The sequence below is a fragment of the Rhodoplanes sp. P11 genome, assembly GCF_964266735.1.
Taxonomy (GTDB): domain Bacteria; phylum Pseudomonadota; class Alphaproteobacteria; order Rhizobiales; family Xanthobacteraceae; genus Rhodoplanes; species Rhodoplanes serenus.
The window spans coordinates 215021-438840 of the sequence record NZ_CAXWGY010000019.1; the positions used below are offsets into that span (position 1 = coordinate 215021).

Below are 223820 nucleotides of genomic sequence, written 5' to 3' on the forward strand. Positions count from 1 at the left end.
GCACCCAGTCGCGCAGCGTCTGCCGGTCCATCCCGCACGACGAGGCCGCTTCGCTCCGCGACTTTCCCTCCAGCACCAACGCCAGCGCCAGCATCCGCCGCGCCGCATTGGCGTCGCGGCTCCGCGCCGCCCCACGCCGTAGCTGCGTCGCCGTAAGGTCGTTCCGCGTGATCGTGATCCCCGGCATCCCTGCCTCCCTCGAATCAAGAGACCTCAGAGAATCACGCCGACCACCCCTCGAAAACCCGAGTCACCCTCTCACGCCGTTGGTATCAGTCCAGCTGGACGCGGGCGTAGATCTCGGCCAGCGGAAGAGCGATCCCGAGTGCCGGCACCTCGACGCTCGCCGCGATGTCGCCGAGGACGACCGGGCCGGACGAGAAGCCGGTCGCGGTGCGGGTCCACACCCACAGCTTGATCTCGTCCGACGCCACCACGAGGTAGGTGCCGAGGCTCGGCAGCCGCAGGTACTCGGCCGCCTTGTCGCCGAGATCGATGCGCTCGGAGGAGGGCGACATCACCTCGGCGATCAGCACCGGCGCGGTCGCGGTTCGGTCGGTCATGGCGCCCCCGGCGGGGTCGACCACGATGTCGGGAAACCGGATGGTCGCCGGTCCGACATCCACGCCGAACTCCGGCAGCACGGCCCATGTGTCGAGATCGATCCGTGTATCCAGGGCCGTGGCCAGATTGAAGAGAATCTGCGAGTGCCCGCGCGGCCCGCCGGTCATCATCACGACACGTCCCCGCACCAGCTCGTAATTCTCCTCCTGGCGCTCGGCCCAGCCCAGGAAGGTCGCCTTGTCCATCGGCACGGGGGTCTGAACGGTCATCTCGTTCTCGTTCGCAGATCGAAGTCTACTGCGCCCCTCCGAAACGCAAAAGGCCCGGGCTGTCGCCCGGGCCTCGTGGATCGCAGCCGATGCGGCGGGATCAGAAGTCCATGCCGCCGCCCGAAGTCGGCTACAGCCGACTTCGGCCCTTGAAAGGAGGGCGGCGGTGCGATGGACTTTCTCAGAAATCCATGCCGCCGCCCGGCATGCCACCGCCCGGCATCGCTGGAGCGTTCTTCTTCGGCAGCTCGGCCACCATCGCCTCGGTGGTGATGAGCAGGCCGGCGATCGACGCGGCGTTCTGCAACGCGGCGCGGACCACCTTGGTCGGGTCGATGATGCCTTGCTGGACCATGTTGACGTACTTGCCGGTCTGGGCGTCGAAGCCGGCGGTGTACTCGGTCTTGTCGAGAATCTTGCCGACCACCACGGAGCCGTCCTCGCCCGCATTGAGGGCGATCTGGCGGGCCGGCCACGACAGCGCCTTGCGGACGATCTCGACGCCGTGCTTCTGGTCCTCGTTGGCGCCCTTGACCTGATCGATCGCCTTGGTGGCGCGCAGCAGGGCGACACCGCCGCCCGGCAGGATGCCTTCCTCGACGGCCGCCCGGGTCGCGTGCATGGCGTCGTCGACGCGGTCCTTGCGCTCCTTCACCTCGACCTCGGTGGCGCCGCCGACGCGGATCACCGCGACGCCGCCCGCGAGCTTTGCCAGACGCTCCTGGAGCTTCTCGCGGTCGTAGTCCGAGGTGGTCTCCTCGATCTGCGCCTTGATCTGGGCGACGCGGGCGTCGATGTCGGCCTTGGCGCCGGCACCGTCGACAATCGTGGTGTTCTCCTTCTCGATCGTCACCTTCTTGGCGCGGCCGAGCATCTGGAGCGTCACGCTGTCGAGCTTGATGCCGAGGTCCTCGGAGATCGCCTGGCCGCCGGTCAGGATGGCGATGTCCTGGAGCATCGCCTTGCGGCGATCACCGAAGCCGGGCGCCTTGACGGCCGCGACCTTGAGGCCGCCGCGCAGCTTGTTGACCACCAGGGTGGCCAGCGCCTCGCCCTCGACGTCCTCGGCGACGATCAGCAGCGGCTTGCCGGTCTGCACCACGGCCTCCAGCAGCGGCAGCAGCTCTTGCAGGCCCGACAGCTTCTTCTCGTAGATCAGGATGTAGGGATCTTCGAGCTCGACCCGCATCTTGTCGGCGTTGGTGATGAAGTAGGGCGAGATGTAGCCGCGGTCGAACTGCATGCCCTCGACGACGTCCAGCTCGGTCTCCAGGCTCTTCGCCTCCTCGACCGTGATGACGCCCTCGTTGCCGACCTTCTTCATCGCCTCGGCGAGATAGCGGCCGATCTCCGCGTCGCCGTTGGCCGAGATGGTGCCGACCTGGGCGATCTCGTCGTTCGAGGTGATCTTCTTGGAGTTCTTCTCCAGGTCCTTCACCACCGCCTCGACCGCGAGGTCGATGCCGCGCTTGAGGTCCATGGGGTTCATGCCGGCGGCCACCGCCTTGGCGCCCTCGCGCACGATCGCCTGGGCCAGCACGGTCGCCGTGGTGGTGCCGTCACCGGCGATGTCGGACGACTTCGAGGCCACCTCGCGCACCATCTGGGCGCCCATGTTCTCGAACTTGTCCTCCAGCTCGATCTCCTTGGCGACGGTGACGCCGTCCTTGGTGATGCGCGGCGCGCCGAAGCTCTTCTCCAGCACCACGTTGCGACCCTTGGGGCCGAGCGTGACCTTCACGGCGTTGGCCAGCACGTCGACGCCGCGCAGCATCTTGTCGCGCGCGTCCGACGAGAATTTCACGTCCTTGGCAGCCATTTGTCGTCAGCTCCTGAATGAAACCGTTGCGCTCTCCCGACCCGGCGAGACCACGGTGCCGATCCTCTCGATCCGGCAGTGGGTCCGTTCAGGCAGGCAGTGTTCCGAACGAGGGGAGGTCAGGCGGCCTTCTTCTTGGCCTCGGTGTCGGTGAGAACGCCCATGATGTCGCTCTCCTTCATGATCAGGTACTCGACGCCGTCGAGCTTCACCTCGGTGCCCGACCACTTTCCGAACAGCACCCGATCGCCGACCTTGACGTCGAGCGGGACCAGCTTGCCGGCCTCGTCGCGGCCGCCCGGGCCGACGGCGATGATCTCGCCCTGCTGCGGCTTCTCCTTGGCGGTATCCGGGATGATGATCCCGCCGGCGGTCTTCTCCTCCGCCTCGATACGCTTGACGACGACGCGGTCGTGAAGCGGACGGAACTTCATGCTGTCCTCCTAAGTTCTTGTCGCAGAGAGATGAAAGCGGGTTGCGCAACGGGCCGGACGAGCGGCGCCGGGCAGCCCGGTTGCGACATGGGAAAGATGCCGGAGCCGTTCAAGAGGGGTTTGGAAAAAATTTGGCACTCATGGCTGACGACTGCCAAGGGCGGCGATGCGGTGCAGCGGAAGCCCGGAAGCTTAGCGATAGCATTTCGCCATTGCGAAAAGTAAAGCGCTGATAGCACTCCCCGCATTGGGCTGCCATGCCTCGCCCATGAACAGTTTGTTTACCAAATGCGCTTGCAATGAATGCGAGTGCCGGGAAGGATTTCCGTTCCATCACGGATGGGGGACGACATGCCTTCAAAGGATTTCTTGAAGCAGCTCCATGGTTACGGTCTGACGACCGCGCACATCCTGTATCGGCGGCCCGATCATCCCTGGCTGCTTCAGACCTATCTCTGGCAGGAGTACGACCTCCATCCGCATTTCCCGGAGCTGACCCGGTTCCTCGACTTCTGGCAGGAGAAGCTGGAGGGGCCGCTGCACTCGGTCACGGTCGCCCATTCGCGGTTGATCAAGCCGGCCGAAATCCGGGCCGTCGACGGCGTGTTCCGGCTCAACTGAGAGACCGACGTGGTGCGGCCGCGTGTCTCGGCCGTCCCGTCACTGCGCCGGCGACGGTCGGGTCGTGCCGGCCCGCGGCCAAGCCGCCGCCGTCTCCTCGATGGCCGCCACGGCAGCCGCCACCACCGGCGTCTCGGCGATCGGACTGGTGACCAACAAGACGCTGCGGATGCCGTCCGGCCCGAGCCGGCGCACCGTCACGTCCCCCCAGCCGTGGGCGACGAGGAGCGGGATGATCGCGACTCCGCCATTGGCCCGGGCGAAGGCGATCAGCGCCGACAGGTTGCTCGACTCGAACGCCGCCCGCACCGCCACGCCCTCGTTCGCCGCCAGATCCTCCACCAGCGCCCGCAGCGCGAATTCGCGTGGCATCAGGGCGAGCGGTCGCCCGGCCAGCGCCGCGAGTCCGACCGGGTCGCCCTCCGGCACCGGGGCGCCGGCCCCGATCACGGCGACGAGATGCTCGTGCGCCAGGACGCGCGTACGCAGGCCGGTGCTGCGCCGGAGCTGGAAGGTCAGCCCCAGATCGGCGTCGCCGTCGCGCACCGCCGACGCGATGGCATCGGCCGCCATCTCGCGTGACACCAGCCGGATGTTGGGATGCCGCCGCATCAGGAGGGTGGCGGCGCCGACCACCAGGGATTCGTTGTAGGACTGGAGAGTGGCGACCCGCACCACGCCGGCGAGCTCGGCTGCGGCCGTGCGCCGCTGCACGCGGGCCATCATCGCTTCGAGCGCGCCGAGCACCGGCGTGATCTCCGCCAGCAGAGTCTCTCCCTCGGCAGTCAAGGCGATCCGCCGGCCGTCGCGCCGCAGCAGCGGGGCGCCGATCGCGTGCTCGAGCTGACGGATCTGGTGGGTCACGGCCGGCTGCGTGAGGTCGAGCCGCCGGGCGGCCCGGGTGACGTGGCCGGTCTGGGCCACAGCCAGGAAGGTCCGAAACTGACGCAGGGTGGGAGCCATAATCGATAAATATTCCTCATGATAAAGCCAAACAACATCGAATTTGTTCTCATGAATCGCGCGGCCCATTCTCGAAAGGACAAGAAGAGCCGGAGGAACACGCCGTGGCACGGATCATCACGACCGCCAGACAGCCCGCCGCTCGACGCGGCCTCGATCGCCGGACGCTGCTGCGGACACTGCTCGGCGCCGGTGGTGCGACATTCGCCGGCACGCTGATCGGCGACCTCGGTGGGGCGTCGTGGTCGCGCCCGGTGCAGGCCCAGACCGGCTTCCCGGCCAAGCCGATCACCATCGTGTGCCCGTATGCGGCCGGCGCCACCACCGACACCGTCTCGCGGATCGTCGCCCAGGGGCTGGCGGCCGAGCTGGGCGGTGTTGTCGTCGTGGAGAACCGGCCGGGCGCCGGTGGCAATATCGGCACCGCCGCCGCGGCGGGCGCCCCGCCGGACGGCCACACCCTGGTGCTCGGTGCCCTCGGGCCGTTCGCCGTCAACGGCGCGCTCTATGCGAGGCTCGGCTTCGATCCTGTGGCCGATTTCGCGCCGCTCGGGCTCGCCGCTTCGGTGCCGCTCGCCCTGGTGGTCAATCCCGCCTTGGGAACCAAGACGGTCGCGGAACTCGTGGCGATGATCCGCCAGCAGGGCAGCACCACCTTCGCGTCGGCCGGCACCGGCACGCCGATGCATCTGGCGGGCGAGTTGTTCAAGCGCGAAACCGGGCTGCCGCTGGTCCACGCCTCCTACCGGGGCTCGGCGCCGGCCATCAACGACGTCATCGGCGGCCATGTCCCGCTGATGTTCGATGCCCTCGTCAACATCCTCCCGCATGTGCGCGGTGGCACCCTGCGGGCGCTGGCGACCACGGCGGCCGTGCGCCCCTCGCAGCTCGACGACGTGCCGACCCTGAAGGAGGCTGGCTACGACGTGGTGGTCTCCGGCTGGTACGGCTTCCTGGTGCAGGCCAAGACCCCGGAGCCGATCCGCCGACGCCTGGAGGAGGCGCTGGCCCGTGTGGTGACGGGGGAGGAGGTGCGGCAAAAGCTGTACGACCTCGGGTCCGAGCCGGTCGAGACCGGCCCGCAGCCGTTCCGGATGCTCATCCGGTCCGAGAGCGCGCGGTGGCAGCCGCTGGTTCGTGCGCTCGGCCTGACGGCAGGATGAGACGGGACGGTCATGCCGCATATCGTCATCGCCCTGTCGCCCGGACTCTTCCGGCGGATCGCCTGGCCCCGGGTGCTGAGGGCGCTCCATGCCGCGCTGGCCGAGGCCGGCCTTGCCCGGATCGGCGACATCAAAAGCCGCGTGCTGGCCTGCGACTACGATCTGATCGGCGACGATCCCCTGGTCGAGCAGGTGATCGCCACGCTCCTCACCACCAATCCGCGGCCGGCCGAGGCCGAGCGCCAGATGGCGACCCGGGTGCTGTCGTGCCTGGAGCGGGCGGTGATCGAGATCGGTGACACCCGGGCGCAGTGCTGCGTCTTCTTCCACCATGTTCCCAAAGACCGCTATCTGCGCGTCGACATCGAGCCCGTGACGGCAGGGGCATCAGCCGCGGTCGCTCCAGCCGCGCCGGCCGAGCCGGTGACCTGATCGGCAGTTCTTCCAATTTCTGGAAATCCCGTTTTAGGCGAGGACTGTCCTCGCTCCGCGGCTCGGTTGCGTGCCCCGTCGCGACCGCGCACACTCGCGGCGCTGCGGCAAACACCAGGGCGGGGAGAGCGACATGCTGAAGGGTAAGGTGGCGGTGGTGACCGGCTCGACGAGCGGCATCGGGCTCGGGATCGCCCGGGCGCTGGCCGCGGAGGGCGCCGACATCATGCTGAACGGGTTCGGCGACCCGGCCGAGATCGAGGCGATCAGGACCGGCATCGCGGCCGAGTTCGGGGTGCGCACCGCCTACAACGGCGCCGACCTGTCGAAGCCGGCGGAGACCACGGGCCTGATCGAGGCGGCGACCGCCGAACTCGGCCGAGTCGACATCCTGGTTAACAATGCCGGCATCCAGTTCGTGGCGCCGGTCGAGGCGTTCCCGGACGACAAGTGGGAGCTGGTCGTCGCCATCAACCTGTCGGCCTGCTTCTATGCCACCAAGGCGGTGATCCCGCAGATGCGGGCGCGCAACTGGGGCCGCATCGTCAACATCGCGTCGGCCCACGGGCTCACCGCCTCGATCAACAAGGCGGCCTATGTGGCGGCCAAGCACGGGCTCGTCGGGCTGACCAAGGTGGTGGCGCTGGAGACCGCCGAGACCGGCATCACCTGCAACGCCATCTGCCCGGGCTGGGTGCTGACGCCGCTCGTCCAGAAGCAGATCGACGCGCTGGCCGAACGCAAGGGGATCGACGCCGACCAGGCCCGCCGCGAGCTGCTGTCGGAGCGCCAGCCCTCCAAGCAGTTCGTCACCCCGGCCCAGCTCGGGGCGCTCGCCGTGTTCATGTGCTCGGAGGCCGGCGCGGAGCTGCGCGGTGCCGCCGTCAACATGGACGGCGGCTGGTGCGCCCAGTAGGCGCCGGCGCCGTGCGTCACGCCAGCAGGCCGACCACGGCGCCGATCACGCAGGTCGACAGGGTGCCGGAGACCACCGACTTCAGCCCGAGCGCCACGATCTCGTCGCGGCGCTCGGGCGCCATTGCAGAAAGCCCGCCGATCATGATGCCGAGGCTGCCGAAATTGGCGAAGCCGCAGAGCGCGTAAGTGAGGATCAGGCGGGAGCGCGGAGCGAGCGCCTCGGGCGGCAGGCGGGCGAGCTCCACATAGGCGATCAGCTCGTTGAGCACGGTCTTGACGCCCATCAGGCCGCCGGCCGTCACCGCCTCGGCCCAGGGAATGCCCATCAGCCAGCACACCGGCGCCATGACGAGGCCGAGCCCGCGTTGCAGCGTCACCGGGGCGCCGGCGAGGTCGGGCAGCAGGCCGAGCGCCGCGTTGGCGAGATGCACCAGCGCCACCAGCACGATCAGCATGGCGACGATGTTCAGCAGCAGCTCCAGCCCGACCGTGGTGCCGCGCACGATGGCGTCCATGGTGCCGTCGGCGATCTTGGCCGGCGCGACCACCGGGGCGGCGGTGCCGCGGCCGGCCCGGTCCGGCACCATCAGGTGGCTGACCAGGATGGCGGCCGGGGCGCCCAGGATGGAGGCGACCACCAGGTGGCCGGCGACGTCCGGGATGGCCTCGCGCAGCAGCGTCGCGTAGAGCACAAACACGGTCCCGGCGATGCCCGCCATGCCGCCGGTCATCACCATGAACAGCTCGCCGCGGGTCAGCGCGGCGAGGTAGGGCCGGATGAACAGCGGCGCCTCCACCATGCCGACGAAGATGTTCGCCGCGGTCGACAGCCCGACGGCGCCGCCGATCCCGAGGGTGCGCTCCAGCATCACCGAGAAGGCCCGCACCACCGGCTGGAGCAGGCCCCAGTGGAACAGCAGCGTGGTCAGCGCGCTCACCACCAGCACGATGGGCAGCGCCTGAAAGGCCAGCACGAAGGTGCCGCCGGGCGTCGTCGGGTCGAAGGGCAGGGGGCCGCCGCCCAGATAGCCGAACACGAAACTCGTCCCGGCCCGGGTGGCGGCCGCGATGGCGTCCACCGCCGCGGCGGCGCCCGCGAAGGCCGTGGTGACGCCGGGCACCTCGAGGAGCAGCAGGGCGAGGCCGACCGTCAGGGCGAGCGCTCCCGCCACGGTGCGGGGCCGCACGGCGCCGCGGTCCTCGCTCATCGCCAGCGCCAGGCCGAGCAACACCAGGAGCCCGAGGGCCGATTGCAGACGGGACAGGGGATCGGCCATGGGACGGGGTCTCGGGCAGGAGGAACGGTGGGGTCGAGCGGATGGGCCGGTACCCCGAAGTGGTCCGACCCACCGTGTCCTGGTACCGCTTCACGGCCGGCGCGTCACCGCACTTGTCGACGGAGATCCGGGCGGCACGGAACCCGGTGCGGCGACGCCCAGGCGTGGTATGGTCACGGCATTGCAGCCAGCGAGAACCGCCATGGCCCGTATCCGCTTCGATTTCGGATTGCTCACCCTCGACGCCACATTGATCGACAGCCCCACCGCCGCGGCGGTGCTGGAGGCGCTGCCCATCACGGCCTCGGTGCTGACCTGGGGCGACGAGGTGTATTTCGAGGTTCCGGTACGGGCTCCGCGCGAGGACGATGCCCGCGCCATCGTGACGCCCGGCGAGATCGCCTACTGGCCCGAGGGACCCGCCATCGCCATCGGGTTCGGCCGCACCCCGATCAGCCAGGACGGCGAGATCCGCCTGGCAGCGCCCTGCAACCTGTTCGCCCGCGCCGACGGCGACGTCCAGGGGCTCGCCGTCGTCAAGCCCGGCACCCGCGTCCTCGTGAGACGGATCGACTGAGACCGCCCCCCGAGCGTGACCGTCGGCTCTCATCGTGTCCCACCGGCAGCGCCTTTCGCGGCCTCTGGGCAACCCGGCGTCAATCTTGAATCGATCGAGGTAGCCCCCCGGAGAGGAGCCGTTAACCGATCGGATGCACCGGCCGAGGCATGATGCCGTAGAGCCGCCGGGACTCCCTCGGCGTTCCACCATGGTCCGGACGGGGCTGGACGCACGCCATCATGCTCAGGCTCGGGGAGGATATCCGTATCCGGCTGCCGCAGCTCGCCGCGGCGGCCCGGCGCATGGTCGCGCGGCTGATGGGGCCGCACGGAATCACCTTGCTGGGCCTCGCCTGCGTGGCGGCCATCTGGGTGGTGGTGGTCTACGACATCGCCGAGGAGCGCCGCGCGGTCGAGCGCCATGCCCAGGAAACGACCCTCAACCTGGCGCGGGTCTTCGAGGAGAATATCGGCCGGCTGATCTCCGGTGTCGATCAGACGCTGCGTTTCGTTCGCGAAGTCTATGTTCGCGATCCTGCCGGCTTCGACGTCCGTCCGTGGGCGCGGGCCGGTGCCACCAACGAAATCGCCTTCCAGATCTCGGTGATCGATCGCACCGGGCGCCTGGTCACCAGCAATCTCGATCCGACCGGCACCTCGCGGGTCGATCTGCGCGATCGCGAGCACGTCCGGGTCCATCTGGAAGGCACCGAGGACATCCTGTTCATCAGCCGCCCGGTGGTCGGCCGGGTGAGCAATCAGTGGAGCATCAACATCTCCCGCCGCATCAGCGGGCCGGATGGCCGAATTCTCGGCGTTGCGGTCGTCTCCATCGATCCGGTCTATCTGACGCGGCTGTTCGACTCGATCGAGGTCGGCCGACGGGGGATGCTGTCGCTGGTCGGCACCGACGGCATCATTCGGATCTGGGTCGGCAGCGGCACCTCGACATTGGGGCGCGAGATCGGCGAAAGCGCGCTGTTCGGCAAGTTCATGGCCACGCCGACCGGAACCTCGCAGGGCCACAGCGTGATCGACGGGATCGAGCGGATCTTCAGCCACCGCAAGGTCCGGGACCTGCCGCTGATCGTCGTCGCCGGCCTCGCCACCTCCGAGGTCTACGCCGCGGCCGATCACAGCCGCCTGGTTTATCTGGCGGTGGCGGTGGTGCTCACGCTGGGCATGCTGATCGTCATCTCGATGATCTATCGCTATCAACGTGGCCTCGAGGAGGCCACGGTGGCGGCGGAGGCGGCGGTGCGCACCCGCTCGGACTTCATCGCCGTGATGAGCCACGAGATCCGGACGCCGCTCAACGGCGTCATCGGCATGGCCGGGCTGTTGCTCGACAGCGGCCTGTCGGGCGAACGGGCCCGCTACGCCGCGACGCTGCGCGAGTCGGCCGAGCATCTGCTGCACCTCGTCGACGACGTGCTCGACTTCTCCAAGCTCGACGCCGGTCGCCTGGAGCTGGAGGAGATCGTCTTCGATCTGCCGGCCTTGATCGAGGGGACGGCCCGGGCGGTGGCGCCGCGGGCCGCCGCCAAGGGTCTGGTGCTGGCCACCGTGCTGTCGCCCGACCTGCCGAGCCGGGTGCTCGGCGACCCCGGACGGGTCCGCCAGATCCTGCTCAACCTGCTCAACAACGGCATCAAGTTCACCGAGCGCGGCGGCGTCACGGTCGACGTCGGCGTGGTCGCGTCGCGGACCGTGCGGCGGGTCGGCATCGCCATCGACGTGGTCGACTCCGGCATCGGCATCGCGCCCGACGCCATGAGCCGCCTGTTCACCGAATTTCACCAGGCGGATTCGTCGGTGTCGCGCCGCTTCGGGGGCACCGGCCTCGGCCTGGCGATCTGCAAGCGGCTGGTGGACCGCATGCACGGCACCATCACGGTCGACAGCTCGGTCGGCAGCGGCAGCAGCTTCCGGGTGACCATCGATCTGGGGCTGCCCGAGGCCGACACCAGCCTGCTCGGCGGCGCCCTCGGCGGATCGCCGCGCGTCCTGGTGATCGACCGCAACCCGGTGTCCCGCTCGGCGCTGGTGCGGCAGCTCGTCCTGCTCGGCGCCGAGGCGAGCGCCGCCAACACGGCCGAGGTGGGGATCACGATGGCGTGGGACGCTGCCGTGGCGGCCCGTCCCTTCGCCCTGGTGGCCGTCGACGAGACGGCCACCACCGACGAGCTCGTCGCCGCGCTGCGCACGGAGCTGTGCATGACGGCGGCGACCCGCCTGGCGCTGCTGACCTCGACGCCGGGACAGGAACGTGCCGCGGGGGCGCTCGGCACCTTCGACATCGTGCTCGGCAAGCCGCTCACCTACGAGGTGCTACGGCGGACTCTCGGGGGTGCGCCGGCATCCGAAACCGTGTCGGGAGGTTTCCGCCAGGCCGCCGTTCCGCTCGGCGTCCTTCATCCGCTGCGCATCCTGGTCGCCGAGGACAATCCGACCAACCAGCTGGTCGCCCAGAAGCTGCTCGAAGGGCTGGGCTACGGGGTCGACCTGGTCGCCGACGGCGCCGCCGCGGTGGCGGCGGTGCGCGAGAAGCCGTACGACATCGTCTTCATGGATGTGATGATGCCGGTGATGGACGGCCTCAAGGCGACGCGGGCGATCCGGGCGCTGCCAACCGCACGCCGCATCCACATCGTCGCGCTGACCGCCAACGCCTTCCGGCACGACGCGGAGATCTGCCGGGCGGCCGGCATGGACGACTTCGTCGGCAAGCCGATCACCCGCGACAGGCTGGAAGCGGCGATCCGCCGTTATCTCGACCACGGCGGCGGTAGCGACGTGGCGGCCGCGGTGCCGGCAATGCCGGCATCGCCGGCACGGCCCGTCCTGGCGCCGCCCGGGCCGGACGCGCCTGCCGCGCCGCCGGCGCTCGATCCCGCCGTGTTCGCCGAGATCGCCTCCGAGATCGGCGAGGAGGGAGCCCGCCAGGTGCTGACCACCTTCCTGGCCGACTCGCCCGCTCGCATCGACCGCCTGCGCGAGGGGGTCGCGACCGGCCGTGCCCTGGTGGTGGAGCACGAGGCCCACACCCTGAAGGGCGCGGCGGGCACGCTCGGCCTGCTGCGTCTCGCCGATCTCGCGCGTCGTCTCGAGGAGGAGGCGCGGGCCGGGCGGACCGGGGATTTCGACGCCCTGGTGACGGCTCTGTCGGCGGCGCTCGACGAGCTGTCCGGCACCTTCGACCAGCGCGACGCCGCGGCGTGATCCGGACTGCGTGGCCGCTCAGCCGCGCCCGACGAACGGCATCTGGTTGGCCATCACGGTCATGAACAGCACATTGGCGTCGAGCGGCAGGCTCGCCATGTAGGCGACGGCGCGGCCCGCATGGGCGACGTCCATCCGGGCCTCCACGATGGTGTCGCCGGACGGCTGGAGCACCCCCTGACCGTAGGCCATCCGCTCGGTGAGCGGGGTCGCCGCATTGCCGATGTCGATCTGGCCGCAGCAGATGTCGAACTGCCGGCCGTCCAGGGCGATCTGCTTGGTCAGGCCCGAGATGGCATGCTTGGTGGCCGTGTAGGCGGCCGCCAGCGGCCGCGGCGTATGGGCCGAGATCGAGCCGTTGTTGATGATGCGGCCGCCCCGTGGGGTCTGCGCCTTCATGATGCGGATCGCCTCCTGGGCGCACAGGAACGGCCCGGTGAGGTTGGTGTCGACCACGGCCCGCCAGGTGGCCAGCGGCAGGTCTTCCAGCGGCACTGCCGCCGTCCCGATGCCGGCGTTGTTGAACAGGAGATCGAGGCGGCCGAAGCGCTCGCGCACCGTCGCGAACAGCGCGGCGATCGAGGCCGGATCGGCCACGTCGGTGGGCACCGGGAGGCTGCTGCCCCCGATGGCGGCGCCGAGCGCGGCGGTCTCGGCCAGCATCTCGGGCCGGCGGCCGGCCAGCACCACGGTGAACCCGGTCTCCATCAGGGCGAGCGCGGCGGCGCGGCCGATGCCGGTGCCGGCCCCGGTCACCACCGCCACCTTGGCGGGCGCGTCCGTTGCGGTGCCCGCCCGGTTCTGGTCGCTGTCGGTGCTCATCGACGTTCTCCGTGTCGCCGTCCCATCACGGAACGTCCCGGGGCTGGTTCGCCGTGCCGCGAACGGCAGTGCGGCGCGGAGTGTGCCGCGTCAGCCGTCCTGGCGGTAGGGTGGGCGCGGGATGCTGGTGTGAGCGGCGCGCAGCGCCATCGACCAGCGTTGTCGGAGATCCTGGAAATAGGGCTCGTCCGGCTCGATGCGGTGCGACAGCTCGGCGGCGCAGTCGTCGCGTCGCACCACCAGCACGTCGAGCGGCATGCCGACGCTGAGATTCGACCGCATGGTCGAGTCGAAGGAGATCAATCCCACCTTGAGGGCATCGTACAGATCGGTCTCGTGGCCGATCGCGCGATCGAGCACCGGCTTTCCATACTTGTGCTCGCCGATCTGGAGATAGGGCGTGTCGCGCGTGCACTCGATGAAGTTGCCGGCCGAGTACATCATGAACAGCCGCAGCCGGTCGCCCTTGATCTGGCCACCGAACAGGAACGACAGGTCGAACTTGACGTCGGCCGCCTGCAAGGCGGACCCCTCGGTGCGCGCCAGCAGCCGGATGGCGCGGCCGAGCCGTTGCGCAGCCTGAAACATGGTGGGGGCGTTGATCAGGGTCTCGCGCTCGCCGGTCTCCGGGTTCTCCAGCCCCTCGTTGAGCAGGCTCAGGACCGACTGAGTGAGCGCCAGGTTGCCGGCCGAGGCGACCGCCATGATGCGCTCGCCGGGCTTGGTGAAGACGTGCAGCTTGCGGAACACCGAGATGTTGTCCAGGCCCGCATTGGTGCGGGTATCGGCGATCATCACCAAGCCGTCGCGCACCAGTATTCCACAGCAATAGGTCATCTCGGCATGCCCCCAGCACGAGTCCGCAGTCTCCGGCGCCATCTCGATCTCTCATCAGCGGGACACCGGCGGTGCGGATTCGCGCGCCGTCATTCGCAGGCTCGGCCTGTTAATCCACCCTGGGAGACGATTCGTTTCAATGGGATGAAGTCGCTGCGGGAATGCGGCGCCCCGCGTGGCGCCCGCCGCCGTCCCGCCGGTCAGCTCTGCACCTGCTGGGCGGCCTGCTCGACATGGACGGTGACCGCGAGGCTCTCGCCGGCGCCGCCGAAGCGGGTGCCGCGCACCGGCGCGGCGCCAAGATAGTCGAGGCCGGTCGCGACCCGCACATGGGCGTCGGTCGCGCACATGGCGTGGGTCGGATCGAATGCCACCCAGCCGAGATCCGGCACGAAGGACTCGACCCAGGCGTGACCGGCGTCCTGGGCCGTGACGCCGTCGCTGCGCCAGAAGTATCCGCCGATGTAGCGCGATGGGATGCCCAGCGAGCGGGCGGCGGCGATGAAGACGTGCGACAGATCCTGGCAGACGCCGCGCCGGAGGCTGAACGCCTCGGACGCCGTGGTGGCCGGATGGGTCGGGTCGGTGTCGAACAGCACCTCGGCATGGACCGCCTGGACGAGGGCGTGAAGCAGCGCGAGGGGATCGTCGGCGGCCGTATCGGCGACCCCGCGGGCGAAGTCGCGGATCGGCGGGTCGGCGCGGGTGAGGGCGGTCTCGCGCAGGTAGAGGCTCGGCGGAAACCGCTCGATGGTGCCACGCACCACCCCGCCGGTGTCCTGGGTGTCGACCTCGCCCTCGACCAGCATTTCGAGATGGTCCGTCGGCAGGTCGTCCGAGAACGCATGGGTGATGTTGCCGAACGCATCCTCCTGGGTGGTCAGCCGGCAGTCCGCCGAGACGTCGATGCGCCAGCGCACGATGTGCTGGCCGTCGTGCGGGCGCGGCGTCATCCGCAGGATCTGGATCACCCGGCTGGCGGGTGTGTCGTAGCGGTAGGCGGTCTGGTGCGAGACGCGGATGCGCATGGGCGGGCGGTCCGGACGCGACAGGGAGGGCTGCTCACATCAGATACTGACGCGAGATGGCGCCGCCAAGCTCGTTGTTGTCGGAAATGAACTCGGTGATGAACTCGTGCAGCCCGTTCTGAAACACCTCGTCGATCTTCAGGTTCGACAGGCGGGTGTGGATGCCGCGCGCCTTGCGCTGGGCCGGCCCCTGGCGGCCGTAGGCTTCGGCGATGTCGTCGCAGTAGCGCACCAGGTTGTCGTAGCAGCTCGCCAGCGAGCGCGGCATCTTGGGATTGAGCATCAGCAGGTCGGCGATCAGCCAGGGCTTCAGGCTCTCGCGATAGACCCAGTGATACGAGGTGAGCGCGGAGACCGAGCGCAGGATCGCGGCCCACTGGTAGTAGTCGAGCGGCCCACCCACATGAGTGTGGGCCGGCAGCAGCAGGTGGTACTTGGTATCGAGGATGCGGGCGGTGTTGTCGGCGCGCTCGATGTTCACGCCGAGCCGGAAGAACCAATAGGCGTCGCTGCGCAGCATGGTGCGGTAGGCGGACCCGTCGAAGCGCAGCGAGGTCTCCTGCACCCAGCGCAGAAAGCGGACGAACTCCTCCCGCGAGCCCGGCGCGTTGTCGAAGCGCTTCAGCTCCAGCCAGGCGCCGTTGATCACGTCCCACATCTCGCTGGTCAGCGCGGTGCGTACCGCCCGCGCATTGGTGCGGGCGAGCTCGATGCAGTTGCGGATCGACGACGGGTTGGATGGCGCGAAGGCGAGGAACTCCTTGACGCTGTCCTCGCTCGCCTCCCGATAGCGGGCGTGGAACGCCTTGCCGCAGCCGGCGGTGGCCACCGCCGACTCCCATTCGTTGGTCGATCCCACATAGGCGAGCGGCAGCGCGGTGAGGCGCAGCGTCACCTCCAGGATGCGGGCGAGATAGTCGGCGCGCTCGACGTAGCGGGCCACCCAGTAGATGTTGTCGGCGGTACGAGACAGCATGACCACGCCTACGTGTCGAGCACCCAAGTGTCCTTGGTGCCGCCTCCCTGGCTGGAATTGACGACGAGCGAGCCGCGCTGCAACGCCACCCGGGTGAGGCCGCCCGGCACGATGCGCACCGCGTCGCGCCCGGTCAGCACGAACGGCCGCAGGTCGATGTGGCGCGGCGCCACCCCACGCTCGACCCATGTCGGGCAGGTGGAGAGCGCCAGCGTCGGCTGCGCGATGTAGTTCTTCGGATCGGCCTCGATGCGGGTGCGGAAGGCGGCGATGCGGCCCTTGTCGGCCATCGGCCCGACCAGCATGCCGTAGCCGCCGGAGCCATGCACCTCCTTGACCACCAGCTCGGGCAGATGGTCCAGCACATAAGCGAGGTCGTCGGGGTCGCGGCAGCGCCAGGTCGGCACGTTCTGGAGGATCGGCTCCTCGCCGAGATAGAAGCGCAGGATCTCCGGCATGTAGCTGTAGATCGCCTTGTCGTCGGCGATGCCGGTGCCGACCGCGTTGGCGAGCGTTACCTGGCCGGCCTGATAGGCCGACATCAGCCCCGGCACCCCGAGGGTCGAGTCGGGCCGGAACGCCAGCGGATCGAGGAAGTCGTCGTCGACGCGGCGATAGATCACGTCGACCCGCTTCGGCCCCTCGGTGGTGCGCATGTAGACGACGCCACCCTTGACCAGGAGATCACGGCCTTCGACCAGCTCGATGCCGAGCTTGTCGGCCAGGAACGAGTGCTCGAAATAGGCCGAGTTGTAGATGCCGGGGGTGAGCAGCACCACGGTCGGGTCGGCCGCCGCGGTGTCGGGCGCCACCGACTTCAGGGTCGCCAGCAGCTCGTCCGGATAGTTCTCGACCGGCGCCACCCGGTAGCGCGAGAACAGGTCCGGGAACAGCCGCATCATGATCTCGCGGTTCTCCAGCATGTAGGAGACCCCGGACGGGGTGCGGGCGTTGTCCTCCAGCACGTAGAAGGTCTTGGCGTCGACCCGGACGATGTCGATGCCGGCAATGTGGACGTAGACGTCGTGCGGCACCTTCTGGGCGTTCATCTCGGGCCGGAACACCTGGTTCTGGAACACCAGATCCTCGGGGATGAGGCCGGCCTTGAGGATCTCGCGGCGTCCGTAGATGTCCTTGAGGTAGAGATTGATGGCCTTGACACGCTGCGTCAGGCCGCGCCGCAGCAGGTCCCATTCGGCGGCGCCGAGGATGCGCGGAATGACGTCGAAGGGGATCAGCCGCTCGGTCGAGTCGGCCTCGCCATAGACCGCGAAGGTGATGCCGATGCGGCGGAACAGCAGCTCCGCCTCCTGCCGGCGCTGCTCGAGCACGTCGGGTTCGAGATCCCGCAACCAAGCGTCGAGTCCCGCATAGGCGGGACGGATCTCGCCATTCGCGCCCCGCATCTCGTCGAAACAGTCCGCCATACCCCCCTCGTCCCCGACGGCGTCCCACGCCGGTGCCTGCCCCCGGCGAAGCCTATCCGCCGCTGGGCTGCCCTGTCTGAAAGCGATGCAAGCATCGAGCCACCGTCTCACGGGCCGGCCCGCTCGTCCATGCACGCCCAGCCGTCGGGCGCAGGCGTCGCCCGTTCCCGGGATTGCCCAACAATTGGGCGGCGGCTGGCCATATGGGCAGCGATCGCCGGTGGATGCGGTCGAGATCCGCGCCCGGCGCGCTTGAGCCGTGGTTTCGGTCGCGATAGAGGACAGCCACGCCGGAGTTGCACAATGAACGAGAACACGAGCGTTTCCGCCACTGCCGCGGCCTCCGCGACCCCCATCGTGACGGCCGGCCTTCTGGTGATCGGCGACGAGATCCTGTCGGGCCGGACCAAGGACAAGAACATCGGCTACCTCGCCGAGTACCTCACGGCGATCGGCATCGATCTGCGCGAGGTCCGGCTGGTGCCGGACATCGAGGACGAGATCGTGGCGGCGCTCGACGCGCTGCGGAGCCGCTACACCTACGTGTTCACCACCGGCGGCATCGGGCCGACCCACGACGACATCACGGCGGACGCGGTGGCCCGCGCCTTCGGGGTGCCGCTCGATCTCGACCCGCGCGCCGTGGCGCTGCTGCGCGAGCGGGTGGGTGAGGCGGGGCTCAACGAGGCGCGGCTGCGCATGGCGCGCATTCCGCGCGGCGCCGCGTTGGTCGACAACCCGGTGTCGAAGGCCCCGGGCTTCTGGATCGGCAACGTGATCGTCATGGCCGGCGTGCCGACCATCATGCAGGCGATGCTGGACGCGGTCGCCCCGCAGCTGCGCACCGGCGCCAAGGTGGTCTCCGAGAGCGTGCGTGCCGATCTGCGCGAGGGCGACATCGGCACCGAGCTCGGCGACGTCGCCAAGGCGCATCCCGAGGTGATGATCGGCAGCTACCCGTTCGCCGACGAGCAGGGGCGCCCGAACACCAACCTGGTGATCCGCGGCCGCGATCCCGCCCGGGTGGCGGCCGCCCGCGCCGCCGTCGAGGCCATGCTGAACGAGGTGCGCGCCACTCTGGCGGGCACGTCTGCCTCGTGACCCCCGCAAGTTTCGACGGGCTCGGCGCGCCACCCACCGGCCGAGCCATTTCCTTCGCACGCGCCACCGAGGCCCGTGCTTCGCGATCTGGAGAGACGAGATGGCCGCGGCCGCGACCCCCGACAAGGCGTTCCCCGTATCCTGGGACATGTTCCACCGCGACTGCCGGGCGCTGACCTGGCGGCTGGCCGGGCAGGGGCCGTTCGACGCGCTGGTGACGGTGACGCGCGGCGGCTTGGTGCCGGCCGCCATCGTGGCGCGCGAGCTCGGCATCCGGGTGGTCGAGACCATCTGCGTGGCGAGCTACGGCGGCACCTCGGGCGTTCCGGACACCCAGCAAGGCGAGCTGCGCATTCTCAAGGGTGTGGCCGAGGAGATCGTGCGGCTCGGCCGCGGCGACGGCGCCCGCGTGCTGATCGTCGACGACCTGGTGGACACCGGCAAGACCGCCCGGGTGGTGCGCGACCTGCTGCCCAAGGCGCATTTCGCCACCGTCTACGCCAAGCCGATGGGGCGGCCGCTGGTCGACACCTTCATCACCGAGGTGTCGCAGGACACCTGGATCTTCTTTCCCTGGGATACCGGGCTGGCGTTTCAGCCGCCGATCTCCGGGGGGGCCTGACGTAAGGCAATGAAAGGGACATGCCATGGCCGGCCGTGACGACCTGCCCTTCGAGCCCGATCTCGAGACCGACGACATCGACGACGAGCTCGACGTCCACTACCGGGCGCTGCGCAGCATCGCGCTCGACTATATCGAGGAGCACGCGGTTCCGGAGGATGTCGTCTCGGCCCTCCTGGTCGACGTCGCCATCGAGCTGCGCAAGGTCGGCTATGTGTTGGAGACCGAGAAGCCGTCGGTGACCGGACTGAAGCTCGAGCTCGACCGCTGGCGCGCCGACTTCGACGGCGTGGTGCGCTCCCACAAGAAGGAGGCGGAGAGCTTCCTGGAGGAGATGCGCGACGCCATGGCGGACGCCGACAGCCTCGAACGGGCGGTGGCGGAGCGTGGCGAGGACGACGACACCGACGCCGACGACGAGGAGGCCCTGGCGGCCGAGCGGGAGGCCGAGGCGGCCGGGCAGGCCGCGTCGCGCGGAGGCAGCGGGACCGACACGGTCGCGGAGCCCGAGCCGGCGGCGCCGCGGACCGGCATCAGGTCGCATCCCGGCTCGAAGACGGAGCACTGAACCGACCGGGGTGACGCCGGTGGCGCCCGATCACCCCCTTGCGCGGCCACGGCGCGACGGGAATGCTGCGCGCCGTCGCCCGCGACGGCGCCTTGCGGACGTGGCGGAACGGTAGACGCAGCGGACTTAAAATCCGCTGGGGGAGACCTCGTGCGGGTTCGAGTCCCGCCGTCCGCACCACTGCTCGGCCGCGCGACTGCGGTCTCACACCCGACGCACCCGACCCGGCGAACCTCACACCCGGCGCAGCAGGGCCCACATGTTGTCGCTGGTCGGCAGCCGCCAGGTCGGCCCGAAGGAGGTGCGGAAGCCGCAGGTCTCGGCCATCGCCCGCAGGGTTTTCGGGGTGAAGTAGTTCTGGTGGTCGGGGAGGCGGAAGCCGCACCAGCGCCGGCCCATGACGCGGCGATTGAGGCTGCCGTAGTTCGGCACCTTGACGATGGCCACGCCGTCCGCCGCCAGGGTCCGGTGAATCTCGCGCAGCACCGCGACCGGATGGGATTCGTGCTCCAGATAGGACTGGAGCGTCGCCGCCGTGAAAAAGCCATCCGGGAAGCCGCGCAGCCCGGCGAGGCACGGCGCCGCGACGACATCGCCGCCCCGGCGGGCAAAGCGGGTGCGGGCCTCGGCGGCGGCCGCCGCCGAGACCTCAATGCCATAGGGGACATAGCCCGGCGCCAGCGTCTCGTAGCTGCGCCCATGGCCACAGCCGAGATCCACCACGTTACCGGGTGCCGCATGGGCGGCGATCAGCGCGGCGCTGCTCTTGCGCGGCAGCAGGTGAAGGCGCCAGCGCGTCGCCCGGCTCAGCTTCTGCTGGGTGGTGCGGGTGGCGTCGCGCCATTCGCTTTCGAGCTGCGAGGTCTTCTCCCACGACATCTGCTCCGACAGCGCCTCGTAGACCGGGCCAGAGGTCGTGTAGGTCAGCCCGCAGCCGGCGCAGGTCTTCACGGTCCAGCGGCCGAGCGAGTAGGGGCCGGGCGCCGTCGCGGCGTTGTCGTCGCCGCAGTGGGGGCAGGTGCGCGCCACGACGGCGACCTCGCCGAACACCGAGTCCTGCCAGGAGGAGAAATCCGCTGCGGCGGAGGGCGCGTTCGCGGGCATGGTCGGCCTCCGGGCGTCGAATCCGGGCGATCGGTCCCGGCGCATCCGGAACCGGCAGGGGGCGTATCGATGGCCCAGCCTCACATTCGCGTCAACGAGATCCGGCGGCGGTGTACGGTGCGCCCCGGCGATTCTACCGTGGTGGGGCTGCGGATGCGGCGTTCGGGGCGTTCCGGGACGGACATTCGGGAGACGAGCAAATGTCGCGTAAGCTCACCCTCGTGCTGGCGGCCGGTGCGTCGCTCGGCTTGGCTCTGGTGACCACCACCCCGGCCTCGGCCGGATACTATGGCTATGGCTACGGCACGCCGTGCTGGAGCTGCGGTCCCTGGTACAGCCCGTATTATGCGCGGCCCTATGCGGCACGCCCCTATTACGTGCCGACCTATTATGCGCCGAGCTACTACGCTCCCGCTCCGGTCTATTATCCGGCCCGGGCCTACTATCCGGCCCCGTATTACGGCGGCGTCGCCTATGGCTGGCGGCGGCCCGTCGGCTGGTCCTATGGCTGGCGCGATCCCTACTGGAACTGGCGGCGCTGGTAGCCGGCGCCGTCGACGCCGCGGCAGGGCAGTCGGGGCCTGACCGTCCGGCGGTGAGCGCCGGAGAACGGCATTCCCGGACGCGGAACGGAGCACGGTTCCGCGTGGGATGCGCGGCGGCCATCCTGCGGCTGCCTCGGCTTTGCGCCGGCGGGAGCAGGCCGAACGGTGTTCCGAATACCCGACCATCGTCCGAACAGCAAAAGAGCCGCCCAAAAGCAAAAGGGCCGCCCCGTGACAAGAGCGGCCCTTCGTGCCTCGCAGGCGAAAACGCCCCGGGCGGCATTGCCGACAAGATGCTGGGGGGAAGGGGGGGCAAGGGGACCAGCAACGTTGTCGTGGAGACAATCCGCGAGACCGCGTGCGGTTCCTAGGCACCGCAAAATTTTTTGCGGGCCTCGGCGCGGACGTGCGCCGGCTGGCACGCTCCGCCGGATCGCCGGGAGGCGGCCGGCCAGCCACCACGAGACGCCTGCAGCCTTCCCCCGAGCGGAGTCCGATCCAAATGGACCGGCCTCCGCTCTGAACTCCTTGCATCAGCGCATTTTCGGCGGCGAACCGGGTCCCACGTCGCCGGACGATGCTCAAAAGCTCAGCGGTCGAACACCGTGTTGCGCTGGGCGCCCACCAGCACGAAGGTGGTGCGCTTCGGCACCTCCTTGAGGCGGGTGGCGCCGATATAGGTCATCGACGAGCGCAGGCCGCCCATGATGTGCTGGAGCGTCGCCTTCACGGGGCCGCGATACGGCACCTCGACGGTCTTGCCCTCGGCGGCGCGATAGTCGGCGACGCCGCCGTGATACTTGTTCATCGCGGTGTCGGACGACATGCCGTAGAACTCCAGGCCGACCGGGACGCTCTCGCCGTTGCGGATCTCGTAGCGGACCCGGCCCTCGCACTCGTCGTGGCCGGCCAGCATGCCGCCCAGCATGACGAAGTCGGCGCCGCCGCCGAACGCCTTGGCGACGTCGCCCGGCACCGTGCAGCCGCCATCCGAGCAGACATGGCCGCGCAGCCCGTGCGCCGCATCGGCGCACTCGATCACGGCGGAGAGCTGCGGATAGCCGACGCCGGTGAGATCGCGGGTGGTGCACACCGAGCCCGAGCCGATGCCGACCTTGACGATGTCGGCGCCGGCCAAGATCAGCGCCTCCGCCATCTCGCCGGTCACGATGGCGCCCGCCATGATGACCGAGTCGGGATTCTCGGCGCGCACCCGCTGCACCACCTGGAGGAACTGCTCGCTGTAGCCGTTGGCGACGTCGATGCAGATCTTGCCGACCGGCACCTGGGCCCGCACCAGTGCGAGCTTGTCGAGATCCTCGGTCGTCGTGCCGATGGAGTAGAACACGTTCTCGGCGATCTCGCTGCGCAGGAACTCGATCAGCCGCTCGGCGGGATAGTGCTTGTGCAGCGCCACCATGGCGCCGAACGGCGCGAACGCGCGCGCGACGCTGAAGGTGCCGACCGTATCCATGTTGGAGGCGATCAGCGGAAAGCCGGTCCATTCGCGCCCGGTGTGGACGAAGCGGAACGAGCGGGTGACGTCGACGTCGGCGCGCGAGCTCAGGGTCGATCGCTTCGGACGGATCAGGACGTCTTTGAAGTCGAGCTTCGGGTCGGTTTCGATGTGCATGCCAATGGGTCCGGGCCGGTCGTCGTCCGGCCATCGAGGAATCCGCCGGGAGGGGAGGTGAGAGGATCGCGGACCCCGCATGGTAGCAGAGTTCGGGAGCGGGCGCGCCACGGGCGCATGGCGCCCCGGCGCCCAGCCGCGTCGCGGCCGCGGCCCGTCCCAAGCGAGCAGCGCGGCGCGGGCCGGCCATAACGGAATCCGATAGCGTTCCGAATTCTCAGTATTGGACCTCGCCGGAACGAACCCCTTAGCGTGGTGGCCGTTGACGGGACCTCGCCGGAACGGCGCGTCCCGGCGGCCCCGGAGAGCATGCTCCCACCGGCCCGCCGGCGCCTCCGGCGCCCCTCCGACCGGGAGGACGCCCTGTGAGTCGTGACCGATCGCACGCCGTCCGGCCCGGCTCCCGCTCCGGTGCCTCTCTCCGTCCCGACGCTCCGACAAGGATCGCCCTCATGACGATTGCTCTCCGTGGACTGCGCCTCGCGCTCATGCTCGCGGCGGCGGTGCTGCTCCTCGCCGCTGCGCCCCGCTCCGGCTCGGCCCAGGATTACCCGAACAGGGTGATCAAGCTCGTGGTGCCGACGCCGCCCGGCGGCATGGCCGATCTGCTCGGGCGCGTCATCGCGACGAAGATCGCCGAGAACACCAAGGCGACCGTCATCGTCGAGAACAAGACCGGCGCCGCCGGCCTCATCGCCGCCGACATGGTGGCCCATTCACCGCCCGACGGTTACACGGTCTTCCTCACCTATCACGCGACGCAGTCCATCCTGCATCTGATCACTGCCAAGATGACCTACGATCCGGTGAAGGACTTCGTCCCCATCATCTACGTGGCGATCGCCCCCAACGTGCTGATCATCAACCCGGCGCTGCCGGCCAAGTCGGTGCAGGAGCTGGTCGCCTACGCCAAGGCCAATCCCGGCAAGCTCACCTATGCGTCCCAGGGCAAGGGCACCACGGGCCATCTCGGCGGCGAGATGTTCAAGCAGGCCGCCGGCATGGAGATCACCCACGTGCCGTATCGCGGCGCCGCGCCGGCGCTCCAGGATCTGATCGGCGGGCAGGTCAGCATGATGTTCGACATCGTGCCGCTCGCCCGCGAGCACATCACGGCCGGCAAGGTGCGGGCGCTCGCCGTCACCTCGGCGCAGCGCTCGCCGGTGCTGCCCGATGTGCCGACCACCACCGAGGTGGGCATGCCGGAGGTGCAGGGCGGCGCCTGGTGGGGCCTGGTCGCCCCTGCCGGCACGCCGAAGCCGATCGTCGACTGGCTGAACACCGAGACCCGCAAGGCGTTCGCCTCGCCGGAGGTGCGCGACCGCCTCACCGAGCAGGGCCTCACCTTCTTCCTCGGCACGCCGGAGCAGCTCGCCGAGCACGCCGCCGCGGAGACGCGGCGCTGGGGGGCCGTCATCGAGAAGGCCGGTATCAAGCCGGAGTGAGGCGGCGTCCGCCGCATCGGCCCGACGATGATCGACGACGCCGGCGGTCTCTCCCGCCGGCGTCACCGTCTGCGGCGCGGTGGAACCGGCAGGGCGAGGCGCCGCGATTGCGGGTTGTTCACGGGAACGTGATACGATCGACTGATCAACCGACGTCCGCTCGGGCTATCCTGTGCGCGGTCCGGGACCATGCCGCGCGCCCGTGTCCGATTTGCTGCGGCACGCCCCCGGCCTGATCCGTGTCCGCAGGAGCCCGCCATGAGCCAGCCTTCGCTGAGGCCGCGCGTCGCGTTGCGTCCCCGGCTCCAGCGCCCGCCGCTCTACAAGGTCATTCTGCTCAACGACGACTACACGCCGCGCGAGTTCGTCGTGGCGGTTCTGAAGGCCGTGTTCCGCATGCGCGAGGACCAAGCCTATGCGGTGATGATGACGGCGCACCGCAAGAGCGCCTGCGTGGTCGGCGTGTTCGCCCGCGACATTGCCGAGACCAAGGCCACCGAGGCCACCGATCTCGGCAAGGCCAAGGGCTATCCGCTGTTCTTCACCACGGAGCCGGAGGAATAGGGCGCCCCCGGCCGCCGTCTCCGCCGACGGGGAGCCGGCCCGCACGGCTCCAGCATCATGGTGGGCGCGATCCGTCGGGCGCGATCACGCCACCTTGAGATAGCTGTAGCCGAGGCTCTGAAGCTCGGCCACGGTGGCGACACCCGACGGCACCAGCTTGAGGAACGAGTCGCTGCGCGCCTTGGCGACGTCGATGTTCAAACGCTTGAAGGTGATCTGGCACAGATAGGCCTCGACCCCGTACTTGGAGAGGCCGATCGCGCGCGTGTAGAGATCGGGATCGATGGTCTCGTCCGCCCATGGCGTGCCGGCGAGATCGGCGAGAAAGAACTTCAGCCCCGGCCCGTGCGCCACCATCACGATCTTCATCCGCATCGGATCGAAGTCGTACACCGACAGGTGGTTGTTGATGTTGCCGAGCATCTGCCCGAAGCGTCCGGCGTCGCCGAAATCGCAGTGGTAGACACAGGCGAAGTCGGTGTCCTTCTTGAACGCCCCGAAGCCGAGCGCCTGCGGCGCCGCGCCGGCGCGCGTCGTCATGGCGCCCGACAGCGCCGCGCCCGACAGGGCGATGCCTCCGATGATACTGCGTCGGCTGGTGTCCGTCATGGCGCTCCTCCACCTGGTGTGCGGACTTGGTCTGTTGTGGTCCGCAGGCCAAGTCTACAACGGGAAGAACGCCCGGCAACGCGCCGGACTGCGGCGGTCGGCACGATGGTATGGAAGGGTGCGCTGAAACGCGGCGCGCCGCCCGATGGCGACGCCGAAGGCACATCGGCCGGCGCGGCGGGAGCCTGCGCGCGCACCAGCCGACATGCCGGAGCCTCGACGGCTCACATCTGCGAGCAGGGCACCACCTGGGTGCAGGCGCTGGTCTTGTTGAGGCGGACATTGGTGGCGTGCGGCGCCGGCACGCCGGCCGGGCTCGCTGCGACACCGTCACCGAGATCACCCGGATACGGCACGGCGGCCAGCACCAGCAGGGTTGCGGCGGTGACCGTGATCGCGAAGGCAATGCGCAGGGACATGGGATGCTCCAGATCGGCGTCCGGGAAATCAGCAAGGCGGCACGCGGGCGTCCGGACGGTTCCGCCGCGTCGCGGCTGGGCCGACGAGAGCCGAGAGGCGTACGCGGTGCCCGAAAGGGCGCCGGCTCGGCCGGCTCGTCTGTCCACGATCGGTATCATGATCGGGACCGCCTGAATCGAGGGTTACCGCCGACGATCGATCCGGGCTAATGACCGGGATGGTGAGCGAAGCATCAACACGGCGCACCGCATTGCCATCATGCTGCGATGCCGCGAAACGGATTGCGGCTGCGGACGTTCACGTCGCGCCGTCCGCGCATCGCAGGAACTCGCCCGCAGCGCCGTGACGACAAGGTCCAGCCGGGGAGGGCCCGTGACGCACGATCATTCGCATGCCCATCTGTCGCCCGCCACGCTGCGCAACGAGCGGGCGCTGTGGACGGCGCTCGCTCCCACCGGCGCCTTCATGCTGGCCGAGATCATCGGCGGCGTGGTGTTCGGCAGCCTCGCCCTGATCTCCGATGCGGGCCACATGGCCACCGACGTGTTCGGCATCGGCCTGGCGATCGCGGCGATCAGGCTCGGTCGCCGGCCGCCCGATGCGCGGCGCACCTTCGGGTACGAGCGGCTGGAGATCCTGGCGGCGGCCGCCAATGCGCTGCTGCTGATCGGCGTCGCCGTCTACATTCTCTACGAGGCGTGGCGTCGCCTTTCGGAGCCGCCCGAGATCCAGTCCATCGGCATGCTGGTGATCGCGGTGATGGGCCTCGGCGTGAACCTGTTCTCCATGCGGGTGCTGGCCGGCGGCAAGGACGAGAGCCTGAATCTGAAAGGCGCCTATCTGGAAGTGTGGAGCGATCTCCTCGGCTCGATCGGAGTCATCGTGGCGGCGGTGCTGATCCGGCTCACCGGCTGGACCGTGATCGACACCATCGTGGCGGTTCTGATCGGCCTGTGGGTGGTGCCGCGCACCGCGGTGCTGCTGCGCGGCGCCGTCAACATCCTGCTCGAAGGCGTGCCGGACGGCATCGACCTCGTCGCGGTGCGCGACGCTATCGCGGCCGAGCCCGGCATCGAGGATGTCCACGATCTGCATGTCTGGGCGCTCACCGGCGGACGCATCTGTCTCACCGCCCATGTGCTGGCGCCGACGCGCCGCGACGACCAGGATGCCTTGATCGCCGCGACGCGCGAGATGCTGCACGAGCGCTTCGGCATCGGCCACGTCACGCTCCAGGTGGAGCGCGAGCCGTGCCCCGACGCCGCCGCGGGCGGTCATCGGTTCCTGTGATCGGGGACGGACCGCGCCCGGCCGCGGTTCTCACCGCTGGCGCCGGGTCGGAAAAACGTCGCGGATCGCGGCGTTGAAGAAGGCGCCCTTGGAGTCGGCCGCCAGCAGCGCCGCATAGGTCTCCTCCGGCACGTCGGCGTAGACGTAGACGCGGCCGGACCGGAACACCACGGTGAGCTCGCGCCGCTGATTATCGTAGCGGACGCGAGCGATCGCCGAGGACGAGACCTGGGGCATCGGCTCGTCTCCCGGGTCCGGCCGCGGAGCGCCGCGCGATCAGCCCCGCGCCGCGGCCTCGAGCGCCGCGACGTCGAGCTTCACCATGGTCAGCATCGCCTCGGCGACCCGCTTGGCCTTGGCACGGTCCGCATCGTTGATGAGCTCGCCGAGCCGCTTCGGCGCGATCTGCCAGGCGAGGCCCCAGCGGTCGCGCAGCCAGCCGCAGTGCTCGATGGTGCCGCCCTCGGCCAGCGCAGCCCACAGGCGGTCGATCTCGGCCTGGGTGTCGCATTCCACCATGATGGAGAAGCTGTGGTTGAACGGGTCCAGCCGCCCGGCCTCGAACGCCAGGTAGCGCTGGTCGCCGAGCGTGAAGGCGACCAGCTTGACGCTGCCGGCCGGCCCGCTGGGGGAGTCGGCCGGCAGGGTCGAGACCGATTGGATCGACGAACCCGGCACGAGCCCGGTGTAGAAGCGCACGGCGGCCTCGACGTCCTTCTCAAACCAGAGTGTCTGGGTCACCTTCATGGGGCGCGTCTCCTCTGCGGCCTGGCTCCCGAACGGAACCGTCATCGCCGAGGACGATCGAGGAGCGGGCCGCCCGACAGTCCCGAGGAGATGTGTTTGCCGAGCGGCGCGCGCGCCGAGAACAAGAGCGCACGCGCCGGAAACAGGTCAGACGCCGACGCGTACCGATGCGTTGGTGTCGCAGCGAGAAACCGGCAAAATGGCTGCGTCCATCGTCCCTGTTGCGGCCGGTTGTCATCCGGCGCGTGCCTCCGACAACGCACCGGGCGGGGTTGGGTTTCCGGTCGATCGCGGGGCCACCGGCCGCTGGACCTCGGCGGCTGCGTGTGGTCAGTGGGGCGCGGCCGTCGCCGGCCGGCCCGCCGAGGGCGGCGACGCGGCGGCCGTTCCGGGTCCGCCGCTGTGCGGTGGGCCGCCCGAGCAGGAGACCGCATGCCGATCGAGACACGCCGACAGGCCCTGTCGATCCTCACCGTCGCCGCCGCCTCGGCCCTCCTGGCCGGCGGCACCCGCCCCGCAACCGCACAGAGCCGCACCCCCATGACCACCCCGTCGGGCCTCATCATCACGGACATCACGGTCGGCACCGGCGCGACGCCGCGCCAGGGCCAGACCTGCGTGATGCACTACACCGGCTGGCTCTACGAGAACGGCACCAAGGGCAAGAAATTCGACTCCTCCGTCGATCGCGGCCGCCCGTTCGAGTTCCCGATCGGCATGGGCCGGGTGATCAAGGGCTGGGACGAGGGCGTCGCCACCATGAAGGTCGGCGGCAAGCGCACCCTGGTGATCCCGCCGGAGCTCGGCTACGGGGCGCGCGGCGCCGGCGGCGTCATCCCGCCGAACGCCACCCTGATGTTCGAGGTCGAGCTTCTGGACGTGAAGGGGTAGGGCGCTGCGGCGCCCGTCCGGGCGGGCCGGCGGCGCCGGTTGCCCGGGGGCGCCGGGTGTGGCGCCGGTCGGAGGTCGTCATGGCCCGCACCTGGCGCCTGATGGGCGCCGACCGCCGCCTCTACGAGAGCGCGCTCCCGGGCACACTCGGCGGCAACCGGCGCCTGAGGATTTACGGCCGGCTCGACTGTCCGAGCGCGCTGCGCTGGATCGCCAAGGGCCACTATGTGAAGAACCGCGTGTTCTTCGCTGACGGCGCGACCGCGGTGGCGGCCGGCTACCGCCCCTGCGCCATCTGCCTGCCGGCGGAGTGGCGGCGGTACAAGGCGAGCGCGGGTCGGTGAGCCGCCGATGCCGTCATGGCCGGGCCAGCCGCAGGCCGCGACCCGGCCATCCATCGGTGCAGACCAGGCCCCTTTGCGAAGGCGATGATGCGGGCGACCAAGACGCTGGGCTGCGCCTACGCCTGGTGAGATCGCGATCAGGCAGCGGCGTCGGACTTGGTCGTGATGTCGCCGCGACCGGCCAAAAGGCCGGCGATCGAGATGTCCTCGTCGAGATGGTCCCAATGGAGCCCGGTGCGGCTCAGCTCGACACGGGCGCGGTCCTCCGGCAAAGCGCGGAGCAGGCGTGGGAACCAGGCGAGCGGCACGCCGAGAGTGCGGCCGTCCGAGAGGTCGACCCACATGGTGTGCTCGTCAAAGCGGACCGCCATTGCCGAAATGCTCATGCCATGCCCTCAGGATCGCCTCGCGGCTCTCGGCGACGATGCGCAGAATAGCCGCCAATTCGGACGCATTGAAGCCGTAGCTGTCGGCGATCGTGATCTCGGGCGCGAGCCAGACCTTGGCGTCGCAGCCGCGTCCCCTGACATGGACATGCGGCGGCTCGCGCGGAAGCCCCTCGTTCGAGAAGAAGAAGTAGCGCAATCCACCGTGGCGAAAGACGACCGGCATGCGTACCTCGGTTCGGTGCGGAAGCCGTAGCCTCAGATCGAGGGCAGCGAAGCCCGGGGCCTTTGGAGGTTACCACGGACGAAAACGCCGCGGATGTCGCGGGCACGCCATCCGGGCGACGAAGAGCCCGGCTCGTTCGCCCAGCCTCGTCATGGCCGGGCCGGCCGCAGGCCGTGACCCGGCCATCCCTCTCACGAAGACGATGGATGCGCGGGTCTTCGCCCGCGCATGACGGAGAGGGGCGGGCGGCGCATTGCCACGTCCGCAGCGGCGCGTCAGCCCGTATAGGCCGTAGCCCGGGTTGAGCGCAGCGAACCCGGAACGTCAGTGGGGGCTGCGGGCAAAAAGGCCTCGGCTTTCGCTTCGCTCAATCCAGGTTACGAAGAAGTCGGGCCACGCTTGCTACGAAGAACTTGGGTCACGCTCGCTATTCCGCCCTACGATCGATCTGAGCTAAAATTGCTGAATGAGTCATCTGGCGAGCAGAGCTGGGAGGCGCGAAAATGTTATCATTCGCAACCGAATTTCCGATTTCTAGCCCGACGGGGATTGATCAATTCATCGGTTCTGCAAAATCCTGGCTATTGGGTTCTCCGCATACGAAGTTCACTAAAGACGAATTGGATGTTAGTATTAAGAATGGAGAGTGGTGGAGGAAGACGGACAACGAACGGATTGACGCCATAATCGCTTCGTCAGGCGGAGAGGAGCGCGCGGCACTGAAGTACACCATCGTTGAGAATGATTTGCAGTGGGACACATTTGTTGTCTTCTCCGCGCGAGAGGTGGATGCTTGGGTTGGTATTAGAGTAACCTGCGAGTCTATGCAGACTGCCACGAGGTTACCGGCCGCAAAGAAGCCTATAATAGTGCGATCGTTACTAAGAGATCTTGGAGGCGGGGTCGATGGGGGGCTTCTAGTTCAAGAGGCTCCGCTCTTCTTAAAAAATGGCGAAATTGACTTAGCTGCGAGACTGATAGTCGGGGAGGTGGAGTGCCATCTTCCTATAGTATATACCAGTTATGGATTTGATGGTGACTATTCGGTCGATCCTATGTCATTGGCTAACAAGTTGTCGGGAATGGCACACGTTGTCGTTGAGCCAAATCGCCCCTTTTCAAGAAGGCTTCAAATTGAGGTCGGCTCGGAAAACGTCTATGGGGGAACGGTTGGGGTCTATTGGCCAAGTGGCGGGGGGCGACGGTCGTTTTTTCTGGGAGGCGAGAATCCGACACCAAAAGCGTTGGAGCGCGCGATAGTAGAAGAGGTGCGTACAGCATTGTTGAATCGGCGGCCGCTGGTTCGTTGCACCTGGTCCTCTGCTCAAGAGGCTTTATCTCGTTCTGTATATGAGGCCTTGAAGAATGCGGGCTCGCGTGAAGTCGAAAAATACATAAACGCATTTGATTTGGAAATGAAGGCCAAAAATGAGAAGCTTGAAGACGCTGAAAACGAAATACTGCGATTGCAATCCGAACTAAGGAAATATGAATCGAGGATGTCTGAGGGTGGTGCTGTTTCGCTGAAAGCTGGTGAAGAGCAGGATCTGTATCCAGGGGAGCTGCTCGATATTGTTATCGATGCGATGGTCGGTTCGATAGATAGGGTTCAGCCTGACAGTCGAAGGCAGCACGTCCTTCGGGCTATGTGCAATTCGAATCCGGGGACTGGTGAGACTGGTCGGCGAAAAGAATTTCTTAAGGAGCTCCTCAGGGATTACAGAAGCATGGATGGGAAGACAAAAGGAGGTCTGAAGAATCTCGGATTTTCCATAGAGGAGGATGGAAAGCACTATAAATTGGTATATCAAGGTGATGATAGGTATATATTCCCGTTGCCAAAAAGTGGCAGTGATCGTCGGGGCGGCCTGAATTGCGCGAGCGACATCGCGAAACGCATTTTTTAGAACGGCTCTGAGCGGCTCGTAAGCCGCCCAGATTGATCAATCAAGGTGATTTCAGCGTCGGGTCCTCTCGTCCCTCAAGAGCACCCCGTCGTGGACCCGCACGTGTCGCACTTCATGCAGGTGCCGTTGCGCACCAGGGTGAAGTTGCCGCACTCGCCGCAGGGGTCGCCCTCGTAGCCCTTGGCCTTGGCCTCGGCCCGCTTCTCGGCCGCGAAGGCACGCGAGTCGGCGGCGTGGGCCTTGGCGTCGGCGCGCGCCGCGGGGGCGGCCTCCGACCAGGCCAAGTCGTCGAGGCGCGAGGCCGGCTCCGCCTTCAGCGCCACCGCGGCGGCGCCGCCGGCGCGGGCGAAGGGCGCCACGTTGGAGGGGGCACCCCCGGCGTGGGCGCCGCCATGAGCGGTCGGCGGCGCCGCGGCGGCGCGGTTGTCGCCGTGGGAGCCTCCACCCCGACCGTCCCCCGCGAGGGGGGAGGGCGCCTGGACACCGTGCCCTCCCGACGAGGAGTGCCCGCCGCGGCTCTCCGCGCCATGACCGGCGCCATGGCCGCCGCCGGCCGGCGCGTGGCCGCCCGCCATCACCACCAGCTTGTCGGTGCGCGAGCGCGTCAGCCCCTTGGAGACGTAACGCGAGGCCGGCGAGCCCTCCGGCACCTTGCCCTCGGCGACGCCCTTGCCGAGCGCATCGAAGCCGCCCGCCGCCGACGGATCGACATGGGCGAGGTCGAAGCGCGACAGGTACGACACCGCGAGCTCGCGGAACACGTAGTCGAGGATCGAGGTGGCGTACTTGATGGTGTCGTTGCCCTGCACCGGGCCGGACGGCTCGAAGCGGGTGAACGTGAAGGCGTCGACATACTCCTCCAGCGGCACGCCGTATTGCAGGCCGAGCGACACCGCGATGGCGAAGTTGTTGAGGAGCGAGCGCAGCGCCGCGCCCTCCTTGTGCATGTCGATGAAGATCTCGCCGAGCCGGCCGTCGTCATACTCGCCGGTGCGCAGATAGACCTTGTGGCCGCCCACCACCGCCTTCTGGGTGTAGCCCTTGCGGCGGTCCGGCATCTTCTCGCGCTCGCGCATCACCACGATACGCTCCACCACCTTCTCGACGATCTTCTCCGACAGCGCCGCGGCGCGCGCAGCCATCGGCTTCTCGATGAAGGTGTCGATGTCGTCCTCGTCGTCGTCCTCGTCGGCCACGAGCTGGGCGGAGAGCGGCTGCGACAGCTTGGAGCCGTCGCGATAGAGCGCGTTGGCCTTCAGCCCGAGCTTCCACGACAGCATGTAGGCGGCCTTGCAGTCCTCGACGGTCGCCTCGTTGGGCATGTTGATGGTCTTGGAGATCGCCCCCGAGATGAACGGCTGCGCCGCCGCCATCATGCGGATATGGCTCTCCACCGAGAGGAACCGCTTGCCGTTGCGGCCGCACGCATTGGCGCAGTCGAACACCGGGTAGTGCTCGGGCTTCAGGTGCGGCGCGCCCTCGACCGTCATGGCGCCGCAGACGAACACGTTGGCGGCCTCGATTTCTCGCTTGGTAAAACCAAGCGAGCCCAGCATGTCGAACGACGGCCGGGCCAGATCCTCGGCCGCGAGGCCGAGCGTCTCGGTGCAGAACGCCTCGCCGAGCGTCCACTTGTTGAAGGCGAACTTGATGTCGAAGGCGGTCGGCAGCGCCTTCTCGACCTTGGCGATCACCTCCGGCGTGAAGCCCTTGGCCTCGAGCGCCTTGTGATTGATGCCGGGGGCCTCGGCGAGCGTCCCGCGGCCGACCGCGTAAGCCTCGATGTCGGCGATCTGCTGGGCGTTGTAGCCGAGCGCCCGCAGGGCCTCCGGCACGGCACGGTTGATGATCTTGAAGTAGCCGCCGCCGGCCAGCTTCTTGAACTTTACCAGGGCGAAATCCGGCTCGATGCCGGTGGTGTCGCAGTCCATCACCAGGCCGATGGTGCCGGTCGGGGCGATCACGGTGGCCTGGGCGTTGCGATAGCCGTGCTCGGTGCCGAGCGTCAGCGCCTTGTCCCACGCCGCCTGGGCGTGGTCGACGAGGCGCGGGTCCGGGCAGGCGGCGTGGTCGAGCCGCATCGGCAGGGTGGCGAGCTTCTCGTAGCCGCCCTTCTCGCCGTGCGCGGCGCGGCGATGGTTGCGCATCACCCGCAGCATGTGGTCGCGGTTCTTCTTGTAGCCCGGGAAGGTGCCGAGCAGCGCCGCCATCTCGGCCGAGGTGGCGTAGGCGACGCCGGTCATGATCGCCGAGAGGGCGCCGCACAGCGCGCGGCCGGCGTCGGAATCATACGGGATGCCGGACGACATCAGCAGGCCGCCGAGATTGGCGTAGCCGAGCCCGAGGGTGCGGTACTCGTAGGAGAGTTGGGCGATCTCCTTGGACGGGAACTGCGCCATCAGCACCGAGATTTCGAGCACGATGGTCCACAGCCGCACGGTGTGCTCGTAGCCCTCGACGTCGAACATCCCGATCTCACCTCTCCCCGCCTGCGGGGAGAGGTCGGACCGCGCGCCGGCGCGCGGTCCGGGTGAGGGGGCCTCGCCGCGACGCTCGGCGTGGAGGAGCGCCCCCTCACCCCGACCCTCTCCCCGCGCGCGGGGAGAGGGAGACACCAGGAACGTCAGCAGGTTCAGCGAGGCGAGATTGCACGCCGTGTCGTCGAGGAACATGTACTCGGAGCACGGGTTCGAGGCGCGGATCGGCCCCGAGGCCGGGCAGGTGTGCCAGTCGTTGATGCTGGTGTGGAACTGGAGGCCGGGATCGGCCGACGCCCAGGCGGCGCTGGCGATCTTCTCCCACAGGGCGCCCGCCTTGACGGTCTTGGCCACCTTGCCGGGCTTGGTGCGCCAGGTCAGGTCCCAGTCGCGGTCGGCCTCGACGGCTTTCAGGAACTCGTCGGTCACCCGCACGGTGTTGTTGGAGTTCTGGCCCGCGACGGTGAGGTAGGCTTCCGAGTCCCAATCGGTGTCGAAGACCGGGAAGTCGATATCCTTGTAGCCCTGGCGCGCGAGCTGGATCACCCGCTTGATCATGTTGTCGGGCACATGGTTCTTGCGCGCCGCCTTGATCTCGCGCTTGAGCACCGGGTTCTTCTCGGGCGTGAAGCAGTCGTCACCGGAGCCCTGGCAGTTCACGCACGCCTTCATCACGGCGCGCAGATGGCGCTGGGCGATGCGCGAGCCGGTGACGAGGCTCGCCACCTTCTCCTCCTCGACCACCTTCCAGTCGATGTAGGTCTCGATGTCGGGATGATCGACGTCGACGATCACCATCTTGGCGGCGCGGCGCGTGGTGCCGCCCGACTTGATGGCGCCGGCGGCGCGGTCACCGATCTTGAGGAAGCTCATCAGGCCGGACGACTTGCCGCCGCCCGACAGCCGCTCGCCCTCGCCGCGCAGGCGGGAGAAGTTGGTGCCGGTGCCGGAGCCGTACTTGAACAGCCGCGCCTCGCGCACCCACAGATCCATGATGCCGCCCTCGTTGACGAGGTCGTCCTGGATCGACTGGATGAAGCAGGCGTGCGGCTGCGGATGCTCGTAGGCCGACTTGGAGCGGTGCACCTTGCCGGTCTTGAAGTCGACGTAGTAGTGGCCCTGGCTCGGGCCGTCGATGCCGTAGGCCCAGTGCAGGCCGGTGTTGAACCACTGCGGCGAGTTCGGCGCCACCATCTGCGTGGCCAGCATGTAGCGCAGCTCGTCGAAGAAGGCGTGCGCATCGGCCTCGCCATCGAAATAGCCACCCTTCCAGCCCCAGTAGGTCCAGGTGCCGGCGAGCCGGTCGAACACCTGGCGGGCCGAGGTCTCGCCGCCGAAGCGCTCCTTCTCGGGCAGGGCGGCGAGCGCCGCCTCGTCGGGCGCCGAGCGCCACAGCCAGGACGGAACCGTCTCCTCCTCGACCTTCTTCAGGTGCGCCGCGATGCCCGCCTTGCGGAAGTACTTCTGGGCGAGCACGTCGGAGGCGACCTGCGACCACGCCGCCGGCACCTCGACCGCGTCGGCACGGAACACCACCGAGCCGTCCGGGTTGCGGATCTCGCTGGTGGTGGTGCGGAACGCGATGTCCGCATAGGGGGACTGGCCGTCTTTGGTGTAGCGCCGCTCGATCCGCATCTTCAGCCTCTCGCCTTGCTCCGGCCGCCGTCCGTGCGGACGTCGCGCCGACATTGCCGCTGCTCGCAGGCACGACGTCGCGCCCGCACCACGCCTCGGCTCCCGTCATTCCGTCTGACGCCGTCACTCGAACAGCCGGTGATCCGCGGCGCGGTCCCGGTCTCGTTGCGCGTCCTTCGTCGCTGACGTTACTCGTTGCTCACGCTTCGGCGGGCACGCCGTCCGGGCGGTCCGACGGGGCAGCGCACGCGGGGAAGCGCGCGCACGACAGAGGGCATCCACAAGAGCCATTTGGCCCCGGTGAAGGACTGTCGCAAGCCTCAGGGATCGTCCGGCGAGGACGTGATACCAGCCGCGCCGCAGGGACAGGACGCTAGGCCGACTCCGGCGAGGCAGTCAAGCTGTAGCGCCGAGATCTGAATCATCCCCTAAATGTGGTGGGCAACGGGGAGAATTGTGGGGATTGTCTTCACGCTTCGGCAACCCGCTGGAATCCGGTCTGGATTCTGTAAAGCCCCGGCGCAGCGTCGCGGGCCAGCGCGGGCCGGGGTACCGCCGCCGGTGTCGCATGACCGTCACGCGGCAGAAGAATCGGCTGTGAACTCTCGGTGAGGTGAAGGCGGTGAGTGGTATCGGGAGACGGTGTAACTCGCGAGCCGCGGGTGCGGCAGGGCCGAGGGCAGCCGAGACGGGTTTTTCGACTCGCGACTCGCCGCCGGCGCGGCCGCCGAGGAGGCAGGCCGGCCTGCATGGCGGCCGCGCGGCTGGACATCGCGCCGGGCGGGTGGCATGAACGCCCGCAGCCCGGACGCGCAGGTGGACCGATGGATCTCAAGACCTTCCTGACCCGCTTCTTCACGTGGTGGAACGGCCAGACCTTCGGCACCCAGGTGTGGACGGCCCGGCATGGCGAGCTGGTGGGCGAGGACGAGTTCGGCAATCGCTACTATCGGGAGAAGGGCGGCCGCATCAGCCCGGCGCTCGGCTTCAACCGCCGTTGGGTGATCTACAACGGCGAGGCCGAGGCATCGCGCATCCCGCCCGAGTGGCACGCCTGGATTCACCAGATCGTCGACGAGCCGCCGCCGCGCCAGGCCGTCACGCCGCGCGAATGGTGGAAGCCGCATCGGCCGAATCTCACCGGCACGCCCGGCGCCTACCGGCCGCCGGGCTCGACCCTGGCGCAGAATCGCCGCCCCGCCGCCACCGGCGACTACAAGGCGTGGACGCCGGGCCGCTGACGGCCGGGCCACCACTTCTTCGGTGAAGCGTGATCGGGCGCGACAGGGCCGTCGTCCCGTGTTTCCCTTTCGGTGCCGCAATCCGCGTGTTAAGTGCGCCGGCGCGGTCGCCACCGTGCGTTCCGCCCACGCTCCTCGTCGAGCCGCCGCCGAGCCGCCCATGTCCCGATCCGCGCCGATGAGCCCCGCGCCGTTCCGATTGGCACGGTCCCGACTCGCGCCGTCGTGCCTCGCGCGGTCGCGCCTCGGGCTGCGCGTGACCGCGGCCGGCCGAGTCGGGGCCGCCGTGGTGCTGCTCGCCGGCGTGCTCACCGCCGCACCGGCGGCCGCCCAGCTCGGCGGCATCTTCGGCGAGCCGCCGCCGCGCCCGCCCGGCGCCGTGCCGCGCGGCCAGCCGCTGCCGCCGCCGGGCTCGCTCCAACCGCTGCCACCGCTCCCCGACGACGATCCGCTGCCGCCCGAGCCGGGTGCCGTCTCGCCGCCCCGCGGCCGGCCCGGGGCGGGGCTCGGCGGCTTCGAATCGCGACCGCTGGCGCCGCCCCCCGGCGCCGCCATCGCGCCGCCGCCTCCAGGCGCCCCTGCGGCGCCACCCGGGTCGCCTGCTGGCCCACTGCCGCCACCGCCCGGCACCGCGGCGGTGCCGCCGCCCGGCACCCCGCCGGGGCGTCCACCGGCCGGCGCACCCGCTCCCTCCGGGCCGGCGCCGTCGTTGCCCGAGGAGGTCGTCACCGAGGTGCCGACCCAGAAGGTTCCCAATCCGACCGCGGTGTTCTCGGGCCTCGACAAGATCACCGGCCGCATCACCAAGTTCGAGGTGGCGATCAACGAGACGGTGCAGTACGGCGCCCTCCAGGTGCGGCCACGCGCCTGCTACACGCGGCCGCCCACCGAGGCGCCCAATACCACGGGCTTCGTCGAGGTCGACGAGGTGACGCTCCAGGGCGAGATGAAGAAGCTGTTCCGCGGCTGGATGTTCGCGGCGAGCCCCGGCCTGCACGGGGTGGAGCACTCGATCTACGACGTGTGGCTGTCCGACTGCAAAGGTGCCGCCACCGTCGCCGAGGTGCCGCCGCCCGCGGCGACCGCCCAGCAGCCGGCCGCCGCACCCCCTCAGCGCCAGCGCCAACCCTCGCAGCAGCAGCGGCAACCCCGTCCGCCGCCCGCCCAGGCGGTGCCGGCCCTGCCGCGGCCGCAATAGCGCTCCGCCGCCCGGCCTCACGCGACGTCGATCAGTCGCCGGAGCCGATCGGCGTCGCCGGACAGGCCAGCGCCAGCGCGCGCGCGCCGGGAATCGGCTCGGCCACCGGCAGGACGTTGAAGTCGGCCTCGCCGATCAGGGCGTTGGCGAGCAGCTTCTGATAGTTGCGGCGAGATACTTCGACGGCGCCGAAGCGGCGCAGATGCTCGGTGACGAACTGGGTGTCGAGCAGCCGGTAGCCGCCCGCCCGCAGCCGGGCCACGAGATGCACCAGCGCCACCTTCGAGGCGTCGCGCTCGCGGTGGAACATGCTCTCGCCGAAGAACGCGCAGCCGAGGCTGACGCCGTAGAGGCCGCCGACCAGCGCGTCGCCGTCGTAGACCTCGACCGTGTGGGCGCGGCCGACCTCGAACAGCCGACCATAGAGCCGGCGGATGCGGGCGTTGATCCAGGTCCGCATGCGGCCCGGGGCCGGCTCGGCGCAGCCGTCGATCACCGCCTCGAAGTCGCGGTCGGCGACGACGTGGAAGCGGTCCGAGCGCACCGTGCGGGCGAGCCGCGACGAGATCCGCAGGCCGTCGAGCGGGATGACGCCGCGCTGCTCCGGCTCGATCCAGTACAGCGCAGGGTCGTCGGCGCTCTCGGCCATCGGGAAGATGCCGCACGCATACGCTTTGAGCAGCACCTCGGGCGTGATCTCGACCGAGGCGGAATCGCGACGAGCCATGGGATGTTCGTTCTGCGCCGTGTCCGTGTGTCGCCGGTATCGATATCGCTGACGTCAGTGTCGCCGATGTCAGCGTCGCCGGTTATGAGATACCCGTTTGTCGTGTCTTCACTGGTTCGTGAAGATCAGCGCGATTGGTCATTAACGTCTCGGTAACCGGCCGATATGTAGCCTTTTCCCACAATTTGAATCAATTCGTCGAGATGTCTCGGCGCCACGCGACAACAGGGGCAGGAGTCCGACCATGAGTACGGGTTGTCACCGAAGTCGTCCGCCCCGCGTGCTTCTCGTCGAGGACGAGATCCTCATCTCGATGATGATCGAGGACGCCATGGTGGAGCACGGATTCGAAGTCTACACCGCCACCAATGCGGGCGACGCCTTGCAGGTCCTGGCGGACGGCACCCCGGTGGACGTGCTGTTCACCGACATCAACATCGAGGGCGAGGTCGACGGCAATGCGCTGGCCCATCGGGCGCGTGAGATGCGGCCCGAGCTCGCCGTGCTGTATGCGTCCGGCACACTGCGGGGCGTGCCCGATCCGGTTCCCGGCTCCACCTTCGTCCCGAAGCCTTATGCGCCGCGCGACGTCTGCGCCATGGTGGCGTCGCTCGCCCCCGCGTGAGAGCCGGCGGGCGCGGCGCTCGCCCGCCCGGCTCGATCACTCGTCGGTCGCCATCGCGCGGTGACCGCTCATCCCGATCGAAGTCGATCGCAATCCCTCTCGACAACGAGGCGGCGGACCGGAGAGGTGCGCCGCCTCGTTGGTTTCGACGGCGGCGTACTGTCAACGTCCCTGGTAAAGCGGCTCCCGGCCGTCGATCCAGGCCGCGAGCCCTTCGGCCAGGTCGGCGGTCGGCACCATGCGGGCGAACTGCTCGCTCTCCACTTGAAGTCCTTCGGCGATCCCCATGTTGAGGCCGCGTGTCACCGCCGTGATGACGGCGCTGACGGCGAGCGGCGCGTGTCGGACGATCCGCCGGGCGAGGTCGCTGGCCGCCGGGATCAGCTCGTCGTGCGGCACCACGGCGTTGACCAGCCCCATCTCCAGCGCCTGCGCCGGCGAGAACCGCTCGCCGGTGAGGAGCAGCGCCAAGGCGCGCTTGCGGCCGGCGAGCCGCGACAGCCGCTGCGTGCCGCCGAAGGTCGGCGGCATTCCGAGCCTGATCTCCGGCTTGGCGAACAGCGCCCGCTCGCTGGCGATGGCGAGATGCGCCGCCTCGGTGATCTCGCAGCCGCCCCCGAATGCCAGCCCGTTGACGGCGACGATGATCGGCTTGGGGAACGCCTCGATGCGGGCCGTCATCGCCTGGCCGCGGCGCACGAACTCCTGGGTGGCGGCCGCCACGCCGCGCGCCACGCTTCCGGAGAACTCGCGAATGTCGCCCCCGGCCGAGAAGGCGCGGTCGCCTGCCCCGGTGAGCACCACGGCGCGCACCGCCGGATCGGTCTCGATGGCGTCCAGGTGCGCCATCAGGGCGTCGATGGTGGCGTAGTTCAGCGCGTTCAGCTTGTCGGGGCGGTTGAGGGTGAGACGCGCGATGCCGTCGTCGAGGCTCACGAGCACCGGGGCGACGGCGGGCGACTGGCGGGGGGTGTGCATCGGGGATCTCCTCGCGTTCTGCCTGTTGCTCAGGACCGCGAGGGTAGGGTGCCCGGCCCCTTGTTGTATATTCACTGGTGAGTATACTTTCCGGATGCCGCGCGCCGCCGAGCCGACCATCGACCGCATCCTCACCGCCGCTGCCAAGCTGTTCTATGCCGAGGGGATCAGGGCCGTGAACCTCGAGGCCGTAGCGGCCCGGGCCGGGGTCACCAAGCGCACCCTCTACTATCATTTCCGCAGCAAGGACGATCTCGTCGCGGCCTATCTGGCGGAGCGCGACCAGCCGAATCTCGCGCTGTTCCGCCGCTGGTTCGAGGAGACGCCCGGCGACCTGCCCGACAAGGTGCGCGGCCTGTTCGCCAACCTGGCGCGCGCGGCGCGGCATCCGCGATGGCGGGGATGCGGCTTCCTGCGCACCGCGGCCGAGCTGGCCGCGATGCCGGGCCATCCGGCGATCCGGATCGGCAGCGCCCACAAGAAGAAGGTGGAGGCCTGGCTGTGCGACAGCTTCGTGGCGGACGGGATCGCGCCCGAGCCCGCCGCGACGCTCGCCCGCCAGATCGTGCTGCTGATGGACGGCGCGTTCGCGGTCGGCCTGATGCACCGCGATCCGAGCTACACCGAGACGGCCGGGGAGGCCGCCGTCGCTCTGGTGGCTGCTGCCCGCGGCCGTCGGCCGGCGAAGCGCGGCGGCGCGACACGGCGGCCGGCGGGAACCGATTGAGGTCGGTGGCGCGGCGGCGGGCGCGGCCTTCCGCTACGGTCTCTCAGTTCACCTGGGCGCCGCGGCGCAGATCCGCCTCGATCAGCAGCTTGGTGCCGCCGCCGAAACGCACCCGGTAGGCCTGGACGTTCTCCATGATGCGCTGGACGTAGTTGCGCGTCTCCGAGAACGGGATGCGCTCCACCCAGTCGACCGCGTCGACCTGCGGGTCGCGCGGATCGCCGAACCGCTCGATCCACTCCTTCACCCGGCCACGCCCGGCATTGTAGGCCGCGAAGGCGAGGATGTAGGAGCCGTTGTACGCCTCGATGTTGCCGCCCAGCTCGGCGGCGCCCATCTGCATGTTGTAGACCTTGTCGTGGAGCAGCCGCTTCTGGTCGAACGTCACGCCGTGCTTCTTGGCGATGTAGCGGCCGGCCGCGGGCGTCACCTGCATCAGGCCGAGCGCATTGGCGGTCGACACGGTCTTCGGATTGAAGGCGCTCTCCTGGCGCGCGATGGCGTAGACCACGGCGGCCTCCACCTCGGGGCCGATCGACGAATAGCGCGGCAGCCCGATGGTCGGGAAGGCGGCGTGGTCGAGCGGCAGGCCGTTGCCGAGCGCCGTCTTGCCGATCAGCAGCACGGCGCGCGCATCGTCGTGCTTGGCGCAGAGCTCGGCCAGCACGGTCAGGGCCGCCACGTCGGTGGTGCGGTCGGCGAGGTCGGCCACGAACGGGATCACCAGATCGCGCTCGTCGATGGCGTAGAGAATTTCGACGGCCCGCACCACCTCGAGCCGGGCGAGGGCGGCGCGCTTGTCGGCCGAGAGCGCCGGCGGCGACTTGAGCGCGATCTCGCCGAGCCCCAGCCGGCCGCGGGCGAGCTGGCCGTAATAGGCGGTGCTGTAGCGGGCCGCCTGCTCGTAATGGGCGCGCGCCTCCTGGCGGCGTCCCGCCGCCTCGGCGCTGCGGCCGAGCCAGTAGCCGGCGCGCGACAGCGAGATCGGGTTCTTCACGCCGGTGGCCGCGATGCGGGCGAAGTGGCGGCTGGCGGTCGCCGGATCGTTGAGGAAGCGGAGCGCGATCCAGCCGGCCATGAACTCGTGCTCGACCTGATAGTTCTCCTTCTCGGGCGGCGCGGCGTTGCGCACCACCAGATAGGCCGACTTCGGCTCGTTCAGCTCGATCAGCTTGCGGGCGAGCAGCCGCCGCTCGATCCACCACTCGTTGGTGTCGTGGCCGTCGCCGATGTCGCGCGGCACCGCCAGCATCAACCGGGCGGCCTCCTCGTACTGGTCGTTGCGGCGCAGCCACTGGATGCGGCTGAAGGCGAGGCCGGCGTCGTTGCGGGCGCCCAGCGCGTCGAGCTGTGCCTTCGCGTTGGCGGCCTTGTCGCTGACCGCCTTGCGGGCCTTGGCGATCGCCGGCTCCACGCCGCCGAGCCGCTGGGCCGCCCGCATGGCGACTTCGAAGTCGTCCTCCTCATAGAGCCGCCGGTCCATCCGCGCCTTGTCGTCGGCGCGGGTGATCAGGCCCGGGAAGGTCTCCTGGATCTCGTCCTCGAGATCGCGGCCGAACGAGTCCTCCCGCCAGACCTCGCGGACCAGCGCCTGGGCGTTGGCACGGTCGCCGCCCGCCAGCAGGGCGCGCGCATAGGCGAGCTTGCCGCGGGTGCCGAGCGGTCGGTTGCCGTTGAAGAAGGCCCGCACCGTGGCCGGATCGGCCTTCTCGGTCCACAGCATGTTCTCGGCGCGGCGGCGCAGCATGCCGAGGCTCGGCCAGGTCGGGTTGGCGTCGACGAAGGCGGCGTAGCGGGCGAAGCCGACGCCGTTGTCGTTCGACCGCAGCACCGCCCACTCGGTGAGCTTCTTGGCCAGCGGATCGCTCATGCCGGCCTGCAAGGCGGTCGCCTCGGAGGTGCGGCCGCGGCGTGCCGCATTGATGGCCTGCTTGACGGCCGACAGGTCGGCCGCTCCGGTGGCGCGCGAGGGCGTGTAGGCGAGGGGCTCGGTGGTCACCGGCGGGACCGCCGCCAGGCTCGGCACCCCGGCGCCGGTGGAAGCCGTAGCGTCGCCGTCGCGCAGCGCCGCCGGCACGGTCGCCACCGCCGAGGCGGAGCGGGCCGCGGTCGGCACGGCCAGCGGCTTCGGCCCGGGGGCCGGGCCGGCCGTGGAGGTCGGGGTGGATTTGGAGGCGGCCGGCTTGGAGGCCGACGGCTTGGATGCGCTCGACTTGGATGCCGCCGCCTTGGCGTCGGCCTTCGCGTCCTTGGCGGCGCCCTTGGTCGTGCTCTTCGCGGTGTCCTTCGCCGTACCCTTGGGATCGGACTTGGCCGCGGCCTTCGAGGCCGCCGGCTTGCTGGCGCTTGCCTTTGTGTCGGTGGCGCTCGGCTTGGCGGCGCTCGGCTTGGCGCTGTTCGGAGTTTTGGCGTTCGTCGGAGCCTTGGCGCTCTTCGGATCGACCGCCGGCTTGGCGGCGGGCTTCTCGGGCGGGGCGGCGAGGGCGGCCGGAACCGCAGCCCCGAGCGCGCCGGTGCCGAGCAGCGCCACGAGTGCCAGGATCGACACGGTCTGCCGGAACGCCGGCAGGCGGAATCCACGATAGCCAGCGACCACGGCCGTCCCCCCGGTCTGTTCAGACCTGCCCCGACGACCTTCCGGTCGCTCTCGTTAACAAGTCCCTAATCGGGGCTGAACGTGGCCATGTTTCGACGCAATCGCGGCACCGGCGAGGAGGGCGGGGCGCCGCGGCCCGGGGCGGCTGCGTTCGGGCTTTCTTCGCCGGCTGCGACCCGATATCAAGGACACCATATTGGATCTGCGCCGGGTGTTCGCCGGCCGCATCGCGCCGCCGGGCGCCGGGGGAGTTGCAGTCATGGCCGCCAAGAGCACGTTTCGAGGATCGTTCACGGCCTTGGTGACGCCGTTCAAGAACGGCGGCCTCGACGAGGCGGCGTTCCGCGGCCTGGTGGACTGGCAGATCGCCGAGGGCACCAACGGCCTCGTCCCGGTCGGCACCACCGGCGAGAGCCCCACCTTGTCGCACGAGGAGCATCACCGGGTGGTGGAGTGGTGCATCGACCAGGCCAAGGGGCGGGTGCCAGTGATCGCCGGGGCTGGCTCCAACTCCACCACCGAGGCGATCGGGCTCGCCCGCCACGCCGAGCAGGCCGGCGCCGCCGGGGTCCTGGTCGTCACGCCCTACTACAACAAGCCGACCCAGGAAGGGCTCTACCAGCACTTCAAGGCGATCAACGACGCCGTCTCGATCCCGATCATCATCTACAACATCCCGGCCCGCTCGGTGATCGACATGTCGGTCGACACCATGGCGCGGCTGTTCGAGCTGCCGAACATCGCCGGCGTCAAGGACGCCACCGCCAACGTGCTGCGGGTCTCCCAGCAGCGCGCCGCCATGGGGCCGGACTTCAACCAGCTCTCCGGCGAGGACGGCACCGCGCTCGGCTTCATGGCGCATGGCGGGCACGGCTGCATCTCGGTGACCTCGAACGTGGCGCCGCGGCTGTGCGCCCAGTTCCAGAGCGCCTGCCTGAAGGGCGACTACGCCGCCGCACTCGCCATCCAGGACAAGCTGCTGCCGCTGCACCAGGCGCTGTTCATCGAGACCAATCCGTCGCCCGCCAAGTACGCGCTGTCGCTGCTCGGCCGCTGCCCCGAGGCGGTGCGGCTGCCGCTCGTGCCGGTCTCGGAGAAGACCAAGGCGGCGGTCCGCGACGCCATGGTGCATGCCGGGCTGATCAACTAGCTGCTGCCGCCAAGGCGGGCGAGGTGCGCCGGTCGTCGCCGGCGGGCCGCCGCGCCCGGCATCGACCGCACGGGACCCCCGCCCATGCCCATCGTCGAAGAGTTCAAGAAGTTCGCCGTCCGCGGCAACGTCGTCGATCTGGCGGTCGGCGTCGTCATCGGGGCGGCTTTCGGCAACATCGTGCAGTCTCTGGTCGCCGACGTGTTCATGCCGCTGATTGGTGCCGTGACCGGCGGCCTCGACTTCTCGAACTACTTCCTGCCGCTCTCCTCCAAGGTCACTGCGGACACGCTCGCAGAGGCGAAGAAGCAAGGTGCGGTATTGGCTTGGGGGAATTTCCTGACACTCTGTATCAATTTCACGATCGTCGCCTGGGCGCTGTTCCTGGTGGTCAAGCTGATGAATCGCCTGCGCAACGACGAGCCGTCCAAGCCACCGACGCCGCCGCGCCAGGAGGAGCTGCTGACCGAGATCCGGGACCTCCTCAAGGCGCGCCAGAGCTGACCGCCCATGGCCGAGAAACCCAAAGAGCCCGTCCGCAAGATCGTCGCCGACAATCGCAAGGCGCGCTTCAACTACGAGATCGGCGACACCCTCGAGGCCGGCATATCGCTGCTCGGCTCGGAGGTGAAGTCCCTGCGCCAAGGCCGGGCGACCATTGCGGAATCCTATGCCGACGCCAAGGGCGGGGAGATCTGGCTGGTGAACGCCAACATCCCCGAATACACGCAGGCCGGCCCGTTCAACAATCACGCCCCCAAGCGGCCCCGCAAGCTCCTGCTGCATCGCCGTCAGATCGCCCGGCTGGCTCAGGGGGTGGATCGCGAGGGCATGACCATCGTGCCGCTCAAGCTCTATTTCAACGAGCGCGGCCGCGCCAAGGTCGAGCTGGCGCTGGCGCGTGGCAAGAAGCTGCACGACAAGCGCGAGACCGAGAAGAAGCGCGACTGGAACCGTGAGAAGGGCCGGCTGCTGCGCGCCAGCGTGAAGGGCTGACTCTCAGTTCGTGTCCGGCCCCGTTCCGAACGAACGCGGCGTCTGCGGTAGCTCAGCGGCCGTCGAGGTGCTGCCGCACCGCCGCGAACACTGACCGGAACATCGCCTCGGTCAGCACCCCGGTGTTCGTGTTGTAGCGGGAGCAGTGATAGCTGTCGAAGACGGTCAGCGGCGTGCCGGCGGGTCCGGTGCCGGCGTGGACGGCCCCATGGCCGAACGGGTGGGCGGATTTCTTCCAGCCGAGTGTCGTCATCAGGCTGTCGTGGGCGATGCGTCCCAGCGTGACGACGGCGGCCAGGCGCGACATGGTCGCCATGGTGGCGACCAGGAACGGCCGGCAGGTGGCGATCTCGGCCCCGGTCGGCTTGTTCTCGGGCGGCACGCAGCGCACCGCGTTGGTGATGCGAGCATCGACGAGCGTCAGCCCGTCGTCCGGCCGCTCCTCGTAGGTGCCGCGGGCGAAGCCGAAATCACGCAGCGTGGCGTAGAGCAGGTGCCCCGCATAGTCGCCGGTGAACGGCCGGCCGGTGCGGTTGGCCCCCTGGAGGCCGGGTGCGAGGCCGACGATCAGCAGCCGGGCGTCTGCCGGCCCGAAGGACGGGACCGGCGCATTGCGCCAGTCCGGCCGCTCGGCCCGCCACCTCATGCGGAACTCGACCAGCCGCGGGCAGCGCGGGCAGTCGCGATCGGGCTCCGCCGCGGCCGCGACGGTCCCGTCGGCCTCACGGCTTGTCGGGGCGGGGCTGCCGGCTCTCCCGGCCGCCCGGCCCGGTACCGCTCCGGCCATCAGTCCTCGTCGAACGAGCTGGAGCTGGCCGGGGCAGGCTCGGTGTTGCGCGGGTGGGTGCTGCGTTGAAGAAATTGCGGCGTATGCCGCGACTCGCGCGCCGCCCGCTCGGCCCGCTCGCCGGGATCGCGACCGATCTTCGGTTGCAGCTCGACGATGTCGAGGAACACGTCGGCCTGCCGCCGCAGCTCGTCGGCCACCATCGGGGGCTGGGTCGAGATGGTCGACACCACGGTGACGCGGACGCCGCGGCGCTGCACCGCTTCCACCAGGGACCGGAAGTCGCCGTCGCCGGAGAACAGCACCATGTGGTCGATGTTGCCGGCGATCTCCATGGCATCGACCGCGAGCTCGATGTCCATGTTGCCCTTCACCTTGCGTCGGCCCGTCTGGTCGACGAATTCCTTGGTGGCCTTGGTGACCACCGTGTAGCCGTTGTAGTCCAGCCAGTCGATCAGGGGGCGAATCGACGAGTATTCTTGGTCTTCGACAACCGCTGTGTAGTAGAACGCACGAAGAAGGTAACCCCGGCCCTGGAACTCACGCAGCAGTCGCTTGTAATCGATGTCGAAGCCGAGCGACTTTGCCGTCGCGTAGAGGTTCGCGCCATCGATGAATAAGGCGATCTTTTCGCTAGGCACTGCCATGATGCTCTCGTTACTTAGTTATGGGGGTCGCGCGTCGAAGAAAGACGCACGTCCAGTCTGATCGCGTCACCACGCCATATTGGACCGTTCGGATGGTCGCGGCCGAAAATCTGGCCGTTTCGCTTGCGACGCAGAAGCAAGCGCGGCATCCAATTCCGTTACCACAATGACATATCTGGTCCAGGCCCTATCTTCTAGTCAATTCACGGCGGGAATACCGCATAAAAAAACGCAATCCTCCTCGCAAGCCGTTGCACTTCTCGGGCCGGATCATTACGAGAGAGCCAACCCAACAGGCATTCCGTTCAGGAGACCGCCCCCGCATGGCCCGCGTCACCGTCGAAGACTGCATCGACAAGGTCAGTAACCGATTCGAGCTCGTCCTGCTGGCGAGCCATCGCGCCCGCATGATCTCGTCCGGCGCCCAGATCACGGTCGACCGCGACAACGACAAGAATCCGGTCGTCGCGTTGCGCGAGATCGCCGACGAGACCATCTCGCCGGAAGACCTCAAGGAGGAGCTGGTCCATTCGCTCCAGAAGTATGTCGAGGTCGACGAGCCCGAGCCCGAGGCGATCCCGCTCATCGGCGCCGGCAGCGAGGGCGTCGATGCCGACGACACCGAGGTGATGATGGAGCGGATGACCGAGGAGGAGCTGCTCAAGGGGCTCGAGGGTCTCGCCCCGCCCGAGGAGCGGCCGGAGCCGGTCGAGGCCGACGACGAGGAATAGCGGCCGCGCCGCGACGGCGGGGCCGCTGTCGCGCGGCCTGGGACGAGTGGCTAGCAGCGAGTTCGGGAGCCGGCGGGCCGCGAGGCGCGCCGGCTCCTGCGTTTCAGCCGGCCTGTTGAGCCGGCCTCTCTGGTACCGGCTTCGCGTTTGAACGGGGCGAGCCGGCTGCGGTTTTTCGTCGTCGGACGAAGATGTTGGTGTTGCGGCCGAGGGCGTCCCACATGTTATTGTGACGGTCGTGTTCGGCCGCCGGTGGGCCGTTCGGGTGGCGATCGATGCGGCCCCACTCGCGACGGCCTCGACTCGATGCAGTCTCGACTCGGTGCAGTCTCGACTCGATACGCCTCGACGGCCGGCCGGGCGGGCAGGGGCGTGGTGCCGGCGGGAGCAGTCCTGCGGCGACGGCGTTGGTCCGGAGCCGCGTTGGTCCGGAGCGGCAGCGCTCCACGAGACGACGATGAACGACGGCGGGGTCGCGTGAGCGCGGCGCCGTTCGACAGACGAGGAGGCGAGGTGGGTCCGCCGGTCACCAATCTGCCGCGGATGCAGGTTCAAGCGCCGAACCAGGCGCCGCGCGACGCCGCGCCCATCGGCCTCGCGGCGCCGGCCGAGCCGCCGCCTCCGCCGCCGGCCAAGCGGATGATGCGCCAGTACGAGCTGGTCGAGCGCGTCCGCAAGTACAATCCGAACACCAACGAGGATCTGCTCAACCGCGCCTATGTGTACGCCATGAAGGCGCATGGCGAGCAGCGCCGCGCCTCGGGCGACCCCTACTTCTCGCACCCGCTCGAAGTGGCCGCGATCCTCACCGACCTCAAGCTCGACGACGCCACCATCGCGGCGGCGCTGCTGCACGACACCATCGAGGACACCGACGCCACCCGCATCGACATCGACGCGCTGTTCGGCCCCGACATCGGCCATCTGGTCGAGGGGCTGACCAAGCTCGCCAAGCTAGAGCTAGTGTCGCGCGAGGCCAAGCAGGCCGAGAACCTACGCAAGCTCCTGCTGGCGATCGCCGAGGACGTGCGGGTGCTGCTGGTCAAGCTCGCCGACCGCCTGCACAACATGCGGACCCTCGTCTACATGCCGGCCCACAAGCGGCGCCGCGTGGCCGAGGAGACCATCGACATCTACGCTCCGCTGGCCGGCCGCATGGGCATGCACGAGATGCGCAGCGAGCTGGAGGACCTCGCCTTCCGCGAGCTGCAACCCGATGCCTACAAGGTCATCGTGGCGCGGCTGGAGCGGCTGGCCGCCCGCAACAGCGATCTCATCGCCGAGATCGAGCAGCAGCTGACCTCCAAGCTCGCGGCCCGCGGCATCAAGGCGACGGTGTCGGGCCGCCGCAAGCACGCCTATTCGGTGTGGCGCAAGATGGAGCGCAAGGCGCTCGGCTTCGAGCAGCTCTCCGACATCTACGGCTTCCGCGCCATCACGGCGACCGTGGAGGACTGCTACCAGGCGCTCGGCATCGTCCACACCACCTGGCCGGTGGTGCCGGGCCGCTTCAAGGACTACATCTCGACCCCCAAGCAGAACGACTACCGCTCGATCCACACCACCGTCATCGGGCCGCGCAACCAGCGCGTGGAGCTGCAAATCCGCACCGAGGAGATGGACGAGATCGCCGAGTACGGCATCGCGGCCCACGCCCTCTACAAGGACGACATCGGCTCGCCCTCCGAGATGCTGACGCGCGAGTCCAGCGCCTATGCGTGGCTCAGGCGGACCATCGAGCTCTTGGCGGTCGGCTCCAATCCGGAGGAGTTCCTCGAGCACACCAAGCTCGAGCTGTTCCACGACCAGGTGTTCTGCTTCAGTCCCAAGGGCAAGCTGATCGCGCTGCCGCGCGGCGCCACGCCGATCGATTTCGCCTTCGCGGTGCACACCGACATCGGCAACCGGGCGGTCGGCTGCAAGATCAACGGCAAGATCGCGCCGCTGATCTCCGAGCTGCACAACGGCGACGAGGTGGAGATCCTCACGGCCCGCGGCCCCAATGTGCTGCCGGCCGCGTGGGAGTCGGTGGTGGTCACCGGAAAGGCGCGGGCCGCCATCCGGCGCGCCACGCGGGTCGCGGTGCGGGCCCAGTATGCCGAGCTCGGCCGCCGCATCGTCGAGCGCCTGTGCCAGCGCGCCAAGCGCGAGTACTCGGCCGAGAAGCTCACCGGGGCGCTGCCGCGTCTCGCCCGCGCCAACATCGAGGACGTGTTCGCGGCGGTCGGCCGCAGCGAGATCAAGGCGTCCGACGTCGTCCGCGCCATGTACCCGGACTACAAGGAGGAGCGCGCCACCGCGGTGCCCAAGCCCGACAAGGGCTGGTTCGGGCTCAAGAAGGGCCAATCGGTCAAGTTCCAGGTGCCGGGCTCGTCCGGCCTGGAGGCGATCCCGATCCGCGGCATCAACTCCGACCTGCCGGTGCGCTTCGCGCCGGAGGGCGGCGCCGTGCCGGGCGACCGCATCGTCGGCATCATGACGCCGGGCGAGGGGATCACCATCTACCCGATCCAGTCGCCGGCGTTGACCGCCTTCGAGGAGCAGCCCGAGCGCTGGCTGGATGTGCGCTGGGACATCGACGAGAAGAGCCCGCAGCGCTTCCCGGCCCGCATCGCGGTGCAGTCGGTCAACGAGCCGGGCTCGCTCGCCCAGGTGGCCCAGGTGATCGCCGACCACGACGGCAACATCGACAACCTGCGGATGAGCCGGTCGTCGCCCGACTTCAGTCGGCTCACCATCGATCTCGAGGTCTACGACCTCAAGCACCTCACCGGGATCATCTCGCAGTTGCGGGCCAAGACCGTGGTGGCCAAGGTCGACCGGGTGATGGGGTAGGGAGCTCGCCGCCGCGGCGCTTCAGGACCTCTCCCCGCAGGCCGGGAGAGGTCGGATCGTCGGCCGGAGGCATACGATCCGGGTGAGGGGGCCTCGTCGAGAGCCGGGCGCAGCGGCACTCTTTCGGCTCTCTCCCGCTGGCGGCTCGGCCCTCACCCGACCCTCTCCCCGCGCGCGGAGATAGGGAGTTCCGGCGCCGTCGGGTAAACCTTGAGTCCGCGAACAATCTGCTGCACACCGGCGGCCTCGCCTCAGTATTCCGGAGCCTGCCTTTGACCGCTCCCCCGATCCGTCTCGGCGTCAACATCGACCACGTCGCCACCGTGCGAAATGCCCGCGGCGGCCGCCATCCGGACCCGCTGCGCGCCGCCGAGATCGCCGTCGCGGCCGGTGCCGACGGCATCACGGCGCATCTGCGCGAGGATCGCCGCCACATCCGCGACGACGACATGGCGCGCCTGAAGAGCCATCTCGCGGTGCCCCTCAACATGGAGATGGCGGCGACGCCCGAGATGGTGGAGATCGCCCTGCGGCTGATGCCGCACGCCGTCTGCCTGGTGCCGGAGCGGCGCGAGGAGCGCACCACCGAAGGCGGGCTCGACGCCGCCGGCCAGCACGAGGCGCTGGCGCCGGCGGTGCGGGCGCTGGGGGCGGCGGGCATTCGGGTGTCGCTGTTCGTCGCGCCGGAGACCCGGCAGCTCGACGCCGCCGTGGCGGTCGGCGCTCCGGTGGTGGAGCTGCACACCGGCACTTGGTGCGACGCGGTGACGGTCGGCCACAGCGTCGCCGCCAAGGCTGAGTTCGACCGCATCGTCATGGCGGCCCGGGAGGCGCACGCGCGCGGCCTGGAGGTCCATGCCGGCCACGGTCTCGATCCCCTCACCGCGGAGGCCATCGCGGCGCTGCCCGAGGTGGTGGAGCTGAACATCGGCCATTGGCTGATCGCCGAGGCGGTGTTCATCGGCCTCGGCCCGGCGATCGAGCGCATGCGGGCGGCGATGCGGCGGGGGCGTGCCGCCGCCGGACCGCGGGCGGTGGCGTCATGATCATCGGCATCGGCACCGACATCTGCGACATCCGCCGCATCGAGAAGACTTTGGCGCGGCACGGCGAGCGATTCGTGGCGCGCTGCTTCACCCCGGTCGAACGGGCGCTCGCCGAGCGCCGCAAGAACCGCGCCGAGACCTATGCCAAGCGGTTCGCCGCCAAGGAGGCGTGCGCCAAGGCGCTCGGCACCGGGTTCCGCCGCGGCGTGTTCTTCCGCGATCTCGGGGTGGTCAACCTGCCGTCCGGCAAGCCGACCCTGCGGCTGACCGGCGGCGCCGCGGCCCACCTCGCGGCCCTCACGCCGGCCGGCCACACGGTGCAGATCGACCTGGCGCTCACCGACGAATATCCGCTCGCACAGGCATTCGTGATCATCTCGGCGGTACCACGGTCGGGCATCGACGCGGGCGGCTGAATTGCGCGGGCGGCGGTGAGCCGCTAGAAGTCGAACACCATGGAGCCGGTTTCGTCGTCGCGCGCCTCGGGTCTCTCGGGTCTGCGGACGATCGGTTTCGTCGCCGAGCCTCGCCTTCAGGGCGGGTCGGCGACCATCCGGGGCCGGCCCGTGCCGCCCAGCCGTGATCCACAGACCGACGGTACGGCGGGCACGAGGCGAGCAAAGAGAGGCCAATGAGCGTGTACGACAGCCAGGAGAAGCGGCAGGAGAAGAAGAAGGAGGGCGGTCTTCTCGAAACCGCCCGCGTCGTCTTCCATGCCCTCATCATCGCGCTGGTGATCCGGACGTTCCTGTTCCAGCCGTTCAACATCCCGTCCGGCTCGATGATGGCGACGTTGCTGATCGGCGACTATCTCTTCGTCTCGAAATACAGCTACGGTTACAGCCGCTATTCCTTCCCACTGTCGCTGCCGCTGTTCTCCGGTCGCATCATGGGGTCGGAGCCGGAGCGCGGCGACGTCGTGGTGTTCCGGCTGCCCAAGGACGACTCGACCGACTACATCAAGCGGGTGATCGGGGTGCCGGGCGACCGCATCCAGGTGCTCGGCGGCATGCTGCACATCAACGGCCAGCCGGTGAAGCGCGAGCGCGTCGGCGACTATGTGGACGAGGAGAGCGGCCGCACCGTGCGGGTGCGCCGCTGGCGCGAGACGCTGCCGAACGGCGTCAGCTACGAGACCCTCGATCTCCAGGACAACGGCTTCCTCGACAACACCCAGGTCTACGAGGTGCCGGCCGGCCATTTCTTCATGATGGGCGACAACCGCGACAACTCGACCGACAGCCGGGTGCTGAGCCAGGTGGGCTATGTGCCGCTCGACAACATCATCGGACGGGCGCAGATCATCTTCTTCTCGGTGGGAGACGGCGTGCCGGCCTGGCATGTCTGGTCGTGGCCGTGGGCGGTGCGATGGGGGCGGTTGCTGACGCTGGTCAGATGAGCCAACGGAACAAGGGCAGGCGCGATCTCGAAGCCCGCATCGGCTACGTCTTCGCCGACAAGTCGCTCCTGGACACCGCGCTGACCCATATCTCGGCGCTGTCCGGAAAGACCCGCGCGGGCAGCTATCAGCGGCTGGAGTTTCTCGGCGACCACGTCCTCGGCCTGGTGATCTCCGACATGCTGTACCGCGCCTTCCCGGACGCCGAGGAGGGCGAGCTGTCGCGCCGCCTCGCCGACCTGGTGCGGCGGGAGAGCTGCGCCGATGTGGCCCGCACGCTGGATCTCGGCGCCGCCATCAAGCTCGGCGTCTCCGAGGCCAATGGCGGCGGCCGCCGCCGCACCGCGATTCTCGCCGATGTCTGCGAAGCGGTGATCGGCGCCGTGTTCGTGGACGGCGGCTACCCGGCCGCCTCTGCGTTCATCGAGCGGTTGTGGACCGAGCGCATGACCAAGCCGAAACGGCCGCTGCGCGACGCCAAGACGGTGCTTCAGGAATGGGCGCAGGGACGCGGCCTGCCGACCCCCTCCTACCGCGAGGTCGCGCGCACCGGGCCGGATCACGATCCCGAGTTCCGGGTCCTCGTCGAGCTGCCCGACCTGCCGCCCGCCGAGGGCAGCGGCCGCTCCAAGCGGGCCGCCGAGCAGGCGGCCGCCACCGCCTTTCTGAACCGCGAGGGCGTCTCGTCCGCGCCGCCCGAGACCTGACCGCCTCCTCTTTTTCGATTGCGAGACCGATGACCGACCCGAACGAGACCCCGGCGGCCGCCGCCGGCGAGCCCGCCGTCCCCGAGGCTGCCGCGCCCGAAGCCGCTCCGCCCGCAGCCGCCACGCACTGCGGCTTCGTCGCCGTGATCGGCGCCCCCAATGTCGGCAAGTCGACGCTCGTCAACGCGCTGGTCGGCAGCAAGGTGACCATCGTCAGCCCCAAGGTGCAGACCACCCGCACCCTCGTGCGCGGCATCGCCATCGTCGGGGCCGCGCAGCTGATCTTCGTCGACACGCCCGGCATCTTCGCGCCGCGGCGCCGGCTGGAGCGGGCCATGGTGACGACCGCCTGGTCGGGCGCTCACGACGCCGACCTGGCGCTCCTGGTGGTCGATGCCAAGCGCGGGCTCGACGAGGAGACCACGGCGATCCTCGACAAGCTCGCCGAGGTGCGTCAGCCCAAGATCCTGGTGCTCAACAAGGTCGATTTGGTGCAGAAGCCGGCCCTGCTGGCGCTCGCCCGCGCCGCCAACGACCGCGTGCCGTTCGTCGACACCTTCATGATCTCGGCGCAGGCGGGCGACGGCGTCGCCGATCTCGGGGCCCGGCTCGCCGAGCGGACGCCGCCGGGGCCGTGGCTCTATCCGGAGGACCAGATTTCCGACGCGCCGCTGCGCAGCCTCGCCGCCGAGATCACCCGCGAGAAGCTCTTTCTCAAGCTGCACCAGGAGCTGCCCTACCGTTCGACGGTGGAGACCGAGGCGTGGACCGAGCAGCCCGACGGCTCCGCCCGCATCGAGCAGACCATCTATGTGGAGCGCGAGAGCCAGCGGAAGATCGTGCTCGGCAAGGGCGGCCACACCATCAAGGCGATCGGCTCCGAAGCCCGCCTGGAGCTGTCCAAGCTGATCGACCAGAAGGTGCACCTGTTCCTGTTCGTGAAGGTGCGCGAGAACTGGTCCGACGACCCGGAGCGCTACCGCGAGATGGGACTGGAGTTTCCGAAGGGGTAGGGCGCTCGCCCCCTGTAGGGACGAGCCGCCGGTAGCCCGGGTTGAGCGCAGCGAAACCCGGGTGACCTGGATACATTGTCCCGGATTTCGCTCCGCTCAATCCGGGCTACGGTGGATGCGCTCGATCCGGGTCGCTCGCTCCCTCACGCTTCCGCCGCGCCGAATCCCGGTTTAATGCTTCCCCATGCAGTGGTCCGAGGAAGGCATCGTGCTCGGTGTGCGCCGGCACGGCGAGACCAGCGCCATCGCCGAGCTGATGACCCGCCAGCGCGGTCGCCATCTCGGCCTGGTGCGGGGCGGCGCCGGACCGCGCCTCCAGGCGGTGCTGCAACCCGGCAACCGGGTCGCCGCCACCTGGCGGGCCCGCCTCGACGAGCATCTCGGCAACTACACGGTGGAGGGGGTGCGGCTGCGCGCCGGCGCCCTGCTGTCGCGGCCGCATGCGCTCTACGGCGTCGTCCATCTGGCGGCGCTCGCCCGCCTGCTGCCGGAGCGCGATCCGCATCCGGCCGTCCACGATTCGCTCGACGCGATTCTCGACCACATCGCCGACCCGCGGCTTGCCGGCGTTCTGGTGGCCCGCTTCGAGGTGCTGATGCTGGCGGAGCTCGGCTTCGGGCTCGATCTCGACACCTGCGCGGCGACCGGCACCGCCGCCGATCTCGTCTACGTGTCGCCGAAGTCCGGGCGGGCGGTGTCGCGCGCCGCCGGGGCGCCGTGGCACGATCGGCTGCTGCCGCTGCCGGCCGTGCTGGCCGGCGAGGCGCCGGTGGGCGCGGTGGCTGCCACCGGGGAGGCGCTGGCGCAGGCGTTTCGCACCACCGGCTATTTCCTCGGCCGCCATGTGTTCGAGCCGCGCGGCCTGCCGCTGCCCGACGCGCGTGCGCATTTTGTCGCGGCTCTGACCCGCACAAGCCCCGCCGCGTGCTGCATCGCCGAGAGCCAAGGCGGTGTTTCGGCGGTCCGGTGAGCGACTCCTGAGGAATCTGCGTCGCGCGACTTTCGCGATTGCAGCACAATCGCTGCATTGCACCGTCAAATGACTTTTACATGACGGTGATACCACTGGCGTCGAGGCGGGGTTTGACCGTATCCTTCTGGAAAAGCGGCCCATGGAACGAAAGAGGCCGTTCAGCGTTACCAGTGGGATCGAAACGTCAGAGGGTCATCATGAACGCATTTGTTCGACGTTTTGTCATGCACTACGGCATCTATCGCCGCTATCCGCTGGCTCGCATCGACGCGCTGCGGAACGCATGGCGCATCGCCCGGGCCTAGCGCTCTCTCACGCGCTTCGCCCCTGCCGAACCGCCGGACGCCGGACATGATTTCGAGCCGGCGCGGTTCGTGATCGGGAACCTCCCGAGAACCCTCCCAGGACAGGCCCGCGGCGGTCCACCGTCGCGGGCCTTGTCGTTTCAGGCCTTGTCGTTTCAGGCCTCGTCGTTTCAAGCCCTGTCGTTTAAAGACCCTGATCGTTAGAAGGCGGCCGAGAGGCTGCGAGGCGCGGCGCGGCGACCGTCCGGTCAGCCCCCGTTCTCGAACCGGCCGCTGCGTGGAAAGCCCTTGGGCGGCAGGCGGCCGGCATCGGCGCGGTTGCCGCGCCAGTCGGCCAGCTCCTTCAGGCTCAGGGCGAACACACGCCCGGCCGAGTCGGTCCACGACAGCCCGTCGGCGCCCGTGAAGGTCTTGAGGTCGGCGAGGCCGCCGTCCTTGTAGCGTTGCAGGCGCACGCCGCGCCCGCGGGTCATCTCCGGCACCTGGTCGAGCGGGAACACCAGCATCTTGCGGTTTTCGCCGATCACCGCGACCTGGTCGCCCTCGACCGTCGTCACCACCCGGGCCTCGTCGGGCAGGTCGACGTTGAGCACCTGCTTGCCCCGCCGCGTGTTGGCCAGGCAGTCGTCCTCGGGCACCACGAAGCCGTGGCCGCCGCGGCTCGCCACCAGGAAGCGGCGACCGCCGACGAACGGGAACACGGCGACGAGGTCGGCCTCCTGCTCCATGTCGATGAACAGCCGCACCGGCTCGCCGTGGCCGCGCCCGCCTGGCAGCTTGCCGGCGTCGAGCGTGTAGAAGCGGCCGTTGGTGGCGAGCACCAGAAGCTTCGAGGTCGTCTCGGCCGGGAACGCGAACTTGAGCTTGTCGTCCGCCTTGAACTGCACGCCGGAGAGATCCGTCACCGTGCCCTTGAGGGCGCGAATCCACCCCTTGTCGGAGACCACCACGGTGATCGGCTCGCGGATCACCATGGCCTCCTCGATCGCCGCCTCGTCGTGGGTCGGCGCCTCGGCGAAGCCGGTGCGGCGCTTGCCGAGCGGCGTCTTGGGGCCGAAGGTCACCCGCATCGCCTTGATCTCGTCGGCGATCCTGGCCCACTGCTGCGGCTCGGAGGCGATCAGCGCCTTCAGGTCGCGCTGCTCGGCGCGCAATGCCTTGTCCTCGGCGCGGATCTCCATCTCCTCCAGCCGGCGCAGGTTACGCAGCCGCATGTCCAGAATGGCGGTCGCCTGCACGTCGGTGAGATCGAAGGTCTTCATCAGGACGGGCTTGGGCTCGTCCTCCTTGCGGATGATGCGGATCACCTTGTCGAGGTTCAGGTAGGCGACCAGGTAGCCGCCCAAGACCTCGATGCGGTGGCCGATGACGTCGAGCCGGTGGCGCGAGCGCCGCAGCAGCACGACGCGGCGGTGGTCGAGCCATTCGCGCAGCGCCTCGGCGAGGCCGATCACCTTGGGGATGCGGCCCTGCGTCAGCACGTTCATGTTGAGCGGGATGCGCGACTCCAGATCGGTCAGCTTGAACAGCGACTCCATCAGCAGCTCGGCATCGACCGTCTTGGCGCGCGGCTCGATGACGAGGCGCAGATCCTCGGCCGATTCGTCGCGCACGTCGCCGACCAGCGGTAGCTTCTTCTCGTTGAGCAGCTCGGCGATGCGCTCCACCAGCCGCGACTTCTGCACCAGCCACGGAATCTCGGTGATCACCACCACCCAGGTGCCGCGGGCGCCGTCCTCCTTGTGCCAACGCGCCCGCACCCGGAAGCCGCCGCGCCCGGTCTCGTAGGCGTCGAGCAGCGTCGCCCGCGAGTCGATGATCAGCCCGCCGGTCGGGAAGTCCGGGCCGGGCACGTACTTCATCAACGCCTTGGTCTTGGCGTCCGGATGAGCGATCAGGTGCAGGGCGGCGTCGCACAGCTCGGCGACGTTGTGGGGCGGGATGGCGGTCGCCATGCCGACCGCGATGCCCTGGGCGCCGTTGGCGAGCAGGTTGGGGAAGGCGCCGGGTAGCACCACCGGCTCCTGCTCGGAGCCGTCGTAGGTCGGCCGAAAGTCGACGGCGTCCTCGTCGAGCCCGTCCAGCATCAGCCGGGCGACCTCGGTCAGCCGCGCCTCGGTGTACCGCATGGCGGCGGCGTTATCGCCGTCGATGTTGCCGAAATTGCCTTGGCCGTCGACCAGCGGATAGCGCACCGCGAAGTTCTGGGCGAGCCGCACCAGGGCATCGTAGACCGACTGGTCGCCGTGCGGATGGTACTTGCCGATGACGTCGCCGACCACGCGCGCCGACTTCTTGAAGGCGGCTCCCGGGGCGAGGCGCAGCTCCCGCATCGCGAACAGCAGGCGCCGATGCACCGGCTTCATGCCGTCGCGCGCGTCGGGCAGGGCCCGGTGCATGATGGTCGACAGCGCGTAGGCGAGGTAGCGCTCCTCCAGCGCCTCGCGCAGCGGGACGTCGTGCACGTCGGACGGATCTTCGGGAATCAGGGTTCGGACCATGGCGCAGGGAATACTCCGCGGGGCGGAGCCGAACAACCGCGGCTTCGGTGCGGCTTCGGCGCGGCCGCGCCGGCGTTGTCGACCATCCAGGCCGCCCCGGATGAATGCAGGATGAACGATCCTTCCATAATTCCGCTGATATTCGAGTGTGTTGTTGTGATCGTCGGGGTCGCGCCGCGCCCCGCCGGTGCGGCGGCCGAGGCGACGCCACCGAGGTCACACCACCGAGGTCATGCCGAAGCGCGGCGGAACCGGGCGTGCGGCTGCGGCGTCATCATGGTGCCGACCAGAGGCGAGGTCGGTGTGACGCACGGGGCGTCGTGTCGGCATGGCGCACGACCCATCGGACGGAATGCGCCGGCGATCCCCGCCGGCAATCGGCCCGATCCGGCCCTGTCCGGACGGGCGGGCAGAGAGGAGACCATCATGCGTGGACTGATCCTCGCCGCGGCGGTTGCCGCCGGCATTGGACTCGCCGGCGTGGCGCCGGCCTCGGCCGCCCCTCTCAACGGGACGGGCCTGCTGTCGGCGGCCGAGATCCACGACGCCGTCGCGCAGGCGCAGTGGCACGGCGCCCGCCGGAGCCACTGGCGGTGGGGCAGCCGCGGCTACTGGCATGGTCCCAATCGCAGCCACTGGCGGTGGGGCAGCCGTCCGCGCTGCCACTGGCGTGGTCGCAGCGTGTGGGGCCGTTGCTGATCGCAGGCTCGCCCGCGAGCGCACGGCTCGCTCGCGAGCCCTGAAACGATATCCCGAAACCACGAACCGGCCCGCTCGCGGGCCGGTTTCTTGTCAGCGCGCACTCCACGCTCATACGAGATCCGGCTGATCGCTTTGGTGGTCATTCCGAAAGCCGCGAAGCGGCCGTCCGGAATCCAGCCGAGAGTTCCGAGTTTGCCGCTGGATTCCGGGCCCGCCGCGGAGCCTGCGCCCGGACAGCGCGAAGCGCCGATCCGGGTGCGGAGCCCCGGAACGACGGCGAACTGACCACCCGGAAACAGGATCACCGCTTGCCGCGCGCGGTCTTCCTCCGGAGATCCTTGATGGCACGCGGCACCGGCGAGAAGCTCTGCTGGCTCTCCTCGTCGATCACGAAGCAGGCCGGGCGGTTCACCTCCGGCACCCGCTTGTCGGCGACACAGCGGTCGAAGGCGGCGAGCTCGCCGGAGTGCTGATAGTAATAGTAGGGCGCGATCATGTAGCGCTGGGCGCCATCGCCCCAGCCGCCGTAACGGTCGATCTTGCCTTTCAGCTCCGGTGCGACCGCCAGGATCATGTCGCGAAAGCTGTCGTCCTCGATGAAATTGTCGGGGAGCTGATCGAACGGGCCGTCGAAATAGTTGTTCACCCGCGAGTTGGCGAAGGCGACGCCGACCAGGATCTTCCGCGCCCGCTGGCCGTCGACATAGAAGCCGTAGCCGGTGCGCTTGCCCACCACGATGCGGCCGGTCTTCATCGGCACGAACTGCTCCGGCACCCGTGCGGTCTCGTCGAGCAGATAGTGGAACAGCTTCAGACGGCTGTTGAACACCAGGAAGAACCGCAGGCCCGACTCGTCGAAGATCGGCCCGACGAACTTTTCGTCCGGCCCCAGAAAGTCGGCCGGCGGCTTCACGCCGGACAAGTCGTTCAGCGCGAACAGCACGCTCTTGTCCGCGAAGGTGACGCGATAGAGGAAGCGCTCGACCTTCTCGACAGTGACACCATGGCTCTGGTCGAGCACCGCGTGAGCCACGTCGGTCTCGTCGCGCCAGTCGGCCAGGTCCTCCGAATAGGCGAAGTGCAGCTTGCCCCGGTCGCGGTCGCTGGCGTCGAGGCGGATGTTGCCGTTCCACGGCGCGCCGTCGTGCAGGAACGTGAAGTAATAGTAGTTCTCGGTCGGATAGACGGTCACGCGGTCGGGGAGCTGGCCGAACACCGCCGCGAAGACGGCGAGCGAATCGTCGACGGGGAGCCGGGTCGGCCGCGACAGCTCCTCGACATAGGACTGGTTGGTGTGGATGCGCGGCAGCGCCGGCAGCGCCGTCTCGGCGCGGGCGGCGGCGCCGACGGGTCCGGCCGCGAGCAGCAGCACGAGGGCGAGGCGGAGCAGGCGCGGTGTCGAGGGCGTCGCGGTCGGTCGGTCGCGCCGGGATGCGGCGAACCGTGGTCGGGCACAGGGCATGCGGGAGCGGTCTCCAGATCGGATGCGCTCTCCTGGGCCACGAAAGTGCGGATTTCTTGACGGCCGTCAAACCGAGGCGTCCAATCGGCGCAACGGTTCGAACCGGGTGGGGCCACCGTCCGACAATTATCCATCGCTGGAGGTTCGGACATGAGGCGACTGCTCACGGCGTTCGCGGTGATTCTCGGGGCATCCGTCGCCCTCGGGTCGGCCGCCGCCGAGCCGCGGATGGCGCTCGTCATCGGCAACTCGGCCTATCAGACAGTGACGGAGCTGCCCAATCCCGCCAACGATGCCAAGGCGGTGGCCGAGCTGCTCGCCGCCGCGGGCTTCGAGGTCACCACGGCACCCGATCTCGGCCAGGCCGAGATGCGCCGGGCCATCGGCGACTTCTCGGCGCGGGTCGCCGAGAAGGGGGCCGACACGGTGGCGCTGGTGTTCTATGCCGGCCACGGCCTCCAGGTCGACGGCGAGAACTTCCTGGTGCCGGTCGATGCGCGCATCACCCGCGAATCGGACGTGCCGCTCCAGACGGTGCGGCTCGCCGACGTGATGAACGCGCTCGCCGCGGTGCCGAGCCGCACCCGCATCGTCATCCTCGACGCCTGCCGCAACAATCCGTTCTCCGAGATCAACAAGGTGGTGGGCCGCGGCCTCGCCATCGTGGATGCGCCGTCGGGCTCGATCGTCTCCTACTCGACCGCGCCCGGCTCCGAGGCCGAGGATGGCGAGGGGGCCAACAGCCCCTACACGCAGGCGCTGCTGGGCGTCGCGCGCGAGCCCGGCATGCCGATCGAGCAGGCGTTCAAGCGGGTGCGCTACGCGGTCCATCAGGCGACATCCGGGCGTCAGACGCCATGGGAGAGCTCGTCGCTCACCGCCGACTTCGTGTTCTTCCCCGGTGCCTCCGCCGCCACCACACCGTCGGTGGCGGCGACGCCGGCCGCGGCCGCCGGGGCGGGCGGCAAGCCGACGACCGGCCCCAAGGGTGCCGGCACTCAAGTCGCTTTGGCCACCGGGCGGGGCGGCCAGGCCCGCACCATCGAGTCGTGGCGGCGCGAGCTTCAGCCGAAGTCACAGGGCGAGGCGTACGAGATCGTGGTGCGCGAGGATTCGCTCGAAGCCTACCAAGCCTACCTTCAGCTCTTCTCGGCGCCGCCGTTCCAGACCCGGGTGCGCGAGATCGTCGAGCGGCGCAAGCTGATGGTCGCCTGGTACACCGCCGTGACGGTGAACACGCCGGTCTCCTACGAGCTGTTCATGGCGCAGTACCCGGGCTCCGACCTGTTCGTGACGGCGCAGCGGCTGTTCGGCCGCGCCAGCGGCCGGCAGATCGCCATCGCGCCGGCGGTCGCCGCGCCCTGCATCTGCGCGCCGCCGCAGCCGGTCGTGCAGCCGACCAAGCGCCGCGCCGAGCGGACCGAGAAGCCGGAGAAGCGGTCGGCCAAGAGCACCCGATCGGAGCGCCGCACCGTGGTGCGGGACGATGGCCCGCCGCCGCCGCCCCTCGGACCGTCCGGGCCGCCGATCGCCATCGGCGTGATCCCGATCCCGATCGGTCCGGTGATCGGCCCGCGTCCCGTTCGTCCACCTTATGGCTCGTCCGGCCACCCGCATGGCCCTGTCACCGGCCCGGCCGGGGGCGGCATGCGCGGCGGCGGCCCAGTGATCCGCCAGGGACCGATGAGCGCGCCGGGCGGCATCCAGCGCGGCCCGATGGGAGGCGGCGGCGGGTTCCGGCTCCGGTAAGCGGCGCAAGGCTCGCGCTCACCCCGCTCGTCCCCGCGCGAGCGGGGCTGTTGTTTCGAAGAGCTGGAGTCCTGCTTGTGCGGGACCGAGCGGGTGTGAGGCCTTTCCCGGCGCGGCCCGGACGGCTCAGCGGTCGACCCTGTCCCAGCCCTCGGGGCCGAGGCGCTCCTGCGGCAGAAAGCGGGCCTTGTAGTCCATCTTGCGCGAGCCGGCGACCCAGTAGCCGAGATACACATAGGGCAGGCCCAGGCCGCGGGCACGGGCGATGTGGTCGAGGATCATCAGGGTGCCGAGCGAGCGCGCCCCGTCGTCCGGCTCGAAGAACGAGTAGACCATCGACAGCCCGTCCTTGAGCACGTCGGTGAGGCTGACCGCCACCAGCTCGCCGCGCCGGCCGGGGCCGCCGGCCGCCCCGGCGCCGCGACGATACTCCACGAGGCGGGTGTCGACGTGGCTGTCCTCGATCATCATGGCGTAGTCGAGCACCGTCATGTCGGCCATGCCGCCGTCCTGGTGGCGTGCGTCCAGATAGGCGCGGAAGACGCCGTACTGCTCCGAGGTGGGCACCGCCACCCGCATCTCGCCGACGAGATCGCGGTTGCGCTCCAGCACCCGGCGCATGTTGCGGGTCGGCCGGAAGGCATCGACCAGCACCCGGACCGAGACGCAGCCGCGGCAGCCCTCGCAGGCGGGCCGGTAGGCGATCGACTGGCTGCGGCGGAAGCCGCCATGGGTCAGCAGGTCGTTGAGGTCGCCGGCGCGCTCGCCGACCAGATGGGTGAAGACCTTGCGCTCCTCGCGCCCCGACAGGTAGGGGCAGGGCGACGGCGCCGTCAGGTAGAATTGGGGGGTATCGCGGGAATGCTGCGTCACGCGCCCGACCCCGCATCTCGGGCCTTGCCCGACCGGCCGGATGGCGCCGCGCCGCGCCTCGACAACTCCCGTGGCCGGACTGGCCGCGCGGCGGAGTCCGGCTGCCGCTCGGCGTGTCCCACCCGTGTCGCGTGCGCCTTCGGGCGCGCGTCCGCTCTCCGTCCGCCGGTCATCTCGCTCGATAGCCCGCGCCGTCCGCCCGCAGGCGCAAGGCACGCCGCTCGTTGTTGATCACCACGGTTCCGAGCAGGATATCATGGAGTAGGCGCCTGCGGTGATTGAAAAAGCACACCAGCAGCACGAGCGGCGTGAGGGCCGAGACCGACACCCAATAGACCACCGCATGCACCGCCCCGAGCAGGACATAGGGCGGCTCGCCGCTCGCGGTGCGCATCTCGAGATCCATCACCCGCATGCCGATGGTAGCGGACGCGGGGCCGCCGAGCGTCGTTCCGTAGTATACCAGCGCCCACACCACCGATGCCGGGCCGAGCAGCCAGGCCAGCGCGAAGCCGAACCCCAGGGTCACGACCCCGAAAATGCCGATCAGAAGTGCGGCGGCGATCACCGGAACCGACAGAATGACCACATCGATCAGGAACGCGACCACCCGTCGCGGCAGCACGCCCTCGAATCGCTCGGGGTCGAGGAAGGGATCGAGCGGGGGCGCCGGCACCGGGTCGGCCCGTCGCTCGGGATCGTATGCCATGGAACCAGTCCTCGGTGATCGTGGGGTGGGGTCGCGCGATCCGAGATGGCTGTGCGCCGCCTCGCCCGCAAGAGGGGATGCCGCGACGGGCCGGGTCGCGGCCGTCGCCGCGAGGCGGGAGGCGCGCGCGTGACCGTGACGCTCGACGACATCCAGGCTGCCCGTCGGCTCCTCCAGGGGCAGGTGATCGCCACCCCGATGCTGCCGGCGCCGCGGCTCTCCGCGCTCACCGGCGCCGAGGTGTTCGTGAAGTACGAGAACCTCCAGGTCACCGCCTCGTTCAAGGACCGCGGCGCCTATGTGAAGCTCGCCGCGCTGCCCGAGGATGCGCGTCGGCGCGGCGTCGTCACCATGTCGGCCGGCAACCACGCCCAGTCGGTCGCCTATCACGCCCAGCGGCTCGGCATTCCGGCCACCATCGTGATGCCGGAGCCGACCCCGTTCGTGAAGGTGGCCTCCACCAAGGCATTCGGCGCCCGGGTGGTGCTGCATGGCGAGACGCTCGCCGACTCGCAGGAGCGGGTCGAGGCGATCATCGCGGCGGAGGGCTCGACCCTGGTGCACCCTTATGACGATCCGCTGATCATTGCCGGACAGGGCACTATCGCGCTGGAGATGCTGGAGGCGGTGCCGGATCTCGACGTGCTGGTGATCCCGATCGGCGGCGGCGGGCTGATCGCCGGCAATGCCGTGGCGGCGCGCGGCCTGCGGCCCGCCATCGAGGTGGTCGGCGTCGAGGCGGCGCTCTATCCGTCGATGCGCAACGCGGTGCGCGGCGAGGGCCGGCCGATCGGCGGGCCGACGCTGGCCGAGGGCATCGCGGTCAAGAATGTCGGGCGGATGACGCGGCCGATCATCGCGGCGCTTGTGTCGGACATCGTGCTGGTCGACGAGGCGCAGCTCGAACGGGCCGTCAACGCCTATCTGACGCTCCAGAAGACCATGGCGGAGGGGGCGGGCGCCGCCGGTCTGGCCGCCATGCTGGCCGAGCCGGCGCGCTTCCGCGGCAAGCGGGTCGGCCTCGTCCTGTGCGGCGGCAACATCGATCCGCGCATCCTCGCCTCGATCATGGTGCGCGAGCTGGAGCGCGACTCGCGGATCGTGTCGATCCGCCTCACCATCCCGGACCGGCCCGGGGTGCTCGGCGGCATCGCCACGCTGCTCGGCGAGCACGGCGCCAACATCCTGGAGGTCGACCACCACCGGCTGTTTCTCGACGTGCCCGCCAAGGGCGCCAAGATCGACGTGACGGTGGAAGCGCGCGACCGCGCCCATGCGGAGGAGATCGTGCAGGCGTGCGCCGATCAGGGCTGGCACCCGGTGCCGATCGCCACCGCCAAGGCGATCGAGTAGGCGGCGGCCGAACCGTCGGGGCCGGCGCCGGCCTACATCGGCTGGTGCTTCTCGATGTCGACGGGCGTCAGGGTGACGCCGGTGGCGGCGGTGGCCGCCGGGTCGATCTCGGGCCGCGGCCGCGGCAGCGGGATCGCCACGGGCGGCGGGCGCTTGCGTGGCAGCGGCACGACCCCGGCGAGCGGCGGCTCGGCCGCCTCGTCGGATGCAAGAGAGTCGGCAGCGAGAGGCTCCGCGGGCGCGTTCACGGCGCCGAACGGCATGGGCGGGGATGCGGCGGGGGACGGTGGCGCGAGGCTGCCGGTCGCGTCGCGGACGTCGGCGGCGGCCAGCACGATGGTCGCGGGCGGAGTGGTCGCGGGCGGGGTGGTGCCCGGCGCGGCCGTCTCCGGCGCGGCTGCGGGTCCCGTGCGCGTGTCGATCGGCGGCAGTGGCGGCGGCGCGGCGGAGACGGCGGGAACCGGCGGGGCCGCGCCCGCGGCGAGCGGCTCGTCCGGCACGGCGGGCGGCCTCAGCATCGCGAGCGTCGGGGCGGGCGCCGCATCGCGGGCCGCCAGCAGGGCGGCGACGACGTCGCGCGAGGGCGGCGCCTCACGCAGGATGGTGTTGGCGACCAGCACCCAGGCGGCCAGCAGGCCGACCCCGATGGCGAGCGATGTCACCAGCGCCCGGGCCCCGCGCCCGGGCTTTGCACGCGCGGCACTGCGGCTCGGCATGGTGTCCCCCTCCGCATGCGATCACGTCGACGTCTGGTCTTGCACGTCTGGTCTTGCACGTCTGGTCTTGTCGCGCGCCGCCGTGGTGAAGAACGGCGGTCGCGCCCCGGAACGGCGGGCCAGGCGGTGATCGGAGCAGGAGGCCGGCTGCGAGCCGACTTCAAGAACCTTCTAAAACAGACGGCCCTGCCTCAGCTTTTCGGCCACACGCGGCGCAAAGTAAGTGAGGATGCCGTCTGCCCCCGCCCGCTTGAAGGCCATCAGGCTTTCCAGCATGGCCTTCTCCCCGTCCAGCCAGCCATTGCCGGCGGCCGCGTGGATCATCGCATATTCACCCGAAACTTGATAGGCAAAGGTCGGCACCGCGAAGGTGTCCTTGATGCGCCGAACGATGTCCAGATAGGGCAGCCCGGGCTTCACCATCACCATGTCGGCGCCTTCCTCCAGGTCCAGCTCGACCTCGCGCAGCGCCTCGTCGGTGTTGCAGAAGTCCATCTGATAGGTGCGCTTGTCGCCGGTCAGCGTCGCCGACGAGCCGACCGCGTCGCGGAACGGGCCGTAGAACACCGAGGCGTACTTGGCCGCATAGGCCATGATCTGGATGCCGGTATGGCCGGCGTCGTCGAGGGCCTGACGGATGGCGCCGATGCGGCCGTCCATCATGTCGGAGGGGGCGATGATGTCACAGCCGGCCTCGACCTGGAGGACGCTCTGCTGGGTCAGCACGGCGACCGTCTCGTCATTGAGGATCTGGCCGTCGCGCAGCAGGCCGTCGTGACCGTGGCTGGTGTAGGGGTCCAGCGCCACGTCGCACAGGAGGCCGATATTCGGAACTGCCTTCTTGATGGCCCGGACGGTGCGGCAGACCAGGTTGTCGGGATTGAGCGCCTCGGTGCCGTTCTCGTCGCGCAGCGCCGGGTCGGTGTAGGGGAACAGGGCGAGGCACGGGATGTCGAGCGCGGCGGCCCGCTCGGCCTCGCGCACCGCCTGATCGAGCGAGATGCGGTCGACCCCCGGCATCGACGGCACCGGCGTGCGGACATTGTCGCCGTCGACCAGGAACAGCGGCCAGATCAGGTCGTTGGCGGTGAGCACATTTTCGCGGACGAGGCGACGCGCCCAGTCGGTGCGGCGGTTGCGGCGCGGGCGGTGGACGAGGTCGAGCCCGTCGGCTGTGGGGTCTCCGGCCGGGACCACCCGGACCTTGGACTCCAGCGGGCGTCCGTACTTGATGGCCATGGCTGTTCTCCGTAAGTCTCTTCCGTGGCTCTCGCGTGTGTCGCGCATCCCGGTTGGGCGGGGCGGGGCCGGCGGGCGCACGGCGAATGAAGGGGCGTCGTCGGGCGCGGGTCCGCCCGGCGGACCGGGTCCGCAGGGCGTCTCGCCCGCACCACGCTCTAGCGCGTTCCGGCTCGGTGTTCCATGTTCTTGACAGTCGTCCGCCTTCCTCGCATCGACCCACGCGCGACCGGGCCGGGCCGCCCGGCCATCCGGAGCGGCGCGGCATGAAGCGCCTGCCGAGCCCGGCACCGGCCGGGGAGCTCGTCGAGCAGCTCGCCCCCGTGCAGGCCGAGGACTATCGGCCGGACCGCGAGGGCTGGGCCTGGCGGCTCGTCGTCTTCCTGCGCATCACCGCCGGCCTGGCGATGCTGAAGGGCCTCTATCACTGGTCCGCGGTGTGCGGCATCGGGGTTTCGGCCGATCAGGGGTTCGACGCGCAATCCCTCTCCTGGCAGACCGCCACGGTGTTCTTCGCGGTGATCGACCTCGTCGCCGCGGTCGGCCTGTGGCTCGCCACCCCGTGGGGCGCGGTCGTGTGGCTCACCGGCTCGGTCACCATGATCGTCGTGCAGGTGTTCTTTCCGCTGATCTACGGGTTGCACTGGATCGTCGTTGCGGGCCTCGTCGGGCTGATCGCCGCCTATCTGTTCTTCGCCATCCAGGCGGCCCGCGAGCAACCGAACTGACTTTCGCTCGCCGGCCGCCAGCGGCCCGCGAGCAACCCAACTGACCCTGCTCGCAGGCCGCCAGCGGCCCGCGAGCAGTCGGGCCGAGCCGCGCCCGCCGCCCGACGGGCGCCCGGCCGGCATGCGGGAATGTGCTTTGAGCCGGCGGTTGCACCGCCGTATCCTGCGCGCGCGACAGCGACCCCGCAGGACAGCGCCATGACCAACGATCCGACCCGCCTCGACCGCACCACCATCCTGGCGGCCTTGGAGCGCAAGGTGCTGTGGCTGGCCGCCTGGACCATCCATCAGGCCAACCATGTCCGCGACAATGTCGACGGGCTGAAGGTCGGAGGCCATCAGGCGTCCTCGGCGTCGCTCTCCACCATCATGACGGCGCTCTACTTCGACGTCCTGCGGCCGCAGGACCGCGTCGCCGTCAAGCCGCATGCGAGCCCGATCTTCCACGCCATCCAGTATCTCCTGGGCCGCCAGACGCAGGAGAAGCTTCTCGCCTTCCGCGGCTACAAGGGCGCCCAGAGCTATCCGTCGCGCACCAAGGACACCGACGACGTCGACTTCTCCACCGGCTCGGTCGGCCTCGGCGTCGCCCAGACGCTGTTCGCCTCGCTGGTCCAGGACTACGTGCAGGCCCGCGGCTTCGCGGCCGACCGGCCGCCGGGCCGGATGATCGCGCTCGTCGGCGACGCCGAGATGGACGAGGGCAACATCTTCGAGGCGCTGCTGGAGGGCTGGAAGCAGGGGCTGCGCAACTGCTGGTGGATCATCGACTACAACCGCCAGAGCCTCGACGCGGTGGTGCGCGAGGGCCTGTGGGAGCGCTACGAGGCGCTGTTCCGGGCCTTCGGCTGGGACGTGGTGATCCTCAAATACGGGGTGCTGCTGGAGCGCGCCTTCGCCGAGCCGGGCGGCGACAAGCTGCGCGCCTGGATCGATACCTGCCCGAACCAGCTCTATTCGGCGCTGACCTTCCAGGGCGGCGCCGCCTGGCGCAAGCGGCTGGCCGCCGACTTCGGCGACGATCTCGCCGGCCTCGGGCCGCTCGGCCAGCGGCTCCATCAGCAGCCCGACGACGAGCTGGCCCGGCTGATGACCAACCTGGCCGGCCACGATCTGCCGACGCTGCTCGACGCCTTCGGCAAGGTCCATCACGACCGCCCGACCTGCTTCATCGCCTACACGGTGAAGGGCCACGGCCTGCCGCTCGCCGGCCACAAGGACAATCATGCGGGCCTGATGACGGCGGCCCAGATGGAGACCCTGCGGGCCGCCATGCGCATCCGCCCGGGCCACGAGTGGGACCATTTCGAGGGCCTCGACCTGCCGGAGGCGGCGTTGCGGACCTTCCTCGACCGGGTGCCGTTCGCCCAAGGCGGGCCGCGGCGATACCGCGCCGACGCCGTGACGGTGCCGGCCGAGCTGCCGGTCGAGATCCAGCCGGTGATGTCGACCCAGCAAGGCTTCGGGCTGATCCTGAACGGCATCGGCAAGCAGGACTCTGCCTTCGCGGATCGGGTGGTGACCACCTCGCCGGACGTCACCATGTCGACCAATCTGGGCGCCTGGGTGAACCGCCGCGGCCTGTTCGCCCGCGAGCCGATGGTCGACACCTTCAAGAGCGAGCGCATCCCCTCGACGCTGACCTGGGAGTTCTCGCCCACCGGCCAGCATGTCGAGCTCGGCATCGCCGAGATGAACCTGTTCATCCTCCTGTCGGCGTTCGGCCTGTCGCATTCGCTGTTCGGCGAGCGGCTGTTCCCGATCGGCACCCTCTACGACCCGTTCATCTGCCGCGGCCTCGATGCGCTCAACTACGCCTGCTACCAGGACGCCCGCTTCATCCTGGTGGCGACGCCCTCGGGCATCACGCTGGCGCCGGAGGGCGGGGCGCATCAGTCGATCGGCACGCCGCTGATCGGTCTGGCCCAGGACGGGCTCGCCGCCTTCGAGCCGTCCTTCGTCGACGAGGTCGCGGCCATCCTGGCCTTCGCGTTCGACTATGTGCAGCGGGACGGCGAGGGCGAGCCGTGCGAACGCACCTGGCTGCGCGACGAGACCGGCGGCTCGGTCTATCTGCGGCTCTCCACCCGGCCGATCGAGCAGCCGCAGCGGCCGATGACGGCGGCGCTGCGCCAGGACATCATCGACGGCGCCTACTGGATGAGGAAGCCCGGCCCCAACTGCCAGGTGGTGGTGGCCTACACGGGCGCGGTCGCGCCGGAGGCGATCCAGGCGGTCGGCCTGATGGCGGAGGACCGCCGCGACGTCGGCCTCTTGGCGGTGACCTCGGCGGACCGTCTCAATGCCGGCTGGACGGCGGCGAGCCGAGCCCGCGAGCGCGGCCTTCCGCATGCGCGCTCCCATATCGAGCGGCTGCTCGCCGAGGTGCCGTCGCATTGCGGCCTCGTCACGGTGCTGGACGGGCATCCGGCGACGCTCGGCTGGCTCGGCGCCGTGGCGGGCCACCGCACGCGGCCGCTCGGGGTCGAGCATTTCGGCCAGACCGGATCGCTGCCGGACCTCTACCGCCACTACGGCATCGACGCCAACGCCATCGTGGCGGCCGCCCAGGCGATCGCCCCGGGCCGTCCGATCCGCTGGCTGAAGGCCCTGTGAGGGCGGCACTGTGAGGGCGCTGCCGACGTGAGGCGGACGGCAGGGCGTTCACCTCTCCCCATGGGGAGAGGTCGACGCGCGAAGCGCGGCGGGTGAGGGGGCGGGACCATCCTTCGATGCTTGCGTCTCTCACCCCGGCTCGCTCTGCTCGCCGACCCTCTCCCGACGGGAGAGGGTAAGCCCCCGCGCCGATCTCCCGGACAGCGTATCAGGCGCGCCGGTGCACCACGGCGGGCGTCTCGACCAGCGGCTCGGCGCCGTGCTCGCCGATCAGCACCGGATATTCGAGACGCATGCCGGCGACGCCCGGCTGATAGAAGTGCGTGCCGAGCGCGATCACCATGCCCGGGGCGAGCACGTCGTCGCTGCCGGCGTTCATGAACGGCCGCGTCCGCGCGCAGGTGCCGAGGCCGTGCCCGAACAGCGGCAGGCCGAACTCCCCGAGCCCGGAGCGCGCGAAGGCGGCGACGCCGTCGGCGGCGCAGTCGCGTACCGTCCGGCCGGGCTTCAGCCCCGCCAGCATGGTGGCGACGACGTCCTCCCAGGCCGCGATGGCGCGCTCTTGGGCGGCGTTCGGCGTGCCGAAGAACACCGGCACCGAGAGATCCGAGAGATAGAGATCGATCATCGGATGCAGGTCGATGACCACGAACTCGTCGCGGCCGATCGGCCGGTCGGTGCTCTGCTGGGTGACGCCGCGCAGGAAGCTGGTGCGCTCGCCGGCGCCGACCTCGGTGCCGCCCGTCACCGACCACGCCCAGGTGCTGCCGTGGTCGCGGATCGCCGCCTCGACCACGCCGGCCACGTGGTTCTCGGTGACACCCGTGGCGATCGCCGCGAGCCCGGCCCGGAAGCCGTGATCCGCAACGGCGCCGGCACGGCGCAGCCGCTCGATCTCGGCCGGCGACTTGATCAGCATCAGGTCGTCGATCCAGCGCACGCCGTTGACGAGCCGCGCCGCCGGCAGCCGCGCCGCGAGATCGAGATGCTCGCCCGCCGTCAGCATGCCGGGGGCGATCTGGGCGGCGCCTGGATGGGCGAGGTCGAGCCCGATGGTGCCGCGCTCGGCGCCGTGCGCCGCGAGCCGCGTGGCGATCGCCTCGACCAGCCCCGAGCCGATGAAGGTCTCGACCGGCAGGGCGCAGCCCTCGGCGATCACCCGCTCGGAATCCATCGCCCAGTAGACGACGGCGGCGTCGCCGTCCGCCGTCACCACCACGGCGCCGCGCCACGGCATGAAGGTTCCGCACAGATAGTGCAGCACCGCCTGGCGGGTGCCCACATAGGCGGCGACGTTCTCGCGGGCGAGCCGCGCCGCCAGCGCCGCGACGCGGGCGCCGAAATCGATGCTCTGCATGTCGGTTTGTCCGTTCAGTCCACCACGATGCCGGCGGCCTTCACGGCCTTGGCCCATTTCTCCGACTCCGCCGCGATGAAGCGGGCGAACGCATCCGGCGACGAGCCGACCGGCTCGGCCGCCTGCTCGGTCAGCGCCTTGCGGAGATCCGGATCGGCGAGGGCGGTCGACACCGCGGCGGCGAGCTTGCGGACGATCGGGTCGGGCGTCCCGGCCGGCGCCGCGAGCCCGATCCAGCCGGTGGCGCTGTACTCGGGCAGGCCCGCCTCGGCGACGGTCGGCACCTCGGGCACCACGGGGGAGCGCCGGGTGCCGGTGACTGCCAGCGCCCGGAGTTGGCCGCCTTGGACCAGCGGCAGCGCCGTCATCAGTGCGTCGAACATCACCTGGACGTGGTTGCCGGCGACGTCGGCGAGCGCCGGGGCGCTGCCCTTGTAGGGCACGTGCGGCATGTCGAGGCCGGCCTGATGGACGAACAGCTCGCCCGACAGATGCATCGAGGTGCCGATGCCGCCGGAGGCCCGCAGCACCTTGCCGGGATTGGCGCGCGCATACGCGATCAGCTCGCCGACCGAGCGGGCCGGCAGGCCCGGATTGACGACCAGCAGCAGGGGATACTGGACCACCTGCGAGATCGGCACGAAGTCCTTCTGCGGGTCGTAGGAGAGTTTGCGATAGAGGCTCTTGTTGATGGAGTGGCTGCCGATGGTGGCCATCAGGATGGTGTAGCCGTCGGGGGCACTCTTCGCGACGAGGTCGGCCCCGACATTGCCGCCGCCGCCGGGCTTCGCCTCGACGATCACCGGCTGGCCGAGCGGCTTCTCCATCTTCTCGGCGAGCATCCGGGCGGTGATGTAGGTCGGACCGCCTGCGGCGGCCGGCACCACCAGCCGGATCGGGCGGACCGGATAGTCCTCGGCGCGCGCCGGTGCGGCCGCCCACAGTCCCGCAACAGCCAGCACGGCCGCCTGAACGGCCGCCAGAACGGTCGCGGCGGCACGGTTGCCGCCGCTCGCCGACGCCCACGGCCCCGGCCTATGGCGCCCGTATCCGCCCGTCACCGGCGTGTGCGGCTCGGGCGTCCCCGACGCCCCCGGTCCGAATCCCGTCACTGCCTGCCGCCGGCGAGCCCCGACCGTCATGCCTGCTCCTCCTGTTGTGTTCGTCTGTCGAACATATTATCGTTGTTCGAACATTCGTAGCAGCAGGAAGGGACCGGGTAAATGCTCGCGACGCCGGACGAGATCGCCGCCTGGCCGTCCGGCCACGACGGCTTCGTCGAAGCCTTCGCCAAGGGGCTCGCCGTGATCGGGGCGTTCGGCCCGGATGGCGGCGCCCGCTCGCTCGCCGATCTGGCGCGGCGCACCGGCCTGCCGCGCGCCGGCGTGCGGCGGCTGGTGCTCACCCTGGTGGCGCTGGGGCTGGCGGAGCCGCGCGACGGCGGCTTCATCCTGACGCCGCGGGTGCTGCGGCTGGGCTTCGCCTATCTGTCGTCGCTCGGGCTGCGCGAGGTGGCGCAGCCGCTGATCGAGCGGCTGTCGCGGGAGGCCGACGAGGTCGTGGCGGTCTCGGTGCTGGACGGCGACGAGCTGGTCTATGTGGCGCGCGCCGAGGTGCAGGGGGTGCTGCGGCGCAGCCTCACCATCGGCAGCCGCCTGCCGGCCTTCTGCACCTCGATGGGCCGGGTGCTGCTGTCAGGCCTGACCGACGAGGCGGTGCGCGGACTGCTGACGCGCAAGCCGCTGCCGGCCTACACGCCGCGCACGCTGACCGATCCGGAGGCGCTGGCCACTGCCGTGGCGGCCACCCGGCGCGCCGGCTGGGCGATGGTGAGCGAGGAGCTGGAGATCGGCGCCTGCGGCCTCGCGGCGGCGATCCGCGATACCCGCGGCCGCGTGGTCGCGGCGGTCAATCTCAGCACCAATCTGGCCCGCCACGGCGAGGCGGATTTCGTCGCGACCTTCCGTGACCGCCTGCTGGCGGTGGCGGCCGAGATCGAGCGGCGCCTGCCGCCCGCCTGACCGGGCCTCAGTTCCGCACCGGCGTCTCGTCGAGCACGGCGCGGACGCGGTCGCCTTCGCGCAGGAAGGTGCCGGCGCGGCGCACCACCAGGTCGCCGTCGGCGAGCCCCTGGCGCACCTCGACGCTGCCGCCCGCCTGGAGCCCGATCGGCACCGGCCGGGTCTCGACCCGATTGTCGCGCACCACCTGGACGACCGGGCCGAGCGGCCCGAACTGGATCGCCGACAGGGGCACGCTGGCGCCGCAGCTCGACCCCACCTCGACGGTGGCGCGCGCGAAGGTGCCGACCTTGATGCGGCGGTCCTCGCCGAGCGAGATGCGGGCCTGGCCCGCCTGGGTGGCCGGGTCGATCGCCGGCGACACGGTACGCACTCGCCCGCCGACGGCGCCGAGGCCGGTGATGTCGATCCGCGCCGGCTGGCCCACCGCGATCTTGCCGATGCGGGTCGACGGGATGTCGGCTTGCAGCTCGACCTCGCCGCCCGCGATGATCAGGAACATCGGCGGCGCGCTCGCCGACACCATGGCGCCGACCTGGGTCATGGTGCGGCCGACCACGCCGGCGACCGGCGCCTGGATCACGAACGCGGAGGCGGGGGCGTTCATGCCCTCGATCTTGGCGAGCCGGGCCAGCACCTGGCCGGACGTCACGGCGTCGCCGTTCTCCACCAGGATCTGGGAGACGCGGACGCCCTCGATCTCGGGCCGCACCTGCGACTCCTCGCGTGCCACCACGGTGCCGGCGACCCGCACCGTGTCGGAGAAGCAGGCCCGCTTGGCGCGCACCACCGAGACCGCCATCCCGGCCTGGGACGGGTCCTCGGCGGCGCCCGCCGGGGCGCCGGAGAGCAGCGCCACCAGGGTGGCGCCGGCCGCGACGGCGATACGGTGAGAGCGGGCAGGGAGGAACTGGTGATGCAAAGTCATGTTCGCCTCGTAAAAAAGTCCGCCGAGGGACGACTGAAATCACCACCTATTCCTGCACCTGTGGCGTGTCGCGATCAAGGCTGCCGGGCGCGGTCCTCGAATCGTCCGGTTCCGGCCCGAGCCCGACGCGGTGGCGAATCTCGGCCGGCGTCACGCCGGCCGCCCGCAGCTCGCGCAGGCCGGTGGCGCCGGTCGACTTGGAGAGCTTGCGGCCGTCGGCGTCGAGCAGCAGCCGGTGGTGCCGGTAGCGCGGCGCCGGCAGGCCGAGAAGCGCCTGCAAGAGCCGGTGAACCGCGGTGGCGGCGAACAGGTCGCGGCCGCGCACCACGTCGGTGACGCCCTGGGCGGCGTCGTCGACCACCACAGCGAGGTGATAGCTCGCCGGCACGTCGCGCCGCGCCAGCACCACGTTGCCCCACAGCTCGGGCCGCGCCGTCACCCGCCCGGTCTCGCCGTCGGGGCCTTCGCCCTGCTCGTCCCAGGCGAGCCGCTCGGCCTCCGGCCCGAGCCGGGCGAGGGCGGCGGCGAGATCGAGCCGCAGGACGTGCGGATCGCCGCGGGCGATGCGGGCGGTGCGCTCGGCCGCCGGCAGGGTCTTGGCGTCGCCGGGATAGAGCGGGGCGCCGTCGGGATCGCGCGGCCACGGGGTGCCTTGCTCCCGCTCGCGCTCCGCCACCCGGCGGACGATCTCGGCGCGGCTCTCGAAGGCCGGATAGAGAACGCCGAGGGCGTCGAGCCGGTCCAGCGCGGCCCGGTAGGCCGCGAAGTGCTCGGACTGGCGCCGCACCGGCGTCTCCCAGGCGAGGCCGAGCCAGGCCAGATCCTCGTGGATGGCGGCCTCGTATTGCGGACGGCAGCGGCTCGCGTCGATGTCCTCGATGCGGACGAGCAGGCGCCCGCCGGCCGCTCGCGCGAGGTCGGCGTTGAGCAGCGCCGACAGCGCGTGGCCGAGATGCAGGTGGCCGTTGGGGCTCGGCGCGAACCGGAAGGTCGGGACCGTGGCCATGGCGGCGGGCTCCCGGTCGCGCCCCGTCAGGCGTGGACGTCGGCCGACGCGCGGCGGACATGGGCGACGCTCGGGGCCAGCGCGGCCAGCACCACGGCGCCGATCAGCACCGGCACGAAGGCGGCCAGCGGCTCGCCCGACAGGTCCCAGGCGAGGCCGCTGAGCACCGGCGTGATGACGGCGCACGAGTAGCTGATGGTGAACATCCCGGCGGCGAGCCGGTGGACGTCGTCGGGCCGTGCCAGCAGCGGCGGCAGCGCGAAGATGAGGATGAGCACCGAGGCGGCCGCGAAGCCGACGACGAGCGACGAGGCGACGATCACGGCGGGCGATCCGAACATCATGCCGATCAGCGCCGCGAACGAGATCACGCCGCACGCCACGTAGGGCCACACATGGCCGACCAGCCGGCCGGCGAAGACGAGCAGCAGCAGAGACGCCGGAATCTGGCCGATGTTGAGCGCCGTCAGCGTGATGCTGACGAGATCGCCGCGTCCGGTGCGGGTCAGGATGTCGGGCACGAAGGCGTTGGTGGTGAAGTACATGGCGTTGACGGTGCCGAACATGATGCCGATCCGCCACAACAGGCCGCTGCGCCAGTCCGGCCACCACTTGCGGTTCGTCGCAGGGCCGCCCGCGCCGTCGCCGCGCGACCGCGGCGCCGCCACCAGGATGATCAGCGCGACCACGACGCACGGCACCGCCCAGGCCATGAAGCTGCCGCGCCAGCCGCCGGCGAGCGGCACCACGAGCGGCAGCGTGAGGGCGACCGGCACCACCTCGCCGACCAGCAGGCCGTTGGCGTAGACGGCGGTGCCGAAGCCGATCCGCTGCGGCATCCAGGCCCGCACCAGCGGCGGCAGGGCCGGCTGCATCACGGCGACGCCGAAGCCGGTGATCACGGTGGCGCCATAGAGGAACCAGATGTCGGGCGCGACCCCGCGCAGCGCCGAGCCGGCCGCGGTGGCGAGCAGCCCGACCAGCAGCGTCGTCAAGGCGCCGAACCGGGCGATCAGCAGCGAGCCCGGGATGGCCGCGAGGGCGAACAGCACCGACGGAATCCCGGTGAGCACCCCGACCTCGGTGGCCGAAAGCGCGAGATCGTCGCGCACCATCGGGATGACGGGCGGCACCGCCAGGATGGTCAGGCGCAGGCCGATGCCGGCGAGCCACAACAGGATGATGGCATTGACGAGCCGGCCGACGCCGGCCGTGTCCGTCTCGGAGCGGGGAGCCTGCATCGGCCCTGGACTTTCCTGACTGACGAACGGAAGGAGCGACGAGCAGCGACGCGGTCGTCAGACCGGCTTCAGGCCGCTGCGCTCGACGAGCGGCCGCGCCGCGGGCGCGACGAGACGGGCGAGCAGATCGCGCGCGCCCTCCGGATCGGGCGCCCCGACGAACACCGCGCCCGCGAAGGCGGTGACCTCCTGGACGGCGTCGGGCAGCGGCCCGACCACGTCGACGCCGTCGACCGCCATCAGCTCGCTGACCTGCTGGATCGCCACCTCGACCTGGCCGCTGGCGGCGAGCTCGCCGGTGAAGCCGTCGCGGACGATCGCCTTGGCGGCGATCTCCTCCAGGATGCCGAGTCGGGTCAGGACCCGGGCGAAATGGATGCCGCTCGCCCCGGTGCGCGACCAGGCGACGGCGCGCGCCGCCCGCAGCGTCGCCACCAGGGCGTCGACGGTCGCGATGTCGGGGCGTGGCGCGCCGGCCTTGACGGCGAGCCCGACCAGCGCCTGGGCGATGTCGGTGCGGGTCGCCGGGTCGAGCACCCCGTCGGCGCACAGCCGGTCGATGGCGTCGCGGGTGAGCAGCACCAGGTCGGCCCGCTCGCCCGCCGCGATGCGCGGGATCAGCTCGTTGGTGGCCGCATAGTCGACCGCGATCGCTCGTCCGGTGTCGCGCTCGGCCAGGGGCAGCAGTGCGGTCAGCACGCCCCGGGTGGCGCGCGTCGAGAGAATCCGAAGCGGAATCCGCCGGCTGCCGTCGCTCGTCGCCACGTCCCATCCTCCAACGCGGCATGCCGGTCCGTATGGGTGTCGGAGTGCTGCCGTCCACCCTGTTTTTCCTGTTTGCAGTGCTTTGACAAGAGGACAGTCCTTGGCGTTCGATACAACCTCGAAAAACGACCACAACAAGCATGTTCGGGAGGACGACCATGAGATGGTATTGGAGGCTTGCGCTCGCCGCCGCGCTCGCGGCGGGTCCGACCGTGGGGATTCCGGCGGCCGCCGACGCCCAGGTGACGCTGCGCGCCTCGCACCAGTTTCCCGGCGGCAAGGGCGACGCCCGCGACGAGATGGTGCAGATCATCGCCCGCGAGGTGAAGGCCGCCAATGTCGGGCTCGACATCCAGGTGTTCCCGGGCGCCTCGCTGTTCAAGCCCAACGATCAGTGGAACGCGCTCGCCAACGGCCAGCTCGACATCTCGTCGTTCCCGCTCGACTACGCGAGCGGCAAGGTGCGGGCCTTCGGCGCCACCCTGATGCCCGGCCTGGTGCGCAACCACGAGCGGGCGCAGCGCCTCAACGAGTCGCCCTTCATGCAGGACATCCGCGCCCGCGTCGAGAAGGCCAACGTGGTGGTGCTGGCGGACGCCTGGCTGGCCGGCGCGGTCGCCTCGAAGCGCGGCTGCGTGCGCACGCCCGCCGACGTGCAGGGCGTCAAGATCCGCTCGGCCGGACCGACCTTCGCGTCGATGTGGCAGCAGGCCGGCGGCTCCATCGTGTCGATCCCGAGCAATGAGGTCTACAACGCGCTCCAGACCGGCGTCGCCGAGGCGACCGACACCTCGACCGGCAGCTTCGTGTCGTTCCGCCTCTACGAGCAGGTCAAGTGCATCACGGCGCCGGGCGACAACGCGCTGTGGTTCATGTACCAGCCGGTGCTGATGTCGAAGCGCAGCTTCGCCCGGCTGACCAAGCCGCAGCAGGAGGCGCTGCTGGCCGCCGGCAAGAAGGCGGAGGCGTTTTTCAACGGCGCCTCCAAGGACCTCGATCAGCAGATGATCGAGGTGTTCAAGAAGAACAATGTCGAGGTCGTCACCCTGACGGCGGCGGAGTACGACGCCTGGATCAAGGTGGCGCAGGAAAGCTCCTACAAGGAGTTCGCCGCCGAGGTGCCGGACGGCAAGGCGCTCATCGACAAGGCACTGGCCGTGAAGTGATGCGGCGCGTGGGCGGCCGCCGGCGCGACGACGCTCGTTCCGGCGCGCCGGCGTTTCCCGCCGGTCTCGATCGGCCATCATCCCGGGAGACAACATGGACGTGCTGATCCGGGCCGTGCGCGGCGTCTCGCTGGTGTGCGGGATCGTCGCCGCCGCGCTCACGGCCACCGCCGTCGTGGTGGTGTGCCAAATGGTGTTCGTGCGCTACGTGCTCAACCAGAACACCATCTGGCAGACCGACTTCGTCACCTTCAGCCTGGTCGGCGCCACCTTCGTGGGCGCCCCCTATGTGCTGATGACGCGCGGCCACGTCGCCGTCGACGTGGTGCCGCTGATGCTGGGCGAGCGGGGGCGCTTCCGCCTCGCCGTGGTGGCGACGGTGCTGTCGCTCGCGTTCGCGGCCGTGGCCACCTGGCTCACCGGCCTGTTCTGGCTGGAAGCCTGGGAGAACCGTTGGGTCTCCGAGTCGATGTGGCGCGTGCGGCTGTGGATTCCCTATGCGGCGATGCCGATCGGGCTCGGCGTGCTGACGCTGCAATACCTCGTCGACCTCTACGAGCTGGTGACCGGGCGGGCGCGGCCGTTCGGGGCCGAAGGCCCGCTGGAGGGCGGCATATGAGCCCGGCCGTGCAGGGGACGATCGTTCTCGTCGTCACCATCGTGGCGCTGCTCTCGGGGGCCCCGGTCGCGTTCGCGCTCGGCGCCGTCGCCATCGTGTTCCTGGTGCTGTTCCAGGGCGCCGACTCGCTCGGCGTGGTGGCCGAGACGCTCTATTCGGGGCTGCACGACTTCACCCTCGTGTCGATCCCGATGTTCATCATGATGGGGGCGGCGATCGGCTCGTCGCCGGCGGGCCGCGACCTCTACGAGGCGCTCGACCGCTGGCTCTACCGGGTGCCGGGCGGCCTCGTCGTGTCCAATCTCGGCGCCTGTGCGCTGTTCGCGGCGCTGACCGGCTCGTCGCCGGCGACCTGCGCGGCGATCGGCAAGATGGGCATTCCGGAGATGCGCAAGCGCGGCTATCCGGCCGAGATCGCCACCGGCTCGATCTGCGCCGGCGGCACGCTGGGCATCCTCATCCCGCCGTCGATCACCTTCATCCTGTACGGCATCGCCACCGAGACTTCGATCGGCCGGCTGTTCCTGGCCGGCGTCCTGCCCGGGCTGCTGCTCACCAGCCTGTTCATGCTGTGGACCGTCTTCTACATCTGGTGGAAGGGGTTCCGCGCCTATGCGCCGGAGTTCCGCTACTCCTGGCGCGACAAGTTCCGTTCCGTCCCCAAGGTGGCGCCGTTCCTGATCATCGTGGTCGGCGTCATGTACGTGCTCTACGGCGGCATCGCGACACCGTCGGAGGCGGCCGGCGTCGGCGCCGCGCTCTGCGTCGTGCTGGCGGTGACCATCTACCGCATGTGGAGCCCGGCCGCCTGGTGGCGCATCCTGCGCGAGACCACCCGCGAATCGGTGATGATCCTGATGATCATCGGGACCGCGGTGCTGTTCGGCTACATGCTCAGCTCGCTCTACATCACCCAGACGCTGGCCCAGGCGATCGCCGCCGCCGAGGTCAATCGCTGGGTGCTGATGGCGATGATCAACGTGTTCCTGCTGGTCGCCGGCTGCTTCATCCCGCCGGCCGGCATCATCCTGATGACCAGCCCGATCCTGCTGCCGATCATCACCCAGGCGGGATTCGACCCGGTGTGGTTCGGCGTCATCGTCACCATCAACATGGAGATCGGGCTGATCACCCCGCCGGTCGGGCTCAACCTGTTCGTCGTCAACGCCATCGCGCCCGACGTGCCGACCCGGACGGTGCTGCTCGGCTCGATCCCCTATGTGGGCGCAATGCTGCTCGCCCTGGTGATCTTGTGCATCGTCCCCGAAATCGCCACGTGGTTGCCCGATACTCTGATGGGACCGGCAGGACCAGGCAGATGAACACCTCCTTTTTCGGCGAATTGTTGCAATCCATCAGCGAGCGTGGCCGCGGGCTGCTCGATCGGCGGCGCGAGCCGCCCGGCCAGGTGCATTCCGACAGCCTCGTCGATCTCTGCGAGGCGTTGCTGTCGGGGCGCGGCGAAGCCTCCGGCACGGCGCTCGCCCGCGAGATTCTGCAACGCTACGACGAGCTGAAGACCGGGCCGCGCATCGCCTTCTTCGAGGCCCTGGCGACCCGCTTCGGACCCGACCGGGCCAAGGTCGACAAGGCCATCAAGGCGTTCGGCGACGACCCCGGCGACCATACGGCGCATCTTCTCCATCTCGCGGCGGAGCCGCGCCGGCAGGAGCTGTTCCGCCGCCTCAACCTGGCGCCCCACGGCACCGCCTCGCTGGTGCGCATGCGCGAGCATCTGCTCGCCGCGATGGCGCGCCGCAGCGACCTCGAACCGATCGACGCCGACTTCCGGCACCTGTTCGCGTCGTGGTTCAACCGCGGCTTCCTGGTGCTGCGCCGGATCGACTGGTCGACCCCGGCGGCGGTGCTGGAGCGCATCATCCGCTACGAGGCGGTGCACCAGATCCGCGACTGGAACGATCTGCGCGCCCGCATCGATCCGCCCGACCGGCGCTGCTACGCCTTCTTCCATCCGGCGCTGGTCGACGATCCGCTGATCTTCGTCGAGGTGGCGCTGGTGCGCGACATCCCGGGCGCCATCGGCCCGATTCTCGCCACCGAGCGCGAGCCGATCGACCCCGAGCGCGCCACCACGGCGGTGTTCTACTCGATCTCCAACTGCCAGCGCGGGCTGGCCAGCGTCTCCTTCGGCAGCTTCCTGATCAAGCAGGTGGTGGCGGAGATCTCGCGCGACTTCCCGCGGCTCTCGACCTATGTGACGCTGTCGCCGGCGCCCAACTTCGCCTCCTGGCTCAAGCGCGAGCGGGTGGCCGAGGCGCCGCTGCTCGGCGAGGCCGACCGGGTGGCGCTCGCCCGGCTCGACGAGGACGGCTGGTGGGAGAACAAGGCCACCGTCGAGGAGCTGCGCGACCCGATGCTGCGCGCGGCCGGCGCCTACTACATGAACGGGCGTGACCGTCGCGGCCGGCCGATCGACTCCGTCGCCCGCTTCCATCTCGGCAATGGCGCCCGGCTGGAGCGGCTGAACTGGCCGGCCGACCTGTCGACCCGCGGCCGCGAGCAGTCCTACGGGCTGATGGTCAACTATCTCTACGATCTCGGCGAGATCGAGAAGAACCACGAGGCCTATGCGGAGAGCCGCACCGTGATCGCCGCGAATGCGGTGCGCAAGCTCGCCAAGCCGAGCCGCGCTCTCGTGTCGGCGGTCGTCGGGGCCGCGAGCACCGAGCCGAAGCCGGCCGCCAAGGCGGCCGTCAAGATGATCGAGAAGCCGGCCGAGAAGGCGGCGACCGACCCGGGGGAAGCGCCGTCCGCGGTCGCCCCGGCACGGCCGGCCGCCGAGACGCCGGTCGTCGCGAAGTAGCGGCGCGGCCGGGCAGGGGTCGCGGGCAGGAGCCGGCGCGCCGGCTCCGGCTCGCGCCCGGTGGAGACGGCTGCGCCGTCAGGACGACGCCGGTGGCACCGCGTCGATGCCGGTGATGCGGATGCCGGCATCCGGGATCTTGTAGGTGCGATTGATCCAGATCAGCACCGAGGTGAGGCTCTCGGCCACCACCGAGTTGGCGAGCGGCCCGGCGTCGATGCCGCGCAGGCCGGCATCACCGGCGAGACGGATCGCCAGGGCGCGCGCCTCCTTGTCGTCGCCCGCCACCAGCACGTCGCAGTCGATGCTCTTGTCCGGGTCCTTCAGCTTGTGGGCCGAGACGTTCTGGAACGCCGAGACGACGCGCACACCCTCGCCGAGCGCCGCCTGAAGGGCGACCACGCAGGAATCGGCCGGCGGCAACTGCACCCGCGACACCTTGGGCGGCACCAACGGCACCGTCACGTCGATCAGGATCTTACCGGCGAGGACGTCCTTCAGTCCCTCCACGGTCGACATCTGGGCCGCATACGGCACCGTCAGCACGACCACCTCGGCGGCGGCCACACCGTCGCGGCTCGCTGCGCCGCTCAGCAGTGGCCGACCGAGCCGGCCGTTCAGCTCCTCGGCGGCGGCCGCCGCCTTGGCCGGGTCGCGCGACCCGATGGTGACGCGGTGGCCCGCCTTCGCCCAGCGCAGCGCGAGTCCGCTTCCTTCGGCACCCGTGCCGCCGACGACGCAGATGGACGTGGTTTCCGTCATGATGGTTCCTCGGGCCGACGGCCCATGAGACTGACGTCCGCGTCGACGCACCTCACGCATGCTCGCGTCGGGGGTGTTCGAGCCGGCTCGGGCGGGGCGGGGGTGCCGGCGGACCTGAATCCTGTGCGTCAGTCGCGACGATGACGCAAGCCCGAACGTGAGCCGACACCCGATCGCTGCATCGCCGTCCCCTGCGGCCGGATGTCCCGGGCTGCTTTCGCGGATCGCGGGACATACGACCAAAATACGCCTCGCCAAGGCAATCACCTCTGCTATTCTCGCCACGTTGCACGGCAGCGGAGACGACGTGATCTTCCGCACCGCAGCACGGATCAACGACAACAGACGACGGCGACGCCCTGCGTCGAACCGCTCGCTTCACTGGGAGGAGCTGCGGCGTGAGAAGTCGCCGAACGTTCGTATTGCATCGCAACAACTGCGCCGGTGCATCCGGCCGCTCGGCGGTGCCGGAGCGGCGCGCCGCCGCTCTGCGTGCCATCTGACGGGCTCGTCGCGATGACCACCGAGTTCGTCATCGAGACCGAGGGGCTGACCAAGGAGTTCAAGGGCTTTAGGGCCGTGAACAATGTCGGCCTCCAGGTTCGCCGCGGCACCATCCATGCCCTGATCGGGCCGAACGGTGCCGGCAAGACCACCTGCTTCAACCTGATCACCAAGTTCCTCCAGCCGACCACCGGGCGCATCCTCTACAACGGCCGCGACATCACGGCCGCCAAGCCGCACGACGTCGCCCGCATGGGGCTGGTGCGCTCGTTCCAGATCTCGGCCGTGTTCCCGCACCTGACGGTGCTGGAGAACGTGCGGGTGGCGCTCCAGCGTCCGCTCGGCACCTCGTTTCACTTCTGGCGGCCGGAGGGCTCGGTCGAGGTATTGAACGACCGCGCCATGGAGCTGTTGGAGCAGGTCGGTGTCGACGCCTATGCGGATCTCCAGGCGGTCGAGCTTCCCTATGGCCGCAAGCGGGCCCTGGAGATCGCTACCACGCTCGCCCTCGACCCCGAGATGCTGCTGCTCGACGAGCCGATGGCCGGCATGGGTCGCGAGGACATCCGCCGAATCGCCGATCTGATCCGGCGCGTCGCCAAGAACCGCACCGTGCTGATGGTCGAGCACAATCTGTCGGTCGTCGCCGACCTGTCGGACCGCATCACCGTGCTGGCGCGCGGCGAGATCCTGGCCGAAGGGAGCTACGCCGAGGTGTCGTCCAACCCGGCGGTGGTCGAAGCCTATATGGGGACCGGCCATGGCTGAGGCGCTGCTCCAGGTCCGCGACCTGCACGGCTGGTACGGCGAGAGCCACATCCTGCACGGCATGAGCTTCGAGGTGGCGCGCGGCGAGGTGGTGACGCTGCTCGGCCGCAACGGCGCCGGCAAGACCACCACCATGCGGGCCGTGATGGGCATGCTGCCCAAGCGCGCCGGCTCGGTGCGCTTTCAGGGCCGCGAGCTGATCAGTCTCAAGTCCAACCAGATCGCCCGTGCCGGCATCGCCATCTGTCCGGAGGAGCGCGGCATCTTCGCCAGCCTCTCGGTGCGCGAGAACCTGATGCTGCCGCCGCGCGTCAAGGACGGCGGCCTGGAGGTCGAGGAGATCTATCGGCTGTTCCCGAACCTGCGCGAGCGATCGGCCAGCCAAGGCACCAAGCTGTCCGGCGGCGAGCAGCAGATGCTGGCGATCGCCCGCATCCTGCGCACCGGCGCCGAGCTGCTGCTGCTCGACGAGCCGACCGAGGGCCTGGCGCCGGTGATCGTCCAGCAGATCGGCAACACCATCCGGATGCTGCGGCAGAACGGCTTCACCATCGTGCTGGTGGAGCAGAACTTCCATTTCGCCGCGACGGTGGCGGACCGGCATTACGTGGTCGAGCACGGCCACGTCATCGACATGATCCCAAACGCCGCGCTGGAGGCGAACCGGGAGAAGCTGAAGACCTATCTCGGCGTCTGACGGCGCCGGGCATTCTCGGCATTGTCCACCAGGAATTTCCGACAAGAACCCCGGAGGAGACACATGAAGAACATCCTGCTCGGTGGGCTCGCGGCCGCGGCCCTGTGCGTCGGTCCGCCGGCGCCGGCGAGCGCCCAGTTCAGCGACGGCGTGATCAAGATCGGCGTGCTCAACGATCAGTCCGGCACCTATGCGGACCTCTCGGGCCAGGGCTCGGTCTGGGCGGCGCGCAAGGCCATCGAGGACTTCTGCAAGGCGCAGAAATGCTTCGAGAAGATCGAGGTGGTGTTCGGCGATCACCAGAACAAGGCCGATATCGGGGCCGGCGTGGCGCGGCGCTGGTACGACGTCGAGCAGGTCGACGTGATCGTCGACACGCCGACCTCGTCGGTGGCGCTCGCCGTGAGCCAGATCACCCGTGAGAAGAACAAGGTGTTCCTCAACTCCGGCGCCGGCGCCTCGGAGCTGACCGGCACCGCCTGCTCGCCGAACTTCATCCACTGGACCTACGACACCTGGGCCCTCGCCAACGGCACCGGCAGCGCCATCGTCAAGACCGGCGGCAAGACCTGGTACTTCCTCACCGCCGACTACGCCTTCGGCCACGCGCTCGAGCGCGACACCGCCGCGGTGGTGGAGAAGATGGGCGGCAAGGTGCTGGGCAAGGTGCGCCATCCGTTCCCGGCGCAGGACTTCTCGTCGTTCCTGCTCCAGGCGCAGGCGTCCAAGGCGCAGGTGATCGGGCTCGCCAATGCGGGCGCCGACACCATCAACTCGATCAAGCAGGCGTCGGAGTTCGGCATCGTGCAGGGCGGCCAGCGGCTCGCCGGTCTGCTGGTGTTCATCAACGACATCCACGCCATCGGGCTCAAGACCGCGCAGGGGCTGACCTTCATCGAGGCGTGGTACTGGGACACGAGCGACGACAACCGCGCCTTCGCCAAGGAGTTCGCCGCCGCCAACAAGGGCAACCGTCCCAGCATGGTGCAGGCCGGCGTCTACTCGGCCATCACGCACTACCTCAAGGCCGTGCATGCGCTCGGCTCCGACGCCGACGGCGTCAAGGTGGTCGAGAAGATGAAGGAGACCCCCACCGACGACAAGCTGTTCGGCAAGGGCACCATCCGGGCCGACGGCCGCAAGATCCACGACCTGATGCTGGTCGAGGTGAAGAAGCCGGAGGAGAGCAAGGGGCCGTGGGACTACCACAAGATCATCGCCACCATCCCGGCCGCGGAAGCCTTCCGGCCGCTCGCCGACGGGGGCTGCCCGCTGGTGAAGTGAGGCGGGCCGTCGGTCCTCTCCTCGGCTGCGGGGGGAGGAGCCGCCCACCCGGTGGAGAAACGGGCGAGGGGACCTCGGGCGTCCGGCCGCGTCCTCTCCCCGGCGCTCGCGCGGTCGCGCGGGCGTCGACCTTTCCCGGCACGCTCGCCCCTCGGGCGGGGAGCGGTGACGATCGTCGAGACGAGGTGACCTGAATGTTCGAGCTGCTCGGCGTGCCGCCGCAGGCTCTGATGGGACAGCTCCTGCTCGGGCTGATCAACGGCGCGTTCTACGCGCTGCTGTCGCTCGGGCTCGCCGTCATCTTCGGCCTGATGAACGTCATCAACTTCACCCACGGCGCCCAGTACATGATGGGCGCGTTCGTGGCCTGGATGCTGCTGCAATATGCCGGCATCCCGTATTGGGGGGCGCTGGTGCTGGCGCCCATCATCGTCGGGGCGACCGGCATCGTAATCGAGCGGCTGCTGATCTCGCGCCTCTACCACCTCGATCACCTCTACGGCCTGCTGCTGACCTTCGGGCTCGCGCTGATCATCGAGGGCCTGTTCCGCCAGCAATACGGCTCGTCCGGGCTGCCCTACACCAATCCGATTCCGGGCGGCCAGAATCTCGGCTTCATGTTCCTGCCGTGGTACCGCGGCTGGGTGGTGGCGTTCTCGCTCGCCGTCTGCCTGGTCACCTGGTTCACCATCGAGCGGACCAAGCTCGGCGCCTATCTGCGCGCCGCCACCGAGCGGCCCGAGCTGGTGCAGGCGTTCGGCGTCAACGTGCCGCGGATGATCACGCTGACCTACGGGGTGGGGGTCGGGCTGGCGGCGCTCGCCGGCGTGCTGGCGGCGCCGATCTACACCGTCAACCCGACCATGGGGTCGAACCTGATCATCGTGGTGTTCGCCGTGGTGGTCATCGGCGGCATGGGCTCGATCGCCGGCTCCATCGTCACCGGATTCGGCCTCGGCGTCGTCGAGGGCCTGACCAAGGTGTTCTGGCCGGAGGCGTCCGCCACCGTCATCTTCGTCATCATGGCCATCGTCCTGATGGTGCGCCCGCAGGGCCTGTTCGGAACGCCCCGATGACCAATCGCAGCATCCTGGCGGCCTCCGGCCGCACCTCGTCAGGCCGCACCGCCTCCGGGCGCCCGGCCTCCGGCCGCAACGTCGAGCTGATCGTGTTCGCCGTGCTGGTCGCGGGCCTGACGGTGGCGCCGCTCATGGTCTACCCGATCCTTCTGATGAAGGTGCTGTGCTTCGCGCTGTTCGCCTGCGCCTTCAACCTGCTGATCGGCTATGGCGGACTCCTGTCGTTCGGCCATGCGATGTTCTTCGGCTTCGCCGCCTATGTGTCGGGCTACACCATCAAGGCGTGGGGCTTCCCGACCGAGCTCGGCATCCTGGCCGGAGCCGCGGTGGCGGCGGTCCTCGGTCTGGTGGCCGGCTCCATCGCCATCCGGCGACAGGGCATCTACTTCGCCATGGTGACGCTGGCGCTCGCCCAGATGGTGTTCTTCTTCTGCCTCCAGGCGCCGTTCACCGGCGGCGAGGACGGCATTCAGGCGATCCCGCGGCGGCCGATCTTCGGCGTCATCGACATCTCGCGCGACATCGTCCTCTTCTACGTGGTGCTGGCGATCTTCGCGGCCGGGTTCCTCATCATCTGGCGCACCATCCACTCGCCGTTCGGGCAGGTGCTCAAGGCGATTCGCGAGAACGAGGCGCGGGCGATCTCGCTCGGCTACGCGGTGGATCGCTTCAAGCTCATGGCCTTCGTGCTGTCGGCGACGCTGTCGGGCCTGGCGGGCGCCACCAAGGCCGTGGTGTTCCAGCTCGCATCACTCACCGACGTCACCTGGCAGATGTCCGGCGAGGTGGTGCTGATGACGCTGGTCGGCGGCATGGGCACGGTGTTCGGGCCGATCGTCGGCGCCGCCGTCATCGTGGTGATGCAGAACACCTTCACGGGCTTCGGCGAGTGGGTGCTGGTGGCGCAGGGCTGCATCTTCGTGCTCACCGTGCTGCTATTCCGCCGCGGCATTGTCGGCGAGATCGTCGCCCTGGCGCAGCGTCGGCGGGGCGATGAGGATGCAGCACCACCCCCGGTGGCGGAGCTGGCCGACAAGCAGCCGCCGAGCGACCGTGGCGGCGTGCGGGCGTCCGCCGCGGCGGGGCCGAGCGAGGCGTCGGCTCCCGTCTCGTCCTGATCCAAGCCCGGTGCCCGTCGTGACCTGGCCGGGCGCGGTTGCTCGCAGGCCCGGACCAACCTGTCGCCGACGCGGTGCAACACCCGGCGGCGGAGCGGAGTGTCTGGAGCGTCGCCGAGAAAGTTGTGCGAATCTTGATTCAGAATTCGCTCCCGAGACCACCGCGGGGCGGTGGACCGCAGTTGTCAAGCTTGCGACGCGACGCGCGAATCTGGATTCACTGTGGCGGTAATATAACGCTCTCGATAGGATGTTGCGAGCAACGGCCGCGCTGCGACATAAAGCGCGTGCAAACGCGAACGACACGACGTATCATTTTACGGACATCAACTCCGGAAGGAGCTGTTCCGTGCTTCAGCGCAGCGATCTCGTCGCGTTCATGCCGACCTCGGACGTGTGCGAATTCCTGGCGCGGGTCGCCGGAGGGCGCGCCGCGTCCCTTCACGCCTGGGTGGTCGACGGCCTGCGTGACCGCGGCCTGATCGATCGCCACGACCGCCTGACCGAGCACGGCCGCCGGATGCTGGCCGGCGAGTGACTCCGGTCTTGGCGTCGGGGGCCGTGGACCCAGCCCGGCCGTAGCCGGCCGCAGGCGTCTCCGCCGCGGCGGACGGAGCGCAACGCACATCGGCGGCGGCATCGCATGCCGCCGCCAGCCTGCCCGCATCGCGAGCCGCCATGGGACCTCAGAGCAGCCCTGACCTGCGGGTGACCTCGACCCGCGGGTGGACAGCGCGCGGGGCCGACTCTCGCACCGCCGCGCGCGACTCCGTCACGGGATCAGCAGCGACGCCCCGACGGTCCGGCCGGCCTCCAGGTCGCGATGCGCCTCGGCCGCATCGGCGAGCGCGTAACGCTTGCCGATGTTCGCCTTGAGAGCGCCGGCCCGGTAGAGGTCGAACAGCTTGGCCGCAGAGGCCAGCATGTCGGGCCGGGCGCTGCAATAGGTCGCCAGCGTCGGGCGGGTGAAGTAGAGCGAGCCGCTCTTCTGGAGCAGCCCGGCCTCGACCGGCGGCGGGGCCCCCGTGGTGGTGCCGAACGAAACGAAGTAGCCGCGCGGCGCGAGGCACTTGATCGAGGTGTCGAAGGTCGCCTTGCCGATCGAATCGTAGACCACCGGCACGCCGGCGCCGCCGGTGATCTCCTTGACCCGGGCGAGCACGTCCTCGCGCGAGCGGTCGATCACCACCTCGTAGCCGTTCTCCTTCGCGCGCGCGCACTTCTCGGCCCCCGACGCGACCCCGATCATGCGGGCGCCGAGATGACGGCCCCACTGGCCGGCGATCAGGCCGACGCCGCCGGACGCCGCGTAGAACAGCGCGAACTCGCCGGCCTTGAGAGGATAGCAGCGGGTCAGCAGATACTCGGCCGTCATCCCCTTCATCAGCAGGGCGGCGGCCTCGTCCACCGGCACCCCGTCCGGAATGGCGATCACCCGGTCGGCCGGCATGTTGCGCAGGTCCGCGTAGGAGCCCGGGGCGCCGCTCGCATAGACCACGCGGTCGCCCGGCTTGAACTCGGTGACGCCGCTGCCGACCTTCTCGACCACGCCGGCCGCCTCGGTGCCGACGCCGGCCGGCGTCGGGGCCGGATAGAAGCCGGAGCGGAAGTACACGTCCATGTAGTTGAGGCCGACGGCCTGCTGGCGGATCTGCACCTCGCCCGGGCCCGGATCGGGAAGCGCGACGGTCTCCATGGCGAGCACCTCGGGCCCGCCCGCCCGCGCGTATCGCATCACCCGTGCCGTGCTGGTCATGTCGTGCCTTTCCGTTCTCTCGATGGGCCTCGCCCGCAGCCGCGCAGTCGGTCCGTCGCGGAACCGCCTGCGCGCGCCGCGCGTCTTGTCGCTTCGTCCCTCATAGCAATCGGTGTCCCGGCCCGGAACGGCGGCCGGCGCCCATGTGCCATGACGAAACGCATGGGTGCAGCGCAGCGCGACCGGGCTGCCGCGGCGGCGCGTGCGCAGCCGGGGTCGCGTGCCGCCGAGCCGTGCCCCTGCGCCGGGGTGTGCTTCGGGACAAGCCGAACACGCCTCGCGGCTGCGGTGGCGCAGCCTGCGGACCGACGCTGAACGACTGTTCATGACAAATATACAAAGTGGACTGAAACATCCCGGCGCACGACGCGGTTCAATCCGGGTGGAAACGCCACAGGAGGACCACATGAGACTTGTCGTGCTCGTCTCGGGTATCGCGGCGGCGATCGGCCTCGCGGGTGCCGCCGTCGCCCAGAATGCACCGGCCGATGGTGCACGCCTCGCCCAAGCCACCGGCGGCTCAATGAGCGGCGGCGCCGCGGCGGGCGGCAGCGGCACCGCAGGGCGTGAGGAGGGGCGTTCCTCCGGCGGCGCCGGCATCCGCGCCGGCGGCGCGGCGGAACGATCCGGCGAGGGCAGCCGCGGCGGCGCGGATGTGCGGGCCGGCAGCGAGCGGCGGAACGTCGAAGGACGGGTCAGCCGCAGCCGGACCACGGTGACGACGCGCCACGGCGGCGCCGATGTCGGCGTGTACCGGACGCGGCGCTCGGTGACCAGCTACGAGGATCGCTCGCCGTCCGTCACCGTCGTGCGCAAAGGCAAGCGCGTCGTGCGCAAGCGCGGCCGCGTCTATGCCGCGTCGCCCTATCGGCAGCGCACCACGATCGTGCGGCGGAGCCAGCCCGACGTGATGGTCCGCCGGTCGCGCACCACCACGCGCACGATCGACTCTCCGTCGGTGTCGACGTCGACGCGGGTGCGCGGTGACAGCGCGGTCGTGAACTCGCGCAGCTCGACCACGACCCGGACGCGGAGCACCACGGGCGAAAGCCGCACGGGTGTCTCGGGCCGGGCCGGAACGTCCACGTCGACCACCGGCAGCGGCGGCACCTCGATGGGCGGCGGCAGCGGCGAGCGCAGCGGCGGCGGTGAACGGAGCGGCGGCGGCTCGTCGCCGGGCGCAGGCAGCAGCACGCGCTGACGCAGCAGTCGATCGCGCCGACACCTGAGCCGAGCCCGCGTCTCATTCCGAGGCGCGGGCTTTCGGCGTGACACGGGAGTTGGGAGACGGAGCGAGCCGCGCCGACCTGATCAGGACCGCGCGATCGGACTCGCAGGAGCCGAACGGGATCGACCGGACAGGTCGCGTCGCCGCGTGTCACGCGACGCTACGGCATGGAGGGGCTGCGGCAAGGAGGGTTCGGCGGTTGGCGTTGCGCCATGCCGGGCGAGGCTCCGCACGGCGGCCAGAAACAGAGAGGCGAGCGCCGGCTCAGCGCAGCACGAAAGCGCGAGACGCGGCTCCGTCGACGACCGGCTGAGCCGCGCTGCTCGCCACCTTGGTGCCGGGCACGCGCACCGCATCGCGGCTCGAGAAGTCGACGCCTCGCACGATGCCGACGGCGCTGACGCAGGCCACGAGCGTGAGGGTGGCGAGGAGTCCGAGAAGCGTGTTCATGGGGGGCGGTCCTGTCCTGATCACGATGGCTGCGCACATCAATCACGAGGCGACCGCAGCGTTCCGTGAGGGCGCGCACATAAGGACAGATGCCGAGTCGCATGGGCGGCCCGTGTCCCGGAACAATGTCGTCCGTCTCACATTCGTTTGTCGGGGAGGCACCAGGAGGCAGACATGACCCGGATCGTTCTTGCAGCCACTGTCGCTCTCGTCACGTCCGGCGCCGCGATCGCCCAGACGACCGAATACTACATCGTGCAGGATACCGCGACGAAGCGCTGTACGGTGGTGGACAAGAAGCCGACCACACAGACCACCGTGGTGGTGGGCGACGGCAAGGTCTACACGACGCGGACCGAGGCCGAGAGTGCCGTCAAGACCGTGAAGGTCTGCTCGCCGTAACGGCGGTCGAGCGAGCCGCCATACGGTTCGCCGGCGCGACGTCACCGTCCGGCGAAGCCGATCAAGTCGGCGCACCTCGCGCCGCTCTCCAGCCCGGCCGCACATGCGGCCGGGCTATCCTTTGCAGCCTGGAGACGGAGACGGGTGCCCATGCTTCGGCGCCCAGCGGGGAGGGGACGTGCGGGCCACTCCCGCGACGCTCCGCGGTACGCGGCACGCCGGTCTCGCAGACGGTACTAGGTCGTGTGGCCTATTTGTGACAGTCCGAAAAACGGATGCGCGGAAACCGTGTGGCTCTTGGAATCGCGTGCCAGCTCCGGTAGCATGACTAATACGAACACTTATTGACCATTACGTCAGAGCTTCCCGGCCAGAGAGCCGGATTGGGAGGAAGCCCATGGTCGAAGCAGAGAGCCGGCTGCGCGACGCCCTGCCACGTCTACGGCGGCTGGGCGCCGTCGTACGGTTCGATCTCGGCAAGGATGGATGCTGGGTGGTCGATGCGCGCACGCCGTCGCCGGTGATGAGCACCGAAGCGGACGAAGACCCGGCCTGCACCATCAAGCTGTCGGCCGAGAACCTGATCCGCTTGATGGACGGCAAGCTCGACCCGATGCTCGGCTACACGATGGGCAAGATCAAGGTGTCCGGGTCGATGGGCGTCGCCATGAAGCTGGTGGGCGCCATCGCCTGATCGCCGCAGCCGCCGCATTGCGGCAGCAGCGGAACGCGACCGGCGGTGATGCCGCCCCGTCGCCGACGACGATGCTGGCAATCGCGATGCCGGCAAGCAAGATGCCGGCAGTCAGAGGCGTGCATGGGTTCGTGGCGGCGCCGGAGGGCGCGGTCCGCTTGCATCCGGGTCGGGCACGGACTCGGTCATGGCGCCGCACCACGTGGCGTGTTCGTGCCGACAACTCGCGTCGAGCGCAACGTTATCGCGCGGTGGTAATGCGCAACGACATCGCGCCCGGAACTCACGTCGAATGCTGCTTTCCGTTTACGTAAACGGAAAGTAGTTGACCGAAAGGTCGCCTCGTGCTTACGGTGGGGAAAACGAGGCGATGGGATCACATCGTCGTCATGGGAGGGAACGGACAATGACAGTTGTGAATTACCGCCGCGTGCCGGCTTATGCCGGCATGCTTGGGCTGGTGGCTCTTGCGGCCGGTGCCGACAGGGCCGCGGCGTCGGGCTTTCAGCTTCGCGAGCAGAGCTCGGAAGGCGTGGGACACGCCTTCGCGGGCCAGACCGCCAAGGCGTACAACCTGTCGACGGTGTTCTACAATCCGGCCGGCATGACGCGCCTCCAGGGCAGCCAGGCCGCCGCCTCGATTTCATGGATCGCGCCCGTGTCGAGGTTCTCGGGGACCAACACGATCGGCGGACGACCGACCTCCGGTGACAACGGCGGCGACGCGATCGACGACGCGCCGCTGCCGGCCATGTTCATGATGTGGGACGTCCGACCCGATCTCAAGCTCGGCGTCGCGGTGACGTCGCCCTTCGGCCTGAAGACCGATTACAACGTGGCGTGGGTCGGCCGCTATCACGCGCTCGAGAGCTCGATCCTCAACTTCAACGTCTCGCCGGCGATCGCCTACCGGGTGAATCAGAACCTGTCGATCGGCGGCGCCATTCAGCTCGGCTATACCGAGGTCACGCTGTCGCAGGCGATCAATCTCGGACGGCTGCCCGACGGCAAGGTGGAGCTCAACGGCAGCGATCTCGGGGTCGGCTTCGACATCGGCATGCTGTACGAGTTCTCCCAGCACACGCGCGTCGGCGTCAACTGGCGCTCGCACATGGACTACACGCTGAAGGGCTCGGCCACCTACGATCTGCCGGTCGGGTTGCCGGCGCAGGTGATCGCCGCCAACCGGCTCTACGTGTCCAACGCCAAGGCGGATCTGACCACGCCCGACACCGTGTCGGTCGGTCTCTATCACGAGCTGTCGCCCAAGTGGGCGGTGATGTCGGACATCCAGTGGACGCGCTGGTCGACCTTCAAGGAGCTGCGCGTCAAATACAACGACGGCCGCCCCGATACCCTGACGCCGGAGAACTGGAAGGACACCTGGTTCTTCTCGCTCGGCGCCACCTATCACCTCAGTGAGCGGCAGAGCCTCCAGTTCGGTGTCGCCTATGACCAGGCTCCGGTGGACGACACCACCCGCAAGGCCCGCATTCCGGATGCCAATCGTTATTGGCTCGCCGCCGGCTACTCGTTCACCGTCAGCCCCCGCTACAAGCTGAACCTCGGCTACGCGCACATCTTCGCCGACAACGCCAAGATCTACGAGGTCGGCGCGCCGACCGTCGGCATTCTTCAGGGCGAGTACAAGAGCAGCGTCGACATCTTCAGTGCCAGCCTGGAGATGAAGTTCTGACGAGGAGCGACGGATGACCGCGACCGCGATGGCGACCCTGCCTGAGCCGGCGACCGCGATCCCGACCTGTGGCGTCTCCACCGTCCTCGACCGGACGGTGGCGGCCCACGGCGATCGGCCCGCGATCGATTTCCTCGGCCGTCGCTACACCTACCGCGAGGTCGGCGAGCTGGTCGATCGCGCCGCACAAGGCTTCCAGCAGCTCGGGGTGCGCAAAGGCGTGCGCGTCGGGCTGTGCCTGCCCAACACGCCGTATTTCGTCGTCTGCTACTACGCGATCCTCAAGATCGGCGGGATCGTGGTCAACTACAACCCGCTCTATGTGGAGCGGGAGCTGCGGCACCAGGTCGAAGATTCCGGCACCACCCTGATGGTGACCCTCGATCTGCGCCAGATCTACCCGAAGGTCGCCGCCCTGCTGGGCGAGACCTGCCTGGAGCGGGTCGTCGTGTGCCCGATGAGCGGCATCCTGCCGTCGGTCAAGAGCCTGCTGTTCTCGGTGTTCAAGCGCTCCGAGGTGGCCGACATCCCGAGCGACCTGCGGCACATCCCGTTCGACCGGCTGATCGCCAACGAGGGGCGGCCGAAGCCGGTGGATGTCGATCCGGCCGCCGACATCGCCGTGCTGCAATACACCGGCGGCACCACGGGAACCCCGAAAGGGGCGATGCTGACGCACGCCAATCTCACCGCCAACACCGAGCAGCTCGTCCAGTGGGTCGGGACCATCGAGGAGGGGCGGGAGAAGATGCTCGGCGTGCTGCCGTTCTTCCACGTCTTCGCCATGACGGTGGTGATGAACGTCGGGGTGCGGCTCGGCTGCGAGCTGATCCTGGTCCCGCGCTTCGATCTCGATCAGGTGCTCAAGCTGATCGCCCGCAAGAAGCCGAGCTTCTTCCCGGGCGTGCCGACCCTCTACACGGCGCTCAACAACGCCGCCGCGACCCGCTCGGGTGTCGACCTGTCGTCGCTCAAGTTCTGCATCTCGGGCGGCGCGCCGTTGCCGCTCGAGGTGCGGATGCGGTTCGAGAGCCTGGCCGGCTGCAAGCTCGTCGAAGGCTACGGCCTGTCGGAGACCTCGCCGGTGGTCACCTGCAATCCGTTCGGCGACACCCCGCGGGACGGCTCGATCGGCCTGCCGCTCGCCGAGACGGTGGTCGAGATCCGCGATCCGGCCGAGCCGTCGCGGGTCCTCGGGCCGGACCAGAAGGGCGAGCTGTGCGTCCGCGGCCCCCAGGTGATGCTGGGCTACTGGCGGCGCGCCGACGATACGGCGTCGACCTTCGTGGACGGCGCGCTGCGCACCGGCGACATCGGCTATCGCGACCGCGACGGCTATGTCTACCTGGTCGATCGCATCAAGGACGTGATCCTGTGCGGCGGCTACAACGTCTACCCTCGCATCGTCGAGGAGGCGCTGTACCGCCATCCGGAGGTCGCCGAGGTGGTGGTGATCGGGATTCCCGACGAGTACCGCGGCCAGGCCCCCAAGGCGTTCGTGACGCTGCGGGCCGGATCGACCGCGACGCCCGCCGATCTGCGCGCCTTCCTGACCGACCAGCTCTCCCGGATCGAGATGCCCAAGGCGATCGAGATCCGCGACAGCCTGCCCAAGACGATGGTGGGCAAGCTCTCCAAGAAGGAGCTGGTGGCCGAGGAGAAGGCCCGCGGCGACCAGCCGGTACCAGGCTGACGCCTCGCTCTCGACGACTAGCCGATATGAACTGTGTGGTGCGACACGGGCGAACTCGATCCATGGCCATCGCGGCGGAAAATTCCTATGGTGTCGGCAGCCGGTTCGGGGGAGGGTGCAGCCCCCGGCTGGGGCTGCGATTCCCTGGGAACACGCATCGCGATGGACAAGATCTACTCGATCACCGAGCTGGCGAAGGAGCTGAACATCACTCCTCGCACGATCCGGTTCTACGAGGATCAGGGGCTGATCACGCCCCAGCGTGTCGGCACCACGCGGGTCTACTCGCATCGCGACCGCGCCCGCATGATCCTCATCCTGCGGGGCAAGCGGCTCGGCTTCTCGCTCAAGGACATCAAGGAGTTTCTCGATCTCTACGTGGTCGACACCACCCAGGTCGAGCAGCTCAAGGTCCTGATCGCCAAGGTTCGGGATCGCATCGCCCAGCTCGAGGATCAGCTCGAGACCGTGCAGATCAGCATCAAGGAGCTGCGCGACATCGAGCGTGTCAGCCTCGACATGCTGAACCGCAAGGGCGTCGACGTCGACGCCGTCTGATCGAGGGGCTCGCGCCGATCCGGCCGGATGCCGGCCCGCGACCTGCTCCGCAGCCTGTTCCGACAAAACCTGTTCGGACGCAGCCTGTTCCGACGAAGCCTGCCCTGACGCGCGATCTCCTGCCCGGGTGTGCCCCTGCGGGGGCTGCCTCGTTTGGACTCGCTTCCGCAGGGTGCGCTCCTGTGGGACGCGCGGCCGCCGGCCGCGCTCAGGCGCCGGCTCGCGCGTGCGTCGGACGTGCGTGGCCCTCCTCGTCGACGATCACTCTCCCTCGCTCTCACTCTCTGGAAAAGCCCCGATGATGAAGGCTGTTGTCGCTGGATATGTGCGTTCGCCGTTCACCCCCGCCAAGCGGGGCGATCTCGCCGCGGTGCGACCCGACGACCTCGCCACGCAGGTGGTGAAGGCGTTGGTCGCGCAGACCGGCGTCAAGCCCGAGGACGTCGAGGACGTGCTCGTCGGCTGCGCCTTTCCGGAGGGCGAGCAGGGCCTCAACCTGGCCCGCCTGGTCGGCCTCATGGCGGGCCTGCCGCAGTCGGCCGGCGCCGCCACCATCAACCGCTTCTGCGGCTCGTCGATGACGTCGGTCCACACCGCGGCCGGCTCGATCGCGCTCGGCGCCGGCGAGGTGTTCGTCTGCGCCGGCGTCGAGAGCATGACGCGGGTGCCGATGATGGGCTTCAACCCGCTGCCGAACCCGACGTTCGCGGCCGAGATGCCGTCCGCCTACATGGGCATGGGCGAGACCGCCGAGGCGGTGGCGGCGCGCTGGCAGGTGTCGCGCGACGAGCAGGAGGCGTTCGCGGTGCGCTCGCATCAGCGCGCCGCGGCGGCCCGCGCGGCCGGCCGCTTCGACGCCGAGCTGGTGCCGATCCAGGGCCGCAAGGGCAAGGTCGAGGCCGACGGCTGCATCCGCCCCGAGACCACCGCCGAGAGCCTCGCGGCCCTCAAGCCGGCGTTCGACGCCAACGGCGTGGTGACGGCCGGCACCTCGTCGCCGCTCACCGACGGCGCCGCGGCCGTGCTGGTGTGCTCCGAGGACTACGCCAAGGCGCACGACCTGCCGGTGCTGGCCGCCATCAAGGCGGTCGCCATCTGCGGCTGCGACCCGGAGGTGATGGGCATCGGCCCGGTGGGGGCGACCCGCAAGGCGTTGGCGCGCGCCGGCCTGACGGTCGGCCAGCTCGATGTGGTCGAGCTCAACGAGGCGTTCGCCAGCCAGGCGATCGCCTGCATGCGCGACCTCCAGCTCTCGCCCGATCAGGTCAATATCGACGGCGGCGCTATCGCGCTCGGCCATCCGCTCGGCGCCACCGGCGCCCGCATCGTCGGCAAGGCGGCGGCGCTGCTCGCCCGCGAGAAGGGGCGCTATGCGCTCGCCACCCAGTGCATCGGCGGCGGCCAGGGCATCGCCACCGTGCTGGAGGCGGTGTGATGGCGGAGATCCGCAAGGTCGTCGTCGTCGGCGCCGGCGTCATGGGCGCCGGCATCGCGGCGCATGTCGCCAACGCGGGCGTGCCGGTGACGCTGCTCGACATCGTCCCGGCCGGCGCGCCGAGCCGCAACGCGCTCGCCGAGGGTGCGGTCGAGCGGATGCTCAAGGCCGATCCGGCGCCGCTGATGACCAAGGCGGCCGCCAAGCTGATCACGCCCGGCAACACCGAGGACCATTTCGACGCCGCCGTCGGTGAAGCCGACTGGATCGTCGAGGTGGTGACCGAGCGGCTCGACGTCAAGCAGGCGCTCTACCGGCGCATCGAGGCGGCCCGCAAGCCCGGCAGCGTGGTGTCGTCCAACACCTCGACGCTGCCGCTGGCATCCCTCGTCGACGGGCTGTCGGAGAGCTTCGCGCGCGACTTCCTGATCACCCACTTCTTCAACCCGCCGCGCTACATGAGGCTTCTGGAGATCGTCGTCGGCCCGCTCACCCGGCCGGAGGCGGTCGACACCGTGTCGCGCTTCGCCGACGTATCGCTCGGCAAGAGCCTGGTGCGCTGCAAGGACCGGCCCGGCTTCATCGCCAACCGGCTCGGCGTGTTCTGGCTCCAGGCCGCCGTGGTGGAGGCGTTCGCCCGCGGGCTCGCCATCGAGGACGTCGATGCGGTGATCGGCAAGCCGATGGGCATTCCGAAGACCGGCGTGTTCGGCCTGCTCGATCTCGTCGGCCTGGACCTGATGCCGCACGTCAATGCGAGCCTGGCGGCGGCGCTGCCCAAGGACGATCCGTTCCACGCCTTCGACCGGCCGTTGCCGGTGGTGCAGAAGCTGATCGCCGACGGCTACACGGGCCGCAAGGGCAAGGGCGGCTTCTACCGGCTCAACCGCGAGGCCGGCAAGCGCAAGGAGGCGCTCGATCTCGCCACCGGCGAGTTCCGCCCGGCCCGCAAGGCCGAGGTGGCGGCGATCGCCGAGTCGGGGCGCTCGCTCGGCAAGCTGCTCGACCACGACAGCCCGCTCGGCGCCTATGCGTGGCGCGTGATGGGCGCGACGCTCGCCTATGCGGCCGCGCTGGTCGGCGACGCCGCCGACGGCATCGAGGCGATCGATGAGGCGATGCGGCTCGGCTACAACTGGCGCTGGGGTCCGTTCGAGCTGATCGACCGGCTCGGCGCCGACTGGCTGATCGCCCGCCTCGAGCGCGACGGGCAGGCGGTGCCCGAGATGCTGCGCCTCGCCGCCGGCCGTAGCTTCTACCGCGTCGAGAACGGCCGCCGCCAGGCGCTCGGCCGCGACGGCCAGTACCACGACATCGTCCGCCCCGACGGCGTGCTGCTGCTGGAGGACATCAAGCGGGCCGGCACGCCGGTGATCAAGAACGGCTCGGCGGCGTTGTGGGATCTCGGCGACGGCGTCGCCTGCTTCGAGTTCACCAGCAAGATGAACACCATCGATCAGCAGGTGCTCGACCTGCTGGTAAAGACGGTGCGCCGCGTCAAGAAGGACTTCAAGGCGCTGGTGATCTACAACGAGGGGCACAACTTCTCGGTCGGCGCCAATCTCGGCCTCGCGCTGTTCGCCTGCAACATCGCGGCGTGGACCGAGGTGGAGGCGAGCGTCACCCAGGGGCAGGAAGCCTATCAGGCGCTGAAATACGCGCCGTTCCCGGTGGTGGGCGCGCCGTCCGGCCTGGCGCTCGGCGGCGGCTGCGAGATCCTGCTCCACTGCGACGCCATCCAGGCCCATGCCGAGACCTATATGGGGCTCGTCGAGGTCGGCGTCGGGCTGATCCCGGCATGGGGCGGCTGCAAGGAGATGCTGCACCGCTGGAGCACCCTCGGTCGTCTGCCCAAGGGGCCGATGCCGGCGGTCGCCAAGGTGTTCGAGACGGTGTCGACCGCCACCGTCGCCAAGTCGGCGGCGGAGGCCAAGGAGCTTCTGTATCTCCGGCCCGACGACGGCATCACCATGAACCGCAACCGCCTGCTGGCGGACGCCAAGGCGCGCGCGCTGGCGATGGCCGAGAGCTACGTGCCGCCGGAGCCGCCGATCTACGTGTTGCCCGGCCCGTCGGCCGAGACCGCGATGGCGATGGCGGTGGCGGGCTTCCGCCGGCTCGGCAAGGCGACGCCCTACGACGAGGTGGTGTCGGGCGCGCTCGCCCGCATCCTGTCGGGCGGCGACACCGATGTGACCGAGACGCTGGACGAGGAGGCGGTGCTGGCGCTCGAGCGCGAGCAGCTCGTCCGGCTGGTGCGCCAGCCCGGTACGCTGGCGCGGCTCGAGTCGATGCTGATGACCGGCAAGCCGCTGCGCAACTGAGCGCCGCCCTCACGACCGGCCCGCCGCCGCGCGCCGCGGGACCCGGAAGACGACAAATGCCGGAGGAGGTGCCGCCACGGGCGGCGCGCTTCGGTGCACCGGGCGGGGGCCGACCGCGGCGGCCGTGTCCCGTCCGGTGACGAGCCGGTGCGGCGGAATGCCCCCGCCGCCGGCTCCCTTCCACGACGACGACAGGACAGGAAGAGAGACATGGCCGGCTACAAGGCACCCCTGCGCGACATGCGCTTCGTTCTCTACGAGCTGATGAGCGGCGACGAGCTCGCCCGTCTGCCCGGCTACGAGGAGTTCACCCGCGAGCTGATCGACCCGGTGCTGGAGGAGGCGGCGCGTCTCTGCGAGGAGGTGCTGCATCCGCTCAACCGCTCCGGCGACGAGGAGGGCTGCACGCTGGAGAACGGCGTCGTCCGCACCCCGAAGGGGTTCCCGGAGGCGTACCGGCAGTTCCGCGAGGGCGGCTGGACCTCGATCGCCTGCGATCCGGCCTATGGCGGGCAGGGCCTGCCCGCGATGGTCAACGTGCTGGTCGAGGAGATGATCTGCTCGGCCAACCTGTCGTTCGGCATGTATCCGGGGCTCAGCCACGGCGCCTATGTGGCGCTGCACGATCACGGCACCGAGGCCCTCAAGGCCGCCTATCTGCCGAAGCTGGTCGATGGCACCTGGGCCGGCACCATGTGCCTCACCGAGCCGCATTGCGGCACCGATCTCGGCCTCCTGCGCACCAAGGCGGTGCCGCAGGGCGACGGCTCCTACAAGCTCACCGGCACCAAGATCTTCATCTCGGCCGGCGACCACGATCTCACCGAGAACATCGTCCATCTGGTGCTGGCGCGGCTGCCCGACGCCCCCAAGGGCGTCAAGGGCATCAGCCTGTTCCTGGTGCCGAAGTATCTGCCCCATGCGGATGGCACGCCCGGCCCGAGCAACGGCGTCAGCACCGGCGCCATCGAGCACAAGATGGGCATCAAGGCGTCCGCCACCTGCGTGCTGAACTTCGACGACGCCACCGGCTGGCTGGTCGGCGAGCCCCACAAGGGCATGCGCGCGATGTTCTCGATGATGAACACCGAGCGCGTGGCGGTCGGCGTGCAGGGGCTCGGCCTCGCCGAGGCGTCGTACCAGGGCGCGGTCGCCTATGCGCGCGAGCGGCTCCAGGGCCGCGCGCTCACCGGCCCCAAGTATCCCGACCGGCCGGCCGATCCGATCATCGTGCATCCCGACGTGCGGCGCATGCTGATGCTCCAGCGCTCCACCGTCGAGAGCTGCCGGGCGCTGGCCATGTGGACGGCCCGTCATCTCGATCTCCAGAACCGGCATCCCGATCCGGAGGTGCGGCGCGAGTCGGAAGACTTCGTCGCCCTGATGACGCCGATCGTGAAGGCGCTGCTCACCGATCTCGGCTACGAGGCCACCAACCACGGCATGCAGGTGCTGGGCGGGCACGGCTACATCCGCGAGCACGGCATGGAGCAGTATGTCCGCGACTGCCGCATCGCCCAGATCTACGAGGGCACCAACGGCATCCAGGCGCTGGACCTGGTCGGCCGCAAGCTCGGGCTCGCCGGCGGCCGTCCGCTGCGCCGCTTCTTCCATCCGGTCGCCGCCTATATCGACGAGAAGATGGAGGACGAGGCGCTGGCCGAGTTCGTCCAGCCGCTCGCCAAGGCGTTCGTCCGGCTCCAGCAGGCGACCGCCGAGGTGGCGCGCGCCGGGCTGTCCAATCCGGAGGAGGCGGGCGCCGCCGCGTCCGACTATCTGCGCCTGTTCGGTCTCACGGCGCTCTCCTACCTGTGGGCCCGCATGGCCGAGATCGCGCTCGCCAAGCAGGACGACGATCCCGACGGCTTCTATGCCGCCAAGGTGGCGACCGCCCGGTTCCATGCCGAGCGGGTGCTGCCGCAGACCGGGGCGCTGTTCTCGGCCGTGATGGCGGGCGGCAAGTCGATCATGGCGCTGGACGAGGCCGCGTTCTGACGCGGCCTCGGGGCGCACACGGCGCCCGCAGGGGGTGAGCATGAGCCTGTGGTTCCGCCTGATCCTGACCGTGATCGGCGCCGGCCTGCGGTCCCGCATGGCGATGGTCGAGACGTCGGTGCTGCGCTTCCGCGTGATGCCGACCGATCTCGACTTCAACATGCACATGACCAATGCGCGCTATCACGCCTTCATGGATCTCGGGCGGCTCGACCTGATCATCCGCACCGGGCTGTGGCGGCTGCTGCTGCGCCGCCACTGGCAGCCGGTGCTGGGTGGCGCGGTGGTGCGCTTCCGCAGGCCGCTCAAGCCGTTCCAGCGCTTCGAGCTGCGCAGCCGGATGCTGTGCTGGGACGACAAGTGGCTGTACATCGAGCACCGGGTCGAGGTGGACGGCAGCATCGCCTGCCAGGGCGTGGTGCGCGGCGCCTTCGTGGGAGCCGACGGCCTGGTGGCCCCCGACGAGGTGGCGCGGGCCTGCGGCTATCGCGGCGACGCGCCGGAGACGCCCGCCTGGATCGCCTCCTGGTGCGAGCTGGAAGCGGCCTGAAGGCGCCCTCGCGCCACAGCCGACGGGGCTCCGAACCGGGGACACATCAAGGGATTTGACGCGACGATGACCACGCCTGCTCCGACCACGCCTGCTTCGACGACGGCGCCGCCGTTCGACTTCATCGACCGCCGCGTGCTGGTGGTGGGCGGCACCAGCGGCATCAATCTCGGCATCGCCGAGGCGTTCGCGGCGGCGGGCGCCCGTCTCGCCGTGATCAGCCGCTCGCCCGCCAAGGTGACGGCCGCGGTGGAGCGTCTATCGGCGCATGGCCGGGCCGCCACCGGGGCGGCCGCCGACGTGCGCGACGCCGAGGCGATCGCCCGGGCGATCGACAATTGCGCCGCCGCTCTCGGGGAGGGGATCGACGTTCTGGTCTCGGGCGCCGCCGGCAACTTCCCGGCCCCGCTGCTCGGCATGTCGTCGCGCGGCTTCGGCGCCGTGGTCGGCATCGACCTGATTGGCAGCTTCAACGTGCTCGGCGCCGCGCACCCGCATCTCGCCAAGCCCGGCGGCGTGGTGCTTCACATCTCGGCCCCGCAGGCTCTGCACGCCATGGTGCTCCAGGGCCATGTCTGCGCCGCCAAGGCGGGCGTCGACATGCTGACCCGCGTGGCCGCGCTGGAATGGGGCTGCGACGGCATCCGGGTGAACTCGGTGGTGCCCGGCCCGATCGCCGAGACCGAGGGCATGGCGCGGCTGGCGCCGACCCCCGAGATGGAGCGGGCGGTTGCCGCCACGGTGCCGCTCGGCCGGCTCGGCACCAAGACCGATGTCGCCGACCTGTGCCTGTTCCTCGCCTCGCCCTGGGCCTCGTTCGTCACCGGCGCGGTAATCCCGGTCGACGGCGGCATCGCGGCCGGCGGGGGCGGGGCGCTCGCCTCCGGCATGGGCCAGCTCCGGGCGGTGCAGAAGGCCGCCGCCGCCGATGCGGCGGCTGGTTGAGGGGCCGCAGGCCGGCACCCTTCCGGCCGCCACGCCGTTCTGCTAAGCGGTCGCTTGTCGCGACCCCTCGGGTCGCGACGCATCGCCGCCAGGACGGGTGGCCGAGTGGTTTAAGGCAGCGGTCTTGAAAACCGCCAGAGGCGCGAGTCTCTCGTGGGTTCGAATCCCACCCCGTCCGCCAGGTTGCTCCTATGATGCCGACTCGTCATGCCGGCCTCGGGCCGGCCATGATGGAGGATGCAGCCCGGGCGTGCTGCCGTGGGTATTACGCCGCTGCCGGTGTCTCGGGCGCCGCCATCTCGGGCGCGGACATCTCGCGCGCCGGCATCGCGGGTGCGGCCGGCGCCGCCGCGTCGGCCGCCTGTCGGTTGGTGACCTTTGCGATCGCCGCCTGTGCCCGCGTCATGGCGCGCGTCACGTCGTCGATGAGCTGCCTCAGCTCGACCTCGGCGTTGCTGAACTTCGAATCGTCTGCGTCCATCGGTGCTCTCGTCGGCTCCCCACGGCGGGGTATCGGCCGCAGAGTGGGAGGCGAGAGTTAACGGTTTCCGAACAGGCGGGGCGTTCTCCCGGTGAAAAAACGCCACCTTCCGCCTGGTCGTCGGGCGCCGAGAGCGGCCCCGGTCGGATCACCCGTCGTACCGATGCGGGCGGCTGTTGCCGAGCTCCCGGACGAGGCGTCGGGATCGTCGCCGCGCTCGATGCGCCCGAGGCGCCTCGCGTCGCGGCGGAGACCGCCGCCCGCAATCTCACTTCAGCGGGATGGCGTTGGCGTGCTTGCCCTGCTGGTACTGCGCCGAGAGCCGGTCGTACTCGGCCGCGATCGCCGCCGCGCGGGTGCGCAGGCCGGCACGGACCGGCTCCGGGCTGGCCTCGATCAGGTCGCGGATGAAGACGCTGCTCCAGAAGGCGTTCCGCCGGTTGTAGCCGCCGGGCTCCAGCGTGAAGACCTCCTTGAGGATGCGCAGATCGTGCGGGATCGCGAAGGCGTCGCGGGAGTCCTCGTAGCTGAAGAAGTAATAGAAGTTGTCGAAGCCCGCCCAGGTGATGGCCGAGAGGCACATCGGACAGGGCTCGTGGGTCGACAGGAAGATCAGGTCGCGATGGTCGAGCCGCGCGGCGGCGGGCCGCTCGTACCATCGCTTCAGCATGTGGACCTCGCCATGCCACAGCGGATTCTCGGTCTCGTTGTTGGTCTCGGCCAGCACGACGGAGAGATCGTCCTTGCGCAGCAGGGCGGCACCGAACACCTTGTTGCCGGCCGCGACCCCCTGTCGGGTTCTCGGCAGCACGTGGTCTTCGATCGCGGTGAGCAGAGCGGCGGCGAGGCGAGGGGCGTCGGTTCGGGTCGAGGTCATGGCTCGGATCGGAGGCTGTGGGGCCGGCAGAGTGGCGCGAGTCCTCGCGGATGTCACCAGCCCCGAGGGCGCATGCTCCGCACCACCCGGACGAAGCCGTCGTCGTCGCGCCGATATAGCGGATCGAAGCCGCAGCGCTGCGCGCAGGCGAGGCTCGCCCGATTGTCCGGAGCGATGCGCCCTTCGAGGCGGCCATAGGCGCGGCCGGGGCCCGACACGAAGGCGGCCAGAATCTCGCTGCCGACGCCGACGCCGCGCAGGCCGGGGCGCACCGCGATGTCGAGATGCCCGATGTCGGGATCGGCGCGATCGACCTGGACCCAGCCGAGGGGCGTGCCGGCGCCGTCGTGCACGATCCAGCAGCGGGCGTAGCGGCCGGTGACGTGGGCGTACCAGTCGTCCGCCGGATAGGCGACGCGCCGCGCCAGCTCGGCATCGCTGAACCAGCCGCGCAGCACCGGCAGATCGGCGGCATCGATCGGCCGGAAGCTCACCGGCGGCTCGATGGTGGCGGCGGGGAGACGGCACGCGATCACGGACATCGTCGGTTTTGTCTCGCGGCCACCGGCGCCGCGTCAATGCGACGAGAAGGACCGGCCGACGACGTGATCCTCCGGATCGCGTCTCACTTGTTCCGGTTGAACCACGCCCGGATCGCCTGCATGCGGTCGACCGCCGTGTCGGCCTCGGCCTCGCAGGGGACGAGGCCCTGATTCCGGAAGGCGCCGGTGCGGTTGTCGAAGCCGAGGCGCTGGCACAGCTTGGCGGCGTCCGGCGCCAGCCGGATGGTGCCTTCTTGGCCGGGCGGACGGGTGACGGTGGCGGCGGGCGCCGTCAGCAGGACGGCGCCGATGCCGGCCAGCGTGGTCGCCGCCAGCCCGGCGATGACGACGAGGCGGCGCGAGGGACGTGCCGAGACGCGGCGAATGAGCAACATGAAACGGGTGCCCGCGAACAATCGCCCGAACCTAGAGGCCGAAGGTTAACACGGGCTTCCCCGGCGTGTATCCGGGGCGACAATCGCGCCAGGCAGGCAGTCCGGCGACCGGCATGGCCGGCCGCCGTCGCGGGTCGACGGAGCGCTCAGAACACCCGCGGTTCGGCGAAGCGCAGCCAGGGCTGCGCCGTGTCGGCGGGCACCAGCACGGTGCTGCCGATATCGTCCGTCCGCACCCGATCGGTGTGGGCGGCCACAAATTGCTCGCCGGTCGGGATCGATGCGGCGAAGGCGCTGGCCGGGATGGCGAGGGCGCCGAGGACCAGTCCGATACTCACGAGCTGCGACATGGGGAGCCTCCCCGATGTCGGCGCAGGCGAGGCCCTGAGAGCCCGCTTGGGAACTCCGACGGGGCTGCGCCGGAGCCGATTTCGGCCGATCCGGCAGGAGCCGATCGAAGAGCGTACCAGGGAGTACGGTCGAGATCGGCGACGCACCGGGTGGCCGAAAGCGGCCCGGCCTCCAGGTTGCGGTGCGAGCGCCGGCCGCGGCGTCGAGAAACTCGCCGATATCTCCGATATCGGCGTCGCTTCTCTCCTGGCCTCCGGCTGTTCGCACCGCGACGCAGCCTCCGTCCGAGTTCCCAAACGGGCTCTGAGAGGGCGGGGTCTGTGCCGAGGCAAGCCTTCGAGAACGAGGAAACGCGGGCGGGGGTCCCGGTCCGGACCGCGCCGGGCCGGGGGGTGCGAGGTCAGCGAATGCTGCCCTTGGGTGCGTCGTAGTCCGACGGGTCTTCGTGGGCCTGGACGTTCCAGCCGGCGCCGCCGGCCATCATGCCGTCGGCGACGATGCGCGCCTTGGAGGCCGCGAAAGCGCTGCCGGCGAGGCTGGTTGCGAGCGCGAGGGTGAGTGCCAGCAGGGTCGCACGTGCCATGGTTCTGCTCCTTTGAGCGGGTCGGGAGTGAGGGTGGAGAACTCCGCGCCCGGATGGATGGATACGAACAAACACGGACACGGCCGGATCGTGCGCTGCGTTGCTCAGGGCGGCAAATGAACTGCGGGTGTAATCTGCACGGGATGCAAGTATCACGTTTGTGAACGAATCGTGACGGGCTATGGGCGTCCCATTCACGAAAGCTAATTCACACATGTGAGAGAATTGCTGACCACACGGCCCGTTCTCGATCCTCCCTACGACGGCGACCGCGGCAATGCGGAGGAACCAACCTCACGAGAACTAGTGTTTTCGGGCTACGGTTTTCCCCCTGTGGAGGCGCGCCGATTGTGAACGAGGTGCCGGCGGCCGCTCCGATCGGCTGCGGAGGAGCCGCCGCGCCCGGCTCGCGCCGGCGGCGTCTTCTTTCCGGCTCATTTACCTTGCTGAATCGTTTCGGTTCCGCGCCCCCGCCGGGGTGCGTACAGTGCGCAAGGGCCGGTCTGTGCGCCGGTCGTCCGTGCCGGATCGAGCGTCCTGCTCCAGGGGGGAGCCGGGCGCGCGTTCGGCCGACACGGTCATGAGGGGGTCTTCTCGGATGATCCGGGGGGAGTTTGGGGGACGACTGGGCCGCTTGGCGCGCATCGGCGCCGCCGCCGTCGCATGCACGACTCTGGCGCAATGCGGGGCCGGCTCGGGATCGCTGTTTCCGCAGATCGATCCGCGCTACGGCGTGGCCGCGAGCCCGCGCGTCGTCGAGCCCGGCGATCCGGTGCCCAAGGGCGGCGGCGCGTTCCGCATCGGCAAGCCCTATGTGGTGGGCGGCCGCATGTACGTGCCCGAGGAGGACGTGAACTATCGAGCCGAGGGCCTTGCCTCGTGGTACGGCACCGACTTCCACGGCCGCCGCACCGCCAACGGCGAGGTGTTCGACATGCACAGCATGTCGGCCGCTCATCCGACCCTGCCGATGCCGAGCTACGTGCGGGTCACCAATCTCGGCAACAACCGCTCGATCGTGCTGCGGGTGAACGATCGCGGGCCGTTCCATCAGGGCCGGCTGATCGACGTGTCGATCAAGGCCGCCGACATGCTCGGCTTCCAGGCGAACGGCACCGCGCGGGTGCGGGTCGAGTATGTCGGCCGCGCGCCGCTCGAAGGCTCCGACGACGGCGTGCTGATGGCGACGCTCCGCCATGGCGAGCCGGCGCCGCCGCCCTCGCTGGTGATGGTCGCCGCGACCCGTCCGTTCGTCCCGGCCCTGCGGGGCGTCGCCGGCGGCCCGCCGCCGCCACGCACCGGCGTGCCGATGCCGCCGGAGCGGCCGTTCAGCCTCGGCCTCGACGGCGACGGCACCCCGACCCGCACCGCCGGCCGGAGCTGAGCCACTCGCCATCCTGCATCGGACACGAAGGCCGCGCCGCGAGGTTTGCCGGCCGAGAGCGGTCGCGCCGTCGACCGATCGACGATCGAATCGCCGATCGGCCCCGGGGGGCGGGCCGCGAGAGAGCTGTAGCGGGCTCTCAGGATTTCGGCGCAACCATCAGTGAAGAATGATGGTTTTTCGCGTGACTGCGATCGGCATTGTCCCGGCGGGCGGACCGCGCCATTGTTCCGGCCAACTCTGCGGGATACCCACGGCCATGATTCGACGGCTTCTTCGCCAAGCGGCGGGACTTTTCGCTCGCCATCGGACGGGCCGACACGGCGCGGCGCGCCTTGCCCTCGCGGCCGGGGTGTTGCTGCTCGCCTTCGCGGCCGGGGCGCTCGCCGCCAACAACTCGGTCACCGGCCAGAAGAAGGAGGAGGGCGGCTTCCAGACGGCCGCCCCCACCGCGATCCTGATCGACGCCGAGACCGGCACGGTGCTGTACGAGAAGGCGGCCGACACGCCGACGGCGCCGTCCAGCCTCGCCAAGCTGATGACCGCCGAGGTGGTGTTCAACGAGATCGTCGCCGGCCGCCTCACCCTCGACCAGGAGTTCATGGTCAGCGAGGACGCCTGGCGGCGGGGCGGGGCGCCGTCCCACACCTCCAGCATGTTCGCGCCGATCCACTCCAAGGTGCGGGTGGAGGACCTGCTGCGCGGGCTGATCATCCAGTCGGGCAACGACGCCGCCATCGCGCTCGCCGAGGGCATCGCCGGCAACGAGCGCAATTTCGCGATCCAGATGACCAAGCGGGCGCGCGAGCTGGGCCTGACGCGCTCGACCTTCGGCAACGCCACCGGCCTCTCGGACCCGGCCAATGCGGTGACGATGCGCGAGCTGGCCCGCCTCGCCCAGCACATCATCAAGACCTATCCGCAGTTCTTCCCGATCTACGGGGAGCGCGAATTCACCTGGAACAAGATCCGCCAGCTCAACCGCAACCCGCTGCTGCCGCTCAACATCGGCGCCGACGGCATGAAGACCGGCTTCACCGCCGAGGGCGGCTACGGTCTGGTCGGCACGGCGCTCCAGAACGGCCTGCGGCTGATCGTGGCGATCAACGGCCTGAAGACCGCCAAGGAGCGGGCCGACGAGGGCAAGCGGCTGCTCGACTGGGGCTTCTCGGGGTTCGAGGCGCGGCCGCTGTTCGCCGAGGGCCAGGCGATCGGCGACGCCAAGGTGTATGGCGGCGATCGCGGCAGCGTGCCGCTGGTGGCGGACCGCGCCGTCTCGGTGCTGGTGCCGAAGAACACCACGGACCGCATCTCGGCCCGCATCGTCTATACGGGGCCGGTGCCGGCGCCGGTTCAGCAGGGCCAGGCGATCGGCCGCCTGCGGGTGATCCGCGGCGAGAACGTCACCCTGGAGGTGCCGCTCAAGGCGGCCGAGGCGGTCGAGCGCGGCACCCTCCCGCAGCGCGCCATCGACGTGGTGACGGAGCTGTTCATCGGCCTGGTGCGGGCCGGGGTCGCGCGCATCTAGCGCCGTGGGCCGAGGATCGCGGAGACCGGCATGCGCGGCAAGTTCATCACGTTCGAGGGCGGCGAGGGCTCCGGCAAGTCGACCCAGGCGACCCGCCTGGCCGAGCGGCTGCGGGCTCTCGGCATCGCGGTCGTGCAGACCCGCGAGCCGGGCGGCTCGCCGGGCGCCGAGATCGTCCGCCATGTGCTCCTCGCCGGCGCCGCCAAGCCGCTCGGGCCGGAGGCCGAGGCGATGCTGTTCGCGGCCGCCCGGGCCGACCATCTCGACCGCACCATCCGGCCGGCGCTCGATCGCGGCGCCTGGGTGGTGTGCGACCGCTTCGCCGATTCGACCCGCGTCTATCAGGGCACCGTGGGCAAGGCCGATCCGGCGCTGATTAGGGCGCTGGAGCGGGTCGCGGTCGGCGACACCCGGCCCGACCTCACCCTGGTGCTCGACCTGCCGGCCGAGGTCGGCCTCGCCCGGGCGGACGGCCGCCGTGAGGGCGGCGCCGTCGACCGCTTCGAGAGCGAGGCGCTCGGCTTCCACGCGGCGCTGCGCGACGCCTACCGGGCGATCGCCGAGGCGGAACCCGGGCGCTGCGTGGTGATCGATGCCGCCGGCCCGCCCGATCAGGTCGCCGATGCGGTCTGGGCGGTGGTGTGCGCCCGGCTCGGCGCCGCCCAGATCGACGGCCCGCCGTCCACCGACGGCCCACCGGCCGGGACCGCCGCGCGGGCGGTGGCGGCCGTGCCGTGAGCCGGGCGCCCCGCGTCGCCCGCGAGCAGCCCGCCGCGGTGCGCCATCCGCGCGAGACCGCGACCCTGGTCGGCCACACCGCCGCCGAGGCGATGCTGCTGGACGCCTACAAGTCCGGCCGGGTGCCGCATGCCTGGCTGATCGCCGGCCCGGCCGGCATCGGCAAGGCGACGCTGGCCTATCGGTTCGCCCGCTTCGTGCTCGCCCACCCGGACCCGGCGGCGCCGGCCGTGCAGGCGGCGACCTCGCTCGCGGTCGATCCTGACCACCCGGTGGCCCGGCGCATCGCCGCCGCCACCGAAGGCGGGCTGCTGGCCTTGCAGCGGACGCCGGGCGAGAAGTCAGACACCCTGCGCACCGTGATCACCGTCGATCAGGTGCGCGAGACGGTCGGCTTCTTCGGCGCCACCGCCGGCGGGGGCGGCTGGCGGGTGTGCCTGGTCGACACCGCCGAGGAGCTGAAATATCCCGAAGGCGCCAATGCGTTGCTGAAGATTCTGGAGGAGCCGCCGCAACGCGGCCTGCTGCTCCTGGTCAGCCATGCGCCGGGCCGCCTGCTGCCGACCATCCGGTCGCGCTGCCGGCTCCTGACCCTGCGGCCGCTGGCCGAGGCCGAGGTGGTGGCGGCCGCCGCGGCGGCGCTCGGCCGCCCGGCCGACGACCCCGGTCTCCTCTCCGCGGCCGCCGAGGCCGACGGCTGCGTGGCGCGCGCCATCGCGCTGTCGGGCGGGCCGGCGCTCGCCCTGCGCGAGCGCGTCGCGGCGCTGCTCGACCAGCTTCCCGATCTCGACCCGCGCGGCCTGCACGCCCTCGGCGACGCCCTGGAGCGGGCCGACCGCGACGTCGTCGAGGCGTTCGTCGAGACGGTGCGGGACTGGCTCGGGCGCGAGCTGCACCGGCCGCCCCAGGATCTGCGCCGGCTGGCGCCGCTCGCCGACGCCTGGCAGCGCCTCGACACCGCCGCCCGCGATGCCCTGACCCTCAACCTGGACCGGCGGGCGCTGGTCTTCACGGTGTTCGGCTCGCTTGCCGAGGCGGCCCGGGGTTGATACGCCCAGGGCGACGACATCATTCGCGTTTCTCGTCAGTCCGGGACGGCGCCGCGCGCCGGACCCGGAATCCAGCCACCCCGCCGAGTTCGCGGCTGGATTCCGGGCCAGCACCCTTCGTGCGCCCCGGACCGACGGCTGCCTCTGCGGGTCCGGGACAACCATGGCCAAGCGCTTCTACATCACCACCGCGATCGCCTATCCGAACGGCGCCCCCCATATCGGCCATGCCTACGAGGCGATCGCCACCGACGCCATCGCCCGCTTCATGCGGCTCGACGGCTACGACGTGTTCTTCCTGACCGGCACCGACGAGCACGGCCAGAAGATGGTGCAGACCGCCGCCCGCGAGGGGCTGACGGCGCGCGCGCTCGCCGACCGCAACGTGGCTCTGTTCCAGGCCATGGTGAAGCGGATGAACTGCTCCAACGACGACTTCATCCGCACCACGGAGGAGCGCCATCATGCCTCCTCGAAGGCGATCTGGGAGCGGATGGCCGCCAACGGCGATATCTACCTGTCCAAATATGCCGGCTGGTACTCGGTGCGCGACGAAGCGTTCTACGCCGAGAAGGAGACCACGCTGGGCGACGACCAGGTGCGCCGCGGCCCCACCGGCACGCCGGTCGAGTGGGTCGAGGAGGAGAGCTGGTTCTTCCGCCTGTCCGCCTACCAGCAGAAGCTGCTCGACCTCTACGAGCGGGTGCCGGACTTCGTGCTGCCGCGGGAGCGCCTCAACGAGGTGGCGAGTTTTGTCCGCGGTGGACTTCAAGACCTGTCGATCTCGCGCACCACCTTCGACTGGGGCATCCCGGTGCCGGGCGACGAGCGGCACATCATGTATGTGTGGGTCGACGCGCTGACCAACTACATCACCGGCGTCGGCTTCCCGGACACCGAGAGCGAGTCGTTCAAAAAGTACTGGCCGGCGGATCTCCACGTCATCGGCAAGGACATCGTGCGGTTCCACGCCGTCTACTGGCCGGCCTTCCTGATGTCGGCCGGCGTCGCGGTGCCGCGCCGGGTGTTCAGCCACGGATTCCTGTTCAACCGCGGCGAGAAGATGTCGAAGTCGGTCGGTAACGTCATCGATCCGTTCGCGCTCGCCGACGCCTACGGGGTCGACCCGCTGCGCTACTTCTTCCTGCGCGAGGTGCCGTTCGGGCAGGACGGCAACTACTCGCACGAGGCGATCGTCGCCCGCATCAACGCGGATCTGGCCAACGACCTCGGCAACCTGGCGCAGCGGTCGCTGTCGATGCTGGCCAAGGCATTCAAGGGCGTGCTGCCGGAGCCGGGCGACTTCACCGAGGCCGACGCGGCGATCCTCGCCGCCGCCGACGCGCTGGTCGGCAAGGCGCGCGACGCCATGGCGACCCAGCAGATCCACCGGGTGCTCGAGGCCGTGTGGGCCGTGGTGGCGGAGGCCAACCGCTACTTCGCCGGCGAGGCGCCGTGGGCGCTGGCCAAGACCGACCCGGCCCGCCAGGGCACGGTGCTGTACGTCACCGCCGAGGTGATCCGCCAGGTCGCCATCCTGGCCCAGCCGGTGATGCCGACCGCTTCGGCGAAGCTGCTCGACATCCTGGCGGTGCCGGCGGAGGCGCGCGACTTCGCCCGGCTCGGCGGCCACGAGCGGATCGCGCCCGGCAGCCAGTTGCCGGCGCCGGCGCCGGTGTTTCCGCGCTGGATCGAGCCGGCGGCGGAGTGACGCCATATTGCTCGGTCTTTCCGGGGCGCTGCGGAGCAGCGAGCCCGGAATCCAACCACGAACCCGGAGCCTGCTGGAGTCCGGGCTCGCGCCTGCGGCGCGCCCCGGAATGACCGCGGAGTAGGTCCATGCTGGTCGACTCGCACTGCCATCTCGATTTTCCGGACTTTGCCGACACGCTCGACGATGTGGTGGCGCGGGCACGGGCCGCCGGGGTCGGGCGCATGCTGTCGATCTCGACCCGGGTGCGCCGGCACGATGCGCTCCTCGCCATCGCCGAGCGCTACGACGACGTCGTCTGCTCGGTCGGCACCCATCCGCATCATTCCGGCGACGAGCGCGACGTGACGCTCGACGACCTCCTGACACGCGCCGCGCACCCCAAGGTGGTGGCGATCGGCGAGGCCGGGCTCGACTACTTCTACGACTACGGCCCGCGCGACGCCCAGGCGGCGAGCTTCCGCATCCATGTCGAGGCGGCGCGCCGCACCGGCCTGCCGCTGGTCATCCACAGCCGCGACGCCGACGCCGACATGCAGGCGATCCTGGAGGAGGAGGCGGCGAGGGGGCCGTTCACCGCGGTGCTGCACTGCTACACGAGCGGCCGCGCGCTGGCGATGCGCGCCGTCGCGCTCGGTCACTACGTGTCGTTCACCGGCATCCTCACCTACAAGAAGACCGAGGCGCTGCGGGCGCTCGCCGCCGCGCTGCCGGCCGACCGCATCATGGTGGAGACCGACGCGCCGTATCTCGCCCCCGGAAAATTCCGCGGCAAGCGCAACGAGCCGGCCTACGTGGTCGAGACCGCTCGGGTGCTGGCCGAGATCCGCGGCGTGCCGCTCGACACCATCGCGCGGGAGACGACGGAGAACTTCTTCCGGCTGTTCTCCAAGACGCCGCGACCCGGGACGGCCGCATGAGCCTGACGGTCACCATCCTGGGCTGTGGCTCGTCGGGCGGGGTGCCGCGCCCGGCGCTGGGCTGGGGCGTGTGCGATCCGACCAATCCGCGCAACCGGCGGCGGCGCTGCTCCATCCTGGTCGATCGCGACGATGACGGCGGACGCACCCGCGTGCTGGTCGACACCTCGCCGGATCTGCGCGAGCAGCTTCTCGACGCCGATGTCGAATGGCTCGACGGCGTCCTCTTCACCCACGAGCACGCCGACCATACCCACGGCATCGACGACCTGCGCGGCCTCTTCATGCACCGCCGGCGGCGCCTGGATCTGTATCTCGACGAGCCGACCTGGCGGGTGATGTTCTCGCGCTTCGGCTACTGCTTCGTCACCCCGCCCGGCAGCCAGTATCCACCGATCGCCAACGAGCACCGCATCGCGCCGGGCGAGCCGGTAACCATCCAGGGGGCGGGCGGTCCCATCACGGCGCTGCCGTTCCGCCAGAACCACGGCGATATCGACTCGCTCGGCTTCCGCTTCGGCGGCATCGCCTATTCGAGCGACCTCGTGGTGCTGCCGGAGGAGAGCGCCGCGCTGTTGCACGGCCTCGACCTGTGGATCGTCGATGCGCTGCGCGACAAGCCGCATCCGAGCCACTTTTCGGTCGATCAGGCGCTGGCCTGGATCGACCGCCTGAAGCCCAAGCGGGCGATCCTCACCAACCTGCATTCCGACCTCGACTACGAGGACCTGAAGGCCCGGCTGCCCGACAATGTCGAGCCGGCCTATGACGGCATGCGGGTGAGAGTGGGGTAGGGTCGGGCGCACGCTCTGTCGTCGGGTCGAACGAAGCGAAAGAGGAGTGGCTGGCCCCGACGGGGCTCGCCTCCGGCTCGACCCATCCCACGAGCCGGCGCGGGGAGTGATGGAGGCATGGCCGCGACCGCGAACCCGGTCGGCGGACGACGAACGATCCATCGGTCCGATCGAACACCGGCGAGGGTGTGGTGACGTTCACGGTCTACGAGTTCGCCGTCGTCGACGGCCAGGAATGGATCGTGCCGGCCGACGAAGCCGACTTCGAGCGGTTCTGGGCGATGGACGGGACGGTGATCGACGACTGGGACCCGCCCGTCATGAGCATCGTGCGGGACGAGAGATCCTATTCGGACTTTCCGTGGCTCGGCGAGCATGTGCCGTTCCTGAGAGAGCCTGCGGTGCAGGCTCTCGGGCCGGCGCTGCGGGCATTCGGGCAGCTCCTGCCGGTGCGCTGCGAGGATGTGCGGCTGTTCAACGTCACGACGGTGCTCGACGCGCTCGATCGTGACCGCTCCGACATCGTGTCCTTCGACGACGGCGCCATCCTGGCGATCGAGCGCCACTGGTTCGACATCCGCCGCATCGGGACGGCCGAGATCTTCAAGCTGCCAATCCGCGCCTCCTCGGTCTACGTGACCGACGGGTTCGTCGAGCGGGTACGCCAGGCCGGGCTTCGCGGGGTCTCGTTCCGGGCGGTTTGGACTGCGGGGGTGTGAGCAACCGCATGCCCGACGGGTGTCGCCTTGGGCGAGGCGAGGGCGACGGGCCGGGTCCCGGCACGTCACGGTGAAGTCGCCGAACCGTGGTGCCGGTCCGGGGTTGTCGTGGCATCGGCCCCCGACCGGAGCACCCCCATGCCTGTCGTCCGCCGCCGCCCCGTGGCGGCGACCGCACCGTCCCCGCCTGTCACTGTTCTCCGCGGGCCGTGGGGCGTCACCGTCTCGCTCGCCTTCGTGGTGCTCGCGTTCGCGGCCGAGGCGCCGCTGCGCGACGCCGTCGCGGCGACCGGCCTGCCGGCCCGCGCCGCCGCCGGATGGCCGCGCGCCCTCGACGCGGTCGCGATGTGGGGCAGCACCCTCCTGGTGATCATCCTGGCGGCGCGGCTGACCGACGTGCGACTGCGCGACTATCTGGCCTGGCGAGCCCCACAGCCGCGCCATCTCCTCCTTGCGGCCGGATTTGTGCTGACGCTGTATGGCGCTCTGGTCGGCATCACGCTGCTGGCCGACACCGTCGCGATTCATGCCGATCACCGCGGCCGGACGGCGCCGGGTGCCGGGCCGCTCGCCGTGGTGCTCGCTTGGTGGTCGACCGTGCTGCTGGCGCCGATCGTCGAGGAAAGCGTGTTCCGCGGCTTCCTGTGGCGCGGCATCGCGCACCGGCATGGCGCCGCCGCAGCGCTGCTGCTGACCTCCGCGGTGTTCGCGGCGTTCCACTGGGGCTACTGGCTGCGCGGCGGCGACGTCGACCTCCTGACGGTCGCCCACTATCTGGTGATGGGCGGCGTACTCGGCGCCTTCCGGCTGGTGAGCGGGTCGACCCTCGTCCCGATGGTGGCGCATGCGCTGGCCAACGCCTCGCTGGCGGCCTTCCCGACAGTGGTGACGGCGCTCGCGTGAGCGGGCATCTTCCGGACTTATCCCCGCTTCGGAAAGTAGTCCTATACTTGGCTCGTCTCGCTCGTCGAGGGACGTCGGCCGGTGACGTCGGGCGGCGGAGCGAGCCGGTGAGGTGCGGCGATGGCGTCTCCCTCGGGAGCCGCCGGAGCCGCGCCACGGCGGGATCGGAACCCGCCGGTCAAGCCGGCCGTCGGTGCTGGGGTAGCGCCCCGACCGGCGGACGCGGCGTCCGCGCGCCCGGCCCCGTCGGCCGGGTTCCCGGCGGGTCCGCGGGAGCAGCCGGCACGGGCACAACGGACCCGTGGACGGACCGACGGGCGACGCGGACCACCGCGGCGCCGCGACGGCCGGAGACCCGGCCCGCCCACCCGACAACGCCGCGGCGGAGCGCCGGGAGGCGTGCGTGCGGCGATCCGCACGCGCGGCATCCCGACGGATGCCGAACGAACCAGCGCCTGCCGGCGCTCCGCCTCCCTCGGTCGCCATGGCGGCCGAGGCACGGGTCATGGGCACAGCCCGGGCGCTCCGGCGCCGCGGGGACAGCAGCGTCTCGGCCGCAATGTCATCCCTGGAAGGACGAGAAGCCGGGAGCGCCGAGAAGCCGGAAGCTCGGAGAAGACGAGAGCGCGCTCCCTCTCCCCGCGTGCGGGGAGAGGGTCGGGGTGAGGGGCGAGCGGGAAGGGGGCCGGCAGGTCCCGATCCCCGCGCCTTGCGGCGGCAGGCCCGCATGCGTAAGTAAAACCCGCACTCGAACCAGAAGGTCGCCATGGTCGTCGTCCTCGACACCGTCAACGGTCCGCCGCGTCCCCGCCATCCCGAGAAGGCCCACCGCCCGGACAGCGTCGTGCAGCGCAAGCCGGACTGGATTCGCGTCAAGGCGCCGGTGTCGAAGGGCTATGGCGAGACCCACGGAATCGTGCGGGCGCACGGCCTGCACACGGTGTGCGAGGAGGCGGGCTGCCCCAACATCGGCGAGTGCTGGGAGAAGAAGCACGCCACCCTGATGATCATGGGCGAGACCTGCACCCGGGCCTGCGCGTTCTGCAACGTCAAGACCGGCCTGCCGGGGCCGCTCGATCCGGACGAGCCGGCGCGCGCCGCCGAGGCGGTGGCGACGCTGGGGCTCTCCCACGTGGTGGTCACCTCGGTGGACCGCGACGATCTCGCCGACGGCGGCGCGGCGCATTTCGCCGCCACCATCGCGGCCATCCGGGCCCGGGCGCCGGGCACCACCGTCGAGGTGCTGACCCCCGACTTCCTGCGCAAGCCGGGCGCGATCGAGACCGTGGTGGCGGCGCGGCCCGACGTGTTCAACCACAACCTGGAGACGGTGCCGTCGCTCTATCTCACGGTGCGGCCGGGCGCCCGCTACTTCCACTCGATCCGGCTGTTGCAGCAGGTCAAAGAGATCGATCCGGAGCGCTTCACCAAGTCGGGCATCATGGTCGGGCTCGGCGAGACCCGGAACGAGATCCTCCAGGTGATGGACGACCTGCGCTCCGCCGACGTCGACTTCCTCACCATCGGCCAGTATCTCCAGCCGACCCGCAAGCATCATCCGGTCGCCCGCTTTGTTCCGCCCGACGAGTTCAAATCACTCGAAACCATTGCCTATGCGAAGGGATTTCTGATGGTCGCAGCGTCGCCCCTGACCCGCTCGTCGCACCACGCGGGAGACGACTTCCGTCGTCTCCAGGCGGCCCGCGCCGGAAAGCGTTGAGGCGATGCCGCGCTTTCGCGCTCGCCGGCGGGTCCGCCACGCCGCCGACGAGATGTTCGACCTCGTGGCCGACATGGACAGCTACCCGGAGTTCGTGCCGCTGTGCACCGGCATGAAGGTGCGCGGCCGCACCAGCGTGGGCGAGGGGGTCGAGGTGGCGATCGCCCGGATGACCGTGTCCTACAAGGTCTTCCACGAGCACTTCACCACCCGAGTGACGATGGACCGGCCGGCCCTGACCATCTCGGTCGACTATCTCGAGGGTCCGTTGAAGGTCCTGTCCAACCGCTGGAGCTTCAGGCCGCTCGACGATGGGTCCAGCGAGGTGGAGTTCTACATCGACTACGAGTTCAAGAGCCGGATGCTGTCCACCCTGATGGGCGCGGTGTTCGACGCGGCGTTCCGCAAGTTCGCCTCGGCGTTTGAGGCGCGGGCCGATGTGATCTATGGCACCAGCCGCCGGCCGGCGGTCGCGGGCGAGTGACACGACCGGCGTGCGCTCACGCCGCCAGCTCTTCCAGCATCGCCAGGGCCTCGGCGACGGCCGCCCGGCGCACCGTGGCGCGTCCGAGATCGCCGAACCGGCATTCCCGGTGGATCAGCCGGCCGTCGCGGGCTGCCGCGGCGAAATGGACGAGGCCGACCGGCTTCTCGACCGAGCCGCCGCCGGGTCCGGCAATGCCCGTGATGGCGACGGCGAGATGGACGGGCGCAACCGCGAGCACGCCCCGCGCCATCGCCTCGGCGGTCGCCCGGCTCACGGCGCCGTGCGCCACGAGGGTCGCGTGCGGCACCCCGAGCAGGCGCTCCTTGGCGGCGTTGGAGTAGGTGACATAGCCGGCCTCGACCACGTCGGAGGAGCCGGCGATCTCGGTGAGGGCGGCGGCCACCAGGCCGCCGGTGCAGGACTCGGCGGTCGCCACCGTCAGGCCGCGCGTCCGGCAGGCGTCCAGCACCCGCCGGGCGGCCGCCTCGATCTGCTCCGGGGAGGACGCGGCGCCGCCCGTCACGGCGTCGCCCACGGCAGCCGCACGGTGGCGGTGGCATACGCCACCAGCCCCTCGGAGCGGCCGATGAAGCCCATCTTCTCGCTGGTGGTGGCCTGGAGGCCCACCCGGTCGATCGACACCCCGGCGATCTCGGCGATGCGGGCCCGCATGGCCTCGCGGTGCGGGCCGAGGCGGGGCGCCTCGCACACCACGGCGACGTCGAGATGAGCGATCAGGCCGCCGCGCGCCTTCACCCGCTCGATCGCATAGGCGAGGAAGCGGTCCGACGAGGCGCCCTTCCACTGCGGGTCGCTGGGCGGGAAGTGGACCCCGATGTCGCCCTCGGCCAGCGCCCCGAGCACGGCGTCGACGAGGGCGTGCAGCACCACGTCGGCATCCGAATGGCCGGACACGCCCTGGGTGTGCGGGACCTTGACGCCGCCGAGCCACACATGATCGCCCTCGGTGAAGGCGTGGACGTCGTAGCCGCTACCGACCCGCACGTCGCCGAGCCCGGCGAGAAGCTCGGCCTCGGCACGACGGAAGTCGTCCGCCGTGGTGAGCTTCACGTTGCCGGGCTCGCCCTCGAACACGGCGACGCTGAGCCCGGCCCATTCGGCGAGCGCGGCGTCGTCGGTGAAGTCGTGGCGGCCGGCGGCCGCTGCCTTGCGGTGGGCGGCGAGGAGGGCCGGATACACGAACGCCTGCGGGGTCTGGACGGTGCGCAGCCGGCTGCGGTCGAGGGTCTCGGCCACCCGGCCGGCGCCGTCCACCACCTTGACGGTGTCGCTCACCGCGAGCCCCGGGATCGCCGCCCCGGTGCGGCCGGCCGCGATCGCCCGGTCCAGCAGGGCCGGCGACGCGAAGGGCCGCGCCGCGTCGTGGACCAGCACGATATCCGGGGCGCGGTCGGCGAGGGCCTCCAAGCCGGCCAGGACCGAGGCCTGACGGGTCGCCCCCCCATGGGCCGGCCGCAGGACGGCCAGGCCGGCCGCCGCCTCGGCGAAGCGGCCTTCGTCATCGGGATGAATGACCGGCTGCACCGCCGCGATCCCGGGGTGAGAGGTGAACGCCGTCAGCGTGCGCCGCAGGACGGTCGTGCCGGCGACGCTGCGGTACTGCTTCGGCAGGTCTCCGCCGACGCGGGTGCCGCGTCCTCCTGCCACGACGACGGCAGCCACTCCCCCGGTCATGATTTCAGTCTCCTGGCGATCATCTCTTGAGACATTGGTTTAATCTGCGCCCGATCGTGCGGGAAGCAGTTTCGGGACGCGGGGCGGTATCGTACGCAAGTAGCACGCGCGCCAGGCTTGATCTGAGGCGCGGTTTGGCTAATGTCTAAGCAACTTCATAAGTCGCCCATTTGATAGGCATGCATGACTCCTGATGCCCGATCGTCACAGTTCCTTTCGGTCGGGTCGGTGGCCCTGCCCAATCCGGTGTTCCTGGCGCCGATGTGCGGGATCACGGATGCACCGTTTCGCCGGCTGGTGGCAAGGCTCGGGGCGGGCGTCGTCGTCTCGGAGATGACCGCCTGCGCGGCGCTGGCGGCCGGCAAGGCGGAGGCTCACCTGCGGCTGGAAGGCCACGGCGTCGGCCTGCACGTCGTTCAGATCGCCGGACGCGAAGCCCGCTGGATGGCCGAGGGCGCCCGCATCGCGGCCACGGCAGGCGCCGATGTGATCGACATCAACATGGGCTGCCCGGCCCGCAACGTCACCAACGGGGCCGCCGGCTCGGCCCTGATGCGCGATCTCGATCATGCCGAATCGCTGATCGCCGCGACGGTCGGCGCCGTCGACATGCCGGTCACCCTGAAGATGCGGCTCGGCTGGGACCACGACTCTATCGTCGCGCCGGAGCTCGCCCGGCGGGCCGAGGCGGCCGGCGTCCGCCTCGTCACGGTGCACGGTCGCACCCGCTGCCAGTTCTACGATGGCCGCGCCGATTGGGACGCGGTGCGGGCCGTCAAGGACGCGGTGCGCATCCCGGTGGTGGTCAACGGCGACATTCGGGGCGAGGACGATGCCGTGACGGCGCTCGCCCGCTCGGGGGCCGACGGCGTGATGATCGGGCGCGGCGCCTGCGGGCGCCCCTGGCTTCCCGGACGGGTGGCGCGCTTCCTCGCCTCCGGCCGGCGTGAAGAACAGCCCGATCTCGACACGAGGCTCGGCTGGCTGCTCGAACTCTACGACGCCATGCTCGGCTTCTACGGGACGCGGCTCGGCAGCCGCCAGGCCCGCAAGCATCTCGGCTGGGCGCTCGATGCCGCCGCCGCCGACACCGGCACGCCGGCCACCGACCTCAAGGCGTGGCGAAGCCGGGTGCTGACCAGCGAGGACCCGACCACGGTGGTCGACCGCCTCGCCGATGCATTCGCCGCGTTCAAGTGGAAGGCCGCCGCATGACATCCGCCCCCGCCGATGCCCGCACCCCCGGGCGCGCCGCCGAACGAGCCCCCGAACGCGCCTTCGGTGCCCTCGGGGACACCTCGGCGACGGCCGTGCTCAACTCGTTGCCGCATTCCGTCGTCGTCGTCGGCCCGAACGGCGAGATCGCCGATGCCAACACGGCGGCCGAGCACTTCTTCGACATGTCGGCGCCGTTCCTGCGCCGCTACAAGCTGCGCGATCTGGTGCCGTTCGGCAGCCCGGTGCTGTCGCTGATCGAGCAGGTGCGGCGGCGCGGGGCGGCCGTCAACGAGTACAAGGTCGATCTCGCCACGCCGCGCATGTCGGGCGAGCGCATCGTCGACCTGCACGTCGCGCCGGTGCCGGAGAGCCCCGGCCATGTGGTGGTGATGCTCCAGCTTCGCTCCATCGCCGACAAGATGGACCGCCAGCTCACCCACCGCGGCGCCGCCCGCTCGGTGACGGCGCTCGCCGCCATGCTGGCGCACGAGATCAAGAACCCGCTGTCCGGCATCCGCGGCGCCGCGCAACTGCTGGAGCAGGCGGCCAGCGACGACGACCGCATCTTGACGCGACTGATCTGCGACGAGGCCGACCGCATCGTGAAGCTGGTCGATCGCATGGAGGTGTTCGCCGACAAGCCGCCGGTCGACCGCGAGCCGGTCAACATCCATGTCGTGCTGGAGCATGTGAAGCGGCTGGCCCAGACCGGCTTCGCCCGCCACATCCGCTTCGTCGAGGATTACGACCCGTCGCTGCCGGCGATTCTCGGCAATCGTGATCAGCTCGTGCAGGTGTTCCTCAATCTCGTGAAGAACGCCGCCGAGGCGATCGGCCCCAACGCCACCGACGGCGAGATCCAGCTCACCACGGCGTTCCGGCCCGGCGTCCGCCTGTCGCTGCCCGGCAGCAAGACGCGGGTGTCGCTGCCGCTCGAGTTCTGCGTGAAGGACAACGGTCCCGGCGTGCCGGAGGACCTGCGGCCGCATCTGTTCGAGCCTTTCATGACGACGAAGCCGACCGGCAGCGGGCTCGGCCTCGCGCTGGTCGCCAAGATCATCGGCGATCACGGCGGCATCGTCGAGTGCGAGTCGCAGCCGCGCCGGACGTCCTTCAGTGTCCTGATGCCCATGTACAAGGGCGACGACGCCGGGCGCGACAGCGCCGACCGGCGCGGCGGCCCGGCCCCACGAGGATGACGATGCCCACTGGCCGAGTTCTGGTCGCCGACGACGACGCCGCGATCCGCACCGTTCTCAATCAGGCCCTGTCGCGCGCCGGATACGAGGTCCGCTCGACAGGGCATGCCGCCACCCTCTGGCGCTGGGTCAGCCAGGGGGAGGGCGACCTCGTCATCACCGACGTGGTGATGCCGGACGAGAACGCCTTCGACTTCCTGCCGCGCATCAAGAAGCTCCGGCCCGACCTGCCGGTGATCGTGATGAGCGCCCAGAACACCTTCATGACGGCGATCCGCGCCTCCGAGCGCGGCGCCTACGAGTACCTGCCCAAGCCCTTCGACCTGAAGGAGCTGATCACCATCGTGGGCCGCGCTTTGGCCGAGCCCAAGGAGGTGGCCGCCAAGGCGGCACCGGCCGACGAGATGGAGGCGATCCCGCTGGTCGGCCGCTCGCCCGCCATGCAGGAGATCTACCGGCTGCTCGCCCGGCTGATGCAGACCGACCTCACCGTGATGATCTCGGGCGAATCCGGCACCGGCAAGGAGCTGGTCGCCCGCGCGCTGCACGACTACGGCAAGCGGCGCTCCGGCTCGTTCGTCGCCATCAACATGGCGGCGATCCCGCGCGATCTCATCGAGTCGGAGCTGTTCGGCCACGAGAAGGGGGCGTTCACCGGCGCCAATGCCAGAAGTCCCGGCCGCTTCGAGCAGGCCGAGGGCGGCACGCTGTTCCTCGACGAGATCGGCGACATGCCGATGGAGGCGCAGACCCGCCTGCTGCGCGTGCTCCAGCAGGGCGAGTACACGACGGTCGGCGGCCGCACGCCGATCAAGACCGATGTGCGGATCGTGGCGGCCACCAACAAGGACCTGCGCATCCTGATCCAGCAGGGGCTGTTCCGCGAGGACCTGTTCTTCCGCCTCAACGTCGTGCCGCTGCGGCTGCCGCCGCTGCGCGAGCGCACCGAGGACGTGCCCGACCTCATCCACCACTTCTTCTCGCTCGCCGAGCGCGAGGGCCTGCCCGCCAAGCAGATCGAGAAGGCGGCGCTCGACCGCCTCAAGCGCTACCGTTGGCCCGGCAATGTCCGCGAGCTGGAGAACCTGGCGCGCCGCCTCGCCGCCCTCTACCCGCAAGAGACCATCACGGCGGCCGTCATCGAGGGCGAGCTGGCGCAGCCGAGCGTCGCCGCCACGACCGACGAGGCGCGTCCCGACGAGACCCTGTCGGCCTCGGTGGAACGTCACCTCGCCCGCTACTTCGCCGGCTTCGCCGACGGGCTGCCGCCGCCCGGCCTCTACCATCGCGTGCTGCGCGAGGTGGAGCACCCGCTGCTCTCCGCCGCTCTGGTGGCGACCCGCGGCAACCAGATCAAGGCGGCCGAGCTTCTCGGGGTCAACCGCAACACGCTGCGCAAGAAGATCCGCGATCTCGACATCCGGGTGATCCGCAGCGCCGGCTGAGAGCCCGGCCGGGGAGGGTGCGACGGTGGCGGCCGACCGGCAGCGGTGCCGGGCTGGCGTCCTCGCGGTCTCGTGAAAAGACGGCCGCCGTTGATTCGTCTCAATTCGGCAACAATGTTGTACAAACGCCTCATCCGGGGCGGATGTGGCGCGGGCGAAGCGAGGCGTCCCCGGCCCGAGGGGGGTGCATGGCAACGGTCCAGGACGCAGCGCCGGCCGAGCTGACGGACGCGGCGAAGCCCGGCCAAGGCGGCGGCCAGGGCGGCGCCGGAACCCGGATCATCGGGCCGATCGGGGTGGCGGCCGCGCTGGTCTCGGCGCTGGCCACCTTCCTGGTGCTGGCCGGCCTCACCCCGATCGTGCCCACCCACAACGTCGTGGTGAGCCTGCTGCTGGTCAACGGCGTTGCCGTGGCGCTGCTGCTCGGCGTCATTGGGCGCGAGGTCTGGCAGATCGTCCAGGCGCGCCGCCGCGGCACCGCCGGGGCCCAGCTCCATGTCCGCATCGTCGGCCTGTTCTCGGTGATCGCCGCGGCTCCGGCCGTGCTGGTCGCCGTGGTGGCCTCCATTACCCTCGACCGGGGCCTCGACCGCTTCTTCACCGAGCGCACCCGCGGCGTCATCACCAACTCGCTGATCGTCGCCGAGGCGTACCTCACCGAGCACGCCCAGGCGCTGCGCAGCGAGGCGCAGGCGATGGCCTTCGACGTCGGCCGGGCGCGGCCGCTGTTCGACCAGGATCGCGACCGTTTCCGCCAGTTCTTCACCGCCCAGGCCCAGGTGCGCGGACTGCCGGTGGCGAGCCTTCTGGCCAAGGACCAGACCGTGCTGGAGCGGGCCGAGATCAAGATCACGGGGCTCGACATCCCGGTTCCGAGCGTCGCCATCCTGGCCAGCGTCGGCGAGACCGAGCCGCAGGTGATCCTCAACCCGGACGGCAACTACGTGGCGAGCGCCATCAAGCTGCGCGGCTACGACGACGTGGTGCTGTTCGTGGCGCGGCCGCTCAATCCCGTAGTGGTGTCGCAGTTCCGCGAGACCCAGACCACCATCAGCGAGTTCGCGGCCCTGGAGGCGCGGCGGCTCGGCATCCAGATTGCCTTCGCGCTGATGTTCACCGTCATTGCCCTGACGGTGCTGCTCTCCGCGGTGTGGATCGGCTTCAACTTCGCCAACCGGCTGGTCGCCCCGATCCGCCGGCTGATTGGCGCCGCCAATATCGTCTCGACCGGCAATCTCTACGTCCAGGTGCCGGTGCGCCGCGCCGAAGGCGATCTCGCCCAGCTCGGCGAGACCTTCAACAAAATGACCTACGAGCTGCGCACCCAGCGCGACGACATCGTGCGGGCCCGCGACGTCATCGACAGCCGGCGTCGCTTCACCGAGGCGGTGCTGGCGGGCGCCAGTGCGGGCGTGATCGGTGTCGATGCCGACGGACGCATCAGCATCCTCAACCGCTCGGCCGAGAAGCTGATCGGCGCCGTCGAAACCGACGTGCTCGGCAAGCCGCTGGTCGAGGTTGTGCCGGAGCTGGCCGAGATGTTCACCGGCGCCCGCGCCACCGGGCAGCGCTTCGCCCAGGGACAGGCGTCGATCACCCGGGCCGGCCGCGAGCGCACCGTCTCGGTGCGTCTCACCACCGAGCAGTCGGCCGATCCCGAGCACGGCTACGTCTTCACCCTCGACGACATCACCGACCTCGTGACGGCGCAGCGCACCTCGGCCTGGGCCGACGTGGCCCGCCGCATCGCCCACGAGATCAAGAACCCGCTGACCCCGATCCAGCTCTCGGCCGAGCGCCTGCGCCGCAAGTACGGCAAGGTGATCGTCGAGGACAAACAGGTGTTCGAGCAGTGCACCGACACCATCGTCCGCCAGGTCGAGGACATCCGGCGGATGGTCGACGAGTTCTCGCGCTTCGCCCGCATGCCGAAGCCCGTGATGGTGGAGGAGGATGTCGCCGACACGGTGCGCCAGGCGGTGTTCCTGATGCGGGTCGGCCATGCCGACATCGACATCACCGCCGACATCCCCGACGGGCCGATGCCGGCGTGCTTCGACCGCCGGCTGATCTCCCAGGCGCTGACCAACATCATCAAGAACGCCACCGAGGCGATCGCCGCGGTGCCGTCCGGCGAGATCGAGCGCGGCCGCATCCATGTGACCACCGCGCGAGACGGTGACGACATCGTCATCGACGTGATCGACAACGGAATCGGGCTGCCGAAGGAGAACCGCCGGCGGCTGCTCGAGCCCTATGTGACCACCCGCGAGAAGGGCACCGGCCTCGGGCTCGCCATCGTGGGCAAGATCCTCGAAGAGCACGGTGGCCGCATCGAGCTGCACGACGCCGCCGAGCACACCCCCGGAACGCGCGGCGCATGGCTACGGCTCCGGTTCGCCGCAGCCCCCGCCGACGCAGACCACCCGCAGCAGGACGAGCAACGACATGGCGTCTGACATCCTGATCGTCGACGACGAAGCCGATATCCGCGAGCTGGTGGCCGGTATTCTGGAAGACGAGGGGTACGGAACCCGGACGGCGCGCGACTCCGACGACGCGCTCAAGGCCATTCAGGCGCGTCGGCCCAGCCTGGTGTTCCTCGACATCTGGCTGCAAGGCTCCCGGCTCGACGGGCTCCAGCTCCTGGCCACCGTCAAGGCCGAGCATCCCGAGCTGCCGGTGGTGATGATCTCGGGCCACGGCAATGTCGAGACCGCGGTCTCCGCCATCAAGCAGGGGGCCTACGACTTCATCGAGAAGCCGTTCAAGGCCGACCGCCTGGTGCTGGTCGCCGACCGGGCGCTGGAGAACTCGCGGCTCAAGCGCGAGGTCAAGGAGCTCAAGCAGCTCGCCCCGTTCCCCTCGACCCTGGTGGGCCGCTCGCCCGCCCTCAACCATCTGCGCCAGACCATCGAGAAGGTCGCCCCCACCAACAGCCGCATCATGGTGGTCGGCCCGTCGGGGGCCGGCAAGGAGCTGACCGCCCGCACTCTGCACGCGCTCTCGGGACGCTCCAGCGGCCCGTTCGTGGTGATCAACGCCGCCGCCATCACGCCGGAGCGGATGGAGACCGAGCTGTTCGGCATCGAGCAGACCAACGGCAGCGAGCTGCGCAAGGTCGGCGCCCTGGAGGAGGCGCACGGCGGCACGCTGTTCATCGATGAGATCGCCGACATGCCGCGGGAGACCCAGAGCAAGATCCTGCGGGTGCTGGTCGACCAGCAGTTCCTGCGGGTCGGCGGCACCACCAAGGTGGCGGTCGACGTCCGCATCGTGTCGTCGACGGCGCGCAACCTGGAGGAGGAGATCGCCGCCGGACGGTTCCGCGAGGACCTCTATCACCGCCTGTCGGTGGTGCCGATCCGGGTGCCGCCGCTGGCCGAGCGGCGCGAGGACATCCCGGATCTGGTCGAGCATTTCCAGGAGCAGATCTCGCAGGCGACCGGCCTGCCCAAGCGCCGCATCGGCGACGACGCGCTCGCCGTGCTCCAGTCGCACGACTGGCCCGGCAACGTCCGTCAGCTCCGCAACAATGTCGAGCGGCTGATGATTCTCGCCGGTGGTGACCCGGATGCCATCATCACCGCCTCGATGCTGCCGCCCGATGTCGGCTCGATGGTGCCGGCCATGCCGCGCGGCAACGGCGGCGAGCACCTGATGGGGATGCCGCTACGCGACGCCCGCGAGGCGTTCGAGCGCGAGTATCTGCGCGCCCAGATCAGCCGCTTCGGCGGCAACATCTCGCGCACCGCCGAGTTCGTCGGGATGGAGCGCTCGGCGCTCCACCGCAAGCTCAAGGCGCTCGGAATGGATTGATCGGGAATGTCTCGCGTCGTCTATGTCAACGGCCGCTTCCGGCCGCATCGCAACGCCATGGTCCATGTGGAGGATCGCGGCTATCAGCTCGCCGACGGTGTCTACGAGGTCTGCGAGGTCCGGGACGGCCGGCTAGTCGATCAGCGTCGCCACACCGAGCGGCTGCTGCGCTCGCTGGCCGAGCTGCGCATCCCGCTACCGCTTCCGCTCGCGGCTCTCGATGTCGTGCTGCACGAGACCGTGCGGCGCAACCGGGTGACGGATGGCCTCGTCTATGTCCAGGTCACCCGCGGCGTGGCGCGGCGCGACCATGGCTTCCCGCCCGCCGGCACCCGGCCGAGCCTCGTGGTGTCGGCCCGCCGGACCGACCGCGAGCAGAACGAGCGGCTCGCCGCGGCCGGTGTCGCGGTCGTCACGCTGGCCGAGACACGGTGGGCGAGGGTGGACATCAAGTCGATCTCCCTGTTGCCCAATGTGCTGGCCAAGCAGGCGGCGCGAGAGCAGGGCGCCCGCGAGGCGTGGTTCGTGGACCGTAACGGCTACGTCACCGAGGGCGCATCCTCCAACGCCTGGATCGTCACCGGGGCGGGCGCCGTGGTGACTCGGCCGGTGGGGCCGGACATCCTGCGCGGCATCTCCCGGGAGGTCGTCAAGGACGCGCTCGCCGCCGAGGGGCTGACCTTCGAGGAGCGGCCCTTCACGGTGGCCGAAGCACTCCAGGCGCGCGAAGCGTTCTTGACGGCGGCGAGCCAGATCGTCATGCCGGTGGTCCGCATCGACGGCCGGCCGATCGGCGGCGGTCGTCCGGGGCCGGTCGCCGCGGCGCTCCGCCGGTCCTTCCATGCCCACGCGGAGCTGAGCTGACACACTTTTCGGACTCCCGCGCGACGATGACTATGCTTGGGCTTGCGCTTGTTTCCGCAGTGCAATCTAATACCGACGCCCACGCCCGACGGGCACCGCTCATTCGATGCTCGGCGGGCGCGAAAAACCACCTCGCGACGGGGACCGCGAGTACAACGGAACAAACGGCCATGGCAGCCGATCGCTCACAAAATCTGCAAGACACCTTCCTCAACTACGTCCGCAAGAACAAGACGCCGCTCACCATCTTTCTCGTGAACGGAGTCAAGCTCCAGGGCGTTGTAACCTGGTTCGACAACTTCTGTGTGCTGCTGCGACGGGACGGGCATTCGCAGCTCGTCTACAAGCATGCGATCTCGACCATCATGCCGGGTCATCCGATCCAGCTGTTCGAGGGAGCCGAAGAGGCAGCGGAAAAGGCCTGATTGGACTCTCGACACAACGACACTGACCGGACGACGTCCGCCGGTCCGGCGACCCATACGACGGCGCGTTGCGTCGTCGTTGGGCCGTATCTGCGTGCGTCCGAGCCGCGGGGCGGCGAGGGGCGCGGCCGTGGCGAGTTTCGCTCGCCCGAAGCCCGCCTGGACGAGGCCATCGGGCTCGCGCGTGCCATCGATCTCGACGTGGTCGAGAGCGTCGTCGTCGCGCTGTCGGCGATCCGGCCGGCCACCTATCTCGGCCGCGGCAAGGTCGAGGAGATCGCCGAGCGTGTGAAGAGCCTGGAGGCGGGGCTCGTGGTGATGGACTGCGCGCTCTCGCCGGTGCAGCAGCGCAATCTCGAGAAGGCGTGGAACGCCAAGGTGCTCGATCGCACCGGCCTGATTCTGGAGATTTTCGGCCGACGCGCCGCGACGCGCGAGGGCACCCTACAGGTCGAGCTCGCGCACTTGACCTATCAGAAGAGCCGGCTGGTGCGATCCTGGACCCATCTGGAGCGTCAGCGGGGCGGCTTCGGCTTCCTCGGCGGCCCGGGCGAAACCCAGCTCGAAACCGACCGCCGCATCATCCAGGACCGCATTCGCCGCATCGAGCACGACCTGGAAGGCGTCAAGCGCACCCGCGCGCTGCACCGGACCAGCCGCAAGCGGGTGCCGTATCCAATCGTGGCGCTGGTCGGCTACACCAACGCCGGCAAGTCCACGCTCTTCAACCGGCTGACCCGCTCGGGCGTGCTCGCCGCCGACATGCTGTTCGCCACGCTCGACCCGACGCTGCGCGCCGTCGACCTGCCGAACGGGCCGCGGGTGATTCTCTCCGATACGGTCGGCTTCATCTCGGATCTGCCGACCATGCTGGTCGCCGCGTTCCGGGCGACCCTGGAGGAGGTGATCGAGGCCGATCTGATTCTCCACGTTCGCGACGTCTCCCACGGCGACACCCAGGCGCAATCCAAGGACGTCGATCAGGTGCTGGAGGAGCTCGGCATCCCGCCCGAGGACGAACGCATCCTCGAAGTCTGGAACAAGGTCGATCAGGTCTCAGCCGAGGAGCGCGAGCGGCTCCACAATCTCGCGGCCCGGCAGTCGCCGGAGCGGCGGCCGCTGCTGGTCTCGGCGATCGACGGGGAGGGGCTCGATGCCCTGGTGGCGGCCATCTCCGAACGGGTCGCCCGCACCCGCGTCGCCCTCACGGTCTCGGTCGACGCCGCCGACGGCGCCGCGTTGAGCTGGCTGCACCGGAACGGCGACGTGCTGGAGACCGCCACCACGGACGACGGCATCACCACGGTGCGGCTGCGGGTGCACCCGACCAAGGAAGGCCAGCTGCGCGCCAAGTTCGGCGACCGGGTGCAGGGGGGAAGCTGATACGGGTTCCCGGCAATCAGCTCGCGGTCATTCCGGGGCGAGTGCTGAAAGGCACTCGAACCCGGAATCCAGCGGCATCCTTCGGTTCTCGTGGCTGGATTCCGGGTCCGATGCTTCGCATCGTCCCGGAATGACCGAGTCCTCACGGCCCGCGTTCCTCCGTCTTGGCCTCGGTCCACAGCGCCTCCATCTCGTCGAGCGTCGCCGCGTCCGGCGTGGTGCCACGCACCGCGAGCGCGCGCTCGATGAAGCCGAAGCGGCGCTCGAACTTGAGATTCGTCTCGCGCAGCGACCGCTCCGGATCGGCGTCGAGATGGCGCGCCAGGTTGACGACCGCGAACAGCAAATCGCCGATCTCGGCGCCGGCATGCGTCCGGTCTCCGGCCGCGAGCGCCTGTTCGACCTCGTCGGCCTCCTCGCGGATCTTCGCGATCACGGCGCGCGGATCGTTCCAGTCGAAGCCGACGCGGCCGGCCTTCTGCTGAAGCTTCAGAGCGCGGGTGAGGGCGGGCAGGGTGGTCGGCACCCCGGCGAGCGCGCCCTGCTCGTCCCGTCCCGAGCGCGCCGCCCGCGCTGCCTTCTCCTCGACCTTCACCCGCTCCCACAGGCCCTTGACGATTTCGGGCGACTGCCCGGCCTCGTCGGCGAACACGTGCGGATGGCGGCGGATCATCTTGGCGGTGATCGCCTCGACCACGTCGCCGAACTCGAAGGCGCCTTCCTCCTGCGCCATGCGGGCGTGGAAGACGACCTGGAGCAGCAGGTCGCCGAGTTCGTCGACGAGATCGGCGCGGTCGCCGCGCGCGATGGCGTCGGCGACCTCGTAGGCTTCCTCGATGGTGTAAGGGGCGATCGAGGCGAAGTCCTGGGCGAGATCCCAGGCGCAGCCGCTGCCCGGCGTGCGCAGCGCCGCCATGATCTCGATCAGCCGGGCGATGTCGCGTGACGGCGTCATGGGGCAGGCGTCCGGCACCGGATCAGGTTCATGGCCCGGAAGCTCATCACCATGTCGCCGTCCTGGTTGAACGCCTCGATCCCGGTATGGACCAGCCCGCGGTCGGGCTTCGATCGAGACCGGCGCGCCTCGAGCACACGCACCCGAATTCGGAGCGAGTCGCCGGGCCGGACCGGCTTCTGCCACCGCAGCTCGTCGAGCCCCGGGCTGGCGAGGCTCGCGACCTTGGACAGATAGTTCTCCATGTACAGCCGGCTGGCGAGCGACATGGTCAGAAAGCCACTGGCGATCAGGCCGCCGAACGGCCCCTCGGCTGCCGCCCAGGCCGGGTCGGTATGGATGCGCTGAGGGTCGTAACGCTGCGCGAATTCGACGATCTCGGCCTCGGTCACGGCGACCGGGCCGTACTCTGCCACGATCCCCGGGACATAGTCCTCGAAATGGCGGTCGTCGATCGGGGTCGCGAAGTCCGGATGAGACATTCCTGTTGGCTCGCTGCTGGGTGCATCTCGAGAGGGGCGAGAGGGCCGCGCCACCTTAACGTTCGGCCGTGCGATTGCGACCCGCGGCCCGCGATTCCGGCTGGGCGTCCACAGCCCGAGGCACGGCCGCGTCGATCCCTCCGGCGGGTGAGCCGGCAGGCGGGGCGAGCCCGGCCGTTGCCGTGGCTGGGGCGGTCGGGGGCCGCTCGCGCCTGCGATTCGCATAAGACATATTATGGAATTTAATTGGGCCATCCAGGCTGAGGGGAATAGGCCAGCGGAATCAATCTGTTGCGGCCGTCTGTTGTGAGCCGTCGAAGCGCCTGCGGCCGACACTGGCGGCGTGACGGTCCACCAAGACGCTCTTCGAGCGACGATGGCGACGAGACCACCGCGGTGCCGGCACGAGCCGACGACGGAACGCCGGGCGCGCATGCGGCGTTCAAGCCGACGAGCCCATCCCCCGAGCCAAGCGCCGGCCGACCTTCATCCGATGTCTCCGATCGAGTTCACGCCCGTCGACGAGCCGCTGGTGCGCCGGGCCGCCGCCGTGGTCGAGCGCGCGCGCCGGCTCGGCCTGACCCTGGTGACCGCCGAATCGTGCACCGGCGGGCTGCTGGCGGCCGTGCTGTCCGAAGCGCCGGGCTCGGGCACCCAGCTCCACGGCGGTTTCGCGACCTACACCAAGGCTCAGAAGACGGTAGCGCTCGACGTTCCGGCGGATCTGCTGGCCCGCGGCACCGCCGTCTGCGAGCCATGGTGACCGGCGCACTTGCTCATTCCACCGCCGACATCGCCGTGGCGATCACCGGGGTGGCCGGGCCGGCCTGCGACGAGGACGGCAACCCGGTCGGTCTCGTGCATCTCGCGGCCGGCGGCCGCGACGGCCCGGCGCTGCACCGGGTGCTGCGGCTCGGCGACATCGGCCGTGGCGCGATCCGCTATCGCGCCGTCAACGAGGCACTGGCGCTCCTCGACGCGGCGCTGGCCCGCACCGACGCCGAATCGGCTGCCGCGGGCGCTGCGAGGCGCGGCTAGAGCAGTATCGATCCAACTGGATCGGCCCCGCTCTAGAAGCCCTTATTTGATCGCATTTTCGACGGCGAACCGGGTCCCACTTCGCCGGAAAATGCTCTAGTCGGCATCGTCCATCGTGAAGCCGACCTTGAGGGTCACCTGATAGTGGGCGACCTTACCGTTCTCGATGTGACCGCGCACCTGGACGACCTCGAACCAGCGCAGGTTCCGCACCGTCTTGCCGGCCCGGGCGATGGCGTTCTCGATCGCCGCCTCGATGCCGTTCGGCGACGATCCGACCAGCTCGACGAGCTTGTAGGTGTGGTCCGACATGACGTGACTCCCCTGCCCCGACTCTGTACCCGTGCCGTCCGGCACCATGATCCGTCGCGTCGTCGGGCCTGGCGCGCGGCCGTCGTCAGCTCAGTCCCGGAATCTCCACGAGCAAGAGGAAGCCGTTGAGCATCAGGCCGGTTCCAAATATGCCGAGAGCGCCGCCCACATAGGCGAGCCAGGATGCGCTGGCCACGATGGCGACCGAGATCAGCACGATGGCGATCTGCAACAGCGCCTCGGCGTAGTCGAAATACGGGTCCTGCTTGAGCGCGTGGTCGCGCGCCGCCTCGTGGATCTTGGCGCGGGCGATCAGCTCGCGCTTGCCTTCCTGGGTCTCGGGCTCGGATTCGTAGCGCGCCGCCGTCTTGCGGTACTGCTCGGCCTTCGCCTTCAGGGCCGCTCTCGCTTCGGGGCTCAGCGACGGGTCGTTGGCCCACGCCAGCTCGAACTCGTCGGCCGCCAGCACCACGGCCGTCTGGCGCACATTCTTGGCCTGGAAGAAGCTCCAGTAGTTGGACGCCAGCACGTTGTTGTTGAGCGCCTCCTTGCCGGCGTTGGAGCCGCCGAGGCCGGTGATCGCCAGCAGCATGGCGAGGATCGCGATCACCACGGCGGCGCGCTGCTTGAAGCGGTTCTCGGCCTTATCGGCCTCCATCATCTCGGCGGCTTCGTCGGCCTGCATGGTCCCTCCTGTCCGGCTCGGATCTGGCTCGGCGCCCCTGATCGGGCGCGCCGGCCGGTATTTCAATCCGACGCCGTGACGCAGACACGACGGCGCGCGCCGCGACAGCGGCTCACATGTTGAGGACGCGGCCGTAGGCGTCGAGCACCGCCTCCTTCATCATCTCGGACAGGGTCGGATGCGGGAAGACCGTATGCATCAGCTCTTCCTCGGTGGTCTCCAGGGTCATGGCGACCACGTAGCCCTGGATCAGCTCGGTCACCTCCGCGCCCACCATGTGGGCACCGAGAAGCTGGCCGGTCTTCTTGTCGAAGATCACCTTGACGAGACCCTGATCCTCGCCGAGCGCGATCGCCTTGCCGTTGCCGGCGAACGGAAACTTGCCCACCCGGATCTCGCGGTTCTGCGCCTTTGCGGCCGCCTCGGTGAGGCCGACGGAGGCGATCTGCGGCGAGCAATAGGTGCAGCCCGGGATCTTCAGCTTGTCCATCGGGTGCGGGTCGAGGCCCTTGATGGCCTCGATGCAGATGACGCCCTCGTGCTCGGCCTTGTGGGCCAGCATCGGCGGCCCAGCGACGTCACCGATGGCATAGAGACCGGGGACGTTGGTGCGGCCAAAACCGTCGGTGACGACGACGCCGCGCTCGGTCTTCACGCCGAGCGTCTCCAGCCCGAGATTCTCGATGTTGCCGACGACGCCGACCGCCGAGATGACGCGGTCGACCGTCAGCGTCTGCGTCGCGCCTTTGCCATCGTCGATGGTGGCGGTGACGCTGTCGGCCGCCTTGTCGAGCTTGGTCACCTTGGCGCCGGTGTGAATCTTGATGCCCTGCTTCTCGAGCTGCTTGCGGGCGAAGGCGGCGATCTCGGCATCCTCCACCGGCAGGATCTGCGGCAGCACCTCGACGACCGTCACCTCGGCCCCCATGGTGCGGTAGAACGAGGCGAACTCGATGCCGATGGCGCCGGAGCCGACGACCAGCAGCGACTTCGGCATCGCGGGCGGCACCATCGCCTCGAAATAGGTCCACACCAGCTTGCCGTCCGGCTCGAGGCCGGGCAGGACGCGCGGCCGCGCCCCGGTCGCCAGGATGATGTGCTTCGCCTGGTAGCGGCCGGCGCCGAGCGCGCCCTTGGGCGCCTCGGTCTTCGATGCCGTCACCGCGATGGCGCCGGGCGCCGTCAACGCCGCCTGCCCCCAGATCACCGAGACCTTGTTTTTCTTCATCAGGAAGCCGACGCCGTCGGCGAGCCGCTTGGAGACGCCGCGCGAGCGCTTCACCACCGCGGCCGGATCGAACGACACGTTGTCGGCTTTCAGCCCGTAGGCGCCGGCGTTCTGCATGTAGTGATAGATCTCGGCCGAGCGCAGCAGCGCCTTGGTGGGAATGCAGCCCCAGTTCAGACAGATGCCGCCGAGATGCGACTTCTCGACGATCGCGGTCTTGAAGCCGAGCTGGGCGGCGCGGATCGCCGTCACGTAGCCGCCCGGACCGGAGCCGATGACGATGACGTCGAAGGCGGTGTCTGTCATTTCAAGTGTCCTCCGTCATTCCGGGCGAGGCCGCGTCGGCGGCCGAAATCCGGAATCCAGCCCGGAAACCGGACTTCGACATGGGCGTCGACTTTGGGGGCAGCGCCGAGCGGCACCCAACCGACCAGCGTCACACCACCATCATCACCGGGTTCTCGATGAAGCCCTTGATGGCGCCGATCAGCTCGGCGCCGAGCGCGCCGTCGACCGCCCGGTGATCGGTGGAGAGTGTCAGCTTCATCTGGGTGGCGATCGTGACGGCGCCGTCCTCGACGATCGGCACCTGAGCCGCGGCGCCGACCGCCAGGATGGTCGCGTGCGGCGGGTTGATGACGGCCGAGAACTCCTCGATGCCGTACATGCCGAGATTGGAGACCGCGGTCGCGCCGCCCTGGTACTCTTCGGGCTTGAGCCGGCGGGCGCGGGCGCGGGCGGCGAAATCCTTCATCTCGGCCGAGATCACCGACAACGACTTGGTGTCGGCGTTGCGCACCACCGGCGTGATGAGCCCGCCCGGGATCGCCACCGCGACCGCGACGTCCGACGCCTTGTGCTTGAGCAGGCCGCCGTCCGTCCAGGTCACGTTGGCGTCCGGCACCTTCTTCAGCGCCAGCGCCAGCGCCTTGATGACGAAGTCGTTGACCGACAGCTTCCAGGCCGGCTTGCCGTCCTTGTCCTTCGGGGCGGCGGCGTTGACGGCCTCACGGGCCGCCAGCAGCGTGTCGATCGTGCAGGTGACGGTGAGATAGAAGTGCGGGATGGTCTGCTTCGCCAGCGTCAGGCGCTGCGCGATGATGCGGCGCATCTGGTCGTGCGGCACGAACTCGTAGGAGCCATCGGGATAGAGCGCCCGGATCGCGGCATCCGAGGGCGCCGCCGCGGCGAGCGGCGCAGGCGCCCCGCCCGGCTGGCCGGCAGACGGCTGCGCCGCGGCCGTCGCGGCGCGCAGCCCGCGCCCTTCCTTGGCGGCGGCGATGTCGCGGGCGACGACGCGGCCGTGCGGCCCCGAGCCCTCGACGCGGGAGAGATCGATGCCGGCCTCCTTGGCGAGGCGGCGGGCGAGCGGCGAGGCGAACAGGCGACCCTCTCCATTGGCGGGTGCGCCCGCGCCCTCGCGGGCCGCCCCGCGCGAGGCGCCGTGCTGCCCCTCCTGGCGGATGGCGCCGGCGGCGGCCGCGCCCCCCTGCCCCTGTTGTCCCGCGGCGTCCTGCGGCGCCACGGCCGGTCCATCCGTGGCGGGCGCCGGCTTGGCGGCCTGCGGCTTCGCCGGTGCCGCGGCGGCGGGCTCGGCCGGCTTGGCGCCGCCTTGCTGGGCGGCGTCGCTCCCCGCCTGCCCGGCCACCACGGACGGCACCTCGCCCTCCACCGCCAGCACCGCGATCGGCGCATTGACCGAGACGTCGGCGGTGCCGGCCGGCACCAGGATCTTGGCGATGGTGCCCTCGTCCACCGCCTCGTACTCCATCGTCGCCTTGTCGGTCTCGATCTCGGCGATGATGTCGCCGGAGCGCACCTTGTCGCCCTCCTTCTTGAGCCACTTGGCGAGGTTGCCCTTCTCCATCGTGGGCGAGAGCGCGGGCATCAGGATGTTGATGGGCATCGGAGGTCTTCCAGTTGGCGGCGCGTGCGTGACGCCTGGCGAACGCGGGGCTCGCGCGGCCCGACGGGGCGGCGCGACATGGTCGAGCTACCGCTTGCCGCGCGGGCCTTGCGTCGGCTTGCGCGGGCCGGTCGCCTTGGTGCGTGCAGCGGTGCGGCGGGCCGGCCGGGCCGGCGCCTCGACGGCCTTCGGCTTCGCGGCGGCAGCCTTGGGCTTCGCAGCCTTCGGTGCCGCGACCTGGCGCGACCGCGCCGGTTTGGGCGGCTCCTCGTCGACCACGGTGGCGCCGAGATCGGCCGCATAGGCCGCCTCGATCTCGGCCAGCGCCTCGGCTTCGCTCAGGTCGGTCTCCAGCGCGTAGATCTGGGCGAGCTTCCGCGTGATCTCGGCCAGAACCTCGCCCCATGTCGCCGGGGTGTCGAAGGCATGGCGGGCGGTGACGAACAGCTCGTCGTCGATCAGCCCGGCGCGCAGGATCTCGACGCCGCCATTGGCCAGCGCCTCTTCGGCGATCGGCAGCGCGTGATAGAGGGCCTCGTCGGGGGGGCGGCGCATCGCCGTCACCGATAGGCGACGGCGCGGGCCGCCTGGACGACCTCGTCCACCGACGGCAAGGCCAGCTTTTCGAGGTTTGCGGCATACGGCATCGGCACGTCGCGGCCGGAGATGCGCGCCACCGGCGCGTCCAGCCAGTCGAAGGCGTTCTCCATGATGCGAGTGGCGATCTCGGCGGCGACGCCGGACTGCGGCCAGCACTCCTCGACGACGACGCAGCGGCCGGTCTTCTTCACGGAGGCGACGATGGTCTCGGTGTCCATCGGCCGCAGGGTGCGCAGATCGATCACCTCGGCCTCGATGCCGTCGGCGGCGAGCGCCTCGGCGGCCTTGAGGGCGTAGGTCATGCCCATCGACCAGGCCACCAGGGTGACGTCCTTGCCGGGGCGGGCGATGCGCGCCTTGCCGATCGGCACCAGATAGTCGTCGACCTTCGGCACCGGGAACGACTGTCCGTAGAGGATCTCGTTCTCCAGGAAGATCACCGGATTCGGGTCACGGATCGCCGACTTGAGCAGGCCCTTGGCGTCGGCCGCCGTGTAGGGCGCCACCACCTTGAGACCCGGGATGTGCGAGTACCAGGCCGAATAGTCCTGGCTGTGCTGGGCGGCGACGCGGGCGGCCGGGCCGTTGGGGCCACGGAACACGATCGGGCAGCCCATCTGGCCACCCGACATGTAGAGCGTCTTGGCGGCCGAGTTGATGATCTGGTCGATCGCCTGCATGGCGAAGTTGAAGGTCATGAACTCGACGATCGGCTTGAGGCCGGCGAGCGCCGCGCCGACGCCGAGGCCGGCGAAGCCGTGCTCGGTGATCGGCGTGTCGACCACGCGCCGAGCGCCGAACTCCTGGAGCAGCCCCTGGGTGACCTTGTAGGCGCCCTGATACTCGGCCACCTCCTCGCCCATGACGAAGACGTCGCCGTCGCGGCGCATCTCCTCCGCCATGGCGTCGCGCAGCGCCTCGCGTACCGTCATGGTGACCATCTCGACATCCGCGGCGCTCGCCTCGGCCAGCTCGGGCACCGGCGTCGCGGCGGGCTGCGGCGGATTCGCCACCGCGGAGGGCGCCGCCTTCGGGGTGGCGACCGTACTCGCCGCGTCGCCGGGCGCGGCCGGCGGGGCCGACTGAGACGCCTTGTTCTGCTGCGCCGGGCTCGCGCCCTGGCTCGATGCCGCCGCGGCGGCATCCTCGCCGTCCGCCACGATGACGGCGATCGGCGTGTTGACGGCGACGTCGGCGGTACCGGCCGGCACCAGGATCTTGCCGAGCGTGCCCTCGTCGATCGCCTCCACTTCCATGGTGGCCTTGTCGGTCTCGATCTCGGCGATGACGTCGCCGGCCTTGACCTTGTCGCCCTCGTTCTTGACCCATCTGGAGAGATTGCCCTTCTCCATGGTGGGCGAGAGAGCCGGCATCAGGATTTGGGTGGCCATGGGGGGTCGAACCTCGTCCTAAGGGGCGCGCCGATCAGCGCAGAATGTCGGTGTAGAGCTCGGACGGGTCCGGCTCCGGATCGTAGGTCGCGAACTCGGCGGCCTCGTTGACGATCTTGCGCACCTCGGCGTCCATCCGCTTGAAGGCGTCCTCGTCGGCCCAGCCGTTGGCCAGGATGCGGGCGCGCGACTGCTCGATTGGGTCGCTCTCAACCCTCACCTTCTCGACCTCCTCGCGGGTCCGGTACTTGGCCGGATCGGACATGGAGTGGCCGCGATAGCGATAGGTCTTCATCTCCAGGATGTAGGGCCCCTGCCCGCTGCGGCAATAATCGAGAACGCGGTCGCCGGCCGCCTTCACGGCGCGCACGTCCATGCCGTCGACCAGCTCGCCCGGGATGTTGAAGGAGGCGCCGCGCTTGGAGAGGTCCGGCTGCGACGTCGCCCGGCTCACCGAGGTGCCCATGGCGTAGCGGTTGTTCTCGATGATGTAGACGACCGGCAGCTTCCACAGCGCCGCCATGTTGAAGCTCTCGTAGACCTGGCCCTGGTTGGCGGCGCCATCCCCGAAATAGGCCAGGCAGACGCCGCCGTTCTCGCGGTAGCGGTTGGCGAAGGCGAGGCCGGTGCCGAGCGACACCTGGGCGCCGACGATGCCGTGGCCGCCGAAGAAGCCCTTCTCGCGGCTGAACATGTGCATCGAGCCGCCCTTGCCCTTGGAGTAGCCGCCGCGTCGCCCGGTCAGCTCGGCCATCACCCCCTTGGGGTCCATGCCGCAGGCCAGCATGTGACCGTGGTCGCGATAGCCGGTGATGACCTGGTCGCCCTCCTGCATGGCGAGCTGCATGCCCACCACCACGGCCTCCTGGCCAATGTAGAGATGGCAGAAGCCGCCGATCAGTCCCATGCCGTAGAGCTGGCCCGCCTTCTCCTCGAAGCGGCGGATCAGCAGCATGTCGCGGAACGCCTTGAGGTCGGCGTCCCGGCCGAGATCCGGCACCGGGCCGGCATCGAGCGGCAGGATCGACGGCCGGGGAGCCGTCGGGGACGCTTCAGCGACTTTTTTCTGGGAAGCCATCGTGACCTCGGGGTGTGGCGGCACGGAGCGAACCAACCCCATAGCCCAATTCGAGCGGGGGCGGAAGCGCGCTCGGGGCGTGCCGCAGATCGAGATTTCTCAGATATGGCTAGAGCTTGCACCGCACAATGGGCGCCACCGGAAGACGCCGGCGCAAGCTCACCGAGACTTCAGGATGAGGACGAGGTCGCGGCGGTCCACATAGTTCAGGAGAGAGCGGGCGCGCTCGTCGAGAATGTCGGGGTCGAGCTTGTCGGACTTGAGCAGCGCCACCCGCCGCTGCCAGACCTCGCGCTCGGCCCGCGCCACCTCAAGCTCGGCGGTCAGCTCGGCGATCTGGGCATCGAGATCCTTGCGGGCATTGATGCCGCGGCTGCCCGTGTAGGCGTTGATCCCGAAATAGCCGATCATCAATGACGCCAGCACATAGAGGCACAGCGCCGTGACGATGGAGCGGAGACGGGGACGCGAGACCATGATCAGGCCATAGGGCGCCCGTTCCGTTAAAATGCGGTTTAATGCTTAGGAATCGATCAGTTCCGATGCGTTCCGCACCAGAACCGTGACTTGGTTGCATCGCTGGGCGTTGCATCGCTGGGCGTTGCATCGCTGGGCGTTGCATCGCATCGGCCCCGCGGGGCGGAGCCGATGCGGGCAGCAGCCTCAGGCGAGCGCCTTGAGGGCGGCGCGACCGCCGTAGCGGGCTTGGTCGCCCAGCTCCTCCTCGATGCGCAGGAGCTGGTTGTACTTGGCCACCCGGTCCGAGCGGGCGAGCGAGCCGGTCTTGATCTGCCCGCAATTGGTGGCGACCGCGAGATCCGCGATGGTGGAGTCCTCGGTCTCGCCCGAGCGATGCGACATCACCGCCGTGTAGCCGGCCTTGTGGGCCATCTCGACGGCCGCCAGCGTCTCGGTCAGCGAGCCGATCTGGTTGACCTTCACCAGGATCGAGTTGCCGATCCCCTTCTTGATGCCGTCGGCGAGCCGGGTGACGTTGGTGACGAAGAGATCGTCGCCGACGAGCTGGCACTTGCCGCCGATCGCCTGGGTGAGCGCCTTCCAGCCCTCCCAATCGTCCTCCGCCATGCCGTCCTCGATGGAGACGATGGGATAGCGCGAGACGAGATCGGCGAGATACTTCACCTGCTCGTCGCGAGAGCGCTTCTTGCCTTCGCCCTCATAGTGATAGGCGCCGTCCTTGAAGAACTCGGTGGAGGCGCAGTCGAGCGCCAGGACGACGTCCTGGCCGGGCTTGTAGCCGGCCTTCTCGATCGCCGCGACGACGAACTCCAGCGCCGCATCGGCGGACGGCAGGTTCGGCGCGAAGCCGCCCTCGTCGCCCACATTGGTGTTGTGGCCGGCGGCCTTCAGGCCCGCCTTGAGGACGTGGAAGATCTCGGCGCCGGTGCGCAGCCCCTCGGCGAAGCTGTCGGCGCCGACCGGCATGATCATGAATTCCTGGAAGTCGATCGGGTTGTCGGCATGCACGCCGCCGTTGACGATGTTCATCATCGGCACCGGCAGCAGGCGCGCCGCGGTGCCGCCGACATAGCGGTAGAGCGGCAGGCCCTTGGCGCTGGCGGCCGCCTTGGCGACCGCGAGCGATACGCCGAGGATCGCGTTGGCGCCGAGCCGGCTCTTGTTCGGCGTGCCGTCGAGCTTGATCATCGTGTCGTCGATGAGGGTCTGCTCCTCGGCGTCGAACCCGGAGATCGCGTCGTAGATCTCGCCGTTGACGGCATCGACCGCCTTGGTCACGCCCTTGCCGCCGTAGCGGCCCTTGTCGCCGTCGCGCAGCTCGACGGCCTCGTGGGCGCCGGTCGAGGCACCCGACGGAACGGCGGCGCGGCCGCGGGAGCCGTCGTCCAGCACCACATCGACCTCCACGGTCGGATTGCCGCGGCTGTCGAGAATTTCACGGCCGATAATGTCCACGATGGCGGTCATCGCTGGCTCCCGCAATGCAGAATGAAGGGGTGTGGTGTCTTAACAGGCCGCGTGGTACCGGCCAAGCGCCCCCGGCGCGCACCGTCCATGCTGGCGCGCCTCGGCGACAGGAGAGTGTCATGGCGCGTCAGCCGAGCCCCCGTCCCAACTCCCGCCCGCTCCAGCTCGGCCGCCCGGCCGCGATCCCGGCCTCGCCCGCCGAGGCGTCGCTCGACCGCGTGCCGAATCCGCATCCCGACACGCCCTATGTGGCGCGCTTCACCTTTCCGGAGTTCACCTCGCTGTGCCCGGTGACCGGCCAGCCGGACTTCGCCACCCTGGTGATCGACTATGTCCCCAAGGCGTTCCTGGTCGAGTCGAAGTCGCTGAAGCTCTACCTCAACAGCTTCCGCAACGAGGGCAGCTTTCACGAGGACTGCACGGTGGCGATCGGCAAGCGGCTGGCGGCGGTGCTGAAGCCGCGCTGGCTGCGGATCGGCGGCTACTTCTATCCCCGCGGCGGCATGCCGATCGACGTGTTCTTCCAGATGGGCAAGCTGCCGGCCGGCGTCTGGGTGCCGGACCAGGGCGTGCCGACCTACCGAGGCCGCGGCTGAAGCCCGCCCTGACGGCCCCGCCCAAGTCACCGTCGCGCGACGGCAAGCGCCGCCAGAAGGCCGCCGACCACGGCGGCCGGGTCGGCCGCCCGCATCACCTCGCCCATGACGGCCACGCCCGCAGCGCCGACGGCCATCAGCGCGGGCACCCGCGCCGCCGTGACGCCGCCGATGGCCAGCACCGGGACCGCGGCGCTCTCGACCATGGCGGCGATCCCGGCCGGCCCCAGCGCCGGGCCGTAGCCGGGCTTGCTGACCGTCGGAAAGGCAGGACCGGCGATGGCGTAGTCGACCACGGCGGGATCGAGCCGCATCGCCTCGATCGGCGCGTGGATCGACTGGCCGATCAGGGCGCCCTCGCCCAGCCGTCGGCGCGCCGCGACCGGGTCGCCGCCCGCCCCCAGGTGCACGCCGTCGAGACCGGCTACCGCCGCGATCTCCGCATCGCCGTGCAGCAGCAGGACCGCGCCACGCCTCCGGGCGACCGGAAGAAGCCTTTTCGCAGCAGACAGTTGCTCGGACTTACTCAGATCCTTCTCACGGATGCTGATCCATCGCGCGCCGGCGGCGAGCGCGGCGTCCACGACCGCGTCGAGCGGCCTCACCGCCTGCCGCCGGTCGGTGATCAGCAGCAGCGGCGGAGACGGGAGCCGGACGGCGCCGCCGCGTTCCGTCATGGCCGCACCGTCACGTTCCGACCAGGCCGAGCTGCGGGCTCGACGGCTCGGCGTGGCGGCGGCGCGGGATGCGGCCGGCCAGGCGGGCGAGCCGGCCGGCCTCGACACCCGCCCGCATGGCGGCCGCCATACGCACCGGATCGTTGGCCTTGGACACGGCGGTGTTGAGCAGCACGGCAGCGCAGCCTAGTTCCATGGCCAGCGCCGCCTCGGACGCCGTGCCGATACCGGCGTCCAGCACCACCGGCACCGGCGAGCGGTTGCAGATGGTCTCGATCATGTGCGGATTGCAGATGCCGAGGCCGGAGCCGATCGGCGCGCCGAGCGGCATCACGGCGGCGGCGCCGAGATCGGCGAGCTTGCGGCAGACGATCGGGTCGTCGTTGCAATAGGGCAGCACCGTGAAGCCGGCCGCGACCAGCTCTCCGGTGGCCCGCACCAGCTCCTCGACATCCGGATAGAGCAGCTCGCGGTCGCCGATCACCTCGAGCTTGATCCAGCTCGTTCCGAGCGCCTCGCGCGCCAGCTCGGCGGTCAGCACGGCGTCGCGGGCAGTCTGGCAGCCCGCCGTGTTGGGCAGGAAGTGGGCACGCTCGCCGATCAGCTCGACCAGGCTTTCCTCCTCGCCGGCCAGGCTGATGCGGCGAATCGCCGCCGTCACCATCTCGGTGCCGCTCGCCGTGAGAGCATCGAGCATGACTTGGCGGTTCGGATAGCCGGCGGTGCCGAGAAAGAGCCGCGAGCGGAAGCTCCGCCCGGCGATCACCAGCGGGTCGGACAGGGTTTTCGGGTCGGTCATCTCAGCCTCCGGGGCGTGCCTGGACGATCTCGACGGTCGCGCCGGGCGCAACCGGGGTCTCGGCCCAGGCGGCGCGTGGCACCACCCGGCCATCGAGGGCGACCGCGATGCCGCGGGCTGCGGGGTCGATGTCGCGGGCGACGAGCAGCGCCGCGAGCGTCGCGGCGGCGTGAGGCTCGCGCACACCGTTGACGGTGATGTGGGCCGGGCGGGAGCCCGGCACCGGGCCGGCGCCCGGCGACGGCGGTTGGGTCATCACGGCACTCCGATGTCGTGGTTTCAGGCGGCGGCCGCCGGCGCGGCGAACCGCGCGATGCCGAACCCGGCGATGGCGGGATCGGTCCCCTCCCCGGCCACCAGGGCGGCGATCGCCTCGGCGGTCACCGGGGCGAGCAGGATGCCGTTGCGGTGATGGCCGGTGGCGTAGACGAGCCCATCGACGGCCGACGCGCCGAGGATCGGCGCGTCGTCGCGGCTGCCCGGGCGATGGCCGACCACGGTGGCGAGGATCGGCAGCTCCTCGATGCCGGGCAGCACCCGCCACGCCGCCTCGATCAGCGACAGCACGCCGCCGGCCGTGATGGCCGTGTCGAAACCCTTCTCCTCGACGGTGGCGCCGACCAGCAGGCGGCCGTCGTGGCGCGGAACCAGGTAGCACCCGGGCGCCCACACGACATGGTTCAGCAGCGGCGCCCGCGGGTTCATGCCGAGGGTGATCACCTGCCCCTTGATGGGACGCACCGGCGGACGCGCCTCGGTCGGCACGCCGGCGATGCCACGGGACCACGCGCCGGCCGCCAGCACCACGGTGCCGGCTGGGATCGTCGTGCCATCGTCGAGGCGCACACCGACCGCGCGGCCGTTCTCGACCATGATGGCAGCGACCGGGGTATGCGGCCGCAGGACCGCGCCGGCCGCCTCGGCCGCAGCCGCGAGCGCATCGACCAGCGCGCCGGAATCGACCTGATGGTCTTCCGGGCTGAACACCGCCCCGCCGATGCCGGGCGCGAGATGCGGCTCGCGGCGGCGCAGCTCGCTGGCGGGCAGCCAGTCGAGCGGCAGGCTGAGGCTCTGCTGAAAGGCGTGATGATGGGTCAGGCGGGCGCGATCGTCGGCGGTGAGCGCCAGCACCAGGGTGCCCTCGCGTCGCAGGCCGAGCGACTGGCCTGTCGTCGCCTCCAGCTCCGCCGCGAAGGCCGGCCACAGCGACTGGGCATGACGGCCGAGGCGCACCAGCGCCTCCTCGCCGGGCTCGGCCTCGGCGCAGGCTGCCAGCATGCCGCCGGCGACCCGGCTGGCACCGGCGCCGACCGGCCCGCGGTCCAGCACGGTGACCGACAGGCCGCGGCGGCGCAGCCGCCAGGCGATGCCGAGGCCGCAGACGCCGGCGCCGATCACCACGACATCGGGGCTGTCGACGGACGCAATGATGGAGGGCTTGGATTCGGAATCAGGACGTGACGAGGCTGCCATCGGCGGCTCCCTTCGCTGGCATGACCCAGACAGGTTCCACGGGTGTGATCTCAGCCGCGCACGGCGCGCGGCACCCCAGGCCGTGACCGGATGATGACGCAATGGGACGGCGACCGCAAGGTCAGGGCAGCGCTGCGTCAGGCGGCGGTGTCACCGACCTTCGGCACACGCCGCAGCCGCGCCGCGCAGACCGCCGCCGTGGTGAGCAGCACCATGGCACCGACGAGGGTCGACGGGCCGACACCCGCCTGCTCGAACCCGACGCGATACACGATCGGTCCGAGCGCCTGCCCCAGGAAGAAGCAGGAGCCGTGCAGCGCCACCGCGAGGCCACGCGAGGCCGGCGCCAGCTCGCTGACATAGACCTGGATGACGCCATGCAGCGAGTAGAAGCCGAGGCCGAGCACCATGAACACCACGATCTCGAACGGCCAGGCGAGGCCGAGCGCCGTGGAGGAGACGCCGAGGGCCATGAACAGGCCGCCGCCGAGCATCAGGCGCCGCTCGCCGAGCCGGCCGACGAGCAGCGGCACCGTCGCCGAGTAGATGAAGCCGCCGATGGCGAAGCCGGCGATGACGACGCCGGCGATCACCGCCCGCCCCTCGCCCCGCGCCGCCAGGAAGGTCGCGACGAACGGGAACAGCCCGTAGACGAACACGCCTTCGATGAACACCGCCGCGTAGCAAAACTTGGCGAGCGGGTTGCGCAGCACGGCGCGATAACCGGCCATGACGGTCGGCACGTCGAAGCGGCTGCGGGTGTCGAGCGCGAGGCCGCGAAAGCCGATCTGCACTGCCACGAAGGCGACGAGCGCGAGCGTCGCGACGAGCGCGAACACGCCGCGCCAGCCGACCGTGTCGGCGATCACGCCGGCGAGCGGCGAGCCCATGACGTTGCCCAGCATGGCGGCGGCCAGCAGCCGCCCGAAGGCGATCTGCCGGCGCTGCACCGGCACGAGATCCCCCGCGATGGCGAGCGCGATCGGGAAGATGCCGGCCGACAGCACGCCGACCAGCACGCGCGACACCATCAGCACCGCGAAGTCGGGTGCGACCGCGCCGAGAAATCCGGCCGCCGCGCTTGCCACCAGCGACACCTTCAGCACCCGCGTCTTGCCCAGCGTGTCGCCGATACTGCCGAGCATCGGCTGAGCCAGCGCATAGGGTAGCGCATAGGCGGTCGACAGCAGCACCACCGTGGCCGTGTCCAGGCCGAAGCCCGTCGCGATCTGCGGGATCAGCGGATCGACGCAGCGCATGAAAAGGCTGGTGGCGAACAGCGACAGCGCCGCGACGAGGAGCACGCGCGTGGTGCCGGGCGGCACGCCGTCATGCGATGCCGTCGTCTCCGGCCGGCTCGGCTCGGGCGAGGTCGACTCGGACGAGGATCGATCGCTCATGGAGACGCCGAACCGCGGACGAGGCCGGCGCGATGATGCGGGGTCATGACCCGATTAGTACAGCACGAGCCCGCGGCCGCAAGGCCGCGCGCGCGCCCCTTATGGCAGGATGATGTGCGGCACGAAGCGCGAGGTGTTCTTGGTGATCGGCGAGGCATCCTCGCGCACCGACAGCCCGCAGGCGGTGCCGTCGACCACCCAGGAGCCGAGCACCGGATAGCCGCCCTCGAAGCGCGGCAGCGCCGCCACCGCCTGGCGCACGAAGCCTTCCGCGCCGTAGGGACCAGCGTCGGAGTCGAGCACCGCGCCGTCGACCACCAGGGCGACGTTCGCACCCTCGCGCGAGTACAGCGGCTTTCTCGCATAGGAGCTGCCGAGCCGTGCCGCCTCGGGTTCGTCCTCGAAATACGCCGGCAGCAGGTTCGGGTGGTGCGGAAACATCTGCCACAGCAGCGGCAGGATGCCCTTGCTGGAGAGGATCGCCTTCCAGGGCGGCTCGATCCAGCGGGTCGAGGCGCCGGCGAGCGACCGCCCGAACGCCTCGCGGAACATCCACTCCCACGGGTAGAGCTTGAAGGCGAGCACGATCGGCCGGTCCGCCTCGTCGACGAAGTCGCCGTTGCGGGCGCGGCCGATGCGGTCCATGGCGATCAGCGTGGTGGCGAGGCCGGCCTGGCGGGCGGTGTCCTCCAGATAGCTCAGGGTGCCGAGATCCTCCGGACTGTCGAGCGCGCCGGCGAGATGCACGGGCCGGCCCTGCGCGACGGCCTGCCAGGCGGCGATCAGCTTCTCGTGGACGGAGTTGAACTGATCGCTGCCGGCCGGAACGATCTGGCGGGCGATGGCGTCCTCGAGCCACAGCCACTGGAACACCCCGGTCTCGTACAGCGCGGTCGGCGTGTCGGCATTGTATTCGAGGAGCTTGGCCGGGCCGTTGCCGTCATAGGCGAGGTCGAGGCGGCCGTAGAGCGAGGTGTCGCCGCGCTTCCAGCTCGCCGCGATGTATGTCCAGAACGGCTCCGGGATCTTCAGCAGGCGCAGCAGGCGCTCGTCGTCGACGGCGCGGGCGACGAGCTCGCGGCACATCCGGTCGAGCTCCTGGGTCGGCGCCTCGATGTCGCGCTCGATCTGGTCGAGCGTGAAGCCGTAATAGGCGGTCTCGTCCCAATAGGGCTCGCCGCCGATGGTGTGGAACGCGAAGCCGGCTCGCCCCGCCTCCTCGCGCCAGTCGTCACGCTCCGGGCAGGCGATGCGCCGCATCCTCAGCCTCCGGACGAGAAGGCGTGGCCGATGGAGCCGAAGCCACCGCGCGCCGCGACGCTCGTCCCCGCCGCGTGGCTCGTCGACCCGGCATGGCCCGCCGCGGTGGTCGAGCCCCCGGACGCATGCCCCGAGTCGCCCGACGAGCCGCCCCACCACGACCCCGACGACCAGCGGGTGCCGCCCGACGAACCCGAGGAGCCGCGTGGCGCACAGGCCGGCGGCGACGTCTCGCCGGTCCGCAGTGGTGCGTGGAGAGCAGGCTCGCCGGTCTCGGGCCGGCAGTCCTGGCCGGGCATCAGCATGTAGGCGCCGCCGCCGGCGGTCGCGGCCGACATCAGCACCAGGCCCACCTGCGCCGAACGCTTCATGCGGACCTCCGGTGCTCAGTAGGACATCGCGGCGGCGTTGAGGGCTCCGGCGGCGAGCGAGGCGAGGCCGAGCCAGATCGCCGGCGCCAGCTCGCCGGCCGCGATGCGGGCCGAGAGATCGGGCACCGGCAGCCGCGCCAGGAAATAGGCGCCGATCTGCACCACCAGGGCGATGACGCTCCATACGGCGCAGTCGAGCAGATAGGAGGCGTGCGCGATGGCGCTGGCGAGCGGCAGCGCGAAGCCGAGAAGCGACAGGCCGAGCGACACCGCGGCGCCCGGCACGTTGCGGGCGATCAGCGCGAACTCGTCGTGCGCCGTCACCCGCGTGTAGATCAGCAAATAGAGGACGGCGGCGACGATCGCGGTGGACAGATAGGCCAGGAAGGCCGGCAGGCCGGCCAGAGATTGCAGCAGCATGGCGACGCTTCCCCGGTGCTCCAGGGTAGGTTGCGCCGCCGCGATCCGGGGTTCAAGGGCCGATCAGTCGCTCTGCTTGACGAGGCGGTCGATGGCAACGAGCCGGCGCAGCAGCCCCTCCAGCGCGGCGAGCGGTACCATGTTGGGGCCGTCCGAAGGGGCGCGGTCCGGATCCTCGTGGGTCTCGATGAAGACGCCGGCGACGCCCACCGCGACGGCGGCGCGCGCCAGCACCGGCACGAACGCGCGGTCACCACCCGACGCGGTCCCCTGCCCGCCCGGCTGCTGCACCGAATGGGTGGCGTCGAAGATCACCGGCGCGCCCGTGCGGGCCAGGATCGGCAGCGCCCGCATGTCGGAGACGAGGGTGTTGTAGCCGAACGAAGCGCCGCGCTCGGTGACCAGCACGGAGCGGTTGCCCGCCCCGGTCACCTTGGCGACCACGTTGGCCATGTCCCAGGGGGCGAGGAACTGGCCCTTCTTGACGTTGACGATACGGCTGGTCGCGGCGGCCGCCACCAGGAGGTCGGTCTGCCGGCACAGGAAGGCCGGGATCTGGAGGATGTCGACCACCTCGGCGACGGGCGCGCATTGCGCCGCCTCATGAACGTCGGTCAGCACCGGCAGGCCCAGCGTCTCGCGGATCTCGGCGAACACCGGCAGTGCGGCGTCGAGGCCGATCCCGCGCGCGCCGCCGAGGCTGGTGCGGTTCGCCTTGTCGAACGAGGTCTTGAACACGAGGCCGATGCCGACGCGGGCGGCGATCTCCTTGCAGGCAGCCGCCATCTCCAGGGCGTGAGCGCGGCTCTCCATCTGGCAGGGGCCGGCGATCAGGGCGAGCGGCAGGGCATTGCCGAAGTGGACCGCGGCGGCACCGCGGCCGGCCGTCACCACGGGCTCGGGTCTCGCCGTGGCCGCGGGTGTCGTCGCGGCTGCGGGGAACATCGCGGCGGCGGGCGGTGGGCCCGCTGCCGGTGCGGTGGTCGGCTCGATCGCTGGGGCGATGGCCGAAGAGTGGATCGGGGACGGCGTGGTCGGATGGGAGGCCATGGCGGCGGACCATGGCGGGCCGCCGGCCCGGGGTCAACGGGGCACGACGGGGTGGTTCACCGCGCGCGGTGCCCACCGCAGGACGTCCGCCCGGGGGGCGATCGCCTCGCCGCGAGGGGCGCATTGACGACCGCCGCCGAGCCGACCGGCTCAGTCCCGTCCCTTGGCCACGATCGGCACGGCCGGCCGCGGGTCGAGCTGGAAGCGCGGCATGGACAGCATCGCCGGATCGGGCGCGAAAGGCATCGCCACCGGCAGGGCGGGTGCGGCCGCCGAGCCGGTGAGATTCGGCACGAACGCCTCGCGGTCATAGGTCTGGCCGAGCGCCACGACACGTGCCGGCTGGGCCAGATCGGGGGTCAGGATCGTGCCGAGCCGCAGCCGGATCGGCGGGCCGAACGACGCGGTCGGTTGGCCGACCTCGGTCCAGGTCCGGCCGCCGGCGGGCGCGGCGGCCGCCGGCTCGCCCGCCTGGGCCGGTCCCCCGACGAGCAGGAGCGCCAAGGCCAGCGCCGCCATCGCCGGCGCAGCACGCACCGGCATCCTGATCTCCGGCACGGGGATCGCGACGTTCGAGCCGACGACCATGCTGTCCCTCCCGATCATTGATCCGACCATCGAGGCTACCGACAGTCGGCCGGCAGCGAGAGTCACATGTAGGTGTCTCGGGCCACCGGCCTTCACCGTCCTACTGTCTGCCCTCCCCGGCGGCACAGAGCCCGCTTCCCTTCCGCGTACCGCTACCGCCCCTGGTCGGGCGGCACCATGGTCGGATCGATCAGCTCCACCTTGGTGCCGGGCGCCACCCCGAAGATCGCCTCGAACTCGTCCGGACGAAGCACGGCGGCGGCCTGGTCGAGCAGATGCTGGTTGCGGGCGTTGAGGGTCTCGGCGCTCGGCGTCGCTCCCGGCCACGCCTGGGCGGCGAACCGGCGGGTATCGACCCGCAGGGCCAGCAGGTTGGCGAGCGTGTCGGGCTGGCCGGCCAGGACCGCGCGAGCGCGGGCCTCGAAGTCGTCGGGTGGTCCCGCCATGGCCATGCCTCCCATCGTCGCCGTCGCGGGCGGCGGGGCCGGCCCGCCACAGGTCGCGATCCGGGCCGCCCAGGCCGCCGTCTGCAACCCGTAGGTCCCGTAGATATAGGTGCTGATCATGTAGCCGCGAGCGTTGCTCACCGTCAGGGCGGCCTGGCCGGGTGCGGCCGTCGCCCACAGCACCTGGTTGGCGAGCTGATGGCAGACGCCGTCGACGCCGTATTGAAAGATGGTGCCGCGCGCCGCCGGAACCTGACGCGAATCGGCATTCGACCGGACATAGCAGCGGGCGAGCGCGAGATCGCCGCTCTGCTGGCCGAGAAAGCCGGTCGGGTTCGGCGGGGTACCGCCGGTCGGATGGAAGCCTCCCCAGCAGTACCAGTAGTCCTGGCCGGCTTGGGCCACCGCCTGGTCGTTGGGATAGGCCGTCTGGCGATTGTCGTAGGTCGTCACCCAGGTGTGATCGACTGGCGAGCCGGCCACGAAGGCCGGCACCGCCCATGCGAACAACGTCACGATGGGAGCCATGGCACACCTCCTGCACGGCAGGATTGCACCACGGCAGAGCCTCAGCCAGGACCGATTACCGCCGGCGGGTCACGAGTTCGCGACGCCGGGCCGCTACACGAGGCGGCTCTGCTCGACGGCTGCACCCACGAAAGACGCGAACAGCGGATGCGGCGCGAAGGGGCGCGATTTCAGCTCCGGATGGAACTGCACCCCGATGAACCACGGGTGGTCGACATACTCGACGATCTCGGGCAGCAGGCCGTCCGGCGACATGCCGCAGAAGCGCATTCCGTGTCGCTCCAGCCGGTCCTTGTAGGCGGTGTTGACCTCGTAACGGTGGCGGTGGCGTTCGGAGATCTCGGTCGCGCCGTAGATCGTCGCCACCTTGCTGCCGGGCGCCAGGGCGGCCGGATAGGCGCCGAGCCGCATGGTGCCGCCGAGATCGCCACCGTGGTCGCGCGTCTCCAGCTCGTTGCCGCGCAGCCATTCGGTCATCAGCCCGACCACCGGCTCGCTGGTCGGGCCGAACTCGGTCGAGTTGGCATCGGCGATGCCGCACAGGTTCCGCACCGCCTCGATCACCGCCATCTGCATGCCGAAGCAGATGCCGAGATACGGCAGCTTGCGCTCGCGGGCGAAGCGGGCCGCGCGGATCTTGCCCTCGGCGCCGCGCTGCCCGAAGCCGCCGGGCACCAGGATGCCGTGGACGTGCTCCAAAAAGGGCGCCGGGTCCTCGTGCTCGAACACCTCGCTCTCGATCCAGTCGAGATTGACCCGCACCTTGTGGGCGACGCCGCCGTGGGTCAGCGCCTCGATGAGCGACTTGTAGGCGTCCTTCATCCCCGTGTACTTGCCGACGATCGCGATGGTCACGTCGCCGTCGGGGTTGCGGATACGCTCGTTGATGCGATGCCAGCGGCCGAGATCGGGCTCGGCATCGGCCGGCAGGCCGAAGGCGGCCAAGACCTCGGCGTCGAGCCCGGCCTCGTGATAGGCCTCCGGGACCGCATAAATTGAATCGGCGTCGCGCGCCTCGATGACGGCGCTCTCTCGCACGTTGCAGAACAGCGCCAGCTTGCGCCGCTCCTCCTTGGGGATCGGCCGGTCGGTCCGGCACAACAGGATGTCGGGCTGGATGCCGATCGAGCGCAGCTCCTTGACCGAATGCTGGGTCGGCTTGGTCTTCAGCTCGCCGGCGGACGGAATGAAGGGCAGCAAGGTCAGGTGAATGTAGATGGCGGTTCCGCGCGGCACCTCGATGCCGAACTGGCGGATCGCCTCGAAGAACGGCAGGCCCTCGATGTCGCCCACGGTGCCGCCGATCTCCACCAGGACGAAGTCGTAGCCGTCGCTGCCGTCGCGGACGAAGTCCTTGATGGCGTTAGTGACGTGCGGGATCACCTGGATGGTGGCGCCGAGATAGTCGCCGCGGCGCTCCTTGGCGAGAATCTCCTGGTAGATGCGGCCGGTGGTGATGTTGTCCTGGCGGCCTGCCGGGCGGCCGGTGAAACGCTCGTAGTGGCCGAGATCGAGATCGGTCTCGGCGCCGTCGTCGGTGACGAACACCTCGCCGTGCTGGTACGGCGACATCGTTCCCGGATCGACGTTGAGATAGGGATCGAGCTTGCGCAGGCGGACCGAATAGCCGCGCGCCTGCAAGAGCGCGCCGAGCGCCGCCGAGGCGAGACCTTTGCCGAGGGAGGAGACCACGCCGCCGGTGATGAAGATGTACCGCGTCATGGGACCCGACCTCTAGCGCCACAAGAGCGATTCGACGAGGGCTCGCCACGCAGGTCTGCCCCGCCGGCCCGGATCAACCCCGACGCCAGCGTGTATTGCACGCCATTTTTCAATGGCTTGTCTCCAGATCTTATTGGATCGGACGAGCGAAGCTCGCCCGATCGTGATGGTGCGAAGGAACGATGCTCGACGCCTGCGACGCCCCCACGGTGACGCGGGGAGCGCACCGGCTCACTGCGACCGCGGGACTTCCGGACCCGACGGGGCCGCGGGCGCGGCCGGTGCCGACGGCGCGGTCGGCTGGGTGCCGCCGGGAAGCTGGTCGAGGATGCCGCGGCCGCCGCCGAGCGGGGCCGGCTCGCCGGGCGCCGGAGCGGTCGGGCCGCCGGTCGGAATCACCGTGGTGGGCCGCTGCGACAGGCCAGCCAGCACCGAGAGCAGCAGGCTGGTGACGAAAAAGGCCGCGGCCAGGATCGCGGTCGCCCGGGTCAAGGCGTTGCCGCTGCTGCGGTTGCTCATGAAGCCGCCGCCGCCGCCGATGCCGAGCGCCCCGCCCTCCGACCGCTGCAACAGCACGAGGCCGATCATGGCGAGCACGATCATCAGGTGGACGACGATGACGACGGTCTGCATGGGACGATTCGCTCGCGACGCTCGAAATCTGGCAAAAAACGACACACGACAGATCGAACACGGCGGATCGGGCGCTACCGGCACCCGGCTCCGCCCGCCGAACGGTCGGCCGCCCTCGGCATATGGGGACGGCGCGCCGCGTCTACACGATCCCGCCGCGCTTTTCCACCCATACCGCCGGGAATTCGGCCGGACGCGGGTGGCGCAGCGCAGTCCTACTTATAGGCGCCGGCGATCCCCAGGAAATCAGTGGCCTTGAGACTCGCTCCCCCCACCAGGGCGCCGTCGACATTCGCCACGGCCATCAGCTCGGCCGCATTGGAGGGCTTCACGGAGCCGCCATAGAGGACGCGAACCCCCTCCCCCTCGGCGCCGAACCGCTCGACCAGCCGGTCGCGGACGAAGCCGTGCGCCTCGGCGACGTCGGCGACCGTCGGGGTCAGCCCGGTGCCGATCGCCCAGACCGGCTCGTAGGCGACCACCAGGTTGGCGGCCGTCGCCCCGTCCGGCAGCGAGCCGGCGAGCTGGGTGCCGAGCACCTCGAGGGTCCTGCCGGCGACCCGCTCGTCCTTGGTCTCACCGATACAGACGATGGCGAGGAGCCCGGCGCGCCACGCCGCCAGCGTCTTGGCGCGGACCTCGGCGTCGCTCTCCCGGTGGTAGGTGCGCCGCTCCGAATGGCCGACGATCACCGCGGTCGCCCCGGCATCCGCCAGCATCTCGGCGGCGACATCACCCGTGAAGGCGCCCGACACCTCGGCATGGCAGTCCTGGCCGCCGATGGCGACCGGGGTGCCGGCGGCGCGCGCCGCGAAGGCGGCCACCAGGGTGGCGGGTGGGCAGACCATGAGGTCGAGGCGCGGCGCCAATCCGCCGGCCGCCGCGATCACCGCGTCGAGCTCGCCGATCGAGCCCCGCAGGCCGTTCATCTTCCAGTTTCCCGCCACCAGCGGCCGACGCCCCGACGCCATCGTTCTCCTCGCCTTCTGTCCCAATCGTCTTCGGTTGAGGGCCGGCTCCGGGCGGCCCGGGCTGTCGCGCCCGGCCGCCGGCATCACCGCCATCCTCGAATTCCGGACGCCGAGCTTATGCCACGATCCTACCGGCGGTGCGACATCTTCGGGCGCCAGCCCGGAGCGGGTCGGTTGCGACGGCCGGGAGCCCTGCCTATGATGCCGCCGCCGTCGGCCCGGCTCCCCCGGGCCGGTCGACCGGCCTGCCTTTCATCGTGCGACCCCGGCCTGCCGGCGGACCGTGCGACCGACCGACGGGGCTCGCTTCCGCCACCCGACCAAGCGGATGCCGCGTGAAGGCGCCCCCCAACCACTGCGAACAGGACCCATGCTCCGCGGATTGCGAAAAGCCTCGTCCAACTGGCTCGGTAAAGTCGTCATGGCGGCCGTGGTCGCGTTCCTGGTCATCAGCTTCGCGGTGTGGGGCATCGGCGACATCTTCCGCGGCTTCGGCGTGTCGACGGTCGCCACCATCGGCAAGAGCGAGATCACCATCGATCAGTTCCGCCAGCTCTACAACGACCGCCTGCAACAGCTCGGCCGGCAGGTCGGCCGCCCGATCACCCCCGACCAGGCGCGCGCCGCCGGGCTCGACCGTCAGATCCTCACCCAGCTGGTCGCCGAAGCGGTGCTCGACGAGCGCGCCCGCGAGCTGGGCCTCGGCTTCCCGGACGCCGAGGTGGTGCGCCAGATCATGCAGGACCCGACCTTCCGGGGCGGCAACGGCCAGTTCGATCAGACCCGCTTCGCCTATCTGGTGCGCCAGGCCGGCTACACCGAGCAGCGGTTCATCTCCGAGCAGCGCCGCATCTCGCTGCGCCGCCAGCTCGCCGCCTCGGTCGGCGGCGACGTCACGGCGCCGCAGACGACGGCCGAGGCCATGGTCCGCTACGAGAACGAGGAGCGGTTCATCGACTACGTGGTGCTCGGCGCCGCCCAGGCGGGCGACATTCCGGCCCCGACCCCGGAGCAGCTCCAGACCACCTACGAGCAGCGCAAGTTCGCGTTCCGGGCGCCCGAGTATCGCAACGTGCTGCTGCTGATGCTCTCGCCGGACGCGCTGGCGGCCGGCATCACGGTGAGCGACGCCGACGTCAAGAAGGCCTACGAGGAGCGGTCGAGCCGCTACGCCACGCCGGAGAAGCGGCAGGTGCAGCAGATCGCGTTCGCCAATCCCGAGGAGGCCAAGGCGGCGCACGAGCGTCTGTCCTCCGGTGGCCTGACCTTCGAGGCGCTGGCGGCCGAGCGCAACATCGCCCCGGCCGACCTCGATCTCGGGCTGGTGAGCCGTGCCGACATGCTCGATCCCGCCATCGCGGCGGCGGCCTTCTCGCTCGCCGACGGCGCCGTCAGCGCGCCGGTGTCGGGCCGGTTCACCACCGCCATCCTGCGCGTCACCAAGATCGAGCCGGGCCACGCCACGCCGCTGGAGGAGATCGCGCCGCAGATCCGAAAGGACCTCGCGGTCGAGCGCGCCCGCGCGTCGCTGGCCGAGCTGCGCGACAAGGTCGAGGACGAGCTGGCCGCCGGCCAGCGCCTCGACGAGATCGCCGCCAAGCTCAAGCTTCCGGTCCAGGCCATCCCGGCCGTCGACCGATCCGGCCGCACCCCGGACGGCCAGCCGGTGGCGCTGCCCAAGGACGTCGACGTGCTCGGCCCCGCCTTCTCGACCCAGGTGGGCCTGGAGAACGAGGCGATCACCCTGCCGGGCGGCGGCTATGTCTGGTACGAGGTCGCCGGCGTGACGCCGTCGCGCGAACGGACCTTCGAGGAGGTCAAGGAGCGTGTCGCCGAGCGCTGGCGCAACGACGAGATCGCGGCCCGGCTGACCGCCAAGGCCGACGGCCTCGCGGCCAAGCTCAAGTCCGGCACCTGGTTTCCCGAGGTGGCGACCGCCGAGGGGCTGAAGCTGGAGACCGCCGCGGCGCTCAAGCGCCGAGGCAGCAACGCGCTGCCGGCCGGCGTGGTCGAGCAGGTGTTCCGCACCCCGAAGGAGGGCGTCGGCGTCGCGACGGGAGCCAACGGCCTCGACCGCGTGGTGTTCCGCGTCACCGATATCCGCGCCCCGGCGTTCGATCCTGCGGCCGAGGACGTCAAGAAGCTGATGGGCCAGCTCCGCACCGCCTATTCGGACGACCTGATGGCCCAGTATGTGGGCCAGCTCCAGTCCGAGATGGGCGTCCGGATCAATCAGCAGGCCCTCGCCCAGGCGGTCGGCCGCAGCGCCGCGGACCAGTAGCGCGACGACGATGCCGGCACCTCGGTCGCCGGCGTCCCTCAGCATCGGCGCGCCGGAGGCGCGCAGGCGGCGGCCGGCCCGAGGGCGCGGCCCGCCGGAGCCATCGGACGACCCATGCAGATCGAACCGCAGGCCGCAGCCTTCGTGGACGCCTACGGGCGCGGCATCCCCCAGGTGGTCTCCACCACCCTGGTGGCCGACCTGGAGACCCCGGTATCCGCCTTTCTCAAGGTGGCGGACGGCAAGCCGTCGAGCTTCCTCCTCGAGTCCGTCGAGGGCGGCGCCGTGCGCGGCCGCTACTCGATCATCGGGCTCGACCCCGACCTGGTGTTCCGCGTCGTCGGCGACCGGGCCGAGACCGCCCGCCCGGTTCGCGGCGGTCCCGACATCGTGACGCCTTGCCCGGAGCCGCCGCTCGATGCCCTGCGGCGGCTGATCGCCGACAGCCGGATCGCCCTGCCCGACACCTTGCCGCCGATGGCGGCCGGCGTCTTCGGCTATCTCGGCTACGACACGGTGCGGCTGATGGAGACGCTGGGGCCGGCCAATCCGGACCCGATCGGCATCCCCGATGCGGTGCTGGTGCGGCCGACCGTGGTGATCGTGTTCGATGCCGTGAAGGACACCATCACGGTGGTGACGCCGGTGCGGCCCGACCCCGCGATACCGGCCCGGGTGGCGCATGCGCGCGCCGTCGAGCGCCTGACCGCGGTGGTCGACGCGCTCGATCGGCCGCTCCTCAAGGAGCCGCTCGCCGCCGTCGGGGATGCGCCGGAGGCCGCGCCCACCTCCAACACGACGCCCGACGAGTACGCCGCCATGGTGGCGCGGGCGAAGGACTACATCGCGGCCGGCGACATCTTCCAGGTGGTGCTGGCGCAGCGCTTCTCGACCCCGTTCACGCTGCCGGCCTTCGCGCTCTATCGGGCGTTGCGCCGGGTGAACCCGGCGCCGTTCCTGTTCTTCCTCGATTTCGGCGGCTACGCGGTGGTCGGGTCGAGCCCGGAGATCCTGGTGCGGGTGCGGGACGACACCGTGACGATCCGGCCGATCGCCGGCACGCGGCGCCGCGGCGCCACCCCGCACGAGGACAAGGCGCTGGAAGAGGAGCTGCTCGCCGATCCGAAGGAATGCGCCGAGCACCTGATGCTGCTCGATCTCGGCCGCAACGATGTCGGCCGCGTCGCCGCCATCGGCACCGTCACGGTGACCGACCAGTTCTTCGTCGAGCGCTACAGCCAGGTGATGCACATCGTGTCGAACGTCGAAGGGCGGCTCGATCCGGCGCGCGACGCCCTCGACGCGCTGGCGGCCGGCTTCCCGGCCGGGACGGTGTCCGGCGCCCCCAAGGTGCGCGCCATGCAGATCATCGACGAGCTGGAGAAGGAGAAGCGCGGGCTCTATGCCGGCTGCGTCGGCTATTTCTCCGCCGCCGGCGAGATGGACTCGTGCATCGTGCTGCGCACCGCGCTGGTCAAGGACGGCACCATGTATGTGCAGGCCGGCGCCGGCATCGTGGCCGACTCCGATCCCGCGTCCGAGCAGCAGGAGTGCGTCAACAAGGCGAAGGCCCTGTTCCGCGCCGCCGAGGAGGCCCACCGCTTCGCCAGCGCAGCGAAGCGGGGGCAGTGAGGAATCGCCGATAAAGGCCGGCCGGGCGATTGGCGGCCTTGACGACACGCCACGCCCCAATAATCCTGCCGCACTAATTCAATCCGAGTAGTGGCGCAGGAGCAGCCGCGTGTCCGATCGAGAGCCCTCGTCGAAATCGACCGCCGGCAGGAGCAAAGGCCCGGCGAAGGCCCGCGGGAGAGCGCGCAAACCTGGAGTGACCGCGGCTCCAAACGGCGGCCCGGTCCTGCTCTCCGGCGGCAATCCGCAAATCCCCAAGGGCGATGGCGACGCGCCGGTACGGGCCTACATCGCCGCGATGCCGGGCTGGACACGCGCCCTCGGCCACCGCCTCGACGACCTCGTGGTCCGCACCGTGCCGGATGTCCGCAAGGCGGTGCGGTGGAACTCGCCGTTCTACGGCATCGAGGGCCAGGGCTGGTTCCTGTCGTTCCACGTCTTCACCCGCTACGTGAAGGTGACCTTCTTCCGCGGCACCGCGCTGGCGCCGATGCCGCCCGGAGGCACGGCGCGAAGCGGAGACGTTCGGTGGATCGACATCCACCAAGACGACGCGCTCGACGAAGCCCAGATGGTCGCCTGGGTCAGGCAGGCCGCCGCCCTGCCCGGCTGGACGCCGTAGCCACTGCCGCGCAGACGGGGCGCCGCCTGTTCGCCGGAGTCACCACGGACGGCCGCTACTGCGTCGCCGCCCAGCGCATCACCGCGACGAGGTGGCCGGCATGCACGACGGCGACGATGACCGAGAACACCATGAGCCCCACCGCCGCTTTACGGCGGCGCGGCGCGCCCCACTGGGCTTGCAGCAGCATCACCACCCGCAGCACCACCGCGAGCCCGACCGTGAACCACAGGCCGACCTCCTTGGGGGCGTACCAGGTGGGCTTGCCGTCCAGGCCCCATTGCATCGGCACCGTATCGGTGGCGATCTGCGGCGCCACCCACAGGCTCGCCGCGACCATCGCGGCCAGCGCCGCCGCATAGACCAGATCGGCCGCGACCAGCAGCCCGCGCTCGCTCATCCTCGCCCCCCGCTCCCGCGTCCGCCCCGCCGAGGCGGGGCAGCATTCCTGCGCCGAACCGGGTAGCCGACGATCCTAAACGTTTCGTCGATACTGGCCGCCGACGTCGAACAGCGCGCCGGTGATCTGGCCGAGCGAGCAGACGCGGACGACGTCCATCAGCACCGTGAACAGGTTCTCGCCGCGCCCCGCCGCCTCCTGGAGGCGAGCGAGCGCCGGCCCGGACGCCTCGGCATGGCGGGCCTGGAAGGCACGCAGCCGGGCGATCTGCGACCGTTTCTCGTCGTCGGTCGAGCGCACCAGCCCGGCCGGTGGCACCACCGTGCAGGTCGGTCCGAGGAACGTGTTGACGCCGACGATCGGCAGCGAGCCGTCGTGCTTCTTGTGCTCGTAGTGGAGCGACTCGTCCTGGATCTTGCTGCGCTGATAGCCGGTCTCCATGGCGCCGAGCACGCCGCCGCGCGCCGCGATCGCCTCGAACTCCTTCAGCACCGCCTCCTCCACCAGATCGGTCAGCTCCTCCAGGATGAACGAGCCCTGGTTGGGGTTCTCGTTCTTGGCCACGCCCCATTCGCGATTGATGATGAGCTGGATGGCGAGCGCACGGCGCACGCTCTCCTCGGTCGGCGTCGTCACCGCCTCGTCATAGGCGTTGGTGTGCAGCGAGTTGCAGTTGTCGTAGACGGCGAGCAACGCCTGCAAGGTCGTGCGGATGTCGTTGAACGCCATCTCCTGGGCGTGCAGCGAGCGGCCCGACGTCTGGATGTGATACTTGAGCTTCTGGGAGCGCTCGTTGGCGCCGTAACGATGCTTCATGGCGATCGCCCAGATGCGGCGCGCCACGCGGCCGATCACCGCGTATTCGGGGTCCATGCCGTTGGAGAAGAAGAACGACAGGTTGGGCGCGATGTCGTCGATCCGCATGCCGCGCGCCAGATACGCCTCCACATAGGTGAAGCCGTTGGCGAGCGTGAAGGCGAGCTGGGAGATCGGGTTCGCGCCGGCCTCGGCGATGTGATAGCCGGAGATCGACACCGAGTAGAAGTTGCGGATGCAGTTGTCGATGAAGAACGCCTGCACGTCGCCCATCAGGCCGAGGGCGAAGTCGGTGGAGAAGATGCAGGTGTTCTGTCCCTGATCCTCCTTGAGGATGTCGGCCTGCACGGTGCCGCGCACATTGGCGAGCGCATGCGCCCGCAGGGCCGCGTGCTCCTCCGCGCTCGGCGCCCGTCCCTGCGCGGCGCGGAACCGCTCGACCTGCTGGTCGATGGCGACGTTGAGGAACATCGCCAGGATGATCGGCGCCGGACCGTTGATGGTCATCGACACCGAGGTGGTCGGATCGCACAGGTCGAAGCCCGAATAGAGCGTCGCCATGTCGTCGATGGTGGCGATGGAGACGCCGGAATTGCCGACCTTGCCGTAGATGTCGGGGCGCTCGCCCGGGTCGGCGCCGTAGAGGGTGACGGAGTCGAACGCGGTCGACAGGCGCTTCGCCGGCATCCCCCCCGACAGCATGTGGAAGCGCCGGTTGGTGCGCGCCGCGTCGCCCTCGCCGGCGAACATCCGGGTGGGGTCCTCGTTCTCGCGCTTGAAGCGGAACACGCCGGCCGTGAACGGGAAGGCACCCGGCACGTTCTCGCGCCGCAGCCAGCCGAGAACCTCGCCATCGTCGGTGAAGCGCGGCAGCGCCACCTTGCGCACCGCGGTGCCCGACAGCGTGGTGTGGACGAGGCTGGTGCGGCTCTCGCGCTCGCGCACCGCGGTGACCATCTCGGTGGCGCCGTAGCGCGCCACGGTGTCGGGCCAGGACGCCAGCAGCGCCCTGCTGTCGCTACTCAGGGCCGCATCCTTGCCGGCGGCCAGCGCATCGATGTCGGCGCTGGCGCGGTCGCAGGCGGCGAGCAGCGCGCGGCTGCGAGCGAGCGCCTGCCGGTCGCGCGCCACCTCGCATTGGGCCGCCGTCTCGGCGTGATAGTCGCGCACCGTCTCGGCGATATCGGCGAGATAGCGCACCCGCTCGGCCGGCACCACGGCGCGCGCCGCCGACGAGGTGCGCCCCTCCACCCGCGGCAGGACGCCGCCGCCGGCCGGCAGGCCCAGGCCCTGGAGCCGTTCGGCGAGTGCCTGGTAGAGCGCCGTGACGCCGTCGTCGTTGAAGCGGGCCGCGATGGTGCCGAACACCGGCATCTCCTCGGGCGCGCGATCGAACAGCAGATGGTTGCGCTGGAACTGCTTGCGGACGTCGTGCAGGGCATCCTCGGCGCCGCGCCGCTCGAACTTGTTGATGGCGACGACGTCGGCGTAGTCCAGCATGTCGATCTTCTCGAGCTGGGTCGCGGCACCGAACTCCGGGGTCATCACATAGACGGCGACGTCCGCCACCGACGTGATGGCGGTGTCGCCCTGGCCGATCCCCGAGGTCTCGACGACGATCAGGTCGAAGCCCGCCGCCTTGCAGGCCGCGACCGCGTCCGGCACGGCGCGCGAAAGGCCGCCGGCGGCGTCGCGGCTCGCCAGCGAGCGCATGAACACGTTCGGATGGTCGATGGCGTTCATGCGGATGCGGTCGCCGAGCAGCGCCCCGCCCGAGCGTCGCCGCGTCGGATCGACCGCGACGACCGCGATCTCGAGGCTGTCGCGGTGATCGAGGCGGAAGCGCCGCAGCAGCTCGTCGGTGAGGCTCGACTTGCCGGAGCCCCCGGTGCCGGTCAGCCCGAGCACCGGCACCTGACGCTGCGCCGCCTCGTCCAGCAGGGCGCGCAGGGCCGGCGGGCAGCGCTCCGCCTCGCAGGCGGTGATCAGCCGCGCGAGCGCCTTCCGATCACCGGCGAGGATCGCCGCCGGATCGTCGTCGACCTGCGCGGCGAGATCGCAATCGGCGCGCGCCATGAGATCGTCGATCATGCCCTGGAGGCCCATGGTCTGGCCGTCCTCGGGCGTGTAGATGCGCGCCACCCCGTAGGCGTGCAGCGTCGCCACCTCGTCCGGCACGATGACGCCGCCGCCGCCGCCGAACACCTTGATGTGGTCGGCCCCGGCCCGTCGCAGCAGATCGATGATGTAGGTGAAGAACTCGATGTGGCCGCCCTGGTAGGAGGTCACCGCGATGCCGTTGGCGTCCTCCTGGATGGCGGCGGTGACGATCTCGTCGGCCGAGCGATTGTGGCCGAGATGGATCACCTCGGCGCCGGTCGCCTGCATGATGCGCCGCATCACGTTGATGGAGGCGTCGTGGCCGTCGAACAGGCTGGCGGCGGTGACGAGGCGAATCTTGTGACGCGGCTGGTAGGCGGCCGACGCGAAGGCCGAGGTCGGAGCGATCCGGTTCATCACGGGAAAACCTTGCACGGGTCAATCGAGTGTCGGGCACATCGTTGGTCGGGTACCGCGCGGGCGCGGCACCGCAATCACTCGTGATGAGCGCACAAGAGATGGTTGCCGCGCAAGTTCGACTTTCGCGTTGCGTGCCGTTCTCGCATCTTGTGAGACGATGCACCGTTGCTGCGGTGCAATCTCGGCGCCGCGACAGAAGCGCGGGCCGCCGCGCGTGACCTCGGGCTCAGCCGTAGACGAACCGCTCCGCCGCGACCGCGTCCACCACGAACTCGAACACCTCGCGCACCCGCGCGATCTTCAGCACGTCGACATCGGCGACGATCCAGTAGGTGCGGGTGATGGTCTGCGGCAGCACCCGCACGAGCGACGGATCGGCCTGCGCCACGAAGTCGTGCAGCACGCCGACCCCGAGACCCGCACGCACCGCCTCGATCTGGCCGATGACGCTGGCGCATTCGAAGCGCAGCCCCTCCGGCACGCCGAAGTCGCCGAGATAGGCCAGCGTATCGGTGAACAGCAGGTCCGGCACGTAACCGACCACCCGGTGGTCGCGCAGATCGGCGGTCGTGGCGATGGTCGGATGGGCCGCCAGGTAGTCGCGGCTGCCATAGAAGCTCAGCGTGTAATCGGTGAGCCGGCGAACGTCGGTGCGGGCGGCGTCCGGCGGGTCGATGGTGACCACGATGTCGGCCTCGCGCTTGGCCAGCGAGAACACCCGCGGCAACGGCACGAGCTGCACCGTGAGATGCGGGTGGCGGACCAGCAGCGCGCCGAGCCGTCGCGCCAGGAACCAAGTGCCGAAGCCGTCCGGTGCGCCGATCCGCACCGTGCCGGTGAGCGCCGCATCAGTGCCGGAGAGCGCGCTTTCCACCTGCAACGCGGTCGTCTCCATCACCTCGGCGGCGGCGAGCAGCCGCTCCCCGGCCGCGGTGAGCCGATAGCCTTGCGGATGGTGCTCGAACAGCTTGGCGTCGAGGGCGAGCTCCAGAGCCCGCAGCCGGCGGCTCACGGTCGCGTGGTCGACCCGCAGCACGCGGGCGGCCGCCGTCAGCCGGCCGGTGCGGGCGATCGCCAGGAAGAACTTCAGGTCACCCCAGTCGAAGCGGACCATGGACCGGCCCTCCTCGGCCGGAAACGCGCCATGCTGCGTCGCGGTATGCGTGTTCACGCACACCAAGAGCGCAGACTCTCGCATCGACGTGCATCGATGTCATTGCTAGCGTCCCGACCCGAACAGAACAATAAGCTTGTGGAGACGGCTGTGATCACCTACGGGCACTTCATCGGTGGCGCACGCACGGAGGGCACCTCCGGACGCTTCGCCGACGCCTGGGAGCCGATGACCGGGGCGCTGCGCTCGAAGGTGGCACTGGCGTCGCGCGCCGAGGTGCGAGCCGCCGTCGAGAACGCCGCCGCGGCGCAGCCCGGCTGGGCCGCGGTCAATCCGCAGCGCCGCGCCCGCGTGCTGATGCGGTTCCTGGAGCTCGTCGCCCGCGAGATGGACTCGCTCGCCGAGCTGCTCGCCCGCGAGCACGGCAAGACCATCACGGATGCGGCCGGCGACATTCAACGCGGTCTCGAAGTGATCGAGTTCTGCATCGGGGCGCCGCACCTGCTCAAGGGCGAGTACACGGTCGGCGCCGGTCCAGCCACCGACGTCTACTCGCTGCGCCAGCCGCTCGGCGTCGTCGCCGGCATCACCCCGTTCAACTTCCCCGCCATGATTCCGCTGTGGAAGGCCGGTCCGGCGCTGGCCTGCGGCAACGCCTTCGTGCTCAAGCCGTCGGAGCGCGATCCCGGGGTGCCGATGCGGCTCGCCGAGCTGTTCCTGGAGGCCGGCCTGCCGCCCGGCGTGTTCAACGTCGTCAACGGCGACAAGGAGGCGGTCGACGCGCTCCTCGACGACCCCGACGTCAAGGCCATCGGCTTCGTCGGCTCGACTCCGATCGCCGAGTACATCTACACGCGCGGCTGCGCGGCCGGAAAGCGCGTGCAGTGCTTCGGCGGCGCCAAGAACCACATGATCGTGATGCCGGACGCCGACCTGGACCAGACCGTCGACGCCCTGATCGGCGCCGGCTACGGCTCGGCCGGCGAACGCTGCATGGCGATCTCGGTCGCGGTGCCGGTGGGCGAGCAGACGGCAGACCGGCTGATGGAGAAGCTGATCCCGCGGGTCGAGACGCTGAAGATCGGTCCGTCGACCGATCCGGCGGCCGACTACGGTCCCCTCGTCACCCGCGCCCATCTCGACAAGGTGCGCAGCTACATCGACGTCGGCCTCGCCGAAGGGGCGAAGCTGGTGGTCGACGGCCGCGGCTTCACGATGCAGGGCTACGAGAACGGCTTCTATCTCGGCGGCTGCCTGTTCGACCGCGTGACGGCGGACATGCGCATCTACAAGGAGGAGATCTTCGGCCCCGTCCTCTCGGTCGTGCGGGCGCACGACTACGAGGAGGCACTGCGCCTGCCGAACGAGCACGAGTATGGCAACGGCGTCGCCATCTTCACCCGCGACGGCGACGCGGCGCGCGACTTCGCGGCGCGCGTGAATGTCGGGATGGTCGGCGTCAACGTCCCGATCCCGGTGCCGATCGCCTACTACACCTTCGGCGGCTGGAAGCGCTCCGGCTTCGGTGATCTCAACCAGCACGGCCCCGATGCCTTCCGTTTCTACACCAAGACCAAGACGGTGACGTCGCGCTGGCCGTCGGGGGTCAAGGAAGGCGCCGAGTTCGCCATCCCGCTGATGCGATAGACGCAGCCTGCATTCCCTGGTCATGGCCGGGCTTGTCGCAGCCATCCGCGAGCTTGTTGCCGAAGCGTTTCGAAGACGTGGATGGCCGCGACGAGCGCGGCCATGACGGGTCGGAAATTCCGCTGAGGGGCTGGTCGCGAGGCCCCGACGGCGAGCCACGAGGTCGGAGCGGGCAGCCGCTTCGCCAGCCAAAAAAGTTCAAACCAGAACAGACCAACCAGGGAGAAGACCGGAATGCCCCGTAAAGCCCCCCTGCTCCTGCTCGCCGCGACGGCCCTGCTCTCGACCGCGGCCTTCGCGCAGGCTCCGACCTCGGTGAAGATCGGCGTGCTGAACGACCAGTCCGGCGTCTATGCCGACTTCGGCGGCAAGTGGTCGCTGGAGGCGGCGCGGCTCGCCGTCGAGGAGATGAAGCCGCAGCTCGGCGACATGAAGGTCGAGATCGTCAGCGCCGATCACCAGAACAAGCCCGACATCGCCTCCACCATCGCGCGCCAATGGTTCGACGTCGACGGCGTCGACATGATCACCGAGCTGACCACCTCGTCGGTGGCGCTCGCGGTCCAGGATATCGCGCGCGACAAGAAGAAGATCAACATGGTGGTGGGCGCCGCCACGGCGCGGCTCACCGGCGATGCCTGCTCGCCGACCGGCTTCCACTGGGCCTTCGACACCCGCGCGCTCGCGGTCGGCACCGGCGCCGAGGTGGTGAAGGATGGCGGCGACACCTGGTTCTTCCTCACTGCCGACTACGCCTTCGGCCACCAGCTCGAGAAGGACACCACCGAGATCGTCGTGCAGTCGGGCGGCAAGGTCCTGGGCTCGGTGCGCCACCCGCTCAACACCGCGGACTTTTCGTCCTTCCTGCTTCAGGCGCAGGCGTCGCGCGCCAAGATCGTCGGCCTCGCCAATGCCGGGCTCGACACCAACAACGCCATCAAGCAGGCGGCCGAGTTCGGCCTCGTGCAGAGTGGCCAGCGTCTCGCCGGCATGCTGGTGACGCTCGCCGAGGTGCACGGGCTCGGTCTCAAGGCGGCTCAGGGCCTGGTGTTGACCGAAGGCTTCTACTGGGACCGCGACGACCGCAGCCGCGCCTTCGCCAAGCGGTTCTTCGACCGCACCGGCCGGATGCCGAACATGATCCATGCCGGCACCTACTCGACCGTGATGACCTATCTGAAGGCCGTGAAGGCGGCCGGCAGCAAGGACGCCGAGACGGTCGCCAAGACGATCCGCGACACGCCGGTCGACGACGACTTCGCCAAGGGCAAGGTGCTGGCCAACGGCCGTTTCGTCCACGACATGTACCTGTTCCAGGTGAAGGCGCCGGCCGAGTCGAAGGCACCATGGGACTACTACAAGCTGCTGCGCACCATCCCGGGCGACAAGGCGTTCTTCACGGTCGAAGAGTCCGGCTGCAAGCGGGCGAGCTGACGGCAGGACGCAAGACGTCCTCTCCCGCCAGCGGGAGAGGATCGATGTGAGAGCGCCGTCGTTCGAACCCGGCCCCTCGTTGCAATCTCGATGTCTTCAGGAGCATCACCGTCATGGCCACCATCGCGTTCATCGGCCTCGGCAACATGGGCGGCCCGATGGCCGCCAATCTGGTCAAGGCTGGTCATGCGGTGCGCGGCCACGATCTGATCGAGGCCAACCGCGAGGCGGCGCGCGCCGCCGGCGTGGTGCCGGCCGGCTCGATCGCCGAGGCGGTGGCCGGGGCCGCGGTGGTCGTCACCATGCTGCCGGCCGGGCGGCACGTGCTCGCCGTCTGGGAGGAGGCGCTGGCCAGCGCCGCGCCCGGAACCCTGTTGATCGATTCCTCCACCATCGACGTCGACAGCGCCCGTCGGGCGCACGCGATGGCGGCCGAGCGCGGCTGCCCGTCGATCGACGCCCCGGTGTCGGGCGGCACCGGCGGCGCCGCGGCCGGCACCCTCACCTTCATGTGCGGCGGCGAGCCGGCGGCGTTCACCGCCGCCGAGCCGATCCTGAAGGCGATGGGCCGGCCCATCGTCCACTGCGGGCCGGCCGGCAACGGCCAGGCGGCCAAGATCTGCAACAACATGATCCTCGGCATCTCCATGATCGGGGTGTGCGAGGCGTTCGTGCTGGCCGAGAGGCTCGGCCTGTCGCACCAGGCCCTGTTCGACGTGGCCTCCACCTCGTCGGGCCAGTGCTGGTCGCTGACCACCTATTGCCCGGTGCCCGGCCCGGTGCCGACCTCGCCGGCGAACCGCGACTACGTGCCGGGCTTCGCGGCGGCGCTGATGCGCAAGGACCTCGATCTCGCCCAGGAGGCCGCCCGTTCGACAGGCGTGGCGACGCCGCTCGGGGCGGAGGCCGCCGGCCTCTACGCGGCCTTTGCCGAGGCCGGCCAAGGCGGCACGGATTTCTCCAGCATCATCGCCTTCCTGCGCAGCCGGAAGCCGGAGGCTCCCTGACCGAGCCCGGATGGAGCCCTGACGGAACTCGGGCAGAGCCCGGGGCCCGGACCGAGCGCGGCGACATCAGGGGGGAAGCCGAGCCGCGCCAGGCTCCCCGGCCCCTGCCCGCCTTGACCCCCTTCGGCCACGCGGTCTAAGACCGGCGGAGCCGACAAGGGCCGCCATGATCGTCCTGATCGACAACTACGACAGCTTCACCTTCAACCTCGTCCATTACCTGGGCGGGCTGGGGGCGGATGTCGTCGTCCACCGCAACGACAAGATGTCGGCCGATGCGGTGATCGCGACTGCGCCCGAGGCCATCGTGCTGTCTCCCGGCCCCTGCACCCCCAACGAGGCGGGCATCTGCCTGGAGCTGATCGGCAAGGCGTCGGCCACCATCCCGATGCTGGGCGTCTGCCTCGGCCATCAGGCGATGGGCCAGGCGTTCGGCGGCACCGTGGTGCGGGCGCCCGTCCCGGTCCACGGCAAGGTCGCCGAGATGCACCATGGCGGCGATGGCCTGTTCCGCGGCATCGAGGGGCCGTTCCGGGCGACGCGCTACCATTCCTTGGTGGTCGACCGCGACACCCTGCCGGACGAGCTCGCCGTGACGGCCGAGACCGACGGCCTGATCATGGCCATGCAGCACAAGACCCGGCCGGTGCACGGGGTGCAGTTCCATCCGGAGAGCATCGCGTCCGAGCACGGGCATCTCATTCTCAAGAATTTTCTCGATATCGCGCGGGCCTGGAACGCGGCGAGCGGACGTGCCGTCGGGCGCGCCGCGCCGGCGCCCGCGGCATGAGGTCGACATGGTCGAGCTGAAGACCCTGATCGCGCAGGTCGCCACCGGCGCGCCGTTGACGCGCGAGCAGGCGGCCGCAGCGTTCTCCCAGATGATGTCGGGCGACGCCACCCCGTCCCAGATGGGCGCGCTCCTGATGGCGCTGCGGGTGCGCGGCGAGACCGTCGAGGAGATCACCGGCGCGGTCGCCGCCATGCGGTCCAAGATGCTGCGGGTCGAGGCGCCGCCGACCGCCGTCGACGTGGTCGGCACCGGCGGCGACGCCTCCGGCTCGTTCAACATCTCCACCTGCGCGGCCTTCATCGTGGCGGGCGCCGGGGTGCCGGTGGCCAAGCACGGCAACCGCGCGCTGTCGTCGCGGTCCGGGGCCGCCGACGTGCTCACCGCCCTCGGGGTGCGGGTGGAGCTGACGCCCGAGCAGATCGCCGACTGCATCCGCGAGGCCAATATCGGCTTCATGTTCGCGCCGTCGCATCATCCGGCGATGAAGCATGTCGCCCCGACCCGGGTGGAGCTCGGCACCCGCACCATCTTCAACCTGCTGGGTCCGCTGTCGAACCCGGCCGGCGTCCGGCGCCAGATGGTCGGCGTGTTCTCGCGCCAGTGGATCGAGCCGCTCGCCCATGTGCTGAAGAATCTCGGCTCCGAACGCGCCTATGTGGTGCACGGTTCGGACGGCCTGGACGAGATCACGATCTCGGGCCCGACCGCGGTGGCGGCGCTGGACGACGGCGAGGTGCGCGTCTTCGAGATCACGCCCGAGGAGGTGGGGCTGAGGCGTGCCGCCCCCGAGGCGCTGCGCGGCGGCGATGCCGCCGCCAATGCGAACGCCCTCAAGAGCGTCCTCGAAGGCCGCAAGGGCCCGTATCGCGACTGCGCGGTGCTCAACGCCGCCGCCACCCTGGTGGTGGCCGGCAAGGCCGCGGACCTCGCGAGCGGGGTCACGCTCGCCACCCAGTCGATCGACACCGGCGCCGCCGAGGGCAGCCTCGGCCGTCTGATCGCCGTCTCCAACGGGTGAAGCCGATGGCCGACATTCTCGCCACCATCGAAGCCTACAAGCGCCAGGAGATCGCCGAGGCGAAGCGACTGCGGCCCTACACCGCCGTCGCCGAGGTGGCCCGCACCACGCCGCCGTCGCGCGGCTTCCTGCGCGCCATCGAGCGGCGCATCGCCCGCGGCCAGCCGGCGCTGATCGCCGAGATCAAGAAGGCGAGCCCCTCGAAGGGGCTGATCCGCCCCGACTTCGACCCGCCGGCGCTGGCCCGCGCCTACGAGGACGGCGGCGCCACCTGCCTGTCGGTGCTCACCGACGGCCCGTCGTTCCAAGGGCGCGGCGACCATCTGGTGGCGGCCCGCGCCGCCACCGCGCTGCCGGTGCTGCGCAAGGACTTCCTCTACGATCCCTACCAGGTGGCGGAGGCCCGCGCGCTCGGCGCCGACTGCATCCTGATCATCATGGCCGGCGTCGACGACGCCACCGCCCGCGACCTGGAGACGGCCGCCTTCGAGCACGGCATGGACGTGCTGGTCGAGGTGCACGACGAGGCCGAGCTGGAACGGGCGCTGCGGCTGTCGTCGCGGCTGATCGGCATCAACAACCGCGACCTCAAGACCTTCGAGACCCGGCTGGAGGTGGCCGAGCGCCTGGCCCCGCTGGTACCGCGCGATCGCGTGCTGGTCGGCGAGAGCGGCATCTTCACGCCCGCCGATCTCGCCCGCCTCGCCCGCGTCGGCATCTCGACTTATCTGGTCGGCGAGAGCCTGATGCGCCAGGACGACGTCACCGCCGCCACCCGCGCCTTGCTGGGCGGCGTCGGCACGGCAGCCCCAGCCGCCGAATGATCACGGCGCACAGATGACGGACTGAGAATGGCGGACGAGCCCCGGCTGACCCACATCGACCGGCGCGGCGAAGCCCGCATGGTCGACGTCGCCGACAAGCCGATGACGCGCCGGCGCGCCGTCGCCGAGGGCTGCGTCGTGATGGCCGCCACGACCCTCGATCTCGTCCGTCGCGGTGACGCCAAGAAGGGCGACGTGCTCGGCGTCGCCCGCATCGCCGGCATCATGGCGGCCAAGCGCACCCACGAGCTGATCCCGCTGTGCCATCCGCTGCCGGTCTCGAAGGTGGAGGTGGAGGTGGTGCCCGACCCCGCCCTGCCCGGCGTCCGTGTCCAGGCCACCGTCGAGGTGGCCGGCCAGACCGGCGTCGAGATGGAGGCGCTCACCGCCGTGTCGGTCGCCTGCCTCACCGTCTACGACATGGTCAAGGCGGTGGAGCGCGGCATGCGGATCGAAGGTGTCCGGCTGCTGGAGAAGCACGGCGGCAAGTCCGGTTCCTATGTGGCCGGCTCCGACGTGGCCGAGTCCCCCGATCACACCCAGGACGTCTGACATGGCCTTGCTCCCGGTCGCCGACGCGCTGGCGCGCGTGCTCGCCGATGCCGCCCCGCTGCCGACCGAGCCGGTGCCGCTCGCCGAGGCGCATGGCCGCGTGCTGGGCGAGGATCTCGCGGCCCGCCGCACCCAGCCGCCTGCCGACGTCTCCGCCATGGACGGCTGGGCGGTGCGCGGCGACGACGTCGTCGCCGGCCCCGCCACGCTGCGCATCGTCGGCGAGGTGCCGGCCGGCCGGCCGTTCGACGGCACGGTCGGTCCCGGAGAGGCGGCGCGCATCTTCACCGGCGGCGTGCTGCCGGAGGGCGCCGACACCGTGGTGATCCAGGAGGTATCGGCCCGCGACGGCGACCGCGTGACCTTCTCGACCGCCGGGGCGCCCGGACGCCATGTCCGGCGGCGCGGCCGCGATTTCTCGGAGGGCGACGTGCTGCTGCGCCGTGGCCGGCCCCTGACGATCCGCGACCTGGCGCTCGCCGCCGCCATGAACCACGCCAGCGTGCCGGCATATCGCCGGCCGCGCGTCGCGCTCGTCGCCACCGGCGACGAGCTGGTGGCGCCCGGCGCCGATCCCGGCCCCGGCCAGATCGTCCACTCCAACGGCTTCATGCTGGCGGCGCTCGCCCGCCGCGAGGGCGCCGAGGTGCTCGATCTCGGCATCGTGCCGGACCGCCTGGACGAGACCGTCGCGGCCATCCGGCGGGCACGCGCCGCCGCCGTCGACGTGCTGGTCACCACCGGCGGCGCCTCGGTGGGCGACTACGACATGGTGCAGGACGCCCTCACGGCCGAGGGCATGGCGCTCGCCTTCTGGAAGGTCGCCATGCGGCCCGGCAAGCCGCTGATGAGCGGCCGGCTCGGCCCGGTCCATGTGCTCGGGCTGCCCGGCAACCCGGTCTCGTCCTTCGTCGGCGCCGTTCTGTTCCTGGTGCCGCTGCTCCGCCGTCTCCAGGGCCGCGACGACGTCACGCTTGCGGTCGAGCCGGCGGTCGCCGCCCGTGACCTCAAGCCGAACGACGAGCGTGCCGACCATCTGCGCGCGACGCTCTCGGTCGACCCCGAGGGCCGGCTGGTCGCCACCCCGGTCGGCGATCAGGACAGCTCCCTCCTCGCCCCGCTCGGGCTGGCCGACGCCCTCCTGGTGCGCGAGCCGCATGCCGCCGCGGTTCCGGCGGGCGGCCTGTGTCGGGTGATTCGGCTTCCGGCCTGAGCGGTCGGGTATTCTCGGCGTCGCCGCGGCGTCCCCCGCCGCCGACATGATCTGTCGCTCTGCCAATCTCTTAGGGCTAATCTTTGGTCCTAGGGATTGCTCGATTCGATCGCCCGACATTAAAGGGTTGCGGAACACATAACGAACATATAGGGTATGTTCATGATTTGTTTAGGCGGTTCGGGTGAACTGCCTGGGCGGATGTCGGGGGACCTCACATGCTGACTCGGAAGCAGTTCGAGCTGTTGCGTTTCATCCACGAGCGACTGAAGGAGAGCGGCGTTCCGCCGTCGTTCGACGAGATGAAGGACGCGCTGGATCTGCGGTCGAAGTCCGGCATCCACCGGCTGATCACGGCGCTCGAGGAGCGTGGCTTCATCCGCCGGCTGCCCAACCGGGCCCGCGCCATCGAGGTGATCAAGCTGCCCGACACGGTCGGCCACGGCGCCATGGCGGTGCGGGCACGCGGCTTCACCCCGAGCGTCATCGAAGGCAATCTCGGCCGCGTCCGTCCTCCCGCCCCCGAGGAGGACGGCACCCGTCCGGTCGCCGTGCCGGTGATGGGGCGAATCGCCGCCGGCACGCCGATCGAGGCGATCCAATCCAGGAGCGCCATTCTCAACGTGCCGCCCGAGCTGCTGGGCGCCGGCGACCACTTCGCCCTCGAGGTGCGCGGCGACTCGATGATCGAGGCCGGCATCCTGGATGGCGACATCGCGCTGATCCGCCGCTCCGACAATGCCGACACCGGCGACATCGTGGTGGCGCTGGTGGACGACGAGGAAGCCACCCTCAAGCGCTTCCGCCGCCGCGGCGCCTCGATCGCGCTGGAGCCCGCCAACACCGCCTACGAGGTGCGCATCCTTCCCCCCAGTCGGGTGCGCATCCAGGGACGGCTGGTCGGCCTGATGCGCCGGTATTGAGAGAGAGACCGGCTGGACGCCCGGACGGCGGCTACGTTGCGCGACGGCACGAATGCGGCGCGCTGTGGACTCCGGGCTCGTGCACGAACCGATCGTGGATCGTGGACCGTGGCCCGGGTCGAGCGGAGCGACATCCGGGGCGGCTGTAGCCCGGGGTCGAGCCAGGCGAGACCCCAGGGATTCGGGGACGGGCGGTGAAAATCGTATCGCTTCCCGGGACCACCGCCGAACACCGCACCGGCAGCTCCGGATGTCGCGGTGCTCCATCCGGGCTACGGCCTCGTGCGGACGACGCCGGCCTCCGGCCTCTCGCCGTCATGGCGGGGCTCGCTTTGGCCATCCATCGTTCTGCGGCAGCCCTGTAGCCCGGGGTCGAGCCACGCGAGACCCCGGGGATTCGGGGACGGGCGGTGAAAATCGTATCGCTTCCCGGGACCATCGCCGAACACTGCACCGGCAGCCCCGGATGTCGCGGTGCTCCATCCGGGCTACGGCTTCAGGCGGCCGTGCCCGCTGCGCTGAAAACCGACCGTGGCCCGGGTCGGGCGGAGCGAATCCGGGGCGGGGCGAACTCATCCAGGGCGCCGGGTCGTGCTGTGCTCGGCCCGTCGAAGCGCTGTTTGCGCCGGCGCAACGCTGACCGATAGGTCCCGCCCCGGCCGTCAGGGCGCATCGTCACGGTCCGGGTCAGCGCTCGAACGGTCCGGGTCGGGACCCGAACGGTCCGGCGCGCCGCCAGCGGACATGCCTTTCGGTGCGGCGCTCACCGGGTCGGCGGTCGGCCCATCCTCGGCCTCGAGATCGTCCGTCTCTGGCGTCGCGTCCGGAAGGCGACGCGGCGGCTGCGGCATGGGCGTGACGCCGGTCGCCCCCGCTGCCGGATCGGGCCCCCGGGCCGCGATCGCCGGCGCCGGTGACCAGGGGCGATCCGTCCCGGCCAGGCGCGTCGGCACCACGACGAAGTCCTCGCCCACCCGCCGCAGCGCCAGGGCGCCGGTCTCCCGCAGCATCGCCCGGTCGATCACCATGGCCCGGCAGCCGGGCGGCGGATCGCGCGTCGACACGATCAGGGCGGCGCGCCGGCAGTCGTCGCCGAAGGCCGCGGCGGTGCGCGGCACCGCGACGGCGCTGCCGTCCGCGAGGTGCGCCACGCAGCCGTCGGGGTCGCAGACGAAGCCGCCTCCGCGTCCACCCGACGCCTCGGCCGCCGCCGGCAGCCGGGCGTCCCCATCGGCGGCGAGCCAGTCGCGGGTGGCGAGCGCCAGCGAGCCGGTGCGCATCACCACGAGCCGCCCGTCGGCGCCGCGCACCGCCACCGTGTCGCCGCCGGGCGCGATCAGCACGTCGGGGCGCGGCGTCGCCATCGCCCACAGGGCCGCGCCGACCAGGAGCCCCGCCCCGGCCCAGCGCAGCGGCGTGCGCAGCAGAGCCAGCACGACGAGACCGAGGCTGGCGACCACCAGCGGCCCGATCCCGAAGGCGGCGATGCGTCCGACCGCCCCGGGCAGCCCGGCGACCCACAGGGCCACCGCTGTCATCCAGTCGATGCCGGTTCCCATCAGGCGCCACAGCGGGCCGTCGAAGCCGAACGGCAGCAGCACCAGCCCCAAGAGCCCGGCCGGCATCACCAGGCCCGACACCACCGGCATGGCGGCGAGATTGGCGAGAACCCCATAGGGGGCGAGCCGGTGGAAGTGGTAGGCCGCGAAGATCGTGGTGGCGATCCCGGCGACCAGCGAGGCCACCACGAGGGCGACGATCTCGCGGACGCCCCACAGGGCGAGCCGCGCCGCGAGCGCGCTCCGCGGGCTCGGCACCAGCCAGGACTGGCCGCCCTCGTAGACGGCGACGAGGGCGAGCGTCGCGGCGAACGACATCTGGAAGCTTGGATGCACCACCGCCTCGGGCGACGCCACCATCACGGCGAGCGCCGCCACCGCCAGTGTCCGCAGCGTCAGGGCACGGCGGTTCAGCATCACCCCGACCAGCACGATGGCGGTCATCAGAAAGGCCCGGCGGGTCGCCACCTCGGCGCCCGACAGCACCAGGTAGAGGGCCGCCGCCACCAGCGCCACGGCCGCCGCCCAGCTCTTGACGGGTCGCCGCAACGCGAGGCCCGGCACCAGTGCGAGGGCGCCCCGCACGACCGCGAAGACGACGCCCGCCACCACGGCCATGTGGTAGCCGGAGATCGAGAGCACATGGGCGAGGCTCGACACCATCATGGCGTCGGCGACCACGGGCGAGATGGCGTCGCGCTTGCCGGTGATCAGCGCCGACGCGATGGCGCCGCCGTCGCCCGGCAGCGCCTGGCGGATGCGGCGGTCGATGGCGCCACGGACCTGATCGATCGCCGCCGCGGCGACGATCCAGCCGTCGCGGATCGCCGGCGCCGGCTGCGGCCGCACCGCGCCGAGCACGAATCCGGACGCCCCGATGCCGCGGAAATAGAGGTCGCGGGCGAGGTCGTAACCGCCCGGCCGCAGTGGCGGCAGCGGCGGGACCAGCCGGGCCGTCACCGCGACGGCGGCGCCCACCGGCGGTGCCGTGCCCTTGCGAACCGCCACCCTCACCCGCTCGGGCCATCGCCCGTCGGCCGGCATCGTGGCCCGCCGCGGTGGCTCGACCGCCTGGACGCGCAGCACGACGCGGTCGCTCCGCTCGCGCTCCTCGCGGGCCTCGACGACGCCGACGAGCCGCGCCCCGAACACCGGCTCGCGCAGCACCGGCGCGTCGACCAGCCGGCCGCGCAGCGTCGTCGCGAGGAAGCCGGCCGCCACCGCCGCGATACCGATCGCGACCAGCACGGCGGGGCGCCGCCGCGTGGCGAACACGGCCGCCAGTGCCGCCGCCAGTGCGGCCGCCGCCGCCCACAAGGCGGGTTCGCGCTCGGCCGCCATGTAGAGGATCACCCCGGTCGCGAAGGCGATCGGCAGCCAGGGAAACAGCCGCCCGGGCGCCAACTCGGCCCGCCCCCAGTCGGAGAGCCGCGACAGCATCGCGGCGGCCCCGTCGCCGAGGCGGCTCGGCACCGGGACGTCGCCGCTCCGGCCGCGGCTGGCGCCGTCCGGCCAGGTCGCGGCCCGGCCGCGCGGCGGCGCGGCGTGGGGCTGGGCGGGCTGGTGGGGCTCCGCCATGCGCGCTCCGCGGTTGGCTGGAGCCCGCAGCGTATTCTAGTTTTCCGGGAAGCTCAGGATGAACACAACGGAAACAGGCCTTCCGTCACTGTTCTCCTGCGGGAACGGTTGGCCCACATACCCCGGACAAGGCGCAGCAGGCCGCGGGCTTGATGCGCCGCAGAGCCGGGGCCCAGGAGCGGCACGACGGGCAGAACGCCGGCCAGCACGGCGAGCCCTCGTCCGATCGTCCGTGGGTCCCGGTTCACGGCGCTTTGCGCCGCGCCCGGGACACGAGACCTCCGCCGGCGCAGGCAGAGCGACCAACGGGAGGGTAAAGACCCTCACCCCCCGGCCGCGACTTTCGCCCAGGTGTCGCGCAGCCCGATGGTGCGGTTGAACACCAGCGCGCCGGGCCGCTGGTCCGGGTCCGGGCAGAAATAGCCCTGCCGCTCGAACTGCACGGCCTGCCCGACCGGCACGTCGGCGAGCGCCGGCTCCAGCCGGCAGCCGGTCAGCACCTCGAGCGACTGCGGGTTGATCTCGTTGGCGAAGTCCGCCGCATTCGGCGCCGCGTTCTTGAACAGGTGGTTGTAGACGCGGACTTCGGCCGGCACGCTGTCGGCGGCCGACACCCAGTGGATCGTCGCCTTCACCTTGCGGCCGTCCGGCGCGTTGCCGCCGCGGGTCTGCGGATCGTAGGTGCAGCGCAGCTCCACCACCTCGCCGGCCGCGTTCTTCACCACCTCGCGGCAGGTGATGAAATAGGCCCAGCGAAGCCGCACCTCGCGGCCGACCGCGAGCCGGTAGAACTTGCTGGTGGGGTTCTCCATGAAGTCGTCGCGCTCGACATAGATCTCACGCCCAAAGGTGAGCGAGCGAGTTCCGGCCGCCGGATCATCCGGGTGGTTCACCGCCTCCAGCGTCTCGGACTGCCCTTCCGGATAGTTCTCGATCACCACCTTGAGCGGGCGCAGCACCGCCATGCGGCGCTCGGCGGTGCGGTTGAGCACCTCGCGCACCGAGAACTCGAACATCCCCATGTCGACCACGCTGTTGGCCTTGGCGACGCCGATGCGCTTGGCGAACTCGCGCAGCGCCTCGGCCGGCACGCCGCGCCGGCGCAGGCCCGCGATGGTCGGCATCCGCGGGTCGTCCCAGCCGGAGACCAGCTTGTCGCGCACCAGCGTGGTCAGCACCCGCTTGGACAGCACCGTGTAGGTGAGGTTCAGCCGCGCGAACTCGTACTGCCGCGGCCGCGACGGCACCGGCAGGTTGTCGATGAACCAGTCGTAGAGCGGCCGATGATCCTCGAATTCGAGCGTGCAGATCGAGTGGGTGATGCCCTCGATGGCGTCCGACTGGCCGTGCGCGAAGTCGTAGCTCGGATAGATGCACCAGGCGTTGCCGGTGCGCGGATGATGCGCATGCAGGATGCGGTAGAGCACCGGGTCGCGCAGGTTGATGTTGCCGGACGCCATGTCGATCTTGGCGCGCAGCACGCGGGCGCCGTTGGGGAACTCGCCGGCGCGCATCCGGCGGAACAGATCGAGGTTCTCGTCCACCGAGCGGTCGCGGAACGGGCTGTTGGTGCCCGGCTCGGTGAGGGTGCCGCGGGTCGCCCGGATCTCCTCCTGGGACTGGTCGTCGACATACGCCTTGCCGGCACGGATCAGGTGCTCGGCCCAGTCGTAGAGCTGCTCGAAATAGCCCGAGGCGTAGTAGAGGTGCGGCCCCCAGTCGAAGCCGAGCCAGCGCACGTCGCGCTCGATCGAGTCGATGTACTCCTGCTCCTCCTTCACCGGGTTGGTGTCGTCGAAGCGCAGATGGCAGCGCCCGCCGAACTCGGCCGCCACCCCGAAGTTGAGGCAGATCGACTTGGCGTGGCCGATATGGAGGTAGCCGTTCGGCTCCGGCGGGAACCGGGTGATCACCGTGGTGTGGCGCCCGGAGGCGAGATCGGCCTGGATGATGTCGCGGATGAAGTCGCGCCCGGTGTCCGTCGCGACAGGTTCGACTGCCGTCATGCTCGCTGTCCCGTCATCCTTTCCGGCGGGGCCGACCGGCTCCCGCGGCGCCCTGGAGGCGCGGCGCCTCGCCGGCGTGGCGGCGCCCATTCTTCGGCACCCTGTGCGGATGCCACGATCGTCCGGCCTATGTGCCAGTTTCGTGTCGGTGCGCCAAGGGCGTTGGCCGGAGGACCGGCCCCGGCGATTGCTCTCCGCCGCACCTGTGCTAAAGGGGCGCGCCCGTCTTCACGCCGTGCCAGGTCGCGCGGCCCAACCAGCGTGCCATGACCGACACCAGCGCCACCGAGACCGTCGCCCCGAAGACCGTCCCCGCGGAGACCGTCGTCACCCGATTCGCCCCCTCGCCCACCGGCTTTCTTCACATCGGCGGGGCCCGCACGGCGCTGTTCAACTGGCTCTATGCCCGCGCCCGCGGCGGCAAGATGCTGCTGCGCATCGAGGACACCGACCGGGCGCGGTCGACCGACGCGGCGATCGCCGCCATCCTGGACGGCCTCACCTGGCTCGGCCTCGATTGGGACGGCGACACGGTCTACCAGTTCTCGCGGGTCGAGCGGCATCGCCAGGTGGTGGAGAGCCTGCTGGCGTCGGGCGGCGCCTACCGCTGCTATGCCTCGCAGGCCGAGCTGGACGCCATGCGCGAGAAGGCGCGGGCCGAGGGCCGCACCCGCCTCTACGACGGCCTGTGGCGCGACCGCGACCCAGCCGAGGCGCCGCCCGGCGTCCAGCCGGTGGTCCGCCTCAAGGCGCCGCTCGACGGGGAGACCGCCATCGACGACCAGGTGCAGGGCCGCGTCGTCTGGCAGAACGAGAACCTCGACGATCTCGTGCTGCTGCGCTCGGACGGAACGCCGACCTACATGCTGGCCGTGGTGGTGGACGACCACGACATGGGGGTCACCCATGTGATCCGCGGCGACGACCATCTCACCAACGCGGCGCGCCAGAAGCAGATCTACGACGCGCTCGGCTGGCCGGTGCCGACCTTCGCGCACATCCCGCTCATCCACGGGCCGGACGGCTCGAAGATGTCGAAGCGGCACGGGGCGCTGGGGGTCGACGCCTACCGGGCCATGGGCTACCTGCCGGCGGCGATGCGGAACTATCTGGTGCGGCTCGGCTGGAGCCACGGCGATCAGGAGATCTTCACGACCGAGGAGATGGTCGCGGCATTCGATCTGCCGCAGATCGGGCGCTCGCCGGCGCGCTTCGACTTCGCCAAGCTGGAGAACCTCAACGGCCATTACATCCGCTCGACCGCGGACGGCGACCTCCTGGCCGCGCTGGACGGCCTGCTGCCGCACCTCGCCGACGGCGCCGCGCTCGCCGCCAGGCTGACCCCGGACATGCGGGCCAAGCTGCTCGCCGCCATGCCGGGCCTGAAGGAGCGGGCCAAGACCCTGGTCGACCTGATCGAGCAGGCGCGCTTCGTCTTTGCCGACCGGCCGATCCCGCTCGACGACAAGGCGCGGGCGCTGCTCACCGCGGACGCCAAGCGGGTGATCGCGGGGCTGATCGGGGCGCTGGCGCCGGTTGCGCCGTGGACCGCCGAGGCGACCGAGGCGGCGGTCCGGCAGTTCGCCGAGACGCAGGGCATCAAGCTCGGTCAAGTCGCCCAGCCGCTGCGGGCCGCCCTCACCGGCCGCACCACCTCGCCCGGCATCTTCGACGTGCTGGCGGCGCTCGGCAAGGACGAGTGCCTGGGCCGGCTCGCCGACCAGGCCGGCGATCACGACCTCGCGCCCGGCCCCTCGACCGGCACGGCGCCGACGCCCATATCCTGACGACTGGAATCCCGACGACGGATCGCCGATCGCGAACGGCGGGCGACGGCTGCTGGTCCGGACGCCGTCCGTGACGGCGCCCGCATAGCCCGGCCGGCGGAGCCCTGTGGTGCGTGTCGCTGTGGGCGGCAACTTGCCGCACCGTACGAGATGCGGTACGCAAGTCGCGGCCGCGCGTCCGGGTGTATGCGTCGATCGCACGGCCAGCGAGCCGCAGGCTCGCCCCGCCCCCGACAACGAGGAGCCTATGGACGCTAAATCGGGCGCCAATACGAAGACCGGGACCCTCAAGATCGGCGACGAGAGCCACTCGTTCCCGATCCATCACGGGACCATCGGCCCGGATGTCCTGGACATCAGCAAGCTCTACGGCAAAGCCGGCATCTTCACCTACGATCCCGGGTTCACCTCGACGGCGAGCTGTGAATCGAAGATCACCTACATCGACGGCGACGAAGGTGTCCTGCTCTACCGCGGCTTCCCGATCGAGCAGCTCGCCGAGCACGGCGACTTCCTGGAGACCTGCTACCTCCTGCTCTACGGCGAGCTGCCGACCGAGGCGGAGAAGAAGGACTTCGACCAGCGCGTCACCCGGCACACCATGGTGCACGAGCAGATGGCGCGGTTCTATCAGGGCTTCCGCCGCGACGCTCATCCGATGGCCGTGATGGTCGGCTGCGTCGGCGCGCTTTCGGCCTTCTATCACGACTCGATCGACATCTCCGATCCGCACCAGCGGATGGTCGCCTCGATCCGCATGATCGCCAAGATGCCGACCATCGCGGCGATGGCCTACAAGTACACGATCGGCCAGCCCTTCGTGTATCCGAAGAACGATCTCGACTACGCCTCCAACTTCCTGCGCATGTGCTTCTCGGTGCCGTGCGAGGAGTACAAGGTGAACCCGGTCCTGGCCCGCGCCATGGACCGCATCTTCATCCTGCACGCCGACCACGAGCAGAACGCCTCCACCTCGACGGTGCGGCTCGCCGGCTCCTCGGGCGCCAACCCGTTCGCCTGCATCGCGGCCGGCATCGCCTGCCTGTGGGGCCCGGCGCATGGCGGCGCCAACGAGGCGGCGCTGAAGATGCTGGCCGAGATCGGCAAGCCCGAGCGCATCCCGGAGTTCATCCGGCGCGCCAAGGACCCGAACGACTCGTTCCGCCTGATGGGCTTCGGCCACCGGGTCTACAAGAACTACGACCCGCGCGCCAAGATCATGCAGACGACCTGCCACAAGGTCCTGGCCGAGACCGGCGTCAACGACGACCTGCTCGAGGTCGCCATGGAGCTGGAGCGCGTCGCCCTGCACGACGAGTACTTCATCGAGAAGAAGCTGTACCCCAACATCGACTTCTACTCGGGCATCACGCTCAAGGCGATGGGCTTCCCGACCTCGATGTTCACGGTGCTGTTCGCCATCGCCCGCACGGTCGGCTGGATCGCCCAGTGGAAGGAGATGATCGAGGACCCGAGCCAGAAGATCGGCCGGCCGCGCCAGCTCTACACCGGGCACACCCGGCGCGAATACATGCCGATCGATCGGCGGACCTGAGATCCGGGTCGCGGCAACGACATGCCGGAAGCGGGGCGCCTCGGGCGCCCCGTTTCGTTTCGAGGTTTCGTTTCGAGGGGCGCCCGATCAGGCGACCGGCGTCGCGCCGCGGCGGCCGCGGTCGAGCACCGCCAGCACCATGTCGGCGGCGCGCTCGCTCGGGCGGGCGGAGCCGATCCCCATGACGCCGTCGAGCCGCGCGAAGGCGGCGACCTGACGGCGCCGCTCCGGCGTGTCGGCCATGAGCGGCGCGAGCGCGTCGGCGAGCGCCTCGGGCGTCGCGTCGCGCTGGATCAGCTCCGGCATCACCTTGTCGCCGAGCACCAGGTTGGCCAGCACGATGGTCGGCACCTGGATCAGGGCGCGGCCGATCAGCTCCTCGATCAGCGGCACCTTGTAGGCGACCACGGTCGGCACCCCGGCGACCGCCAGCTCCAGCGTCACCGTGCCGGAGGCGGCGAGCGCCGCCCGGGCCGAGCGGAACGCCGCCCATTTCTCCTCGGCGGAGGCGACGATGCGCGGCGTCACCGGCCAGCTCGCCACCGCGTCGCGGACCCGCGCTTCGAGATGCGGCGGGGTGGGCAGCACCGCGTCGACCGGACCGCAGCGCCCGACCAGGGCCGCCAGCGTGTCGCCGAACAGCGCCCCGAGGCGGGCCAATTCCCCCCGGCGGCTGCCCGGCAGCACCAGCAGGCGCGGCGGATCGGACGTCCGGCGCACCGCCTCGGCGGCGGACGGGCGCAGCCGCGGCGCCTCCTCGGCGAGCGGGTGGCCCACATAGGTGCAGTCCGGCCCGCCGAGCCGGCGATGCGCCTCGGGCTCGAACGGCAGCAGCGCCAGGACGTGGTCCACATAGGCCCGCATGGCCCTGGCCCGGCCCGGCCGCCAGGCCCACACCGAGGGCGACACGTAGTCGACGATCGGCAGATCCGGGCGGCTCGCCCGCACCCGGCGGGCGACCCGGTGGGTGAACTCCGGGCTGTCGATGATGACCAGGATGTCGGGCTGTGCCGCCACGATCGCGTCGGCGGTCTCGCGGATGCGCCCCAGCAGGCTCGGCAGCCGCGCCAGGATGGCGGTGAGGCCGATGATGGCGAGCTCATCGGTCGGGAACAGGCTGGTCAGCCCCTGCGCCGCCATGTCGGGACCACCGAGCCCGACGAGGCGCAGGCCCGGCCGCCGCGCCCGCAGGGCCTGGAGGAGCGCGCCGCCGAGCCGATCACCCGACGCCTCGGTGGCGACCACGGCGACCAGCGGGCCGGACGCATCGGCGGACGGACTGCTAGGCGTGCTGGCAGGCGTGCTCATGACCCCTCCGGCGGCGGCGTCACCCCGACCGCGAACAGGCCGGCCGCCTCGGCGCGCCGCGCCACCTCCTGGGGATCGGCGACGAGGACGCTGCCGGCCACCACCGCGAGCCCGGCGAGCCCGGCGCGGGCGACACCGTCGACCGTCTGCGGCCCGATGGTCGGCAGATCGAGCCGGTGGTCCTGGCCGATCTTGGGAGCCTTGACCAGCACCCCGACCCCCGCCGGGGTGCGGATGCGTCCCTCGGCCCGCAGCGCCGCAACGCGCGCCAGCATGCCGTCGGTACCCTCCGCCGCCTCGACGGCGAGCACCCGCCGCTCCGCCACCACCACGGCTTGGCCGACGTCGAACGGGCTTTGGGCGGCCAGCAGGCCGAGCCCGAAGGCGACGTCCGCCGTGTCGCGCGCCGACGGCGTCCGCCGTCCCAGTGGCCCCTCGCCCACCAGGATGTCGGGCGCGACCTCGTGGGCGCCGCGCAGCCGGAAGCCGTCGTCCTCGAAGATGCGGGCGACCCCGGACAGCAGGTGGTCGTCACCGCCCCGGAAGGCGCGCGCCACCCGCGGCAGCACCCGCACCGTGCCCCAGTCGAGCCGCAGCTCCGACAGGGCCGGCCGCACCGCGCCGCCGATGAAGACGAGATCGCGGCAGCCCTCCTGCCGCATCAGCCGCACCAGGCGGCCATAGGTGGCGAGCGCGATCCAGTGATGCCGGAACGGCGCCACCACGGCCGGATCGGCCCAGCCGCGGATCGGGAACAGCACCACGTCGCGCCCGGAGGCCACCACGGCGGCCGCCACCGTGCCGGGCAGCCGGCCGCCGCCGCAGACGACCGCGAGCGCCCCCCCGGCTCCGACGTCGGGGCCGCCGGCCATCGTGGCCCCGGCCGCCGCCGTCATGGCTCGGCGCGCTGCGCGCCTCGCTTCGCGCCCATGGTGAGCGGACGCGAGCCGCCGCGGATGAAGGCGATGATCTGGCCGATCAGCGGATCGTCGCCGAGCTCGGCCGCGACCGCCTCGAGCCGCTCCCGGAAGGTGCCGGGGCCGAAGAACAGCGCCTCGAAGCCGCGATGGACCTTGTGGATGTCGGCCTTGGAGAGGCCACGCCGCCGCATGCCGACGACGTTGAGCCCGACCACCTCGGCGAAATGCCCGTGCACCAGGCCGAACGGGATGACGTCGGCGCGCACGCCCGACAGGCCGGTGATCATCGCCCCGTCGCCGATGCGGACGAACTGGCGCACCGCCGCCTGGCCGCCGAACACCACGTTGTTGCCGACCTGGACGTGGCCGCCCAGCACCGCGTTGTTGGCGAAGGTGACGTGGTCGCCGACCGTGCAGTCGTGACCCACATGGGAGCCGACCATGAAGAAGCAGCCGCTGCCGACCCGGGTGATCCCGTGGTCGCCCTCGGTGCCGGTGTTCATGGTGACACCCTCGCGGATGTCGTTGTCCGAGCCGACCACCAGGCGGGTCGGCCCGCCGCCATACTTCACCGATTGCGGCGGGGTGCCGAGCGACGCGAACGGATAGACCGTATTGCGTTCACCCAGAACGGTATGGCCGGTGACGTTGACATGGGAGATCAAGCGCGTGCCGGCGCCGATCTCGACATGCGGTCCGACCGTGCAGAACGGGCCGATCTCGGCCCCGTCGGCGAGCCGGGCGCCGTCGGCGACGCGGGCGGTCGGATCGATGCTCACCGCCATGGTGCTCACGATCCCGACACCACGGCGCCGACCTCGGCTTCCGCCACCACCTGGTCGCCGACCTTGGCCTCGCCGCGGAACCACCACATGTTGCGGCGCTTGGCGAGCCGCGTCATGTGATACGCGATGGTGTCGCCCGGCTGCACCGGCTTGCGGAACTTGGCCTTGTCGATAGTGGTGAAATAGACCGTGTAGGGCGGGTTGCCGACGTCGCCCGAGAGCATGCAGAGGACGCCGGCGGTCTGCGCCATGCCCTCGATCATCAGCACGCCCGGAAACACCGGCGCCTCGGGAAAATGGCCGAGAAACTGCGGCTCGTTGGCGGTGACGTTCTTGATCCCCACCCCGTACTCGGTGCCGCGGATGTCGATCACGCGGTCCACCATGAGGAACGGATAGCGGTGCGGCAGGGCCTTCAGGATGGCCGAGATGTCGGCCGCCTCCACCCTCGTGACAGCCTCGTTCATCGCGGCGTCCTCAATCCCTTTCGTCGTTCGATCCTGAGGACTTATCGCCGCCGGGCCGCGACTGGGCAAGGCGGTTGATGGCCCGCAGCTCGCGCATCCACGCCTTGGCGGGCTTGGCGGGGGCGCCGCCCCATCGCTCGCCGCGCGGTATGTCGCTGTTGACGCCGCTCAGGGCGGCGACCTGGGCGCCCTCGCCGATCACCACGTGATTGTTGGTGCCGGCCCGCGCCCCGAGCACCACGTAGTCCTCCAGGACCGTGCTGCCCGAGATGCCGCTCTGGGCGACGATCACGCAATGCCGACCGATCTGCACGTTGTGGCCGATCTGGACGAGGTTGTCGATCTTGGTGCCCTCGCCGATCACGGTGTCGCGGGTGCCGCCGCGGTCGATGGTGGTGCCGGCGCCGATCTCGACGTCGTTCTGGATGATCACCCGGCGGAGCTGCGGCACCTTGAGGTGGCCGCCCGGCCCCATCACGAAGCCGAAGCCATCCTGGCCGATGCGACAGCCCGGATGGATGATGACGCGGTCGCCGACCAGCGTGTGGGTGAGCGTGCTGCCCGCCCCGATGGCGCAGTCGCGGCCGATGCGGACGCCGGGACCGATCACCGCGGTCGGCCCGATCACGGTGCCGCTGCCGATCTCGGCCCCCGGACCGACGACCGCGCCGGGATCGATCACGGCGCCGCTTTCGAGCCGGGCCTGCGGATGCACGATGGCACCCGGTGACACCCCTTGGGCGCCGAACAGGGAAGCCGGGCGGAGTGCTGCCGGATACAGCGCCCGCGTGACGGCGACGAAGGCCCGATGCGGATCACGGGTGACCAGCAAGGGCTGCCCCTCGGCAGCCGCGGCGACGAAGCGCGGGGCGACCAGGCAGGCGCCCGCCCGGGTGTGCGGCAGCGCGTCGGCGTAGCGCGGATTGTCCAGGAAGGCGAGATCGGACGGCCCGGCCTCGTCGAGGGTCGCGACGTCACGAATGGATCGGTCGAGGGGCAGTCCCGGGCTCGGCTCGGCGCCCGTCAGGGCGACGATCTCGGCGACGGTCAGCGCCGTCGCCGGCGCGAAGAAGAAGGGTTCGGTCATGACGGGGACGTGGTCCCGAAGCGGCACGCCCGGCCCTCCGGTCCCGGCTTCTGCGGGCGGTGGCGGGCGGCGGAACGGCGGTGAGACATGGCCGACACGGTTGCCAGTTTCCGGGCCGGCTGACAACGCCGCCGCGCGCGAAGCACGGACAAAACTGCGGGCACCGGCTGATCGTCGCCGGTCGAGACGCCGCGGGCCCCCGGAACGGCACCGATCGGCGCCCGAAAACGAAAGCGGTGCCGGCCGAAGCCGGCACCGCGCTTCCCGTCCCCGCAGGGATCAGAACTTGGTGCCACCACCGAAGCGGAAGACCTGCTTGCGGTCGTAGGACTCGTAGGTCAGCGGATAGGCGATGTCGAAGCGCAGCGGACCGAACGGCGAGTTCCAGATCAGGCCGACGCCGACCGACGACCGGATGGTGCTGTCGTCGCCGAAGCAGACCACGTTGGCCGGCTGACCCGGGCAGCTCATGATCAGGCCACGCTCGGCCCAGGTGGTGGGACCGCGATAGTCGAGGAGCTGGCCGGCATCCGCGAAGGCCGCGAGCTTCATGCCGAAGTCCTTCGGAGCGAAGAACAGCGGCGTCTGCACCTCGAGGCTGGCACCCCAGAACATCGAGCCGCCGAGGGCGTCGTTGTTGGTGCCCCAGGTCAGATCGCGCGGACCCCAGCCGGCGGGCGCGAAGCCACGCACGATGTTCGGGCCGCCCTGGAAGTGGTCGAGCATGCGCAGGTCGCTGCCGCCCCAGCCGGTGGCATAGCCGCCCTGGAAGCGAAGCAGGGCGACGACGTCCGGCAGCACCTCGTTGTAGAGGCGGGTGTCGAGCAGGGTCTTGGAGTACTTCACGTCGCCGCCGGCGCCGGCGAAGTCCTGGGTCAGGGTGACCAGGAGGCCGTTGGTCGGCGCCTTGTTGTTGTCGAGCGTGTTGTAGCTCGTGGTGAAGCCCACCAGCGACACGAACACCGGGCCGTTGGCCAGCTCGCGGCGCACCGCCAGCGACGCCTCGCCGTCCTGGTAGCAGTTGAAGGTGAACGGCTGATTCCCGTTGCTCGGGAACACGTCGTTCTGATGCAGCGGGGTCGGGAAGGTGCCCGCGGCGGCGTTGGGATTGAGATCGTTACAGTTGTTGTACTCGGCCGGCAGCTTCAGCTCCTGCCGATAGGCCGAGTAGCGCGGCTGGAACACGATGTTGTCGGTGATCGGGATACCGAGCTTGATGTTCCCGCCGATGGTGCTCGACGTGTAGGAGAGATAGTTGCGCGACGTGGTCTCCTTGCCGAACACGTCGAGGCCGAGCGCGAGGCGCTGCCCCATCAGATAGGGCTCGACGAAGGACAGCTCGAAACCGCGGGCGCGGGTGCCGTACTGCAAGGCGGCACGGGCGACGTGGCCGCGGCCGAGCAGGTTGCGCTCGCCGACGCTCACCTCGCCGATCAGGCCGTCGGCCGTCGAGTAGCCGCCCGAGACCGAGAACTCGCCGGTGGGCTGCTCTTCCACGTCGACGTTGACGATCACCCGGTCGGGCGCCGAGCCCGGCTCGTTGGTGACGCGCACCGTCTTGAAGTAGTTGAGGTTCTTGATTCGCCGCTCGGCCCGGTCGATGAGCGCGCGGTTGTAGGCGTCGCCCTCGACGATATCGAACTCGCGGCGGATGACGTAGTCGCGGGTGCGGGTGTTGCCGCGGATGTTGATCCGCTCGATATAGGCTCGCTGCCCCTCCTCCATCACGTAGACGACGTTGACGAGGCGGGCGCCGAAGTCGCGATCGCCGCGCGGCCGGATCGAGGCGAACGGATAGCCGAGCTTGGCGACCTCGATGGTGAGGTCCTCGACGGTCTTCTCCACCGCATCGGCATTGTAGATGCCGCCCGACTTGGTGCGCAGCTTGGCGCGCAGCCGGTCGACGTCGATGCTGCGGACCGACGACTGGATCTCGACATTGCCGAACTTGTAGCGGTCGCCCTCGTCGATCGTGAAGGTGACGACGAAGCCCTTGCGCGACGGATCGTACTCGGATGTCGCGGCGACCACCCGGACATCGGCGAAGCCGCTGCGCAGGTAGAAGCGCCGGATCAGGTCGCGGTCGACCTCGACCCGGTCGGGATCGAAGATGTCGTTGCTCTTGAGCCAGCTCAGAAGATTGGTCTCGCCGGTCTTGATCACGTCCTTCAGGCGCCAGTCGGAGAACGACTTGTTGCCCACGAAGACGACCTTGGCGACGCCGGTCTTCGGACCTTCGTCGATCTCGAACACGAGATCGACGCGGCCGTTGGGAAGCTCGATGATCTTGGGCTCGACGCGGACATCGAAGCGGCCGCTGCGCTGGTAAAGCTCGACGATGCGCTGGGTGTCCGACTGGACGATGGCGCGCGAGAAGGTGCCGCGCGGGCGCGACTGGATCTCGGTGTTGAGCTGCTCGTCCTTGAGGCGGCGATTGCCCTCGAAGGCGACGCGGTTGACCACCGCGTTCTCCACCACCGAGACGACGATCCGGCCGCCCGCGGGGGAGATCCGCACATCCTGGAACAGGCCGGTCGCGTAGAGCGCCTTGAGGGCCTGGTCGATCTTGGCCGCGTCGAGCCGCTCGCCCGGGCCGAGCCGGAAATACGACCGGATCGTATCCGCCTCGACGCGCCGGTTCCCCTCGACGACGATCTGCGATGCCGACTGGGCCATGGCCCGCGTCGTCGTCGCCATCGTCATCACGGAGGCCGACACCGTCACGACCGACACCGTCTTCACGGTCACGGCCGACGCCGTCACGGTTCCGACCGAGCCTGCCGCGAACGCCTGCGCGATCATCAAGCCGACCGCGGCGAACGCCCGATTAGTCTTCAACCCCAGTGCCATACGCTATGGGCCCCCAAAAAAATCCCCACCGCCGCCCGTCGCGATCGATTCCAACCCCGCTTGTATCGGCTTTACCCCCGGGAGCAAACAGAGAGTGTCCCCTCACCCCCCATTTGCCGGCCACGAGTGGCCCTGACGTCACACATTATGGCCGAGATGTGGGCACATTATGACGACGTCAAGTGCAGGATATCGTTGAAGGTTGCAAAGATCATCAGCATGAGCACGAGAGCGAAGCCGATACGGAACCCGACCTCCTGGGCGCGCTCCGACAAGGGTTTCCCGCGCACCGCCTCGACCGCGTAGAACAGCAGGTGCCCGCCATCGAGCAGCGGCACCGGAAACAGGTTCAGCAGGCCGATCGACACCGACAGCACCGCCGTCAGGTGCAGCAGGGCGACGAATCCCGCGGTCGCCACCTGGCCGGACACCTGGGCGATGCGGATCGGCCCGCCGAGCTGGTCGGCCGCCTCCCGCCCGGTGACGACGCCGCCGATGTAGCTCAGCGTCCGCTCGACGATGAACCAGGTCTCCTCGGCGCCGAGCCGCACGGCGGCGAGCGGTCCGACCGACTCGAACTTCACATCGCCGGGCGACATCGAGCGCGAGATGCCGAGCACCCCGACGCGATGGACATTGCCGAAATTGTCCTTGATCTCCCGCAGCGTCGGGACGACCTGCAAGCTCTGGACGACGCCGCCCCGCTCGACCTCGACCCGCAGCGTCTGGCCGGCGGCACCCGAGACGATGCGCTGCATGTCGGCGAAGCTCTCGATCTTCCGGCCGTCGATCGACAGAATCACGTCACCAGCCACGAAGCCGGCCGCCTCGGCGGCGCTGCCGGCCTGGACGGCGTCCACGCGGGGGGTGGTGACCTGCTTGCCGTGCAGCATGAAGATGCCGGCAAAAATCACGATCGCCAAAAGGAAATTCGCGATAGGCCCCGCCGCCACGACGGCCGCCCGGGAGCCCACCGGCTGGCCCGGGAAGGTCTGCCGCCGCTCCGCCTCGGAGAGCGCCGCGACGGCGTTCTGGTCGGGCACGCTGGCGGCGTTCTCGTCGCCGAAGAACTTCACGTAGCCGCCGAGCGGGATGGCCGAGAGCTTCCAGCGGGTGCCGCTGCGGTCGTTGAAGCCGACGATCTCGGGGCCGAAGCCGATCGAGAAGACGTCGACCCGGATGCCGTTGAGCTTGGCGATCAGGTAGTGGCCGAGCTCGTGGAAGAACACCACGATGGTGAGAACGAAAAGAAACGGAACCAGATAGCCGAAGAACCCCCAGCCGAGATCGTTGAGTGAAGCAAACACGGACGATCCCATCGCGACCTCTCGGTGTTGGGGAGTGGCAGCACAACCGCTACCGATCGTTAAGCCTATTAGATCGCCTTTGCGGCGATTTCCGGCAAGAGGTCGCGCGCCAGCGATCGCGCCGTATGGTCAACGGCGAGAGCATCCGCGATCGCCTCCGGCTCGCGCAGCACGCCGCGGGCGGCGCTCGCCTCGAGCGTCGCCTCGACCAGGGCGGCGATGTGCGGGAAGCCGATCCGGCGGTCGATGAAGGCAGCCACGGCGATCTCGTTGGCGGCGTTGAGCACGGTCGGCGCCCCCTGCCCGGTCCGCAGCACCTCGCGGGCGAGCCGCAGGGCGGGGAACCGCACCTCGTCGGGCTCCTCGAAGGTCAGCGTCGTCATCTGGGCGAAGGTCAGCCGGTTGGCGCCGGCGATCCGGGCGGGCCAGGCCAGGCAATGGGCGATCGGCACCCGCATGTCGGGCGGGCCGAGCTGGGCCACCACCGAGCCGTCGCGGAACTCCACCATGCCGTGGACGATCGACTGCGGATGCACCAGGACGTCGATCTCCTCAGGTGCCGCGTCGAACAGGTGGTGGGCCTCGATGATCTCCAGGCCCTTGTTCATCATCGAGGCGGAATCGATGGTGATCTTTGGCCCCATCGACCAGTTCGGGTGCTTGAGGGCCTGCTCCAGCGTCGCCTGGCGGATCGCCTCCAGCGGCCAGGAGCGGAACGGCCCGCCCGAGGCGGTGAGGATGATGCGCTTCACGTCGGCGCGGGTGCCGGCGGACAGCGACTGGAACACGGCGTTGTGCTCGGAATCGACCGGCAGCACCGTGGCCCCGGCCGCCGCGGCGCGGCGCATGAACAGGCTGCCGGCACACACCAGGCATTCCTTGTTGGCGAGCGCCACCACGGCGCCACGCTCGGCCGCCGCCAGCGTCGGCCGCAGGCTGGCGGCCCCGGTGATCGCCGCCATCACCCAGTCGGCCGGCCGCTCGGCCGCCTCGACCAGCGCCTCCTCGCCCGCCGCCGCCGCGATGCCGCTGCCGGCGAGCGCCGCCTTCAGCTCGTCGTAGCAGGCCGGATCGGCCACCGCGGCGAAGCGGGCGCCGAGATCGCGGGCGAGCGCCGCGAGCGCGGTGGCGTTGCGGGCCGCCGTGACCGCCTCGACCCGGTAGCGGTCGCGCGACCGCCGGATCAGGTCGATGGTGCTCGACCCGATCGAGCCGGTGGCGCCCAGAAGGGTGACGCTCAGCTCGCTCGTCCGGGCAGGCGGGGTGGGATTGAGAGGAACCGCACTCATGGTCAGTACACCTTGGGTCGCCGCATCCCGGTCACCAGACCAGCAGGCCGCGGGCCGCGCCGTCGAGGCCACCGCGCAGCGCGCCCAAGAGCGCGGCGGCGCCCGCCGCGGCCAGGAAGCCGTCGAGACGGTCCATCAGGCCGCCGTGTCCCGGGATGATCCGGCTGGAATCTTTGACGCCGAAGCGCCGCTTGACGGCCGACTCGAACAAATCGCCGGCCTGTGAAACAACCGAGAGTATCAAGGCGAGCCCCGCGACGGCGAGCGGATTCGGCAGCCCGGCCGGGATCGCCACCAGAAGGCCCGCCGCCACCCCGCCGACCGCCCCGGTGATGCCGCCCGACCACGTCTTGCCCGGGCTGATCGAGGGCGCCAGCTTGGGGCCGCCGATCAGCCGGCCGCCGAAATAGGCGAGCACGTCGGTGGCCCACACCACGGCGAACAGGAAGAAGATGGCGGCGATGCCGAGCGTCGCGTCCTGGCGCAGCACCACCGGCCCGGCCAGCACCAGGCCCGCATAGACGAGCCCGGCGACGCTCCAGGCTCGCGGCTCGGCCACCAGGGCGGCGACGAGCGCGACGCCCGCCACCAGCACCAGCACGGCCGCCGCGGTCCAGCCGAAGCCGGCCATCAGGCCCGCCGCCGCCAGCACGAGCGTGCCGATCACCTGCGGCCGGCGGCCGGCCCCGACGATGGCGGTGGTCCACTCCCAGTGCACCCCGAGCGCCGCCACCGTCCAGAACAGGACGAACGGCCAGCCGCCGAGTAGCACGGCGCCGATGGCGAGCGGGGCGAGAACGACGGCGGAGACGACCCGGACCAGGGTGTCGCTGCGGGGCCGCGGAGCGGCGGTATCCGGCCGCGGTGGGGCCGGTGCGTCATGGGGCACGGGTCAGGTTCCGGCTCCCGCCACGACGAGGCCGCCGAACCGGCGCTCGCGCCGCCGGAACTCGGCGATCGCGCTCTCCAGCGCGGCCCGGTCGAACTCGGGCCAGTAGAGGGGAACGAACACCAGCTCGCTGTAGGCGGCCTGCCAGAGCAGGAAGTTCGACAGCCGCTGCTCGCCGCTGGTGCGGATGATGAGATCGGGGTCGGGCAGATCGGGGGCGTCGAGCCGGGCCGCGATGAGATCGGCGGTGATCGCCTCGGGGGCGAGGCGCCCGGCCGCCACCTCGGTGGCGAGCCGCTGCGCCGCACGGGCGATCTCCTGGCGCGAGCCGTAGTTGAAGGCGACCACGAGCACGAGCCCGGTGTTGTCCCGGGTCAGGTCCTCGGCCTCGCGCAGCAGGCTCGCGATGTCGCGGTCGAGCTGCGCCCGCTCGCCGATTACCCGCACCTTGACGTTGCTGCGGTGCAGCTCGGCCAAGTCGTTACGGATGAAGCGGCGGAGCAGTGCCATCAGGTCGCGCACCTCGGCCGGCGGCCGCGACCAGTTCTCCGAGCTGAACGAGAAGATGGTGAGGACGCCGATGCCGAGCTCGCCGGCCGCCCGCACGGTCCGCCGCAGCGCCTCGACGCCGCGGCGGTGTCCTTCCCGGCGGGGCAGCCCGCGCCGCGCCGCCCACCGCCCGTTGCCGTCCATGATGACGGCGACGTGGCGAGGCGCGCCGAGACCATCGCCGGTCTCGGTACGTCCCGCCTCGGGGGAAGACATGGCTCGGCTCCAGGCGTCCAAGATCACACCATCGCCTCAGACCGTCATGATCTCTTTTTCCTTGGTGGCGAGCGCCTGATCGATGTCGGCGATGGCCTTGTCGGTCGCCTTCTGGACCTCCTCGGACATGCGGTCGTGCTCGTCGCGGCCGATGTCACCGTCCTTGTCGAGCTTCTTGAGCACCTCCATGCCGTCGCGGCGGACATGGCGCACCGCCACCCGGGCCTGCTCGGCATACTTGTGGGCGACCTTGACCAGCTCCTTGCGGCGCTCCTCGTTGAGCTCCGGCACGCGCAGCCGGATCACCTGGCCCTCGGTGTTGGGGGTGAGGCCGATATTGGCGGCGACGATCGCCTTCTCGACCGCGTGGACGGCCGACTTGTCCCAGACCTGCACCGAGATCAGGCGCGGCTCCGGCACGCTGATCGAGGCGAGCTGGTTGAGCGGCATGTGGCTGCCGTAGACATCGGCCTGGATGTGATCGAGCAGGCTGGTCGAGGCGCGTCCGGTGCGCAGGCCACCCAGCTCCTGCTTGAGCACCTGGAGGGCGCCGGTCATCCGCCGCTTGAGTTCGTTGAGATCGTAGCTTTCGGCTGTCATCGAGACTTCTCCAGAAGCGGCCGCCCCGCACCCGGGCGGGACTCGCGGCCTGTCGGCGCTCCGCTCGCGCGGCGCCCGGCCGGCACGGTCTTATCGGTCGCGGCGCCACCCGTCATGCCCAAATCCGTGATGCCCAAATCCGTGACACCCGAATCCGTGGGCATCGTCGGCGTCCAGGGTCGGCGTCCTGGGTTGGTGTCCAGGGTCGGCCATCGGTACCGCCACCGCGACGAGGCCCGATCAGCCGCCCACGATGGTGGCGCGCCCGCGCCCGCTGAGGACCGATTCGACGGCGCCCGGCTCGCGGATCGAGAACACGATGATAGGGATGCGATGGTCCCGGGCAAGGGAAAACGCGGTCAGATCCATGACCCCGAGCCGCCGCTCGATGGCCTCGTCGAGGGACAAGCGATCGTAGCGCCGGGCGCTCGGGTCGCGCTTGGGATCGGCGCTGTAGACGCCGTCCACATTGGTGGCCTTGAGCACCGCATCGGCGCCCATCTCGGCGGCGCGGAGCACCGCGGTGGTATCGGTGGTGAAGAACGGATTGCCGGTGCCGCCGGCGAACAGCACGATGCGACCATCGGCGAGATGGCGGCGGGCGGCGCGGCGCTCGTAGGTCTCGCAGACCTGCGGCATCTCGACCGCCGACATGGCGCGGGCCGACGCCCCGAGGCGCTCGATCGCCGATTCGAGCGCGAGCGCGTTCATCACCGTCGCCAGCATGCCCATCACGTCGGCGACGGTGCGGTCGGCGCCGTGGCTGGCCGCAGTGGCACCGCGGAGCAGGTTGCCGCCGCCGACGACGACACCGAGCGTCACCCCGAGCGCGCGGGCGGCCACCAGATCGGCGGCGAAGCGGTCGACGGTGGCCTGATCGATGCCGTGCGGCATGTCGCCGGCGAGCGCCTCGCCCGACAGCTTGACGATGATCCGCCGATAGCCCGCCGTCGTCATGGTGCCCTCCCCGTGCCGCCCCGATGGTCAGACGGTCGAATGGGCGAGCGGCGCGACCCGAAGGCCGCGCCGCGCGCCGTGACGGTGCCGCCGCGCGTCCGCGACGGATCGGAGGGGATCAGCCCTGGCCGGCGGCGGCCGCCACCTCGGCGGCGAAATCGCTCTCCTTGCGCTCGATGCCCTCACCGAGAGCGTAGCGCAGGAAGCCGGTGATCTTGATCGGGCCACCGACCTTGCCCTCGGCCTCCTTGAGGGCCTGGGCGACGGTCTTGCCGGTGTCATGGATGTAGGGCTGATCGAGCAGGCAGACCTCCTTGTAGAAGGTCTTGAGGCCGGACTCGACGATCTTCTCGATGACCTTGTCGGGCTTGCCCTGCTGGCGCGCCTTGTCGGCGATCACCTCGCGCTCGCGCGCCACCACGGCCGGGTCGACGCCGGCCTCGTCCACCGCCTGCGGATTGGAGGCGGCGACATGCATGGCGATCTGACGGCCCAGCGCGGTCAGCTCGTCGGCCTTGCCGGGCGACTCGAGCGCCACGATCACGCCGATCTTGCCGAGGCCCTCGGACACCGCGCCGTGGACGTACTGGCCGATGACGCCCTGCGACACCGACAGGCCGGCGGCGCGGCGCAGCGTCATGTTCTCGCCGATGGTGGCGATGGCCGAGGAGATCGCCTCGGCGATGGTGGTCTCGCCGACCTTGGCGGCCGCGATGACGTCGAGATCGGTGCCGACGTCGAGTGCCACCTGGGCGATCATCCGCACCAGGCCCTGGAACTGGTCGTTGCGGGCGACGAAGTCGGTCTCCGAGTTGACCTCGACCACCACACCCTTCGGGCCGGCGACCGCGACCCCGATGAGGCCCTCGGCGGCCACCCGGCCGGCCTTCTTGGCGGCCTTGGCGAGGCCCTTCTTGCGCAGCCAGTCGACGGCCGCCTCGAGGTTTCCGTCGGTCTCGGCCAGCGCCGCCTTGCAGTCCATCATGCCCGCGCCGGTCTTGTCGCGGAGTTCCTTGACCAGTGATGCGCTGATGTTCGCCATCTCGAATTGTCCTCAGGGCGGGAGCCGGCCGCGGGCCCGCTCGGAAGGAGCGGCCCCGCCCGGCCGCACCGGGGCCGGGCATCCACGACTATCTTGACGCCGCCATGACGGGACCGGAGACCAGGAAACCAAGGGCCAGGGCCGCGACGGCGCACGGGTACCACGAGAGCGCCGCCGGGCCGAAGGGCACCGGCGGCTGTCTCGTTCGGATCACTCGGCCTCGGCGAGTTCCTTCGCCTTGGCGATCCACTTCTCGACCCGGCCCGGCAGGCCGACCGCGTCGCCCACATGCTCGGCCGCGGCGGGACCGAAGGCGGCGATCTGCCAGAAATGGAAGATGCCGAGATCGTTGAGCTTGCGCTCGATCGCCGGCGACACGCCGGTGAGCTTCTTGAGGTCGTCGGCGACGCCGCGCGGACCGGAGAGCTGCTCGTAACCGACGCCGGCGGGAGCCGCCGTCTCGGCCGGCAGGTCCTCCAGGATCGGGGTCTCGGCCTCGCCGACGTCGAGGCCCGACTCGCCGTGGGCGCGCGAGATGCCGTCGATGGCGGCGCGCGAGACGAGATCGCAATAGAGGCCGATGGCGCGGCCGGCATCGTCGTTGCCGGGCACGATGTAGGTGATGCCGTCCGGATTGCAGTTGGTGTCGACGACGGCCGCGACCGGGATGCCGAGGCGGTTCGCCTCCTTGATCGCGATGTCCTCCTTGTTGGTGTCGATCACGAACAGGAGGTCGGGCAGCCCGCCCATGTCCTTGATGCCGCCGAGCGCCCGGTCGAGCTTGTCGCGCTCGCGGGTGAGCGTCAGCCGCTCCTTCTTGGTGTAGGCGTTGGCCTCGCCGGACGACAGCATCTCGTCGAGCTTGCGCAGGCGCTTGATCGATTCGGAGATGGTCTTCCAGTTGGTCAGCGTGCCGCCGAGCCAGCGCGAGTTGACGTAGTACTGGGCGCAGCGCTTGGCGCTCTCGGCCACCTGGTCCTGGGCCTGCCGCTTGGTGCCGACGAACAGGATGCGGCCGCCGCGCGCGACGGTGTCACTGATCACCTGCAAGGCCCGGTGCATCAGCGGCACCGTCTGGGCCAGGTCGATGATGTGGATGTTGTTGCGGGCGCCGAAGATGTAATCCTTCATCTTCGGGTTCCAGCGGTGCGACTGATGGCCGAAATGAACGCCAGCTTCCAAGAGCTGGCGCATGCTGTACTCGGGCAGCGCCATTGATCTTTCTCCGGTTTTTCCTCCGCGGACGTGTGGACCGGAGACGCTCATCGGCGTGGCGAATGCGCACGGCGAAGGAACGCCCGACGGCCACCGGACGGCTGGAAGCCAACGAGTCCGCGTGTGAGATGCCGGCGCTTATAGGAGCCCGTAGACCGGAATGCAACGGGGCGGCCGGGAGATGGCCCGAAATCGGGGGGCCGGCGCCCTGCCCCGGCAGGCCGCCGGGACAGGACGAGGGACCCACGGACGGGCCGCGGGGGACGCGAAGGCGTCTCCCGCGGGGCCGGCGCTACCGCGACTTCTTGTAGAGCTTGGTGGCGATCTCGAACATCTCCTCCGGCGCGTAGTCGGGCGCGAAGGCCGACGGGGTGCCTTCCAGCTCCGGGATCTTGCCGCCCTCGGGCGGTCCGTCCACCACCTCCAGGGTGCCGGGCGGATCGTCCGGCAGGGCCTTCTCGCCGCCGCCCCAGATGCCCGCCATCTCGCGGTAGTCGTCGGGGCTGAAGCGGTAGAGCCGACGGTGGGACCCTTCCTGGAGATACTTGGCCGCCTCGGGGATCTGGTCGGTCGGGATGTTGGGGGTCGGCAGCATCTTCTCGATCTCGACCCCGGTCAGCTTCTTCAATGCCAGCGCATACGCATGGGCGTGGACACCGCCGCGCACCAGGAGATAGCCGCACACCTCCCGGCCGGTCGGGTCGGTCAGCGTCTCGTAGACCCGCAGCTTGTGCAGCCGCGCCCCGCATTCGAGGTGGAAGTTGTGCAGGAGGTCGAAGATGACGTTCCCGGTGGTGGTGACGAAGTCCATGTTCCAGGACGCGCCGTTCGAGTTCATCGGCATGGCGCCGCCGCCGTTGGACAGGAACGAGGCCGCCAGCCGGATGTCCTTCATGTCGGCGAACGGCGCCGCCGACACGTCGTAGTCCTCGGGATCGCCCGGGCCGTTGTTGAGCATGGCGACGCCGGTCGACACCAGCTCGACATGGCCGAGCTCCTCGGCGGTGATGTTGGCGACCAGGCTGTAGAATGGCTTGAGCTTCGACTTGCTGCGGAAGTTGAAGCTCTGGAACAGGTAGTTGCCGAGGGTCGACATCTCCCCGTACTTGCCGCCGAGCAGCTCTTGCAAGGCGGCGGCCGCGTTGGGGTCGGGCGCCTTGGGCACGGGCAGCTCGGTTTGCAGGCGATCGATGCGCAGGAACATGGACGTCTCCGGTTGGGGGGCCTGATCGGCCAACCCTGCCTTCCGGAGCTAGTTCCCGAATGCCTGCGGTGCCGACCCCACAGGGTGCGCGGCGCGGTGGCGCGGCGCGGTGGCGCGGCGCCGCGGGGGCGGCCCCCCACCCCCCGCCGACCCGGCCGAACCCCAACCGCGAGCGCTCGCGGGGGCTGCGCTCTTGCGGCGTCGCTCGATCGAGCGGCGCCATGCCTGGTGCCGGGCGCGGGGCCGCTCAGTTCAGCGAGATCACGCCGGTCTTGGCGATCTCGGCCCAGCGCGCCGAATCCTTCTTGATGAACTCGGCGAACTCGGCCGGGCTGTTGCCGATCGGCCGGGCGCCCTCGCCTTCCAGCCGCTGCTTGACCAGCGGCGTGTTGATCGCATCCACGGTCGTCTTGCGCAGCGTCTCGACGATCTCCTTGGGGGTGCCGGCCGGCACCACGAAGCCATACCAGGCGGTCGACTCGTAATCGGGCCAGCCGCTCTCGGCGACGGTCGGCACCTCGGGCAGCACCGCGACGCGCTCCTTGCTGGTGACGGCGAGCGGCCGGAGCAGCTTGCCTTCCAGCATGCCGAGCACCGACGGGATGGTGGTGACCATGAACTGCGTCTGGGCGCCGAGCAGGTCGTTGAGGGCCGGGCCGGCGCCCTTGTAGGGCACATGCACGGTGTCGACCTTGGCCACGACGTTGAGCAGCACGGTGGCGAGATGGCTCGCCGAGCCGTTGCCGGCCGACCCGTAGGTGAGCTTGCCCGGGTTGGCCTTGGCATAGGCCATGAGCTGCTTGAAGTCGCCGAACTCGGACTTCGGCGGCACCACCACGACGAGCGGCGCCGCCGCGATCAGCGTCACCGGGTCGAAGGCGGTCAGCGGATTGACCTTCATGGTCTTGAAGATGTGCGGGTTGACCGCCATCGGCCCCTGATTGGCCTGGAGCATGGTGTAGCCGTCCGCCGGTGCCGCGGCGACGTTGAGGGTGGCGAGGTTGCCGCCCGCCCCGGTGATGTTCTCCACCACCACCGACCAGCCGGCGCGCTCGCTCATCGCCTGCGCGACCACGCGGGCGAGCGCATCGGTGCCCCCGCCCGCCGCATAGGGCACCACCAGGCGGATCGGACGTGACGGAAAGGCTTGCGCGCGCAGGACGCCGGGCGCGGCGATCAGCGGAGCGGCGGCGGCGAGGCCGGCACAGAAGCGGCGGCGGTCCAACATGGCGGGTCTCCCGGGGTTCTGTTCGTTCGGTTCTGTGAGTTCACGGATGCGGACGCGATGGGCGGATGCGACGGTCGGCCGGGGGTCAGCCGAACGCCGCCGCCGGCACCAGCAGGCTGCCTTCGAAGATGCGGCGCGCCGTGCGCACGACACCGGCGCGCGTCACCGTGCCGTCGGCCGCGAAGGCGAGGTCGATGTCGATGCGGCCGCTCGGATGCTCGACGGCGACCGCCCGGCGCCCCTCGCCCTCGGCCGGCGATGCCAGATCGTACGCCACCGTGCCGGGCGTGCGCGACGCGACCGCGACGCACAAGCCGCCGGTGACGGCGTGGCTGCGATGGCAGCGGTCCGGCACGAAGTAGCGCGACGTGAGGGTGCCGCCGCGGCGCGGCGCCGAGAGCAGGCCGACCTTCGGCACCACCAGGCCGGAGACATCGCCGAGGCCCATGCGGCGGCCGGCTTCCAGACGCAGCGCCTGGATGCGGCCGATGAGCGCCGCGTCGCGGTCGAGCATCTCGGGCGCCTCGTCGCCCACGATGTCGAGATCGGCCGCGGCGGCGAGCATCATCGGCATGGCGTAGTCGGCGAGCGTCACCCGCACGCCGTCGATCTCCTCGGCGCGCTGCCCGCTCGGGAACAGGCCGGCGGTCTTGGAGCCGACGGCATCCAGGAAGACGAGCCGGATCGGCGCCGCGGTGCCGGCGACGCCGTCGATCGCCGCCTCGCCGTCATACACGACGACGCCACCCGGCGTGCGCACCGTCGCCTCGATCAGCCCCTTGGTGTTGCGGTTGAAGATGCGCACCGTGGTCTCGCCGTCGGCGGCCGGCACCAGGCCGGCCTCGATGGCGAACGGCGCCACCCCCGACAGCATGTTGCCGCAGTTGGGGCTCCAGTCGACGAAGGCGCGATCGACCGACACCTGGGCGAACAGGTAGTCGACATCGGCGCCGGGGCGCGACGCGGGCGCCACGATCGCCACCTTGCTGGTCAGGGCATGGCCGCCGCCGATGCCGTCGACCTGGAGGCTGTGGGGCGACCCCATGGCGGCGAGCAGCACCCGGTCGCGCGCCGCCGGATCGGCCGGCAGATCGCTCTCCAGGAAATAGGGTCCGCGCGAGGTGCCGCCGCGCATGAGCACGCAGGGGATTTTTCGCACGGCGGCGGGGCGGGTCTGGTCCATGGCGGGGCCCGGAATAAGCGTGGCGCTTCTTCTTTGCAGGACCCGCAATGGTTGTTAATTGCAAAGATCGGGGCTATTGATGCGCCATGAGCATCAATTTCGAGGCGCTCGACCTGCGCGCCTTCCTGGCCGTCGCCGAGGCCGGCAGCTTCCGGGCCGCCGCCGATGCGCTCGCCCTGTCGCAGCCGGCACTGAGCCGCCGCATCCAGCGGCTGGAGGGGCTGGTGGGCGGCCCGCTCTTAGAGCGCACCACCCGGCGGGTGGCGCTCACGGCCCTCGGCCGCGAGCTGATGCCGCTGGTGCGGCGGCTGCTCGACGAGGCCGACAGTGGGCTGTTCGGGCTGCGCGGCGCCGCCGGCCGCGGCGCCCGGGTGACGCTGGCCTGCGTGCCGACCGCCGCCTTCTACTTCCTGCCGGCGGTGATCGCGCGCTTCACCGAGCAGCTTCCCGAGGTGCGCTTCCGCATCCTCGATCTTTCGGCCACCGAGGGGCTCGACGCGGTGTCGCGCGGCGAGGCCGATTTCGGCATCAACTTCCTCGGCGCCTCGGATGCGGCGGTGTCGTTCGATCCGCTGCTGGAGGACCCGTTCGTGCTGGCCTGCCGGCGCGACCATCCGCTCGCCGCGCAGCCGCGGGTCGACTGGGCGGATCTCCAGCCCTACCGGCTGGTGACGGTGGGGCGCGAGAGCGGCAACCGGATTCTGCTGGAGACGGCGCTCGCCCGCGAGAACGTGCGGATGCGCTGGTTCTACGAGGTGACGCACCTGTCGACGTCGCTGGGTCTCGTCGAGGCGGGTCTCGGCGTCTCGGTGCTGCCGCGCCTCGCCACCCCGCAGGGCGAGCACCCGATCATCGTGACGCGGCCGATCACCCCGCGCGTCACCCGCACCATCGGCATCGTGGCGCGCCGCGGCCGCCCCCTCGCCCCGGCGGCCCAGCGCTTCCGCGAGCTGCTGATCGAGACGTGGGCCGACAAGGTGTCGGCCGACGGCGATCGGCCGTAGCCCGGGTTGAGCGACGCGAAACCTGGCTCTGCGGCGCGGCTCGCCCCCGGCCGTCGCTGCGCTCCCGTTCGGGCTACGGGGCCGAATTCCAGCGGCACGGCCTCGTGTCCCGCACGCGGTGCACCGCGAGCGGCGCGACGCGGTGCGCCGCCGATGCGAGACCCAGCTCTCGGACCGACACCAGCCACCGGATGCCGGCCCGTGCGGTTCCGTGTGGGTCCCGGGTCTGCGATGCGTCACGCCGCCGGCGGCCCGCCGCATCGCGCCCGGGACACGCGGCTTCCACGGATGATGCTGGCCGCGCGAAGCGGGTTCCCCGGCATCTTGGAGACGCAGCCCCGGCCGTCCACGCCGTCGGCCGCGAACAGTGTCCGCGCGTCTCGAAGCGCGCTACCCTCGCGCCATGCGGATGCGCAAGCGCAACACTCTCGTCCTTCTCGCGGTGCTGTGGGCCGTGATGCTGGCCGCTGTCGTCGACGGCGCGCGCACCGGCGAACTCCCCGGCACCACCGTGGCGGCGCTCGTGGCGGTATTGCTCGTCCCGGTGCCGATCTTCTGGCGGCTTTTCCGGAAGGCGCGGGAACGCCCGGAGCCGTGACCCCCGCCGCCGACCCCGTAGCCCCGGTCGAGCGGAGCAAAACCCGGGATCTTGGGCAACGCCGCCCCGGCCGTCGTGCCGCTCCGTCCGGGCCTACGGGGCTGAATTCCAGCGGCACGGACTCGTGTCCCGCACGCGGTGCAGCGCGAGCGGCGCGACGCGGTGCACCGCCGATGCAGGACCCAGCTCTCGGACCGAGACCAGCCACCGGACGCCGGCCCGTGCGGTTCCGTGTGGGTCCCGGGTCTGCGATGCGTCACGCCGCCGGCGGCCCGCCGCATCGCGCCCGGGACACGCGGCTTCCACGGATGATGCTGGCCGCGCGAAGCGGATTCCTGAGATTCTCGGAGGCTCGCCCCTCGGCCGTCGCGGTGCGAACAGCCGGAGACCAGTCTGGAAGACAAGAATCTTACAAACTGAACTATCACATTCGCTCAAGACCGCGAATATTACATTGGCGCTCTGCGACACTTGCAGCCGCCCCCCAGCGCCCCATCAAACCAAACATCCCTCCAACGCCTAGCTTGGCAACTTCTGTATCGGCCGTCGCTCGATCACCGCCAAAAATCAACCCCATAATCTTCCAATGCTCTGGCGACAGTATCTCTTTGATTTTTGACGAAGCGCACTCGCATCTATCAACCGGCTCTCCAGTCGCTATCTTACAGCGTTCCATAAAAGAATTCTGCGTCTTGTCTGAGAATAGACCAAACAAGAACAATAAAGCCATTCCCATGCTCAAAAATGCACGAAACTGCACGGTTCGATAAATCCGGAAACCCATCATACTTCTCCTTAGAAATAGCCATATCTTATAATTTCCAATTAACATTGCAAAGCTATCAAATTGACCACAAACGTCAAGCGCATTGACTGCCTGAGCGATGTTGCAGCCGAAACAGAATGGTAGGACCACCTCGATTGCACCACTCTGGAAAACCTGCACCGCCCCTACACGGCCTGCACCTCGACCACGCCCGGCACGGCCTTGATGGCGCCGGCGATCTGGGGCGAGACCTTGTAGCGGCCGTCGAGCTTCAGCTCGATCTCGGCCTCGGGCAGCAGCAGCACGATGGAGACCTCACCGCCGTCCGCGCCGCGCTCCGAGCCGCGGTGGCGTCCTGCCGGCTGGGCCGGTCCGCCCGCGCCGCCCCGCGACGGCGGAGACCCGTGGGCGCCGGCGGTGGCCGAGAGTGGGGCTCCTGGACCCCCGCCTTCGCGGGGGTGAGCGGAACTCGGCGCACCACGACGTCCGAACGATCCCCCAGCCTCGCCCCCAGCTCCTCCCCCCCCACCGACCGCCTCCAGCCGACGCGCCACCGCGTCGAGCGGCGCCCCGTCGCGCAGGAAGATGCGCAGGCCCTTCTGCTGCTTGGCGGCGGCCTCGTCCAACGGCTCCACCGTCTGGATGCGGGCCCGCACCTCGTCGCCCTCGGCATTGGCGGCGAGGAACAGCAGCACCGCCTTGCCGGGCTCCAGCAGGTCGCGATACTGCGCCAGCGCCTCGGAGAACAGGATCGCCTCGTAGTGCCCGGTCGGGTCCGACAGGCCGACGATGCCCATCTTGTTGCCGGTCTTGGTGCGCCGCTCGGTGCGCGACACCACGGTGGCGCCGAGCCGCCCGGCCTGCTGCCCCGCCTTCACGCCGCGGGAAAACTCGGCCCAGGTCTGGAGTCGCAGCGTCTTCAGCAGCGGCGCGTAGTCGTCGAGCGGATGGCCGGTGAGGAAGAAGCCGATGGCATCGTACTCGCGTTGCAGCTTGTCGGCCGGCATCCACACCGGCGCCGGCGGGATCTTCAAGGGCTCCGGCGCCGCCGGCCCGCCGAAGATGTCGCCCTGCCCGCTCTCGGCCGCCGCGTGGGCGCGCTGCGCGGTCGCCAGCACCGCCTCGACGGCCGCGAAGGCGCGGGCGCGGTCGGGCTCGATGCAGTCGAAGGCGCCGGCCGCCGCGAGATTCTCCAGCACCCGCTTGTTGACCTGGCGCGGATCGACGCGATGCGCGAAGTCCGAGAGGTCGCGGAACGGCCGCTCGCCGCGTCCCGCCACGATGGTCTCCACCGCCTGCCGGCCGATGCCCTTGATGGCGGCGAGCGCGTAGAAGATCGTGTTGCCGTCGACGTCGAAGTCGACGCCCGAGCGGTTGACCGACGGCGGCGCCACCGTGATGCCGAGCCGCTCCGCCTCCGAGCGGAAATCGGAGAGCTTGTCGGTGTTGCCCATGTCGAGGGTCATCGAGGCGGCCAGGAACTCGACCGGATAGTTCGCCTTGAGGTAGGCGGTCTGGTACGAGACCAGCGCGTAGGCGGCCGCGTGGCTCTTGTTGAAGCCGTAGTCGGCGAACTTGGCCAAGAGCTCGAAGATGGTCTCGGCCTGCGAGGTCTCGACCCCACGCTCGATCGCCCCCTTGCAGAACAGGGCGCGCTGCTTGTCCATCTCGGAGCGGATCTTCTTGCCCATGGCGCGGCGCAGGAGGTCGGCCTCGCCGAGCGAGTAGCCGGCCAGCACCTGGGCGATCTGCATCACCTGCTCCTGGTAGATGATGACCCCGAAGGTCTCGCGCAGGATCGGCTCGAGCTTGGGATGGATGTAGTCGGGGCGCTCCTGCCCGTGCTTGCGGGCGCAGTAGGTCGGGATGTTGGCCATCGGGCCCGGCCGGTAGAGCGCCACGAGCGCCACCAGATCCTCCAGCCGATCGGGCCGCATGTCGACCAGGGCGCGGCGCATGCCGGCGCTTTCCACCTGGAACACGCCGACCGTCTCGCCGCGCGCCAGCATGTCGTAGGTCTTCTTGTCGTCGATCGGGATGTGGGCGAGATCGATGTCGACGCCACGCCGCCGCAGCAGCTTCACGGCGGTGTCGAGGGTGGTCAGCGTCTTCAGGCCGAGGAAGTCGAACTTCACGAGGCCCGCCTGCTCCACCCATTTCATGTTGAACTGGGTGACCGGCATGTCGGACTTCGGGTCGCGATAGAGCGGCACCAGCTCGTCGAGATGGCGGTCGCCGATGACGATGCCGGCGGCGTGCGTCGAGGCGTGGCGGTTGAGCCCCTCCAGCTTCTGGGCGATCGCGAAGGCGCGCGCCACCACCGGCTCGGTGTCGCGGGCCGCCTGAAGCTTCGGCTCTCCCTCGATCGCCTCCTTCAGGCTGACGGGCTTGGCCGGGTTCTGCGGGACGAGCTTGCACAGCTTGTCGACCTGGCCGTACGGCATCTCCAGCACGCGGCCGACGTCGCGCAGCACGCCGCGCGCCTGGAGCGTGCCGAAGGTGATGATCTGGGCGACGTGATCACGCCCGTAGCGCTTCTGAACGTAGTCGATCACCTCGCCGCGGCGATCCTGGCAGAAGTCGATGTCGAAGTCCGGCATCGACACGCGCTCGGGATTGAGGAAGCGCTCGAACAGCAGGCCGAAGCGGATCGGATCAAGATCCGTGATGGTGAGCGCCCAGGCCACCACCGAGCCGGCCCCGGAGCCGCGGCCCGGGCCGACCGGAATGCCGTGCCGCTTCGCCCATTGGATGAAGTCCGAGACGATCAGGAAGTAGCCCGGGAAGCCCATGCGGGCGATGACGCCGAGCTCGTAGGCGAGCCGCTCGCGATAGTCCTCCTCGGTGTGGCCGGGCGCGCAGCCATGCGCCGCGAGGCGCTTCGCCAGGCCCTCGGCGGCACGCGCCCGCACGGTCGCCTCCTCGTCCAGCGGCTCGCCGGTCTCGGTCCCGTAGTGGGGCAGGATGGGCTTGCGGGTGCGCGGGCGATACGAGCAGCGCCGGGCGATCTCGACCGTCGACGCCAACGCCTCGGGGAGATCGGCGAACAGCGCCGCCATCTCGGCCCGCGTCTTGAAGCGGTGCTCGGCGGTGAGATGGCGCCGCTCGGCCTCGGCGAGCAGCCGCCCCTCGGCGATGCACAGCAGCGCGTCGTGGGACTCGTAATCGTCGGCCGCGGCGAAGAACGGCTGGTTGGTGGCGACCAGCGGCACGCCCGCCGCATAGGCGAGATCGATCAACGCCCCCTCGGCGGCCCGCTCGGCCTCGGTGCCGTGACGTTGCAGCTCGACATAGAGGCGGTCGCCGAACAGGCGTTGCAGGGTCGCCAAGCGGGCGGCGGCGAGCGACGCCTGGCCCGACACGATGGCGCGGTCGAGCGGGCCGTCGGGTCCGCCCGTCAGGGCAATCAGGCCATCGCAATGGCCGTCCAGCCAGGCGAGCGCGATGTGCGGCGCCTCGTTGGAGGGCGTCTCCAGGAAGGCGCGCGAGTCGAGCCGCATGAGGTTGCGGTAGCCCTCCTCGCGGGCGGCCAGCAGCACCAGCCGCGGCAGCGTGCGGGCGTGCGGGCCGCCGCGGCCGGTCGCCTCCTGGTCGGCGAAGTCGACGGCGAGCGAGATGCCGACGATCGGCTGGATGCCGTAGCCGGCGATCTTCTCGGAGAACTCCAGTGCACCGAACAGATTGTCGGTGTCGGTGAGAGCCAGCGCCGGCTGGCGGTCGGCCTTGGCGAGCGCCGCGAGCTTGCCGATCGGCAGCGCCCCTTCCAGCAGCGAGAAGGCGGAATGGACGTGCAGATGCACGAAGCCCGGATCGGCGGCGAGCGGGTCGTCGACCGCCGGCACCGGCGCGCCCACGGACGATTGCCGGGCGGCACCCGTGGCAGGCGATGCAGGGCCGGCGAGCGGGGGCGCGGCCGGCGCCGAGGCGGCATCGGCGGACACCGGCCGAACCGCGCGGCCATCGAGCGTGGAACTAGAGACAGTCGGATCGGTCACAGGCGCGGCTCACCAGAACGAACGGCCCAATCGCCCGCGGGCCAATGACGGGACCATTTGGCGGACCGCCTGCCGGCGACCGCCTCCCCGGCGCTCGCGAGCCGCGGACTCGTCCGGGGACCCGCCCCACCATCGCGGACCCTCCCGGCCCGAGTCCAGCCACCGGCCCCGCTCGTGCACAGGCGATCGTGGGAGTGGCGACCGTGCCAGAGGTGGACGTGCCAGAGATGGACCTGCCAGAGGCAGATGCATACACCCTGCTACGACCGGACGATGGAGCCGGCCGGCGGCGACAGCGGGAGATCACCGTCCCGAAGCCCACAGCCAGAACCAGAGCCAGAGCCGGCCAGAGCCGGCCGGAGCAGAAAACCCCGGAAACCCCATCCAACGAAATCGAAGCCCGCCAGCCCTCCTCCGTGATCGCCTTCTCCAGCGGACTCCGGCCCAACTGGATCGGGCTCCGCTCTAGAAGTCCTTATTTGATCGCATTTCCGACGGCGAACCGAAGTCCGCTTCGCCGGAAAATGCTCCTCGACAGCGAACCGGCATGCCCTCCTGAAAACGCTCTACAGCACGTCGAGCAGGCGGGCCCAGATCACCAGCGTCCCGGCCAACAAGGTCACCGAAGCGAGGGCCTGCATCACGTCCGTGGTGACAGACTGCATGGTGGTGCCCCCAAGGCTTGATTGGAACATTAAAGGAACATTAGTTCTCTATTCGTTCATATGTCAAGTCTGTTTGTCTCGCGGTCACGGCACTGGCTTTCGGCTGGCCTTCGGTCGGCGTTCGGCTCCCTGTCGAACCGTTCCCTGCGCGCCGGACCGCGTGTCCCCTGCACTGCGTCGCCACCGTCTCGCGGCATCGCCAGCCGACATCCCGTCGCGATCTCCGGGACCTCGCGGGCAGCCCGACACACCTCGCCCTGCTATCGGCGCCACACCGGCCTCGCCGGTCGACAGTCGCCCGTACGATTAAGGGAATCGCAAAGCCACGCTGGAAGAATGACCGCGATCGCCGCGCCGCGGCGGAGCGTAGGCGCCATGGACGAGCGTCGTAAAAGCAGCCGAACCAGGGTCCTCAAATCGGGCCGCATCGCCGTGAGCGCGAAGGCCCCGAAGATCGAATGTGCCGTGCGGAACCTGTCGGACGGGGGCGCCTGCTTGCAGGTCCATTCGGGGACCTTCGGCATTCCGCGCGAATTCGAGCTGCATGTCGAGGGCGCACCGAACCGGATGTGCCGAGTAATCTGGCGAACCGAAAACCGGCTCGGCGTCAGCTTCGCTTGACAGCCGCCCCGCCGACCGTCACCGAGGCAGCCTTGGATCATTGACCCGGATCAATCCGGTGTTCACCATCCGTGCTGCGGTGGCTCTTCGCCGGCCCGCTACTCCACCTCAAGGATGCGCCCGTCCTTGAGGGTCACCCGGCGATCCATGCGGGCCGCGATGTCGAGATTGTGGGTGGCGATGACGGCGGCGAGCCGCGATGCGCGCACGAGCTGGGTCAGCGCCCGGAACACGTGCTCGGAGGTCTTCGGATCGAGATTGCCGGTCGGCTCGTCGGCGAGCAGGAGCCGCGGCGCGTTGGCGACCGCGCGCGCGATGGCGACGCGCTGCTGCTCGCCCCCCGACAGCTCGGCCGGCCGGTGGGTGAGACGATCCTTGAGGCCGAGATAGGACAGAAGCTCCGCCCCGCGCTCCTGCGCCTCGTGCTTCGGCAGGCCGCGAATCATCTGCGGGAGCATCACGTTCTCGACCGCGGTGAACTCGCCGAGCAGATGGTGCGCCTGATAGACGAAGCCGATCTCGTTGCGCCGGATGCGAGTGCGCTCGGTGTCTGAGAGATTCGAGGTCGGCACGTCGTCGATATAGACCTCGCCGGCGTCCTGATGCTCCAGCAGTCCGGCAATGTGCAGGAGCGTCGACTTGCCGGCGCCGGACGGCGCGATCAGCGCCACCATCTGGCCGGACCAGACAGCCAGCTCGGCGCCCTTCAGCACGTCGAGGGTGACGTCACCCTGGCGATACTGCCGCTCGATCTGATGCAGGAAGACGACGGGGCTTTCGGTCGCGGCCATCGGGGTGCTCGCCGTCTACTCGTAACGAAGGGTCTCGACGGGGTCGAGACGGGCCGCCCGCCAGGACGGGTACAGGGTGGCGAGCAGCGACAGGCCGAGCGCCATGACGACCACCGCGACGGTCTCGCCGGCGTCCATCTCGGCCGGCAGCCGCGACAGGAAGTAGAGCTCGCGCGGAAACAGGTCGGTCTGCGTCACCCAGGACAGGAACTGGCGGATCGAATCGATGTTCACGCAAACCAGCGTGCCGACGATGAAGCCCATCACCGTGCCGACCACGCCGATCGAGGCGCCGGTGATCAGGAAGACGCGCATGATGGCACCCTGGCTCGCCCCCATGGTGCGCATGATGGCGATGTCCTGGCTCTTGTCCTTCACCAGCATGATCAGGCCGGACACGATGTTGAGCGCCGCCACCAGCACGATCAGCGTGAGAATCAGGAACATCACGTTGCGCTCCACCTGGAGCGCGTTGAAGAAGGTGGCGTTCCGCTGGCGCCAGTCGATCATGTAGATGGGCCGCTGCGCCGCCTCGGCGATCAGCTTGCGGTAGCGGTCGACCGAGTCGGGATCGGTGATGTAGACCTCGATGGCGGTGACGTCGTTCGAGCGGTTGAAATAGGCTTGCGCCTCCGGCATCGGCATGAACACGAAGGCGGCGTCGTACTCGGACATGCCGATCTCGAAGATTGCCGCCACCCGATAGGGCTTGATGCGCGGGGTGGTGCCCATCGGCGTCACGGCGCCGCGCGGCGCCACCAGCGTCAGGTTGTCGCCGGCCTGGAGCGAGAGCTGATCGGCCAGGCGCTTGCCGATGGCGATCCCCTGCCCCTGGTCGAAGCCTTCGAGCGTGCCCTTCTTGATGTTCTTTGAGATCGAGGCGAGCTTGTCGAGGTCGGCGGCCCGCATGCCGCGCACCAGCACGCCGTTGGCCGCGAAGGGCGACGAGGCGAGCGCCTGGCCCTCGACGATCGGCGCCGCCAGCTTGACGCCCGGAACGGCGGCGATCCGCGCCGCCACCGGCTCGAAGTCGGTGAGCGGCGATTCGAGCGGCTGGATCAGCAGATGGCCGTTGAGGCCGAGGATCTTGTCGAGCAGCTCGGTGCGGAAGCCGTTCATCACCGCCATCACGATGATCAGCGTGGCGACGCCGAGCATGATGCCGAGGAACGAGAACCCGGCGATGACGGAGATGAATCCCTCCTTGCGCCGGGCGCGCAGGTAGCGCAGCGACAGCATCCACTCGAAGGGCGCGAACGGCCGGGTCCCGGCGGAGTCGGTCATGACGATTCTCTCCAGGCGGGATTACACCCGATTCTGGCGGATTAGCGAGATCGATGGTCCAGGATCGGGTGCGTTGCGCGCAGGTTTATCGGCTCGACCGATTTCATTCAATTCGGGCGGATTGAGGCCGGCGCGCCGGTTGCATGATCGCTCGGGGCATGCTCGCACGGACACGGCGCCGAGACTCCCTCGCCCCGCGTAGTGGGGAGGGGGTGCAGCGTTTCAGCTCGAGCCGAAACGCCCCCCTCACCCGCCACCCGCCTCGAGGCGCGGACTCCGACCTTTCCCCGCGTGCGGGGAGAGGTGAAATGCGCTGCCCGCCTTCCAGTATTCACCTCTTCGGAGCCAGCTTCTCCAGCACGTCGGCCGGCGACAAGAGCTCGCGGTCGCCACCGGCGCGGCGCTTGAGCTCCACCTTGCCCTCCTTGAGCCCCTTGGGGCCGACCAAGATTTGCCAGGGGACGCCGATCAGGTCGACGGTCGCGAACTTGGAGCCGGGCCGCTCGTCGAGATCGTGATACAGCACCTCGACGCCCCGCGCCGATAGGTCGCGGTAGAGCTCGCCCGCCGCCGCGTCGGTCGCCGCGTCGCCCTGCTTCAGATTGACCACCGCCACCTGGAACGGCGCCACCGGCTCCGGCCAGACGATGCCGGCCTCGTCGTGCGACGCCTCGATCAGGGCGGCGACCAGCCGGGTCGGCCCGATGCCGTAGGACCCCATATGGACCGGACGCTCGACGCCGTCGGGGCCCGCCACCACGGCCCGCATGGGCTCCGAGTACTTGGTGCCGAAATAGAAGATGTGGCCGACCTCGATGCCGCGCGCCGACACCCGGGAGGCTTCCGGGATGGCGGCGAACGCCTCCGCGTCGTGCTTCTCCGAGGTCGCCGCATAGAGCGCGGTCCACTGGTCGACGATGGCCTGGACACCGGCGACGTCGTCGAAGTCGACCCCGGCGTCCGGCACCGGCGTGTCGAGATAATCGCGATGGCAGAACACCTCGCTCTCGCCGGTCTGCGCCAGGATGATGAACTCGTGGCTGAGATTGCCGCCGATCGGGCCGGTGTCGGCGACCATCGGGATCGCCTTGAGGCCGAGCCGCGCGAAGGTGCGCAGATAGGCCACGAACATCTTGTTGTAGGCGTGCCGGGCGCCCTCGTAGTCGAGATCGAACGAGTAGGCGTCCTTCATCAGGAACTCGCGCCCGCGCATCAGGCCGAATCGCGGCCGCACCTCGTCTCGGAACTTCCATTGGAGATGGTAGAGGTTGAGCGGCAGGTCCTTGTAGGAGCGGACATAGGCCCGGAAGATCTCGGTGATCATCTCCTCGTTGGTCGGGCCGTACAGCATCTCGCGCTCGTGGCGGTCCTTGATGCGCAGCATCTCCTTGCCGTAGTCGTCGTAGCGTCCGCTCTCCCGCCACAGCTCGGCCGACTGGATGGTCGGCATGAGCATCTCGACGGCGCCGGCCCGGTCCTGCTCCTCGCGGACGATGGCGCACACCTTGCGCAGCACCCGCAGCCCCAGCGGCAGGAAGGCGTAGATGCCGGCCGCCTCCTGGCGGATCATCCCGGCCCGCAGCAGCAGCCGGTGCGACATAATTTCCGCTTCCTTCGGCGTCTCGCGCAAAATCGGCAGGAAGAAACGGGACAGGCGCATGATCCAAACTCCTTGGAGAATATCGCAGAGAAACCGGATCGGAACCGAAAAGACAAGCGCGAACAGCGATGTTCAGGCTTTCGGCGAAGAGCTGGCGGACCGCTATTGTAACGAACTGCGGAACATTACGCTCGATGTTGCACTGCACGACAACCGTGATGACAAACCAGTCTTGATTGGCTAAGACACGATCGTCGCTCCCGGCGGCCGGGAATGAAACTTTCTTGCGCCGGGGGTGTGGTCCAGGTCTGTGGGAGGAAGAGCCAAACGGCGCGCTCGATCGCAGCCGCTCCGAAAACAAGATAGCGGAGAAATGGCAAAAAACTCGGTAAGGAGCAGGACATCGTTCCTGCTTTTTTTTTATCTCGAGCCACCCGGTCGGGCCGACGGCCGGTCGGCACCGCGAGAGCGGGGCACCGCAGAACTCCAACCCTGTTCGATGAATTCAGGTTCGGCGAACAGCCGATTCGCGTTCCGATCAGCGAAGCACGGCTGCCTCTCCGGAACGACGGCGCATCCCGAGTCATAGCGCGGGTGCGCAGCGAGCGGGACGGGTCAGCGCGGAAAGAGACCCCACAGCGTCGCAAACTGTTCGAGGTCGACCAGCCGGGCCGCATGGGCGGCCCAGAACGCCGCGACCAGCACGGTGGTGACCAGCGTGGTCCACCCGGCCTTGGCGAGCAGCGCCGGCGCGGCCGGCGCGCCCGGGTCGGTGCCGGGCGACACCTCGCCATGCTCGTGCTGGGCGCGGACGCCGAACGGCAGGACCGCGAACAGCACGATCCACCAGGTGACGAAGTAGATGGCCGCGAAGGTGGTCCAGGGCATGGGGGTGCGTGCCCGCAGTTGAGGCCGATGTCGTCGCGTCGTCGCCCGGTGCCGGGCGCGAGGCGTTCACCGGGTGTCGCTAACAGCGATGGGGGGCCGGAGCAAGGGCGCCGGGTCGGAAGAGATCAAAACGTAGCCCGGATCGAGCGGAGCGAGATCCGGGACACAGATCGCCCCGTCGGCAGGAGCACCGGGCTTCGCGGCGCTCAGCCCGGGCTACAATTCTGGCGCCAGGGGGACGAGCCCCGCGACCGTGGCTCCGTAGCCCGGATCGAGCGGAGCGAGATCCGGGACCCAGATCGTCCCGTCGGCAGGAGCCCCGGGCTTCGCGGCGCTCAGCCCGGGCTACAGTTCTGGCGTCCGGGGAACGAGCCTCGCGACCGCAGGCGTCACGCCTGCTCCAGCTCGACCAGCGTGCCGTTGAAGTCCTTCGGATGCAGGAACAGCACCGGCTTGCCATGGGCGCCGATCTTCGGGTTGCCGTCGCCGAGCACCCGGGCGCCGCCGGCCTTCAGCTTGTCGCGCGCCGCGATGATGTCCTCCACCTCGTAGCAGATGTGGTGGATGCCGCCGTCCGGGCTCTTCTCCAGGAACTTGGCGATCGGCGAGTTGTCGCCCAGCGGCTCCAGCAGCTCGACCTTGGTGTTGGGCAGGTTGATGAACACGACGGTGACGCCGTGCGCGGGCTGCGGCAGCGGCTCGGACACCTCGGCCCCCATGGTCTCGCGATAGAGGCGCGACGCCTTCTCCAGATTCGCAACGGCGATCGCCACATGGTTGAGGCGTCCGATCATGACAGTCCCCTTCGGTTCCCGTATCGCAGGAGGTCCCGCGCCGGTCGTTGAAAACTGAGCCCTTATACCGTCAAGACATGGACCAGACACAGGGGCTTCTTGCCCCAGGCGGCCGCAAGGGTGCCCCGCACCGAACGCCGGACGGCCTCGGCGACGCTGTCGGGATCGCGCCGGCGCGCCCGCGGCAGGTGCTCCACCGTGTCGGTGACGGTGGCGAGCGCCAGCTCGGCGAGGCTGCGCCCGGACCCGTCGGTCTCCGGAATGCCGATCAACGCGACCTCGGGATCGGAGGCCATCACGCCTGTCTCGTCGAGCGCGAGGGCGACCGAGACGACGCCGACGAAGCCGAGCCGCCGGCGGTCCGGCACCGTGCGGGCCTCGGCCTCGACGATCAGGTGGCCGTCCTTGTAGAGCCGGCCCTGCGGCACCTCGTCGACGATGCCGGCGGGTCCCGGCGCGATGCGCACCAGGTCGCCGTCGCGGCAGCCGATCACCTCGGGCACGCCGAGCCGGCGAGCGAGCGCCGCGTGCTCGGCGAGATGCAGCGGCTCGCCGTGCACCGGGATCATCACCTTCGGCCGCACCCAGCCGAACAGGTCGGCCAGCTCGTCGCGGCGCGGATGCCCGGAGACGTGCACCAGATGGGTGCGCTCGGTGATCACCTCGACACCTTGCGCCACCAGGCCGTTGATCACCCGGTTCACCGCCTTCTCGTTGCCCGGAATGGTGCGCGACGAGAAGATCACCCGGTCACCCCTGGTGAGGCCGATCTCGGGATGCGAGTCGGTGGCGATACGGGCGAGCGCGGCGCGCGGCTCGCCCTGGCTGCCGGTGCACAGCGCCACCACCTTGTCGCGCGGCAGGTAGCCGTAGGTCTCGGCCGAGCGGAAATCCGGAATGCCGTCGAGATAGCCGGTTTCGCGCGCCACCTGGCTGATGCGCTCCATGGCGCGGCCGACCACCACGACCTCGCGGCCGCAGGCGTGGGCCGCCTCGGCGATCGAGCGCACCCGGGCGACGTGTGACGCGAAGGTGGTGACGGCGACCCGCTGCGGCGCCTCGGCGATCAGCTCCGCCAGCGTCTTACCGACCTCGGTCTCCGACGGCGAGCGGCCCTCGCGCACCGCATTGGTGGAATCGCCGACCAGCGCCAGGCAGCCCTCCTCGCCCAGCCGGCGCAGCCGCGCCTCGTCGGTCGGCGGTCCCACCACCGGGGTCGGATCGAGCTTCCAGTCGCCGGTGTGCAGCACCCGGCCGAGCGGCGTGCCGATGATCAGCGCGTTGGATTCCGGGATCGAGTGCGACATCGAGACGAGCTCGATCTCGAACGGGCCGAGCCGGATGGTGCCGCCGAGCGGCACCACCTGGATCGGGATCTCGGGGGCGCCCGGCTCCGCCTGGCGCTTGGCCTCGAACAGCGCCGCCGTGAACGGCGTCGTGTAGATCGGCACCTTCAGGCGCGGCCACAGGTCGATCAGCGCGCCAAAATGGTCCTCGTGCCCGTGGGTGAGGACGAGGCCGAGCAGGTTCTTGCGCTCCGCCAACAGGAAGCGGATGTCGGGCATCACCAGGTCAACGCCCGGCAGGTCGTCGCCCCCGAAGGCGACGCCGAAATCGACCGCAACCCAGGCCCGCTTGCGCTCGCGGCCATACCCGTACAGCGAGAGGTTCATGCCGATCTCGCCGACCCCGCCGAGCGGGGCGAAGACGAGCTCGTCGCCTTTTTGGGTCATGGGTATCGCCGGTTCGCGGAGGGCGCCGGACCTGGCCGCGCCAGCGGAAAGACGTCGCCGGCCGCGATCCTATGGATGCCCTCGGCTCCGGTGATTACCAGATTCCCGTGCTCGTCGATGGTCTCGAACAAGCCGGTGGTCTCGGTATTGTCGAAACGCACCGTCAGGGCTGCGCCCGGCGCGGGGCCCCGCGCCAGCCAGGCGCGGCGGATGGTCTCGAAGCCATGGCTGCGGTCCCATTCGGCCAGCCGGCGCACCATGGTACGGGAAAGCGCGGCGAACACCTGACCGGCCGAGACGGAGGCGCCTTCGGCCGCGAGGTCGGTCGCCGGATAGAGCGCCTCGGCCGGATGATGCACGCAATCGATCCCGATGCCGACCACCGCGGTGAGCCCGCCGCGCGTCTCGCCCTCGACCAGAATGCCGGCCAGCTTGCGGCCACCGCACAGCACGTCGTTCGGCCACTTCAGGGTGAGCCGAGCAGCCAGCGCGGGGGCGACGGCGCAGAGCGCATCGTGAACAGCCAGACCGGCCACGAAGGAGAGCTGCGACGCCTGCGGAATCGGCGCCGGATCGGCGAGCAGCAGGCTCGCATGCAGGTTGCCGGGCTCCGACGCCCACGGGCGGCCGCGCCGCCCGCGCCCGGCGGTCTGGCGCACCGCCGTGATCCACAGCGGGCCACGCTCACCCTCCCCGGCCCGCCGCAGCGCTTCGGCATTGGTCGAGTCGATGGTGTCGAAGGCCCTGTGGCGCACGCCCGCCGCGGCGGCCGACGGATCGAGGACGCAGGCGTCCTCGGCGTGTCCAGAGGCGTGACGATCGTTCCGCATTCCGCTCGTTCCCGCCGGAGCAGGTATCCAGTTCTGTTCGGCCAGTTCTGTTCGGCTCCTGGGTCCCCGCTTGCGCGGGGACGAACGGAGGTGGTGAACCAGCTCAGAACAGCGACTTCGCAGCCGCTGCGGCGGCGTTCACCAGCGGGGCCGGATAGACGAAGAACAAGATGACGAACAGCCCGGTGACCGTCAGCACCAGGCCGAGCTCGCCGCGCATCGGCGACAGGGCCGGAGCCGGCTCGTCGAAATACATCACCTTGACGATGGCGAGATAGTAGTAGGCGCCGACCACGCTGGTCACCACGCCGATCACCGCGAGGGCGTAGAGCCCGGCGTTCACGGCGGCGAGGAACACGTAGAACTTGGCGAAGAAGCCGGCGAGCGGCGGGATGCCGGCGAGCGAGAACAGCATCATGCCGAGCACGAAGGCGACGCCCGGCTTGGTGCGGGCGAGCCCGGCGAGATCGGCGATCTCCTCCACCGGCCCCTCCTCGCGCTTCATTGCGATGATCACCGCGAAGGTGCCGAGCGTCATGGCCAGATAGATCGCCATGTAGATCATCACGCCCTGGACGCCCTCGACGGTGCCGGCCGCGAGGCCGACCAGCGCGAAGCCGACATGGCCGATGGACGAGTAGGCCATCAGCCGCTTGATGTTGGTCTGGCCGATGGCCGCAAACGAGCCGAGCGCCATCGAGGCGATGGAGACGAACACGACGATCTGCTGCCACTGCGGCCCGACGGTCGGGAACGCCGTCATCGTCACGCGCACGAACACCGCGATGGCGGCGACCTTGGGGGCGGCGGCGAAGAACGCCGTGATCGGCGTCGGCGCGCCCTCGTAGACGTCCGGCGTCCACATGTGGAACGGCACCGCCGAGATCTTGAAGCAGAGGCCGGCGAGCAGGAACACCAGCCCGAAGGTGAGCCCGACGCCGCCGGCCGCGGCCCCTTGCGCGATGCCCGCGAAGGTGACCGAGCCGGTCGAGCCGTAGATCAGCGAGGCACCGTAGAGCAGCATGCCGGACGACAGCGCGCCGAGCACGAAGTACTTCAGGCCCGCCTCGGTGGACTTGATGCGGTCGCGATCGATCGCCGCCACCACGTAGAGCGCCAGACTCATCAGCTCGAGGCCGAGATAGAGCGCGATCAGGTCGGCCGCCGACACCAGCATCAGCATGCCGGTGGTGGAGAGCACGATCAGCACCGGATACTCGAACTTGCGACGATCCTCGGTGGAGAGGAAGTCGGTCGACATCAGCACCGCGGTGGCCGAGCCGATCAGCACCAGCAGCTTGAAGAAGCGCGCGAAGGAATCGACCACGAAGCTGCCGCCGAAGGTCGTCACCGTCTCGGACGGCATCAGCGCCACCAGCACGCCGGCGGCGATGAGCAGCATGACCGCGAAGCCGCCGACCGCCCCGGTCGACCGATCGCCCCGGAACGCGCCGATCAGGACCAGCACCATGGCCCCGACCGCGAGCACGATCTCGGGCATCGCGGGATACAGGAGGGGAAGCTCGACTGCGTTGGTCATGGGGTGCCGTGGTCTAGCGGTGACGCGGACGGGAAAGCGGAGGTCGCGGCGGAGCGAGGATCACTCCGCCGCGGAAGGCCGGCCGAGGGCCGCGGTCTTCGGCGTCCCCAGGGCCTCGTTGTAGCTCTGGACCAGAGCCGACACCGAGGCGGCCGACATGTCGAGCACCGGCTTCGGATAGACACCGAACCAGATGGTGAGGACGATCAGCGGCGCGAACACCACGATCTCGCGCAGCTCGACGTCGCGGATGGCCGCGAGCGACGGCTTCTCGAGCGCCCCGAACACAACCTTGCGGTAGAGCCACAGGGCGTAGCAGGCCGACAGGATGACGCCGAGACACGCGATGGTGGCGACCCAGGTGTTGACCCGGAAGGCCCCCATCAGGGTGAGGAACTCGCCGACGAAGCCCGAGGTGCCGGGCAGCCCGACATTCGCCAGCGTGAACAGCATGAAAATCGCGGCGTAAACCGGCATGCGGTTCACCAGCCCGCCATAGGCGGCGATCTCGCGGGTGTGCATGCGATCGTAGATGACGCCGACGCAGAGGAACAGCGCGCCCGACACGATGCCGTGCGAGATCATCTGGAACACGCTGCCGGCGACACCCTGCGTGTTGCCGGTGAAGATCCCCATGGTGACGAAGCCCATGTGGGCGACCGACGAGTAGGCGATCAGCTTCTTCACGTCCTCCTGCATCAGCGCGACGAGCGACGTGTAGACGATCGCCACCACCGAGAGCACGAACACCATCGGGGCGAAGTACTCCGAGGCGTCCGGGAACATCGGCAGCGAGAAGCGCAGGAAGCCGTAGCCGCCCATCTTCAGCAGGACCGCCGCCAGGATCACCGACCCCGCGGTCGGCGCCTCCACGTGGGCGTCGGGCAGCCAGGTGTGCACCGGCCACATCGGCATCTTCACCGCGAACGAGGCGAAGAAGGCGAGCCACGCCCAGGTCTGGAGGGTGCGCGGGAAGTCGTGCGCCATCAGGGTCGGGATGTCGGTGGTGCCGGCCTCCCCGTACATCGCCAGGATGGCGATCAGCATCAGCACCGAGCCGAGCAGCGTGTAGAGGAAGAACTTGAAGCTGGCATAGACCCGGCGCGGGCCGCCCCACACCCCGATGATCAGGAACATCGGGATCAGGCCGCCTTCGAAGAACAGGTAGAACACCACGACGTCGAGCGCCGCGAAGGTGCCCACCATCATGGTCTCCAGCACCAGGAAGGCGACCATGTACTCCTTCACGCGGCGCTGGATCGGCTTCCAGCTCGCCAGGATGCACAGCGGCATCAGCGCCGTCGTCAGGATCACGAAGGGCAGCGAGATGCCGTCGACGCCCATGTGATACGTGATGGTGCCGGCGAGCCAGGGCTGCCGCTCGACGAACTGGAACTCCGGCGAGCCGGAGTCGAAGCGCCACACCATCACCATCGACACCGCGAAGGTGATGAGCGTGGTCCACAGGGCGATCCAGCGCGCATTGCGCTTCACCGCCTCGTCCTCCTGACGCAGCATCATGATGAGCAGCGCGCCGAAGGCCGGCAGGAAGGTGGTGACGGAAAGGACGGGCCAGCTCGCCATCACCGAAGTCCCCCGAGGATGAACCACGTCGCCAGCGCCGCGACGCCGATCAGCATCGCAAACGCATAGTGATACAGGTAGCCGGTCTGCAACCGGACGACGTTGCGGGTCACGTCGAGCACGCGGGCCGAGACGCCGTCGGGGCCGAGCCCGTCGATCAGCCGGCCGTCGCCGCCCTTCCACAAGGCGCGGCCGAGCCACATGGCGGGCCGCACGAAGATGCGGTCGTAGAGCTCGTCGAAGTACCACTTGTTGAGCAGGAACAGGTAGACCGGCTTGAACGTCCGGGCCAGCGCCCGCGGGATGCCGGGGCTCTTGATGTAGAACACCCAGGCGACCGCGAAGCCCGCCACCATCATGACGGTCGGCAGATAGGCGATCATCGCCGGGACGTGGTGCATCTCCTCGAGGATGCCGGTCACCGACAGCGAGCCGCGGAAGAAGGCTGCCACGCTGTTGCCCGCGAAGGCGTCGTAGAACGGCAGCCCCGCCAGGATCGAGCCGGCCGCCAGCACCCCGAGCGGGATCAGCATCGGCAGCGGGCTCTCGTGCGCGTGGTCGTAGTGGTGGCGGTCGTGCGGCTGCCCGTGGAACGTCTTGAACACCAGACGCCACGAGTAGAACGATGTCAGCGCCGCAGCCGCGACCGTGCAGACGAAGCCGTAGAACGCCATCGGATTGTGGCCGGCGTGGTCGCTCGCGAACGCGGCCTCGATGATGGCGTCCTTCGAGAAGTAGCCGGCGGTCAGCGGGAAGCCGGTCAGCGCCAGGGTGCCGACCAGCATCATGGCGTAGGTGAACGGGATCTTGCGGCTGAGCCCGCCCATCATCCGGATGTCCTGCTCGTGATGCATCGCGACGATCACCGAGCCGGAGCCGAGGAACAGCAGCGCCTTGAAGAAGGCATGGGTGAACAGGTGGTACATGCCCACCGAGTAGGCCCCCACCCCCATGGCGACGAACATGTAGCCGAGCTGCGAGCAGGTCGAGTAGGCGACGATGCGCTTGATGTCGTTCTGCACCAGGCCGACGGTGGCGGCGAACAGCGCCGTGGTGGCGCCCACGAAGGTGACGACGGCGAGCGCCGTCGGAGCGAGCTCGAACAGGGGCGACAGCCGCGCCACCATGAACACGCCGGCCGTCACCATGGTGGCGGCATGGATGAGCGCCGACACCGGGGTCGGGCCTTCCATGGCGTCGGGCAGCCAGGTGTGCAGCAGGAACTGCGCCGACTTGCCCATGGCACCCATGAACAAGAGCAGGCAGATCACCGTGAGGGCGTCCACCTCCCAGCTCAGGAACGGGATGGGCTTGCCGGCCAGCGCCGGGGCCTGCGCGAAGATGGTGTCGAAGTCGACCGCCGCGGTGACGACGAACACCGCGAAGATGCCGAGCAGGAAGCCGAAGTCGCCCACCCGGTTGACCACGAAGGCCTTGATGGCGGCGGCGTTGGCGGACGGCTTCTTGTACCAGAAGCCGATCAGCAGATAGCTCGCGAGCCCGACGCCCTCCCAGCCGAAGAACAGCTGCACCAGGTTGTCGGCCGTCACCAGCATCAGCATCGCGAAGGTGAACAGCGACAGGTAGGCGAAGAAGCGCGGCCGGCCGGGATCGTCGACCATGTAGCCGATCGAGTAGAGATGGACGAGCGCCGACACGGTGGTGACCACCACCAGCATGACGGCCGTCAGGGTGTCGACCCGCAGCGCCCAGTCGACCTTCAGCTCGCCCGAGAAGATGAACGGGGCGATCGCCTCGCGCACCTCCAGGCCGCCGAAGCCGACGCGCGCGAAGGCGATCCAGGACAGCGCCATGGAGACGAACAGGAGCGTCGTGGTCACCACCTCGGCGGGCCGCGAGCCCCACGCGGCCGGCTCGGCGGCGTGGTGGTCGTGCTCGTCGTGGGAGACGTGGAGGGCGGCGTGA

General features: G+C 70.1%; 203 protein-coding genes, 2 tRNA genes, 1 pseudogene and 1 riboswitch (1 of these 207 cut by a window edge). Of the genes and pseudogenes, 99 read left to right on the top strand and 107 right to left on the bottom strand.

Annotated features, from left to right (window positions below):
* The 4 genes from ACFQUV_RS20105 to groES all read right to left on the bottom strand — a co-directional run.
* Window positions 1–187 (bottom strand): helix-turn-helix domain-containing protein (locus ACFQUV_RS20105; protein ID WP_378395563.1); only part of this gene is annotated, 187 nt, incomplete at its 3' end.
* Window positions 188–272: 85 nt separating this feature from the next.
* Window positions 273–833, bottom strand: a complete 561-nt coding sequence (locus tag ACFQUV_RS20110; RefSeq protein ID WP_129608209.1) for a Uma2 family endonuclease — start codon at window positions 831–833, stop codon at window positions 273–275.
* A gap of 181 nt (window positions 834–1014) precedes the next feature.
* A complete protein-coding gene (gene groL, locus ACFQUV_RS20115) occupies window positions 1015–2652 on the bottom strand; it encodes a chaperonin GroEL (RefSeq protein WP_129608210.1) in 1638 nt (545 codons plus the stop codon).
* 119 nt (window positions 2653–2771) lie between these two features.
* On the bottom strand, window positions 2772–3086 hold the full coding sequence (gene groES / locus ACFQUV_RS20120) for a co-chaperone GroES (RefSeq protein ID WP_111386229.1): 315 nt from the start codon (window positions 3084–3086) through the stop codon (window positions 2772–2774).
* 351 nt (window positions 3087–3437) lie between these two features.
* Between groES and ACFQUV_RS20125 the strand changes: the two genes are divergently transcribed.
* Window positions 3438–3707 carry an usg protein gene (locus ACFQUV_RS20125; protein ID WP_111386241.1) on the top strand — a complete coding sequence of 90 codons (270 nt, stop codon included), beginning with the start codon at window positions 3438–3440 and terminating at the stop codon, window positions 3705–3707.
* A gap of 39 nt (window positions 3708–3746) precedes the next feature.
* On the opposite strand, the gene ACFQUV_RS20130 is transcribed toward ACFQUV_RS20125, so the two are convergent.
* The gene (locus tag ACFQUV_RS20130) at window positions 3747–4670 is read right to left on the bottom strand and encodes a LysR family transcriptional regulator (RefSeq protein ID WP_165363811.1); all 924 of its coding nucleotides are present in this window, start codon (window positions 4668–4670) and stop codon (window positions 3747–3749) included.
* Between the two features lie 104 nt (window positions 4671–4774).
* Between ACFQUV_RS20130 and ACFQUV_RS20135 the strand changes: the two genes are divergently transcribed.
* The 3 genes from ACFQUV_RS20135 (at window position 4775) to ACFQUV_RS20145 (ending at window position 7181) form a co-directional block, all read left to right on the top strand.
* A complete protein-coding gene (locus ACFQUV_RS20135; protein ID WP_207211408.1) occupies window positions 4775–5833 on the top strand; it encodes a tripartite tricarboxylate transporter substrate binding protein in 1059 nt (352 codons plus the stop codon).
* 12 nt (window positions 5834–5845) lie between these two features.
* A complete protein-coding gene (locus tag ACFQUV_RS20140; protein ID WP_129608212.1) occupies window positions 5846–6265 on the top strand; it encodes a 5-carboxymethyl-2-hydroxymuconate Delta-isomerase in 420 nt (139 codons plus the stop codon).
* Between the two features lie 133 nt (window positions 6266–6398).
* Window positions 6399–7181 (top strand): 3-hydroxybutyrate dehydrogenase, encoded by a 783-nt coding sequence (locus ACFQUV_RS20145; RefSeq protein ID WP_129608213.1) that lies wholly within the window; start codon window positions 6399–6401, stop codon window positions 7179–7181.
* Between the two features lie 16 nt (window positions 7182–7197).
* Here ACFQUV_RS20145 and ACFQUV_RS20150 read toward each other — a convergent pair whose 3' ends face one another.
* The gene (locus ACFQUV_RS20150; protein ID WP_129608249.1) at window positions 7198–8448 is read right to left on the bottom strand and encodes a NupC/NupG family nucleoside CNT transporter; all 1251 of its coding nucleotides are present in this window, start codon (window positions 8446–8448) and stop codon (window positions 7198–7200) included.
* Between the two features lie 214 nt (window positions 8449–8662).
* On the opposite strand from ACFQUV_RS20150, the gene ACFQUV_RS20155 reads away from it, so the two are divergent.
* The gene (locus ACFQUV_RS20155) at window positions 8663–9037 is read left to right on the top strand and encodes a cyclophilin-like fold protein (RefSeq protein ID WP_129608214.1); all 375 of its coding nucleotides are present in this window, start codon (window positions 8663–8665) and stop codon (window positions 9035–9037) included.
* 221 nt (window positions 9038–9258) lie between these two features.
* Entirely contained in the window at window positions 9259–12240 is a 2982-nt protein-coding gene (locus ACFQUV_RS20160; RefSeq protein ID WP_129608215.1) for an ATP-binding protein, read from the top strand.
* 18 nt (window positions 12241–12258) lie between these two features.
* Here the strand turns inward: ACFQUV_RS20160 and ACFQUV_RS20165 are convergent, their stop codons facing one another.
* From ACFQUV_RS20165 to ACFQUV_RS20185, 5 genes are all read right to left on the bottom strand, one after another.
* Window positions 12259–13062: an SDR family oxidoreductase gene (locus tag ACFQUV_RS20165; protein WP_129608216.1), complete on the bottom strand. Its 804-nt coding sequence runs from the start codon at window positions 13060–13062 to the stop codon at window positions 12259–12261.
* Between the two features lie 90 nt (window positions 13063–13152).
* Window positions 13153–13899, bottom strand: a complete 747-nt coding sequence (locus ACFQUV_RS20170) for a peptidase (protein ID WP_111384398.1) — start codon at window positions 13897–13899, stop codon at window positions 13153–13155.
* A gap of 200 nt (window positions 13900–14099) precedes the next feature.
* A complete protein-coding gene (locus ACFQUV_RS20175; RefSeq protein ID WP_129608217.1) occupies window positions 14100–14927 on the bottom strand; it encodes a transglutaminase family protein in 828 nt (275 codons plus the stop codon).
* Between the two features lie 34 nt (window positions 14928–14961).
* Window positions 14962–15903 (bottom strand): alpha-E domain-containing protein, encoded by a 942-nt coding sequence (locus tag ACFQUV_RS20180; RefSeq protein ID WP_129608218.1) that lies wholly within the window; start codon window positions 15901–15903, stop codon window positions 14962–14964.
* A gap of 8 nt (window positions 15904–15911) precedes the next feature.
* On the bottom strand, window positions 15912–17330 hold the full coding sequence (locus ACFQUV_RS20185) for a circularly permuted type 2 ATP-grasp protein (RefSeq protein ID WP_111384392.1): 1419 nt from the start codon (window positions 17328–17330) through the stop codon (window positions 15912–15914).
* Between the two features lie 303 nt (window positions 17331–17633).
* Between ACFQUV_RS20185 and ACFQUV_RS20190 the strand changes: the two genes are divergently transcribed.
* The 4 genes from ACFQUV_RS20190 (at window position 17634) to ACFQUV_RS20205 (ending at window position 19801) form a co-directional block, all read left to right on the top strand.
* Window positions 17634–18431 (top strand): molybdopterin-binding protein, encoded by a 798-nt coding sequence (locus ACFQUV_RS20190; protein WP_129608219.1) that lies wholly within the window; start codon window positions 17634–17636, stop codon window positions 18429–18431.
* 100 nt (window positions 18432–18531) lie between these two features.
* Window positions 18532–19053: a xanthine phosphoribosyltransferase gene (gene gpt / locus ACFQUV_RS20195; RefSeq protein ID WP_111384390.1), complete on the top strand. Its 522-nt coding sequence runs from the start codon at window positions 18532–18534 to the stop codon at window positions 19051–19053.
* A 25-nt stretch (window positions 19054–19078) separates the two neighbouring features.
* Window positions 19079–19621: a hypothetical protein gene (locus tag ACFQUV_RS20200; RefSeq protein WP_129608220.1), complete on the top strand. Its 543-nt coding sequence runs from the start codon at window positions 19079–19081 to the stop codon at window positions 19619–19621.
* Between the two features lie 94 nt (window positions 19622–19715).
* Window positions 19716–19801: transfer RNA gene (locus tag ACFQUV_RS20205), tRNA-Leu, on the top strand.
* Between the two features lie 54 nt (window positions 19802–19855).
* On the opposite strand, the gene ACFQUV_RS20210 is transcribed toward ACFQUV_RS20205, so the two are convergent.
* The gene (locus tag ACFQUV_RS20210; RefSeq protein ID WP_165363812.1) at window positions 19856–20725 is read right to left on the bottom strand and encodes a class I SAM-dependent methyltransferase; all 870 of its coding nucleotides are present in this window, start codon (window positions 20723–20725) and stop codon (window positions 19856–19858) included.
* 200 nt (window positions 20726–20925) lie between these two features.
* Between ACFQUV_RS20210 and ACFQUV_RS20215 the strand changes: the two genes are divergently transcribed.
* Window positions 20926–21270 carry a hypothetical protein gene (locus tag ACFQUV_RS20215; protein ID WP_111384387.1) on the top strand — a complete coding sequence of 115 codons (345 nt, stop codon included), beginning with the start codon at window positions 20926–20928 and terminating at the stop codon, window positions 21268–21270.
* A 589-nt stretch (window positions 21271–21859) separates the two neighbouring features.
* On the opposite strand, the gene ACFQUV_RS20220 is transcribed toward ACFQUV_RS20215, so the two are convergent.
* Window positions 21860–22903 (bottom strand): GMP reductase, encoded by a 1044-nt coding sequence (locus tag ACFQUV_RS20220; RefSeq protein WP_129608222.1) that lies wholly within the window; start codon window positions 22901–22903, stop codon window positions 21860–21862.
* A gap of 452 nt (window positions 22904–23355) precedes the next feature.
* Between ACFQUV_RS20220 and ACFQUV_RS20225 the strand changes: the two genes are divergently transcribed.
* Together ACFQUV_RS20225 and clpS are read left to right on the top strand one after the other, a co-directional pair.
* Window positions 23356–24348, top strand: coding sequence for a tripartite tricarboxylate transporter substrate binding protein (locus ACFQUV_RS20225; RefSeq protein ID WP_129608223.1), 993 nt, complete (start codon window positions 23356–23358; stop codon window positions 24346–24348).
* A 258-nt stretch (window positions 24349–24606) separates the two neighbouring features.
* Window positions 24607–24912 carry an ATP-dependent Clp protease adapter ClpS gene (gene clpS / locus ACFQUV_RS20230; protein WP_111384384.1) on the top strand — a complete coding sequence of 102 codons (306 nt, stop codon included), beginning with the start codon at window positions 24607–24609 and terminating at the stop codon, window positions 24910–24912.
* A gap of 84 nt (window positions 24913–24996) precedes the next feature.
* Here the strand turns inward: clpS and ACFQUV_RS20235 are convergent, their stop codons facing one another.
* Both ACFQUV_RS20235 and ACFQUV_RS20240 read right to left on the bottom strand, forming a co-directional pair.
* Entirely contained in the window at window positions 24997–25521 is a 525-nt protein-coding gene (locus tag ACFQUV_RS20235) for a DsrE family protein (protein WP_129608224.1), read from the bottom strand.
* Window positions 25522–25745: 224 nt separating this feature from the next.
* Window positions 25746–25940: a hypothetical protein gene (locus tag ACFQUV_RS20240; protein ID WP_129608225.1), complete on the bottom strand. Its 195-nt coding sequence runs from the start codon at window positions 25938–25940 to the stop codon at window positions 25746–25748.
* Between the two features lie 466 nt (window positions 25941–26406).
* Here ACFQUV_RS20240 and ACFQUV_RS20245 point away from each other — a divergent pair, with 466 nt between their 5' ends.
* On the top strand, window positions 26407–27231 hold the full coding sequence (locus tag ACFQUV_RS20245; RefSeq protein ID WP_244601497.1) for a cation diffusion facilitator family transporter: 825 nt from the start codon (window positions 26407–26409) through the stop codon (window positions 27229–27231).
* 30 nt (window positions 27232–27261) lie between these two features.
* Here ACFQUV_RS20245 and ACFQUV_RS20250 read toward each other — a convergent pair whose 3' ends face one another.
* Together ACFQUV_RS20250 and ACFQUV_RS20255 are read right to left on the bottom strand one after the other, a co-directional pair.
* Complete coding sequence (locus ACFQUV_RS20250) at window positions 27262–27468, bottom strand: KTSC domain-containing protein (RefSeq protein ID WP_111384380.1); 207 nt, start codon at window positions 27466–27468, stop codon at window positions 27262–27264.
* A 39-nt stretch (window positions 27469–27507) separates the two neighbouring features.
* On the bottom strand, window positions 27508–27978 hold the full coding sequence (locus tag ACFQUV_RS20255; protein WP_129608227.1) for a VOC family protein: 471 nt from the start codon (window positions 27976–27978) through the stop codon (window positions 27508–27510).
* Window positions 27979–28410: 432 nt separating this feature from the next.
* Here ACFQUV_RS20255 and ACFQUV_RS20260 point away from each other — a divergent pair, with 432 nt between their 5' ends.
* Together ACFQUV_RS20260 and ACFQUV_RS20265 are read left to right on the top strand one after the other, a co-directional pair.
* Window positions 28411–28869: an FKBP-type peptidyl-prolyl cis-trans isomerase gene (locus ACFQUV_RS20260; RefSeq protein WP_244601493.1), complete on the top strand. Its 459-nt coding sequence runs from the start codon at window positions 28411–28413 to the stop codon at window positions 28867–28869.
* An 80-nt stretch (window positions 28870–28949) separates the two neighbouring features.
* Window positions 28950–29213, top strand: a complete 264-nt coding sequence (locus tag ACFQUV_RS20265; RefSeq protein ID WP_129608228.1) for an Ada metal-binding domain-containing protein — start codon at window positions 28950–28952, stop codon at window positions 29211–29213.
* A gap of 137 nt (window positions 29214–29350) precedes the next feature.
* Here the strand turns inward: ACFQUV_RS20265 and ACFQUV_RS20270 are convergent, their stop codons facing one another.
* On the bottom strand, window positions 29351–29599 hold the full coding sequence (locus ACFQUV_RS20270; protein ID WP_129608229.1) for a DUF2442 domain-containing protein: 249 nt from the start codon (window positions 29597–29599) through the stop codon (window positions 29351–29353).
* Window positions 29568–29825: a DUF4160 domain-containing protein gene (locus ACFQUV_RS20275; protein ID WP_129608230.1), complete on the bottom strand. Its 258-nt coding sequence runs from the start codon at window positions 29823–29825 to the stop codon at window positions 29568–29570. Before ACFQUV_RS20275 ends, ACFQUV_RS20270 begins: the two co-directional genes overlap by 32 nt.
* A gap of 503 nt (window positions 29826–30328) precedes the next feature.
* Here ACFQUV_RS20275 and ACFQUV_RS20280 point away from each other — a divergent pair.
* Window positions 30329–31732: a hypothetical protein gene (locus ACFQUV_RS20280; protein WP_129608231.1), complete on the top strand. Its 1404-nt coding sequence runs from the start codon at window positions 30329–30331 to the stop codon at window positions 31730–31732.
* A gap of 74 nt (window positions 31733–31806) precedes the next feature.
* On the opposite strand, the gene ACFQUV_RS20285 is transcribed toward ACFQUV_RS20280, so the two are convergent.
* The gene (locus ACFQUV_RS20285) at window positions 31807–35844 is read right to left on the bottom strand and encodes an adenosylcobalamin-dependent ribonucleoside-diphosphate reductase (protein ID WP_378395575.1); all 4038 of its coding nucleotides are present in this window, start codon (window positions 35842–35844) and stop codon (window positions 31807–31809) included.
* Between the two features lie 824 nt (window positions 35845–36668).
* On the opposite strand from ACFQUV_RS20285, the gene ACFQUV_RS20290 reads away from it, so the two are divergent.
* Together ACFQUV_RS20290 and ACFQUV_RS20295 are read left to right on the top strand one after the other, a co-directional pair.
* A complete protein-coding gene (locus tag ACFQUV_RS20290) occupies window positions 36669–37085 on the top strand; it encodes an NADH:ubiquinone oxidoreductase subunit NDUFA12 (protein ID WP_111384376.1) in 417 nt (138 codons plus the stop codon).
* 256 nt (window positions 37086–37341) lie between these two features.
* Window positions 37342–38283: a DUF2155 domain-containing protein gene (locus ACFQUV_RS20295; protein ID WP_280176748.1), complete on the top strand. Its 942-nt coding sequence runs from the start codon at window positions 37342–37344 to the stop codon at window positions 38281–38283.
* A gap of 31 nt (window positions 38284–38314) precedes the next feature.
* Here ACFQUV_RS20295 and aat read toward each other — a convergent pair whose 3' ends face one another.
* The gene (gene aat / locus ACFQUV_RS20300; RefSeq protein ID WP_129608232.1) at window positions 38315–39010 is read right to left on the bottom strand and encodes a leucyl/phenylalanyl-tRNA--protein transferase; all 696 of its coding nucleotides are present in this window, start codon (window positions 39008–39010) and stop codon (window positions 38315–38317) included.
* Between the two features lie 244 nt (window positions 39011–39254).
* Between aat and ACFQUV_RS20305 the strand changes: the two genes are divergently transcribed.
* Window positions 39255–39635, top strand: coding sequence for a response regulator (locus ACFQUV_RS20305; protein WP_111388184.1), 381 nt, complete (start codon window positions 39255–39257; stop codon window positions 39633–39635).
* Window positions 39636–39797: 162 nt separating this feature from the next.
* On the opposite strand, the gene ACFQUV_RS20310 is transcribed toward ACFQUV_RS20305, so the two are convergent.
* A complete protein-coding gene (locus ACFQUV_RS20310) occupies window positions 39798–40613 on the bottom strand; it encodes a crotonase/enoyl-CoA hydratase family protein (protein WP_129608233.1) in 816 nt (271 codons plus the stop codon).
* Window positions 40614–40707: 94 nt separating this feature from the next.
* Here ACFQUV_RS20310 and ACFQUV_RS20315 point away from each other — a divergent pair, with 94 nt between their 5' ends.
* Window positions 40708–41340 carry a TetR/AcrR family transcriptional regulator gene (locus tag ACFQUV_RS20315; protein ID WP_129608234.1) on the top strand — a complete coding sequence of 211 codons (633 nt, stop codon included), beginning with the start codon at window positions 40708–40710 and terminating at the stop codon, window positions 41338–41340.
* Window positions 41341–41383: 43 nt separating this feature from the next.
* Here ACFQUV_RS20315 and ACFQUV_RS20320 read toward each other — a convergent pair whose 3' ends face one another.
* A complete protein-coding gene (locus ACFQUV_RS20320) occupies window positions 41384–43936 on the bottom strand; it encodes a transglycosylase SLT domain-containing protein (RefSeq protein WP_244601494.1) in 2553 nt (850 codons plus the stop codon).
* A gap of 259 nt (window positions 43937–44195) precedes the next feature.
* Between ACFQUV_RS20320 and dapA the strand changes: the two genes are divergently transcribed.
* The 3 genes from dapA (at window position 44196) to smpB (ending at window position 46082) form a co-directional block, all read left to right on the top strand.
* The gene (gene dapA / locus ACFQUV_RS20325; protein WP_111388660.1) at window positions 44196–45086 is read left to right on the top strand and encodes a 4-hydroxy-tetrahydrodipicolinate synthase; all 891 of its coding nucleotides are present in this window, start codon (window positions 44196–44198) and stop codon (window positions 45084–45086) included.
* Window positions 45087–45170: 84 nt separating this feature from the next.
* On the top strand, window positions 45171–45590 hold the full coding sequence (gene mscL / locus ACFQUV_RS20330; RefSeq protein ID WP_129608235.1) for a large conductance mechanosensitive channel protein MscL: 420 nt from the start codon (window positions 45171–45173) through the stop codon (window positions 45588–45590).
* 6 nt (window positions 45591–45596) lie between these two features.
* A complete protein-coding gene (gene smpB, locus ACFQUV_RS20335; protein ID WP_129608236.1) occupies window positions 45597–46082 on the top strand; it encodes an SsrA-binding protein SmpB in 486 nt (161 codons plus the stop codon).
* Window positions 46083–46134: 52 nt separating this feature from the next.
* On the opposite strand, the gene ACFQUV_RS20340 is transcribed toward smpB, so the two are convergent.
* Both ACFQUV_RS20340 and ACFQUV_RS20345 read right to left on the bottom strand, forming a co-directional pair.
* Window positions 46135–46728 (bottom strand): uracil-DNA glycosylase, encoded by a 594-nt coding sequence (locus ACFQUV_RS20340; RefSeq protein WP_371851689.1) that lies wholly within the window; start codon window positions 46726–46728, stop codon window positions 46135–46137.
* A 140-nt stretch (window positions 46729–46868) separates the two neighbouring features.
* Window positions 46869–47516, bottom strand: coding sequence for an NYN domain-containing protein (locus ACFQUV_RS20345; protein ID WP_111388695.1), 648 nt, complete (start codon window positions 47514–47516; stop codon window positions 46869–46871).
* A gap of 323 nt (window positions 47517–47839) precedes the next feature.
* Here ACFQUV_RS20345 and rpoZ point away from each other — a divergent pair, with 323 nt between their 5' ends.
* The 8 genes from rpoZ (at window position 47840) to recO (ending at window position 56217) form a co-directional block, all read left to right on the top strand.
* Window positions 47840–48247 carry a DNA-directed RNA polymerase subunit omega gene (rpoZ, locus tag ACFQUV_RS20350; protein ID WP_111388696.1) on the top strand — a complete coding sequence of 136 codons (408 nt, stop codon included), beginning with the start codon at window positions 47840–47842 and terminating at the stop codon, window positions 48245–48247.
* Window positions 48248–48790: 543 nt separating this feature from the next.
* Window positions 48791–51082 (top strand): bifunctional (p)ppGpp synthetase/guanosine-3',5'-bis(diphosphate) 3'-pyrophosphohydrolase, encoded by a 2292-nt coding sequence (locus tag ACFQUV_RS20355; RefSeq protein WP_129608253.1) that lies wholly within the window; start codon window positions 48791–48793, stop codon window positions 51080–51082.
* Window positions 51083–51354: 272 nt separating this feature from the next.
* A complete protein-coding gene (locus ACFQUV_RS20360) occupies window positions 51355–52128 on the top strand; it encodes a pyridoxine 5'-phosphate synthase (protein WP_129608238.1) in 774 nt (257 codons plus the stop codon).
* On the top strand, window positions 52125–52544 hold the full coding sequence (gene acpS, locus ACFQUV_RS20365; protein ID WP_111385782.1) for a holo-ACP synthase: 420 nt from the start codon (window positions 52125–52127) through the stop codon (window positions 52542–52544). Before ACFQUV_RS20360 ends, acpS begins: the two co-directional genes overlap by 4 nt.
* 215 nt (window positions 52545–52759) lie before the next feature.
* Window positions 52760–53527 carry a signal peptidase I gene (lepB, locus tag ACFQUV_RS20370; RefSeq protein ID WP_111385783.1) on the top strand — a complete coding sequence of 256 codons (768 nt, stop codon included), beginning with the start codon at window positions 52760–52762 and terminating at the stop codon, window positions 53525–53527.
* Entirely contained in the window at window positions 53524–54234 is a 711-nt protein-coding gene (gene rnc / locus ACFQUV_RS20375) for a ribonuclease III (protein ID WP_244601495.1), read from the top strand. The genes lepB and rnc overlap by 4 nt, the downstream gene beginning before the upstream one ends.
* Before the next feature lie 29 nt (window positions 54235–54263).
* Complete coding sequence (era, locus tag ACFQUV_RS20380) at window positions 54264–55247, top strand: GTPase Era (RefSeq protein ID WP_129608239.1); 984 nt, start codon at window positions 54264–54266, stop codon at window positions 55245–55247.
* 184 nt (window positions 55248–55431) lie between these two features.
* The gene (recO, locus tag ACFQUV_RS20385; RefSeq protein ID WP_129608240.1) at window positions 55432–56217 is read left to right on the top strand and encodes a DNA repair protein RecO; all 786 of its coding nucleotides are present in this window, start codon (window positions 55432–55434) and stop codon (window positions 56215–56217) included.
* Window positions 56218–56773: 556 nt separating this feature from the next.
* Here recO and parC read toward each other — a convergent pair.
* Window positions 56774–59026, bottom strand: coding sequence for a DNA topoisomerase IV subunit A (parC, locus tag ACFQUV_RS20390; RefSeq protein WP_129608241.1), 2253 nt, complete (start codon window positions 59024–59026; stop codon window positions 56774–56776).
* Between the two features lie 426 nt (window positions 59027–59452).
* Between parC and ACFQUV_RS20395 the strand changes: the two genes are divergently transcribed.
* Window positions 59453–59725: a hypothetical protein gene (locus ACFQUV_RS20395; protein ID WP_129608242.1), complete on the top strand. Its 273-nt coding sequence runs from the start codon at window positions 59453–59455 to the stop codon at window positions 59723–59725.
* A 304-nt stretch (window positions 59726–60029) separates the two neighbouring features.
* Here ACFQUV_RS20395 and ACFQUV_RS20400 read toward each other — a convergent pair whose 3' ends face one another.
* Window positions 60030–61190: a hypothetical protein gene (locus ACFQUV_RS20400; RefSeq protein ID WP_129608243.1), complete on the bottom strand. Its 1161-nt coding sequence runs from the start codon at window positions 61188–61190 to the stop codon at window positions 60030–60032.
* Window positions 61191–61340: 150 nt separating this feature from the next.
* Here ACFQUV_RS20400 and ACFQUV_RS20405 point away from each other — a divergent pair, with 150 nt between their 5' ends.
* On the top strand, window positions 61341–62939 hold the full coding sequence (locus tag ACFQUV_RS20405; RefSeq protein ID WP_129608244.1) for a caspase family protein: 1599 nt from the start codon (window positions 61341–61343) through the stop codon (window positions 62937–62939).
* 126 nt (window positions 62940–63065) lie between these two features.
* Here ACFQUV_RS20405 and ACFQUV_RS20410 read toward each other — a convergent pair whose 3' ends face one another.
* Together ACFQUV_RS20410 and ACFQUV_RS20415 are read right to left on the bottom strand one after the other, a co-directional pair.
* Window positions 63066–63812, bottom strand: coding sequence for an arginyltransferase (locus ACFQUV_RS20410; protein ID WP_129608245.1), 747 nt, complete (start codon window positions 63810–63812; stop codon window positions 63066–63068).
* Window positions 63813–63981: 169 nt separating this feature from the next.
* Window positions 63982–64521 (bottom strand): RDD family protein, encoded by a 540-nt coding sequence (locus ACFQUV_RS20415; protein ID WP_129608246.1) that lies wholly within the window; start codon window positions 64519–64521, stop codon window positions 63982–63984.
* Window positions 64522–64650: 129 nt separating this feature from the next.
* Here ACFQUV_RS20415 and ACFQUV_RS20420 point away from each other — a divergent pair, with 129 nt between their 5' ends.
* A complete protein-coding gene (locus ACFQUV_RS20420) occupies window positions 64651–65874 on the top strand; it encodes a threonine ammonia-lyase (protein ID WP_244601496.1) in 1224 nt (407 codons plus the stop codon).
* Between the two features lie 32 nt (window positions 65875–65906).
* Here ACFQUV_RS20420 and ACFQUV_RS20425 read toward each other — a convergent pair whose 3' ends face one another.
* Entirely contained in the window at window positions 65907–66590 is a 684-nt protein-coding gene (locus ACFQUV_RS20425) for a hypothetical protein (protein WP_378395587.1), read from the bottom strand.
* 171 nt (window positions 66591–66761) lie between these two features.
* Window positions 66762–67829, bottom strand: a complete 1068-nt coding sequence (gene hemB / locus ACFQUV_RS20430; protein WP_111384647.1) for a porphobilinogen synthase — start codon at window positions 67827–67829, stop codon at window positions 66762–66764.
* A gap of 266 nt (window positions 67830–68095) precedes the next feature.
* On the opposite strand from hemB, the gene ACFQUV_RS20435 reads away from it, so the two are divergent.
* Both ACFQUV_RS20435 and ACFQUV_RS20440 read left to right on the top strand, forming a co-directional pair.
* Window positions 68096–68557 carry a DUF6163 family protein gene (locus ACFQUV_RS20435; RefSeq protein WP_129607179.1) on the top strand — a complete coding sequence of 154 codons (462 nt, stop codon included), beginning with the start codon at window positions 68096–68098 and terminating at the stop codon, window positions 68555–68557.
* Between the two features lie 198 nt (window positions 68558–68755).
* Complete coding sequence (locus ACFQUV_RS20440; RefSeq protein WP_129607180.1) at window positions 68756–71173, top strand: transketolase; 2418 nt, start codon at window positions 68756–68758, stop codon at window positions 71171–71173.
* 208 nt (window positions 71174–71381) lie between these two features.
* On the opposite strand, the gene ACFQUV_RS20445 is transcribed toward ACFQUV_RS20440, so the two are convergent.
* Window positions 71382–72530 (bottom strand): Xaa-Pro peptidase family protein, encoded by a 1149-nt coding sequence (locus tag ACFQUV_RS20445; protein WP_165363727.1) that lies wholly within the window; start codon window positions 72528–72530, stop codon window positions 71382–71384.
* Between the two features lie 14 nt (window positions 72531–72544).
* On the bottom strand, window positions 72545–73492 hold the full coding sequence (locus ACFQUV_RS20450; RefSeq protein ID WP_244601406.1) for a tripartite tricarboxylate transporter substrate binding protein: 948 nt from the start codon (window positions 73490–73492) through the stop codon (window positions 72545–72547).
* Between the two features lie 261 nt (window positions 73493–73753).
* Here ACFQUV_RS20450 and ACFQUV_RS20455 point away from each other — a divergent pair, with 261 nt between their 5' ends.
* Window positions 73754–74551 (top strand): IclR family transcriptional regulator C-terminal domain-containing protein, encoded by a 798-nt coding sequence (locus ACFQUV_RS20455; protein WP_129607182.1) that lies wholly within the window; start codon window positions 73754–73756, stop codon window positions 74549–74551.
* A 7-nt stretch (window positions 74552–74558) separates the two neighbouring features.
* Here the strand turns inward: ACFQUV_RS20455 and ACFQUV_RS20460 are convergent, their stop codons facing one another.
* Genes ACFQUV_RS20460 through ACFQUV_RS20475 form a run of 4 tightly spaced genes read right to left on the bottom strand, consistent with a single transcriptional unit; the run spans window position 74559 to window position 78491 of the window.
* Window positions 74559–75479, bottom strand: a complete 921-nt coding sequence (locus tag ACFQUV_RS20460) for an efflux RND transporter periplasmic adaptor subunit (RefSeq protein ID WP_129607183.1) — start codon at window positions 75477–75479, stop codon at window positions 74559–74561.
* Window positions 75480–75525: 46 nt separating this feature from the next.
* Entirely contained in the window at window positions 75526–76485 is a 960-nt protein-coding gene (gluQRS, locus tag ACFQUV_RS20465) for a tRNA glutamyl-Q(34) synthetase GluQRS (protein WP_129607184.1), read from the bottom strand.
* Window positions 76486–76511: 26 nt separating this feature from the next.
* Window positions 76512–77726, bottom strand: a complete 1215-nt coding sequence (locus ACFQUV_RS20470; RefSeq protein WP_129607185.1) for a CynX/NimT family MFS transporter — start codon at window positions 77724–77726, stop codon at window positions 76512–76514.
* 57 nt (window positions 77727–77783) lie between these two features.
* Window positions 77784–78491 (bottom strand): substrate-binding domain-containing protein, encoded by a 708-nt coding sequence (locus ACFQUV_RS20475; RefSeq protein WP_165363728.1) that lies wholly within the window; start codon window positions 78489–78491, stop codon window positions 77784–77786.
* Window positions 78492–78649: 158 nt separating this feature from the next.
* On the opposite strand from ACFQUV_RS20475, the gene dctP reads away from it, so the two are divergent.
* The 4 genes from dctP (at window position 78650) to ACFQUV_RS20495 (ending at window position 83100) form a co-directional block, all read left to right on the top strand.
* A complete protein-coding gene (gene dctP, locus ACFQUV_RS20480) occupies window positions 78650–79657 on the top strand; it encodes a TRAP transporter substrate-binding protein DctP (protein WP_129607187.1) in 1008 nt (335 codons plus the stop codon).
* A gap of 94 nt (window positions 79658–79751) precedes the next feature.
* Entirely contained in the window at window positions 79752–80276 is a 525-nt protein-coding gene (locus ACFQUV_RS20485; protein WP_207211326.1) for a TRAP transporter small permease, read from the top strand.
* A complete protein-coding gene (locus ACFQUV_RS20490) occupies window positions 80273–81598 on the top strand; it encodes a TRAP transporter large permease (RefSeq protein WP_129607188.1) in 1326 nt (441 codons plus the stop codon). Before ACFQUV_RS20485 ends, ACFQUV_RS20490 begins: the two co-directional genes overlap by 4 nt.
* Window positions 81595–83100, top strand: a complete 1506-nt coding sequence (locus tag ACFQUV_RS20495) for a malonyl-CoA decarboxylase (RefSeq protein ID WP_129607189.1) — start codon at window positions 81595–81597, stop codon at window positions 83098–83100. Before ACFQUV_RS20490 ends, ACFQUV_RS20495 begins: the two co-directional genes overlap by 4 nt.
* A 78-nt stretch (window positions 83101–83178) precedes the next feature.
* Here ACFQUV_RS20495 and npdG read toward each other — a convergent pair whose 3' ends face one another.
* Window positions 83179–83862 (bottom strand): NADPH-dependent F420 reductase, encoded by a 684-nt coding sequence (gene npdG, locus ACFQUV_RS20500; protein ID WP_129607190.1) that lies wholly within the window; start codon window positions 83860–83862, stop codon window positions 83179–83181.
* Window positions 83863–84378: 516 nt separating this feature from the next.
* Here npdG and ACFQUV_RS20505 point away from each other — a divergent pair.
* The 6 genes from ACFQUV_RS20505 to ACFQUV_RS20530 all read left to right on the top strand — a co-directional run bounded on the left by ACFQUV_RS20505 (window position 84379) and on the right by ACFQUV_RS20530 (window position 89850).
* On the top strand, window positions 84379–85134 hold the full coding sequence (locus ACFQUV_RS20505; protein ID WP_129607851.1) for an ABC transporter ATP-binding protein: 756 nt from the start codon (window positions 84379–84381) through the stop codon (window positions 85132–85134).
* Window positions 85127–85831: an ABC transporter ATP-binding protein gene (locus ACFQUV_RS20510; protein WP_111384756.1), complete on the top strand. Its 705-nt coding sequence runs from the start codon at window positions 85127–85129 to the stop codon at window positions 85829–85831. The genes ACFQUV_RS20505 and ACFQUV_RS20510 overlap by 8 nt, the downstream gene beginning before the upstream one ends.
* Before the next feature lie 63 nt (window positions 85832–85894).
* Window positions 85895–87115, top strand: a complete 1221-nt coding sequence (locus tag ACFQUV_RS20515; RefSeq protein ID WP_129607850.1) for an ABC transporter substrate-binding protein — start codon at window positions 85895–85897, stop codon at window positions 87113–87115.
* 194 nt (window positions 87116–87309) lie between these two features.
* Window positions 87310–88191, top strand: a complete 882-nt coding sequence (locus tag ACFQUV_RS20520) for a branched-chain amino acid ABC transporter permease (RefSeq protein ID WP_129607849.1) — start codon at window positions 87310–87312, stop codon at window positions 88189–88191.
* Complete coding sequence (locus tag ACFQUV_RS20525) at window positions 88188–89312, top strand: branched-chain amino acid ABC transporter permease (RefSeq protein ID WP_129607848.1); 1125 nt, start codon at window positions 88188–88190, stop codon at window positions 89310–89312. The genes ACFQUV_RS20520 and ACFQUV_RS20525 overlap by 4 nt, the downstream gene beginning before the upstream one ends.
* Window positions 89313–89661: 349 nt before the next feature.
* On the top strand, window positions 89662–89850 hold the full coding sequence (locus ACFQUV_RS20530; protein ID WP_111384753.1) for a hypothetical protein: 189 nt from the start codon (window positions 89662–89664) through the stop codon (window positions 89848–89850).
* Window positions 89851–90084: 234 nt separating this feature from the next.
* On the opposite strand, the gene ACFQUV_RS20535 is transcribed toward ACFQUV_RS20530, so the two are convergent.
* Window positions 90085–91068, bottom strand: a complete 984-nt coding sequence (locus tag ACFQUV_RS20535; RefSeq protein ID WP_378395598.1) for a quinone oxidoreductase family protein — start codon at window positions 91066–91068, stop codon at window positions 90085–90087.
* A gap of 166 nt (window positions 91069–91234) precedes the next feature.
* On the opposite strand from ACFQUV_RS20535, the gene ACFQUV_RS20540 reads away from it, so the two are divergent.
* A complete protein-coding gene (locus tag ACFQUV_RS20540; protein WP_129611135.1) occupies window positions 91235–92269 on the top strand; it encodes a hypothetical protein in 1035 nt (344 codons plus the stop codon).
* A 291-nt stretch (window positions 92270–92560) separates the two neighbouring features.
* On the opposite strand, the gene ACFQUV_RS20545 is transcribed toward ACFQUV_RS20540, so the two are convergent.
* On the bottom strand, window positions 92561–92746 hold the full coding sequence (locus tag ACFQUV_RS20545; protein ID WP_129611136.1) for a hypothetical protein: 186 nt from the start codon (window positions 92744–92746) through the stop codon (window positions 92561–92563).
* A gap of 174 nt (window positions 92747–92920) precedes the next feature.
* Here ACFQUV_RS20545 and ACFQUV_RS20550 point away from each other — a divergent pair, with 174 nt between their 5' ends.
* The 11 genes from ACFQUV_RS20550 to ACFQUV_RS20600 all read left to right on the top strand — a co-directional run bounded on the left by ACFQUV_RS20550 (window position 92921) and on the right by ACFQUV_RS20600 (window position 105219).
* Complete coding sequence (locus tag ACFQUV_RS20550; protein ID WP_111384750.1) at window positions 92921–93148, top strand: hypothetical protein; 228 nt, start codon at window positions 92921–92923, stop codon at window positions 93146–93148.
* A 397-nt stretch (window positions 93149–93545) separates the two neighbouring features.
* On the top strand, window positions 93546–93842 hold the full coding sequence (locus tag ACFQUV_RS20555) for an SCP2 sterol-binding domain-containing protein (RefSeq protein WP_111384749.1): 297 nt from the start codon (window positions 93546–93548) through the stop codon (window positions 93840–93842).
* A 406-nt stretch (window positions 93843–94248) separates the two neighbouring features.
* Window positions 94249–95538 carry an OmpP1/FadL family transporter gene (locus tag ACFQUV_RS20560; protein WP_129611137.1) on the top strand — a complete coding sequence of 430 codons (1290 nt, stop codon included), beginning with the start codon at window positions 94249–94251 and terminating at the stop codon, window positions 95536–95538.
* A gap of 13 nt (window positions 95539–95551) precedes the next feature.
* Complete coding sequence (locus tag ACFQUV_RS20565; protein WP_129611138.1) at window positions 95552–97231, top strand: long-chain fatty acid--CoA ligase; 1680 nt, start codon at window positions 95552–95554, stop codon at window positions 97229–97231.
* A 162-nt stretch (window positions 97232–97393) separates the two neighbouring features.
* A complete protein-coding gene (locus ACFQUV_RS20570; RefSeq protein WP_111384746.1) occupies window positions 97394–97789 on the top strand; it encodes a MerR family DNA-binding transcriptional regulator in 396 nt (131 codons plus the stop codon).
* Between the two features lie 298 nt (window positions 97790–98087).
* Window positions 98088–99224: a thiolase family protein gene (locus ACFQUV_RS20575; protein WP_129611139.1), complete on the top strand. Its 1137-nt coding sequence runs from the start codon at window positions 98088–98090 to the stop codon at window positions 99222–99224.
* On the top strand, window positions 99224–101548 hold the full coding sequence (locus tag ACFQUV_RS20580) for a 3-hydroxyacyl-CoA dehydrogenase/enoyl-CoA hydratase family protein (RefSeq protein WP_129611140.1): 2325 nt from the start codon (window positions 99224–99226) through the stop codon (window positions 101546–101548). The genes ACFQUV_RS20575 and ACFQUV_RS20580 overlap by 1 nt, the downstream gene beginning before the upstream one ends.
* A gap of 210 nt (window positions 101549–101758) precedes the next feature.
* Window positions 101759–103543, top strand: coding sequence for an acyl-CoA dehydrogenase C-terminal domain-containing protein (locus tag ACFQUV_RS20585; RefSeq protein ID WP_111384743.1), 1785 nt, complete (start codon window positions 101759–101761; stop codon window positions 103541–103543).
* A gap of 40 nt (window positions 103544–103583) precedes the next feature.
* The gene (locus tag ACFQUV_RS20590) at window positions 103584–104093 is read left to right on the top strand and encodes a thioesterase family protein (protein ID WP_111384742.1); all 510 of its coding nucleotides are present in this window, start codon (window positions 103584–103586) and stop codon (window positions 104091–104093) included.
* 66 nt (window positions 104094–104159) lie between these two features.
* Window positions 104160–105038: an SDR family oxidoreductase gene (locus ACFQUV_RS20595; protein WP_129611141.1), complete on the top strand. Its 879-nt coding sequence runs from the start codon at window positions 104160–104162 to the stop codon at window positions 105036–105038.
* A gap of 91 nt (window positions 105039–105129) precedes the next feature.
* A tRNA-Ser gene (locus tag ACFQUV_RS20600) sits at window positions 105130–105219 on the top strand.
* An 84-nt stretch (window positions 105220–105303) separates the two neighbouring features.
* Here the strand turns inward: ACFQUV_RS20600 and ACFQUV_RS20605 are convergent.
* The 6 genes from ACFQUV_RS20605 to ACFQUV_RS20630 form a co-directional block, all read right to left on the bottom strand.
* Window positions 105304–105519, bottom strand: coding sequence for a hypothetical protein (locus ACFQUV_RS20605; protein WP_129611142.1), 216 nt, complete (start codon window positions 105517–105519; stop codon window positions 105304–105306).
* 268 nt (window positions 105520–105787) lie between these two features.
* Window positions 105788–106396 (bottom strand): nucleoside deaminase, encoded by a 609-nt coding sequence (locus ACFQUV_RS20610; protein WP_129611143.1) that lies wholly within the window; start codon window positions 106394–106396, stop codon window positions 105788–105790.
* Window positions 106397–106449: 53 nt separating this feature from the next.
* Window positions 106450–106938 carry a GNAT family N-acetyltransferase gene (locus ACFQUV_RS20615; RefSeq protein ID WP_129611144.1) on the bottom strand — a complete coding sequence of 163 codons (489 nt, stop codon included), beginning with the start codon at window positions 106936–106938 and terminating at the stop codon, window positions 106450–106452.
* Between the two features lie 83 nt (window positions 106939–107021).
* Complete coding sequence (locus tag ACFQUV_RS20620) at window positions 107022–107333, bottom strand: hypothetical protein (protein ID WP_129611145.1); 312 nt, start codon at window positions 107331–107333, stop codon at window positions 107022–107024.
* A 146-nt stretch (window positions 107334–107479) separates the two neighbouring features.
* On the bottom strand, window positions 107480–107683 hold the full coding sequence (locus tag ACFQUV_RS20625) for a hypothetical protein (protein WP_129611146.1): 204 nt from the start codon (window positions 107681–107683) through the stop codon (window positions 107480–107482).
* A 401-nt stretch (window positions 107684–108084) separates the two neighbouring features.
* Window positions 108085–108267: a hypothetical protein gene (locus ACFQUV_RS20630; protein ID WP_129611147.1), complete on the bottom strand. Its 183-nt coding sequence runs from the start codon at window positions 108265–108267 to the stop codon at window positions 108085–108087.
* 634 nt (window positions 108268–108901) lie between these two features.
* Here ACFQUV_RS20630 and ACFQUV_RS20635 point away from each other — a divergent pair.
* From ACFQUV_RS20635 to ACFQUV_RS20685, 11 genes are all read left to right on the top strand, one after another.
* Window positions 108902–109651, top strand: a complete 750-nt coding sequence (locus ACFQUV_RS20635) for a septal ring lytic transglycosylase RlpA family protein (RefSeq protein WP_371851744.1) — start codon at window positions 108902–108904, stop codon at window positions 109649–109651.
* 259 nt (window positions 109652–109910) lie between these two features.
* Window positions 109911–111179, top strand: coding sequence for a D-alanyl-D-alanine carboxypeptidase family protein (locus ACFQUV_RS20640; protein WP_129611148.1), 1269 nt, complete (start codon window positions 109911–109913; stop codon window positions 111177–111179).
* 30 nt (window positions 111180–111209) lie between these two features.
* A complete protein-coding gene (gene tmk, locus ACFQUV_RS20645) occupies window positions 111210–111917 on the top strand; it encodes a dTMP kinase (RefSeq protein ID WP_129611149.1) in 708 nt (235 codons plus the stop codon).
* Window positions 111914–112966: a DNA polymerase III subunit delta' gene (locus tag ACFQUV_RS20650; RefSeq protein WP_129611150.1), complete on the top strand. Its 1053-nt coding sequence runs from the start codon at window positions 111914–111916 to the stop codon at window positions 112964–112966. Before tmk ends, ACFQUV_RS20650 begins: the two co-directional genes overlap by 4 nt.
* A gap of 163 nt (window positions 112967–113129) precedes the next feature.
* Window positions 113130–114677 (top strand): methionine--tRNA ligase, encoded by a 1548-nt coding sequence (metG, locus tag ACFQUV_RS20655; protein WP_129611151.1) that lies wholly within the window; start codon window positions 113130–113132, stop codon window positions 114675–114677.
* A 128-nt stretch (window positions 114678–114805) separates the two neighbouring features.
* Window positions 114806–115597: a TatD family hydrolase gene (locus ACFQUV_RS20660; RefSeq protein ID WP_129611152.1), complete on the top strand. Its 792-nt coding sequence runs from the start codon at window positions 114806–114808 to the stop codon at window positions 115595–115597.
* The gene (locus ACFQUV_RS20665) at window positions 115594–116391 is read left to right on the top strand and encodes an MBL fold metallo-hydrolase (RefSeq protein ID WP_129611153.1); all 798 of its coding nucleotides are present in this window, start codon (window positions 115594–115596) and stop codon (window positions 116389–116391) included. The genes ACFQUV_RS20660 and ACFQUV_RS20665 overlap by 4 nt, the downstream gene beginning before the upstream one ends.
* 191 nt (window positions 116392–116582) lie before the next feature.
* Window positions 116583–117110, top strand: coding sequence for an imm11 family protein (locus tag ACFQUV_RS20670; protein WP_129611154.1), 528 nt, complete (start codon window positions 116583–116585; stop codon window positions 117108–117110).
* 138 nt (window positions 117111–117248) lie between these two features.
* Window positions 117249–118013: a CPBP family intramembrane glutamic endopeptidase gene (locus ACFQUV_RS20675; RefSeq protein WP_129611155.1), complete on the top strand. Its 765-nt coding sequence runs from the start codon at window positions 117249–117251 to the stop codon at window positions 118011–118013.
* Between the two features lie 766 nt (window positions 118014–118779).
* Window positions 118780–119733: a lipoyl synthase gene (lipA, locus tag ACFQUV_RS20680; protein ID WP_378395609.1), complete on the top strand. Its 954-nt coding sequence runs from the start codon at window positions 118780–118782 to the stop codon at window positions 119731–119733.
* A gap of 4 nt (window positions 119734–119737) precedes the next feature.
* Entirely contained in the window at window positions 119738–120217 is a 480-nt protein-coding gene (locus ACFQUV_RS20685; protein WP_129611340.1) for a type II toxin-antitoxin system RatA family toxin, read from the top strand.
* Window positions 120218–120233: 16 nt separating this feature from the next.
* Here the strand turns inward: ACFQUV_RS20685 and ACFQUV_RS20690 are convergent, their stop codons facing one another.
* Both ACFQUV_RS20690 and ACFQUV_RS20695 read right to left on the bottom strand, forming a co-directional pair.
* Complete coding sequence (locus ACFQUV_RS20690; protein ID WP_307719480.1) at window positions 120234–120755, bottom strand: CinA family protein; 522 nt, start codon at window positions 120753–120755, stop codon at window positions 120234–120236.
* Window positions 120740–121915, bottom strand: a complete 1176-nt coding sequence (locus ACFQUV_RS20695) for a bifunctional 2-C-methyl-D-erythritol 4-phosphate cytidylyltransferase/2-C-methyl-D-erythritol 2,4-cyclodiphosphate synthase (RefSeq protein WP_129611339.1) — start codon at window positions 121913–121915, stop codon at window positions 120740–120742. The genes ACFQUV_RS20690 and ACFQUV_RS20695 overlap by 16 nt, the downstream gene beginning before the upstream one ends.
* A gap of 183 nt (window positions 121916–122098) precedes the next feature.
* Between ACFQUV_RS20695 and dusB the strand changes: the two genes are divergently transcribed.
* From dusB to hflX, 8 genes are all read left to right on the top strand, one after another.
* On the top strand, window positions 122099–123130 hold the full coding sequence (gene dusB / locus ACFQUV_RS20700; protein WP_129611338.1) for a tRNA dihydrouridine synthase DusB: 1032 nt from the start codon (window positions 122099–122101) through the stop codon (window positions 123128–123130).
* Complete coding sequence (locus ACFQUV_RS20705; protein ID WP_129611337.1) at window positions 123127–124332, top strand: nitrogen regulation protein NR(II); 1206 nt, start codon at window positions 123127–123129, stop codon at window positions 124330–124332. Before dusB ends, ACFQUV_RS20705 begins: the two co-directional genes overlap by 4 nt.
* A gap of 2 nt (window positions 124333–124334) precedes the next feature.
* The gene (gene ntrC / locus ACFQUV_RS20710) at window positions 124335–125777 is read left to right on the top strand and encodes a nitrogen regulation protein NR(I) (protein ID WP_111383473.1); all 1443 of its coding nucleotides are present in this window, start codon (window positions 124335–124337) and stop codon (window positions 125775–125777) included.
* 188 nt (window positions 125778–125965) lie between these two features.
* Entirely contained in the window at window positions 125966–128236 is a 2271-nt protein-coding gene (locus tag ACFQUV_RS20715) for a PAS domain-containing sensor histidine kinase (protein ID WP_129611336.1), read from the top strand.
* The gene (locus ACFQUV_RS20720) at window positions 128226–129596 is read left to right on the top strand and encodes a sigma-54 dependent transcriptional regulator (RefSeq protein WP_111383471.1); all 1371 of its coding nucleotides are present in this window, start codon (window positions 128226–128228) and stop codon (window positions 129594–129596) included. Before ACFQUV_RS20715 ends, ACFQUV_RS20720 begins: the two co-directional genes overlap by 11 nt.
* Window positions 129597–129602: 6 nt before the next feature.
* On the top strand, window positions 129603–130460 hold the full coding sequence (locus tag ACFQUV_RS20725) for a D-amino-acid transaminase (protein WP_129611335.1): 858 nt from the start codon (window positions 129603–129605) through the stop codon (window positions 130458–130460).
* Window positions 130461–130630: 170 nt separating this feature from the next.
* A complete protein-coding gene (gene hfq / locus ACFQUV_RS20730; protein ID WP_008385166.1) occupies window positions 130631–130885 on the top strand; it encodes an RNA chaperone Hfq in 255 nt (84 codons plus the stop codon).
* Window positions 130886–132268 carry a GTPase HflX gene (hflX, locus tag ACFQUV_RS20735; RefSeq protein WP_129611334.1) on the top strand — a complete coding sequence of 461 codons (1383 nt, stop codon included), beginning with the start codon at window positions 130886–130888 and terminating at the stop codon, window positions 132266–132268.
* A 142-nt stretch (window positions 132269–132410) separates the two neighbouring features.
* On the opposite strand, the gene mazG is transcribed toward hflX, so the two are convergent.
* Entirely contained in the window at window positions 132411–133223 is an 813-nt protein-coding gene (gene mazG, locus ACFQUV_RS20740) for a nucleoside triphosphate pyrophosphohydrolase (protein WP_129611333.1), read from the bottom strand.
* A complete protein-coding gene (locus ACFQUV_RS20745; RefSeq protein WP_111383467.1) occupies window positions 133220–133705 on the bottom strand; it encodes a MaoC family dehydratase in 486 nt (161 codons plus the stop codon). Before ACFQUV_RS20745 ends, mazG begins: the two co-directional genes overlap by 4 nt.
* Before the next feature lie 493 nt (window positions 133706–134198).
* Between ACFQUV_RS20745 and ACFQUV_RS20750 the strand changes: the two are divergent.
* Window positions 134199–134743, top strand: a pseudogene (locus tag ACFQUV_RS20750) (CinA family protein).
* Between the two features lie 96 nt (window positions 134744–134839).
* On the opposite strand, the gene ACFQUV_RS20755 reads toward ACFQUV_RS20750, so the two are convergent.
* The 9 genes from ACFQUV_RS20755 to eno form a co-directional block, all read right to left on the bottom strand.
* A complete protein-coding gene (locus ACFQUV_RS20755; protein WP_129611332.1) occupies window positions 134840–135055 on the bottom strand; it encodes a dodecin in 216 nt (71 codons plus the stop codon).
* An 85-nt stretch (window positions 135056–135140) separates the two neighbouring features.
* Window positions 135141–135740 carry a DUF4337 domain-containing protein gene (locus ACFQUV_RS20760; RefSeq protein ID WP_129611331.1) on the bottom strand — a complete coding sequence of 200 codons (600 nt, stop codon included), beginning with the start codon at window positions 135738–135740 and terminating at the stop codon, window positions 135141–135143.
* Window positions 135741–135852: 112 nt separating this feature from the next.
* Window positions 135853–137274 (bottom strand): dihydrolipoyl dehydrogenase, encoded by a 1422-nt coding sequence (gene lpdA / locus ACFQUV_RS20765; protein ID WP_129611330.1) that lies wholly within the window; start codon window positions 137272–137274, stop codon window positions 135853–135855.
* Between the two features lie 130 nt (window positions 137275–137404).
* The gene (locus ACFQUV_RS20770; RefSeq protein ID WP_129611329.1) at window positions 137405–138874 is read right to left on the bottom strand and encodes a pyruvate dehydrogenase complex dihydrolipoamide acetyltransferase; all 1470 of its coding nucleotides are present in this window, start codon (window positions 138872–138874) and stop codon (window positions 137405–137407) included.
* An 87-nt stretch (window positions 138875–138961) separates the two neighbouring features.
* Complete coding sequence (locus ACFQUV_RS20775; protein WP_207211600.1) at window positions 138962–139429, bottom strand: DUF5076 domain-containing protein; 468 nt, start codon at window positions 139427–139429, stop codon at window positions 138962–138964.
* Window positions 139430–139434: 5 nt separating this feature from the next.
* The gene (locus ACFQUV_RS20780; RefSeq protein WP_129611328.1) at window positions 139435–140865 is read right to left on the bottom strand and encodes a pyruvate dehydrogenase complex E1 component subunit beta; all 1431 of its coding nucleotides are present in this window, start codon (window positions 140863–140865) and stop codon (window positions 139435–139437) included.
* 34 nt (window positions 140866–140899) lie between these two features.
* Window positions 140900–141943, bottom strand: a complete 1044-nt coding sequence (gene pdhA, locus ACFQUV_RS20785; RefSeq protein WP_111383459.1) for a pyruvate dehydrogenase (acetyl-transferring) E1 component subunit alpha — start codon at window positions 141941–141943, stop codon at window positions 140900–140902.
* 159 nt (window positions 141944–142102) lie between these two features.
* Window positions 142103–142420, bottom strand: coding sequence for a septum formation initiator family protein (locus ACFQUV_RS20790; RefSeq protein WP_111383458.1), 318 nt, complete (start codon window positions 142418–142420; stop codon window positions 142103–142105).
* Between the two features lie 186 nt (window positions 142421–142606).
* The gene (gene eno, locus ACFQUV_RS20795) at window positions 142607–143890 is read right to left on the bottom strand and encodes a phosphopyruvate hydratase (RefSeq protein ID WP_111383457.1); all 1284 of its coding nucleotides are present in this window, start codon (window positions 143888–143890) and stop codon (window positions 142607–142609) included.
* Window positions 143891–144009: 119 nt separating this feature from the next.
* Between eno and queF the strand changes: the two genes are divergently transcribed.
* Window positions 144010–144486: a preQ(1) synthase gene (gene queF / locus ACFQUV_RS20800; protein WP_111383456.1), complete on the top strand. Its 477-nt coding sequence runs from the start codon at window positions 144010–144012 to the stop codon at window positions 144484–144486.
* Window positions 144487–144512: 26 nt separating this feature from the next.
* On the opposite strand, the gene ACFQUV_RS20805 is transcribed toward queF, so the two are convergent.
* The 14 genes from ACFQUV_RS20805 to tpiA all read right to left on the bottom strand — a co-directional run bounded on the left by ACFQUV_RS20805 (window position 144513) and on the right by tpiA (window position 156824).
* On the bottom strand, window positions 144513–145163 hold the full coding sequence (locus tag ACFQUV_RS20805) for a thiamine phosphate synthase (protein ID WP_129611047.1): 651 nt from the start codon (window positions 145161–145163) through the stop codon (window positions 144513–144515).
* A 10-nt stretch (window positions 145164–145173) separates the two neighbouring features.
* Window positions 145174–145962, bottom strand: coding sequence for a thiazole synthase (locus tag ACFQUV_RS20810; protein ID WP_129611048.1), 789 nt, complete (start codon window positions 145960–145962; stop codon window positions 145174–145176).
* Window position 145963: 1 nt separating this feature from the next.
* Window positions 145964–146218, bottom strand: coding sequence for a sulfur carrier protein ThiS (gene thiS, locus ACFQUV_RS20815; RefSeq protein WP_129611049.1), 255 nt, complete (start codon window positions 146216–146218; stop codon window positions 145964–145966).
* A 23-nt stretch (window positions 146219–146241) separates the two neighbouring features.
* The gene (thiO, locus tag ACFQUV_RS20820) at window positions 146242–147435 is read right to left on the bottom strand and encodes a glycine oxidase ThiO (RefSeq protein ID WP_129611050.1); all 1194 of its coding nucleotides are present in this window, start codon (window positions 147433–147435) and stop codon (window positions 146242–146244) included.
* Window positions 147426–147524: riboswitch (TPP riboswitch) on the bottom strand. It overlaps the preceding gene by 10 nt.
* Window positions 147525–147572: 48 nt before the next feature.
* Window positions 147573–148835, bottom strand: a complete 1263-nt coding sequence (locus tag ACFQUV_RS20825) for an MFS transporter (protein ID WP_129611051.1) — start codon at window positions 148833–148835, stop codon at window positions 147573–147575.
* A gap of 99 nt (window positions 148836–148934) precedes the next feature.
* On the bottom strand, window positions 148935–150095 hold the full coding sequence (locus ACFQUV_RS20830) for a glutathionylspermidine synthase family protein (RefSeq protein ID WP_129611052.1): 1161 nt from the start codon (window positions 150093–150095) through the stop codon (window positions 148935–148937).
* Between the two features lie 2 nt (window positions 150096–150097).
* Window positions 150098–150466 carry a hypothetical protein gene (locus ACFQUV_RS20835; protein ID WP_129611053.1) on the bottom strand — a complete coding sequence of 123 codons (369 nt, stop codon included), beginning with the start codon at window positions 150464–150466 and terminating at the stop codon, window positions 150098–150100.
* Window positions 150467–150481: 15 nt separating this feature from the next.
* On the bottom strand, window positions 150482–150886 hold the full coding sequence (locus ACFQUV_RS20840; protein WP_111383449.1) for a DUF350 domain-containing protein: 405 nt from the start codon (window positions 150884–150886) through the stop codon (window positions 150482–150484).
* A 63-nt stretch (window positions 150887–150949) separates the two neighbouring features.
* Window positions 150950–151831 (bottom strand): 3-deoxy-8-phosphooctulonate synthase, encoded by an 882-nt coding sequence (gene kdsA, locus ACFQUV_RS20845; protein ID WP_129611054.1) that lies wholly within the window; start codon window positions 151829–151831, stop codon window positions 150950–150952.
* A 255-nt stretch (window positions 151832–152086) separates the two neighbouring features.
* Window positions 152087–152524 (bottom strand): hypothetical protein, encoded by a 438-nt coding sequence (locus ACFQUV_RS20850; RefSeq protein WP_129611055.1) that lies wholly within the window; start codon window positions 152522–152524, stop codon window positions 152087–152089.
* 152 nt (window positions 152525–152676) lie between these two features.
* Window positions 152677–153498, bottom strand: a complete 822-nt coding sequence (locus ACFQUV_RS20855) for a hypothetical protein (RefSeq protein ID WP_129611056.1) — start codon at window positions 153496–153498, stop codon at window positions 152677–152679.
* 93 nt (window positions 153499–153591) lie between these two features.
* Window positions 153592–155220 (bottom strand): CTP synthase, encoded by a 1629-nt coding sequence (locus ACFQUV_RS20860; RefSeq protein WP_111383446.1) that lies wholly within the window; start codon window positions 155218–155220, stop codon window positions 153592–153594.
* Between the two features lie 231 nt (window positions 155221–155451).
* Window positions 155452–155853, bottom strand: coding sequence for a preprotein translocase subunit SecG (gene secG, locus ACFQUV_RS20865; protein WP_111383445.1), 402 nt, complete (start codon window positions 155851–155853; stop codon window positions 155452–155454).
* A 215-nt stretch (window positions 155854–156068) separates the two neighbouring features.
* Entirely contained in the window at window positions 156069–156824 is a 756-nt protein-coding gene (gene tpiA, locus ACFQUV_RS20870) for a triose-phosphate isomerase (protein ID WP_129611057.1), read from the bottom strand.
* A 370-nt stretch (window positions 156825–157194) separates the two neighbouring features.
* Between tpiA and ACFQUV_RS20875 the strand changes: the two genes are divergently transcribed.
* From ACFQUV_RS20875 to ACFQUV_RS20885, 3 genes are all read left to right on the top strand, one after another.
* Complete coding sequence (locus tag ACFQUV_RS20875; protein ID WP_129611058.1) at window positions 157195–159105, top strand: peptidylprolyl isomerase; 1911 nt, start codon at window positions 157195–157197, stop codon at window positions 159103–159105.
* Between the two features lie 114 nt (window positions 159106–159219).
* On the top strand, window positions 159220–160737 hold the full coding sequence (gene trpE, locus ACFQUV_RS20880) for an anthranilate synthase component I (RefSeq protein WP_129611059.1): 1518 nt from the start codon (window positions 159220–159222) through the stop codon (window positions 160735–160737).
* Between the two features lie 196 nt (window positions 160738–160933).
* Window positions 160934–161359, top strand: a complete 426-nt coding sequence (locus ACFQUV_RS20885; protein ID WP_244601723.1) for a DUF1801 domain-containing protein — start codon at window positions 160934–160936, stop codon at window positions 161357–161359.
* Window positions 161360–161414: 55 nt separating this feature from the next.
* Here ACFQUV_RS20885 and ACFQUV_RS20890 read toward each other — a convergent pair whose 3' ends face one another.
* The 3 genes from ACFQUV_RS20890 to ACFQUV_RS20900 all read right to left on the bottom strand — a co-directional run bounded on the left by ACFQUV_RS20890 (window position 161415) and on the right by ACFQUV_RS20900 (window position 166209).
* The gene (locus tag ACFQUV_RS20890) at window positions 161415–161759 is read right to left on the bottom strand and encodes a DUF1648 domain-containing protein (protein ID WP_111383441.1); all 345 of its coding nucleotides are present in this window, start codon (window positions 161757–161759) and stop codon (window positions 161415–161417) included.
* A gap of 75 nt (window positions 161760–161834) precedes the next feature.
* A complete protein-coding gene (gene icmF, locus ACFQUV_RS20895; protein WP_129611060.1) occupies window positions 161835–165092 on the bottom strand; it encodes a fused isobutyryl-CoA mutase/GTPase IcmF in 3258 nt (1085 codons plus the stop codon).
* A 229-nt stretch (window positions 165093–165321) separates the two neighbouring features.
* Window positions 165322–166209 carry a LysR family transcriptional regulator gene (locus ACFQUV_RS20900; protein ID WP_129611061.1) on the bottom strand — a complete coding sequence of 296 codons (888 nt, stop codon included), beginning with the start codon at window positions 166207–166209 and terminating at the stop codon, window positions 165322–165324.
* Window positions 166210–166359: 150 nt separating this feature from the next.
* Between ACFQUV_RS20900 and ACFQUV_RS20905 the strand changes: the two genes are divergently transcribed.
* The 9 genes from ACFQUV_RS20905 (at window position 166360) to lexA (ending at window position 175620) form a co-directional block, all read left to right on the top strand.
* The gene (locus ACFQUV_RS20905; RefSeq protein WP_129611062.1) at window positions 166360–167856 is read left to right on the top strand and encodes a CoA-acylating methylmalonate-semialdehyde dehydrogenase; all 1497 of its coding nucleotides are present in this window, start codon (window positions 166360–166362) and stop codon (window positions 167854–167856) included.
* 234 nt (window positions 167857–168090) lie between these two features.
* On the top strand, window positions 168091–169290 hold the full coding sequence (locus tag ACFQUV_RS20910; protein WP_129611063.1) for an ABC transporter substrate-binding protein: 1200 nt from the start codon (window positions 168091–168093) through the stop codon (window positions 169288–169290).
* Window positions 169291–169403: 113 nt separating this feature from the next.
* Complete coding sequence (gene mmsB, locus ACFQUV_RS20915; protein ID WP_129611064.1) at window positions 169404–170297, top strand: 3-hydroxyisobutyrate dehydrogenase; 894 nt, start codon at window positions 169404–169406, stop codon at window positions 170295–170297.
* A 166-nt stretch (window positions 170298–170463) separates the two neighbouring features.
* A complete protein-coding gene (locus tag ACFQUV_RS20920; protein ID WP_129611065.1) occupies window positions 170464–171087 on the top strand; it encodes an aminodeoxychorismate/anthranilate synthase component II in 624 nt (207 codons plus the stop codon).
* Window positions 171088–171094: 7 nt separating this feature from the next.
* Complete coding sequence (gene trpD, locus ACFQUV_RS20925; RefSeq protein ID WP_129611066.1) at window positions 171095–172108, top strand: anthranilate phosphoribosyltransferase; 1014 nt, start codon at window positions 171095–171097, stop codon at window positions 172106–172108.
* Between the two features lie 5 nt (window positions 172109–172113).
* The gene (trpC, locus tag ACFQUV_RS20930) at window positions 172114–172932 is read left to right on the top strand and encodes an indole-3-glycerol phosphate synthase TrpC (RefSeq protein WP_129611067.1); all 819 of its coding nucleotides are present in this window, start codon (window positions 172114–172116) and stop codon (window positions 172930–172932) included.
* 27 nt (window positions 172933–172959) lie between these two features.
* A complete protein-coding gene (gene moaC / locus ACFQUV_RS20935) occupies window positions 172960–173484 on the top strand; it encodes a cyclic pyranopterin monophosphate synthase MoaC (RefSeq protein ID WP_378395628.1) in 525 nt (174 codons plus the stop codon).
* Window position 173485: 1 nt separating this feature from the next.
* A complete protein-coding gene (gene glp, locus ACFQUV_RS20940) occupies window positions 173486–174697 on the top strand; it encodes a gephyrin-like molybdotransferase Glp (RefSeq protein ID WP_378395629.1) in 1212 nt (403 codons plus the stop codon).
* Between the two features lie 218 nt (window positions 174698–174915).
* Complete coding sequence (lexA, locus tag ACFQUV_RS20945) at window positions 174916–175620, top strand: transcriptional repressor LexA (protein ID WP_111388708.1); 705 nt, start codon at window positions 174916–174918, stop codon at window positions 175618–175620.
* Window positions 175621–176282: 662 nt separating this feature from the next.
* Here the strand turns inward: lexA and ACFQUV_RS20950 are convergent.
* Together ACFQUV_RS20950 and ACFQUV_RS20955 are read right to left on the bottom strand one after the other, a co-directional pair.
* On the bottom strand, window positions 176283–178757 hold the full coding sequence (locus tag ACFQUV_RS20950) for a ComEC/Rec2 family competence protein (RefSeq protein ID WP_129611657.1): 2475 nt from the start codon (window positions 178755–178757) through the stop codon (window positions 176283–176285).
* A 323-nt stretch (window positions 178758–179080) separates the two neighbouring features.
* Complete coding sequence (locus ACFQUV_RS20955; protein ID WP_129611656.1) at window positions 179081–180763, bottom strand: glutamine--tRNA ligase/YqeY domain fusion protein; 1683 nt, start codon at window positions 180761–180763, stop codon at window positions 179081–179083.
* Between the two features lie 266 nt (window positions 180764–181029).
* On the opposite strand from ACFQUV_RS20955, the gene gltX reads away from it, so the two are divergent.
* Entirely contained in the window at window positions 181030–182550 is a 1521-nt protein-coding gene (gene gltX, locus ACFQUV_RS20960) for a glutamate--tRNA ligase (RefSeq protein WP_129611655.1), read from the top strand.
* A gap of 247 nt (window positions 182551–182797) precedes the next feature.
* Window positions 182798–184105 (top strand): citrate synthase, encoded by a 1308-nt coding sequence (gene gltA / locus ACFQUV_RS20965; protein ID WP_111387580.1) that lies wholly within the window; start codon window positions 182798–182800, stop codon window positions 184103–184105.
* Window positions 184106–184192: 87 nt separating this feature from the next.
* On the opposite strand, the gene lpxB is transcribed toward gltA, so the two are convergent.
* The 6 genes from lpxB to bamA all read right to left on the bottom strand — a co-directional run bounded on the left by lpxB (window position 184193) and on the right by bamA (window position 191348).
* Window positions 184193–185413 (bottom strand): lipid-A-disaccharide synthase, encoded by a 1221-nt coding sequence (gene lpxB, locus ACFQUV_RS20970; protein ID WP_129611654.1) that lies wholly within the window; start codon window positions 185411–185413, stop codon window positions 184193–184195.
* Window positions 185410–186309 (bottom strand): LpxI family protein, encoded by a 900-nt coding sequence (locus ACFQUV_RS20975; protein ID WP_244601771.1) that lies wholly within the window; start codon window positions 186307–186309, stop codon window positions 185410–185412. Before ACFQUV_RS20975 ends, lpxB begins: the two co-directional genes overlap by 4 nt.
* Entirely contained in the window at window positions 186306–187118 is an 813-nt protein-coding gene (lpxA, locus tag ACFQUV_RS20980) for an acyl-ACP--UDP-N-acetylglucosamine O-acyltransferase (protein ID WP_129611653.1), read from the bottom strand. The genes ACFQUV_RS20975 and lpxA overlap by 4 nt, the downstream gene beginning before the upstream one ends.
* A gap of 5 nt (window positions 187119–187123) precedes the next feature.
* Window positions 187124–187585 carry a 3-hydroxyacyl-ACP dehydratase FabZ gene (gene fabZ / locus ACFQUV_RS20985; protein WP_129611652.1) on the bottom strand — a complete coding sequence of 154 codons (462 nt, stop codon included), beginning with the start codon at window positions 187583–187585 and terminating at the stop codon, window positions 187124–187126.
* 10 nt (window positions 187586–187595) lie between these two features.
* Window positions 187596–188672 (bottom strand): UDP-3-O-(3-hydroxymyristoyl)glucosamine N-acyltransferase, encoded by a 1077-nt coding sequence (gene lpxD / locus ACFQUV_RS20990; protein WP_111387487.1) that lies wholly within the window; start codon window positions 188670–188672, stop codon window positions 187596–187598.
* Between the two features lie 279 nt (window positions 188673–188951).
* The gene (gene bamA, locus ACFQUV_RS20995) at window positions 188952–191348 is read right to left on the bottom strand and encodes an outer membrane protein assembly factor BamA (RefSeq protein WP_244601770.1); all 2397 of its coding nucleotides are present in this window, start codon (window positions 191346–191348) and stop codon (window positions 188952–188954) included.
* Between bamA and ACFQUV_RS21000 the strand changes: the two genes are divergently transcribed.
* Entirely contained in the window at window positions 191347–191658 is a 312-nt protein-coding gene (locus ACFQUV_RS21000) for a hypothetical protein (protein WP_378395635.1), read from the top strand. The genes bamA and ACFQUV_RS21000 overlap by 2 nt on opposite strands.
* A gap of 31 nt (window positions 191659–191689) precedes the next feature.
* On the opposite strand, the gene rseP is transcribed toward ACFQUV_RS21000, so the two are convergent.
* From rseP to ACFQUV_RS21055, 11 genes are all read right to left on the bottom strand, one after another.
* Entirely contained in the window at window positions 191690–192841 is a 1152-nt protein-coding gene (gene rseP / locus ACFQUV_RS21005) for an RIP metalloprotease RseP (protein ID WP_129607946.1), read from the bottom strand.
* A gap of 56 nt (window positions 192842–192897) precedes the next feature.
* Complete coding sequence (dxr, locus tag ACFQUV_RS21010; protein ID WP_129607947.1) at window positions 192898–194118, bottom strand: 1-deoxy-D-xylulose-5-phosphate reductoisomerase; 1221 nt, start codon at window positions 194116–194118, stop codon at window positions 192898–192900.
* 31 nt (window positions 194119–194149) lie between these two features.
* Window positions 194150–195007: a phosphatidate cytidylyltransferase gene (locus ACFQUV_RS21015; RefSeq protein WP_378395638.1), complete on the bottom strand. Its 858-nt coding sequence runs from the start codon at window positions 195005–195007 to the stop codon at window positions 194150–194152.
* A 3-nt stretch (window positions 195008–195010) separates the two neighbouring features.
* The gene (locus ACFQUV_RS21020) at window positions 195011–195772 is read right to left on the bottom strand and encodes an isoprenyl transferase (protein ID WP_207211344.1); all 762 of its coding nucleotides are present in this window, start codon (window positions 195770–195772) and stop codon (window positions 195011–195013) included.
* Window positions 195773–195808: 36 nt separating this feature from the next.
* Window positions 195809–196372: a ribosome recycling factor gene (frr, locus tag ACFQUV_RS21025; protein ID WP_155479263.1), complete on the bottom strand. Its 564-nt coding sequence runs from the start codon at window positions 196370–196372 to the stop codon at window positions 195809–195811.
* A 240-nt stretch (window positions 196373–196612) separates the two neighbouring features.
* Entirely contained in the window at window positions 196613–197329 is a 717-nt protein-coding gene (gene pyrH, locus ACFQUV_RS21030; RefSeq protein WP_111387709.1) for a UMP kinase, read from the bottom strand.
* Between the two features lie 118 nt (window positions 197330–197447).
* On the bottom strand, window positions 197448–198371 hold the full coding sequence (gene tsf, locus ACFQUV_RS21035; RefSeq protein WP_129607412.1) for a translation elongation factor Ts: 924 nt from the start codon (window positions 198369–198371) through the stop codon (window positions 197448–197450).
* A gap of 210 nt (window positions 198372–198581) precedes the next feature.
* Window positions 198582–199586, bottom strand: a complete 1005-nt coding sequence (locus ACFQUV_RS21040) for a 30S ribosomal protein S2 (RefSeq protein ID WP_111387713.1) — start codon at window positions 199584–199586, stop codon at window positions 198582–198584.
* Window positions 199587–199878: 292 nt separating this feature from the next.
* A complete protein-coding gene (locus ACFQUV_RS21045; RefSeq protein WP_129607413.1) occupies window positions 199879–200790 on the bottom strand; it encodes a manganese catalase family protein in 912 nt (303 codons plus the stop codon).
* A 247-nt stretch (window positions 200791–201037) separates the two neighbouring features.
* On the bottom strand, window positions 201038–202018 hold the full coding sequence (locus tag ACFQUV_RS21050) for a tripartite tricarboxylate transporter substrate binding protein (protein WP_111388200.1): 981 nt from the start codon (window positions 202016–202018) through the stop codon (window positions 201038–201040).
* 85 nt (window positions 202019–202103) lie between these two features.
* Window positions 202104–203201 carry a 4-oxalomesaconate tautomerase gene (locus ACFQUV_RS21055; RefSeq protein WP_207211345.1) on the bottom strand — a complete coding sequence of 366 codons (1098 nt, stop codon included), beginning with the start codon at window positions 203199–203201 and terminating at the stop codon, window positions 202104–202106.
* An 86-nt stretch (window positions 203202–203287) separates the two neighbouring features.
* On the opposite strand from ACFQUV_RS21055, the gene ACFQUV_RS21060 reads away from it, so the two are divergent.
* Together ACFQUV_RS21060 and ACFQUV_RS21065 are read left to right on the top strand one after the other, a co-directional pair.
* Complete coding sequence (locus ACFQUV_RS21060) at window positions 203288–204205, top strand: LysR family transcriptional regulator (RefSeq protein WP_129607414.1); 918 nt, start codon at window positions 203288–203290, stop codon at window positions 204203–204205.
* Window positions 204206–204614: 409 nt separating this feature from the next.
* The gene (locus ACFQUV_RS21065) at window positions 204615–204803 is read left to right on the top strand and encodes a hypothetical protein (RefSeq protein ID WP_129607415.1); all 189 of its coding nucleotides are present in this window, start codon (window positions 204615–204617) and stop codon (window positions 204801–204803) included.
* A 424-nt stretch (window positions 204804–205227) separates the two neighbouring features.
* Here the strand turns inward: ACFQUV_RS21065 and ACFQUV_RS21070 are convergent, their stop codons facing one another.
* Both ACFQUV_RS21070 and dnaE read right to left on the bottom strand, forming a co-directional pair.
* Window positions 205228–205749, bottom strand: a complete 522-nt coding sequence (locus ACFQUV_RS21070) for a hypothetical protein (RefSeq protein WP_129607416.1) — start codon at window positions 205747–205749, stop codon at window positions 205228–205230.
* 5 nt (window positions 205750–205754) lie between these two features.
* A complete protein-coding gene (gene dnaE / locus ACFQUV_RS21075) occupies window positions 205755–209411 on the bottom strand; it encodes a DNA polymerase III subunit alpha (protein WP_378395644.1) in 3657 nt (1218 codons plus the stop codon).
* A gap of 1154 nt (window positions 209412–210565) precedes the next feature.
* Here dnaE and ACFQUV_RS21080 point away from each other — a divergent pair.
* Window positions 210566–210850, top strand: coding sequence for a PilZ domain-containing protein (locus tag ACFQUV_RS21080; protein WP_378395646.1), 285 nt, complete (start codon window positions 210566–210568; stop codon window positions 210848–210850).
* Window positions 210851–210948: 98 nt separating this feature from the next.
* Here ACFQUV_RS21080 and ACFQUV_RS21085 read toward each other — a convergent pair whose 3' ends face one another.
* From ACFQUV_RS21085 to nuoL, 10 genes are all read right to left on the bottom strand, one after another.
* On the bottom strand, window positions 210949–211641 hold the full coding sequence (locus tag ACFQUV_RS21085) for an ABC transporter ATP-binding protein (RefSeq protein ID WP_129609235.1): 693 nt from the start codon (window positions 211639–211641) through the stop codon (window positions 210949–210951).
* A 15-nt stretch (window positions 211642–211656) separates the two neighbouring features.
* A complete protein-coding gene (locus ACFQUV_RS21090; protein ID WP_111387425.1) occupies window positions 211657–212925 on the bottom strand; it encodes a lipoprotein-releasing ABC transporter permease subunit in 1269 nt (422 codons plus the stop codon).
* Between the two features lie 331 nt (window positions 212926–213256).
* Window positions 213257–214585, bottom strand: coding sequence for a proline--tRNA ligase (gene proS / locus ACFQUV_RS21095; protein ID WP_129609236.1), 1329 nt, complete (start codon window positions 214583–214585; stop codon window positions 213257–213259).
* Window positions 214586–215140: 555 nt separating this feature from the next.
* Complete coding sequence (locus ACFQUV_RS21100) at window positions 215141–215413, bottom strand: DUF1467 family protein (protein ID WP_129609237.1); 273 nt, start codon at window positions 215411–215413, stop codon at window positions 215141–215143.
* 389 nt (window positions 215414–215802) lie between these two features.
* On the bottom strand, window positions 215803–216207 hold the full coding sequence (mce, locus tag ACFQUV_RS21105) for a methylmalonyl-CoA epimerase (protein WP_129609238.1): 405 nt from the start codon (window positions 216205–216207) through the stop codon (window positions 215803–215805).
* A gap of 62 nt (window positions 216208–216269) precedes the next feature.
* A complete protein-coding gene (locus ACFQUV_RS21110; protein WP_129609239.1) occupies window positions 216270–217940 on the bottom strand; it encodes a ribonuclease J in 1671 nt (556 codons plus the stop codon).
* Window positions 217937–218770 (bottom strand): biotin--[acetyl-CoA-carboxylase] ligase, encoded by an 834-nt coding sequence (locus ACFQUV_RS21115; protein ID WP_129609240.1) that lies wholly within the window; start codon window positions 218768–218770, stop codon window positions 217937–217939. The genes ACFQUV_RS21110 and ACFQUV_RS21115 overlap by 4 nt, the downstream gene beginning before the upstream one ends.
* 103 nt (window positions 218771–218873) lie before the next feature.
* On the bottom strand, window positions 218874–220310 hold the full coding sequence (gene nuoN, locus ACFQUV_RS21120) for an NADH-quinone oxidoreductase subunit NuoN (protein ID WP_129609241.1): 1437 nt from the start codon (window positions 220308–220310) through the stop codon (window positions 218874–218876).
* Between the two features lie 60 nt (window positions 220311–220370).
* Complete coding sequence (locus ACFQUV_RS21125) at window positions 220371–221894, bottom strand: NADH-quinone oxidoreductase subunit M (RefSeq protein WP_129609242.1); 1524 nt, start codon at window positions 221892–221894, stop codon at window positions 220371–220373.
* On the bottom strand, window positions 221894–223820 hold the 3' portion of the coding sequence (gene nuoL / locus ACFQUV_RS21130) for an NADH-quinone oxidoreductase subunit L (protein WP_129609243.1). Its footprint extends 173 nt past the window's final position; 1927 of the gene's 2100 nt are visible here — the last part of the coding sequence; its start codon lies off the right edge, out of view — the gene reads right to left on this strand; it ends in the stop codon at window positions 221894–221896. Before nuoL ends, ACFQUV_RS21125 begins: the two co-directional genes overlap by 1 nt.

What these genes read in the sequence shown, in the direction of transcription:
- ACFQUV_RS20110 (WP_129608209.1), bottom strand. Translation starts at nt 833, where the DNA reads ATGACCGTTCAGACCCCCGTGCCGATGGACAAGGCGACCTTCCTGGGC.
- groL (WP_129608210.1), bottom strand. Translation starts at nt 2,652, where the DNA reads ATGGCTGCCAAGGACGTGAAATTCTCGTCGGACGCGCGCGACAAGATG.
- groES (WP_111386229.1), bottom strand. Translation starts at nt 3,086, where the DNA reads ATGAAGTTCCGTCCGCTTCACGACCGCGTCGTCGTCAAGCGTATCGAG.
- ACFQUV_RS20125 (WP_111386241.1), top strand. Translation starts at nt 3,438, where the DNA reads ATGCCTTCAAAGGATTTCTTGAAGCAGCTCCATGGTTACGGTCTGACG.
- ACFQUV_RS20130 (WP_165363811.1), bottom strand. Translation starts at nt 4,670, where the DNA reads ATGGCTCCCACCCTGCGTCAGTTTCGGACCTTCCTGGCTGTGGCCCAG.
- ACFQUV_RS20140 (WP_129608212.1), top strand. Translation starts at nt 5,846, where the DNA reads ATGCCGCATATCGTCATCGCCCTGTCGCCCGGACTCTTCCGGCGGATC.
- ACFQUV_RS20145 (WP_129608213.1), top strand. Translation starts at nt 6,399, where the DNA reads ATGCTGAAGGGTAAGGTGGCGGTGGTGACCGGCTCGACGAGCGGCATC.
- ACFQUV_RS20155 (WP_129608214.1), top strand. Translation starts at nt 8,663, where the DNA reads ATGGCCCGTATCCGCTTCGATTTCGGATTGCTCACCCTCGACGCCACA.
- ACFQUV_RS20160 (WP_129608215.1), top strand. Translation starts at nt 9,259, where the DNA reads ATGCTCAGGCTCGGGGAGGATATCCGTATCCGGCTGCCGCAGCTCGCC.
- ACFQUV_RS20165 (WP_129608216.1), bottom strand. Translation starts at nt 13,062, where the DNA reads ATGAGCACCGACAGCGACCAGAACCGGGCGGGCACCGCAACGGACGCG.
- ACFQUV_RS20170 (WP_111384398.1), bottom strand. Translation starts at nt 13,899, where the DNA reads ATGACCTATTGCTGTGGAATACTGGTGCGCGACGGCTTGGTGATGATC.
- ACFQUV_RS20175 (WP_129608217.1), bottom strand. Translation starts at nt 14,927, where the DNA reads ATGCGCATCCGCGTCTCGCACCAGACCGCCTACCGCTACGACACACCC.
- ACFQUV_RS20180 (WP_129608218.1), bottom strand. Translation starts at nt 15,903, where the DNA reads ATGCTGTCTCGTACCGCCGACAACATCTACTGGGTGGCCCGCTACGTC.
- ACFQUV_RS20185 (WP_111384392.1), bottom strand. Translation starts at nt 17,330, where the DNA reads ATGGCGGACTGTTTCGACGAGATGCGGGGCGCGAATGGCGAGATCCGT.
- ACFQUV_RS20190 (WP_129608219.1), top strand. Translation starts at nt 17,634, where the DNA reads ATGAACGAGAACACGAGCGTTTCCGCCACTGCCGCGGCCTCCGCGACC.
- gpt (WP_111384390.1), top strand. Translation starts at nt 18,532, where the DNA reads ATGGCCGCGGCCGCGACCCCCGACAAGGCGTTCCCCGTATCCTGGGAC.
- ACFQUV_RS20200 (WP_129608220.1), top strand. Translation starts at nt 19,079, where the DNA reads ATGGCCGGCCGTGACGACCTGCCCTTCGAGCCCGATCTCGAGACCGAC.
- ACFQUV_RS20210 (WP_165363812.1), bottom strand. Translation starts at nt 20,725, where the DNA reads ATGCCCGCGAACGCGCCCTCCGCCGCAGCGGATTTCTCCTCCTGGCAG.
- ACFQUV_RS20215 (WP_111384387.1), top strand. Translation starts at nt 20,926, where the DNA reads ATGTCGCGTAAGCTCACCCTCGTGCTGGCGGCCGGTGCGTCGCTCGGC.
- ACFQUV_RS20220 (WP_129608222.1), bottom strand. Translation starts at nt 22,903, where the DNA reads ATGCACATCGAAACCGACCCGAAGCTCGACTTCAAAGACGTCCTGATC.
- ACFQUV_RS20225 (WP_129608223.1), top strand. Translation starts at nt 23,356, where the DNA reads ATGACGATTGCTCTCCGTGGACTGCGCCTCGCGCTCATGCTCGCGGCG.
- clpS (WP_111384384.1), top strand. Translation starts at nt 24,607, where the DNA reads ATGAGCCAGCCTTCGCTGAGGCCGCGCGTCGCGTTGCGTCCCCGGCTC.
- ACFQUV_RS20235 (WP_129608224.1), bottom strand. Translation starts at nt 25,521, where the DNA reads ATGACGGACACCAGCCGACGCAGTATCATCGGAGGCATCGCCCTGTCG.
- ACFQUV_RS20240 (WP_129608225.1), bottom strand. Translation starts at nt 25,940, where the DNA reads ATGTCCCTGCGCATTGCCTTCGCGATCACGGTCACCGCCGCAACCCTG.
- ACFQUV_RS20245 (WP_244601497.1), top strand. Translation starts at nt 26,407, where the DNA reads ATGCTGGCCGAGATCATCGGCGGCGTGGTGTTCGGCAGCCTCGCCCTG.
- ACFQUV_RS20250 (WP_111384380.1), bottom strand. Translation starts at nt 27,468, where the DNA reads ATGCCCCAGGTCTCGTCCTCGGCGATCGCTCGCGTCCGCTACGATAAT.
- ACFQUV_RS20255 (WP_129608227.1), bottom strand. Translation starts at nt 27,978, where the DNA reads ATGAAGGTGACCCAGACACTCTGGTTTGAGAAGGACGTCGAGGCCGCC.
- ACFQUV_RS20260 (WP_244601493.1), top strand. Translation starts at nt 28,411, where the DNA reads ATGCCGATCGAGACACGCCGACAGGCCCTGTCGATCCTCACCGTCGCC.
- ACFQUV_RS20265 (WP_129608228.1), top strand. Translation starts at nt 28,950, where the DNA reads ATGGCCCGCACCTGGCGCCTGATGGGCGCCGACCGCCGCCTCTACGAG.
- ACFQUV_RS20270 (WP_129608229.1), bottom strand. Translation starts at nt 29,599, where the DNA reads ATGAGCATTTCGGCAATGGCGGTCCGCTTTGACGAGCACACCATGTGG.
- ACFQUV_RS20275 (WP_129608230.1), bottom strand. Translation starts at nt 29,825, where the DNA reads ATGCCGGTCGTCTTTCGCCACGGTGGATTGCGCTACTTCTTCTTCTCG.
- ACFQUV_RS20280 (WP_129608231.1), top strand. Translation starts at nt 30,329, where the DNA reads ATGTTATCATTCGCAACCGAATTTCCGATTTCTAGCCCGACGGGGATT.
- ACFQUV_RS20285 (WP_378395575.1), bottom strand. Translation starts at nt 35,844, where the DNA reads ATGCGGATCGAGCGGCGCTACACCAAAGACGGCCAGTCCCCCTATGCG.
- ACFQUV_RS20290 (WP_111384376.1), top strand. Translation starts at nt 36,669, where the DNA reads ATGGATCTCAAGACCTTCCTGACCCGCTTCTTCACGTGGTGGAACGGC.
- aat (WP_129608232.1), bottom strand. Translation starts at nt 39,010, where the DNA reads ATGGCTCGTCGCGATTCCGCCTCGGTCGAGATCACGCCCGAGGTGCTG.
- ACFQUV_RS20305 (WP_111388184.1), top strand. Translation starts at nt 39,255, where the DNA reads ATGAGTACGGGTTGTCACCGAAGTCGTCCGCCCCGCGTGCTTCTCGTC.
- ACFQUV_RS20310 (WP_129608233.1), bottom strand. Translation starts at nt 40,613, where the DNA reads ATGCACACCCCCCGCCAGTCGCCCGCCGTCGCCCCGGTGCTCGTGAGC.
- ACFQUV_RS20315 (WP_129608234.1), top strand. Translation starts at nt 40,708, where the DNA reads ATGCCGCGCGCCGCCGAGCCGACCATCGACCGCATCCTCACCGCCGCT.
- dapA (WP_111388660.1), top strand. Translation starts at nt 44,196, where the DNA reads ATGGCCGCCAAGAGCACGTTTCGAGGATCGTTCACGGCCTTGGTGACG.
- mscL (WP_129608235.1), top strand. Translation starts at nt 45,171, where the DNA reads ATGCCCATCGTCGAAGAGTTCAAGAAGTTCGCCGTCCGCGGCAACGTC.
- smpB (WP_129608236.1), top strand. Translation starts at nt 45,597, where the DNA reads ATGGCCGAGAAACCCAAAGAGCCCGTCCGCAAGATCGTCGCCGACAAT.
- ACFQUV_RS20340 (WP_371851689.1), bottom strand. Translation starts at nt 46,728, where the DNA reads ATGAGGTGGCGGGCCGAGCGGCCGGACTGGCGCAATGCGCCGGTCCCG.
- ACFQUV_RS20345 (WP_111388695.1), bottom strand. Translation starts at nt 47,516, where the DNA reads ATGGCAGTGCCTAGCGAAAAGATCGCCTTATTCATCGATGGCGCGAAC.
- rpoZ (WP_111388696.1), top strand. Translation starts at nt 47,840, where the DNA reads ATGGCCCGCGTCACCGTCGAAGACTGCATCGACAAGGTCAGTAACCGA.
- ACFQUV_RS20355 (WP_129608253.1), top strand. Translation starts at nt 48,791, where the DNA reads ATGCAGGTTCAAGCGCCGAACCAGGCGCCGCGCGACGCCGCGCCCATC.
- acpS (WP_111385782.1), top strand. Translation starts at nt 52,125, where the DNA reads ATGATCATCGGCATCGGCACCGACATCTGCGACATCCGCCGCATCGAG.
- lepB (WP_111385783.1), top strand. Translation starts at nt 52,760, where the DNA reads ATGAGCGTGTACGACAGCCAGGAGAAGCGGCAGGAGAAGAAGAAGGAG.
- rnc (WP_244601495.1), top strand. Translation starts at nt 53,524, where the DNA reads ATGAGCCAACGGAACAAGGGCAGGCGCGATCTCGAAGCCCGCATCGGC.
- era (WP_129608239.1), top strand. Translation starts at nt 54,264, where the DNA reads ATGACCGACCCGAACGAGACCCCGGCGGCCGCCGCCGGCGAGCCCGCC.
- recO (WP_129608240.1), top strand. Translation starts at nt 55,432, where the DNA reads ATGCAGTGGTCCGAGGAAGGCATCGTGCTCGGTGTGCGCCGGCACGGC.
- parC (WP_129608241.1), bottom strand. Translation starts at nt 59,026, where the DNA reads ATGGTCCGAACCCTGATTCCCGAAGATCCGTCCGACGTGCACGACGTC.
- ACFQUV_RS20395 (WP_129608242.1), top strand. Translation starts at nt 59,453, where the DNA reads ATGCGTGGACTGATCCTCGCCGCGGCGGTTGCCGCCGGCATTGGACTC.
- ACFQUV_RS20400 (WP_129608243.1), bottom strand. Translation starts at nt 61,190, where the DNA reads ATGCCCTGTGCCCGACCACGGTTCGCCGCATCCCGGCGCGACCGACCG.
- ACFQUV_RS20405 (WP_129608244.1), top strand. Translation starts at nt 61,341, where the DNA reads ATGAGGCGACTGCTCACGGCGTTCGCGGTGATTCTCGGGGCATCCGTC.
- ACFQUV_RS20415 (WP_129608246.1), bottom strand. Translation starts at nt 64,521, where the DNA reads ATGGCATACGATCCCGAGCGACGGGCCGACCCGGTGCCGGCGCCCCCG.
- ACFQUV_RS20425 (WP_378395587.1), bottom strand. Translation starts at nt 66,590, where the DNA reads ATGCCGAGCCGCAGTGCCGCGCGTGCAAAGCCCGGGCGCGGGGCCCGG.
- hemB (WP_111384647.1), bottom strand. Translation starts at nt 67,829, where the DNA reads ATGGCCATCAAGTACGGACGCCCGCTGGAGTCCAAGGTCCGGGTGGTC.
- ACFQUV_RS20435 (WP_129607179.1), top strand. Translation starts at nt 68,096, where the DNA reads ATGAAGCGCCTGCCGAGCCCGGCACCGGCCGGGGAGCTCGTCGAGCAG.
- ACFQUV_RS20440 (WP_129607180.1), top strand. Translation starts at nt 68,756, where the DNA reads ATGACCAACGATCCGACCCGCCTCGACCGCACCACCATCCTGGCGGCC.
- ACFQUV_RS20445 (WP_165363727.1), bottom strand. Translation starts at nt 72,530, where the DNA reads ATGCAGAGCATCGATTTCGGCGCCCGCGTCGCGGCGCTGGCGGCGCGG.
- ACFQUV_RS20455 (WP_129607182.1), top strand. Translation starts at nt 73,754, where the DNA reads ATGCTCGCGACGCCGGACGAGATCGCCGCCTGGCCGTCCGGCCACGAC.
- ACFQUV_RS20460 (WP_129607183.1), bottom strand. Translation starts at nt 75,479, where the DNA reads ATGACTTTGCATCACCAGTTCCTCCCTGCCCGCTCTCACCGTATCGCC.
- gluQRS (WP_129607184.1), bottom strand. Translation starts at nt 76,485, where the DNA reads ATGGCCACGGTCCCGACCTTCCGGTTCGCGCCGAGCCCCAACGGCCAC.
- ACFQUV_RS20470 (WP_129607185.1), bottom strand. Translation starts at nt 77,726, where the DNA reads ATGCAGGCTCCCCGCTCCGAGACGGACACGGCCGGCGTCGGCCGGCTC.
- dctP (WP_129607187.1), top strand. Translation starts at nt 78,650, where the DNA reads ATGAGATGGTATTGGAGGCTTGCGCTCGCCGCCGCGCTCGCGGCGGGT.
- ACFQUV_RS20485 (WP_207211326.1), top strand. Translation starts at nt 79,752, where the DNA reads ATGGACGTGCTGATCCGGGCCGTGCGCGGCGTCTCGCTGGTGTGCGGG.
- ACFQUV_RS20490 (WP_129607188.1), top strand. Translation starts at nt 80,273, where the DNA reads ATGAGCCCGGCCGTGCAGGGGACGATCGTTCTCGTCGTCACCATCGTG.
- ACFQUV_RS20495 (WP_129607189.1), top strand. Translation starts at nt 81,595, where the DNA reads ATGAACACCTCCTTTTTCGGCGAATTGTTGCAATCCATCAGCGAGCGT.
- npdG (WP_129607190.1), bottom strand. Translation starts at nt 83,862, where the DNA reads ATGACGGAAACCACGTCCATCTGCGTCGTCGGCGGCACGGGTGCCGAA.
- ACFQUV_RS20505 (WP_129607851.1), top strand. Translation starts at nt 84,379, where the DNA reads ATGACCACCGAGTTCGTCATCGAGACCGAGGGGCTGACCAAGGAGTTC.
- ACFQUV_RS20510 (WP_111384756.1), top strand. Translation starts at nt 85,127, where the DNA reads ATGGCTGAGGCGCTGCTCCAGGTCCGCGACCTGCACGGCTGGTACGGC.
- ACFQUV_RS20515 (WP_129607850.1), top strand. Translation starts at nt 85,895, where the DNA reads ATGAAGAACATCCTGCTCGGTGGGCTCGCGGCCGCGGCCCTGTGCGTC.
- ACFQUV_RS20520 (WP_129607849.1), top strand. Translation starts at nt 87,310, where the DNA reads ATGTTCGAGCTGCTCGGCGTGCCGCCGCAGGCTCTGATGGGACAGCTC.
- ACFQUV_RS20525 (WP_129607848.1), top strand. Translation starts at nt 88,188, where the DNA reads ATGACCAATCGCAGCATCCTGGCGGCCTCCGGCCGCACCTCGTCAGGC.
- ACFQUV_RS20535 (WP_378395598.1), bottom strand. Translation starts at nt 91,068, where the DNA reads ATGACCAGCACGGCACGGGTGATGCGATACGCGCGGGCGGGCGGGCCC.
- ACFQUV_RS20545 (WP_129611136.1), bottom strand. Translation starts at nt 92,746, where the DNA reads ATGAACACGCTTCTCGGACTCCTCGCCACCCTCACGCTCGTGGCCTGC.
- ACFQUV_RS20550 (WP_111384750.1), top strand. Translation starts at nt 92,921, where the DNA reads ATGACCCGGATCGTTCTTGCAGCCACTGTCGCTCTCGTCACGTCCGGC.
- ACFQUV_RS20555 (WP_111384749.1), top strand. Translation starts at nt 93,546, where the DNA reads ATGGTCGAAGCAGAGAGCCGGCTGCGCGACGCCCTGCCACGTCTACGG.
- ACFQUV_RS20560 (WP_129611137.1), top strand. Translation starts at nt 94,249, where the DNA reads ATGACAGTTGTGAATTACCGCCGCGTGCCGGCTTATGCCGGCATGCTT.
- ACFQUV_RS20565 (WP_129611138.1), top strand. Translation starts at nt 95,552, where the DNA reads ATGACCGCGACCGCGATGGCGACCCTGCCTGAGCCGGCGACCGCGATC.
- ACFQUV_RS20570 (WP_111384746.1), top strand. Translation starts at nt 97,394, where the DNA reads ATGGACAAGATCTACTCGATCACCGAGCTGGCGAAGGAGCTGAACATC.
- ACFQUV_RS20575 (WP_129611139.1), top strand. Translation starts at nt 98,088, where the DNA reads ATGATGAAGGCTGTTGTCGCTGGATATGTGCGTTCGCCGTTCACCCCC.
- ACFQUV_RS20580 (WP_129611140.1), top strand. Translation starts at nt 99,224, where the DNA reads ATGGCGGAGATCCGCAAGGTCGTCGTCGTCGGCGCCGGCGTCATGGGC.
- ACFQUV_RS20585 (WP_111384743.1), top strand. Translation starts at nt 101,759, where the DNA reads ATGGCCGGCTACAAGGCACCCCTGCGCGACATGCGCTTCGTTCTCTAC.
- ACFQUV_RS20590 (WP_111384742.1), top strand. Translation starts at nt 103,584, where the DNA reads ATGAGCCTGTGGTTCCGCCTGATCCTGACCGTGATCGGCGCCGGCCTG.
- ACFQUV_RS20595 (WP_129611141.1), top strand. Translation starts at nt 104,160, where the DNA reads ATGACCACGCCTGCTCCGACCACGCCTGCTTCGACGACGGCGCCGCCG.
- ACFQUV_RS20605 (WP_129611142.1), bottom strand. Translation starts at nt 105,519, where the DNA reads ATGGACGCAGACGATTCGAAGTTCAGCAACGCCGAGGTCGAGCTGAGG.
- ACFQUV_RS20610 (WP_129611143.1), bottom strand. Translation starts at nt 106,396, where the DNA reads ATGACCTCGACCCGAACCGACGCCCCTCGCCTCGCCGCCGCTCTGCTC.
- ACFQUV_RS20615 (WP_129611144.1), bottom strand. Translation starts at nt 106,938, where the DNA reads ATGTCCGTGATCGCGTGCCGTCTCCCCGCCGCCACCATCGAGCCGCCG.
- ACFQUV_RS20620 (WP_129611145.1), bottom strand. Translation starts at nt 107,333, where the DNA reads ATGTTGCTCATTCGCCGCGTCTCGGCACGTCCCTCGCGCCGCCTCGTC.
- ACFQUV_RS20625 (WP_129611146.1), bottom strand. Translation starts at nt 107,683, where the DNA reads ATGTCGCAGCTCGTGAGTATCGGACTGGTCCTCGGCGCCCTCGCCATC.
- ACFQUV_RS20630 (WP_129611147.1), bottom strand. Translation starts at nt 108,267, where the DNA reads ATGGCACGTGCGACCCTGCTGGCACTCACCCTCGCGCTCGCAACCAGC.
- ACFQUV_RS20640 (WP_129611148.1), top strand. Translation starts at nt 109,911, where the DNA reads ATGATTCGACGGCTTCTTCGCCAAGCGGCGGGACTTTTCGCTCGCCAT.
- tmk (WP_129611149.1), top strand. Translation starts at nt 111,210, where the DNA reads ATGCGCGGCAAGTTCATCACGTTCGAGGGCGGCGAGGGCTCCGGCAAG.
- metG (WP_129611151.1), top strand. Translation starts at nt 113,130, where the DNA reads ATGGCCAAGCGCTTCTACATCACCACCGCGATCGCCTATCCGAACGGC.
- ACFQUV_RS20660 (WP_129611152.1), top strand. Translation starts at nt 114,806, where the DNA reads ATGCTGGTCGACTCGCACTGCCATCTCGATTTTCCGGACTTTGCCGAC.
- ACFQUV_RS20665 (WP_129611153.1), top strand. Translation starts at nt 115,594, where the DNA reads ATGAGCCTGACGGTCACCATCCTGGGCTGTGGCTCGTCGGGCGGGGTG.
- ACFQUV_RS20675 (WP_129611155.1), top strand. Translation starts at nt 117,249, where the DNA reads ATGCCTGTCGTCCGCCGCCGCCCCGTGGCGGCGACCGCACCGTCCCCG.
- lipA (WP_378395609.1), top strand. Translation starts at nt 118,780, where the DNA reads ATGGTCGTCGTCCTCGACACCGTCAACGGTCCGCCGCGTCCCCGCCAT.
- ACFQUV_RS20685 (WP_129611340.1), top strand. Translation starts at nt 119,738, where the DNA reads ATGCCGCGCTTTCGCGCTCGCCGGCGGGTCCGCCACGCCGCCGACGAG.
- ACFQUV_RS20695 (WP_129611339.1), bottom strand. Translation starts at nt 121,915, where the DNA reads ATGACCGGGGGAGTGGCTGCCGTCGTCGTGGCAGGAGGACGCGGCACC.
- dusB (WP_129611338.1), top strand. Translation starts at nt 122,099, where the DNA reads ATGACTCCTGATGCCCGATCGTCACAGTTCCTTTCGGTCGGGTCGGTG.
- ACFQUV_RS20705 (WP_129611337.1), top strand. Translation starts at nt 123,127, where the DNA reads ATGACATCCGCCCCCGCCGATGCCCGCACCCCCGGGCGCGCCGCCGAA.
- ntrC (WP_111383473.1), top strand. Translation starts at nt 124,335, where the DNA reads ATGCCCACTGGCCGAGTTCTGGTCGCCGACGACGACGCCGCGATCCGC.
- ACFQUV_RS20715 (WP_129611336.1), top strand. Translation starts at nt 125,966, where the DNA reads ATGGCAACGGTCCAGGACGCAGCGCCGGCCGAGCTGACGGACGCGGCG.
- ACFQUV_RS20720 (WP_111383471.1), top strand. Translation starts at nt 128,226, where the DNA reads ATGGCGTCTGACATCCTGATCGTCGACGACGAAGCCGATATCCGCGAG.
- ACFQUV_RS20725 (WP_129611335.1), top strand. Translation starts at nt 129,603, where the DNA reads ATGTCTCGCGTCGTCTATGTCAACGGCCGCTTCCGGCCGCATCGCAAC.
- hfq (WP_008385166.1), top strand. Translation starts at nt 130,631, where the DNA reads ATGGCAGCCGATCGCTCACAAAATCTGCAAGACACCTTCCTCAACTAC.
- mazG (WP_129611333.1), bottom strand. Translation starts at nt 133,223, where the DNA reads ATGACGCCGTCACGCGACATCGCCCGGCTGATCGAGATCATGGCGGCG.
- ACFQUV_RS20745 (WP_111383467.1), bottom strand. Translation starts at nt 133,705, where the DNA reads ATGTCTCATCCGGACTTCGCGACCCCGATCGACGACCGCCATTTCGAG.
- ACFQUV_RS20755 (WP_129611332.1), bottom strand. Translation starts at nt 135,055, where the DNA reads ATGTCGGACCACACCTACAAGCTCGTCGAGCTGGTCGGATCGTCGCCG.
- ACFQUV_RS20760 (WP_129611331.1), bottom strand. Translation starts at nt 135,740, where the DNA reads ATGCAGGCCGACGAAGCCGCCGAGATGATGGAGGCCGATAAGGCCGAG.
- lpdA (WP_129611330.1), bottom strand. Translation starts at nt 137,274, where the DNA reads ATGACAGACACCGCCTTCGACGTCATCGTCATCGGCTCCGGTCCGGGC.
- ACFQUV_RS20770 (WP_129611329.1), bottom strand. Translation starts at nt 138,874, where the DNA reads ATGCCCATCAACATCCTGATGCCCGCGCTCTCGCCCACGATGGAGAAG.
- ACFQUV_RS20775 (WP_207211600.1), bottom strand. Translation starts at nt 139,429, where the DNA reads ATGCGCCGCCCCCCCGACGAGGCCCTCTATCACGCGCTGCCGATCGCC.
- ACFQUV_RS20780 (WP_129611328.1), bottom strand. Translation starts at nt 140,865, where the DNA reads ATGGCCACCCAAATCCTGATGCCGGCTCTCTCGCCCACCATGGAGAAG.
- pdhA (WP_111383459.1), bottom strand. Translation starts at nt 141,943, where the DNA reads ATGGCTTCCCAGAAAAAAGTCGCTGAAGCGTCCCCGACGGCTCCCCGG.
- ACFQUV_RS20790 (WP_111383458.1), bottom strand. Translation starts at nt 142,420, where the DNA reads ATGGTCTCGCGTCCCCGTCTCCGCTCCATCGTCACGGCGCTGTGCCTC.
- eno (WP_111383457.1), bottom strand. Translation starts at nt 143,890, where the DNA reads ATGACCGCCATCGTGGACATTATCGGCCGTGAAATTCTCGACAGCCGC.
- queF (WP_111383456.1), top strand. Translation starts at nt 144,010, where the DNA reads ATGGCGCGTCAGCCGAGCCCCCGTCCCAACTCCCGCCCGCTCCAGCTC.
- ACFQUV_RS20805 (WP_129611047.1), bottom strand. Translation starts at nt 145,163, where the DNA reads ATGACGGAACGCGGCGGCGCCGTCCGGCTCCCGTCTCCGCCGCTGCTG.
- ACFQUV_RS20810 (WP_129611048.1), bottom strand. Translation starts at nt 145,962, where the DNA reads ATGACCGACCCGAAAACCCTGTCCGACCCGCTGGTGATCGCCGGGCGG.
- thiS (WP_129611049.1), bottom strand. Translation starts at nt 146,218, where the DNA reads ATGACCCAACCGCCGTCGCCGGGCGCCGGCCCGGTGCCGGGCTCCCGC.
- thiO (WP_129611050.1), bottom strand. Translation starts at nt 147,435, where the DNA reads ATGGCAGCCTCGTCACGTCCTGATTCCGAATCCAAGCCCTCCATCATT.
- ACFQUV_RS20825 (WP_129611051.1), bottom strand. Translation starts at nt 148,835, where the DNA reads ATGAGCGATCGATCCTCGTCCGAGTCGACCTCGCCCGAGCCGAGCCGG.
- ACFQUV_RS20830 (WP_129611052.1), bottom strand. Translation starts at nt 150,095, where the DNA reads ATGCGGCGCATCGCCTGCCCGGAGCGTGACGACTGGCGCGAGGAGGCG.
- ACFQUV_RS20835 (WP_129611053.1), bottom strand. Translation starts at nt 150,466, where the DNA reads ATGAAGCGTTCGGCGCAGGTGGGCCTGGTGCTGATGTCGGCCGCGACC.
- ACFQUV_RS20840 (WP_111383449.1), bottom strand. Translation starts at nt 150,886, where the DNA reads ATGCTGCTGCAATCTCTGGCCGGCCTGCCGGCCTTCCTGGCCTATCTG.
- kdsA (WP_129611054.1), bottom strand. Translation starts at nt 151,831, where the DNA reads ATGTTCCCCGCAGCCGCGACGACACCCGCGGCCACGGCGAGACCCGAG.
- ACFQUV_RS20850 (WP_129611055.1), bottom strand. Translation starts at nt 152,524, where the DNA reads ATGGTCGTCGGCTCGAACGTCGCGATCCCCGTGCCGGAGATCAGGATG.
- ACFQUV_RS20855 (WP_129611056.1), bottom strand. Translation starts at nt 153,498, where the DNA reads ATGGCTCCCATCGTGACGTTGTTCGCATGGGCGGTGCCGGCCTTCGTG.
- ACFQUV_RS20860 (WP_111383446.1), bottom strand. Translation starts at nt 155,220, where the DNA reads ATGACGCGGTACATCTTCATCACCGGCGGCGTGGTCTCCTCCCTCGGC.
- secG (WP_111383445.1), bottom strand. Translation starts at nt 155,853, where the DNA reads ATGCAGACCGTCGTCATCGTCGTCCACCTGATGATCGTGCTCGCCATG.
- tpiA (WP_129611057.1), bottom strand. Translation starts at nt 156,824, where the DNA reads ATGGCGTCGGGGCGTCGGCCGCTGGTGGCGGGAAACTGGAAGATGAAC.
- ACFQUV_RS20875 (WP_129611058.1), top strand. Translation starts at nt 157,195, where the DNA reads ATGCTCCGCGGATTGCGAAAAGCCTCGTCCAACTGGCTCGGTAAAGTC.
- trpE (WP_129611059.1), top strand. Translation starts at nt 159,220, where the DNA reads ATGCAGATCGAACCGCAGGCCGCAGCCTTCGTGGACGCCTACGGGCGC.
- ACFQUV_RS20890 (WP_111383441.1), bottom strand. Translation starts at nt 161,759, where the DNA reads ATGAGCGAGCGCGGGCTGCTGGTCGCGGCCGATCTGGTCTATGCGGCG.
- icmF (WP_129611060.1), bottom strand. Translation starts at nt 165,092, where the DNA reads ATGAACCGGATCGCTCCGACCTCGGCCTTCGCGTCGGCCGCCTACCAG.
- ACFQUV_RS20900 (WP_129611061.1), bottom strand. Translation starts at nt 166,209, where the DNA reads ATGGTCCGCTTCGACTGGGGTGACCTGAAGTTCTTCCTGGCGATCGCC.
- ACFQUV_RS20910 (WP_129611063.1), top strand. Translation starts at nt 168,091, where the DNA reads ATGCCCCGTAAAGCCCCCCTGCTCCTGCTCGCCGCGACGGCCCTGCTC.
- mmsB (WP_129611064.1), top strand. Translation starts at nt 169,404, where the DNA reads ATGGCCACCATCGCGTTCATCGGCCTCGGCAACATGGGCGGCCCGATG.
- ACFQUV_RS20920 (WP_129611065.1), top strand. Translation starts at nt 170,464, where the DNA reads ATGATCGTCCTGATCGACAACTACGACAGCTTCACCTTCAACCTCGTC.
- trpD (WP_129611066.1), top strand. Translation starts at nt 171,095, where the DNA reads ATGGTCGAGCTGAAGACCCTGATCGCGCAGGTCGCCACCGGCGCGCCG.
- trpC (WP_129611067.1), top strand. Translation starts at nt 172,114, where the DNA reads ATGGCCGACATTCTCGCCACCATCGAAGCCTACAAGCGCCAGGAGATC.
- moaC (WP_378395628.1), top strand. Translation starts at nt 172,960, where the DNA reads ATGGCGGACGAGCCCCGGCTGACCCACATCGACCGGCGCGGCGAAGCC.
- glp (WP_378395629.1), top strand. Translation starts at nt 173,486, where the DNA reads ATGGCCTTGCTCCCGGTCGCCGACGCGCTGGCGCGCGTGCTCGCCGAT.
- lexA (WP_111388708.1), top strand. Translation starts at nt 174,916, where the DNA reads ATGCTGACTCGGAAGCAGTTCGAGCTGTTGCGTTTCATCCACGAGCGA.
- ACFQUV_RS20950 (WP_129611657.1), bottom strand. Translation starts at nt 178,757, where the DNA reads ATGGCGGAGCCCCACCAGCCCGCCCAGCCCCACGCCGCGCCGCCGCGC.
- ACFQUV_RS20955 (WP_129611656.1), bottom strand. Translation starts at nt 180,763, where the DNA reads ATGACGGCAGTCGAACCTGTCGCGACGGACACCGGGCGCGACTTCATC.
- gltX (WP_129611655.1), top strand. Translation starts at nt 181,030, where the DNA reads ATGACCGACACCAGCGCCACCGAGACCGTCGCCCCGAAGACCGTCCCC.
- gltA (WP_111387580.1), top strand. Translation starts at nt 182,798, where the DNA reads ATGGACGCTAAATCGGGCGCCAATACGAAGACCGGGACCCTCAAGATC.
- lpxB (WP_129611654.1), bottom strand. Translation starts at nt 185,413, where the DNA reads ATGAGCACGCCTGCCAGCACGCCTAGCAGTCCGTCCGCCGATGCGTCC.
- ACFQUV_RS20975 (WP_244601771.1), bottom strand. Translation starts at nt 186,309, where the DNA reads ATGACGGCGGCGGCCGGGGCCACGATGGCCGGCGGCCCCGACGTCGGA.
- lpxA (WP_129611653.1), bottom strand. Translation starts at nt 187,118, where the DNA reads ATGGCGGTGAGCATCGATCCGACCGCCCGCGTCGCCGACGGCGCCCGG.
- fabZ (WP_129611652.1), bottom strand. Translation starts at nt 187,585, where the DNA reads ATGAACGAGGCTGTCACGAGGGTGGAGGCGGCCGACATCTCGGCCATC.
- lpxD (WP_111387487.1), bottom strand. Translation starts at nt 188,672, where the DNA reads ATGACCGAACCCTTCTTCTTCGCGCCGGCGACGGCGCTGACCGTCGCC.
- ACFQUV_RS21000 (WP_378395635.1), top strand. Translation starts at nt 191,347, where the DNA reads ATGGCCCGCGTCGTCGTCGCCATCGTCATCACGGAGGCCGACACCGTC.
- bamA (WP_244601770.1), bottom strand. Translation starts at nt 191,348, where the DNA reads ATGGCCCAGTCGGCATCGCAGATCGTCGTCGAGGGGAACCGGCGCGTC.
- rseP (WP_129607946.1), bottom strand. Translation starts at nt 192,841, where the DNA reads ATGGGATCGTCCGTGTTTGCTTCACTCAACGATCTCGGCTGGGGGTTC.
- dxr (WP_129607947.1), bottom strand. Translation starts at nt 194,118, where the DNA reads ATGAGTGCGGTTCCTCTCAATCCCACCCCGCCTGCCCGGACGAGCGAG.
- ACFQUV_RS21020 (WP_207211344.1), bottom strand. Translation starts at nt 195,772, where the DNA reads ATGTCTTCCCCCGAGGCGGGACGTACCGAGACCGGCGATGGTCTCGGC.
- frr (WP_155479263.1), bottom strand. Translation starts at nt 196,372, where the DNA reads ATGACAGCCGAAAGCTACGATCTCAACGAACTCAAGCGGCGGATGACC.
- pyrH (WP_111387709.1), bottom strand. Translation starts at nt 197,329, where the DNA reads ATGACGACGGCGGGCTATCGGCGGATCATCGTCAAGCTGTCGGGCGAG.
- tsf (WP_129607412.1), bottom strand. Translation starts at nt 198,371, where the DNA reads ATGGCGAACATCAGCGCATCACTGGTCAAGGAACTCCGCGACAAGACC.
- ACFQUV_RS21040 (WP_111387713.1), bottom strand. Translation starts at nt 199,586, where the DNA reads ATGGCGCTGCCCGAGTACAGCATGCGCCAGCTCTTGGAAGCTGGCGTT.
- ACFQUV_RS21045 (WP_129607413.1), bottom strand. Translation starts at nt 200,790, where the DNA reads ATGTTCCTGCGCATCGATCGCCTGCAAACCGAGCTGCCCGTGCCCAAG.
- ACFQUV_RS21050 (WP_111388200.1), bottom strand. Translation starts at nt 202,018, where the DNA reads ATGTTGGACCGCCGCCGCTTCTGTGCCGGCCTCGCCGCCGCCGCTCCG.
- ACFQUV_RS21055 (WP_207211345.1), bottom strand. Translation starts at nt 203,201, where the DNA reads ATGGACCAGACCCGCCCCGCCGCCGTGCGAAAAATCCCCTGCGTGCTC.
- ACFQUV_RS21060 (WP_129607414.1), top strand. Translation starts at nt 203,288, where the DNA reads ATGAGCATCAATTTCGAGGCGCTCGACCTGCGCGCCTTCCTGGCCGTC.
- ACFQUV_RS21065 (WP_129607415.1), top strand. Translation starts at nt 204,615, where the DNA reads ATGCGCAAGCGCAACACTCTCGTCCTTCTCGCGGTGCTGTGGGCCGTG.
- ACFQUV_RS21080 (WP_378395646.1), top strand. Translation starts at nt 210,566, where the DNA reads ATGACCGCGATCGCCGCGCCGCGGCGGAGCGTAGGCGCCATGGACGAG.
- ACFQUV_RS21085 (WP_129609235.1), bottom strand. Translation starts at nt 211,641, where the DNA reads ATGGCCGCGACCGAAAGCCCCGTCGTCTTCCTGCATCAGATCGAGCGG.
- ACFQUV_RS21090 (WP_111387425.1), bottom strand. Translation starts at nt 212,925, where the DNA reads ATGACCGACTCCGCCGGGACCCGGCCGTTCGCGCCCTTCGAGTGGATG.
- proS (WP_129609236.1), bottom strand. Translation starts at nt 214,585, where the DNA reads ATGCGCCTGTCCCGTTTCTTCCTGCCGATTTTGCGCGAGACGCCGAAG.
- ACFQUV_RS21100 (WP_129609237.1), bottom strand. Translation starts at nt 215,413, where the DNA reads ATGCCCTGGACCACCTTCGCGGCCATCTACTTCGTCACCTGGTGGATC.
- mce (WP_129609238.1), bottom strand. Translation starts at nt 216,207, where the DNA reads ATGATCGGACGCCTCAACCATGTGGCGATCGCCGTTGCGAATCTGGAG.
- ACFQUV_RS21110 (WP_129609239.1), bottom strand. Translation starts at nt 217,940, where the DNA reads ATGACCCAAAAAGGCGACGAGCTCGTCTTCGCCCCGCTCGGCGGGGTC.
- ACFQUV_RS21115 (WP_129609240.1), bottom strand. Translation starts at nt 218,770, where the DNA reads ATGCGGAACGATCGTCACGCCTCTGGACACGCCGAGGACGCCTGCGTC.
- nuoN (WP_129609241.1), bottom strand. Translation starts at nt 220,310, where the DNA reads ATGACCAACGCAGTCGAGCTTCCCCTCCTGTATCCCGCGATGCCCGAG.
- ACFQUV_RS21125 (WP_129609242.1), bottom strand. Translation starts at nt 221,894, where the DNA reads ATGGCGAGCTGGCCCGTCCTTTCCGTCACCACCTTCCTGCCGGCCTTC.